This window comes from Marinomonas sp. G8-14, from assembly GCF_055808935.1.
The window spans coordinates 945,172-1,175,857 of the sequence record NZ_CM147891.1 but is presented as its reverse complement, the minus strand read 5'-3'; the positions used below and the strand labels follow the sequence as shown (position 1 = coordinate 1,175,857).

At 43.2% G+C, this 230,686-nt stretch carries 217 protein-coding genes, 15 tRNA genes and 17 pseudogenes (2 of these 249 running past the window's edge); 117 read left to right on the top strand and 132 right to left on the bottom strand.

The annotated features are described in order from the left end of the window. Positions 1–547 carry the 5' portion of a choline ABC transporter substrate-binding protein gene (gene choX, locus AC0L6V_RS05955; protein ID WP_409419527.1) on the bottom strand. The gene continues 401 nt to the left of window position 1, outside the view, so 547 of the gene's 948 nt are visible here — the first part of the coding sequence; it begins with the start codon at positions 545–547; its stop codon lies beyond the left edge, outside the window. 43 nt (positions 548–590) lie between these two features. Then, positions 591–2,093: a choline-sulfatase gene (gene betC, locus AC0L6V_RS05950; RefSeq protein ID WP_418139072.1), complete on the bottom strand. Its 1,503-nt coding sequence runs from the start codon at positions 2,091–2,093 to the stop codon at positions 591–593. 160 nt (positions 2,094–2,253) lie between these two features. Between betC and AC0L6V_RS05945 the strand changes: the two genes are divergently transcribed. After that, positions 2,254–3,147 (top strand): choline sulfate utilization transcriptional regulator, encoded by an 894-nt coding sequence (locus tag AC0L6V_RS05945; protein ID WP_265221052.1) that lies wholly within the window; start codon positions 2,254–2,256, stop codon positions 3,145–3,147. Positions 3,148–3,152: 5 nt separating this feature from the next. Here AC0L6V_RS05945 and AC0L6V_RS05940 read toward each other — a convergent pair whose 3' ends face one another. Continuing rightward, on the bottom strand, positions 3,153–4,037 hold the full coding sequence (locus AC0L6V_RS05940; RefSeq protein ID WP_265221053.1) for an AEC family transporter: 885 nt from the start codon (positions 4,035–4,037) through the stop codon (positions 3,153–3,155). Positions 4,038–4,082: 45 nt separating this feature from the next. After that, the gene (locus AC0L6V_RS05935) at positions 4,083–4,979 is read right to left on the bottom strand and encodes a LysR family transcriptional regulator (protein ID WP_418138844.1); all 897 of its coding nucleotides are present in this window, start codon (positions 4,977–4,979) and stop codon (positions 4,083–4,085) included. 107 nt (positions 4,980–5,086) lie between these two features. Here AC0L6V_RS05935 and AC0L6V_RS05930 point away from each other — a divergent pair, with 107 nt between their 5' ends. Beyond that, entirely contained in the window at positions 5,087–6,067 is a 981-nt protein-coding gene (locus tag AC0L6V_RS05930; RefSeq protein ID WP_265221055.1) for an aldo/keto reductase, read from the top strand. Between the two features lie 64 nt (positions 6,068–6,131). On the opposite strand, the gene bcp is transcribed toward AC0L6V_RS05930, so the two are convergent. After that, complete coding sequence (bcp, locus tag AC0L6V_RS05925) at positions 6,132–6,581, bottom strand: thioredoxin-dependent thiol peroxidase (protein ID WP_265221056.1); 450 nt, start codon at positions 6,579–6,581, stop codon at positions 6,132–6,134. Positions 6,582–6,763: 182 nt separating this feature from the next. On the opposite strand from bcp, the gene dapA reads away from it, so the two are divergent. The 6 genes and pseudogenes from dapA to AC0L6V_RS05895 all read left to right on the top strand — a co-directional run bounded on the left by dapA (position 6,764) and on the right by AC0L6V_RS05895 (position 11,463). Beyond that, positions 6,764–7,645: a 4-hydroxy-tetrahydrodipicolinate synthase gene (gene dapA, locus AC0L6V_RS05920; RefSeq protein WP_265221057.1), complete on the top strand. Its 882-nt coding sequence runs from the start codon at positions 6,764–6,766 to the stop codon at positions 7,643–7,645. After that, a complete protein-coding gene (locus AC0L6V_RS05915; protein ID WP_418138843.1) occupies positions 7,642–7,899 on the top strand; it encodes a hypothetical protein in 258 nt (85 codons plus the stop codon). Before dapA ends, AC0L6V_RS05915 begins: the two co-directional genes overlap by 4 nt. Further along, a complete protein-coding gene (locus AC0L6V_RS05910; RefSeq protein WP_418138842.1) occupies positions 7,817–8,716 on the top strand; it encodes a hypothetical protein in 900 nt (299 codons plus the stop codon). The genes AC0L6V_RS05915 and AC0L6V_RS05910 overlap by 83 nt, the downstream gene beginning before the upstream one ends. 37 nt (positions 8,717–8,753) lie before the next feature. Further along, positions 8,754–9,470 carry a phosphoribosylaminoimidazolesuccinocarboxamide synthase gene (purC, locus tag AC0L6V_RS05905; protein WP_265221060.1) on the top strand — a complete coding sequence of 239 codons (717 nt, stop codon included), beginning with the start codon at positions 8,754–8,756 and terminating at the stop codon, positions 9,468–9,470. Positions 9,471–9,538: 68 nt separating this feature from the next. Beyond that, positions 9,539–10,784, top strand: a pseudogene (locus tag AC0L6V_RS05900) (lipoprotein-releasing ABC transporter permease subunit). Next, positions 10,777–11,463, top strand: a complete 687-nt coding sequence (locus AC0L6V_RS05895) for an ABC transporter ATP-binding protein (protein WP_265221061.1) — start codon at positions 10,777–10,779, stop codon at positions 11,461–11,463. The pseudogene AC0L6V_RS05900 and the gene AC0L6V_RS05895 overlap by 8 nt, the downstream one beginning before the upstream one ends. A 72-nt stretch (positions 11,464–11,535) precedes the next feature. On the opposite strand, the gene AC0L6V_RS05890 is transcribed toward AC0L6V_RS05895, so the two are convergent. Continuing rightward, positions 11,536–12,057, bottom strand: coding sequence for a DUF2062 domain-containing protein (locus AC0L6V_RS05890; RefSeq protein WP_265221062.1), 522 nt, complete (start codon positions 12,055–12,057; stop codon positions 11,536–11,538). A gap of 176 nt (positions 12,058–12,233) precedes the next feature. On the opposite strand from AC0L6V_RS05890, the gene AC0L6V_RS05885 reads away from it, so the two are divergent. From AC0L6V_RS05885 to murI, 7 genes are read left to right on the top strand one after another with little or no spacing between them, the layout of a single operon-like run. Beyond that, entirely contained in the window at positions 12,234–14,054 is a 1,821-nt protein-coding gene (locus tag AC0L6V_RS05885) for a ComEC/Rec2 family competence protein (RefSeq protein WP_418138841.1), read from the top strand. Between the two features lie 14 nt (positions 14,055–14,068). After that, entirely contained in the window at positions 14,069–14,695 is a 627-nt protein-coding gene (locus AC0L6V_RS05880; RefSeq protein ID WP_265221064.1) for a MotA/TolQ/ExbB proton channel family protein, read from the top strand. Beyond that, positions 14,692–16,149: a tetraacyldisaccharide 4'-kinase gene (lpxK, locus tag AC0L6V_RS05875; RefSeq protein ID WP_265221065.1), complete on the top strand. Its 1,458-nt coding sequence runs from the start codon at positions 14,692–14,694 to the stop codon at positions 16,147–16,149. Before AC0L6V_RS05880 ends, lpxK begins: the two co-directional genes overlap by 4 nt. Next, a complete protein-coding gene (locus tag AC0L6V_RS05870) occupies positions 16,142–16,339 on the top strand; it encodes a Trm112 family protein (RefSeq protein WP_111607775.1) in 198 nt (65 codons plus the stop codon). Before lpxK ends, AC0L6V_RS05870 begins: the two co-directional genes overlap by 8 nt. Then, positions 16,336–16,827: a low molecular weight protein-tyrosine-phosphatase gene (locus AC0L6V_RS05865; protein WP_265221066.1), complete on the top strand. Its 492-nt coding sequence runs from the start codon at positions 16,336–16,338 to the stop codon at positions 16,825–16,827. The genes AC0L6V_RS05870 and AC0L6V_RS05865 overlap by 4 nt, the downstream gene beginning before the upstream one ends. A 2-nt stretch (positions 16,828–16,829) precedes the next feature. Further along, positions 16,830–17,921, top strand: coding sequence for a UDP-N-acetylmuramate dehydrogenase (gene murB / locus AC0L6V_RS05860; protein ID WP_265221067.1), 1,092 nt, complete (start codon positions 16,830–16,832; stop codon positions 17,919–17,921). Then, positions 17,918–18,727, top strand: coding sequence for a glutamate racemase (gene murI / locus AC0L6V_RS05855; RefSeq protein WP_111607772.1), 810 nt, complete (start codon positions 17,918–17,920; stop codon positions 18,725–18,727). Before murB ends, murI begins: the two co-directional genes overlap by 4 nt. On the opposite strand, the gene AC0L6V_RS05850 is transcribed toward murI, so the two are convergent. Then, complete coding sequence (locus AC0L6V_RS05850) at positions 18,724–19,869, bottom strand: patatin-like phospholipase family protein (protein WP_111607771.1); 1,146 nt, start codon at positions 19,867–19,869, stop codon at positions 18,724–18,726. The genes murI and AC0L6V_RS05850 overlap by 4 nt on opposite strands. A 249-nt stretch (positions 19,870–20,118) precedes the next feature. Between AC0L6V_RS05850 and AC0L6V_RS05845 the strand changes: the two genes are divergently transcribed. From AC0L6V_RS05845 to AC0L6V_RS05805, 9 genes are all read left to right on the top strand, one after another. Next, the gene (locus tag AC0L6V_RS05845; RefSeq protein ID WP_265221072.1) at positions 20,119–21,243 is read left to right on the top strand and encodes a beta-ketoacyl-ACP synthase III; all 1,125 of its coding nucleotides are present in this window, start codon (positions 20,119–20,121) and stop codon (positions 21,241–21,243) included. Between the two features lie 144 nt (positions 21,244–21,387). Continuing rightward, on the top strand, positions 21,388–23,031 hold the full coding sequence (gene pgm / locus AC0L6V_RS05840) for a phosphoglucomutase (alpha-D-glucose-1,6-bisphosphate-dependent) (protein ID WP_265221073.1): 1,644 nt from the start codon (positions 21,388–21,390) through the stop codon (positions 23,029–23,031). Positions 23,032–23,313: 282 nt separating this feature from the next. Further along, positions 23,314–23,775, top strand: coding sequence for a TonB-dependent receptor plug domain-containing protein (locus AC0L6V_RS05835; RefSeq protein WP_418138840.1), 462 nt, complete (start codon positions 23,314–23,316; stop codon positions 23,773–23,775). After that, the gene (locus AC0L6V_RS05830; protein WP_418138839.1) at positions 23,750–24,049 is read left to right on the top strand and encodes a hypothetical protein; all 300 of its coding nucleotides are present in this window, start codon (positions 23,750–23,752) and stop codon (positions 24,047–24,049) included. Before AC0L6V_RS05835 ends, AC0L6V_RS05830 begins: the two co-directional genes overlap by 26 nt. A gap of 7 nt (positions 24,050–24,056) precedes the next feature. Further along, on the top strand, positions 24,057–25,112 hold the full coding sequence (locus tag AC0L6V_RS05825; protein WP_418138838.1) for a TonB-dependent receptor: 1,056 nt from the start codon (positions 24,057–24,059) through the stop codon (positions 25,110–25,112). Continuing rightward, positions 25,085–25,528 (top strand): TonB-dependent receptor domain-containing protein, encoded by a 444-nt coding sequence (locus tag AC0L6V_RS05820; RefSeq protein WP_418138837.1) that lies wholly within the window; start codon positions 25,085–25,087, stop codon positions 25,526–25,528. Before AC0L6V_RS05825 ends, AC0L6V_RS05820 begins: the two co-directional genes overlap by 28 nt. Positions 25,529–25,606: 78 nt before the next feature. Continuing rightward, entirely contained in the window at positions 25,607–26,182 is a 576-nt protein-coding gene (locus tag AC0L6V_RS05815; RefSeq protein WP_265221075.1) for a Fe2+-dependent dioxygenase, read from the top strand. Next, a complete protein-coding gene (locus tag AC0L6V_RS05810) occupies positions 26,140–26,289 on the top strand; it encodes a hypothetical protein (protein WP_346433256.1) in 150 nt (49 codons plus the stop codon). Before AC0L6V_RS05815 ends, AC0L6V_RS05810 begins: the two co-directional genes overlap by 43 nt. Continuing rightward, a complete protein-coding gene (locus AC0L6V_RS05805) occupies positions 26,290–27,384 on the top strand; it encodes an alpha-hydroxy acid oxidase (protein WP_418138836.1) in 1,095 nt (364 codons plus the stop codon). Between the two features lie 99 nt (positions 27,385–27,483). Here the strand turns inward: AC0L6V_RS05805 and AC0L6V_RS05800 are convergent, their stop codons facing one another. The 5 genes and pseudogenes from AC0L6V_RS05800 to AC0L6V_RS05780 all read right to left on the bottom strand — a co-directional run bounded on the left by AC0L6V_RS05800 (position 27,484) and on the right by AC0L6V_RS05780 (position 33,916). Beyond that, positions 27,484–28,497: an extracellular solute-binding protein gene (locus AC0L6V_RS05800; RefSeq protein ID WP_265221077.1), complete on the bottom strand. Its 1,014-nt coding sequence runs from the start codon at positions 28,495–28,497 to the stop codon at positions 27,484–27,486. Positions 28,498–28,714: 217 nt separating this feature from the next. Further along, positions 28,715–29,173, bottom strand: coding sequence for a spermidine synthase (locus AC0L6V_RS05795; RefSeq protein WP_418139071.1), 459 nt, complete (start codon positions 29,171–29,173; stop codon positions 28,715–28,717). Between the two features lies 1 nt (position 29,174). Then, complete coding sequence (locus AC0L6V_RS05790; RefSeq protein ID WP_418138835.1) at positions 29,175–29,453, bottom strand: polyamine aminopropyltransferase; 279 nt, start codon at positions 29,451–29,453, stop codon at positions 29,175–29,177. Positions 29,454–29,544: 91 nt separating this feature from the next. Beyond that, positions 29,545–32,624: pseudogene (gene ydiJ, locus AC0L6V_RS05785) on the bottom strand (D-2-hydroxyglutarate dehydrogenase YdiJ). A 110-nt stretch (positions 32,625–32,734) separates the two neighbouring features. Beyond that, positions 32,735–33,916, bottom strand: coding sequence for a murein transglycosylase domain-containing protein (locus AC0L6V_RS05780; protein ID WP_409419513.1), 1,182 nt, complete (start codon positions 33,914–33,916; stop codon positions 32,735–32,737). A gap of 170 nt (positions 33,917–34,086) precedes the next feature. Here AC0L6V_RS05780 and AC0L6V_RS05775 point away from each other — a divergent pair, with 170 nt between their 5' ends. The 11 genes and pseudogenes from AC0L6V_RS05775 to AC0L6V_RS05725 all read left to right on the top strand — a co-directional run bounded on the left by AC0L6V_RS05775 (position 34,087) and on the right by AC0L6V_RS05725 (position 47,598). Next, positions 34,087–35,025, top strand: a complete 939-nt coding sequence (locus AC0L6V_RS05775) for a 1-aminocyclopropane-1-carboxylate deaminase/D-cysteine desulfhydrase (protein ID WP_265221081.1) — start codon at positions 34,087–34,089, stop codon at positions 35,023–35,025. 130 nt (positions 35,026–35,155) lie between these two features. Further along, positions 35,156–36,037 carry an NAD(+) kinase gene (locus AC0L6V_RS05770; protein ID WP_265221082.1) on the top strand — a complete coding sequence of 294 codons (882 nt, stop codon included), beginning with the start codon at positions 35,156–35,158 and terminating at the stop codon, positions 36,035–36,037. A gap of 64 nt (positions 36,038–36,101) precedes the next feature. Continuing rightward, the gene (locus AC0L6V_RS05765) at positions 36,102–36,971 is read left to right on the top strand and encodes a rhomboid family intramembrane serine protease (protein ID WP_265221083.1); all 870 of its coding nucleotides are present in this window, start codon (positions 36,102–36,104) and stop codon (positions 36,969–36,971) included. Positions 36,972–37,029: 58 nt separating this feature from the next. Then, positions 37,030–37,311, top strand: coding sequence for a YeaC family protein (locus tag AC0L6V_RS05760; protein ID WP_265221085.1), 282 nt, complete (start codon positions 37,030–37,032; stop codon positions 37,309–37,311). Next, positions 37,311–38,135: a DUF2797 domain-containing protein gene (locus AC0L6V_RS05755; protein WP_265221086.1), complete on the top strand. Its 825-nt coding sequence runs from the start codon at positions 37,311–37,313 to the stop codon at positions 38,133–38,135. Before AC0L6V_RS05760 ends, AC0L6V_RS05755 begins: the two co-directional genes overlap by 1 nt. Positions 38,136–38,145: 10 nt before the next feature. Next, positions 38,146–40,779 (top strand): aminopeptidase N, encoded by a 2,634-nt coding sequence (gene pepN / locus AC0L6V_RS05750; protein WP_418138834.1) that lies wholly within the window; start codon positions 38,146–38,148, stop codon positions 40,777–40,779. 213 nt (positions 40,780–40,992) lie between these two features. Continuing rightward, positions 40,993–41,676: a hypothetical protein gene (locus tag AC0L6V_RS05745; RefSeq protein WP_418138833.1), complete on the top strand. Its 684-nt coding sequence runs from the start codon at positions 40,993–40,995 to the stop codon at positions 41,674–41,676. Between the two features lie 23 nt (positions 41,677–41,699). Continuing rightward, on the top strand, positions 41,700–42,563 hold the full coding sequence (locus AC0L6V_RS05740) for a hypothetical protein (RefSeq protein WP_265221089.1): 864 nt from the start codon (positions 41,700–41,702) through the stop codon (positions 42,561–42,563). 157 nt (positions 42,564–42,720) lie between these two features. Further along, positions 42,721–46,457 (top strand): annotated as a pseudogene (gene metH / locus AC0L6V_RS05735) (methionine synthase). Positions 46,458–46,539: 82 nt separating this feature from the next. Further along, entirely contained in the window at positions 46,540–47,148 is a 609-nt protein-coding gene (gene cobO, locus AC0L6V_RS05730; protein ID WP_409419509.1) for a cob(I)yrinic acid a,c-diamide adenosyltransferase, read from the top strand. 96 nt (positions 47,149–47,244) lie between these two features. After that, positions 47,245–47,598: a RidA family protein gene (locus AC0L6V_RS05725; protein WP_265221090.1), complete on the top strand. Its 354-nt coding sequence runs from the start codon at positions 47,245–47,247 to the stop codon at positions 47,596–47,598. Positions 47,599–47,649: 51 nt separating this feature from the next. Here the strand turns inward: AC0L6V_RS05725 and AC0L6V_RS05720 are convergent, their stop codons facing one another. Continuing rightward, entirely contained in the window at positions 47,650–48,144 is a 495-nt protein-coding gene (locus AC0L6V_RS05720; protein ID WP_111607755.1) for a cyclic nucleotide-binding domain-containing protein, read from the bottom strand. Between the two features lie 308 nt (positions 48,145–48,452). On the opposite strand from AC0L6V_RS05720, the pseudogene AC0L6V_RS05715 reads away from it, so the two are divergent. Further along, a pseudogene (locus tag AC0L6V_RS05715) lies at positions 48,453–50,040 on the top strand (ABC-F family ATPase). Between the two features lie 92 nt (positions 50,041–50,132). Here AC0L6V_RS05715 and AC0L6V_RS05710 read toward each other — a convergent pair. From AC0L6V_RS05710 to AC0L6V_RS05695, 4 genes are all read right to left on the bottom strand, one after another. Then, complete coding sequence (locus tag AC0L6V_RS05710; RefSeq protein ID WP_265221091.1) at positions 50,133–50,969, bottom strand: MOSC domain-containing protein; 837 nt, start codon at positions 50,967–50,969, stop codon at positions 50,133–50,135. 129 nt (positions 50,970–51,098) lie between these two features. After that, positions 51,099–52,265 (bottom strand): type III PLP-dependent enzyme, encoded by a 1,167-nt coding sequence (locus AC0L6V_RS05705; RefSeq protein ID WP_265221092.1) that lies wholly within the window; start codon positions 52,263–52,265, stop codon positions 51,099–51,101. A gap of 266 nt (positions 52,266–52,531) precedes the next feature. Beyond that, complete coding sequence (locus AC0L6V_RS05700) at positions 52,532–52,951, bottom strand: DUF6691 family protein (protein ID WP_265221093.1); 420 nt, start codon at positions 52,949–52,951, stop codon at positions 52,532–52,534. A gap of 10 nt (positions 52,952–52,961) precedes the next feature. Continuing rightward, a complete protein-coding gene (locus tag AC0L6V_RS05695; RefSeq protein WP_265221094.1) occupies positions 52,962–53,360 on the bottom strand; it encodes a YeeE/YedE family protein in 399 nt (132 codons plus the stop codon). A gap of 216 nt (positions 53,361–53,576) precedes the next feature. On the opposite strand from AC0L6V_RS05695, the gene AC0L6V_RS05690 reads away from it, so the two are divergent. Further along, positions 53,577–54,044, top strand: coding sequence for a DUF6942 family protein (locus tag AC0L6V_RS05690; protein ID WP_111607749.1), 468 nt, complete (start codon positions 53,577–53,579; stop codon positions 54,042–54,044). Next, a complete protein-coding gene (locus AC0L6V_RS05685; RefSeq protein WP_418138832.1) occupies positions 54,044–54,472 on the top strand; it encodes a tellurite resistance TerB family protein in 429 nt (142 codons plus the stop codon). The genes AC0L6V_RS05690 and AC0L6V_RS05685 overlap by 1 nt, the downstream gene beginning before the upstream one ends. Before the next feature lie 84 nt (positions 54,473–54,556). Here AC0L6V_RS05685 and AC0L6V_RS05680 read toward each other — a convergent pair. Then, positions 54,557–55,140, bottom strand: a pseudogene (locus AC0L6V_RS05680) (superoxide dismutase). Between the two features lie 157 nt (positions 55,141–55,297). On the opposite strand from AC0L6V_RS05680, the gene AC0L6V_RS05675 reads away from it, so the two are divergent. The 4 genes from AC0L6V_RS05675 (at position 55,298) to cysN (ending at position 58,961) form a co-directional block, all read left to right on the top strand. Next, positions 55,298–56,020: a hypothetical protein gene (locus tag AC0L6V_RS05675; RefSeq protein WP_418138831.1), complete on the top strand. Its 723-nt coding sequence runs from the start codon at positions 55,298–55,300 to the stop codon at positions 56,018–56,020. Beyond that, positions 56,007–56,198 carry a hypothetical protein gene (locus AC0L6V_RS05670; RefSeq protein ID WP_418138830.1) on the top strand — a complete coding sequence of 64 codons (192 nt, stop codon included), beginning with the start codon at positions 56,007–56,009 and terminating at the stop codon, positions 56,196–56,198. The genes AC0L6V_RS05675 and AC0L6V_RS05670 overlap by 14 nt, the downstream gene beginning before the upstream one ends. Before the next feature lie 225 nt (positions 56,199–56,423). Further along, the gene (cysD, locus tag AC0L6V_RS05665; RefSeq protein WP_265221098.1) at positions 56,424–57,329 is read left to right on the top strand and encodes a sulfate adenylyltransferase subunit CysD; all 906 of its coding nucleotides are present in this window, start codon (positions 56,424–56,426) and stop codon (positions 57,327–57,329) included. 18 nt (positions 57,330–57,347) lie between these two features. Continuing rightward, positions 57,348–58,961 (top strand): sulfate adenylyltransferase subunit CysN, encoded by a 1,614-nt coding sequence (cysN, locus tag AC0L6V_RS05660; RefSeq protein WP_265221099.1) that lies wholly within the window; start codon positions 57,348–57,350, stop codon positions 58,959–58,961. Between the two features lie 52 nt (positions 58,962–59,013). Here the strand turns inward: cysN and AC0L6V_RS05655 are convergent, their stop codons facing one another. Both AC0L6V_RS05655 and AC0L6V_RS05650 read right to left on the bottom strand, forming a co-directional pair. Then, a complete protein-coding gene (locus tag AC0L6V_RS05655; RefSeq protein ID WP_265221100.1) occupies positions 59,014–59,754 on the bottom strand; it encodes a siderophore-interacting protein in 741 nt (246 codons plus the stop codon). Next, entirely contained in the window at positions 59,747–60,208 is a 462-nt protein-coding gene (locus AC0L6V_RS05650; RefSeq protein WP_265221101.1) for a MarR family winged helix-turn-helix transcriptional regulator, read from the bottom strand. Before AC0L6V_RS05650 ends, AC0L6V_RS05655 begins: the two co-directional genes overlap by 8 nt. Positions 60,209–60,418: 210 nt before the next feature. Between AC0L6V_RS05650 and AC0L6V_RS05645 the strand changes: the two genes are divergently transcribed. The 14 genes and pseudogenes from AC0L6V_RS05645 (at position 60,419) to nadA (ending at position 71,276) form a co-directional block, all read left to right on the top strand. Further along, entirely contained in the window at positions 60,419–60,910 is a 492-nt protein-coding gene (locus AC0L6V_RS05645) for a transcription elongation factor GreAB (RefSeq protein ID WP_265221102.1), read from the top strand. Between the two features lie 189 nt (positions 60,911–61,099). Next, positions 61,100–62,873 (top strand): annotated as a pseudogene (gene aspS / locus AC0L6V_RS05640) (aspartate--tRNA ligase). A 160-nt stretch (positions 62,874–63,033) separates the two neighbouring features. Continuing rightward, positions 63,034–63,591: a crossover junction endodeoxyribonuclease RuvC gene (gene ruvC / locus AC0L6V_RS05635; RefSeq protein ID WP_409419505.1), complete on the top strand. Its 558-nt coding sequence runs from the start codon at positions 63,034–63,036 to the stop codon at positions 63,589–63,591. Then, positions 63,588–64,191 (top strand): annotated as a pseudogene (gene ruvA, locus AC0L6V_RS05630) (Holliday junction branch migration protein RuvA). Before ruvC ends, ruvA begins: the two are co-directional and overlap by 4 nt. A 2-nt stretch (positions 64,192–64,193) precedes the next feature. After that, positions 64,194–65,207: a Holliday junction branch migration DNA helicase RuvB gene (gene ruvB / locus AC0L6V_RS05625; RefSeq protein WP_265221103.1), complete on the top strand. Its 1,014-nt coding sequence runs from the start codon at positions 64,194–64,196 to the stop codon at positions 65,205–65,207. A 9-nt stretch (positions 65,208–65,216) separates the two neighbouring features. Beyond that, positions 65,217–65,898: pseudogene (gene tolQ, locus AC0L6V_RS05620) on the top strand (protein TolQ). Further along, positions 65,898–66,326, top strand: coding sequence for a protein TolR (gene tolR / locus AC0L6V_RS05615; RefSeq protein ID WP_265221105.1), 429 nt, complete (start codon positions 65,898–65,900; stop codon positions 66,324–66,326). The pseudogene tolQ and the gene tolR overlap by 1 nt, the downstream one beginning before the upstream one ends. Beyond that, positions 66,326–67,312, top strand: a complete 987-nt coding sequence (gene tolA, locus AC0L6V_RS05610; RefSeq protein WP_409419502.1) for a cell envelope integrity protein TolA — start codon at positions 66,326–66,328, stop codon at positions 67,310–67,312. The genes tolR and tolA overlap by 1 nt, the downstream gene beginning before the upstream one ends. A 102-nt stretch (positions 67,313–67,414) precedes the next feature. Then, on the top strand, positions 67,415–68,611 hold the full coding sequence (tolB, locus tag AC0L6V_RS05605) for a Tol-Pal system beta propeller repeat protein TolB (protein ID WP_265221108.1): 1,197 nt from the start codon (positions 67,415–67,417) through the stop codon (positions 68,609–68,611). 19 nt (positions 68,612–68,630) lie between these two features. Further along, entirely contained in the window at positions 68,631–69,182 is a 552-nt protein-coding gene (pal, locus tag AC0L6V_RS05600; protein WP_265221109.1) for a peptidoglycan-associated lipoprotein Pal, read from the top strand. Next, positions 69,182–69,964 carry a tol-pal system protein YbgF gene (gene ybgF / locus AC0L6V_RS05595; RefSeq protein ID WP_265221110.1) on the top strand — a complete coding sequence of 261 codons (783 nt, stop codon included), beginning with the start codon at positions 69,182–69,184 and terminating at the stop codon, positions 69,962–69,964. Before pal ends, ybgF begins: the two co-directional genes overlap by 1 nt. 41 nt (positions 69,965–70,005) lie before the next feature. After that, a tRNA-Lys gene (locus AC0L6V_RS05590) sits at positions 70,006–70,081 on the top strand. A gap of 27 nt (positions 70,082–70,108) precedes the next feature. Further along, positions 70,109–70,184: transfer RNA gene (locus AC0L6V_RS05585), tRNA-Lys, on the top strand. Between the two features lie 42 nt (positions 70,185–70,226). Next, positions 70,227–71,276 (top strand): quinolinate synthase NadA, encoded by a 1,050-nt coding sequence (nadA, locus tag AC0L6V_RS05580; protein ID WP_265221111.1) that lies wholly within the window; start codon positions 70,227–70,229, stop codon positions 71,274–71,276. Positions 71,277–71,293: 17 nt separating this feature from the next. Here the strand turns inward: nadA and AC0L6V_RS05575 are convergent, their stop codons facing one another. Next, complete coding sequence (locus AC0L6V_RS05575) at positions 71,294–72,799, bottom strand: coiled-coil domain-containing protein (protein WP_265221112.1); 1,506 nt, start codon at positions 72,797–72,799, stop codon at positions 71,294–71,296. Positions 72,800–72,910: 111 nt separating this feature from the next. Here AC0L6V_RS05575 and AC0L6V_RS05570 point away from each other — a divergent pair, with 111 nt between their 5' ends. Beyond that, positions 72,911–73,477, top strand: a complete 567-nt coding sequence (locus tag AC0L6V_RS05570; RefSeq protein WP_265221113.1) for a nitroreductase family protein — start codon at positions 72,911–72,913, stop codon at positions 73,475–73,477. A 91-nt stretch (positions 73,478–73,568) separates the two neighbouring features. Beyond that, positions 73,569–73,656: transfer RNA gene (locus AC0L6V_RS05565), tRNA-Ser, on the top strand. 204 nt (positions 73,657–73,860) lie between these two features. On the opposite strand, the gene AC0L6V_RS05560 is transcribed toward AC0L6V_RS05565, so the two are convergent. The 4 genes from AC0L6V_RS05560 to yciH form a co-directional block, all read right to left on the bottom strand. Next, positions 73,861–75,759 (bottom strand): alkaline phosphatase D family protein, encoded by a 1,899-nt coding sequence (locus tag AC0L6V_RS05560; RefSeq protein WP_265221114.1) that lies wholly within the window; start codon positions 75,757–75,759, stop codon positions 73,861–73,863. A gap of 59 nt (positions 75,760–75,818) precedes the next feature. Next, positions 75,819–76,229, bottom strand: coding sequence for an acyl-CoA thioesterase (locus AC0L6V_RS05555; protein ID WP_265221115.1), 411 nt, complete (start codon positions 76,227–76,229; stop codon positions 75,819–75,821). A 19-nt stretch (positions 76,230–76,248) separates the two neighbouring features. Further along, positions 76,249–77,286 carry a diguanylate cyclase domain-containing protein gene (locus AC0L6V_RS05550; RefSeq protein WP_418138829.1) on the bottom strand — a complete coding sequence of 346 codons (1,038 nt, stop codon included), beginning with the start codon at positions 77,284–77,286 and terminating at the stop codon, positions 76,249–76,251. Positions 77,287–77,433: 147 nt separating this feature from the next. Next, the gene (gene yciH / locus AC0L6V_RS05545) at positions 77,434–77,778 is read right to left on the bottom strand and encodes a stress response translation initiation inhibitor YciH (RefSeq protein WP_265221118.1); all 345 of its coding nucleotides are present in this window, start codon (positions 77,776–77,778) and stop codon (positions 77,434–77,436) included. Positions 77,779–77,915: 137 nt separating this feature from the next. Here yciH and AC0L6V_RS05540 point away from each other — a divergent pair, with 137 nt between their 5' ends. Next, complete coding sequence (locus AC0L6V_RS05540; RefSeq protein ID WP_265221119.1) at positions 77,916–78,470, top strand: GNAT family N-acetyltransferase; 555 nt, start codon at positions 77,916–77,918, stop codon at positions 78,468–78,470. Here the strand turns inward: AC0L6V_RS05540 and AC0L6V_RS05535 are convergent. Genes AC0L6V_RS05535 through AC0L6V_RS05525 form a run of 3 tightly spaced genes read right to left on the bottom strand, consistent with a single transcriptional unit; the run spans position 78,433 to position 80,792 of the window. Next, complete coding sequence (locus AC0L6V_RS05535) at positions 78,433–79,215, bottom strand: pseudouridine synthase (protein WP_265221120.1); 783 nt, start codon at positions 79,213–79,215, stop codon at positions 78,433–78,435. The genes AC0L6V_RS05540 and AC0L6V_RS05535 overlap by 38 nt on opposite strands. Beyond that, the gene (locus AC0L6V_RS05530; RefSeq protein WP_409419499.1) at positions 79,212–80,156 is read right to left on the bottom strand and encodes a D-2-hydroxyacid dehydrogenase; all 945 of its coding nucleotides are present in this window, start codon (positions 80,154–80,156) and stop codon (positions 79,212–79,214) included. The genes AC0L6V_RS05535 and AC0L6V_RS05530 overlap by 4 nt, the downstream gene beginning before the upstream one ends. Next, positions 80,157–80,792 (bottom strand): arylesterase, encoded by a 636-nt coding sequence (locus AC0L6V_RS05525; RefSeq protein WP_265221122.1) that lies wholly within the window; start codon positions 80,790–80,792, stop codon positions 80,157–80,159. 25 nt (positions 80,793–80,817) lie between these two features. Between AC0L6V_RS05525 and AC0L6V_RS05520 the strand changes: the two genes are divergently transcribed. From AC0L6V_RS05520 to AC0L6V_RS05505, 4 genes and pseudogenes are all read left to right on the top strand, one after another. Further along, complete coding sequence (locus AC0L6V_RS05520; protein WP_265221123.1) at positions 80,818–81,501, top strand: ABC transporter ATP-binding protein; 684 nt, start codon at positions 80,818–80,820, stop codon at positions 81,499–81,501. Beyond that, positions 81,498–83,957 (top strand): ABC transporter permease, encoded by a 2,460-nt coding sequence (locus tag AC0L6V_RS05515; RefSeq protein WP_418138828.1) that lies wholly within the window; start codon positions 81,498–81,500, stop codon positions 83,955–83,957. The genes AC0L6V_RS05520 and AC0L6V_RS05515 overlap by 4 nt, the downstream gene beginning before the upstream one ends. An 83-nt stretch (positions 83,958–84,040) precedes the next feature. Beyond that, positions 84,041–84,853 (top strand): annotated as a pseudogene (locus AC0L6V_RS05510) (3'-5' exonuclease); the annotation flags it as partial. Between the two features lie 538 nt (positions 84,854–85,391). Next, positions 85,392–86,342, top strand: coding sequence for a DNA polymerase domain-containing protein (locus AC0L6V_RS05505; protein WP_418138827.1), 951 nt, complete (start codon positions 85,392–85,394; stop codon positions 86,340–86,342). 109 nt (positions 86,343–86,451) lie between these two features. On the opposite strand, the gene AC0L6V_RS05500 is transcribed toward AC0L6V_RS05505, so the two are convergent. The 3 genes from AC0L6V_RS05500 to AC0L6V_RS05490 are packed head-to-tail and all read right to left on the bottom strand — an operon-like array spanning position 86,452 to position 88,408. Beyond that, positions 86,452–86,559 (bottom strand): hypothetical protein, encoded by a 108-nt coding sequence (locus tag AC0L6V_RS05500; RefSeq protein WP_265221127.1) that lies wholly within the window; start codon positions 86,557–86,559, stop codon positions 86,452–86,454. Next, entirely contained in the window at positions 86,547–87,227 is a 681-nt protein-coding gene (locus tag AC0L6V_RS05495; protein WP_265221129.1) for a TatD family hydrolase, read from the bottom strand. The genes AC0L6V_RS05500 and AC0L6V_RS05495 overlap by 13 nt, the downstream gene beginning before the upstream one ends. After that, the gene (locus tag AC0L6V_RS05490) at positions 87,224–88,408 is read right to left on the bottom strand and encodes an EAL and HDOD domain-containing protein (RefSeq protein ID WP_265221131.1); all 1,185 of its coding nucleotides are present in this window, start codon (positions 88,406–88,408) and stop codon (positions 87,224–87,226) included. The genes AC0L6V_RS05495 and AC0L6V_RS05490 overlap by 4 nt, the downstream gene beginning before the upstream one ends. A 112-nt stretch (positions 88,409–88,520) precedes the next feature. On the opposite strand from AC0L6V_RS05490, the gene AC0L6V_RS05485 reads away from it, so the two are divergent. The 6 genes from AC0L6V_RS05485 to AC0L6V_RS05460 all read left to right on the top strand — a co-directional run bounded on the left by AC0L6V_RS05485 (position 88,521) and on the right by AC0L6V_RS05460 (position 93,099). Beyond that, complete coding sequence (locus AC0L6V_RS05485; RefSeq protein WP_265221132.1) at positions 88,521–89,456, top strand: chemotaxis protein CheV; 936 nt, start codon at positions 88,521–88,523, stop codon at positions 89,454–89,456. A 90-nt stretch (positions 89,457–89,546) separates the two neighbouring features. Beyond that, the gene (locus AC0L6V_RS05480) at positions 89,547–90,350 is read left to right on the top strand and encodes a sulfite exporter TauE/SafE family protein (RefSeq protein WP_265221133.1); all 804 of its coding nucleotides are present in this window, start codon (positions 89,547–89,549) and stop codon (positions 90,348–90,350) included. A gap of 127 nt (positions 90,351–90,477) precedes the next feature. Next, the gene (hemH, locus tag AC0L6V_RS05475; RefSeq protein WP_265221134.1) at positions 90,478–91,485 is read left to right on the top strand and encodes a ferrochelatase; all 1,008 of its coding nucleotides are present in this window, start codon (positions 90,478–90,480) and stop codon (positions 91,483–91,485) included. Then, entirely contained in the window at positions 91,472–92,209 is a 738-nt protein-coding gene (locus AC0L6V_RS05470; protein WP_265221146.1) for an HAD family hydrolase, read from the top strand. Before hemH ends, AC0L6V_RS05470 begins: the two co-directional genes overlap by 14 nt. Continuing rightward, the gene (locus AC0L6V_RS05465) at positions 92,209–92,580 is read left to right on the top strand and encodes a hypothetical protein (protein WP_265221145.1); all 372 of its coding nucleotides are present in this window, start codon (positions 92,209–92,211) and stop codon (positions 92,578–92,580) included. The genes AC0L6V_RS05470 and AC0L6V_RS05465 overlap by 1 nt, the downstream gene beginning before the upstream one ends. Before the next feature lie 3 nt (positions 92,581–92,583). Continuing rightward, positions 92,584–93,099 carry a DNA topoisomerase family protein gene (locus AC0L6V_RS05460; protein ID WP_265221144.1) on the top strand — a complete coding sequence of 172 codons (516 nt, stop codon included), beginning with the start codon at positions 92,584–92,586 and terminating at the stop codon, positions 93,097–93,099. Between the two features lie 39 nt (positions 93,100–93,138). Here the strand turns inward: AC0L6V_RS05460 and AC0L6V_RS05455 are convergent, their stop codons facing one another. Continuing rightward, a complete protein-coding gene (locus AC0L6V_RS05455) occupies positions 93,139–93,627 on the bottom strand; it encodes a DUF1731 domain-containing protein (RefSeq protein WP_418138826.1) in 489 nt (162 codons plus the stop codon). Next, the gene (locus AC0L6V_RS05450; protein WP_418138825.1) at positions 93,590–94,024 is read right to left on the bottom strand and encodes an NAD-dependent epimerase/dehydratase family protein; all 435 of its coding nucleotides are present in this window, start codon (positions 94,022–94,024) and stop codon (positions 93,590–93,592) included. The genes AC0L6V_RS05455 and AC0L6V_RS05450 overlap by 38 nt, the downstream gene beginning before the upstream one ends. Positions 94,025–94,221: 197 nt before the next feature. Here AC0L6V_RS05450 and AC0L6V_RS05445 point away from each other — a divergent pair, with 197 nt between their 5' ends. The 7 genes and pseudogenes from AC0L6V_RS05445 (at position 94,222) to AC0L6V_RS05415 (ending at position 101,915) form a co-directional block, all read left to right on the top strand. Beyond that, positions 94,222–94,599 carry a sirohydrochlorin chelatase gene (locus AC0L6V_RS05445; RefSeq protein WP_111608219.1) on the top strand — a complete coding sequence of 126 codons (378 nt, stop codon included), beginning with the start codon at positions 94,222–94,224 and terminating at the stop codon, positions 94,597–94,599. Positions 94,600–94,638: 39 nt separating this feature from the next. Next, positions 94,639–96,030 (top strand): Wadjet anti-phage system protein JetA family protein, encoded by a 1,392-nt coding sequence (locus AC0L6V_RS05440; RefSeq protein ID WP_265216686.1) that lies wholly within the window; start codon positions 94,639–94,641, stop codon positions 96,028–96,030. Next, on the top strand, positions 96,030–96,677 hold the full coding sequence (locus tag AC0L6V_RS05435; protein WP_265216685.1) for a DUF4194 domain-containing protein: 648 nt from the start codon (positions 96,030–96,032) through the stop codon (positions 96,675–96,677). The genes AC0L6V_RS05440 and AC0L6V_RS05435 overlap by 1 nt, the downstream gene beginning before the upstream one ends. 9 nt (positions 96,678–96,686) lie before the next feature. After that, positions 96,687–100,104 (top strand): annotated as a pseudogene (locus AC0L6V_RS05430) (SbcC/MukB-like Walker B domain-containing protein). Between the two features lie 11 nt (positions 100,105–100,115). Beyond that, entirely contained in the window at positions 100,116–100,421 is a 306-nt protein-coding gene (locus tag AC0L6V_RS05425) for a BolA family protein (RefSeq protein ID WP_265216682.1), read from the top strand. 27 nt (positions 100,422–100,448) lie between these two features. Then, positions 100,449–100,751 carry an STAS domain-containing protein gene (locus AC0L6V_RS05420; protein ID WP_265216681.1) on the top strand — a complete coding sequence of 101 codons (303 nt, stop codon included), beginning with the start codon at positions 100,449–100,451 and terminating at the stop codon, positions 100,749–100,751. Positions 100,752–100,850: 99 nt separating this feature from the next. Further along, on the top strand, positions 100,851–101,915 hold the full coding sequence (locus AC0L6V_RS05415; protein ID WP_418138824.1) for a SpoIIE family protein phosphatase: 1,065 nt from the start codon (positions 100,851–100,853) through the stop codon (positions 101,913–101,915). Positions 101,916–101,936: 21 nt separating this feature from the next. On the opposite strand, the gene AC0L6V_RS05410 is transcribed toward AC0L6V_RS05415, so the two are convergent. After that, complete coding sequence (locus AC0L6V_RS05410; protein ID WP_265216679.1) at positions 101,937–102,581, bottom strand: YecA family protein; 645 nt, start codon at positions 102,579–102,581, stop codon at positions 101,937–101,939. Between the two features lie 15 nt (positions 102,582–102,596). Between AC0L6V_RS05410 and AC0L6V_RS05405 the strand changes: the two genes are divergently transcribed. From AC0L6V_RS05405 to AC0L6V_RS05390, 4 genes are all read left to right on the top strand, one after another. Further along, positions 102,597–104,213: a RecQ family ATP-dependent DNA helicase gene (locus AC0L6V_RS05405; protein ID WP_418138823.1), complete on the top strand. Its 1,617-nt coding sequence runs from the start codon at positions 102,597–102,599 to the stop codon at positions 104,211–104,213. A 220-nt stretch (positions 104,214–104,433) separates the two neighbouring features. Beyond that, positions 104,434–104,916, top strand: coding sequence for a SprT-like domain-containing protein (locus AC0L6V_RS05400; RefSeq protein WP_418138822.1), 483 nt, complete (start codon positions 104,434–104,436; stop codon positions 104,914–104,916). A 168-nt stretch (positions 104,917–105,084) separates the two neighbouring features. Continuing rightward, positions 105,085–105,924, top strand: a complete 840-nt coding sequence (gene ttcA / locus AC0L6V_RS05395; RefSeq protein ID WP_265216675.1) for a tRNA 2-thiocytidine(32) synthetase TtcA — start codon at positions 105,085–105,087, stop codon at positions 105,922–105,924. 10 nt (positions 105,925–105,934) lie between these two features. Beyond that, the gene (locus tag AC0L6V_RS05390) at positions 105,935–106,507 is read left to right on the top strand and encodes a YfaZ family protein (RefSeq protein ID WP_265216674.1); all 573 of its coding nucleotides are present in this window, start codon (positions 105,935–105,937) and stop codon (positions 106,505–106,507) included. 57 nt (positions 106,508–106,564) lie between these two features. Here AC0L6V_RS05390 and AC0L6V_RS05385 read toward each other — a convergent pair whose 3' ends face one another. Genes AC0L6V_RS05385 through hemN form a run of 3 tightly spaced genes read right to left on the bottom strand, consistent with a single transcriptional unit; the run spans position 106,565 to position 109,285 of the window. Beyond that, a complete protein-coding gene (locus AC0L6V_RS05385; RefSeq protein ID WP_265216673.1) occupies positions 106,565–107,107 on the bottom strand; it encodes an adenine phosphoribosyltransferase in 543 nt (180 codons plus the stop codon). A 24-nt stretch (positions 107,108–107,131) separates the two neighbouring features. Continuing rightward, complete coding sequence (fnr, locus tag AC0L6V_RS05380; protein ID WP_265216672.1) at positions 107,132–107,893, bottom strand: fumarate/nitrate reduction transcriptional regulator Fnr; 762 nt, start codon at positions 107,891–107,893, stop codon at positions 107,132–107,134. Between the two features lie 21 nt (positions 107,894–107,914). Then, positions 107,915–109,285, bottom strand: coding sequence for an oxygen-independent coproporphyrinogen III oxidase (hemN, locus tag AC0L6V_RS05375; protein WP_265216671.1), 1,371 nt, complete (start codon positions 109,283–109,285; stop codon positions 107,915–107,917). A 306-nt stretch (positions 109,286–109,591) separates the two neighbouring features. On the opposite strand from hemN, the pseudogene AC0L6V_RS05370 reads away from it, so the two are divergent. Together AC0L6V_RS05370 and tusA are read left to right on the top strand one after the other, a co-directional pair. Further along, positions 109,592–110,115, top strand: a pseudogene (locus AC0L6V_RS05370) (alpha/beta family hydrolase). Positions 110,116–110,148: 33 nt separating this feature from the next. Then, the gene (gene tusA, locus AC0L6V_RS05365; RefSeq protein ID WP_265216669.1) at positions 110,149–110,382 is read left to right on the top strand and encodes a sulfurtransferase TusA; all 234 of its coding nucleotides are present in this window, start codon (positions 110,149–110,151) and stop codon (positions 110,380–110,382) included. A 52-nt stretch (positions 110,383–110,434) separates the two neighbouring features. On the opposite strand, the gene AC0L6V_RS05360 is transcribed toward tusA, so the two are convergent. From AC0L6V_RS05360 to AC0L6V_RS05350, 3 genes are all read right to left on the bottom strand, one after another. After that, the gene (locus AC0L6V_RS05360) at positions 110,435–111,028 is read right to left on the bottom strand and encodes a CBS domain-containing protein (RefSeq protein WP_265216668.1); all 594 of its coding nucleotides are present in this window, start codon (positions 111,026–111,028) and stop codon (positions 110,435–110,437) included. A gap of 155 nt (positions 111,029–111,183) precedes the next feature. Then, positions 111,184–111,378, bottom strand: coding sequence for a hypothetical protein (locus tag AC0L6V_RS05355; protein ID WP_265216667.1), 195 nt, complete (start codon positions 111,376–111,378; stop codon positions 111,184–111,186). 216 nt (positions 111,379–111,594) lie between these two features. Beyond that, the gene (locus AC0L6V_RS05350) at positions 111,595–112,020 is read right to left on the bottom strand and encodes a MaoC family dehydratase (protein ID WP_111608200.1); all 426 of its coding nucleotides are present in this window, start codon (positions 112,018–112,020) and stop codon (positions 111,595–111,597) included. A 67-nt stretch (positions 112,021–112,087) separates the two neighbouring features. Here AC0L6V_RS05350 and AC0L6V_RS05345 point away from each other — a divergent pair, with 67 nt between their 5' ends. The 8 genes from AC0L6V_RS05345 (at position 112,088) to AC0L6V_RS05310 (ending at position 118,131) form a co-directional block, all read left to right on the top strand. Further along, positions 112,088–112,657, top strand: a complete 570-nt coding sequence (locus tag AC0L6V_RS05345; protein WP_418138821.1) for an HAD-IA family hydrolase — start codon at positions 112,088–112,090, stop codon at positions 112,655–112,657. Positions 112,658–112,737: 80 nt separating this feature from the next. After that, positions 112,738–113,760, top strand: coding sequence for a signal peptide peptidase SppA (gene sppA / locus AC0L6V_RS05340; protein WP_409419488.1), 1,023 nt, complete (start codon positions 112,738–112,740; stop codon positions 113,758–113,760). A 158-nt stretch (positions 113,761–113,918) separates the two neighbouring features. Then, complete coding sequence (locus tag AC0L6V_RS05335; protein WP_265216663.1) at positions 113,919–114,683, top strand: hypothetical protein; 765 nt, start codon at positions 113,919–113,921, stop codon at positions 114,681–114,683. Positions 114,684–114,736: 53 nt separating this feature from the next. Then, complete coding sequence (gene prmB, locus AC0L6V_RS05330; protein ID WP_265216662.1) at positions 114,737–115,651, top strand: 50S ribosomal protein L3 N(5)-glutamine methyltransferase; 915 nt, start codon at positions 114,737–114,739, stop codon at positions 115,649–115,651. Between the two features lie 3 nt (positions 115,652–115,654). Then, positions 115,655–116,752 carry a chorismate synthase gene (gene aroC, locus AC0L6V_RS05325; protein WP_265216660.1) on the top strand — a complete coding sequence of 366 codons (1,098 nt, stop codon included), beginning with the start codon at positions 115,655–115,657 and terminating at the stop codon, positions 116,750–116,752. Between the two features lie 97 nt (positions 116,753–116,849). Then, the gene (yjjX, locus tag AC0L6V_RS05320) at positions 116,850–117,428 is read left to right on the top strand and encodes an inosine/xanthosine triphosphatase (RefSeq protein WP_265216659.1); all 579 of its coding nucleotides are present in this window, start codon (positions 116,850–116,852) and stop codon (positions 117,426–117,428) included. Positions 117,429–117,452: 24 nt separating this feature from the next. Beyond that, positions 117,453–117,905 carry a pyrimidine 5'-nucleotidase gene (gene yjjG / locus AC0L6V_RS05315; RefSeq protein ID WP_265216658.1) on the top strand — a complete coding sequence of 151 codons (453 nt, stop codon included), beginning with the start codon at positions 117,453–117,455 and terminating at the stop codon, positions 117,903–117,905. Between the two features lie 37 nt (positions 117,906–117,942). Then, a complete protein-coding gene (locus AC0L6V_RS05310; RefSeq protein ID WP_265216657.1) occupies positions 117,943–118,131 on the top strand; it encodes an HAD hydrolase-like protein in 189 nt (62 codons plus the stop codon). A 217-nt stretch (positions 118,132–118,348) separates the two neighbouring features. On the opposite strand, the gene AC0L6V_RS05305 is transcribed toward AC0L6V_RS05310, so the two are convergent. The 31 genes and pseudogenes from AC0L6V_RS05305 to AC0L6V_RS05155 form a co-directional block, all read right to left on the bottom strand. Then, entirely contained in the window at positions 118,349–119,839 is a 1,491-nt protein-coding gene (locus AC0L6V_RS05305) for a SulP family inorganic anion transporter (RefSeq protein WP_409419486.1), read from the bottom strand. A gap of 207 nt (positions 119,840–120,046) precedes the next feature. Beyond that, positions 120,047–121,201, bottom strand: a complete 1,155-nt coding sequence (locus tag AC0L6V_RS05300; protein ID WP_265216656.1) for an MFS transporter — start codon at positions 121,199–121,201, stop codon at positions 120,047–120,049. 235 nt (positions 121,202–121,436) lie between these two features. Then, positions 121,437–124,016 (bottom strand): heavy metal translocating P-type ATPase, encoded by a 2,580-nt coding sequence (locus tag AC0L6V_RS05295; protein ID WP_265216655.1) that lies wholly within the window; start codon positions 124,014–124,016, stop codon positions 121,437–121,439. A gap of 9 nt (positions 124,017–124,025) precedes the next feature. Next, entirely contained in the window at positions 124,026–124,448 is a 423-nt protein-coding gene (locus AC0L6V_RS05290; protein ID WP_265216654.1) for a MerR family transcriptional regulator, read from the bottom strand. 147 nt (positions 124,449–124,595) lie between these two features. Continuing rightward, a pseudogene (locus AC0L6V_RS05285) lies at positions 124,596–125,886 on the bottom strand (NAD(P)/FAD-dependent oxidoreductase). Between the two features lie 86 nt (positions 125,887–125,972). Continuing rightward, positions 125,973–126,422, bottom strand: a complete 450-nt coding sequence (locus AC0L6V_RS05280; RefSeq protein WP_265216653.1) for a YaiI/YqxD family protein — start codon at positions 126,420–126,422, stop codon at positions 125,973–125,975. Positions 126,423–126,582: 160 nt separating this feature from the next. After that, positions 126,583–128,232: pseudogene (locus AC0L6V_RS05275) on the bottom strand (electron transfer flavoprotein-ubiquinone oxidoreductase). Positions 128,233–128,330: 98 nt separating this feature from the next. Further along, a complete protein-coding gene (locus tag AC0L6V_RS05270; RefSeq protein ID WP_418139070.1) occupies positions 128,331–129,563 on the bottom strand; it encodes an acyl-CoA dehydrogenase in 1,233 nt (410 codons plus the stop codon). Further along, positions 129,556–130,101 carry an acyl-CoA dehydrogenase family protein gene (locus tag AC0L6V_RS05265; RefSeq protein WP_418138820.1) on the bottom strand — a complete coding sequence of 182 codons (546 nt, stop codon included), beginning with the start codon at positions 130,099–130,101 and terminating at the stop codon, positions 129,556–129,558. Before AC0L6V_RS05265 ends, AC0L6V_RS05270 begins: the two co-directional genes overlap by 8 nt. A gap of 148 nt (positions 130,102–130,249) precedes the next feature. Next, entirely contained in the window at positions 130,250–131,311 is a 1,062-nt protein-coding gene (locus AC0L6V_RS05260) for an AraC family transcriptional regulator (RefSeq protein ID WP_409419482.1), read from the bottom strand. 115 nt (positions 131,312–131,426) lie between these two features. Then, entirely contained in the window at positions 131,427–131,780 is a 354-nt protein-coding gene (locus tag AC0L6V_RS05255; RefSeq protein WP_265216650.1) for a hypothetical protein, read from the bottom strand. 61 nt (positions 131,781–131,841) lie between these two features. Continuing rightward, entirely contained in the window at positions 131,842–132,273 is a 432-nt protein-coding gene (locus AC0L6V_RS05250) for a cytochrome b562 (RefSeq protein WP_265216649.1), read from the bottom strand. 454 nt (positions 132,274–132,727) lie between these two features. Continuing rightward, entirely contained in the window at positions 132,728–134,512 is a 1,785-nt protein-coding gene (locus AC0L6V_RS05245; RefSeq protein WP_428981141.1) for a Lon protease family protein, read from the bottom strand. After that, positions 134,490–135,206, bottom strand: a complete 717-nt coding sequence (locus tag AC0L6V_RS05240) for a Lon-like protease helical domain-containing protein (RefSeq protein ID WP_473482768.1) — start codon at positions 135,204–135,206, stop codon at positions 134,490–134,492. Before AC0L6V_RS05240 ends, AC0L6V_RS05245 begins: the two co-directional genes overlap by 23 nt. Before the next feature lie 188 nt (positions 135,207–135,394). Beyond that, positions 135,395–136,207 carry a TatD family hydrolase gene (locus AC0L6V_RS05235; RefSeq protein WP_265216648.1) on the bottom strand — a complete coding sequence of 271 codons (813 nt, stop codon included), beginning with the start codon at positions 136,205–136,207 and terminating at the stop codon, positions 135,395–135,397. A gap of 7 nt (positions 136,208–136,214) precedes the next feature. Continuing rightward, the gene (holB, locus tag AC0L6V_RS05230) at positions 136,215–137,153 is read right to left on the bottom strand and encodes a DNA polymerase III subunit delta' (RefSeq protein ID WP_265216647.1); all 939 of its coding nucleotides are present in this window, start codon (positions 137,151–137,153) and stop codon (positions 136,215–136,217) included. Then, the gene (tmk, locus tag AC0L6V_RS05225) at positions 137,154–137,792 is read right to left on the bottom strand and encodes a dTMP kinase (protein WP_265216646.1); all 639 of its coding nucleotides are present in this window, start codon (positions 137,790–137,792) and stop codon (positions 137,154–137,156) included. Between the two features lie 12 nt (positions 137,793–137,804). Further along, positions 137,805–138,821: an endolytic transglycosylase MltG gene (gene mltG, locus AC0L6V_RS05220; protein WP_418138819.1), complete on the bottom strand. Its 1,017-nt coding sequence runs from the start codon at positions 138,819–138,821 to the stop codon at positions 137,805–137,807. Positions 138,822–138,929: 108 nt separating this feature from the next. Then, positions 138,930–139,757, bottom strand: a complete 828-nt coding sequence (gene pabC / locus AC0L6V_RS05215; RefSeq protein ID WP_265216643.1) for an aminodeoxychorismate lyase — start codon at positions 139,755–139,757, stop codon at positions 138,930–138,932. Positions 139,758–139,805: 48 nt separating this feature from the next. Further along, positions 139,806–139,881: transfer RNA gene (locus tag AC0L6V_RS05210), tRNA-Glu, on the bottom strand. A gap of 28 nt (positions 139,882–139,909) precedes the next feature. Continuing rightward, positions 139,910–139,984: transfer RNA gene (locus tag AC0L6V_RS05205), tRNA-Gly, on the bottom strand. Between the two features lie 54 nt (positions 139,985–140,038). Beyond that, positions 140,039–140,114: transfer RNA gene (locus AC0L6V_RS05200), tRNA-Glu, on the bottom strand. A 53-nt stretch (positions 140,115–140,167) separates the two neighbouring features. Beyond that, positions 140,168–140,243: transfer RNA gene (locus AC0L6V_RS05195), tRNA-Glu, on the bottom strand. Between the two features lie 57 nt (positions 140,244–140,300). Next, positions 140,301–140,375, bottom strand: a tRNA-Gly gene (locus AC0L6V_RS05190). Between the two features lie 69 nt (positions 140,376–140,444). Beyond that, a tRNA-Glu gene (locus tag AC0L6V_RS05185) sits at positions 140,445–140,520 on the bottom strand. Between the two features lie 57 nt (positions 140,521–140,577). Beyond that, positions 140,578–140,652: transfer RNA gene (locus AC0L6V_RS05180), tRNA-Gly, on the bottom strand. 70 nt (positions 140,653–140,722) lie between these two features. Next, a tRNA-Glu gene (locus tag AC0L6V_RS05175) sits at positions 140,723–140,798 on the bottom strand. A 57-nt stretch (positions 140,799–140,855) separates the two neighbouring features. Next, positions 140,856–140,930 (bottom strand) — tRNA-Gly (locus tag AC0L6V_RS05170). Between the two features lie 69 nt (positions 140,931–140,999). Beyond that, positions 141,000–141,075 (bottom strand) — tRNA-Glu (locus AC0L6V_RS05165). Between the two features lie 57 nt (positions 141,076–141,132). Beyond that, positions 141,133–141,207, bottom strand: a tRNA-Gly gene (locus AC0L6V_RS05160). Positions 141,208–141,267: 60 nt separating this feature from the next. Continuing rightward, positions 141,268–141,343, bottom strand: a tRNA-Glu gene (locus tag AC0L6V_RS05155). A gap of 131 nt (positions 141,344–141,474) precedes the next feature. On the opposite strand from AC0L6V_RS05155, the gene AC0L6V_RS05150 reads away from it, so the two are divergent. The 3 genes from AC0L6V_RS05150 (at position 141,475) to htpX (ending at position 144,381) form a co-directional block, all read left to right on the top strand. Next, the gene (locus tag AC0L6V_RS05150) at positions 141,475–142,044 is read left to right on the top strand and encodes a YajG family lipoprotein (protein ID WP_111607510.1); all 570 of its coding nucleotides are present in this window, start codon (positions 141,475–141,477) and stop codon (positions 142,042–142,044) included. A 164-nt stretch (positions 142,045–142,208) separates the two neighbouring features. Continuing rightward, positions 142,209–143,426, top strand: coding sequence for a pyridoxal phosphate-dependent aminotransferase (locus AC0L6V_RS05145; protein ID WP_409419479.1), 1,218 nt, complete (start codon positions 142,209–142,211; stop codon positions 143,424–143,426). Positions 143,427–143,502: 76 nt separating this feature from the next. Continuing rightward, positions 143,503–144,381: a protease HtpX gene (gene htpX / locus AC0L6V_RS05140; RefSeq protein ID WP_265216641.1), complete on the top strand. Its 879-nt coding sequence runs from the start codon at positions 143,503–143,505 to the stop codon at positions 144,379–144,381. Positions 144,382–144,455: 74 nt separating this feature from the next. Here the strand turns inward: htpX and AC0L6V_RS05135 are convergent, their stop codons facing one another. From AC0L6V_RS05135 to gcvT, 4 genes and pseudogenes are all read right to left on the bottom strand, one after another. Next, entirely contained in the window at positions 144,456–145,178 is a 723-nt protein-coding gene (locus tag AC0L6V_RS05135) for a flagellar brake protein (RefSeq protein ID WP_418138818.1), read from the bottom strand. Positions 145,179–145,199: 21 nt separating this feature from the next. Further along, positions 145,200–146,333 carry a 4-phosphoerythronate dehydrogenase gene (locus AC0L6V_RS05130; RefSeq protein WP_265216637.1) on the bottom strand — a complete coding sequence of 378 codons (1,134 nt, stop codon included), beginning with the start codon at positions 146,331–146,333 and terminating at the stop codon, positions 145,200–145,202. Then, positions 146,314–146,831 (bottom strand): annotated as a pseudogene (locus tag AC0L6V_RS05125) (elongation factor P hydroxylase). The gene AC0L6V_RS05130 and the pseudogene AC0L6V_RS05125 overlap by 20 nt, the downstream one beginning before the upstream one ends. Before the next feature lie 186 nt (positions 146,832–147,017). Continuing rightward, complete coding sequence (gene gcvT, locus AC0L6V_RS05120) at positions 147,018–148,121, bottom strand: glycine cleavage system aminomethyltransferase GcvT (protein ID WP_409419477.1); 1,104 nt, start codon at positions 148,119–148,121, stop codon at positions 147,018–147,020. A 371-nt stretch (positions 148,122–148,492) separates the two neighbouring features. On the opposite strand from gcvT, the gene glyA reads away from it, so the two are divergent. The 3 genes from glyA (at position 148,493) to gcvP (ending at position 153,155) form a co-directional block, all read left to right on the top strand. Beyond that, positions 148,493–149,770 (top strand): serine hydroxymethyltransferase, encoded by a 1,278-nt coding sequence (gene glyA / locus AC0L6V_RS05115; protein ID WP_265216635.1) that lies wholly within the window; start codon positions 148,493–148,495, stop codon positions 149,768–149,770. A 57-nt stretch (positions 149,771–149,827) separates the two neighbouring features. Next, positions 149,828–150,211, top strand: a complete 384-nt coding sequence (gene gcvH / locus AC0L6V_RS05110) for a glycine cleavage system protein GcvH (RefSeq protein WP_111607518.1) — start codon at positions 149,828–149,830, stop codon at positions 150,209–150,211. 79 nt (positions 150,212–150,290) lie between these two features. Then, the gene (gene gcvP / locus AC0L6V_RS05105) at positions 150,291–153,155 is read left to right on the top strand and encodes an aminomethyl-transferring glycine dehydrogenase (RefSeq protein ID WP_409419476.1); all 2,865 of its coding nucleotides are present in this window, start codon (positions 150,291–150,293) and stop codon (positions 153,153–153,155) included. A 195-nt stretch (positions 153,156–153,350) separates the two neighbouring features. Here gcvP and AC0L6V_RS05100 read toward each other — a convergent pair whose 3' ends face one another. From AC0L6V_RS05100 to AC0L6V_RS05085, 4 genes are all read right to left on the bottom strand, one after another. After that, complete coding sequence (locus AC0L6V_RS05100) at positions 153,351–154,085, bottom strand: CLCA_X family protein (protein WP_265216634.1); 735 nt, start codon at positions 154,083–154,085, stop codon at positions 153,351–153,353. Positions 154,086–154,115: 30 nt separating this feature from the next. Continuing rightward, complete coding sequence (locus tag AC0L6V_RS05095; RefSeq protein ID WP_265216633.1) at positions 154,116–154,580, bottom strand: hypothetical protein; 465 nt, start codon at positions 154,578–154,580, stop codon at positions 154,116–154,118. Between the two features lie 109 nt (positions 154,581–154,689). Further along, entirely contained in the window at positions 154,690–154,887 is a 198-nt protein-coding gene (locus AC0L6V_RS05090; RefSeq protein WP_265216632.1) for an alanyl-tRNA editing protein, read from the bottom strand. Then, on the bottom strand, positions 154,880–155,329 hold the full coding sequence (locus AC0L6V_RS05085) for an alanine--tRNA ligase-related protein (protein ID WP_418138817.1): 450 nt from the start codon (positions 155,327–155,329) through the stop codon (positions 154,880–154,882). The genes AC0L6V_RS05090 and AC0L6V_RS05085 overlap by 8 nt, the downstream gene beginning before the upstream one ends. A 366-nt stretch (positions 155,330–155,695) precedes the next feature. Here AC0L6V_RS05085 and AC0L6V_RS05080 point away from each other — a divergent pair, with 366 nt between their 5' ends. From AC0L6V_RS05080 to AC0L6V_RS05055, 6 genes are all read left to right on the top strand, one after another. Beyond that, positions 155,696–155,851: a hypothetical protein gene (locus tag AC0L6V_RS05080; RefSeq protein WP_162623505.1), complete on the top strand. Its 156-nt coding sequence runs from the start codon at positions 155,696–155,698 to the stop codon at positions 155,849–155,851. Positions 155,852–155,994: 143 nt separating this feature from the next. After that, on the top strand, positions 155,995–156,864 hold the full coding sequence (locus tag AC0L6V_RS05075; RefSeq protein WP_265216630.1) for a lipase family protein: 870 nt from the start codon (positions 155,995–155,997) through the stop codon (positions 156,862–156,864). Between the two features lie 222 nt (positions 156,865–157,086). Beyond that, entirely contained in the window at positions 157,087–158,025 is a 939-nt protein-coding gene (locus AC0L6V_RS05070; protein ID WP_265216629.1) for an ABC transporter substrate-binding protein, read from the top strand. A gap of 5 nt (positions 158,026–158,030) precedes the next feature. Next, positions 158,031–159,050 (top strand): FecCD family ABC transporter permease, encoded by a 1,020-nt coding sequence (locus tag AC0L6V_RS05065; protein ID WP_265216628.1) that lies wholly within the window; start codon positions 158,031–158,033, stop codon positions 159,048–159,050. Beyond that, positions 159,047–160,132 (top strand): FecCD family ABC transporter permease, encoded by a 1,086-nt coding sequence (locus AC0L6V_RS05060; protein WP_265216627.1) that lies wholly within the window; start codon positions 159,047–159,049, stop codon positions 160,130–160,132. Before AC0L6V_RS05065 ends, AC0L6V_RS05060 begins: the two co-directional genes overlap by 4 nt. Beyond that, a complete protein-coding gene (locus AC0L6V_RS05055; RefSeq protein ID WP_265216626.1) occupies positions 160,129–160,959 on the top strand; it encodes an ABC transporter ATP-binding protein in 831 nt (276 codons plus the stop codon). The genes AC0L6V_RS05060 and AC0L6V_RS05055 overlap by 4 nt, the downstream gene beginning before the upstream one ends. A 63-nt stretch (positions 160,960–161,022) precedes the next feature. On the opposite strand, the gene AC0L6V_RS05050 is transcribed toward AC0L6V_RS05055, so the two are convergent. From AC0L6V_RS05050 to AC0L6V_RS05030, 5 genes and pseudogenes are all read right to left on the bottom strand, one after another. Further along, the gene (locus tag AC0L6V_RS05050; protein ID WP_409419474.1) at positions 161,023–163,752 is read right to left on the bottom strand and encodes a hsp70 family protein; all 2,730 of its coding nucleotides are present in this window, start codon (positions 163,750–163,752) and stop codon (positions 161,023–161,025) included. A gap of 3 nt (positions 163,753–163,755) precedes the next feature. Then, positions 163,756–163,914 carry a hypothetical protein gene (locus AC0L6V_RS05045; protein ID WP_265217750.1) on the bottom strand — a complete coding sequence of 53 codons (159 nt, stop codon included), beginning with the start codon at positions 163,912–163,914 and terminating at the stop codon, positions 163,756–163,758. Then, positions 163,874–165,535: an Hsp70 family protein gene (locus AC0L6V_RS05040; RefSeq protein ID WP_265217749.1), complete on the bottom strand. Its 1,662-nt coding sequence runs from the start codon at positions 165,533–165,535 to the stop codon at positions 163,874–163,876. The genes AC0L6V_RS05045 and AC0L6V_RS05040 overlap by 41 nt, the downstream gene beginning before the upstream one ends. A 3-nt stretch (positions 165,536–165,538) precedes the next feature. After that, positions 165,539–166,147 (bottom strand): DUF2760 domain-containing protein, encoded by a 609-nt coding sequence (locus tag AC0L6V_RS05035; RefSeq protein ID WP_265217748.1) that lies wholly within the window; start codon positions 166,145–166,147, stop codon positions 165,539–165,541. A gap of 21 nt (positions 166,148–166,168) precedes the next feature. Then, positions 166,169–168,104: pseudogene (locus AC0L6V_RS05030) on the bottom strand (ATP-binding cassette domain-containing protein). 405 nt (positions 168,105–168,509) lie between these two features. On the opposite strand from AC0L6V_RS05030, the gene AC0L6V_RS05025 reads away from it, so the two are divergent. The 3 genes from AC0L6V_RS05025 to AC0L6V_RS05015 are packed head-to-tail and all read left to right on the top strand — an operon-like array spanning position 168,510 to position 172,793. Next, entirely contained in the window at positions 168,510–169,604 is a 1,095-nt protein-coding gene (locus AC0L6V_RS05025; protein WP_265217747.1) for an efflux RND transporter periplasmic adaptor subunit, read from the top strand. A gap of 11 nt (positions 169,605–169,615) precedes the next feature. Further along, the gene (locus AC0L6V_RS05020; RefSeq protein ID WP_418138816.1) at positions 169,616–171,298 is read left to right on the top strand and encodes an efflux RND transporter permease subunit; all 1,683 of its coding nucleotides are present in this window, start codon (positions 169,616–169,618) and stop codon (positions 171,296–171,298) included. After that, positions 171,204–172,793: an efflux RND transporter permease subunit gene (locus tag AC0L6V_RS05015; protein WP_418139069.1), complete on the top strand. Its 1,590-nt coding sequence runs from the start codon at positions 171,204–171,206 to the stop codon at positions 172,791–172,793. Before AC0L6V_RS05020 ends, AC0L6V_RS05015 begins: the two co-directional genes overlap by 95 nt. Before the next feature lie 107 nt (positions 172,794–172,900). Here the strand turns inward: AC0L6V_RS05015 and AC0L6V_RS05010 are convergent, their stop codons facing one another. From AC0L6V_RS05010 to AC0L6V_RS04925, 18 genes and pseudogenes are all read right to left on the bottom strand, one after another. Further along, a complete protein-coding gene (locus AC0L6V_RS05010) occupies positions 172,901–174,076 on the bottom strand; it encodes an O-succinylhomoserine sulfhydrylase (protein ID WP_409419470.1) in 1,176 nt (391 codons plus the stop codon). A 99-nt stretch (positions 174,077–174,175) separates the two neighbouring features. Beyond that, a complete protein-coding gene (gene purF / locus AC0L6V_RS05005) occupies positions 174,176–175,684 on the bottom strand; it encodes an amidophosphoribosyltransferase (RefSeq protein WP_265217744.1) in 1,509 nt (502 codons plus the stop codon). Positions 175,685–175,759: 75 nt separating this feature from the next. Beyond that, entirely contained in the window at positions 175,760–175,969 is a 210-nt protein-coding gene (locus AC0L6V_RS05000; RefSeq protein ID WP_418138815.1) for a hypothetical protein, read from the bottom strand. A 13-nt stretch (positions 175,970–175,982) separates the two neighbouring features. Beyond that, the gene (locus AC0L6V_RS04995; protein WP_418138814.1) at positions 175,983–176,294 is read right to left on the bottom strand and encodes a CvpA family protein; all 312 of its coding nucleotides are present in this window, start codon (positions 176,292–176,294) and stop codon (positions 175,983–175,985) included. Between the two features lie 75 nt (positions 176,295–176,369). Continuing rightward, positions 176,370–176,984: an SPOR domain-containing protein gene (locus tag AC0L6V_RS04990; RefSeq protein WP_265217743.1), complete on the bottom strand. Its 615-nt coding sequence runs from the start codon at positions 176,982–176,984 to the stop codon at positions 176,370–176,372. A gap of 3 nt (positions 176,985–176,987) precedes the next feature. Continuing rightward, a complete protein-coding gene (gene folC / locus AC0L6V_RS04985; protein WP_265217742.1) occupies positions 176,988–178,244 on the bottom strand; it encodes a bifunctional tetrahydrofolate synthase/dihydrofolate synthase in 1,257 nt (418 codons plus the stop codon). 4 nt (positions 178,245–178,248) lie between these two features. Beyond that, entirely contained in the window at positions 178,249–179,115 is an 867-nt protein-coding gene (gene accD / locus AC0L6V_RS04980) for an acetyl-CoA carboxylase, carboxyltransferase subunit beta (RefSeq protein WP_265217741.1), read from the bottom strand. 32 nt (positions 179,116–179,147) lie between these two features. Then, positions 179,148–179,954 carry a tryptophan synthase subunit alpha gene (gene trpA, locus AC0L6V_RS04975; RefSeq protein WP_265217740.1) on the bottom strand — a complete coding sequence of 269 codons (807 nt, stop codon included), beginning with the start codon at positions 179,952–179,954 and terminating at the stop codon, positions 179,148–179,150. Further along, a complete protein-coding gene (gene trpB / locus AC0L6V_RS04970) occupies positions 179,951–181,174 on the bottom strand; it encodes a tryptophan synthase subunit beta (protein ID WP_265217779.1) in 1,224 nt (407 codons plus the stop codon). The genes trpA and trpB overlap by 4 nt, the downstream gene beginning before the upstream one ends. Further along, positions 181,155–181,773: pseudogene (locus tag AC0L6V_RS04965) on the bottom strand (phosphoribosylanthranilate isomerase). Before AC0L6V_RS04965 ends, trpB begins: the two are co-directional and overlap by 20 nt. Then, positions 181,757–182,581, bottom strand: coding sequence for a tRNA pseudouridine(38-40) synthase TruA (truA, locus tag AC0L6V_RS04960; protein WP_409419467.1), 825 nt, complete (start codon positions 182,579–182,581; stop codon positions 181,757–181,759). Before truA ends, AC0L6V_RS04965 begins: the two are co-directional and overlap by 17 nt. Beyond that, entirely contained in the window at positions 182,574–184,805 is a 2,232-nt protein-coding gene (locus AC0L6V_RS04955) for a FimV/HubP family polar landmark protein (RefSeq protein WP_265217738.1), read from the bottom strand. Before AC0L6V_RS04955 ends, truA begins: the two co-directional genes overlap by 8 nt. Positions 184,806–184,949: 144 nt before the next feature. Then, positions 184,950–185,672, bottom strand: coding sequence for an EAL domain-containing protein (locus AC0L6V_RS04950; RefSeq protein WP_409419466.1), 723 nt, complete (start codon positions 185,670–185,672; stop codon positions 184,950–184,952). A gap of 236 nt (positions 185,673–185,908) precedes the next feature. Next, positions 185,909–186,355, bottom strand: coding sequence for a hypothetical protein (locus AC0L6V_RS04945; RefSeq protein WP_265217736.1), 447 nt, complete (start codon positions 186,353–186,355; stop codon positions 185,909–185,911). Between the two features lie 106 nt (positions 186,356–186,461). After that, entirely contained in the window at positions 186,462–188,117 is a 1,656-nt protein-coding gene (ltrA, locus tag AC0L6V_RS04940; RefSeq protein WP_265217735.1) for a group II intron reverse transcriptase/maturase, read from the bottom strand. A 1,099-nt stretch (positions 188,118–189,216) separates the two neighbouring features. Further along, on the bottom strand, positions 189,217–190,860 hold the full coding sequence (gene groL / locus AC0L6V_RS04935) for a chaperonin GroEL (RefSeq protein WP_265217734.1): 1,644 nt from the start codon (positions 190,858–190,860) through the stop codon (positions 189,217–189,219). Positions 190,861–190,918: 58 nt separating this feature from the next. After that, the gene (locus AC0L6V_RS04930) at positions 190,919–191,209 is read right to left on the bottom strand and encodes a co-chaperone GroES (protein WP_265217733.1); all 291 of its coding nucleotides are present in this window, start codon (positions 191,207–191,209) and stop codon (positions 190,919–190,921) included. A 129-nt stretch (positions 191,210–191,338) separates the two neighbouring features. Next, positions 191,339–191,818, bottom strand: coding sequence for an FxsA family protein (locus tag AC0L6V_RS04925; protein WP_409419465.1), 480 nt, complete (start codon positions 191,816–191,818; stop codon positions 191,339–191,341). Positions 191,819–191,866: 48 nt separating this feature from the next. Between AC0L6V_RS04925 and AC0L6V_RS04920 the strand changes: the two genes are divergently transcribed. Next, positions 191,867–192,190, top strand: a complete 324-nt coding sequence (locus tag AC0L6V_RS04920; protein WP_409419464.1) for an MGMT family protein — start codon at positions 191,867–191,869, stop codon at positions 192,188–192,190. A 28-nt stretch (positions 192,191–192,218) separates the two neighbouring features. Here the strand turns inward: AC0L6V_RS04920 and AC0L6V_RS04915 are convergent, their stop codons facing one another. Next, positions 192,219–192,704 carry a YajQ family cyclic di-GMP-binding protein gene (locus AC0L6V_RS04915; RefSeq protein WP_111607552.1) on the bottom strand — a complete coding sequence of 162 codons (486 nt, stop codon included), beginning with the start codon at positions 192,702–192,704 and terminating at the stop codon, positions 192,219–192,221. 83 nt (positions 192,705–192,787) lie between these two features. Between AC0L6V_RS04915 and AC0L6V_RS04910 the strand changes: the two genes are divergently transcribed. Beyond that, complete coding sequence (locus AC0L6V_RS04910) at positions 192,788–193,723, top strand: ketopantoate reductase family protein (RefSeq protein WP_265217731.1); 936 nt, start codon at positions 192,788–192,790, stop codon at positions 193,721–193,723. A gap of 35 nt (positions 193,724–193,758) precedes the next feature. Here AC0L6V_RS04910 and AC0L6V_RS04905 read toward each other — a convergent pair whose 3' ends face one another. Continuing rightward, on the bottom strand, positions 193,759–194,592 hold the full coding sequence (locus tag AC0L6V_RS04905; protein WP_265217730.1) for a CvfB family protein: 834 nt from the start codon (positions 194,590–194,592) through the stop codon (positions 193,759–193,761). Between the two features lie 79 nt (positions 194,593–194,671). After that, the gene (locus tag AC0L6V_RS04900; RefSeq protein WP_409419462.1) at positions 194,672–195,232 is read right to left on the bottom strand and encodes a DUF1415 domain-containing protein; all 561 of its coding nucleotides are present in this window, start codon (positions 195,230–195,232) and stop codon (positions 194,672–194,674) included. Positions 195,233–195,464: 232 nt separating this feature from the next. On the opposite strand from AC0L6V_RS04900, the gene AC0L6V_RS04895 reads away from it, so the two are divergent. Next, complete coding sequence (locus AC0L6V_RS04895) at positions 195,465–196,670, top strand: DEAD/DEAH box helicase (protein WP_409419461.1); 1,206 nt, start codon at positions 195,465–195,467, stop codon at positions 196,668–196,670. Between the two features lie 83 nt (positions 196,671–196,753). Here the strand turns inward: AC0L6V_RS04895 and ribA are convergent, their stop codons facing one another. Together ribA and AC0L6V_RS04885 are read right to left on the bottom strand one after the other, a co-directional pair. Next, positions 196,754–197,368, bottom strand: a complete 615-nt coding sequence (gene ribA / locus AC0L6V_RS04890) for a GTP cyclohydrolase II (protein WP_409419460.1) — start codon at positions 197,366–197,368, stop codon at positions 196,754–196,756. A 97-nt stretch (positions 197,369–197,465) separates the two neighbouring features. Further along, entirely contained in the window at positions 197,466–197,939 is a 474-nt protein-coding gene (locus AC0L6V_RS04885; RefSeq protein ID WP_265217725.1) for an Lrp/AsnC family transcriptional regulator, read from the bottom strand. 194 nt (positions 197,940–198,133) lie between these two features. Between AC0L6V_RS04885 and leuA the strand changes: the two genes are divergently transcribed. Beyond that, entirely contained in the window at positions 198,134–199,807 is a 1,674-nt protein-coding gene (gene leuA, locus AC0L6V_RS04880; protein ID WP_265217724.1) for a 2-isopropylmalate synthase, read from the top strand. A gap of 91 nt (positions 199,808–199,898) precedes the next feature. Here leuA and AC0L6V_RS04875 read toward each other — a convergent pair whose 3' ends face one another. The 20 genes from AC0L6V_RS04875 to AC0L6V_RS04780 all read right to left on the bottom strand — a co-directional run bounded on the left by AC0L6V_RS04875 (position 199,899) and on the right by AC0L6V_RS04780 (position 222,340). After that, complete coding sequence (locus tag AC0L6V_RS04875) at positions 199,899–200,825, bottom strand: GGDEF domain-containing response regulator (protein ID WP_409419459.1); 927 nt, start codon at positions 200,823–200,825, stop codon at positions 199,899–199,901. Continuing rightward, positions 200,825–203,140 carry a PAS domain-containing hybrid sensor histidine kinase/response regulator gene (locus AC0L6V_RS04870; protein ID WP_418138813.1) on the bottom strand — a complete coding sequence of 772 codons (2,316 nt, stop codon included), beginning with the start codon at positions 203,138–203,140 and terminating at the stop codon, positions 200,825–200,827. Before AC0L6V_RS04870 ends, AC0L6V_RS04875 begins: the two co-directional genes overlap by 1 nt. Further along, positions 203,106–204,608, bottom strand: a complete 1,503-nt coding sequence (locus AC0L6V_RS04865; protein ID WP_418138812.1) for a PAS domain S-box protein — start codon at positions 204,606–204,608, stop codon at positions 203,106–203,108. The genes AC0L6V_RS04870 and AC0L6V_RS04865 overlap by 35 nt, the downstream gene beginning before the upstream one ends. Positions 204,609–204,722: 114 nt before the next feature. Next, complete coding sequence (locus AC0L6V_RS04860; RefSeq protein ID WP_265217721.1) at positions 204,723–204,974, bottom strand: hypothetical protein; 252 nt, start codon at positions 204,972–204,974, stop codon at positions 204,723–204,725. 193 nt (positions 204,975–205,167) lie between these two features. After that, the gene (locus AC0L6V_RS04855; protein WP_409419457.1) at positions 205,168–206,556 is read right to left on the bottom strand and encodes an ABC transporter ATP-binding protein; all 1,389 of its coding nucleotides are present in this window, start codon (positions 206,554–206,556) and stop codon (positions 205,168–205,170) included. Continuing rightward, positions 206,553–207,341: an ABC transporter permease gene (locus tag AC0L6V_RS04850; RefSeq protein ID WP_409419456.1), complete on the bottom strand. Its 789-nt coding sequence runs from the start codon at positions 207,339–207,341 to the stop codon at positions 206,553–206,555. Before AC0L6V_RS04850 ends, AC0L6V_RS04855 begins: the two co-directional genes overlap by 4 nt. After that, positions 207,338–208,273, bottom strand: coding sequence for an ABC transporter permease (locus AC0L6V_RS04845; RefSeq protein ID WP_265217717.1), 936 nt, complete (start codon positions 208,271–208,273; stop codon positions 207,338–207,340). Before AC0L6V_RS04845 ends, AC0L6V_RS04850 begins: the two co-directional genes overlap by 4 nt. Then, on the bottom strand, positions 208,270–209,817 hold the full coding sequence (locus AC0L6V_RS04840; protein ID WP_409419455.1) for an ABC transporter substrate-binding protein: 1,548 nt from the start codon (positions 209,815–209,817) through the stop codon (positions 208,270–208,272). Before AC0L6V_RS04840 ends, AC0L6V_RS04845 begins: the two co-directional genes overlap by 4 nt. A 246-nt stretch (positions 209,818–210,063) precedes the next feature. Continuing rightward, entirely contained in the window at positions 210,064–211,287 is a 1,224-nt protein-coding gene (locus tag AC0L6V_RS04835; protein ID WP_265217715.1) for an ABC transporter substrate-binding protein, read from the bottom strand. A 115-nt stretch (positions 211,288–211,402) separates the two neighbouring features. Beyond that, positions 211,403–213,373: a beta-galactosidase gene (locus AC0L6V_RS04830; protein WP_409419454.1), complete on the bottom strand. Its 1,971-nt coding sequence runs from the start codon at positions 213,371–213,373 to the stop codon at positions 211,403–211,405. 3 nt (positions 213,374–213,376) lie between these two features. Then, positions 213,377–214,255 carry an SMP-30/gluconolactonase/LRE family protein gene (locus AC0L6V_RS04825; RefSeq protein ID WP_409419453.1) on the bottom strand — a complete coding sequence of 293 codons (879 nt, stop codon included), beginning with the start codon at positions 214,253–214,255 and terminating at the stop codon, positions 213,377–213,379. A 40-nt stretch (positions 214,256–214,295) separates the two neighbouring features. After that, positions 214,296–214,931, bottom strand: coding sequence for a 2-dehydro-3-deoxy-6-phosphogalactonate aldolase (locus AC0L6V_RS04820; protein ID WP_265217713.1), 636 nt, complete (start codon positions 214,929–214,931; stop codon positions 214,296–214,298). Between the two features lies 1 nt (position 214,932). Next, a complete protein-coding gene (locus AC0L6V_RS04815; RefSeq protein WP_409419452.1) occupies positions 214,933–215,937 on the bottom strand; it encodes a 2-dehydro-3-deoxygalactonokinase in 1,005 nt (334 codons plus the stop codon). Beyond that, on the bottom strand, positions 215,937–216,710 hold the full coding sequence (locus AC0L6V_RS04810; RefSeq protein WP_265217709.1) for an SDR family NAD(P)-dependent oxidoreductase: 774 nt from the start codon (positions 216,708–216,710) through the stop codon (positions 215,937–215,939). Before AC0L6V_RS04810 ends, AC0L6V_RS04815 begins: the two co-directional genes overlap by 1 nt. Next, a complete protein-coding gene (locus tag AC0L6V_RS04805; RefSeq protein ID WP_418138811.1) occupies positions 216,710–218,446 on the bottom strand; it encodes an IlvD/Edd family dehydratase in 1,737 nt (578 codons plus the stop codon). The genes AC0L6V_RS04810 and AC0L6V_RS04805 overlap by 1 nt, the downstream gene beginning before the upstream one ends. Further along, the gene (locus tag AC0L6V_RS04800) at positions 218,447–218,938 is read right to left on the bottom strand and encodes an alpha-galactosidase (RefSeq protein WP_265217707.1); all 492 of its coding nucleotides are present in this window, start codon (positions 218,936–218,938) and stop codon (positions 218,447–218,449) included. Between the two features lies 1 nt (position 218,939). After that, positions 218,940–219,143, bottom strand: coding sequence for an alpha-galactosidase (locus tag AC0L6V_RS04795; protein ID WP_418138810.1), 204 nt, complete (start codon positions 219,141–219,143; stop codon positions 218,940–218,942). Position 219,144: 1 nt separating this feature from the next. Further along, the gene (locus AC0L6V_RS04790) at positions 219,145–220,608 is read right to left on the bottom strand and encodes an alpha-galactosidase (RefSeq protein WP_265217705.1); all 1,464 of its coding nucleotides are present in this window, start codon (positions 220,606–220,608) and stop codon (positions 219,145–219,147) included. Between the two features lie 5 nt (positions 220,609–220,613). Further along, complete coding sequence (locus tag AC0L6V_RS04785) at positions 220,614–221,465, bottom strand: carbohydrate ABC transporter permease (RefSeq protein WP_111607572.1); 852 nt, start codon at positions 221,463–221,465, stop codon at positions 220,614–220,616. After that, positions 221,465–222,340, bottom strand: coding sequence for a carbohydrate ABC transporter permease (locus tag AC0L6V_RS04780; protein ID WP_265217704.1), 876 nt, complete (start codon positions 222,338–222,340; stop codon positions 221,465–221,467). The genes AC0L6V_RS04785 and AC0L6V_RS04780 overlap by 1 nt, the downstream gene beginning before the upstream one ends. 203 nt (positions 222,341–222,543) lie before the next feature. On the opposite strand from AC0L6V_RS04780, the gene AC0L6V_RS04775 reads away from it, so the two are divergent. Beyond that, positions 222,544–223,326, top strand: a complete 783-nt coding sequence (locus AC0L6V_RS04775; RefSeq protein ID WP_409419450.1) for an IclR family transcriptional regulator — start codon at positions 222,544–222,546, stop codon at positions 223,324–223,326. 17 nt (positions 223,327–223,343) lie between these two features. Further along, positions 223,344–224,447: an ABC transporter ATP-binding protein gene (locus AC0L6V_RS04770; protein WP_409419449.1), complete on the top strand. Its 1,104-nt coding sequence runs from the start codon at positions 223,344–223,346 to the stop codon at positions 224,445–224,447. 57 nt (positions 224,448–224,504) lie between these two features. On the opposite strand, the gene AC0L6V_RS04765 is transcribed toward AC0L6V_RS04770, so the two are convergent. Continuing rightward, positions 224,505–225,215, bottom strand: coding sequence for a dienelactone hydrolase family protein (locus tag AC0L6V_RS04765; RefSeq protein ID WP_409419448.1), 711 nt, complete (start codon positions 225,213–225,215; stop codon positions 224,505–224,507). A 160-nt stretch (positions 225,216–225,375) separates the two neighbouring features. Between AC0L6V_RS04765 and AC0L6V_RS04760 the strand changes: the two genes are divergently transcribed. The 3 genes and pseudogenes from AC0L6V_RS04760 to AC0L6V_RS04750 all read left to right on the top strand — a co-directional run. Next, a complete protein-coding gene (locus AC0L6V_RS04760) occupies positions 225,376–226,200 on the top strand; it encodes a pyridoxamine 5'-phosphate oxidase family protein (protein WP_265217697.1) in 825 nt (274 codons plus the stop codon). Between the two features lie 40 nt (positions 226,201–226,240). Further along, on the top strand, positions 226,241–226,420 hold the full coding sequence (locus tag AC0L6V_RS04755) for a GFA family protein (RefSeq protein WP_265217696.1): 180 nt from the start codon (positions 226,241–226,243) through the stop codon (positions 226,418–226,420). Positions 226,421–226,481: 61 nt separating this feature from the next. Continuing rightward, a pseudogene (locus AC0L6V_RS04750) lies at positions 226,482–226,643 on the top strand (GFA family protein); the annotation flags it as partial. A gap of 69 nt (positions 226,644–226,712) precedes the next feature. Here AC0L6V_RS04750 and AC0L6V_RS04745 read toward each other — a convergent pair. After that, complete coding sequence (locus AC0L6V_RS04745; RefSeq protein ID WP_162623506.1) at positions 226,713–226,850, bottom strand: hypothetical protein; 138 nt, start codon at positions 226,848–226,850, stop codon at positions 226,713–226,715. 420 nt (positions 226,851–227,270) lie between these two features. Between AC0L6V_RS04745 and AC0L6V_RS04740 the strand changes: the two genes are divergently transcribed. From AC0L6V_RS04740 to AC0L6V_RS04730, 3 genes are all read left to right on the top strand, one after another. Beyond that, entirely contained in the window at positions 227,271–227,642 is a 372-nt protein-coding gene (locus tag AC0L6V_RS04740; protein WP_265217695.1) for a methionine-R-sulfoxide reductase, read from the top strand. A gap of 278 nt (positions 227,643–227,920) precedes the next feature. Beyond that, positions 227,921–228,211, top strand: a complete 291-nt coding sequence (locus AC0L6V_RS04735) for a hypothetical protein (RefSeq protein WP_418138809.1) — start codon at positions 227,921–227,923, stop codon at positions 228,209–228,211. Between the two features lie 12 nt (positions 228,212–228,223). Further along, the gene (locus tag AC0L6V_RS04730; protein WP_265217693.1) at positions 228,224–228,814 is read left to right on the top strand and encodes a hypothetical protein; all 591 of its coding nucleotides are present in this window, start codon (positions 228,224–228,226) and stop codon (positions 228,812–228,814) included. Here AC0L6V_RS04730 and AC0L6V_RS04725 read toward each other — a convergent pair. The 3 genes from AC0L6V_RS04725 to AC0L6V_RS04715 all read right to left on the bottom strand — a co-directional run. Next, on the bottom strand, positions 228,804–229,088 hold the full coding sequence (locus AC0L6V_RS04725; RefSeq protein ID WP_418138808.1) for a PAAR-like domain-containing protein: 285 nt from the start codon (positions 229,086–229,088) through the stop codon (positions 228,804–228,806). The genes AC0L6V_RS04730 and AC0L6V_RS04725 overlap by 11 nt on opposite strands. 126 nt (positions 229,089–229,214) lie before the next feature. Then, positions 229,215–229,754: a DUF3540 domain-containing protein gene (locus AC0L6V_RS04720; RefSeq protein WP_265217691.1), complete on the bottom strand. Its 540-nt coding sequence runs from the start codon at positions 229,752–229,754 to the stop codon at positions 229,215–229,217. Then, positions 229,751–230,686, bottom strand: partial view of a pentapeptide repeat-containing protein gene (locus tag AC0L6V_RS04715; protein WP_265217690.1) — the 3' portion only. Its footprint extends 132 nt past the window's final position; the window shows 936 of its 1,068 coding nt (coding positions 133–1,068); its start codon lies beyond the right edge, outside the window; its stop codon occupies positions 229,751–229,753. Before AC0L6V_RS04715 ends, AC0L6V_RS04720 begins: the two co-directional genes overlap by 4 nt.

The window sequence follows — 230,686 nt, the reverse complement described above, 5'->3', positions numbered from 1 at the left end:
CGCCTGACTCTACTACTTTCCAGTCTTGTAAGCTAAAGTCGTTGTTGTCTATCATATTTTGCAATTTTTGATTGGCTGGTGCGCCTGCGTCAATACCATAGATTCGTTGATGAAATTCTTTGCCAAATTTATGCAGGTCGGCGAAGTCTTTGACGCCTGCGTCGAAAACGTATGTTGGAACGGCTAAGGTGAATTTTACACCTTCTAAATTGGTGCGGACCACGTCTACATTGTCTTTGTATTTATCAATAAAAGTGGATTGTGCGGGCATCCAGTTCCCCATGAAGGCGTCTATTTCTGCGTTTTTTAAGCCTTCAAATCCAACTGGCACGCTGAGTAAATATACTTGCGTATCGTATCCCATGGCTTTTAAAAGGGTGATAGCGATGCCATTTGTGGCACCTATATCAGTCCAACCAGGGTCACTAAACGTCACTTTTTTGCATTGCTCAGGTGCGGCAGATATGGCGAAACTACTGCCAATCAGTAGGCTGGCTATCCCTAGGCTTTTTAGTCCTGCGACACTAAAAGGAAGTGCTTTCTTCATTGGTGTGCTCCTATTTGTGATGTAGCTTTTTTATGTATTTGGTTTATTCAACTTTAGGGAAGCGAGATCGACTTTCCAAATCATCGAGGTCGATGTGATTTCTCATATACATTTCGCTGCTATCGAACATGGGTTGATGATCCCATGTTGTTTTTTTGCCTTTGTTCATGGCGCTTACAATTAATCGACGTCTACGCTGGCTGATGACTACGTCTTGGGTAAGAGCGTCCGAATCCCAACGCGCTAATGTTTCTTTTTTGAAGCTTCGGAGTAAATCAGCATATTCTGGGTTAGTCGCAAGATTTACTAATTCATTGGGGTCGTTGTCGAGATCAAAGAGCTGTTCTGGATCGATGTGACAGTAGACATACTTATATTGCGCTCTTCGTATCATTAGCAGTGGCGCTATGGCGCCTTCGCCAAAATATTCACCAATTACTTCATCGTGAGCGCCACTTTTGCCTTGAATGTGTGGCATTAAACTTCGGCCTTGTATTGGCATGGCATATTCATGATTGGAAGTGCCCGTTGCCATTTCAAGGAAAGTGGGCAATAAGTCTATGGTGGAAACCGACTCTTTAACCCGTTTTGCGGTAAAGCGATTGGGGGCATGAACGATCATGGGGACACGAGCAGACCCTTCAAAGAAGGACATTTTATACCAAAGGTTGCGTTCGCCTAACATATCGCCATGATCGCCAGAGAAGACAATAATGGTATTGTCATCGAGGCCTGTTTCTTTCAGCGTTTTGAGTAGCATACCAATTTTATCATCGACATAACTGATGGCACCATAATAGGCGTGTCTAGCGTTACGGATCTGTTGCTCACTTAAATCTTGAGCGTAATAGTCATACACGTTTTGCAAGCGAGCAGAATGAGGATCTTGGTCTTCTTTTTTAATAGTGATTTTCGGCAGATCGATTTCAGCGTCCTCATATCTGTCCCAGTATTCGGGCGGAATGGCGTATGGGTCGTGAGGGTGTGTCATGGATACCGTTAAGCAAAAAGGACGATCTTGCTCCCGTCTTACATAGTCGTATAGGTAACGTTGTGCGTGGAATACGACTTCATCATCAAAGTCTAGCTGATTGCTGCGTATACAAGGTCCAGCTTGAGTGACAGAAGACATGTTGTGGTACCAAGTAGGGCGTGTTTTTACATCATCCCAATTTGGAAACCAACCATAATCGGCTGGATAAATGTCTGTAGTAAGGCGCTCTTCAAACCCGTGCAGTTGGTCTGGGCCACAAAAATGCATTTTTCCTGATAGGGCGGTTTTGTAGTTTTGTGCTCGTAGGTAATGGGCAAATGTTGGAATATCAGCCGAAAGGTCAGCGGCATTGTCATAAGCGCCTATTTTGCTCGGCAGTTGACCTGTCATAAGGACATATCGAGAGGGGGCGCAAAGTGGGCTGTTGCAATAGGCTGAGTCAAAGACGACACCATTTTGTGCGAGCGAACTCAAGTTTGGGGTTTTAACAAGAGGGTGTCCATAAAAGGGTAGAGCAGAAGCTGCTAGTTGATCTGCCATAATGAAAAGAATGTTTGGTTTTTTTCTGCCATGATTTTCTCTAATGGATAAGGAGTGAAGGTAAGATAAGTGAACACGGATTGCTCAATAATCTTATGATGTCCACTAGATTGCGCTATGGAAACAATGCTGTAAACTGACTAAAAATTTATACATGGGATAAGCTGAGCTTATGTTATCAGATTCAGATCTTCCACCTTTGCAATCACTTGTCGTTTTTGAGTCAGCAGCAAGGTTGTTAAGTTTTACGGCGGCGGCACGTGAATTAGGTACAACTCAGCCAGCGGTAAGCCAGCAAATACAGGCCTTGGAAGCGTCACTGGGTGTCGCTTTATTTGAGCGGGTATATCGCGGTGTTGTGCTCACCGATGCGGGGCATATTTTGCTAAAAACGACTCAGTCGAGTTTGCGAGATTTGCGTGAGGTGTTACAAAAAATAAAGCAAAAACCCAAATCCCAACGAATTTCTGTCGCAACGGATTTTGCTTTTGCCGCTTTTTGGCTGATGCCGCGCTTGCCTGAATTTCGACGATTGCATAAAGATATTGATATTCGCATCCACACATCTCAATCCGAGGTCGATTTGGCGTCTCTTGAGGCCGATGTGGCTGTACTGTTTGGTGAGGGGCAATACCAAGGGTATGTGGCAGAAAAACTTTTACCAGAAGTGGTCTATCCGGTGTGTAGTCCGAAATTATATGCCGAGTTTGGTGGCTTTCCTGGTCTTGCTGATTTGATAAAGGCGCCATTACTAAAGTTGAATGCAGATATGGGGCAAAAATGGATGGATTGGGATCTTTTATTCCAGCTCAATGGCTCACATTGGACACCTTCAGAATCTGTCATGGAATTTGATAATTATACGTTATTGGCTCAAGCGGCTATTTCTGGACAGGGAATTGGTCTTGGTTGGTCGCCACTGCTGGATGATTTTATCCAAAGTGGCGTTTTGATTGCGCTGCCCGACTTTGCCGTACAATCGGATCATGGTTATCACATTGTTGTCTCAAAAAAACGTGCGCCGACAGCGCCAGTTTCTGCTTTTATCGATTGGCTTAAATCTTAGGTTATTCATATATACAACCACCATAGTAAACCCACTGTACAAAGCGACATTGGCAGTGAAAGCAATATCATGAGTGCAATTTCATCCACGGGTCCTTTGAATTTAGTCGCCAGCATGTAGCTAATAACAGCAACGGGCATGGTGCTAAGAACGATCAGTACAGCACCCTCTAGCTGGCTTAAGGGAAACCACATCACCACAAAACTGGCACATAATGCCCCGACAAGAGGGCGGAACAACGACAGCAACATAGCTCGGTTAATCTTGTTGCTTTCTTTGATCGTAAGGCTGCTGATGGATTTACCAAGCAGCATGAGCATAATAGGTAAGGTTATTTGACTGAGCATGTTCATTGTATTCATTAAAGGCGTAGGCAGGCTTACGTTTAAACTTAACAACACACCGCCAGCGATTAGCGCAATCACAGGGCCATTTTTGAGGATTTGCTTGGGGTGGTAGGCGCCAGACATAAACCCAACACCTAATGTGAAATGGCTTATTTGCACGACAGATGAAATCACCACCGCGATGGCCATTCCTTCCGCGCCAAATAAAGCGTACGCAACGGGGATGCCTAAATTCCCCGTATTGGGGTTGACCAATGGTGGTAAATAAAACCGTGTCGGAAGTTTGAGAAGCTTTAGAAAACCATAAGAAAGTAAACTAACCAGTGCTAAGACAATCGTGGTCGCTACAATGATTTTTAGCATACTAAAAATCTGCATCTGCATGGACAGTACGGAATGAAGTAGCAGAGCGGGTAAGCCTAAATTGGAAACTAGGGCGCCTAGTGACGGATTTTCTAGGTAGTTGGTTTTTTTGCCGAGAAAAAAGCCTAAACAAATCAGTAATAGAATGGGAGTAAGTGCGCCTGCTAGTGCTGTTAGCATAAAGAACCCTTGCGAGTGGTTTGGTTTATGGTTATTTCAATGGAATTAATCGGCGGTTATGTTAAAGGCTTCTATTAAATAGTCCACCAAGGCTTTCACTCTTAAGCTGATATTTCTTGATTTAGGGTAGAGCAAAGTGACGTCAGAAGAGGATAGCTGCCAGTCTGGTAAAGGATTAACGAGTAATCCTTCCGCTATTTCTTGCTCTACATAATAGGCAGGCTGTCTGGAAATACCGGCTCCATTGAGCGTTGCCAGCTTGGAGACATGACCATTTGAACAGGTTAATTTTGCTAATACGGGAGGCTCATACTTCTCTTTGGTGGTGGTGTGTGTAAAAGACCATCTTTTCACCGAGCCATTGATTAATGCATGGTCTAATAAGTCTTTCGGACTCTTCAGTGTAGGCATGGATTTTAAATAGTCTGGGCTAGCCACGAGATGATTCGTATAGTGAGTTAACTTGCGACCAACTAGGTTAGAGTTGGATAGGCTTCCCATTCTGACCACCAAATCATATTGCGCCTCAATTAGATCTTCCCGAGTACTGGAAAAGCTCAGGTCAATTTCTATTTGCGGATTGTCAATCATAAAGCGAATCATGATCGGTGCGAGTATGGCTTCACCAAACAAACCTCCAACTGAGTTTATGCGAATTTTCCCACTGATACTGGCGTGAGCATTTTGCGCGGATTGAACCGCATGTTCCAACTGATCTATGCCTTGGCGAGAAAGTTGGTAAAAGGTCTCGCCTGCGGGAGACAAAGACAGAGAGCGCGTGGAGCGATAGAGCAATTGAACGCCCATGTGTTTTTCTAATCCACTGATGATTTGCGATATTCTCGCACGTGACAGATTGCGTTGTTCGGCTGCCTTTGAAAAGCTCTGTGTCTCTACCACGGCCAAAAACTCGGGTATGCCTTCTGGGAAGTTGGCGTTCATATTGTTAAGCCTTAATAAACAATGCATTTAATGGATTGATAATTATAAACAGTAAAAAGGCTCGTATAGTAGTGTTATGGGTTATTAGATCTCACTGAGGAGGATGTATGAAAACGAGAGTGTTAGGAAAAACAGGCTTTGAAGTATCAGAAATTGGCTTAGGTTGTTGGCAACTGGGTAACGACTTCGGCCCTTTAGAAGACAAAGACGCTGAGCAGATATTGCAAACGGCGATGGCTGAGGGAATTCGTTTTTTTGACACTGCGGATGTATATGGTGGCGGAATCAGTGAGCAGCGAATTGGAGAATGGCGTAAAGCCTTAGCTAAGCCGCCCATTATTGCCACAAAAGTGGGACGAAATGCCGCGTTATACCCAAACGGTTACAGCAAGGCAGCAGTGAAAAAAAGTCTGCAAGAGTCTGCGAAACGGTTGGGAGTTGATAGTATCGATTTGGCGCAATTACATTGTGTACCAAGAGAGGTACTGTTTGATGGTGATATCCTTGCTTGGATGGAAGATCTTAAGCAAGAGGGCATTATTAAGCATTTTGGTGCCAGCGTAGAAATGTTAGACGAAGCAAGGTTTTGCTGTGAACATCCTGAAATGGCCAGCTTACAAATTTTGTTCAATGTATTTCGTCAAGATGCCGTTGAGTCGCTTTTGCCATTAGCCGAAAAGAATAATGTTGGCATCATAGTACGTTTGCCTTTAGCAAGCGGATTGTTGTCAGGCAAAATGTCCAGCCATCATCAATTTGATGAGCATGATCATCGCTCTTATAACAAAGATGGCGCAGCGTTTCATGTGGGCGAAACTTTTAACGGCATTCCGTTTGAAAAAGGTGTGGCGTTAGTGGAATCATTAAAGACGAAATTACCTGAAGGGCAGAATATTCTTGATGTCTCACTGCGCTGGATTTTAGATCAACCTCAGGTGTCTAGTATTATTGCCGGAGCCAGTCGTTCCTCACAAGTTGTTCGTAATGCGGCGGCGTCTTCACTGCCTCCATTGAGCAAAGAGCTGCATGTGTTGCTGGCCGATTTTTATCGTGATGAGGTGAGATCGGAAATTCGCGGCGGCATTTAACGTATTAAGAATTCAGACAAGAAAAAGTGGGACGCGAGCATAATGGCGTCCCACTCTGAATGCTTTATTTTAGTATTTGTTCTGCATGAGCCTTTGTTTTTACCTTACTAATGACATCACTAATGACGCCATTTTCATCAATGATAAATGTGGTTCTAACGGTTCCCATTGATTCTCTTCCCATGAATTTTTTCAATTGCCAAGTCCCATATAGCTCGTGTACCTCTTTTTCGGTATCGGCAATCAGTGGAAACGGCAAATTGTATTTGGCAATAAAGTTTTGGTGTTTCTTCTCTGTGTCGGTACTTACCCCAAGAACGACATAGCCTTGATCTAACAATGCTTGATAATTGTCACGCAAATCACAGGCCTGAGCGGTACAGCCAGGTGTTGCGTCTCTTGGGTAAAAGTACAGCACCACTTTTTTGCCTTTAAATTGGCTCAAAGTGATGGTTTCGCCATTTTGATCTTTGGCGCTAAAATCAGGCGCAATTTGTCCAATTTCGATTGTCATAATGCTACTCTCTGTGATTAACGAAATGTGTTAAATAAGAATAGCTTACCAAGAGCGAAGCAAAAAATCCCCCCGAATGCGTTTTCTTGCGAATTTACTCCGGCTTTACGTCCCTGAATTATTGTTAAAGCTGAGTCTGGACGTTACTATAGGCGCGCTTATAATTTTATCGGAGACTCGAAATGATCACAGGTAGTTTAGTTGCGCTTATCACTCCTATGTCACCAGATGGCGCTGTAGATACCAAAAAATTAGATGATCTTATAGAGTTTCATATTAATGAGGGTACTCACGGTATTGTAGCGGTAGGGACAACGGGTGAGTCTTCGACTCTAACACCAGAAGAACATGCCAATGTGATTCGTCAGGTTGTTAAGACTGTTAATGGTCGAGTTCCTGTTATTGCTGGTACAGGTGCTAATGCTACACATGAAGCAATTGACCTTACACGTCGTGCCAAAGAGGCGGGGGCTGATGCCTGTTTGCTTGTTACACCGTATTACAACAAACCGACTCAGGAAGGTCTGTATCAGCATTTCAAGGCCATTGCTGAGGCAGTTAATATTCCACAAATTCTATATAATGTACCAGGTCGTACCGCCTGTGATATGCAAAATGAGACAGTTGTTCGCCTTGCTTCTGTTAATAATATTGTGGGTATCAAGGATGCTACAGGTAACCTTGAACGCGGCGAAGCCTTGATTAATGCTTTGCCAGAGCATTTTGCCGTGTACTCTGGTGATGATGCTACCGCGGTTTCGCTAATGCTTTTGGGTGGAAAAGGCAATATTTCCGTAACCGCCAACGTTGCTCCAAGAGCCGTTGCTAAAGCCGCTGAACTCGCTTTAGCGGGAAAAGCTGATCAGGCGCATTCGGTGGACACAACGATTGCATCGCTTCATAAAAATTTGTTTTTAGAATCTAATCCTATCCCCGTTAAGTGGGCTTGCAGCCAATTAGGTCTCTGCGAAGAAGGAATTCGATTACCTCTTACCCCACTTTCAGAGCAACATCATGCCGCTGTAAGACAAGCTATGATAGAAGCTGGAGTTTTATTAGTATGAATAAATTCACGTTACAGCTAATGAGCGCAAGTTCATTAGCTATTTTATTGTCTGGTTGCAGTCTTTTTTTGACCGATCATTCTGACGATTATCAAGATGGAACCCCCACCGCCACAACCTTGGTTGTGCCTGAAGGGTCTATACCGTCAAAAGATGTATTAGTGATTCCGAATGAAGATAAAATTGCCAGTTTGGAAGCCTCTAAGCCGTTTACGACGCCGCGAGCCTCCTTTTGTTTTCTACCCAATGGTTGATGTTGGCGTAATGGAGCAAGATGATGCATTTGAATTGTCTGTGCCAGCAAATATGGAGCAATCTAAGCGAATTGTAGCGGATTTTTTGACTGCTCTGAATGGTGCGGGCGACCCGATCGCATCACAAACACAAGATCACATTATTTCTATTCCTTTTGACTTCCATCCGCAGGGATGGTGGGCATCATTGTGGAGCAAGATTACTCGTTTACACCCTGCGCAAACGGCTTTCTCATTTCGCTTTAGCGAATCTGGCGAGAAAACTTTGGTGAGTGTCCAGTTCCGCAACGTGCAACAGGATGTTGAGCCAAGTGACTGGATGAGTCCTGTTCAGAATAATGATGCTTATTCCGTTGCTGTACGCTTGTGGGGCACAATTGGTCGTCAGTTAAACCAATCATCTGCGTATCTTTCAAACCGTAATGATGCCTCTCCTTTTCCTGTTTGGGTCGATCATCAAGGCGTGTATGCCATTTATTTAGGCAATAAAGTTTCTCAAGCGGACATTGAAGCTAAGTTAAATGCCGCGGATATTTATCTGATTCCAGGGGCTGAAAATATGCTTGCTCCTGTGCGACCAGAAGACGTGGCCCGAGTGGGTGATGTCATTGATTTCAGCGTTCCTCTAAGCAATGGAAAAAAGCTGGAATCCATTAAGACAATTCGTCGAGATTTAGACGACGTAAGCTGGGAAGAGCGCGAGTACGCTTATAAAATCACACATCAAAAAGCAGGTGACTTTTTGGTAATTGATGTGTCCTCGATGGCGTTTCCAGAGGTTGTATCGTTTCATTTGGCACAACGTTTTGTAAATTAAAGATTAACCCCTCAAAAAGAAAACCGGAGACTCTCCAATGGAAAAACGACAAGAGCTGTATGCAGGTAAGGCAAAATCTGTATTTCGTACAGATGATCCTGACAAGATGGTTCTAGTGTTTCGTGATGATACCTCTGCCTTTGATGGTAAGAGAATAGAACAGCTTGATCGTAAAGGCATGGTGAACAATAAGTTCAATGCATTCATCATGACAAAATTACAAGAAGCCGGTATTCCAACTCATTTTGAAAAACTGTTAAGTGATAACGAGTCGCTGGTTAAGTGTCTCGATATGATTCCAGTCGAATGCGTGGTTCGAAATGTCGCAGCTGGCAGCCTATGTCGTCGATTAGGTGTTGAAGAAGGTATTACGCTTACACCGCCAACATTTGAGTTGTTCTTAAAGAATGATGCGTTAGGTGATCCAATGATCAATGAGTCGCATGTTGAATCATTTGGTTGGGCGAAAGCCGCGGACTTAGCCAAAGCGAAAGAGCTTACATTCAAGGTGAATGATGTATTAAAAGCGATTTTTGCGGAAGGCGGCATGATTCTAGTTGATTACAAATTAGAATTTGGACTATATAAAGGCGAGGTTGTGTTAGGGGATGAGTTTTCTCCTGACGGCTGCCGTTTGTGGGATGCCAAAACCAAAGAAAAATTAGATAAAGATCGTTTCCGTCAAGGCTTGGGTGGCGTAATCGAAGCTTACGAAGATGTAGGTCGTCGTATAGGTATCGATTTCGACGCATAAGCGTATTGGTAACTTAGTTCAAAATGGAGGAGGCATGCTCCTCCATTTTTACCGCGCAAGGACATACATTGATTAATTTCCTTCCTATTGCCATTGGCTTGCGTTATGCCCGGGCAAAACGTTCCAATCATTTTATCTCTTTTATTAGCTTTTCCTCGATTGCTGGTCTGGCTCTTGGTGTCATGGTTCTTATTACTGTTTTGTCAGTAATGAATGGCTTTGATCGGGAGTTGCGTCAGCGCATCTTGGGTATGGTGCCTCATGCTACATTATGGGGGACTCCTGTGCTCGATGATTGGCGAGCTACGGCCAAGCTTGTTGAAAAAATGCCCAACGTGATTGGTGTTGCGCCTCATATTCAAGCTCAGGTAATGTTTCAATCTGGCGACAGTGTTCATGGTGCCATTCTTAATGGGATTAATCCCAATATGGAAAAAAAGGTCTCGATTATTGATAGCAATATGGCATCGGGCTTCACTGAGTGCACTTGATGATACCAGTTTTGGTATCGTTTTAGGTGCTCAGCTCGCAAAGATGCTCGGTGTGGCTGTGGGGGATAAAGTCACAGCTATTTTACCTAAAGCCAATGTATCGATTGCTGGTGTGGCTCCGGTTCTAAAACGTTTTACGGTTGTTGGTACGTTTGAGGTTGGGGCTGAGTTAGACAGTAGCTTGGCTTATATCAATATCAAAGATGCTGCCAAGCTTAAGCGTTACAATGAAGATGATGCAGAAGCGTTAAGAATATCTTTTGATGATTTGTTTGTGGCACCTGTTCGTATATGGGACATTGCCCGTGACGTACCAGGACAAAATAGAGTCAGTGATTGGACTCGCACGCACGGAAATTTGTTTCAAGCCATCCAGATGGAAAAGACCATGATAGGCTTGCTGCTTCTTCTTATTGTTGCTGTCGCTGCTTTTAACATTGTGTCTACGCTGGTTATGGTTGTCACAGATAAGCGTAATGATATTGCGATTTTAAGAACGATGGGATTAACATCTGCTCAAGTGATGTGGGTGTTTATTGTTCAGGGTATGTTTATCGGGATGTTAGGTACTGTGATTGGTGTGATATCTGGAGTGGCTCTAGCGTTGAACGTCAGTGATCTGATTGCAGCAGTGCAGACATTATTTAACGTTCAGTTTTTGAATTCTGATGTGTATTTCATTAACTACTTACCCTCGCAACTAGAATGGTCTGATGTCAGACTTATTGTAGTGTCCGCTTTTATCATGACGGTTGCGGCGACAATCTATCCCGCTTGGCGAGCTTCCAAAGTGGAACCGGCAGAGGCATTGCGCTATGAGTAATAATATTGTTCTAGAGTGTCACGCGCTTTCCAAGCAGTACCAAGATGGTAAGCAGGTTGTAGATGTGTTTCGTTCCATCGATTTGTCCTTGAATAAGGGGGAGGCCTGCGCCATTGTTGGAGCATCGGGGTCAGGGAAAACAACTTTATTGAATTTGTTGGCGGGTTTAGACCTAGCAACGACAGGAGAGGTCAAGCTTGCGCAAGTTTCTTGGTCTAGCATAAGTGACTCGAAGCGCGCCAAAATGCGCAATCGTGAAATGGGTTTTGTTTATCAATTTCACCATTTGTTGGCGGAATTTAGTGCTTTAGAAAACGTGCTAATGCCAATGTGGATAGCGGGCATGAATAAGCAGGAAGCAAAAGTGCGTGGTGAAGAATTACTTGCTCAAGTGGGTCTGAAGGATCGCTTAAATCATAGACCTTCACAGCTGTCTGGTGGAGAAAGGCAGAGGGTGGCTATTGCGCGAGCGCTGGCTAATAGGCCCGCTTGTGTGTTGATGGATGAGCCAACAGGGAACTTGGATGAAACCACTTCCTTGGAGATTCAGAATTTGATTAACGAGTTGAAAGTGACTTATAACATGGCATTTTTACTCGTTACTCACGATGAAAAAATGCTCAGCTGGATGGATTCTGCTTATCGCTTATCTAAGGGAACGTTACAGAGATTAAAGTGATCGATTGTTCCGTGTTCTAAGAACCTTTCTCAATCTTAAAAGCCAAGCTTATGAATGGCTTGGCTTTTAAGCCTATTTTTGAGATTGGTTACGTTGTGAGCGCTCTTTCCAGCGCTTTACAACGTGTAGTCGCCATAATATGGTGATTAAAGCGTAGCTAATGGCACCTACAATCACGCCGGACACGATTGAACCAACATAGAGTGGTAGCCAAATGTGTTCCATTTTGTCCCAAATCCATTCAACAGAAAGTTGAAAGTCTTTCTTGTCATGAGCGCCAAGGATAAAGGTCCCAAGTTTATAGTTGAAATAAAAGACAAATGGCATAGTCAGTGGATTGGTGATCCAAACCAGTGCAATCGATAGCGGTATATTGGCACGCAAGGGAATAGCGAGCAAAGCGGAAGCCAACATCTGAAAAGGCATGGGTAAAAATGCCCAGAATAGGCCATTAAAAAAAGCGCGAGCAACGGACTTACGGTTTAGGTGCCATAAATTCGCTTCATAAATTTGAGCGCCTAATAAGCCAAGGGCTTTACTCTGCTTCAGCTTTTCTGGATTTGGTATGAATTTTTTAAGATAGTTTTTTGGCATAATTAGGTGAAAAATAATTTAGCAATTTAAGACATGGAGGTCTTGTGTTACTAAGTAGTTTATCCATATTGATGGGCGCCATATTGGTGCCGAGCCATTATTTGTGGCTGTATTCTACGCATATCATTCTGGTGTGTCTCTACCTAATATGGTCAAAGCGTTTAATAGTTTTGTTTTTGACACTTCTCTCCTTTATTTCCGTTCTTTTTAATGAGTTTTCCGCGGTAACCATGCTTACGGTGAGTGCGGGAGACGAAGTATCAATTGATTTTGAAAAGAAAAGTGTGCTTATCGAACAAGCATCATCCTTTGATGAAGCGGCGTTTTCTAGAAATCAGCGTGTTCAAATTATGTACTTTTCTGAAGACGGTTCGCGATTCGTACAAGAAGATTTTACACTTATTTTTTACGACTCTAATGGCGCATCAGTCGCAAGCCGTGACAACGCACAAAAGCCAAACGCCATATTGCATCAAGGCGTTGTTACGGGGGTTGTATTGGCCGATAAAACAGGCCCTTGGTGGCAACGAAATCTTTATATACAAAGACAGTTAGCTCAGCTAAACCTGCGGTTTGAGCATTATGATCCACAGCGCTTCCATCAAGCCGATGTTTCCTTAAGAGACCAGATATTGTTTAAGCTTGATCACCATTTGGAGCGTTTTGACTATTGGCGTTTTACTAAAGCGTTATTACTAGGAAAGGATGACCTATGGAGTCAAAGGGACACCTGGATTGTGCGTACTCTTGGGTTGGCTCATCTATTTGTTGTGTCGGGGTTGCATACTGGTTTTATGTTTATTATTGGTCGAATGCTAAGCCGGATGGTTTGGCAGATCATGCCGCGTAATATTCTTTTATCTGGGGTGACGCGTTGGCATTGTGACGCTGTTATTGTGATTCCTTTGCTGTTTGCTTATGCCTATGTGACAAGCTGGGGAGAACCGGTTGTTAGGGCATCCATTATGCTAAGTGTGTATTTGTGCGCACGCATGCTTGCTTTAAAAGTGTCTCCTTATAGCATCATTACGTTTGCGCTGTGGTTGGTATTGTTGTTTGATCCAAGGGCTGTTTTGAGTCCTGGTTTATGGCTGTCGTTTAGCATGGTGTATTTGTTAATAGGGTTCTGCCAGACGTCGACAAAATTGCTACGCCTATTGATGGTTCAGGTGATGTTAAGCACGGCATCGATGGTGCTCATCCTTGGCTGGCAAGAGGTTATTTCAAGCGTTTCAATTTTAGTCAATATTCTGCTCATTCCGCTTGCGGGCGTTGTCTGGTTTCCATGGGGGCTGCTTTCTTGTGCTGAAGTGTTGTTGCTGGGATCGAGTTATAGCTACGCGCTGTTAGACATAGGGCTTGGTTACCTTATGTTAGGCATCGAGTGGGTCGCTTTTTCGTTGCCAGTATTGTCATTTGACACATTCTCGTCGAATTTACCAAGATGGATAATGTTATCGTTGTTAATTGCATGGGTGTATCAAAGTCCATTAAAACGTGGGTTTATAGCGGCGACAAGTATTTGGGCGATTCTGTTTTTCTCTACCTTTTTTAACGGATTTGAGGCCAATGTAACAATAGTAAACAACCACCATTCGTTGGCATTGATGGATCAAGAAACACCGGTCTTAGTGGATACTTGGGCGGGCTCTGATTTGAGTAAATTAAGGTTTGATTCATACTTGAATCGTGCTCAGGATGGGTATTTTTTATCGCCAAAGCCTGCTGCAGAACTCACGCCACACGCTTTGCTGCATCATGATGTGAAATGGGTTGTTTTGCATCAGGAAGGGCTGTCTAAAACCGAGATTATATTGGACGCTTTGGGCGTGAATTGGTTGGTGGTTCCGGCTGGGGAATCACTGGCTTTTTATTTTCATGATGGTTCTGTTTCGTTGCGGCATTCTTTGTGTATTTATGACTTTTTTCTCTTAAAATCTGACACTTGCAAGCGTGTAGAAAAGTTAGAGAGTGTGTTAAATTACAAGCAAATCTAAAATTGGAGAGCGAAGTGTTAGCTTTTATTCAAACTGGTGGTGTTTTTATGTGGCCTTTGTTGGCCTGTTCCATTCTTGCACTGGCTATTATTCTTGAGCGATTTTGGACGCTGCGTAGGTCAGGAGTAGCCCCCAAAGGGTTGTTGTCGGATGTTATGGCGCGATTGCGTGATGACAGAATGACCATTGAGTACATTCGTTCTATGCAAGCGAAAACAGGTCTTGCGTCTATTTTCGCCGCGGGACTTTTAAACTCTAAACATGGTCGAGATGCGATGAAAGAAAGTGTTCAAGAGGCCGCCAGTCATGTAATCCATGAGTTAGAACGCTTTATGAATACTCTGGGTACCATTGCTGCCATTTCTCCATTGTTAGGTTTGCTAGGGACAGTGGTTGGTATGATTAAGGTCTTTTCTGTCTTGATGGAAAGTGGGGCTGGAAATACGGCGTTACTCGCAGGCGGTATCTCTGAAGCATTGCTTACCACCGCGGCGGGTTTAGGTGTGGCCATTCCAGCGTTAATTTTCCATCGGTTTTTCAGTCGTCGAATTGATGAACTTGTTGTAACAATGGAGCAGCAGTCCACAAAATTGGTCGATGCTTTGCATGGCGATCGAGATAAAGCAGGAGTCGCCCAGTGAAGTTTCGTCGTCAGAAAATAGATGACGTTCAAATCAATCTAACACCATTGATTGACGTCGTTTTTTTATTGCTTATTTTCTTTATGGTCAGTACGACATTCAATCAAAGTACTGAGTTGACGATTGACTTACCAACGGCCACCTCAAATGCCCCTAGTTCTGATCGTGCTAAAAATGTCGAGTTGGTCATTACTGCGGATGGTCAGTATGTTATCAATGGCCAAACACTCATTAATGAGAAAGTGAGCACATTAATACAAGGATTAGAAGAAGTCAGTGAGGGCGACTATACTCGTCCGCTTATTATTACTGCTGACGCAAAAGCCTCTTATGACATGGTGCTTAGGGTGTATGATGCGGCAGCAAGCCTCGGTATTACAAAACTTGCTCATACTGCACAGAAAGAAGCCCATCCAGTGAGTTTAGAGTCTTTATTTACTCGTTCTTGGTACGGTCGTTGTGGTTGGACAAATGTGTTTCGGCCGTTACAGCCTCTTGTTCGAAGAGTGATACTCAATAAAAGGCAACGCTTTTTAGCACACCCTGAATGGTCTTATAAAGCGCCTGTTCCCGTGGTGATCGTAGGTAATATCAGTGTCGGCGGTACGGGGAAGTCTCCCATGGTTGTGGCATTGTGTGAACTGTTGTCCGCCCAAGGCTATCGACCCGGTATTGTTTCCCGAGGACATGGCGTAACGCTTAAAGTGCCGACTAGGGTGTATCCTGACAGTTCAGCTCAGGCCGTTGGTGATGAGCCTGTTATGCTTGCTCGTCGAACGGCTTGTCCTATGGTGGTATTCTCAAAACGAGATGAAGCCGTTAAACACCTTCTTGCAACAACAGATGTAAACATTATTGTTAGCGACGATGGTATGCAACATTACCAATTAGACAGAGACATTGAAATCGCAATGCTAGACGCAAAGCGTGGGGTGGGGAATGGCCATTTGTTACCCGTCGGGCCGTTAAGGGAACCGATTGACCGTTTAAAAGACGTGGATTTTATTGTCAGTGTGGCGGACAACATGACGAATGCCCTCGATCAACTGAATTTGCCTATTACCGTCGCACCTTTGGTGCCGAGTATGTTGCTGTCTTTAGATGGCACAAAACGCGTAGATTGTCTTGACGCATTTGTGGATCAGGCAAAATGGCATATTATGGCGGGTATTGGTAATCCAGAGCGTTTTATTGAAACATTAGAGCGACTCGGCCTGCAAAAAGAAAACATTACTCATCAATGGTTTGCCGATCATCACGTGTTTGATGTTAACGATATTCCATCTGATGGTGCCGTTATTATGACGGAAAAAGACGCTGTGAAATGCCAGTCCTTAGGTCTAGAGAATTCAAACGTCTGGTATTTGCCAGTCTCTTTAGTATTGCCAGAGCATTTTAAGCAGCGCTTTTTAGAAAAACTCAACCTTATAAAATTGGATCATAGCCATGAATAAAACGTTATTAGACATACTTGTTTGCCCTGTCACGAAAGCGGCACTTACCTTGAGTAAGGATGGTACTGAGCTGATCAGCAAGATTGGTGGAATGGCGTATCCCATTCGTGATGGTATTCCTGTGTTGTTAGAAACCGAAGCGCGTACTTTAACAACAGACGAGAGACTGGAGTCAGGTTCATCAAAATGACATCGCAAAAAGTGCTGACCGTGTGTTTGGGGAATATATGTCGTTCTCCAGCCGCACAGGGCATCATAGAAAGCTTGAGCGCTGAAAGTAAAAGCGTCTTTTTGGAACTCGATTCTGCTGGGACAGCCGCTTACCACATTGGCAGTCCACCGGATCCTCGATCCATTGCTGTATTAAAGCAAGTTGGCATTCATATTGATCAACAAAAAGCCAGACAAGTAAGTAAGGCGGATTTCGATGAGTTTGATTGGATTCTAGCCATGGACAGAGAGAATTTAGCCAATCTTAAGAAAATTCAACCTAAGCGCAGTCGGGCCACTTTGGTTTTGTTTGGTGAGTTTCATCCAAGTGTGTCCTTTGGGGAAGTGGTGGATCCTTATTATGGCGATGAAAGCGGGTTTATTGAAATGAGACAGCACCTTACTAATATTGCACAAGCGTTTGTGAACCACCTTACTTTAAAACGAGAAGACTCTGTCAGCCGATGAATATGCGACTTAATACCAGCGATTTTTTCACACAAACCGTTGAAGATTCCATCCAAAAAAACATGTCTTTGGCTGCTTACAATACGTTCCGATTTGCTTATCAGGCGGAATATTTTGCTATTGCAGACAGCCTTGAAACGCTTAAAGTCTTATTGGCTTGGGCGAATCGCTTGGAACACCATGTCACCATGATAGGCGGTGGTAGTAATTTGCTTATTTCTGGCGATGTGCCAGGGTTGGTCATTATTAACCGATTGTCTGGTATCAATGCCAGAGAGCACAGTGGCAATTTGATGAGTTTGACGGTTGCGGCGGGTGAAAATTGGCATCAGCTGGTCGAATTTGTTGTCACTCAAGGGTGGTTTGGTATTGAAAATTTGGCTCTCATCCCTGGAACGGTTGGGGCTGCTCCTGTTCAAAATATCGGTGCTTATGGGGTTGAGATAAAAGATGTATTGGCCCGAGTTCAAGTTATTAATACCGTGTCTGGGGATGTTTACTGGATTAATGCTCGCGACTGTGGATTGGCTTATCGCGACAGTTATTTTAAAAGCAAATGGCAATCTGTGTTTATTATTACGGCGGTGGAGTTATCACTGAAAAAACAGGGGCAACTGCAGTTAAGTTATGGCGGTCTCTCTGACCGAGTTCAAGCTCAGCCGAGCTTGAAAGATGTTTTTAACGCCGTGTGTCAGGTTCGCAATGAAAAATTGCCCGATCCAACCGTGCTGGCTAATGCTGGCAGTTTTTTCAAAAATCCAATTGTCAGTCAGGCCAAACATAGCGAGTTAATCGCTCGTTTTCCCTCGCTCGTTTCATTTCCTTTTGAGCAAGGATTTAAATTGGCGGCTGGTTGGATGATTGATCAAGCCGGTTGGAAAGGAAAGCAATTCCAAGGGGTTGGTGTCTATGATAAACAGGCGCTGGTGCTGGTTAATTATCAGGAGGACACAGCGGATTCTTTATTGGCGCTAGAAGCACAGATAAAACAATCTGTTTTGGATTTGTATGGTGTTGAGCTAGAGCGTGAACCCGTTCAATTGCCCTCGACAATCTCGGTTGATCACAGTATGAACGCGGAGTCATTACGTTGAAAGTTGGGGTGATTGATTCTGGCGCTGGGGGCTTAACCATTCTCAACGCGATACATAAAAAACAACCTTATCTTGATTTGGTCTATTTGGCCGATGATGCGTTTGCGCCCTATGGCAGTAAAAGCATCCCGCAATTGCAGGAAAGGTTGATAAAAATAGGACAGTTTTTTGAAAATGAAAAAGTGTCTGCCATTGTTGTTGCTTGTAATACGGCAACGGTGGCTGCCATTGATGCGTTAAGGGCGAGCACGTCATTGCCTATTATTGGCGTTGAGCCTGCCGTAAAACCAGCTTTTCGTATTAGTAAGCAGCGTAAAGTGGCGGTGTTGGGTACGCCAGTGACAGCACAAAGTCCGCGTTTGAACCAATTGATTGGGCTTTGGAAGTCGGACAGTCAAGTATCGATTATGTCCAGCGATACCTTGGCGTTTGATATCGACGCCTGGCCTGAAACAGAAGATAAAATCAAACAGACGATCAATGTGTTGAGCCAAGATATGCTAGCTCAAAACATTGATACGTTGGTTTTGGCTTGTACCCATTATCCTTTGGTGAAGCATTTGTTTGTTCAGGCCTTAGGAAGTGAATGCGAAATTATTGAGCCAAGTGAGGGGGTAACCGCTCAACTTATTCGGCGTTTAGAAGCGTCTTATCCTGAGCAAATGAACGCTTTGCAGAACTCCTCCTCTCAGCCAAAGGGGCAGATAGAGCTATGCAGTTCTTTGGGCGCCAAAAACATGCAGCGACTCACCTCATGGGTGGTGGCAAGTGACGCTATAAGCGATAAAAGACACGTTAATATTTAAACGTGTCCTTCAAAAAAAGCAATAATTCTATCCTTTTCCCACATGGCATCCTGATACCCCAAATCCATCAAGGCTCGGCAATATTGCGGCGTGAAAAGTAAGTAGCTTGCTGCTGAGCTTATTTTCTCTGAAGTCGACCCGCCTGCCGCCTTTAAGAGGATACGCACATTTTTCGGTAGCGTCTTAATGTAGTGATGGGCTATGGCGTTAAGTTCTTCCGATGGAGAAATGATTAACGTCTCTGTGGGAAGGTTTTGATGTAATGCTTGTTTATCTTTAGGTAGATCTCGAATAAGGCTATTCATGATCTCTAATTGGTTGATATCGTCTTCCAAATTATCAATAAAAGCGCTATTCAATAACTGACCTAGTATTTGTGCCATACTGGGAGCGCTGGACTCTACCTCTTCATCCGGTGCGGCCCATTTTTTGGCGCTGCGGTTACCGCTCACGCCAATGATAAATAACTTGTTTGCTCCCAATTTAAGGGCAGGATAGATGGCCGATTTTTGGCGAATGGCGCCATCGCCGTAATAATGATTTTGAATTTTATGAGCAGGAAAAATAGTGGGAATGGCGCTGGACGCTAACAAGTGGTCCACCCCTAAACGCGCTATCACGCCTTTGCGTCTTTTTTCTTGCCAGCCTTGAATATCGGCTTGTCCTTGAAAAAAAGTAGTCGATTCACCTGTGCTATAGCTCATAGCGGTGATCGCTAATGCTCTTAGTTGTTGTTTGTCTATTGCAGTGTGTATTTTAGAAAAGTCTAAATGATTTGAGAGCAGTTCTTTCAGTGGCGTATTGTCCATCAATGCCATGGATGTTTCGCTATTGTGGACATGAAAAAGGGATAATAAAGTCTTTGTGAGGGACGTGGCCACAGGCCAGCGTCCCACGGTATAGATTTGATCCGGAGTTAAATGACGCCACACAAAAGCTAAGGTCGAAACGGCTTTCGAAAAATTGTCTGCATAGGAGGCCAGCATAGTGGCGTTCAATGCGCCAGCAGAGGTGCCGCATAATATTGAAAAAGGTAAAGCGGTATGTTTTGGCAGTATTTTTCCCATGGCTGAGAGTACACCTACTTGATAGGCTGCACGCGCACCACCGCCAGATAGAATTAATGCATTGTTATTGGTCATAAAAGTCCACTTTGTATGGTTTTATTCCAGTGATCTATGTATCACATAAAAACAGCGTTTCTTCAATTAAAACAATCATTGAGAAACAGTATGGGAGAATTTTACTGAGAATGCCATGCTATAAAACCAGTCTATTATAAGTATTCTGGATAATATGCTGCCATTGTTATTACATTTTGTAGACTGGCGCCATAATGTGATTCACAATCTCTTCTATACTGTTGTTAAAAACAATAAAAAGGATACGAAATGAATTATTCCGCCGTTATTAGTGGGGTGGGTCTATGGACCCCCATGCATTCTATTAGCAATGAAGAGCTTGTCGCGAGTTATAACGCATGGGCTGAAAAGTATAATCTTGAGCACGCTCAAGATATTGAACGTGGCGACATTGAAGCAAAGCCTTTATCTAGCGCTGCGTTTATTGAGAAGGCCTCTGGTATTAAAAGTCGCTATGTTTATTCCAAAGAAGGCGCTTTAGATATCCACCGGATGCGCCCTGTATTAGAAGTTCGTACTGACGAGCAGCTATCTCATCAAGCTGAAATGGCGATTGCCGCTGCCCAGAAAGCCCTCCAAGCAGCCAATAAAACCGCCGCAGACATCGATATGGTGATAGTGTCTTGTGCCTATACTCAGCGTTCTTACCCCGCTATTGCCATCGAAGTGCAAGCGGCACTAGGCATAGAGGGCTTTGGTTTTGATATGTTAGTAGCGTGTTCTGCTGCGACATTTGGTTTGCAAAGAGCGGTGGACGCGGTCAAAGCGGGCACGGCAAAAGGGGTATTGGTTATTAACCCTGAACTAACGTCTCCACAAGTAAACTATATGGATCGGGATTCTCACTTTATTTTTGGCGATGTGGCAACCGCTGTCGTTGTAGAAAGTAGTGAAACCTGTCAGTCAGCTCACTCGTTCGATGTGCTAAGTACGAAATGCATTACGTCTTTTTCGAATAATATTCGTTCTAATTTTGGCTACACCACTCGTGTTACTGATGAAGACCCTTATGGTGCGGATAAGCTATTTCATCAAAATGGTCGTAAAGTATTTAAAGAGGTTTGTCCAATGGCGGCCGATCACATTGAGGGCCACCTGAATAGTCAAGGCATTCAGGTGTCACAGTTAAAACGTTGGTGGTTACATCAAGCGAATATCAATATGAATGTGCTGATCAGTAAGCGTCTATTGGGTCGTGATGCCACCCTTGAAGAAGCGCCAGTGGTGCTTGATGAATACGCAAATACGGCGTCAGCGGACTCGATTATTGCCTTTGCGAAATATCATGAGGACTTAGTGGCTGGCGACATTGGTGTGATTTGTTCATTTGGGGCGGGGTATTCAATAGGCAGTTTGATTCTTCGTAAACGTTAGTGTTTGCTTCGGATTGCTTATTCTTTTCAATGCGTGGATAAATTGTCTAAGTTAAGTAATACCTTGGTTAAGTCATTGAAACAGATCTGATTATAAGAGAGACTAATTGCACTGGTTTCCATGACTTAATAGGGCATCTTACATATGGCAATTCATCCACAAGCAGGGCAGCTTGCTTCTCACGATTTACTGGTCAATCTTCCTGAACTCATGTCAGCTTATTACCTGAAAAAGCCTCGAGTGGCGACTCATCCAGATGAGCGTGTCAGTTTTGGTACATCCGGTCATCGTGGCAGTGCCTTACTAACCAGTTTCAATGAAAATCACATTTTTGCGATTGCCCAGGCGATTGCGGAATATCGACTCTCTAAAAATATCTTTGGTCCTTTATACTTAGGTAAAGACACGCATGCGTTGTCTGAAGCGGCGTTTCAAACTGCAGTGAGCGTGCTCACCGCAAATGGTGTTCGCGTTCGCACACAGTTAAACGGCGGCTACACGCCAACGCCAGTTATTTCTCGCGCAGTCTTAACCCATAACAAGACCCAGTCCGATATCAGCGATGGGATTGTCATTACGCCTTCACATAATCCGCCTGAAGACGGCGGTATTAAATACAATTCCAGCAAAGGTGGGCCAGCCGATAAAGACATTACCGATTGGGTAGCAAAACGCGCTAATGCGTTACTGGAAGCAGACTTGCAAGGCGTTAAACGCTTCTCTCCAGAAGAAGTTGAAGCCAGTGGCTTGATTGAGCCTTTTGATTATATTAGTCATTATGTTGACGATCTTGAAAACGTCATTGATATGAAAGCCATTGCAGATGCGAAGATTCGCATTGGTGTTGACCCTATGGGTGGGTCAGGTATTCACTACTGGGAGCCTATCGCCAAAAAATACGCCTTGAACATTACTGTCGTGAATAAAGAGGTTGATCCAACGTTTCGCTTTGTACCTCGTGACAAAGATGGTCGTATTCGTATGGACTGTTCATCCCCTTATGCCATGCAAGGGCTGCTAAAGCTGAAAGACGAGTTTGATATTGCCGTTGGTAATGATCCAGATTATGACCGCCATGGGATTGTCTGTGCCAAATCTGGTTTAATGAACCCGAACGCCTATTTAGCCGTTGCGATTGAATATTTATCGCAACACAGAAAACATTGGCCACAAGATGTTCAATTTGGCAAAACACTGGTCTCCAGTGGCATGATTGATCGTGTGGTAAATGGATTAGAGCGCCAACTTTGTGAAGTGCCTGTTGGTTTTAAATGGTATGTTGATGGCATGTTTGAAGGCACGATGGCATTTGGAGGCGAAGAAAGTGCCGGAGCATCCTTTCTTCGTAAAGATGCGACCGTCTGGACCACCGATAAAGACGGCTTCATTATGGCGTTGCTGGCGGCTGAAATTTTAGCGGTAACTGGCAAGGATCCGCAGACACTTTATGAAGCGCAAGTAGCTAAATATGGTAAACCTTTCTATAAACGCATTGATGTTGCTGCGACTTCTGCACAAAAAGCACTACTCGGTGCGTTGGATGTAAAAAATGTCACGCAAACCGAATTGGCGGGTGAAGCCATTGTGTCTGTATTGACGCATGCACCTGGCAATGGTGCTGCCATTGGTGGACTGAAAGTGTCTACTAAGAATGGTTGGTTTGCCGCTCGACCTTCTGGTACAGAAAACGTGTATAAAATCTATCTAGAAAGCTTTGTATCAGAAGATCACCTTGCTGAACTTGAAAACGAAGCAAAAGCGTTGGTGGGTAGTGTGCTTGGTAGTTAATCAAGTATCCTTTCCTGCTTAAAAGCGATTTTAGCAAAAAGAAAACGCCGCTTATCTTTTACAAGGATAGGCGGCGTTTTTTTGACACGCTAGCGTTCTTACTAGACTAAAGCTCATCCGTCTTGGGTGAATTATTCAATTTTTCGAAGCCTCTGTAAGTAAGATTAATCATATTTCGTACAAATTAGTAAGAAATAAGTTGACTAAATAATGCTTATGTAAATAATAACCGAAATCATTTACATAAGCATTATTCGGTCAATTTTTTTGGAATTACTTAATATGAATCAAAGTCTTAATATTCATCAGTCAAGAATGAAAGCGAAACGTCATCCATTGGTGTTAACTGGTATTGCTTTAGCTGTATCTGCCTCGTTATCTAATCAAGCAAAAGCGGAAGAGGAAAATCTAAACACTTTGTTGATAGAGGATACTGAACTTGCGAGTGATGCGAATCCTTATAGTGAGCAAGGTGCACCTTATAAAGCCAAGAGGATGTCTGATTCTAAATACACCCGTGATATTGCTGAAACACCAAAAACGATTACTGTGTTAACAAAAGATGCGATTGAAGAGTCCGGTAAAACAGACCTAGAAAGTATTTTGAGTGCACAGCCGGGTATTACCCTAGGAACGGGTGAGGGTGGTAACTCGTTTGGCGATCGTTATATTATTCGTGGTTACGAAGCCCGCAGTGATGTCTATACCGATGGTTTGCGTGAGCACTGGAACCATCTCACGTGAAACCTTTGCACTTGAACAAGTAGAAATATCCAAAGGCCCAAGCTCGACATTTGGCGGTCGTGGTACGACGGGTGGCGCTGTGAATTCTGTGACAAAGAAACCCTCTTACGATGAAGACTTCTCTATCGTTAGCGGTACTCTTGGTACTGATCACAAACAACGCTATACCCTTGATACAAACAAGGTAGTTAGTGACGAAGTAGCGGTGCGTTTCAATGCTCTCTACTCTGAAGCCGATGTTCCTAATCGAGGCTCCTGCAGGAACTCAACATGAAGGTTTTTTGTTATCAGGTGTTTATGAACCAAATTCAGATGTTGCCATTAATGCTGACTATTACTACTTCCGTGCAGATGATAAAGAAGATGTAGGTCATGCACTTAATCGATCAACAGGCAGTTTTAATAAATATGATTACGTAGGACAAAATGGTTTAGATTTTAAAAATAGTGAAGCGGACATAGCTACAGTAAAGATAAGCGCTTATCTTTCTGATGATTTTCGTATCGAAAACAAGTCTCGTTATGGTGAAACAGTAAATGAGTACATTGTCTCTATGGCAAGAGGTACAGGCATAAGAAGTTTTTCTGGCTGGCAAGAGAATGAGTATATTGGCAACCAAACAAACTTTATCTGGGACACAGAACTATTTGGTAAGAAAAACAGTATTGTTACTGGTGTCGAGTATGCAAATGAAAAGACAGATACGGGTAGCTATACAATAAATCAAACGAACTCTTTTACACTTGATCCTTATAATGCGAATAATAATTTATGGGAGGGTTCTGTTACTAGAAATGACGCAACCAATAGTTTAAAACTGCAGACATTGTCTGCTTACATTATGGATACCATTACATTATCGGATACTTGGGAAGTACATGGTGGTGTTCGTTATGATTATTTTAACTATGATGCTGACGTATTATTCCGTGGTAATACGGGGGCAACAAATGTTGAGTTCAATGATGGTTTCTTGAATGGTCATCTAGGTGTTGTTTTCTCTCCATGGGAACACGGTAATGTATATGGATCATGGTCTACGTCATCCAATATAAATGGTGGAGAAGTCGATGCGGTTAGTCAATGTGGCTATGGTGGCATTTGTTTAGATTCTGATGGTAATTATAAAAATGCAGAGCCAGAGCAATCCACAAATTTGGAGCTGGGAACAAAATGGAACTTAATGGATCATAAGTTACTGCTTACCGCTGCAGCATTTCAGATTACTAAAGACAAAGTAATTGAGGGGGAAATGATTCTTATGCATCAGGTGGTTCTCTTAACACAGGGAAAAATCGAGTGCATGGCGTGGAATTCGGTTTATCAGGTAATGTGACAGATAACTTGAGTGGTCAGGTTGGACTAGCGTTAATGAAATCCAAAACACTAAAATCTTTTGATGAAGACAATGTCGGCCGACCTAAAGCAAATTTTGCAGAGCGTAGCTTTAACGGTCAGCTCAAATATCAGTTTACACCGAAATTTGCTGTTGGTGCTATCGCAACTTATTCAAGTGAAATGTTAGGTGGTCAACCTGATGCGGGGACAGATCCTGATACTGTTGTTAGAACGCCATCATATGTTGTTTACGATGTTTTTGCGCTGTATGAAGTGAGCAAAAATTTCGATATCCAAGCCAACGTGCAAAATTTAACCGATAAAGAATACTATACGGCAATCTACCGTGGCGGAAGTATTGCTTACCTAGGAGAAGGTCGTTCTGCTAGCGTGACTGCAAAGTATAAGTTTTAATAACTATTATTATGTTCTAATTACAACGCAATCAGGAGTAATCTTGATTGCGTTTATTTGTTTCTATTGAGGGAAAATATGGTAATCACTATTCCAAATGTTTTGTCTGATAACGAACTTAAACAGTATCGACAACATTTGAATTCTGCTGATTGGGAAAGTGGTTTAAGTAGCGCAGGTGAACAATCAGTTCAGGTTAAACAAAATCAGCAGCTTCATCCAGAGAGCAAGTTGGCTCAACAATTAGGCGATCATATATTGCAGGCGATATCTGAAAGCGCTAAGTTTGTGTCTGCCGCCTTGCCATTAAAAATTTCTCCTCCAATGTTTAATCGTTATCAAAGCAGTGGTCATTATGGCTGGCATGTTGATAATGCTATTAGAATTATTCCTGGTACGCCGATTCGATTAAGAACAGACTTGTCGGTGACCGTTTTCTTGAGTAACCCTGATGATTATGATGGTGGCGAGCTTTGTGTTAAGGATACGTATGGGGAACATCAAATAAAACTGCTTGCTGGTGATATGGTTATATATCCTTCTACCAGTTTGCATCAGGTTTTACCTGTGACAAAAGGCCAACGATTGGCAAGTTTTTTTGGGTTGAAAGTATGGTGCGAGATCATGAACAGCGTGAGATTTTATTTGACCTAGATCAAACCATCCAAACATTAGGGGCTGATCACGGTTTAGATAATCCTCAAGTGATTACGCTAAGTGCTTTATACCACCGTTTAATTCGACTACATGTGAATACCTAAATGACCACTTCGATTACTCCGATTGATGCTCTATGCGTTGCTGATTATCAACGTCTTGCCAAAGACGTATTACCTCATGATATTTATGAGTATATTTTTGGGGGAGGTGGTGATGAAATCACTCTCAAGCATAATCGAACTGCGCTTGATGCTATTCAACTTTGGCCGAGGGTATTAAATGATGTTACTCATGGTACAACTATGACGTCCATACTCGGTGAGTTTTGGCGTTCTCCTATTATGCTGGCGCCTGTTGCTTTTCAATGCATGGCTCATGAAGAAGGGGAAATAGCCACTGCGCGAGCTGCCAGTGCCTTAGAAATTGGCATGATTGTAAGTACATTAGCCAGTCACACTGTTGAGAGTATTAGTGAGAAACTAACCAGCCCAAAATGGTTTCAGTTGTATTGGCAACTGGATCGAGACTTTAATGTAGAGTTGGTTCGTCGTGCTGAAAAATCTGGTTATTCGGCTTTAGTCGTCACCGTTGATTCAGCCATACACGGTATTCGTAATAGAGCACAAAGAGCGAACTTTGTTTTACCAGATGGAATAACAGCGGTGAATCTTATCAATCGTCCGCCTTTGCCTTCCAATGCTTTCACGCCAGATCAAAGTATTATTTTTCAAGGGATGATGAGTGAAGCGCCAACTTGGAAAGACATTGCTTGGTTGATAAAGCAAACATCCTTGCCGGTGTTGATAAAAGGCATATTACATCCTGCTGATGCAATTAAAGCCAAGTCTATCGGGGCAAAAGGTGTTGTTGTATCAAATCATGGCGGCCGTACATTAGATTGTGTACCAAGTGCCATTGATGTTTTACCAGTTATTCGTCAATCAGTAGGAGGGGAGTTCACGGTATTGATGGATGGCGGTGTGCAGCGTGGCACGGATGTCTTCAAGGCGGTTGCACTTGGCGCAAACGCAGTGTTAATTGGGCGGCCGCAGGTTTATGCTTTGGCTGTAGCTGGAGCTGCAGGTGTTGCGCATATGTTGCGTATTCTTCGAGAAGAATTAGAGGTTGCCATGTCGTTAGCAGGAACTGCAACGATTGAAGATATTGGACTCGCCAGCATATACAAACATCGTTAGTTCAGGTTGCGTTACGTATTTATAAAAATGCCAGCGTACTTATTAAGGTGGCTGGCATTTCTTATTGAGTAAATTTCTGTAACGAAAAATTTAGTAACTTTATTTCCAGCCGCCTTCATTCATTAGCTCTACGGCCAATCTGTTATTTTCTCCTAAAGCACTAAGAGATAGGGAATCTGCTTTAAACTCTCCAAATGGCTGCAAGCTTTTAGGTGGCGCAATTCCTTCCACAACAGGGTACTCAGTATTAGCTTGAGCATACCAAGATTGACTTTCTTCATTTGTAAGGAAGTCGACTAAACGTCTTGCATTACGAAGATTTGATGCGGACGCAGTTATACCTATTCCACTAACATTGACATGAGCACCGCGTTCGTTTTTGCCCTGATTTGGCCAAAAAAGTGCAACAGAATTATAAATTTCACGTTCTTTGGCGTCATCACTTTGACCCAGTCGACCATAGTAATAAGAGTTGGCTAGAGTCACATCACAAACACCGACTGAAACAGCGTTAAGTAAATCAGTATCGCCACCAAAAGGAGGGCGAGATAAATTATTAACAAATCCTTTGATCCACTCTAACGTTTTGGCTTTACCATTTGCGACAATCATGGAAGCCACTAACGACTGATTATAGATATTAGAAGAGGAACGAGTGCACAAACGTCCTTTCCATTTTGGATTGGCTAAATCTTCATAAGTAGTAAGCTCAGATTCAGAGACCTTTTTTGGATTATAAAAAATAATACGTGCACGTTGTGATAGGCCATACCAATAGCCTTCGGGATCTTTTAGATTATTTGGTATCACTTTCTTTAACGTGTCAGTCTCAAAGCTTTGTAGTACGCCAGCTTCCTTTGCTCGAACAAGCCGTCCAGCATCGACTGTAATAAAAATATCAGCAGGGCTTGCATCACCTTCGGCTTTTAAGCGATTTAATAATACATCAGCGTCACCCGTAACTAGATTTACATTCACCCGATATTTTTTAGAATAAGCATCTAGCACAGGAGCGATCAAAGCTTCTTTACGAGCGGAGTAAATATTTATCTCTCCACTCGCAAAAACAATCGAAGACGTGGTGGTGAATAAGGTTGCGCCTAATGCTGTCAATGTAGATGTTAATATGTGAAATGAGACTTTTTTTGTTTCATGTTGAGAGCCGTTAGTTGTATAAATAGGAAACAGTTTCGATAGACATCTAGATAATTCATGTTGAATGTATTTAATTTTAAATGAAAACTATTTCTATTTAAAAGTGATTTTTGTTTTATGTGTTAAAAAGACAAATATCACTATTGGTTCCTCGAGAACACTGATAGCTATAGAGCTAAATCTCCGACAATCTAGACAACCATTTGGTTAATTGAAAGCCCATTTTGTCGCTGAGCCTTTGTGCAGCGACTTTGAGCTCTTTTGCGTTACTGTTATCGACTCTTTTGCCCGCGATAATAACCCAGTTGCCGCTGCCAGTATCTAGTGCTCGAACGTCATTAAAATGTTGTTTGATGATGGCGGTTAATTCATGATTGTTTTTTTGATCGATCCAGCAATTTAACGCTAACCAGCCATCTTCTTTGATGTTCTTCGCACAATTTTCAATGAAGCTTGTTTGGAGGACAGCACAATCCATTCCTTCGGTGTTATAGAGATCGGTCATTAATACATCGACTTTTTTAGGCAGGCCATCCGCTATGTAATCAATGGCGTTAGCCACTTCTAGATTAATGCGTTTGCCTCTGGGGAGTTTGAAATACATCTCGGCCGCATCCATGACTTCTTGACGCAGCTCAACCGCGGTGATGTGAATAGCGGGAACGGTATGATAAAGCGCATTCAGTAAGGTTCCCCCCCAGCCCCAATATACAGACGCGTTTGGGTTCGCAGAATAAGAGTGGCAATATCATGGCTTGGGTATATTCATGCTGTAAAATATGCGGAGTAGAAAGACGAATACGGCTTTGCTCATCACCATCAGCAAATGACAAAATGCGATATTGACCATCATCAAAAATGCGAATAGGGCCAAGTTCATCGGCGCTGTCATGTAGTAAGTGTTGGTGACTCATGTTGTCCCTTTTTTAAATATCATCGTTGCGTAGATTTCTTATAAAAAAATAAGGCTCGGGGTGCTGAGCCTTAGAAGATCATTAATACTGACTATTTGCTCACCGTTGCGTCTCTTAGGTGTTTCAAAAGTGCCTGCACAGGATGCGGTATTTCAACATCGTCAAAGCGTTTTGCTTGGCTTCTGCAAGAATAGCCTGTTGCTACGAGCCTTCCGAGCAGCCCTTGGTCGGTGACTTTATCCTTCCATGACAAGTCATAAATGGTTTTAGACGTCTCTTTATTGGCGGTTTCATGACCATAAGTTCCTGCCATGCCGCAACAACCGACATTTTCGACTTTTAGTTCAAGCCCTAAAATACGATAGATTTTTTGCCAATCTTGGATTGACGCTGCTGCGTTGGTTTTTTCGGTGCAGTGGGTCATTAGGTGGTAAGTTGCATTATCGCACACCAAAGGTTGTTTAATCAGATGGTCGCTTTTTTTCATCAACCATTCCTGCATCAACTGGATATTTGGAATCTGCCGACTGTCTCCAAAGGCTTTTGTGTATTCCGCTCGGTAGGTCAGCGTCATAGAAGGGTCAATGCCAATAAAGGGTAAACCATAGAAGGCCAAACTTTGCAGCATGTCTAAATTTTTACGTGCTGTGCGCTGAAAGGCTTTCATAAAGCCATGCACATGCAAGGGTTTACCATTAGGCATGTAAGGCGCCAGATAAGCCTGAAAGCCTAGACGACTCAGTGTTTCCATAGTGTCTAATACCAGCTCGGTTTCAAAATAACTGGTAAACGCATCTTGTACGACAATGACAGCGCGAGAACGGTCTCTCGGACTTAAGGCTTCAATAGAGAGTGGTGTGGCCAGGCGAATGCCACGGCGTGACATTTCTTTTTTTAGATTGAGCTTGCTCAGTTTAGGGTTGTCTGACAAACCAATGTACTTGCTGCTGAAATGATTCACCCAGCTGCGGCTAACTAACCAGTTATAAGGTTGCGGAAAGATCGCCATCATTGGTATCACAAACTCTAATGAGCCAATCAGATAATCTTTGGTAGGGCGAAGGTAGCGGCTATAGTAGAGTTCTAAGAACTTTGCTCTGAACTCTGGGACATCGACTTTAATTGGACATTGACCAACACAAGACTTACACGCCAGTGCAGCCCATCATTGATTCATGAACCTCGTTGGAAAAGTCATAATCACCACGACGCTTTGCTAGCGTGTTTTTCAATCTGGGTAAGAAGCTAAGTAAAAAACGGCGGTCTTTCGCGTCTTTGCTGGCTTGGACAGTATCAACGCCTTGCTGACTCATGCCTCGCAGCCATTCGCGCATTAAAGAGGCGCGACCTTTGGGCGAGTGGCGACGATCTCGCGTACCTTTCCAAGAAGGACACATGGCATCATTTGGGTCGAAGTTGTAGCAAGCTCCGTTACCGTTGCAATACATGCCTTCTTGAAATTGATCGCGGTTTTTAAGGGGGATTTGGCGATCAAATTGACCTCGTAGTGGGACAGCATCGATTTTTAATAAGTCAGCACCCAGTTCAAAGGGGGTGGCTATCTTGCCCGGGTTTAATTGGTTTCTTGGGTCGAAAGCGCCTTTAACTTGTTGAATGCTTGGATAAAGCTCCCCAAAAAAAGCTGGGGCATATTCAGAGCGAACCCCTTTGCCATGTTCCCCCCACAGTAGACCATTATACTTTTGCGTAAGAGCAACCACTTTGTCGGTGATGGCACGGATCTTTTTTTCTTGGGACTTTTCTTTCAGATCAAGCGCTGGACGAACGTGCAGTACGCCCGCATCGACGTGACCAAACATGCCATATTGTACTTTGTAGCTGTCTAATACTTCGCGGAATTCCATAATAAAGTCAGCCAAATTTTCTGGCGGAACGGCGGTATCCTCAACAAATGGAATCGGTCGTTTTTCTCCCTTGGCGTTACCTAATAACCCCACCGATTTTTTTCGCATTGCCCAAAGTTTGTTAACGCAGTCGTGCCCCATGGCAATGGTATAGCCTAAGGTGCTGCTGTCTCCCTGCTTGGCTAAATTATCCAGCTTATCGGTGAGGATTTTAATTTTATCGGCAACCTCTTTTTCATCGTTACCTGTGTACTCAACGAGATTAATGCCTTGAATGTTCTCTCCTGGGTTTTCCGGGAAAAACTCAGACACTGAATTCCAGATAATATCGCCTTTGGCAAGACCGAGTACTTTTGAGTCGACGGTTTCGATTGAAGTAGGCTTGGTGGCGAGTAACTCACGCGCATGGCGCAGCGAACCTTCGAAACTATCGTAGCGAATATTGACTAACGCCGCATAGGTCGGAATAGGTAGGAGGTTTACTTTGGCTTCAACAATAAAACCTAATGTACCTTCTGATCCACAGAGTACTGAGTTCATATTGAATCGACCGTCTTCGGTGCGAATGTGAGCTAAGTCATAGCCTGTCAAACACCGGTTTAGTGCTGGGAAAGTATCTTTGATCTGTTGCGCTTTGCTTTTCTGAATACTATCGACAATACGGTGGGCATGGGCGGAATAGTCACTGCCGCTTTGGATTTCAGCCAGTGTTTCGTCATCAATAGGCGCGGATTCTAATAGATGACCATCTAGTAACACCGTTTTAAGGGAAAGAACATGATCACGCGTTTTGCCATACATTACCGAACCTTGACCGCTGGCGTCGGTGTTGATCATGCCGCCAATGGTGGCACGATTGCTGGTAGATAGCTCCGGAGCGAAGAATAAACCATGGGGTTGAATCGCTTTGTTCAGCTGATCTTTTACCACACCCGCTTCCACACGAGCCTCAACCTTCTTCGGCATTAATTTCCAAAATTCGATTCATGTGCTTGGATAAGTCTACGATCAAACCATCGGTTAGAGACTGGCCGTTGGTGCCCGTACCGCCGCCTCTTGGACTGAGTACAATGTCGTTAAATTCTTCTTGGTTAGATAGTTTGACAAGCAACTGAATGTCTAGAATATTTTGGGGGTAAATAACCCCTTGAGGCAGTATTTGATAAATAGAGTTATCGGTAGAAAGGACCACTCGGTTGGCGTAATCAGGCTGAGTATCTCCTGAGAATCCTGAAGCGTTCAGGCGTTCGATAAAAGAAAGGTACTTAGTTTGAACGGGCGACACGTCAGAAAGCTTTGGAATCATGTTTCATCTCCACAAATGATGAGTGCGCCGATTTTAACAAAGAAATAGAAGAGGTAGTGATATTTATCTGATGAAAAACAGCGATTTCCACCAGATAAATCGAGTTTGTGTTATTCGTAGGTCGCTTTGGCTTTAGTGACCTTTTCAAGGTATTTTTGCGATTCTGTTCTGGGGTGGTTGTACCTAAGCTTTCTATACACTTCTTTGGTCGAGGTCTGATTTATTTTCTGCACAGCTCTGTTTCTATCTACATCAAAGGTTTTCAAAACATTGCCGGTTCCTCCGTTATAGGCTGAAATAATGGAGTATTCTTGGCTTGTTTTATTCGTTACGTTAGCCAAATAGCGCGTTTGTAGCAGATACAGATAAGCACTGCCAATGTCTATGTTATTTTCGGGCGAGAACAAGACGGCTTTTGTTGGCTGTCCTGCTCTTTTTTTGACTAGGCTGTATACATCTTTTCCTGCCGTGGAAGGGACCACTTGCATTAACCCATATGCATTAGCTGGACTAACCGCGTAGGGATTGAAAGAGCTTTCTGTTTCAATAATGCCATAGATAAGAGCGGGAGATAAGTGATAGCGATTGGCTGCAGCGATCACATATTGACTGTACTTTTCCTGACGAAGATGTTGATGTTGTTGAACCAGTTTAAATTCTACGGCATAAACTGTTTTGCCATTGGCTTGTGTTTTTTGTAATTGATTAGTAACCAAATAAGTTGAATAGCGTTGTGCACGCCAAGGGTATCTTACTAATTCCCCATCATGGTCCATGACTTGTGGGTATAAAAAAGGGACGCCATCAACATTCGGTGCTGAGCTGGAGAAAATGTCGGTTTTGCTCGGATCGGAGGTTGTCAGTAACGTGGTAGTAATCGCGTTTGTTAATGCGTCAAGGGGGGCGCTAGTGGCTAACGTCTCGACACGGACAAGACCTTTTTCAAAATCGACGATGGTTCTTGCTTGATAATCGTTAGTATATTTAACGTATTTTTTCTTATCAGGCAGTTCGCTGTTTCCTTTGCCCCATCGCTTATTTACCTGTTCATCCAGTTCTTTATATAAGGCTTGAATTGCTTTTATGTCCGCTCTAATCAAGTCCCGACTTGTTTTAGCTTGCTGAGCAATCGCTTTGATGTCGTCGATGTCCTCTGCGTTTTTTATTTGTTCAGACAGTTTTTTAACTGAAGTGACAGAGTCAAACGAGGCGAGGGATTCGCAACCGCTCAATGTTAGCAAAATGAGGCTAATCCATAGCATTGAGTAGGGTGAGATCGTTCTCTTGGACATTAATGATTACTCATACAAATAAACGGCGTAATATTTTGTCGGAAAATTATATCAGAACAGTCGTTTGAGGGGGAAATCGACTTGGTAGTATGAACATATAGAGCCGATAGGCTCACTGGGGCGTTTATGGATATGTTATTGTGTGCTGTTTTTTTTCGATGGATTCAGTTATGTCGTATCTTTGCCCAATTGATTTGTCTTTGTTGGGGTCGCATCTTGCAGATGGTGATTACAGGTTTGATGTTTATCGTGGCGATCTTGAGCATGCTCAGGCACCGGGTAATAAATGGCATAAACTTCAACACCATTTGAGTGCTGCAGCTCAACAAAACGCAGATGCTATCGCCACGTTTGGTGGCCCTTTTTCAAATCACTTGCATGCGTTTGCGAAAACACTGAAGAATCGGCCGTTTGAGGCTGTTGCTGTCGTGAGAGGAGAGTTACACCCGCAATTAACACCCACTTTACAAGATATGGTCGACGATGGGGTGAATTTGTGGCCCTCTTCTCGTTCAGACTATCGATTAGGAACGTCTTCCGGTGTGGCGGACGCAATCAACCTGTATTATAGAAATGTTTATTGGATACCTGAGGGCGGTGGCGGAATTCTTGGGGCACGAGGGTGTCTCGATTGGGCCGAAAAAATTCGTCGCTTGGCTGGTGATTATGATGCGTGGGTCGTGTCAGCAGGGACGGGGACAACTGCTGCAGGTTTCTTATCTCATGATAAAACACCTGATTTGCATGTATTTAGCGCTCTAAAAGGTGCTCAAGCGCAAAGGCAGCACATTATTGAGCAAGCTCATTTGCTTGCAAATAAACGTGTGTCGCAAAAGTATCTTGCAAAAAAGCTGTTTTTTCACGCAAACTGCCATGAAGGTGGTTATGCCAAACATAGCCAGACATTGGTGCGTTTCATGCATGAGTTTGCAAAGGACAATCCAAGTTGCTTCTTAGACCCCGTTTATACCTGTAAAAGCATGTTTGCAGTAATAAGCGCCATGAAAGCTGGGACTTGGCCATATCGTCGTACATTATTTATTCATACGGGAGGTTTGCAGGGATGGCGAGGCTTTTCATCAGACAGTAATCCTTTTGTGGTTTCTTAACGAGATGGCGAGAATAGGCTGCTTCATGTTAAAGTTATGCTACTTATGTAAAACCCAGATAAATAAAATAGCGTTACACAATACCAATGGGTTGCTTTGCTTACATCGACAGACGGGAAGAGAATGACACATGAGTCTTTTTAGACGTGTTGGTATTATTGCTCGGTTAGACAAACCTCAGATTCTTGATACGGTCAAGAAGCTGATGGAGTACCTTCAAGAAAAAAACATTGCGCCAGTGCTTGAGGATCAATTGGCGACCATGATGCCTGGCGTGAAAGTCGCATCCTCGGCTCTAAAAGAATTAGGCGATCACTGTGACATGGTTATGGTGGTTGGCGGTGACGGCAGTTTTCTTGGCGCTGCTCGAGCCATTTGTAATTATGATATTCCAGTATTAGGGATCAACCGAGGGACGTTGGGTTTTTTAACGGACATCTCACCTCACAACTTACAAGAAGAATTGGATCCTATTTTTCGCGGTGAATACCATGAAGAAAAACGCTTTATGATCGAAGCCAAGATTAAGCGCCAGAATCGTCCTAGCGGTGAAGGCATTGCCTTGAACGATTTGGTTCTTCATCCAGGTAAATCCGCTCGAATGATTCGCTTTGATCTTTTTATTGATGATCAATTTGTGATGAACCAAAAGTCCGATGGTTTAATTGTAGCAACTCCGACAGGGTCAACCGCTTATGCTTTATCGGCTGGTGGTCCTATTATGCTGCCAAAGTTGGATGCCTTAGTCTTGGTGCCAATGCATCCTCATACCTTGAGTAATCGTCCTATCGTGATTGATGCTAATGCGCGAATCCGCATTGTTGTATGTGAATCCAACTTAACGTATCCAAGTGTGAGTTGTGATGGCCAGCTAAATATTACAGCGGCACCAGGCGATGAAATCCATATCACTAAAAAAACAGGGGGTATACGTTTAATACACCCTAAAAACCACGATTTTTATAACGTATGCCGTGATAAGTTGGGTTGGCAATCCAGCTATCGACCGTAAAGTACATTTGGTTATAGTGTTGTATCTTATTATTTTACAAAGAGAATCATTTTTAGGAGTTCCCATGTATTTTGTTTATCAGTTCGAAGAAACAGAAGACCCTTCAGGCTTAACCAAAGCGTTGTGGCAACACAAAGTAGCGCATCAAATTGTTTCTACACAACAGCATGATGAGTTGTGGATATTGGATCAAAGTCAATTGCCAACGGTTGAGCAATTGATAAACATTTGGAAAGACGACCCTTCCTTGTTACAGCAGGCAAAACCCGCTGTCATTGCTAGAGAATTGTCTAAGAGTGGATTCTTTTCTCAGCTTAAAATGGCCCCGATCACCAGCTTGCTATTATTATTGACCTTGTTGGTGGCGGTTGCTACTCAACTTGGTGGAGACCTTAAAACAGTTTCTTACTTGTCCATTAGCCCATTTGATATAAAAAATGGGCATATTTATTTTTATACCTCGGCTGAGGTTTTTGCTAGAGGTGAGTATTGGCGATTTTTTACACCGGCATTACTGCATTTTAGTGTGCTTCATATTGTATTCAATACGCTATGGGTATGGGACATCGGCAGAAAACTTGAGCGTCTACTAGGACCGGTAGTGTGGAGTTTGGGTGTTATTGTTATCGCGGTGCTGAGCAATCTTGTGCAATATCAAATCAGCAAATACCCCTTATTTGGCGGTTTATCTGGTGTCGTTTATGGTCTCATCGGCTTTGCTTGGCTACTACCACTGCTTAGTAAGAGGTGGCCTACGATTATTAGTAAACAACTCATGATTTTTTTTACCGTTTGGCTAGCGATAGGCTATACCCCTTTTCCAGAGATGATAGGTCTCGGTAGTATTGCGAATACGGCACATACTATAGGCTTACTATCAGGATTGGGTCTTAGTGTAATCTATTGGTTAGCGACCAAATACCGCCGTAATTGATTAGTATATTTCACTTTATATTTACTATTAGCCTGCCTAGGCGCAGGGAGATCCGAAAATGAATTTTAAAGAAATGATCGACAATATGTCGCCTGAAGTTTATGTCAGATTAAAGCAAGCGGTAGAGCTTGGAAAATGGCCAAATGGTGTGAGACTGACTCCAGAACAAACAGAGTTATGTTTGCAAGCTGTTATTACTTATGACTACAGTAATAAAGAAGAAAAAGATCGTGTTGGTTACATTGATACCACAGGTCATAAAAATATAGGCAAAAAAGCCCCTGCTAAAGAGCAAGATACCATCAAATGGGTTGGCGATGGCCCTGAGGGGCAAGCTTAATGTTACAGGGTAACCTTAAGAAGATGTCAACTGAGGTTCGTGATGGTCAAGTTTATTATCATTTAGACTTGGGTGATGACCGCGTATTCGTCAATGATTTGTTGGGTAAAAAAGTGAGCTTGCACATTGATGGAACCATTCATTGTGTTAATTGTGGCAAAGTCACTAAAAAATCCTTTAGCCAAGGCTTTTGCTTTAATTGTTTTCGCAAATTAGCTGCGTGTGATACCTGTATCATGAGTCCAGAAAAATGCCATTTTCATTTAGGTACTTGCCGTGAACCGGAATGGGCAGAGCAATATTGCATGCAGAGTCATTATGTTTATCTGGCTAACTCGTCCGCGTTGAAAGTGGGGATTACCCGTGGCGATCAATTGCCAACGCGTTGGATCGATCAAGGAGCAACGCAAGCGAGGGCTTTGTTTCGAGTTCAAAATCGCAGAATGTCAGGTTTGGTTGAAACCTTATTTAAAACCCAAGTAGCGGATAAAACTAATTGGCGAAATATGCTCAAAGGATCATCGGTCGAGATGGATCTTGAGCAAGAGCAAGAACGCCTTATTGATCGAGTGTATGAAGGCTTAGACTCTTTGCAACATGAATTCGGATTGCAGTCTATCACCGATTTGTCAGACGAAAACGAAACCCATGAATTTGCTTACCCCGTTTTAGAATATCCCACCAAAATCACCAGCCTTAATGCAGAAAAAAAACCTATCATTGAAGGCACCTTGATGGGCATTAAAGGCCAATATTGGATGCTTGATACCGGTGTGATCAATATTCGTAAATATACTGGTTATCAAGCGACATTGAATTTTTAGGAGAGAGCACATGAAAGAGAGTCAGCCATCTGCGATTTATTTAAAAGACTATAAAGTTCCTCCTTTTCTCATTGATAAAACAGAATTAACGTTTGATTTGGATGAGACGACTACGATTGTGACGTCTCGTCTGCATATGCGTCGTAATCCAGCGTTTGGCAAATCCACTGCGCCTTTAATTTTAGACGGTGGAGAAGAGGTCAAGTTGATTGGTGTCGCGATGGACGATTACGAATTGCCTCCGGAAGAATACCGCATCAGCGAAGATAAGCTGATCATTACGGCAACTGCGGATGAGTTTGTGTTGACCTGCGAAACCTTGATTGAACCGCAAAATAACACGCGTCTTGAAGGTTTATACCGTTCGTCTTCCATGTTCTGCACTCAATGTGAAGCGGAAGGTTTCCGTCACATTACGTATTATCTAGATCGTCCAGATGTAATGTCTGTTTTTACAACAACGATCATTGCTGATGAAGCCCGTTATCCAGTGATGTTGTCCAACGGAAATGAAGTGGAGCGTGGCAAAACTGATGAAGGTAAAACGGTTGTGGTATGGCACGATCCATTTCCTAAGCCGGCTTACCTTTTTGCCTTGGTGGCAGGGAATTTAGCGGTAAAAAATGATGTCTTTATAACGCAAAGTCAGCGTGAAATTAAATTGCAAATATTCACAGAGTCTCACAACATCGACAAGGTCGATTACGCGATGGAAGCTCTAAAGCGTTCTATGCGTTGGGATGAAGAAACCTACGGACGTGAATACGATTTAGACATTTTTATGATCGTTGCTGTCGATGACTTCAATATGGGCGCCATGGAAAACAAAGGATTGAATATTTTCAATTCCTCTTGTTTGTTGGCGGTCCCAGAAACCACAACGGACGACACTTATCTGCGGGTTGAAGCCATTGTTGCTCATGAATATTTCCATAATTGGTCTGGCAACCGTGTGACCTGCCGTGATTGGTTCCAATTAAGTTTAAAGGAAGGTTTTACTGTATTCCGCGATCAAACCTTCTCTGCTGATATGCATTCTGAAACCGTAAAACGTGTAGAAGACGTGTCTTTTCTGAAAACAGCGCAGTTTGCTGAAGATGCGGGTCCGATGGCGCATCCTGTTCGTCCTGCGTCTTTTATTGAAATCTCCAATTTTTATACGCTAACGGTTTATGAAAAAGGAGCTGAAATTGTACGAATGATTCATACGCTGTTAGGTGCGGAGAAGTTTCGTGCTGGTTCGGATTTGTATTTTGATCGTCATGATGGCCAAGCGGTGACGTGCGATGACTTTGTTGCCGCTATGCAAGACGCTTCGGGAGTCGATTTATCTCAGTTCAAGCGTTGGTATTCGCAAGCTGGAACACCTGTGGTTACCGTGACCGATAGCTATGAAGAGTCAACGGGTACGTATCGCTTGGTCATGACGCAGCACACGCCAGCAACGCCTGGGCAACCAACGAAATTGCCATTGCATATTCCTGTTCGTGTTGGTTTATTGAGTCAGCAGGGTGATGTTTTGTCTGCGCAAGTCAATGGTGTCGCAGCAGAAGATCATGTGCTGCATTTGAAAGCGAATGAGCAAGAGTTTGTGTTTACGGGGTTGACGTCTCGCCCAGTGCCGTCTTTGCTGCGCAGTTTCTCTGCACCAGTAAAATTACGTTATGAGTATTCCGCAAAAGATTTGCTGCTACTATTGTCAGCGGATTCTGATGGTTTTAATCGTTGGAGTGCGTCGCAACAATTGGCCGTGAATGAGTTAACATTGTTGATTAATCAGGCGATTAAGGGAGATGAACTGAGTATTGAATCTCAGCTAATCCAAGGATTTAAAGCCTTGTTGAGTGATGCTGCACTTGATCCCGCTATGGTGGCTTTGATTCTTGCGTTACCAAGCCAAGCCTATTTGTCTGAACTGGCTGATCCCATTTACCCAGCCGCCATTAAGCAGGCACGACAACACTTAAAGGCGCAACTGGCCAATGCATTGTCAGCGGACTTTGAGCGAGCGTATCGCGAACATAAAATTCATGGTGAATATCAAGCAACCGCAGAAGACATTGCTCATCGTTCTCTAAAAAATATAGCGTTATCGTATTGGGTAGAAACTGGAAGTGAGCTTGCTCAGCAAGAGCTGGTGACACAATTTCAGACAGCAAACAACATGACAGATCAATTTTCAGCTTTGTCTATTGCCGTTCATTCTCAACATCCTAAGGCGGCTGAGCTACTGGCTGATTTTTATGAGCAATGGCAGTCTGAACCATTGGTTGTCAATAAGTGGTTAATGCTCAGCGCGAGCCAAGAGCAAGAGAATGCTTTATCGACAGTCAAAGGCTTGTTGGAGCATCCTGCTTTTGACTTGAAAAATCCGAACAAAGTTCGCTCTGTTCTTGGTGGTTTTGGTCAAAGCGTTTCAGGTTTTCATAAGGCGGATGGCAGTGGCTATCAGTTCCTTGCAGATCAAATTATTGTATTAAATAAGCGTAATCCACAGATTGCTTCTAGACTTTGTACACCGTTGACTCGATGGAAAAAACTGCAACCAGAGTTAAGTGTAAAAATGAAAGCAGAACTTGAGCGTATTTTGGCCGAAGATTTATCAAAAGACGTTTTTGAGGTTGTCTCTAAAAGTTTGGCATAACAGGTTCAACATAATAGCTTCAATATCTGTTGCTACTGGTTGCGTGCTTTTAAGTGTGTGTAAAAAAACACTCAAAACCTTCATGGCTTTCCCCATGGAGGTTTTTTTAGGCCATAATTCAAAGTTCTTTACCTGTTCTTTGCATTCTGTACGCAAATCTGGCATAAGAGTGTTAACCTATTGTCGACCTTGATTTTATTTAAGGAGCGAAAAATGAAAGCACGTACGACGATTTTAATTCCGATCACGTTGGGGCTGATGATGTCTGCTTGTAGTACGACATCACGTCAACAAACTGATGGAATAACTGAACCTGTTAATAATCAGATAGAATCACCTTTACAGAGTTCGGAAGTCAGTCCTAAGGAAAGCGAATTAGAAAAAGCATTAGAGTCCAAAGTTTCTCTTATCGATACGTTACAGCAGCAATTAGCAGCCAATAAAAAGCAATTGTTTGCGCTTAATCAATCTCTTGATGAAAAAGACGCAAAGATAGCGGCTTTGCAAAAATCCGCTAATAATGCCGAAAATTTGATGGCATTAGAAGAACAGAAAAAGTTACGTCAGGCTCTAGAGTCCCGCTACGCTGCGTTGAAGCTTGATAATGATTTACTCGTGCGTCGTATTAGCCAATTGGAAAATGAAAATACATCTTTAAAGAGCCAAGTATCAAGCCTAGAAAACATGCCAACGTCTCAAGATGACTTTAAGCAAAGTTACCTTGCATTGTTGAGCGATAATACTGAGTTACAAAAAAAATACGCTAATTTAGAAGCGGATAATCAGATTAATCAGCAAAGACTCAGTGCGTTAAAAAAAGAAAATCTCATGTTGGGAGGGGCCTATCTGATGCCCGTGCTCAGCACCAAGTTTTATGGGATAAAATTCGTGCGTTAAGTGGTGATGGGGCGGCTGAACCTTTGCCTTCTGAAGGCGCAGACGCAACATTAATGTCGAATGGTACTGTTGATTATGAGCGTGAAAATGCTCAGTTGCGTGTAGAGCTTGCCGATTTAAGAAATCAAATGGCGGCACAAAAATCCCTGATTGATGAATACAAACGTGACGTATTGAAATTAGAGGCGGCGCTTGATGAAGGGGCTGATTACGCTGCGCGTTGGAAGGATCTTGATAATAAATTGGCACAAGCCCTACAAAATAATGCCTTACTCACTGATCAATTAAATACAGCGAGTGCTGCATTAGCTGCTAGTCAAGCGGAGCTTGCAGCTTTGTCTGCTCGCCTAGCCAGCACACAACAGGCATTAGAGTCCAAAGAAAACAGTGGTATTTCGATTGCTGCGGCAATAGATGCTCTGCAATTGCAACTTAGCTCAACATTGCAGAATGTTCAATGGCAGCTGCCAAGCGAAGTCTCTTTGCATAATAACTTTGAAATTTTAGTGTCGGCTGAGGTTCAGCCTTCGCTTTCTGGACAGAGTTATCAGGCAGAATTAGTAACAGACAGTGATATTCAGATGGTAAGTGATAGCATTGCGACGGCTGTCGTTCAAAATGGTCGTTTGCAGTGGCGTTGGCGCGTGGCGGGGTTAAACGAAAAACCGGATGCACAACTGAATTTGTTTGTCAGTCAGCAAATCAGCTTCCAAGATCAAACGATTCAGAAGCAGGTCTATCGTGGTAATGAAACTTTGTCTTTGATTAACACTAATTGGTTTGAAAAATATGGCTATTGGGCAGGGGCAATTTTACTTGCTTTACTAGGTGGGTTTTTCATTGGTCGCCTGAATAAAAGCAAAAACAATCAAGAATTGAATTCTTAAATTTTCTGCTATAGTAAAATTGCAAAGTCGATACAATATGTCGACTTTGCAACTCTTTCCCTCTCGTATCATTCAACTCCGCATTACTTTTTTTCAACGCCAAAAGCATGACTTTTCGGTATAGTATCCTCGCATATTCTTTTTTGAGGTGGTGAGCGTGGTAAAGTCCGATTCGTATTCTATTATTGAGAAACGATTAGCTGAAAACGTATTGATCTTAGATGGCGCTATGGGCACCATGATTCAATCGTATAAATTAGAAGAACAAGATTATCGCGGTGAACGTTTTGCTGATTGGAACAGTGACTTAAAAGGCAACAATGACCTACTTTCTCTGACTCAGCCAAAGATCATTAAAGACATTTATACCAGCTACCTTGCCGCTGGCGCCGATATCATTGAAACCAACACCTTTAACGCCAATTATATTTCCATGCTTGACTATCACATGGAAGATCTTAGCTACGAGCTTAATTTTGAATCTGCTCGTTTAGCGCGTGAAGCCGCAGATGAATTTACTCAACAAAATCCAGACAAGCCACGTTTTGTTGCCGGTGCAGTTGGTCCGACTAGCCGTACTTGTACTATTTCGCCGGATGTAAACGATCCAGGGTTTCGTAATGTGCATTTTGATGAGCTTGTTGCGGCCTATACCACAGCGGTTGATGGTTTAATCAAGGGTGGCGTTGATATTATTCTTATCGAGACAATTTTCGATACATTGAATGCCAAAGCCGCTATTTACGCGGTATTAGATTATTTCGAAAAAACTGGCGTTCGTTACCCGATCATGATTTCAGGCACTATTACGGATGCCTCAGGTCGTACTTTATCTGGCCAAACCACTGAAGCTTTTTGGAATTCTATCTCTCATGCTAAGCCGATTTCTGTAGGTTTGAACTGTGCTTTGGGGCCAAAAGAGCTGCGTCAATATGTTGAAGAACTTTCACGTATTGCGGATACGCATGTCTCTGCTCACCCTAACGCAGGCTTACCAAATGCATTTGGTGAATACGATGAGTCACCAGAGGAAATGTTGGAAGAAATTCAGGGCTGGGTGGACTCAGGCTTTTTGAACATCATTGGTGGTTGTTGCGGTACGTCACCAGAACACATTGCTACCTTCGCCAAAGCTTTTGCTGATGCGACGCCTCGTGTTATTCCTGTTATTGAAAAAGCGTGTCGGTTGTCCGGTTTAGAGCCGTTTAATATTGACGGTAATAGTTTGTTTGTGAACGTCGGTGAGCGTACCAACGTGACGAGAACCGGCGATGTTTAAACGTCTTATTAAAGAAGGGGATTTTGATACCGCGCTGGATGTGGCACGTCAACAAGTGGAAAACGGTGCCCAAATCATCGACATCAACATGGACGAAGGCATGTTGGATTCGCAGGCTGCCATGGAGCGTTTTCTTAAGCTTATCGCATCAGAACCAGATATTTCTCGCGTACCTATCATGCTTGATTCTTCGAAATGGGAGATTTTAGAAGCTGGACTGAAATGGATTCAAGGTAAAGGCGTCGTTAACTCTATCAGTATGAAAGAGGGCGAAGATAAGTTCCGTGAGCAAGCTCGTAAACTCATGAAATACGGTGCAGCCGTTATTGTCATGGCGTTTGACGAAGTAGGGCAAGCGGATACCCGTGCTCGCAAGATCGAGATTTGTCGCCGTTCGTATCATATTTTGGTTGATGAAGTCGGCTTTCCGCCAGAAGACATTATTTTTGATCCAAATATTTTTGCGATTGCCACTGGGATAGAAGAGCATAACCGTTACGCTTTAGACTTCATTGAGGCAACAGGCGACATTACTCGTGAATTGCCTTATGCCAAGGTATCGGGTGGTGTGTCGAACGTTTCCTTCTCGTTCCGTGGCAATAACCCTGTTCGCGAAGCGATTCACGCTGTGTTCTTGTATCATGCCATCAAACAGGGCATGACAATGGGGATTGTTAATGCGGGGCAGCTTGCGCTGTATGAAGATATTCCACCTAAGCTGCGTAATGCGGTAGAGGACGCAGTACTGAACCGCACTCCCGATGCAACGGACAATCTACTTGCGATGGCGGGTGAATTTGCCGGCAATGGCGAAGTGGCTGAAAAAGAAACCCAAGAGTGGCGAGGGTTATCAGTGTCAGATCGTCTTAGTCATGCACTGGTCAAAGGTATTACGGAATTTATTGATGAAGACACTGAAGAGGCGCGCCAGGCTTTTGCTCGTCCATTAGAAGTCATTGAAGGGCCATTAATGGATGGCATGAGCATCGTTGGTGATTTGTTTGGTTCTGGGAAAATGTTTTTACCACAAGTGGTAAAATCGGCTCGTGTTATGAAGAAGGCCGTTGCCTACTTGATGCCCTTTATCGAGGAAGAAAAACGCCTAAACATGGACACTGCATCGTCTAGTAATGGCAAAATTGTCATGGCAACAGTGAAAGGCGATGTACATGATATCGGTAAAAATATCGTCGGTGTTGTGCTGCAGTGTAATAACTTTGAAGTCATTGATCTTGGCGTCATGGTGCCTGCCGAAAAAATCTTGCGTACGGCGAAAGAAGAGGGCGCAGACATGATTGGCTTGTCAGGCTTGATCACGCCGTCACTCGATGAAATGGTGCACGTAGCGAAAGAAATGGAGCGCCAAGGGTTTAACTTACCGGTGATGATTGGCGGTGCGACCACATCAAAAGCGCATACCGCGGTAAAAATCGAACAAAATTACAAGCGTAATCAAGTGGTTCATGTCACTAACGCTTCTCGAAGTGTGGGGGTTGCTAGCGCCTTATTAAGCAAAGATACAGAGCGCCGTCAAAAATTTGTGGATGAGATCAAAGCGGATTACGAGAAAACGCGTATTCGTTATAAGGATCGAGCCAAAGCTGGTCGACGAGTTTCCTTGGATAAAGCGCGTCAGAACAAACCACCTATTCAATTCGATGGTCATGTTGTTCAACCTAAGAAATTGGGTGTAACTGTACTGACCGAAAAGGACATCGATCTTAATGTGGTTAAAGATTACATTGATTGGACGCCATTTTTCCAAACATGGGAATTGGCAGGCGCTTACCCGCGTATTTTAACCGATGATGTGGTGGGTGTTGAGGCAACGCGAGTCTACCAAGACGCGCTAAACATGCTCGATGAAGTGATCGCAACACAGTGCTTGCAAGCACGTGCCGTGGTGGGGTTGTTCCCTGCCAACCAAGTGAATCATGATGACATCGAAATTTATGCGGATGAATCTCGTGGCGACGTGATTGAGCGCTTGTCTTTCCTTCGTATTCAGAACGAACTCACCGCACCGGGTAAATATAATCACAGTTTAGCGGACTTCGTTGCACCAAAGGACAGTGGTGTCGCGGACTATATTGGCGCGTTTGCTTGTGCAGCAGGCTTTGGTATTGATCCTTTGGTGGCAAAATATGAAGCGGATCATGATGATTATAACTCTATTATGATAAAAGCCGTTGCTGACCGATTGGCGGAAGCAACGGCAGAATATTTACACGAAAAAGTGCGTAAAGAGTTTTGGGGGTATGCCGAAGCGGAAGAGGCTCACCAATGAACAATTGATCAAAGAAAAATACCAAGGTATTCGTCCAGCGCCTGGCTATCCAGCCTGTCCTGACCATACTGAAAAAGCCAAACTTTGGACTTTGTTGGGGGTGAAGGAGAAGATTGATATGGAGATCACAGAAAGCTTTGCTATGCTGCCAACAGCGGCGGTAAGTGGCTGGTATTTTGCTCATCCAGATGCAACTTACTTTGGTGTTGGCAAGATTGGTCCAGATCAGGTGGATGATTACGCTGAGCGAAAAGGAATGAGTAAAGATGACGCTGAACGATGGTTAGCTCCCAATCTTGGTTACGACCCTGAAGACGATCGTATTTAAACGTTTTTAGTCCATTTTTGAAAACCTAATTTGTGTCATCCATAAGCGCAAATTAGGTTTTTCTACTTTAAAGGGTGTTTACATGTCAAAAACAGTCAAAGATCCCGAATTACACAAAAAACGTATGCAAGCCATTAAGTCTCATGTGGATAAACGCATTGCGAAAGCACAAGAAGACAAAGGCACATTTGTGTTATTAACTGGAAATGGCAAAGGCAAATCCAGTTCCGCATTGGGAATGGTCGCCCGTGCTTTAGGTCATGGTATGAAGGTCGGGGTGGTGCAATTCCTCAAAGGGGAATGGAACACAGGCGAGATTGATTTCTTTAAAAAGCAAAAAAATGTGCAATGGGAGATCATGCCTGCGGGATTTACTTGGGAGACTCAAAATCGTGAATCTGATATTGCTTCGTCAGAGCAAGCATGGGAAAAAGCGGCCGCCATGCTAGCAGACCCTAGCATCGATTTGGTGGTTCTTGATGAGTTAACCTATTTATTGCATTACGAGTATTTACTTGAGGATAGGGTATTAAAAGCCCTGATGGACCGTCCCGAAGCACAACATTTAGTTGTTACTGGGCGTGGAGCTTCGGATGCTTTAATTGAGCTTGCTGATACGGTTAGTGAGATCAAAGAGGTAAAACATGCCTTCAAAAGAGGAATAAAAGCGCAAAAAGGGCTGGAGTTTTAATGCCTTGTCGTTTTATATTAGTCTGCTAATGATTTGTAAAATATTCTAATAACAACAAGATTATAATCTTTAATTCTCAATCAAATAGAGGTTTTTATGGCAACCATTGAGCGCATGGAAGTTGGTCAACGTATGAGTCGTATCGTTAAGCATAATGAGACGGTGTATTTATGTGGCCAAGTTGGTGCGGATGCGAATACGGACATTACCGAGCAAACACGAACAATGCTGAATAAGGTAGATGTTTTGCTTGAGCAAGCTGGTACGGATAAATCTTACATATTGTCTGCAACTATTTATCTTCGAGATATGAAAGATTTTACGGCTATGAACGCAGTTTGGGATTCGTGGATTCCCGAGGGGCATGCTCCTGCCAGAGCGTGTGTTGAAGCCAGACTAGCACGACCTGAGTTGTTGGTCGAAATATCCGTTGTTGCTGCGTTGCAATAATCCTTCAGAGCAAACTAACGATTGATGTCTTTGTGCTATCGTTAGTTTGTTTTAATTTCTTTTAACGACGACATCATTCTCTACTAAGGCATTACTCAAAACACGAATGGTTCTTGCCATATCCCTAGAGAGATTCATCAGCAAGATACCAAAATCGAATGGATATTGATCGTGCAAATCACTAAATAGCTGACTGGAAATTTCCAAAAGCAAGCAGTCTTCTAAAGCGTAAAGGCTGCCAACACGTTCATGCAATGCAATCATGGAAACAAAGCCAATCGCTTCACCAAAACTAATGGTTCGCGTACGTGTTTTCTTTTCACCATGCTGTTTGTAAAAATCCAGCTTTCCATGCAGCACTGCGTGGAAGCTATTGCCTTTACTGCCATAGGCAAAAATTTCATCGCCCTCACTAACGTTATGCAACACACCATTTTCTAATAAGAATTGAATGGCATTATCAGATAGTGCTCCAAAAATTGATCCCTCTTTCAGATGTTTAGGTGATATGTCATACCTTACTTGTTTTTTTAAGACGGTTTTCACTGTTTCCTCCGCCACTATTGGGTCTTTTTATGTCATCGGCTACAAAATACTTTTCTAAAGAGCCTAAGCAATAATTATAGTTTTAGGCTTATTCAGCCAATAACGATAGGAGTATTTTGTATTCTCTAGTAACTCTTATGAGGCTCAATGTAACAGTAAGTTCCAGCTTTTTTGTGGAATATGTGTTTTCTCTCTTAAAGACTGTTGTCAAACTGTGCGATAATGCCTTATGTCATTTTCACTCTAGCCGTTTTATTGACTTAAGACTGGAGTGCTCTAATTTACCTCATGATAAACGGAAGAATACTTTGTTAACGACGGCCAACATCACCATGCAATTTGGTGCAAAACCTCTTTTTGAAAATGTCTCTGTGAAATTTGGAGAAGGCAAGCGCTACGGCCTTATCGGTGCGAATGGGTGTGGTAAATCCACCTTCATGAAAATCCTTGGCGGCGACTTGGAGCCAAGCTCTGGAAACGTTTCTAAAGATCCTAATGAACGCCTTGGTAAGTTGAAGCAAGATCAATTTGCTTACGAAGAATATTCGGTTATTGACACCGTCATCATGGGGCACACTGAACTTTGGGCGATTAAGTCTGAAAAAGACGCTATTTACGCCAATCCAGAAATGACCGAAGCAGATGGACTTCGTGCCGGTGATTTGGAAGCGGAATTCGCTGAGATGGATGGTTACACTGCCGATGCTCGTGCTGGAGAGTTGCTTTTAGGTGTCGGTATTCCAACTGAGCAGCATTATGGTTTGATGAGTGAAGTCGCCCCAGGTTTAAAGTTACGCGTTTTGCTTGCTCAGGCTTTGTTTTCTGATCCAGATATTTTGTTGTTGGACGAGCCAACCAACAACCTAGATATCAATACCATACGCTGGTTGGAAGGGGTTTTGGTTGAGCGTAATTGCACCATGATTATTATTTCCCACGATCGTCACTTTTTAAATTCTGTCTGTACGAATATGGCGGATTTAGATTACGGCGAGTTGCGCCTATTTTCTGGTAACTATGATGAGTACATGACAGCGGCAACTCAGGCTCGTGAGCGTTTGTTGTCTGATAATGCGAAGAAAAAAGCTCAAATTAGTGAGTTAAAATCTTTCGTAAGTCGATTCTCTGCTAACGCATCAAAGTCAAAGCAAGCCACGTCTCGTGCGAAGCAAATTGACAAAATTCAGTTGGAAGAGGTGAAGCCTTCTAGTCGCCAAAGCCCATTTATTCGCTTCGAGCAAGAGAAAAAATTACATCGTATGGCGGTACAAATCGAAAATGTTGCCAAATCATATGATGAAGAATTGTTTAGTGGTTTAAACATGATGGTTGAGGTGGGTGAGCGTATAGCGGTTATCGGACCAAATGGTATCGGTAAAACCACTTTACTAAAATGCTTGGTGGGCGATACTGAGCTAACGAAAGGTCACATAAAGTGGTCTGAAAATGCCAATATTGGTTATTACGCCCAAGATCATCATCACGAATTCGAGAAAGATGTGGATTTGATCGAATGGATGTCGCAGTGGAGCTCAAGAAGGCGACGATGAACAGGTTATTCGCGGTACCTTAGGGCGTCTTTTGTTCTCACAAAACGATATTAAAAAGTCTGTAAAGGTCCTGTCTGGTGGTGAACAAGGTCGTATGTTGTTCGGTAAACTGATGCTGCAAAAACCGAACGTTTTAGTGATGGATGAGCCAACCAATCATATGGACATGGAATCTATTGAGTCTTTAAACTTAGCCCTTGAAAACTACCCAGGTACTTTGATTTTCGTCAGTCACGACCGTGAGTTTGTTTCGACATTGGCAACGCGGATTGTGGAAGTAACCAGTGCGGGTATTGTCGATTTCCATGGCACGTACGATGAGTACTTGGAAAAACAGGAAGCGTGAAGTAAAGCGTTTCGATCATTTAGATAGAAAAAAGGAAGGCTCTTTTGCCTTCCTTTTTTTAGCCAAGTGGGTGATGCCAAGTGATATGCGATTTACTTGCGTCTGTCTTGGTATTTTTCCGCTTCTTGATACTCTAGTATCTCAACCTCATCACCAATATGGATGATGCCTGTATTAAGTGCGATTAGATTCGTGCCGAATGTAATGCCTTTTCCGTCAAGAAGGCGAAATTTGCCCAGCGTTTTTAATGGTTCACCTTTCGGAATTCTCTCTGCCGTTTGAGGATTCAATGTGGTAAAAATACAGCGTACGCAGGGTTTGATGTTTTCAAATTCAACATCGCCAATGCGAATGCGCTTCCAGCTGTCTTCTTCAAATGCTGAGTTACCATGAATAACAATATTAGGGCGAAATTGAGCCATCTGAATTTGCTGTGTGCAGGTTCGATTTAATTCCGACAGCGAGGCCTCTGTCGTTAATAGAAATGGATACCCATCAGCAAAACCCATTGGTACGTCAGGTCTGCGTTTGGTAAAGCGTTGCGAATGTTCGCCAAAATGCATTAGGTGAACGGATTCGCCTGCTATTTTACTAAACCAAGTGTCCGCTTCGTCTGAGGTGCGTTGCGCGTTTACGGTGTCTTCCCAAACAACTATCTCGCTATACTCTTGAGTGTATTTGGTTAAATCCAAGATAAGAGGCGTTTGTGTGCTGGGGTGTGAGAGCTGCCAAGAATGATCTGCTAATGCTTTCGCTGTAATTAGTGTTAATTGTGGGTGTGTTCGGCCTGTAATAAGTTCACCATTTGGTGTCACTAAAGTATAGCGCCGATCTCCACAAAGACCGGCATCATCTACCTGGCTAGACTGCAAAGCAATACCTTGAATAGATTTTACTGGATAAATGGCGAGTTCGCTTAGTGAATACAAGGAAACATTCCTTTTAGAGTATGAGGTTAGTATTGCCTAGATTATTGCTTAAGACGACGAACATGCCAATAAAAAAGCCCCAGATGTTTTCACTCTGAGGCTCTATGAACTTAATTTTAGTCGACGTTCTTACAAGTAGTAAGAAGCCAATGGCGGGAAGCCATTAAATTCTACAGCACTGTAAGTAGTGGTGTAGGCACCCGTAGAAAGCCAATACATACGATCACCGATAGCCAAATTAAGTGGTAGGCCATATTTGTAGTTTTCATACATAATGTCAGCACTATCACACGTTGGGCCAGCAATAATAACTTCCTCTAGCTCACCACCTTTTTCAACATGAATTGGGTACTTAATAGACTCATCAAGTGTCTCTATTAGGCCTGAGAATTTACCCACATCCGTGAAGACCCAACGGTTTAGTGCCGTGTGGGATTTACGAGAAATCAATACAACTTCACTCACTAAAATGCCCGCATTTGATATTAAAGAGCGACCAGGCTCTAAAATAATGCGAGGTAGATCTGTACCAAAATCTTCTTCTAAGAAGCGTGTGATTTCCTCTGCATAAGTGGCGAGATCATTGGTGCGAGCAATGTAATTTGCTGGGAAACCGCCCCCCATATTGATCATCTCAAGCACTATGCCGTCTTCTTCTTTAAGACGCTCAAATATCACTTTGACGCTGGCAATCGCTGCATCCCATGCGCCGATATCACGTTGCTGAGAACCAACATGGAAAGAAATACCGTATGGAATCAATCCTAGCTCTTTTGCAAGAACAAGAAGGTCCATTGCCATGTCTGGACGGCAGCCAAATTTACGAGAAAGCGGCCAGTCAGCTGTCACTGTGCCTTCTGTTAAAATACGAACATATACACGAGATCCTGGAGCAGCCTTTGCTATATTGCGCAAATCTGCTTCTGAATCAGTGGCAAACATGCGCACACCTTTTTCATAAAAATAGCGAACGTCTTTCGCCTTTTTAATGGTGTTGCCATAGCTCACTCTATCAGGGGAAACGCCGCCAATGGCCATTAGTTTGTCAAGCTCATAGCGTGATGCCACATCAAAATTGGAGCCGCGGTCGCGAAGCAACGTTAGAATTTCTGGTGCTGGGTTGGCTTTAATAGCGTAAAAAATATCCGCAACTGGGAAACCTGTTGTTAATTCCGTGTAGGCTTCGTCGATAATTTCTGTATCGATAACAACGAAAGGGGTGTCTTTAGTTTCTGCAAACGCTTTAAAACGGGCAAAACGCTCTGGAGTGTAAAATGAGTTGACATCAATAGTCATGGGCTGGAAGCTCCTTAATTATGCAAAACATAAACCGATTAAAAAAAGTAAACGTCTTTACTCTATCACGTCCTACTTATGGCTGTTACTTATCCGGCTCTATGGCCTTAAGCGACTAGCGCAGCAGTTGAAGCGGTGCGGATTATGTTCAGCAATGACGCGGGCGAAATTTAAGACGCAAGGCGCCTTTGGTCAAGTATTTTTTCATATTTTAGGGCAAAAAAAGCGACCTAGGGCGTCTCCTTTTTATTTCAGCAATGTTTTCTTTACATTTTCACTGCACGGGGTTGGATGTGATGCACAGCACTGCCAACGATTAATGCAATAACAAAATAAATGCCTTCGCTTGGGTTGTTGACTAAGGCGGTTAATCCTGGCCCTGGACAATAGCCACTAATGCCCCAGCCAATTCCAAAGAGCGCCGAGCCAATGATTAATTTTGAATCAATCTGTCTTAAAGTCGGTACTTGCCATTTACTGGCAATAAAGGGCACTAAGCGTTTACCTTTGAGAAGGTAACCAATCATGCCGACTGCAATAGCGCTTGCCATGACAATAATTAGAGAAGGATTCCAATTTCCAAAGACATCTAAGAAACCCAAAACAACAGCAGGGTTTGTCATCTCAGAAAACGCTAACCCGAGGCCAAACAATAAACCGCAGATAAAGGTGATAATGGCGTACATGATTATTCTCCTAATTAAGAATGCTGACGGTAATGATGGCAGTAGTCATAAAAACTAAGGTGGCAACGACAGAACGAGGCGAAAGTCTGGAGATGCCACACACGCCATGTCCACTCGTGCATCCACTTCCTAGTCGTGTTCCATAGCCGACCAAGAGTCCAGAAATGATTAAAATAAGTGGGCTTCTCGTTTCGGGAAACGCCACGGTTTGCTCAGTGAATACACCATATGCACTGCCGCCTATGATAAGCCCTACAATAAATAGAAACGGTAAAAATCGCTCCTTACTAAAAAGTAATTGAGATAATATCCCGCTAATGCCAATGACTTTACCAAGGCTTAGGAGGTAAATGACTGTTGTGATGCCTATCAATAAGCCGCCCACTAATGGGTTAAAAATCATGTCCATCGTTAAATCCTCAAATTAATATTAGACTATTCTAATTTATATTTATGAGCAATGTCTAATGTATTGTGTAGCATATTGTTAAATGTTTATTGCGTTAAAAGTGCATGCTACCCCAGCATTGCTCTATGTGGTGCTTTAAATTGCACTGTCTTTACCCATTGCTTAGCGGATATTCGCCAGTGTGCATTGTATTCTTAATAAAATTTGGAGTTTGTCATGAATCGTTTATGGTTAGGGGCTTGTTTAGAGAAAGCGGATTACGTCTTCCTCCTGCCCAACGTTCCGATTTTGCCTAGTGCGCCATTGGATCCTTCTTTTTTAGAGCGACCGAACGCAGCTATTTTAATTGAACTAAACGGTAATCATTGGCGTAAAATATTGACCATCATGGCGAAGCTTACAGCACCTGACTACCACTCATGGAAAACGTTTCGGGATGATCAGCTGTTTGACAAGGTTGGAATGGTTTTTTCTTGTGATCAGCTTGATCACTATAAGGGGACTGTTTTTATTGTTGGGAATACGTTTCGAAGCGCATGGCCAGTGGACGACCGTGCCCAATCCATGGGTTATTCACACCATGCTTATGTGCATTTTCCCTATGTTTGGTGTCCTTATCTAGATTATCGACAGTTTCCGAATGTTCTAATCGAAGCTCTGCGTGAGCATATTTTGGAGAGATAATGTTTAAAGTATTAAAAAATCTTTTTAGCCTTCCTGTTGAACAGGGAGAACAAATATCCTATCAAAAGGCTGTGGCTGCATTATTGATGGAAGTCATGCTCGCGGATCATCATGTTAGTGAGAAAGAAGAGAGTCAAGTGAAACGGCTTTTGCGCGATGTCAGTGAGCTGGGCGATGATGTGGATATACTTTTTGAAGAAGCCCGCGCGGGCGTTGAGGAAGCGAATGATCTGTATCAGTTTACTAAGGTCATCAATGAAACGGCAACACTAGAGCAAAAAATGTCATTGCTGAGAGGGTTGTGGTATGTGGCATTGGCTGATGGCAATATTGATGCTCATGAAGACCACCGCATCAGGAGAATAAGTGAGGCTCTTGTTTATGCCTCATTCAGAATTTATTCAGGCAAAGCTCTTTGTGCAAAATGAGATCCAAACTTCTTAATAAAAAAACGCGGCACAGGCCGCGTTTTTTTGACTGGTCTAACACTATTTTCAAATCAGAAAATAGGTTTAAGCTGCGAAGTTCGCTGCCGCGAATTCCCAGTTAGCAAGTGCCCAAAAACCTTTTAGGTAGTCAGGACGAACATTGCGGTAATCAATGTAGTAAGCATGTTCCCACAAATCGACAGTAATGATCGCTGTTTGACCACTTGTCATTGGTGTTGCAGCATTACTTGTATTAACGATGTCTAGAGAACCGTCAGCATTTTTAACCAACCAAGTCCAGCTAGAACCAAAGTTGTTTACTGCTTTGTCATCAAAAGCCGCTTGGAACTTTTCGAAAGAGCCCCACTTTGCATTGATAGCATCAGCAAGAGCGCCAGTCGGTTCACCACCACCATTTGGGCTTAAGCTGTTCCAAAAGAAAGTATGGTTCCAGATTTGAGCGGCATTGTTGAAAACAGGCCCGCAGGAGCAGATACAATGATCTCTTCAAGCGTTTTGTTTTCGTATTCAGACCCAGGAAGCAAACCATTCAATTTAACAACATAAGTGTTGTGGTGTTTACCGTGGTGATACTCAAGTGTCTCAACCGACATGTGAGGCTCTAGTGCGTCTTTAGCATAAGGAAGAGCGGGTAATTCAAAAGCCATTTCAATTCTCCTTGCTTTTTATTAACGAAAAATGCTTGTTATCAAGCAGTTAATGGTGATTATATAGTAGCACCGAACAACTTAAGATAATATTATTTAGGTTTGTTCTAGAGAAATTTTCCATAATTCCTGTTAATAGCGACTATATAAGATATCCATGCGAAGAGACGATGATGTTGAGATCCCAAGCCTGACTCTGGATCAAGATGAAGTCAGCGAAAGAAGGCCAGGTACTGGCGTACCTAAAGGTTCTTCAGCCCCAACCCCAGCAAGACCGGCTCATGCCCCGATTGTGGTGCACAAAAAGCAAAGTCTTGCTGGCATATATTTTTTATTAATACTTTTGCTTTTGGTCTCTGGCGGAGCCGGTTATTGGTTGTGGCAGCAAAATACACAGCTTAAAAATGAGCTTTATGGTGCTAAAAGCGAAATACAAAATCTTGATCATCAGCTTCTTGCTGCCGATGTTTCTGCCAATAAACAAGGTGAGACGTTGGAAGAGACATTGAAGAATCATGACAGTGAGATTCGTAAATTATGGGGCGTTGCCTACGACACCAACCGCCTGGCGATTGCTGCTAATACAGCGGCCATTGATGATTTACAGAAAAAGCTATCAACCATGCGTGATGATATGTCAACTCAATCCAAGCTTATCGCGGTTCAGGCTGATGCATTTAATGAAGTGGAGGCAGGGTACAATAAACTGGTTCCCTCAGTTGCAACGATTGATGATGCTGTTAAAGCATTGGCAACAAAGCAAGAGAGTCAGACTAAGCTTATCACAGCTCAAGTAGGGCAGAATCAAGCTCAGCAGCTTAGTCTTGATCAGATTCTGCAAGATTTGAGGCTCACTGCAGAAAAAAGTGGATACCCTTGATAAGCAAACGGCTGATACAAGCGTTTCAGATATGGTCAGTATCCAACAAACGCTAACGAAGCACCAAGATGCAATCAATTCAAGTGATGCATTTAGAACACAAGTGAATGCTGAAATCATTCGTCTGCGTAAGCAAATTAACCAACTTATGCTAGAGCAACAACTCAGTAGTCAGTAATGATACCGTGTGTTTAAAAAAGGCCGATTTATCGGCCTTTTTTTATGTTCGAAGTGCTGTATTTGTTGTTATTTTGAGGATTAATAGTTGTTCCCTTAGAGGTTCTCCTTATAAAGCTTTTTTAATATGCATATGCCACTAAAGTCTATATGAGATGCTTTTTATAACCTAAAGGCATGTTATAGTTCAAAAAATGCTGAAGCCTGACAACAGAGATGGGAAATTATGACAGAGGCAAGACTGACTCACTTAAAACAGCTAGAAGCGGAAAGTATTCATATTATCCGTGAAGTAGCGGCAGAATTTGATAATCCAGTGATGCTGTATTCAATTGGTAAAGACTCGGCCGTGATGCTGCATCTTGCCATGAAAGCGTTTTATCCTGGTAAACCACCGTTTCCATTGATGCATGTGGATACCGGATGGAAGTTTAAAGAAATGATCACCTTCCGTGATGAAATGGTTTCTAAGCTTGGTTTAGAGCTTATTGTGCATCAGAACCAAGAGGGTATAGAGCAAGGTATCGGGCCATTTACGCATGGTAGCTCTAAACATACGGATGTCATGAAGACTCAAGCATTAAAGCAAGCGTTAAACAAATATGGGTTTGATGCGGCTTTTGGTGGCGCTCGTCGGGACGAAGAAAAATCACGCGCTAAAGAGCGTGTGTACTCTTTTCGTGATAAACAGCATCGTTGGGACCCGAAAAACCAACGTCCTGAGTTATGGAATATCTACAACGGTAAAGTAAACAAAGGCGAGAGCATTCGAGTTTTCCCATTATCCAACTGGACGGAACTTGATATTTGGCAATATATCTACTTGGAAAGCATTCCAATTGTGCCACTTTATTTCTCTGCGAAGCGTCCGGTAGTAGAGCGTGACGGTACTTTAATCATGGTAGATGATGAACGTATGCCGTTAAACGGTGAGGTGCCCGAAATGAAGTCGGTTCGCTTCCGTACATTGGGCTGCTACCCATTAACCGGTGCTGTTGAGTCTGAAGCGGCTTCTTTGCCTGAGATTATTCAGGAAATGTTGCTGACAAAAAGTTCAGAGCGTCAAGGGCGAATGATTGACCATGATTCATCTGGATCAATGGAAGAGAAGAAGAAACAAGGCTATTTCTAAGTTTGGAGTAAAGAAAGAATGTCTCACCAGTCAGAATTGATCAGCCAAGACATACTTGGTTATTTGAAACAACACGAAGAAAAAGACTTACTGCGTCTTCTTACCTGTGGCAATGTTGATGATGGAAAAAGTACCTTAATTGGCCGCTTACTTCATGACTCTAAGTTGATCTATGAAGATCACTTAGATGCCGTGAAGCGTGACAGTAAAAAGTCTGGTACACAGGGCGAAGAGGTGGATCTGGCTTTGTTGGTCGATGGTCTACAAGCAGAGCGTGAGCAGGGCATCACAATCGATGTGGCGTATCGTTATTTTTCTACGGAAAAGCGCAAGTTCATTATTGCGGATACTCCAGGGCATGAGCAGTACACTCGAAATATGGCGACCGGTGCATCTACCTGTGATCTTGCTATTATTTTGATTGATGCGCGTTATGGTGTTCAAACACAAACCCGTCGCCATAGTTATATTGCGTCCTTGTTGGGCATCAAGCATGTTGTTGTCGCCATTAATAAGATGGATTTGGTGAATTTTTCAGAGGAAACGTTTAATCAGATCAAACAGGATTATCTGACGTTTGTGGATCAGCTTGGCGATCGCAAGCCGGAAGACATTCATTTTGTACCAATGTCTGCACTGCGTGGCGATAACGTCGTCAACGCGTCTGAGAGTACACCTTGGTATCAAGGCGGTCCACTCATGTCGATTTTGGAAACAGTACAGATTAATCGTGATGTGAAACGTGATTCGTTCCGTTTTCCTGTGCAGTATGTGAATCGCCCTAATTTAGATTTCCGTGGTTTCTCTGGAACCATTGCCGCAGGCGCTGTGAAACCTGGCGACAAAGTGGTCGCTTTGCCATCTGGAAAAGTGTCTACGGTTGAAAGAATCGTCACATTTGATGGGGATTTAGAGGCAGCGAAAGCCGGGCAAGCTGTTACGATCACGCTGGAAGATGAAATCGATATTAGTCGTGGTGATATGCTGTCACACCTTGGACAAGAGCCGCTTATTGCAACCACACTGCGCGCTTCTATTGTTTGGATGGCGGATCAGCCGTTAGTGCCGGGTAAGTTGTATGACTTCAAATTAGGTACACAAACGGTTCCTGGTAAAGTGCATCACTTTAATCATCGAGTGGATGTCAATACTCTGGAAGTTAGCCATATAGATTCATTAGAGCTTAATGGTATCGCTGATGCTGTATTGCAGTTCGATGCGCCAGTTGCGTTTGATGAATATACGGATAGTCGCTTTACCGGTGCATTGGTTATTATTGATCGACTCACGAATGTGACGGTTGGCGCTGGGATGGTGGAAGAAGCTGTCGCTGAAATTGATCAAGATAGTATTGTTAGTGCAGAAGATCGTGCCGCCAGACTTGGGCAGAAGCCCGCCGTTATTGCACTATCGGCTGACATATTGGAGCAAAGCAGTACCCTTGAGCGGTTGTTGCTGCGCCAAGGAGTGGTTGCCTTGGTTAAAGCGGATGCGTCGGAACAAGAGGCGGTGTTAATTCGCCAGACAGGGATCGCTTTCTTGGTTGGTAATCCGACAATAGCCGATTCCCATCTTACGGAATCAACTCTGGATGCCGTGGTTGATTTGATCATTGAGAGTGTGCGGTTATAAAGCAAACACCAAAAGCCAGCTTATTTAAGCTGGCTTTTTTATGAATCAATGGTTATTGCTCCATTTCTTCTAAGTCAATGCGCTTTACTTCTTTATGCTGGTCTTCGTTGCTGCCTAACTTCCAGTAGCTAGATAAATACAAATTTTCCTTCTCAATTTTTGCGTCCTTTTTAAAAAATGCACGTAACATTTTCATGCTACTGAATTCGCAAGCCGCCCAAACAGAAACTTGACCTTGTAGCCATGGCAGTAATTGAACCTGTTCCACTAATAAGTTAGCGTTTTCGCCTGGGTGCGGATTAATCACCCATTTTAATTCTATGTTTTTAGGGTGTCTTAACGGCTGAATATCCTCTTGAGAAATGACTTCAATAATGGCGTAGCCTTTTGCATCCTGCGGAAGCATTTCTAGGTTGACACTAATTGCGGGGAGGGCCGTCATATCGCCAACAAAAATGTGCCAATCCGCTGCTTCGATGAGTTTTTTTGGTCCAGGACCACCAACAAGGATTAAATCGTTAGCTTGTGCTTGCTTTGCCCAAGATGACGCAGGACCGCTATCTTCATGAAGTACGAAATCAATGTCTATTTCGTCTGCACGCTGGTGTCTAATGGTATAGGTTCGGACGCACGGTTTTTGATCCTCTCTTGGAAAAATGAGTTTGACGTAGCCGCTTTCTTGGTTTGCTGGAATGGTGTGTATATTGTCGCCACCTAATGTTACTCGGAGCATGTTGGTTGTGATCTGTGCCTTTTTGATTACAGTAAGTTCTCGTGGTAGTGGTCTATTCATTAGTGGCTCCTGAATCTTGTTTATGACAAAGTGATGGATAAGGGGTGTTCGTCATCATTTCTGCAATGTAAATGAAATCAACGATTTGTTGCTCAGTTAAATGGTGTGTCATCTTTTCGACGGCCAGTTGATCGAGCGTCATGAGTTTATTGAGTAATGCGTCACCCGATTCAGTGAGGCTCAGTAGCTGGCTGCGGTGGTTGTCTGGATTGCGTACTTTTTTAACATAACCCAGGCTGACCAATTCTTTTAAAACTCGAGTGATTTGTGATTTATCGAGAGAAAGCCTCTCTGCTATGTCTTTGGCATGGCAATTTGGAATTCTACGAATGCATTTAAGAGAGCGAATATGACTGACAGGGATTGAAATTCCTGAATTTAACGCTTCCTCACGTAAATGATGGCGATAACTGTGTATGAGTTGATGAAGTGACTCGGCAATTTTTTCCTTCATAGAAACCTGTTTTTGAAATTTATGAGAATAGTTATCAGTTTAGTTTTGTCGGTTGATAGTGTCAACTAAAGGGTCCGTATTTTTAAAAGACATTTTCTTGCGCTTTCTTCAGGCTAGGCATCAGTAAGGCTATTTGAGAGCAAGTCATGGATTTTTTTATTAAAATGAATCGCTACAATGGGCTAATTCAACGAAGCGGATAAAATCCTGATGGATAAACAAGATGTATATAAAGCCGTCACAGAAGCATTACTACGCCGCTATGAAACTGCAAAATGGGCGGCCAAACAGGCGCATGAAGCGGCGACGAATCAAGAAAGTATTGCTGAAAATAAATACGATACTTTTGGCTTAGAGGCTTCTTATTTAGCTCACGGCCAATCCCAGCGTGTATTAGAGTGCGAAAAGGATTGGTTGATTTTTAGCAAAACACCCCCTGTTACTTTTGCTGAAGATAGTACTGTTGGTCTATGGAGTATGGTAACCCTATCTGAGCTGGAGCCACTCAGTGGTATAAAGAAGTATTTCTTCATATCGCCTTGCGCAGGTGGACTGAATGTTGAAATTAAAGGAGAAACGGTTTACTTAGTTACCGCCTCAACACCCGTTGGTAAAAGATTATTGGGGAAAATGTTGGGTGATGAGGTCGATTTGCCTCAAAATAGTCGACAAATCGCTTATGAAATCACCAGCATTGCATAATGCGTCTATTGTGTTGGACAAATTTGGTTCAGACCCTAGAGAGTCGGACTCGGTTCGCATATAATGCTTTGCCTTAAAATATTCTGTTATTCTATTCAGAGCTTAAAATTCAGTTAACATTACTGATCGAATGGAAAACGTTCTAAGAAAAAATCACTCTCTTACTGAGAAAGTAATAGGAAAGAAATTATGCGCAGCCATTATTGCGGCGAGTTAAATGCTTCTAATATTTCACAAGAAATCACCCTATGCGGTTGGGTTCATCGTCGTCGTGACCACGGTGGCGTTATCTTCCTAGACGTTCGCGATCGTGAAGGTATCACTCAAGTCGTTTTTGACCCAGATCGTGCTGAAAGTTTTGCGCTTGCCGACAGTGTTCGTAATGAGTTTGTTGTTAAGCTAAAAGGTGTGGTGCGCGCTCGTCCTGAAGGGACAACTAATCCAAATATGCGTACTGGCGAAATTGAAGTGCTTGGTACTGAGCTTGAAATTCTGAACGTGGCAAAAACACCTCCATTTCAGTTGGATGAGCATCAATCTGTTGGTGAAGATGTTCGCTTGAAAAATCGTTTTATCGATTTGCGTCGCCCTGAAATTCAGCAAAAAATGCGTTTTCGTTCAAAGGTGACATCTGTTCTACGTCGTTATTTGGATGGCAATGGCTTTTTAGACATTGAAACGCCTATTTTGACGCGTGCAACACCAGAAGGCGCGCGTGATTATTTAGTGCCTAGCCGTACTCAGCAGGGTAGTTTTTTTGCGCTTCCTCAGTCCCCTCAGCTTTTCAAGCAGCTATTGATGGTGTCTGGTTTTGATCGCTATTATCAAATCGCAAAATGTTTCCGTGATGAAGATCTACGAGCAGATCGCCAACCAGAATTCACTCAAGTCGATATTGAAACGTCGTTCATGAGTGAAAAAGACATTATGGCGATGACAGAAACGATGATTGTTAGCTTGTTTAAAGAGCTAATGAATGTTGATTTGGGTGTGTTTCCACGTATGCCTTATTCCAAGGCAATGGAAACGTATGGCAGTGATAAGCCGGATCTTCGGATTCCGTTGACCATTGTGACTGTATCTGACTTGATGGCTGACGTAGACTTTAAAGTATTTTCTGGCCCAGCCACCGATCCAAAAGGCCGCGTTGCTGCGTTAAAAGTGCCTGGTGGAAATGCGTTGACTCGCAAGCAAATCGATGACTACACCAAATTTGTTGGTATTTATGGTGCAAAAGGTTTGGCTTACATCAAGGTAAATGACAAATCAAATCTTGAAGAAGGTTTGCAGTCACCGATCGTTAAATTCTTGCCTGTAGATGTTCGCGCAGCTTTGCTTGATCGTCTTGGGGACTCAAGATGGTGACTTGATTTTCTTCGGTGCAGACTCTGCCAAGGTTGTGAATGAGGCTCTTGGTGCGCTTCGCTGCAAACTAGGTGAAGATTTAGATCTTTATACTTGTAAATGGGCGCCATTGTGGGTTGTGGACTTCCCAATGTTTGAAGAAACAAGTGATGGCGGAATCACAGCTATTCACCATCCATTTACTGCACCGTCTTGTTCTCCAGAAGATCTTAAGGCAAGCCCTTTGACTGCACTATCACAAGCGTATGATATGGTGTTAAATGGTACAGAACTTGGTGGTGGCTCTATTCGTATACACCAGGCTTCAATGCAGGAAACTGTATTTGAGTTACTAAATATCACTAAGGAAGAGCAGGAAGAGAAATTTGGCTTCTTATTAGACGCACTTAAATTCGGTGCGCCGCCACATGGTGGTTTAGCATTTGGCTTAGATCGCCTTGTGATGCTAATGACGGGCTCTAGCTCGATTCGTGACGTTATTGCTTTCCCTAAAACGCAAAGTGCTACCTGCCTACTAACTCAGGCGCCAGGTGAGGTAAGTGAGAAACAATTAAAGGAATTAAATATTCGCGTCAGAAAGCCAATCGCTGAATCTTAGTTTTTTAGCGATTAAATCGCCTTAAAACAGTGAGTTATGTTAAAGAATTGCAAGTAAAATGTAAAAGACCGCTAATATGCGGTCTTTTTTGTGTTTTGGCATTGCATACTTTGTAAAGGGCTGTTGAAATATACAGTAACTATGCAGGGCGTAAAAATTTATGATCATGACCAGAATTTTAGCGATTGATCCGGGCTCTAGAATAACAGGCTTTGGCATTATAGACGTCATAAATGGCAAAACTCACTATGTGAATAGTGGGTGTATTAAATTGCCTGACGAAGTTTTGTCTGTCAGGTTAAAGCATATTTTTAATTATATCTCTGTATTATTGGAAGAATATAAGCCTGATGAGTTTGCTATTGAGGAAGTGTTTTTGGCGAAAAACGCGAATTCTGCACTAAAGCTTGGCCAAGCACGGGGGGTTGCCATTGTGGCGGCATCTTTGCGAGAGCTTGCGGTGCATGAGTATGCCGCTCGAAGAGTTAAGCAGTCCGTTGTTGGCAACGGTAACGCGGATAAAAGTCAAGTTCAGTCTATGGTGCAATTGTTGTTAAATCTGTCTTCTAAGCCTCAAGCAGACGCGGCAGATGCTTTGGCTATTGCTCTGTGTCATGCCAATACACGTACTTCAGGCGGTTTAGAGTATGGTGTTGGGAAACGAGCGGGGCGTTCATCTAAACGCTGGACTGAACAAGATGTAAGGAAGTCATTGTGATTGGTCGAATCGTTGGTACTTTGGTTGAAAAAGCACCGCCAGAACTGCTGGTTGATGTGGGTGGAATTGGGTATGAAGTGAGCCTCACCCATGACCACTATTTATGATTTACCTCAAGTGGGTGGCATAGTCACTTTATATACTCATTTGCTAGTAAAAGAAGATTCTCACACTCTTTATGGCTTTATTGATAAAAATGAGCGTGCTCTGTTTCGTATTCTCATCAAAGTGAATGGTATTGGCCCTAAAATGGCGTTAGCAATCTTATCTAGTATGTCAGCTGAAGAGCTGATTGGTAATGTACAAGAATCCGATGTCACCGCTTTGACCCGCATCCCTGGCGTTGGCAAAAAAACCGCTGAGCGTTTAATTATTGAGTTGCGAGATAAACTTGGTCAAGCTGCGAAGAACGATCTCTTTTCTGCGCCAGCCGTATTGCGACAAGTACAGGCGGATCCAAGGCAAGAGGCTGAAGCTGCGCTTATTTCTCTTGGTTATAAGCCTCAAGAAGCGGCCAAAGCCATTGCTGGTATTCCGGTTGATGCAGCAAACAGTGAAGATGTAATAAAAGCAGCCCTAAAAGGTATGCTAAGGCAATAAGCATGATTGAGCACGATAGAATTATTTCTGCTGAGCTAAAAGGTAATGATCGTCAAGTCGATCGGGCAATACGTCCGCAGGCGCTTGCAGAGTACATAGGGCAGTCTGTCGTTCGTGAGCAAATGGAGATTTTTATCGAAGCGGCCAGGCAGCGCCACGAGCCGCTTGATCACACTCTTATTTTTGGGCCTCCTGGTTTGGGTAAGACTACGCTTGCTCACATAATTGGCAATGAAATGGGGGCGGAAGTAAGAACAACATCTGGTCCTGTTTTGGAAAGGGCTGGGGATCTTGCTGCTTTGTTAACGAATTTAAACGAAGGTGATATTTTATTTATTGATGAAATTCATCGTCTGAGTCCAGCTATTGAAGAGGTACTCTATCCGGCAATGGAAGATTACCAGCTTGATATAATGATCGGCGAGGCCTCAGCAGCAAGATCAATTAAAATTGAACTCCCTCCCTTTACTCTTGTCGGAGCAACAACTAGGGCAGGTTTGCTAACCTCTCCTTTGCGAGATCGATTTGGTATTGTGCAGCGCCTAGAGTTTTATGATGTGGAGTCACTAACAACGATAGTTGCTAGATCCGCAGGAAAAATGGGGATGCAACTTGATCACTCAGGGTGTTTTGAAGTGGCTCGAAGATCAAGGGGAACACCTCGAATAGCAAATCGTCTACTTCGTCGAGTGCGCGATGTTGCCCAAGTGAGTGGCGAGCATCTTGTAGGGCAAAAAGTTGCTCAAAGGGCGTTAGATATGTTAAGTGTAGATAGCCAAGGCTTTGACCATTTAGACAGGCGTATGCTATTGACCATGATAGAAAAGTTTGACGGGAGGCCTGTTGGCCTAGACAGTGTTTCAGCAGCGTTAGGTGAAGACAAAGATACAATAGAAGATGTTATAGAGCCGTTTTTGATTCAGCAGGGCTTCATAATTCGGACACCAAGAGGGCGTCAAGTTACGAAGCGTGCTTATGAGCATTTTAATTACCAACTACCTACGGATTTTAAATAGAGGTTAATAATGTCAATTTGGGGACTTATCGCCAGTGCTAGTTTCGTTGTTCAACTTGTTATGTTGACGTTATTAGCTGCTTCCATCTTTTCATGGATTGTTATATTTCAAAGAATTCGAGTGTTAAAAGAAGCAAAAAGAGTTCGTGCTACATTTGAAGAGAATTTTTGGTCTGGCATTGATCTCAGTCAGCTTTACCGTAAGCTTACTCAGGAAGGTCGAAAAGTGGAGGGGATGGAAAATATTTTTACATCCGGCATAAAAGAATTCACTCGCTTAAGGCAGAGTCATAATGTAGACCCTGAGGCTATTATGGATGGCGTTCAGCGCGCAATGCGAGTGGCACTGTACCGTGAAGAAGAAAAGTTAGATCAACATCTACCTTTTTTGGCTACAGTGGGGCTCTACCAGTCCTTATATCGGTCTTTTTGGGACTGTTTGGGGGATTATGCATTCGTTTATTGGTTTGGCAGAGGTTCAGCAGGCAACATTAGCTACCGTAGCACCAGGTATTGCTGAGGCTCTTATTGCAACAGCCATAGGTTTGGCTGCAGCGATACCTGCCGTTATTGCTTATAACCGTTTTTCTTCAACTGCAGAATCGCTTGGCTCTAGTTACGAGAACTTTGCAGATGAATTTACAAGTATATTACATCGCAAGGTGCATGTTAGAGAGGGAGGCGCTGTATAGTGGCTCGTTCACGCAGAAGAAATAAACGTCGCCCAATGGCGGAAATAAACGTTGTTCCGTATATTGACGTTATGCTCGTATTATTGGTTATTTTTATGATCACAGCACCAATGCTGACTCAGGGTGTTGACGTAGAACTGCCTAATGCAAATGCCACACCAATACAGGATGATGAGAACGATATTCTCATTGCATCGGTAGATTCTAAGGGTAAATTTTATTTAGATGTGGGTGGCAAGCAAGAATCTATTGCTTTATCCGAATTACAAGATAGAGTACGCAAAGTTTTGAGCCAGAACCCAAAAATGTCTGTTTTGGTTAGGGGTGATAAGAATGTTCCATATGGAGATGTGATTGGTTTGATGGTGGCTTTGCAAGGGGCTGGTGTTCCAAATGTTGGTTTAGTGACAGAGCCGGAAACGAATTAATGAAATGGCTACGCAGTGATAGTTATAGTATTCCAACAGTACTGGCTGTAGGTTTGCACGCTAGTATTGTTGTGGCTGGTTTAGTGGTGATTGACTTTGGTGATACTGAGCCGCCAAAACCCAAAAAGCCTCAAATTGTTAATGCTACCGTCGTGGATGTTTCGCAAACAATCATAGGTCAGCGTGAATCAGAACAGAGAGAGGCTCAAAAGCAGGCTGCGGTTGCAGAAGAGAAGCGAAAAGACGCTGAACAAAATCGCAAAAAAGAAGCGGAAAGAAAAGCATTGGAAGACAAGCAAAGACAGCTTGCCCAAGCCAAAGAGGCTAAAGAGAAAGAAGACGCTCAGAGAAAAAGAGAAGATGAGCAAAAGCGTCAAGCACAAGAAGCCGAGCAGAAACGCGTAGCTCAAGAAGCTGAAACAAAACGCTTAGCTCAAGAAGCAGAAAAAAAGCGTTTAGCTGAGAAAGAGGCTGACGATAAGAAGCGTAAAGAGTTGGAGCGTAAGGCTGAGGCAGATCGCTTAGCTGAAGAAAAGCGAAAAAAACAAGCTGAAGCAGATCGTTTGGCTGAACAAGAGCGTAAGCGGCAAGAAGAAGCGTCCCGCTTAGCTGAGCAGAAAAAAGCGGAAGCAGCGGCAGCCAAAGCGGCTGCAGAAGAAGCGAAGGAACGAGCCGTGGCAGAAGCGCAAATGGTTCAATCTATTAGTAGCTTAATTAATAACAGAGTAACGGCAGCTTGGATTCGTCCGCCTAGTGCACGAAATAATATGGTAGCCCAGCTGCGTATTTATTTTTTGCCTACTGGTGAAGTAATGAATGCTCAAGTAACAAAAAGTAGTGGTGATGCCTTATTTGACCAAAGAGCCGTTGATGCTGTTTATAAGGTAAGGCGAATAGAGGAGCTTGCAAAAGTAGACTCTTATGTTTTTGAGCGAAATTTCCGTCAGGTAGATTTAATTTTTAACCCGCAGGATTTGAGAAACTAATGATGTTTAAAAAATGGTTGAGTATACTATTTACGTGTTTAGTATTTGTGAGTTCAGCTAGAGTACCAATTAGTTATTGAAATAACCAGTGGTGCAGATCAGTTGCTTCCTATTGCGGTGGTCCCTTTTGGTTACGCTGGAATGGACGCTCTACCTGAGGACGTAGCACAAATTATCGAAGACGATTTAGCTCGTAGTGGTTTGTTTCAGCCGGTTCCGCGCGCTAACATGTTAAGTATGCCGACAAGAGAGGCAGATGTTTTTTATCGTGATTGGCGTTTACTAAAGAGCGACTATGTGGTTATTGGTACAGTGCAAAAATTGCCAAACAATCAGTATAGAGTTGGCTTTGAGTTGCTAAATGTGTTGAGTCAAAAACCTGTTGAAAGACATAACTCGATTGACGTTAGCGCGAGAAATTTAAGAGATGCGGCTCATTATATTAGTGACAAAGTTTACGAATTATTGACAGGGTCAAAGGGCGCATTTAGTACTAGAATATTATATGTTACTGCAGAGGGAAATAAAAAATCCCCTTTGTTTAAATTACAGGTAGCGGATGCTGATGGCCATAGACCACAGGTTATTGTTGAGTCGAAAGAGCCAATTTTATCTCCTTCTTGGAGTATGGATGGTCGTAACATAGCGTATGTGATGTTTAGAAATCGCCGTCCTAGTATTTTTACTCAAGAATTGGCAACAGGCAGACGTCAGCAAATTGCTCAGTTTAGAGGATTAAATGGAGCACCGTCTTGGTCTCCAGATGGAAAAAAATTAGCATTGGTATTGTCTAAAGATGAGAACCCAGAGATTTATACTTTGGATATCGCGACGCAAAAATTAGAGCGTATGACAAACCACTATGCTATTGATACAGAGCCAAGCTGGGAACCAGATGGCAAAGGAATAATTTTTACGTCTGATCGTGGCGGTAACCCGCAAATATATCGATTAGATGTAAATAGTAAGCGTGTAGAAAGAGTCACATTTGAAGGTGAATTAAATACTAGAGCAAGAATGACGCCAGATGGTCGTTATCTTGTCACTGTTCAAAAGAATGATGGTAATTATCATATTGCTTTACAGGATATGAAAACAGGCCGAGTTCAGACTCTTACAGAGACTTACTTAGACGAATCGCCTAGCATTGCACCGAATGGTAGCATGGTGATGTATGCCACAACCTATCAAGGAAAGGGTATCTTAGCCGTAGTATCCGTTGATGGCCTAGTTAAATATAGGATACCATCAGCAGAGGGTGATGTACGAGAGCCATCTTGGTCTCCGTATTTCAAATAAAGACATTGAGGAGTGAATAATGAGTGTAAACAAACTAGGTAAGTTTGCTGTAATTGGATTGTCTGCAGCTTGGATCGCGGGTTGTAGCACAACAGCAACTGATACTGATTCTTCAACTGTTGCTGAAGATGCAAACGCTAGTTCAGCAGCAAACACTGATTCAGCATACGGTGCTGGTCAAGATAGCGCTACGACTAGCGTTATTGTTGAAGAAAAAGATACAGGTATGGATTCTTTGGCAGGTGTAGAGACTGTGTTCTACTTTGATTTTGATAAATCAATTGTACGTCCAGAATCTCGTGAAGCTTTGGCTAAACATGCTGCATACCTTGTTTCAAATCCAGATGCGCGTGTTGTTCTAGAAGGTCATGCTGATGAGCGTGGCACTCGTGAATATAACATGGCTCTTGGTGAGCGTCGTGCTAAAGCAATTAGCCGTTATTTGACTATCCAAGGCGTTGCTGCTTCACAAATTGAAACAGTAAGTTTTGGTGAAGAAGTTCCTGTTGCCTTCGGTCATGACAGCAATGCTTGGCAGTTAAACCGTCGAGTTGAAGTACGTTACGAATAATGTTCAAAAAAGATGTGAAAATTCACTCTTTTGCAATGGTGCTGTGTCTCACAGCACCATTTGCAATGGCTGAAATTCCGCAGGTAAGTGGCGGTGGTGGCTTGTCAGCCAACGCTGCTGCTGACTTGCTCTTTCAATTGGAAACACTGCAACAGGAGGTTCAGAGCCTTCGTGGACAAGTGGAAGAGCAGGGGCATGAATTAAGGCTAATGAAAGAGAGTCAAAGGGATCGTTATATAGATCTTGATAAACGCATATCGATACTGATGTCAGCTCCTGCAAACGAGCCGAATAATTCAGTGGCTCCGATTGCGCAAACAGAACAGATACCCGATGAAATAGAAAACACTCCCATTAATACACTCGTTACTTCTCCTCTAGCGCCTGTTAGTCTGCAGCCACCTACTGAAGAGTCTCAACAAGCCTACAACAATGCGTACAACTTGATTCGTGAAAGACAATTTGATCAAGCTGAGACCGCTTTTACTAATTTTGTAAATACTTACCCTAACAATTCTCTAACCGGAAATGGTTATTATTGGCTAGGTGAAGTGAAATTAGTCCAAGGAAAATCTAGAGAAGCATTAGACGCTTTTTCTACTGTGATTCAACGTTTTCCAGGTCATGGCAAAGAACAAGACTCATTGTACAAGTTAGGCACTGTTAGCGATCAGATTGGTGATACTGCAAATGCTAAGTTGTACTTACAGGATGTTATCAGGCGTTTTCCTGATACAAAAGCTGCTCAACTAGCGGCTGGTTATTTAAGTAAAATTAAATAGCTTGCATTCCTCAGCGGGCTCTGTATTATACGCAACCCGTTGGGTCGTTAGCTCAGTTGGTAGAGCAGTTGACTTTTAATCAATTGGTCACTGGTTCGAATCCAGTACGACCCACCAACATGTTTTATTCCTTTTGTGATTTTTGGGTCGTTAGCTCAGTTGGTAGAGCAGTTGACTTTTAATCAATTGGTCACTGGTTCGAATCCAGTACGACCCACCAAAAAACACTCATTCCGCTCCCAGTTTCTTAAGGGGTAATGATATGTCTAAACTTTACGATAAAGCAGCACTTCGCGACACTGTTCAAAGATACCTATCTGAAGCCGAAAAAAGTCTTGAAATACAATCTGTCGATGGCGATGAAATTCGTGCTGAAATCAAATCTTTGCTCAAGCAAAAGAATGCTGTACTAGTAGCTCATTACTATACAGAAGATGCTATTCAAGAATTAGCAGAAGAGACTGGCGGAATCATTGCTGATTCGTTAGAGATGGCGCGTTTTGGTGCCAATCATGAAGCTAAGACATTGGTTGTTGCTGGTGTTAAATTCATGGGTGAAACGGCCAAAATATTAAGCCCAGAAAAAACCATTTTAATGCCAACGCTAGAAGCGACTTGCTCACTAGACATTGGCTGTCCTATTGAAGAATTTTCTGCTTTTTGTGACCAATATCCAGATCGTAAGGTTGTTGTGTACGCAAACACCTCTGCGGCGGTAAAAGCGCGTGCGGATTGGGTTGTCACTTCTAGTATCGCTCTGGACGTAGTTAACCATCTCGTTGATCAAGGTGAAAAAATTATTTGGGCACCAGATCAACACCTTGGTGGCTACATTCAACGAGAAACGGGTGCAGACATGATTATGTGGGATGGTGCCTGTATTGTGCATGAGGAGTTTAAAGCAAAAGGAATTTTAGATTTAAAATCTATTTATCCAGACGCCGCTGTGCTTGTTCATCCGGAGTCGCCTGAACCGGTTGTCGAAGTGGCAGATGTTGTTGGTTCAACGTCGCAGCTTCTTAATGCATCAAAGAATATGCCAAACGATACTTTTATTGTTGCCACCGATAGAGGTATTTTTTACAAAATGAAGCAAGCGTCTCCTCAGAAACGTTTCATTGAGGCACCTACCGCTGGTTCAGGGGCGAATTGTCGTAGTTGTGCACATTGTCCTTGGATGGCATTAAACAGTTTAGAAATGCTTCGTAACTCTCTAAGAGATGGTTCGGGTGAGATTCATGTAGCAGAAGAAACGAGAGTAAAAGCTTTGATTCCACTACAGCGCATGTTGAATTTTCAAATTCAGCGTTAAATATGCAATGGGGATTGCTATTCGTTTAGCGTCCCCAAATATTTCATTTCTAAATCAGAAAACGCCAGTTGTAAACGGTCGCACTCTAGACTCTTTTTGTTGTAGCTTACCCTAAGAGCTTGATAGTCTTTGTTGGACGCCATGTTTAATACCTTATTTTTTAATTCCGTGGTTATTAACACCAACTGCCTATTTCTTTCTCTTTGCTCAAAAAGTGGTTTGGATAAATTTGATGAAACCACATTTTTACTTAAAGCAAGTTGCCCAATTTTTTGTTTTAACTGATCATTGGTATCTTCTGCAATATCAAGTTCTTGAGCCAATAAAGTTACGCAAGTTTCAGATTCTTGAAGAAGGCGTTCAAGCATTTTTGTATCTTTATCCTGTTCTATAAGGCTATCTGTTGCTCTACTCTCAAGCGCTGTATTGAGTTCATCTCGAAGAGAAACAAGTGTTTCTTTTTTATTCGCGTTAAGCGCTTGAAGATTACCTATGGCAGTTTCATTACTGCGAGCAAGCTGTTGCTCAATTTCAGCGAGTTTTGCGTCTTTGGCATTAATGTCTTCCTTCAAAGAAAGGATTGATAGGTTAGACGTTTGCAGTTCTGCTTCTAACTGCAATATGAGCATTTGGGATTCTTCCGATATGCGTTCCAGCTTCTTAATAGCAACCCTTTGTGCTTCAAGGGAATTGCTTGGATTATTGTTTTTATAAGCTTTTTCTATTTCTGATTTTAGCTGATCAATGACCATTTTTTGGCGATTGGACAGGCTGTTTAAACTTGATATTTGTTTAAAAGATGCATCGCGAATCTGTTTTTCTATTTTTTGAGCCGTTGGAACCTCTAAGCTAAAATTTGACGCAGGAAGTTGGCTTTGAGCGGCGTTCTGCTCTAAAAGCTCAATCTTAGTTTTTAGCACACTAATTTCTTTCTCAAGACGTTTTTGCTCTTCATGCTTTGTGTTTAATTGAAGGATACGACTTTTGGCTCTATCTATGTTTTTTTGCAAATCATCATTTAGGAGGGCTTGTCGTTTTGTAAGAGACTCTTTCGTTATTAGCAATTCAGCTGTTTGGAAGAACTCGCTTTCCATGTCCTTGAGGTTTTGATGTAACTCATCTGGGTCAGTCGTCTGCAATTTAGGGGCAGATAAAGCATAGAGTAAGCTAGATAAAAAGCGATTTAGAATGGTCTTCGGCTTATCACTAACTTGATTTAAGAGGATTGCTCTTTCTGCTTTTAGTATCGTTCCCCAGATTTTTAATCTGTTTGTTTCATGGGCGCTTATTTTAGGAGAAATAGCATTCGCGGCGAATTGAATTTGCGTGTTGAGATACTGTGCTAGCCTTTTATAGGACTTAGACTCATTAGATACGGTTAAATCGCTCGTGGATTCAGCGACTCTCTTTTTTTCTTGCTCAATTTTTTTGCCGAGGGTGTGCGATAGCCACAAAAATATAAGGCTGCCCAAGAGTAAAAGAGTGCTTAATTCAATCAACATCCAAATTAGCCACTTTTGCATGAAAAACTCCTAGACCTTAAACTGACGATTGTGATATTCATTATCATTAAGTAATGGCAAAATGCACTTTAAATATACGCTTTGCCTCATGTTAACGGAATAAAATATTTTATGAACAAAGAATTTATAAGCTTTATGCGCAACCGTGTTTCTCAGCCTGCTCTTAATGCACCTGCGCCGACTGAAAATGAATGGGAATTGGTTTTGAGTGCGGCAAGCCGTGCGGCGGATCATGGGAACCTTAAACCATGGCGATTTTGTATCTTTGAAGGAGAAGGGCGCGAGAAGTTAGGACAAATCTACTGGCATCATGCTTTATCTGAAGTGGAATCAATGCCAGAGAGTAAAAAAGAGGGCTTTGTTAAAAAAGCCTATCGCGCTCCAGCTGTGCTTCTGATTTATGCAAAAGTTCAAACCCATCCTAAAGTGCCTGCGATAGAGCAGGTGATGGCTACTTCTGCGGCAGCGCAGCAGGTTTTATTGGGATTAAATGCTCTAGGATATGGTGCCATGTGGCGAAGTGGTCCAGCATGCTTCACGCAAAAAACCAAAGAATTATTAAACTTGGATGAAAATGATCAAATTGTAGGCTTAATCTATGTCGGTACGCCCAATGAAAAAGCTGCTTTTATCCCTGAAGTTGATATTGGGTCGCACTTAACGTGGGTAAGAGATTAATTTTTAAGGTTTATTTTTAAAAATGGGTTGCAATCTCTAGTCTTCATAATTAATATACGCGCACAAATTACGCACTGCGTATAAAAGTTTTGGTGAGCTGTCCGAGTGGCCGAAGGAGCACGCCTGGAAAGCGTGTATGTCGAAAGGCATCAAGAGTTCGAATCTCTTGCTCACCGCCATTATCCCAGTAAAATCAAGGGTTACAGAGTGATTTTTGATTTTGTACTGCATAAAGTACATCATAAAAACCGCTTAGGGTTATATCCTAGGCGGTTTTTTTAATTCAACTATGATTATCTAGTTACTTTACACGGGCGTATTGTAGAAATCAGTAAAAGGTTTATAGAGATTTTCCATAACAATACAAAGTGCCTTTCTCTCTCTTATTCCCAAGTTGCGTCTTCTTCTGAGAGGATAAATTTAATGTCTCTTCCATCCGAGCACAGTTGTATAACCGCCTGAGGTGATCCATCGGAATGAAATCTGACTAAACTGACTCCGGAAGCGTTGAGTAAGCGTTCACCGTGGTCTGCTGTTTCAGGTTTGTGTGGGATAACTTTCATGCGGCGTCGTCTAGTAAACCAGTTTAGTGGGGATTTAGGGGAATATAGCCAGCGGTTTGTGCGGTCAAAGATGTCTAATAATCGTTTGGGAAATTCGTTTTTGATGCCGCTACTGGTAATCTGCCATAGATCTGGCCCTCTGTTGCTGCCACGTAATTGAATGTCATACACAAAAGAGTAATGTACATCGCCAGATAAAATCACAAAGTGCTTTGGGGTTTTCTTATGTCTAAACATATTCATTAGGGTATGCGCAGAACCTCGGTGTGCCATCCAATTTTCGGCATCAACCATCAGAGGATGACCAAACCAAGTAAATAGACGCTGAATGGTTTCAATCAGTTTCACGCCAAAAATGGGGGCGGGCGAGACCATAATAACGGCGCCTAAACCTTTAAGCTGTTGCTGAAGGTCTGTTAGCGCCTCCCAATCCATTAAGCCTGAAGGGCTTTCTAGTGATCTTTCTGAGCGCCAACGCTGAGTACGAGTATCAAGAACGACCAAAGGTGGCGTTGTTTGCCATGTGTAATTCCATTGTGAAAAACCAAACAATGTTCGTAAAAAATCATCGTGTTCTTCACCTCCAGGTCTTGCTAGAACATGCTGGACCTCATTGATGAGTTGAGGAGAGAAGTGTTCTGGACAATTTCCCCATCCTTGGCAAATTAAATATCCAAACAACGCGTTACCAATAATGCGGGCGGAAAACGGGTGATTGTAAGCTGTTTGCTCCCAAGCCGCAGTTAGATTCCAATCATCGGTTATGTCATGGTCGTCAAAGATCATGGCCACAGGAAGATGGGCGAGGGCACGACGTACTTTTGGCAAACCTTCTACAAAGTTTTGCAGTATGGCTTGCCGTTGTAAATAATCTGTTTTCTGCTTCTCGGTCAAACCAGAGGGCATTCCCCAGCCATTTTTCTCAAGTAATGACTCCCAGCCTGCAGGAGACCAGACAAGAACGTACATGGCTAATACTTCCCCTAGGGAAATAAGATGATTTTGGGCAGTATCTGTCGTAAATACTGGCTTACGAACACCGCCAAACACTTGCGCCAACATGCCTCGGTTGGCTTCATTTGCCGGTAAAAGCGTTTCCCTTGCGTAATAGTAGGCATTATCTTGATGCAGCGCTTGAGAATTATCTATTTCCACGCAAGGCAGTGATTCATTAGGCATGTTAAAACTAGGAACAAGCTGATGGATTGCCCATAACATAGGAGCGGCGACATCATCGCAATAGATTTGATCTCCACTCATCATAAGTAAACTTGGCCATTCAAGCGGCGGTGTGTTTTCGAGTAGTTCATCAACTCTCAATAAACCGTCTTTGCTTGGATGATGTGGTTTACGACAAGAACCATGTAGTAAGTTGTTTATCTTTGGCTGTAACACAAAAAAAGGTAATGCATGACCAGGATAAACCAAATTCTTTGCCCAGTGGGTCCAGTCCAGTCCGTTAAGACGAAGATCGTAATGAATGATCGTGTTCGTAGGTAGAGTATGCTCTAGCTTAATATCCAGTAAATGGACGTATAGATTATCACCTGCTTTGAGCTGACTATGAAAGTCCGCTACTTGTGTTTGTTGTAATGCTAGAATCTGTTCCTGATTTTGCAGCAATTCGAGAGAAGCGCTAACAGGGGTGTTGGTTATTAACCAAAATGTCAGTCGCTCTGTTGTCATTCTTCGAAGTATTGGGCCTGCTAATACCTGCATGCGTTTCCTTGTATTGTTGATTGTGCTGCAACTGGATGATGCTTAAAAATGACAATATGTTAATGAGCAAGTAAAAGATCAGCTTGTTCAAACACTATTGGGCGACCTGCTTGTGTGGTAGAAGTAACAGTCATTTTTGCGTTTAGCATCAGCTGATCATCTTGGCTTCTAAAAACCTGTTGATGAAAGGCGAGCTTTAATTTTGTTTCTCTTTCAACACGAGTTTCAATGTAAAACACGTCGCCACTTTTCAACGAACGCTTATACTCAAGTTCCGCTTTTATCAATACCAGATGGATGCCTTGCTTTGTAATTTCAGCAAAATCCAAGCCTTTTTCTTTAATGAACAGATGCCTAGCATGCTCTAAGTAATTTTGATAGACGGCATTGTTTACAATACCTTGCATGTCACACTCATAGTCGCGTACTTCAAAGTGGGAAAGGCCTATTTTTTCCAATTTATCTATCATTCAACTACCTTAAACATTGTCATTTTTTATTCGTGGTGAGCAATTTGATTTTTGCCAGAGTGTTTTGCGTACAATAAATAGTGTTGGGACTTCGCTCTACCAATTCAGTTGGACTTTCATCACCAAATAAAGTTGCCACACCAATCGATATGCTCACAGGGCGAAGCAGCATCTTGGTATTTTTATAACGTATTTTTTGAGCGGCTACTTCCTGTCGCAAGGATTCAGCTAACTGAGTGGCCATGCTTAGCTCTGTTTCGTTAAGCAATATGGCAAAACGGCCGCCATTTAAGCGTGCAAGAAAGCTCTGTTCTGGCAAAGATGAGAGCAAAAGTTTGGCAATGTATCGAATTAAAGACGTGCCGACTTTATTGCCATATTCTTGGTTAATGCCACCAAGATCATCAATATCAATCAGTAGTAGGGTTAGATCATCTTCAGCATGGGGAAGCATAGAAAATAAGGCGCGTTCAAAGCCTTTTTCATTTGCCAGCAATGTCAGAGCATCGAGTTCACCGTTTTTCTTGACGTGAGATAGCTCAGATCTTAGTGAAGCAAGCTCTTCTTGTACCGCCTGTAGCGATTGGCTAAAGTGCTCTATGGCTTGATTTGCTTTAAAAGCGCCTTGCTCAAGTACAAGAGCAAGGCGCTCCAGTTGTTTGGGGTCGTCCAGATTGGTCAGCGCTTTTTTTGAGCGTTTGAGCGTGTTGCTCAATTTTTGCAGTTCGTTTGATACCTGTGTTGTGTCTGTTTCTAAATTCGTTGTTAGATTTTTTAGCGCCGTTCCTTGACGATCTGCCTGCTGAAATTCTTCAGGCAATAAATATTCATGAAAAAGCTCTCTTGAAACAAACGCAGGCAAACCGCCAAATCGGCGTAGAGTGCGATCGACGACTTGATTAAGTTTGGGATTTCGATTGGACGCATATTCATACCAAATCCCATAATTATAAGGGGTTGGGGGAATATCCAATTTTACCATAAGCGGAATAGCTGATCGCATTAGCTGATTCGCTTGCTTTATATTGTGTTGGAACATCGGAACCTCTGCTGCCATTTATCACCCAAAGACGTCCCATTTCGTTGGTGGTAATTTATATTGAAAGCTCGGCCACATCACGGCTTCGATTTTATAACCTACTCAGGGTTACTTTACGCTGTAAACACTAGAAAACATAGTAACTCGGATGCTTTTCTAGATCCATTAACCTCCCGTAAATTTACTTGAAAATCCTTCTTTTTCAAGAAGCTCTTTCACTTTTTGACGATTGTCTCCTTGAATTTCTATGCGCCCCTCTTTTACTGCTCCACCGGTACCACATTGAGTTTTTAATTTTTTCCCTAATGCCTTCAATGCATCTTCTGTCAAAGGAAGTCCTGAGACAATAGTCACTCCTTTGCCTTTTCTACCTTTAGTTTCTAAGGCAATCAAAACCTTGCCATTACCAACTATAGCTTCGTTTTTACAATGACAGTCAGAAACAGGACGTTCGCAGCTAGGACACAAGCGCCCTTGATCGGTTGAATAAACTAAATTGCTGTTTTTCATTAACTTTAGAGCCTTTCTCTTTCATGGAATGAAAATATTTTATCATTTCAATCTAGATATAAAATGTATTATTCCGCTTTTTATTAATAATTACGCTAAGCTTAAAACAGCGCCAATAATAAGGTGTCCATGCGGATATGAAAAAAATACTGACTATTCGTCAAGGAACGGAAGCAGACTTACGAAATATTATGCTTTTCGAGTTTCGAAATAGAGCTTGGTTTGCTCGTTTTCTACCTTATCAAATGCTGTGCCGACAAACAGAGGCTTACTTTAAGCCATTGCTCAGCAGCACGCTCAATGGTGTTCAGTATCTTGTGTGCCTACCTAATAATGTCCTCATTGGGCGCTTTAGTGTGCAATTTCTAGACAGTAAAAAACACTGTATTGAAATTTCCTATCGTATTGCCAAGCATTTTACCAATAGAGGTATTGCGACATATGCCCTGAAGCATTTACTGCTTATTTGGGCTAGCCATGGAATAAGAGAAGTATATGCACGGGTATCAGACCATAATAAAGCGTCAATTAAAGTGCTTCTTGCTTGCGGATTCGAATTTCTTGAAGTTCAAACAGACGCCATAAACCTTGCCTCAAAGATTCACGATAGTCTGGTTTTTCGTTGGGATGCTGAGGAGTTTACGCATGGTTTACCTATACTTGATAAGGCAACAGTCTATTCAGAACATTAAGAATTTCAGCACTCAATTCAGCCTTTATTGTTATTATTTGGTTGGTTATTGGATGAGAAAACTGAAGGCTTGACGCGTGCAGCATGAGTCTAAAATCTTCCGGCCAAATGTCTTTTGTCACTTTATTGATATGACGACACCCATAACATGAGTCGCCAACAAGTGGATGCAGTTGATGTTTAAAATGTCGACGTATTTGATGCTTTCGCCCTTGTTTAGGTGTGACCTCAATCCAGCTTAAGCGCATGGCGTCGTATCGACTAACGGGAATTGGGAGTTGATACTGCACAAGGCATTTGAAGTGTGTTTCTGCGTCTTTTTCCGTGCCTTCTATTTTAAAACGTGAGCGTCCCTTTTGTTCGTTAAGTTTTGCCAGAGGGTAATGAATAACCCCCACTTCATCGCAAAAGCCTCTTACCAAGCAATGATAGGTTTTCTGAGTCTCTGAAGCCGAAAACTGCGCGGAAAGTCGTCGCGCCACCTCGGGGGTAAATGCCATCACTAATACCCCAGATGTCCCCCGATCCAAACGATGAACAGGGAACACCCATTGCCCAGTTTGATCTCTCAAACGTTGAACAACGGCATCTTCCTCGTCCTTAGCTAAATTGGTGCGGTGTACTAGCAAGCCCGAAGGCTTGTTAACAGCAACGATATGGTCGTCTTTAAATAAAATGCTTAGGGGCTCAGGCTCGACGTTTTGGCTCGTTAAAATACTGTTAACAGTTGCATCTACAATGCTCATCTATGCTCCGATTTATCGACAAAAGACGCTATTTTATCCATTGCCATGTTGACCAAGGTTTGCATGGCCTCATTGCTGGCCCAAGCTATATGAGGGGTGAGTAAAAAGTTGGGGGATTTCGTAAGGGCCTGAAGGGGATGATCTATTGGCATGGGCTCTTGTGTGGCAACGTCGAACGCCGCCCCTGAAATCTGACCGTGTTCTAAGGCATGTTTTAATGCGTACTCGTCAACAATGCCACCGCGACTGATATTGAGCAACAAGCACTCTGGTTTCATTAAAGCGAATTCGCTGCTTCCAATAAGGTTTTTACTTTCTGCCGTAAGTGGACAATTCACGCTGATAACGTCCGCACTTTTTAAAGCGCTTTCAAATTCAACATACCCGTCTCGAATAATGGTAGCGCCTTTGCGTTCCGCAAACAGGATCCTCATACCAAAAGCCGAAGCGATGGTCGCGACTTTCTTGCCTAAAGTTCCTGCACCAATAATTACCATGGTCGAGCCTGACAAATCTTTAATAGGATAGTCGAGAAAACAAAAATACTCGGAATCAGCCCATTTACCTGCTTTTACATCGTCCAGATACGCGACTAAGTTTCTTCTTAGTGCCAGTAGCATAGCGAAAGTATGTTCAGGCACGCTGATTGTGGAATAATCCGCTACGTTTTGCACGGCGATATTGCTTTGTGCACACGCCTCTAAATCTACATTATTCATGCCTGTCGCCATGACCTGAACCAAGCGTAAGTTAGAAGCTTGGTGAAGGGCATCACGCTTCAGTACCACTTTATTGGTTAGTACAATGTCAGCGTCTTTAATGCGCTCTGCTACTTTTTCTGTAGCAGTATTTTCATATTCAACCAGCGTCTTGATGCAAGCTGGTAAGGTAATGGACACATGACTTGGAAAAGATCCTCTGTCTAAAAATACCGCTTTCATTTACTTTTCCTTATTTTTGTCTAAGAGTGGTTGTAAATATGGCAGAATGTTTTGCAGTACAATGGGTTGGCCTTCTTTATTAGGATGTAGGCCATCGCTCTGCATTAAATTTTTGTTTAATGCGACATCTTTGAGCATAAAAGGTAAGTAGGCAAGCTCGTATTTATTTGCTATGTCTTTGTACATGTTGAAAAACATTTGTGTGTAGCGTTGGCCATAATTTTGTGGAATTTGGTTGCCAACTAGTAAAACAACAGCATTAGCTTGTTGAGCTTGCTCAATCATTTTTTCTAAATTTAATGTGGTCTGATCAAGCGGGTAACCACGTAAAGCATCATTGGCACCAAGCTCTAATACTACCCAGCTTGGTTTGTGGGTGGTTAAGAGAGCGCTAAATCGAGACAAACCACCTTGCGTTGTTTCACCGCTGACACTGGCATTGACTACTTTTATATCAGGATGGGATTGAGAAAGTTGATTTTCAAGTAAACTAACCCAGCCATCTTGTTGTCGTAAGTTATAAGCTGCGCTAAGGCTGTCACCCATAACAAGCAAAGTAGAAGCCGACGCGAATGAACTAATAAACAACAGAGCTGTGATTGTGAGCAGTTTTCTGAGTTGTCTTTTAAAAAACATATGAACCCTTCTAGAGTGAATAACTATGGCTAGCAATACGGCGATTAAAGTATCTAATTTAACCCACACAGTGACGTCAAATACAGGAGATTTAACCATATTGAAAGGAATTAATATGGAAATTAAGGAAAGTGAGTCGGTCGCCATTGTGGGGGCATCTGGATCAGGAAAGTCTACCTTGTTGGGTTTGCTAGCGGGACTTGATGTTAATACGTCAGGTGAGGTGTTTCTTTATGAGCAAGCGTTTTCCGGTCAATCAGAAGAGCGCAGGGCGCTAATCCGTGGTGAATACGTCGGTTTCGTCTTTCAATCTTTTCACCTGTTACCAAGTTTGCAAGCACTTGAAAATGTCATGCTTCCAGCGGAACTCAAAGGTGACAAAGAGGCCCGCAAGAAAGCGGAGGTTTTACTGGACAAGGTGGGGTTGTCACACCGATTGACCCATTACCCTAATCAGCTTTCTGGCGGCGAGCAACAGCGTGTGGCTATTGCTCGTGCTTTTGCTTCCAACCCTAAAATACTCTTCGCTGATGAACCAACAGGGAATTTGGATGAAGAAAACGGTAAGCTCATTATCAAGCTGTTGTTTGAACTCAACCAATCACAAGGTACTACCTTGGTGATGGTGACTCATGATAATGAACTTGCCAAAATGTGTGATCGTCAATTAGTGATGTCTGCAGGTCAGCTAACGGAAAAATCCCTATGAGTTTTACTTTTCGTCTAATGTTAAGAGACCTTCGCAGTGGAGATCTTCTCACGCTGTTACTGGCGTTGGTTATTTCAGTGAGCACAGTCACCTCGATTGGGTTGTTTATCGATCGCCTGCAATTATCTTTTGAACAAGAATCGGCCAATTTATTGGCAGCGGACCGTTTGGTGCGCTCAGATGATGAGCTACCAGATGAGTGGAAAGTAAAAGCAGAGGCGTTATCGCTACGCTATGCGGAGCGAACCTCTTTTACGACCATGATGTTTGCTGATAACTCGCTTCAGCTTTCCCAACTAAGTGCTGTGACAGAAGGCTACCCACTAAAAGGCGCTTACCTTGTTGATGACACTTTGTTTGGATCAGGGCAACCTTCGACTGAGTCACCCCAACCGGGCGAGATTTGGGTTTCTTCACGTCTTGCCAGTCTGTTAAATGTTCAGATTGGCAATCAAGTTGACGTTGGTGATGCCACTTTCACCGTCACAAAATATTTAGTACGCGATCCTGGCTCTAGCACATCGGCCTTTGCGATCTCTCCGCGTGCGGTCATGAACATGGCGGATCTTGCCTCTACAAACGTGATTATTCCTGGTAGTCGTGTGCGCTATTCTCTGTTATTGGCTGGTGAGCGTACTGCGCTTAGTGAATATGAAGACTGGATTACACCGCGATTAAGCGACGGTCAACGTTGGCAGACCCCAACGCAGCGCGGTGAGCGTATTGGTGATACCATTGGCCGAGCTGAGTCGTTTTTACTGTTAGCAGGAACGCTGGCTGTTATCATGTCTGGTGTGGCTATGGCGCTTGCCTCGGCTCGATTTGTAAAACGCCATTTGATGCAAGTCGCTATTTTAAAAACCCTTGGTGCCACGCCTAAATTATTAGGTAAAGTGTTTTTTCAGCAGCTCTTTACGCTTTTTCTAGCCGGTGCGCTGATTGGCCTAGGAATTGGTTGGGCAATACAAGAACTCATCGCTTCGATTCTTTCCGGTTTAATGTCTACCGCCTTACCAGAACCTTCTGTTTCTCGTTTGTGGCTTGGGGCTGCGACTGGCGCCATCTCGATGCTGGTGTTTTGTTTACCACTTATGTCCCATTTAATAAAGATTTCGCCCTTGTCGGTATTGCAGCCAAATGCCAAGGTTGAGCTAAATACGGTATTTATTTACGTAATTGGTTTTATGGGTATGTACGGATTAATGTGCCTATACACCAATGGTTTTCTATTGCCAAGCATTATGACAGTCGCGATCTCAGCGATTGCGTTGTTTGTTGCTGGTGTTGGTTGGATGGCATTTAAATTAGGCCGCTCGCTAACATCGGGGGCAACAAGTGGCTGGCAAATTGGGTTGGCGTCTTTGTATCGACGATTGGTCCCGAATTTATTTCAGCTGTTGGTGTTCACGCTTATTATTATGCTCACCTTGATTTTGATCGGTGTGAAATCTAATTTGATTGCAGACTGGCAACAACAGCTGCCAGAAGACGCACCAAACCATTATCTTTTCAATGTTCAAGCTGAACAAATTGAGTCCATCAATGACGCGACCGACGCGTTAAACGTACCGCGATCAGATTGGTATCCTATGGTCCGTGGTCGAGTTATCGAAGCCAATGGCGAGTCAGTCGAAGCGCTTTATCCAGAAGAAAGAGGAGAGCCTGAGCTGTACGAACGAGAGCTAAACCTTACTTGGTCGGACAGTATAGGAAAAGGCAATGAACTGGTGGCAGGAGATTTTTCGGCCAATGGGCTGTCAGTGGAACAAAAAGCGGCTCAAGAAGCCAAGCTTTCATTAGGTGATGAACTTACTATTAATATAGGGGGCAATATTATCACCTTGCCGATTACGTCGATACGCACAGTAGATTGGGGGTCGATGCAACCTAACTTTTATCTGATGTTGCCGAAGAGTGCATTGGAAGATTATCCTGCCAACTTTGTTAGCAGTTTATTTATCGATGAAAAGACAGCACAACCATTCTATAAGGCGATGTCACAGTTCCCAACCGTGTCCATTTTGAACGTTGGTGACATTCTTAAGCAGATTCAGAGCATTATTGGTCAGTTGTCAAAAGCCATTCAACTTGTGTTGTTTTGCATTTTGAGTGCAGGTGCTCTGGTGCTGCTCGCAAGTGTACGGTCGACGCTAGAAGAAAGGTTGGAAGAAGGGGCCTTATTACGAGTGTTAGGAGCAAAAAGTGCCTTGGTCAGACAGGCTCTTTTAGTAGAATTTGGTGCGCTTGGCTTCTTTGCGGGTCTTATTGCCGCGCTTGGTGCTGAAGCGTGTTTGTTTGGTTTGCAAGTCTTTGTGTTTAACTCACAAGCCAGTGTTCATCCATTACTGTGGGTATTGGGCTCTGTCATTGGTGTGTGCGTTATTGCAACCATTGGTGTATTTGCCAGTCGGACTGTGCTAAAAGTGCCTCCCATGCTGTTATTGCGTGGGTTGTAATGACAAGGCTTTGTGACATGGCAACGGATTTGCCATGTCACAAAGCGGTCTCTGGTACTTTTTCATAGAGTAGACGGGTTGCTATGTTTGTAGAAAAAATGGGCTATATTGTCAGCCGTCAAACGCGTGATGTTGACGGCTACATTGAAATGAGTCTCTTCATAAAAACACCTCAAGGAACCGTTAAAGTTCTTCCTGACCGACAACTGAGTGTGTTTTTTACCAATGCACCGCTTACTAGTTTGCCACAGGACGTGGTGGGTGTTCAGTGTACTGAATCACATTACCGATCCTTTGATAACGAACCCGTTGTATTGGTGCAAAGTCATAGCCTGACGCTCCACCAGCAAATGCTAAACTTCATTAAGCAAAAGGGTTATGCGGTTTTTGAAGAAGATATCAAAGCGCATAATCGTTATTTAATGGAGCGTAATATCCGAGGCGCTGTTCGCTTTATTGGTGTTCCAGATGCAAGCGAGCAGGTCTTTCGTCAAGCCCGTGTTATTCCGAGTAATTGGCAGCCCGAATGGAAGGTTTGGTCACTCGATATCGAGACCTCTGTGTCGAGCAATACCTTGTTGTCTATCGGCATTACCGCTAAAGATCAGCGGGTAGCGTTTGTGGTGACTGAACAATCGCCTTCCTCCTCGCTGATTCAGCGCTTCTCTGATGAAAAAAGTTTGTTGTTGGCTTTTATTCGTTTCGTAAAAAAACATTCTCCTGACATTTTTATTGGCTGGAATTTGATTGGCTTTGATTTGCAGTTTATCGATCAACGTTGTCAGGCATTAGGCATTCGTCCAGCATTTGGGGTGAATGGCGAGAGCTGGAGTATTCGTTCGTCTGATAATCAGGGAAAATATTTTGCAAGTATTCCTGGACGAGTTGCCTTAGACGGCATTACTTTATTAAAAGTTGGAGGGTATCATTTTGAATCATACAGTCTGAATCATGTGAGCCAAGAAATCCTAGCAGACGGTAAGTTGCTTCATGGCAGTGAACGTTGGCAAGAAATCGAGCGACTTCACAAAGAAGATTTAGACGCTTTTGTTGCCTATAATCTGCAAGACTGCGATCTGGTTATGCGAATTTTTGAAAAACTAAAACTTATTGAATTGCAACAAACACGGGTTGATTTAACGGGGATTCCGCTTGAACAGACCGGAGGTTCTGTGGCCGCGTTCGAAAATTTGTATTTGCCAAGATTGCATTCTGCGGGTTGGGTCGCTCCAGCGTGGAGTAATGATGAGTTCGTTGCCAGCCCGGTGGTTTTGTTATGTCTTCGATTCCAGGCCTCTATAAGAATGTATTGGTATTCGATTTCAAAAGCTTGTACCCCAGTATTATTCGGACCTTTCATGTGGATCCTCTGGCACGGATCATGGCTCAGGTTATGCCGGTTTCAGTTGAGGTGAAATCCCCCCCAAGCACCGCTTGTTCACTGGGACTCTTGTTCCTGGGTACTTGGGCGCACACTTTCATCGCCAGCACGCTATTTTGCCAGCACTGGTTGGTGAGCTTGCTCAGGCAAGAGAAGTGGCGAAAAAATCGGCCAATAGTATTTTAAGTTACGCTATCAAAATCATTATGAATTCATTTTATGGTGTGCTGGGATCAAATGTTTGCCGTTTTTATCATGCTGAATTGGCGAGTTCGATCACCATGCGAGGCCATGAATTACTTGCTAAAACCCAAGCTTGGATGGAAGAACGAGGAGCCAAAGTCATTTATGGAGATACAGATTCTTTGTTTGTCACCTTGGATGATACTGATGAAAATCCTTACCACCAAGGAAATCAGCTGTGCACGCAAATCAACGCTTGTTTATCACAATGGTGTCAAGACTATGCGCAGTTAGATTCTCACTTAGAATTGGAATTTGAACGTGTTTACGAACGTTTTTTTATGCCAACGATTAGAGGTCAAGAGGAGGGCAGTAAAAAGCGTTATGCTGGTAAATCAGGCGGGGAGCTGGTGTTTAAAGGTCTAGAGGCGGCTCGTACCGATTGGACACCATTGGCAAGGCAGTTCCAGCGTACCTTGTTTGAGAAAATCTTCAATGATGAAAACCCGATTGCTTACATCCAAGAAACCATTGAGAAACTGAGGTCTGGTGAGTATGACGAACAATTGGTGTACAGCAAACAACTCAGCCGCCCATTGTCTTCCTACACCAAAAATAAGCCACCCCATGTCAGAGCGGCCGCCATGATAGATCAAAAAAGAGCAGAACAAGGTTTGCCCTTAGAATATAACAAGGGACGAAAACGAGTTTATTATGTCTATCAGCGGTCTGGCGTGGTGCCTTACGAGAGTGATAAGGATTTAGTGGAACTAGATTATGAGCATTACATCGAAAAACAGATCGAGTCCCATTGCCGATAGTATATTACCGTTTTTTAAGACGAATATGGCCTGTTTGCTATCGCAGCAATTTTCCTTACTTTAAATACTTAATGTAATAGAGCTAACCCGATGACATTCTGATGTCAAACTACACGCTAATGCCAAATAGGGTTTCGGTATTCATCGTGGTGGCTTTGATCAATTCGTCTAATGAGATGCCTTTTAATCTGGCAACTTCCTGAGCTACCCAAGGCAAATACTTTGGATGATTTTTTTCGGACGGGGGCGAATATTTCTTGGTAAAAGATAAGGAGCATCCGTTTCTATAAGTAATCGATCTAATGGTATATGAGGAATAGATGCCTGTAAGTCGGCGCCACGACGTTCATCGCATACCCAGCCTGTCACCCCGATATACAGTCCTAATGTTAAGTAGTTGTCTAGCTCTGCTTGACTCCCCGTAAAGCAATGGACCACGGACTTTTGTGCTAGCTCTGGATGCTTACTAAGAGTGGCGATCATTTCTGTGTGGGCATCACGCTCGTGAAGATAAAGTGGCAGTTGATAGTCATAGGCCAATTCAATTTGCTCATTAAATGCATAGCGCTGTTCGTTAGGTGTTGAATAGTTGCGATTGAAATCCAGCCCTGTTTCGCCAATAGCAACGGGTCTAGCGGTTTCAATCAGTGCCGAAAAATGACGTTTACTGTCAGCGTGCCATGTCTTTGCCTGATGAGGATGGCAGCCTAAGGTGTTCCATATATTGCGATGAACCTGACTTAACTCTTGAATTTGTTTGCTCTCAATGAAGTCTGATGCAATACAAATCATGCCTTTTACACCCGCCTGATGCATGTCTAACAGAGTGGTATTTAAGTCATCAAGAAACATTTTGTGGTTAAGGTTAACACCAATGTCTATCATAAATTACCTATTTGTTTGGCATGGTTTAAGCTTTCAATATACAGGTCTTTCATCGTCTGTTGAGAAATGTCCTTGGTTGCAAGGCGATTAAATGGGATTTTTTCCCAGCGTCCTGCTTCATATTCTTCAACAATTTTTAATACCCCACCTAAATTGCCTTTGTATTCTAAGAGCGCCGATTTGATGTGTTGTTCTAACGGCAAATCTTTTAACAACAAAGGCAGTTCTTCATCAAGAAAACTAGGCAAATAGGAAAATAGGCCAACCAAGAATGCCCCCTCTAGTTTTGGAAACAGCGCCGCGGAAAGGTTTTGGCAAAAGCATGCGCGAGAAACAGCCATTGAAAACAAACAATCAGGTTTACCCGATACACTGCTTAGCATAGCGACACCGACCCATTTGATTAAATCTCTAATACCGATGATTTCTATGGCACGTTGGGCATTGGCCACATTAAACTGACTTCTGTAAAGCACCGACTGCGTGAGTTTTATAATACGATAGGTCAATGTCGGGTCTCGTTCGATATAAGTAGCTAAAACACGCGGGGAAGACTCGCTGTTATTAAGGGCTGCGAGAAGATCAATTAAAATCATTTTATGAGCTAAAATTCGCTTACCTTTTATCGGTGTAGTTTTGTGAATGAAATTACCGCTAAAAAGCCCATCAGGTGACGCTTGTCGCAGCTGATCAAATTGCTCGGAATGTTCTATCTCATCCATCCAAATTCTCTTAGAGGATAAGAGAGGATGAGCTATTCTTGCTATTGCCTCTTCAGCTGTCAGTTGGTTTAAACTCAACATGGCATAAGAAAACACATTAAATAAGTCGCCTGATAGAGCATCAGGCTCAGGGTTGATGATACCCAGCTGATAACCTTGTAAACGAAGTTCGCAAAGCATATCGAGATGCTCATCAGTTAATGACTTTGCGCTCAAAAAAATGACCATGTGGATATGCGACTGCAAAGGCAAAACACTTAATTCATCTAAATTACTGTGCAAAAAAATAGTTTTTTGCTGAGTTATTTCGATAAGGTTGACATCAACAAATAAGGAGCTTAAAAAAGAGGTCTGTGGCCTTTCTGTTTCATTACTTGGATGCAATAGATAATACGCTGAGGTTTCTGACAATCGGTTCACCAAAGCTTTACGGCAAAAAAGTATATCAGTGTTCTTCATTAAGGGTCCTTGCTAGAAGAGTGACACAAAAAAATACAGTAAGATTTAGCCTTATAGAATATCATGGTTATAATGGATTAATGCCTTAATTTAAAAATGTTTGGAGTAATATATGGCAAGCATGTTAGACGCTGTAGACCAAAGAACCAAGTTGGTTGGTGAAAACCGTTTGGAACTACTGATGTTCCGTCTTGGTGGAATGCAAATGTTCGCAATAAACGTGTTTAAAGTTCAAGAGGTAGTCATGTTACCTAAATTGAACTTAATGCCTCATAGACATCCATCTGTAGCTGGCGTCACGCATTTTCGTGGTAGAACCGTACCCGTTATTGATTTATCTGAATCTATTGGTATGCGTCCTATTGATCGCACCCAACCATGCAACTTGATTGTGACTGAGTACAATAATACGGTACAAGGCTTTATGGTAGGAGAAGTTGATCGCATCATAAACATGAATTGGAATGAAATCCTACCACCACCTGACGGAACTGGGCGTCAACATTATCTTACTGCTATTACTCGGGTGAATGATCGTATCGTTGAAATTATTGACGTAGAAAAGGTGCTTGCTGAAATTTCTCCTTATGACAGCAGAGTGAGCGACCATGTCATTGATAAAGATCTACTCACTTTGGCTAAGGGCTTGGAAGTGTTAGTCGTTGATGATTCCTCAGTCGGTTTGGCGCAATGTCGTTCAACGTTAGACTTTATGGGAATTACCGTTCATGAAGCAACGGATGGTAAACGCGGTCTTGAGAAATTAAAAAAATGGGCGGCCGATGGGGAAATCGTACCTGAAAAATTACTCATGATGATAACCGATGCCGAAATGCCAGAAATGGACGGTTACCGACTGACCCGTGAAGTTCGTGAAGATCCTAGATTAAAAGATTTGTACATTGTTTTGCATACGTCTCTAAGTGGTAGTTTCAACAAAGCCATGGTGCAAAAAGTAGGTTGTGATGACTTTTTGTCAAAATTTCAACCAGATAAACTGGCTACTTTGATTCAAGAAAGAATTCGAAGTGTGGTTGAAAGAGAGTAGCTTCTTGTAAATTATATTTGGTGGTTGGATGAAAAGCAGGCAGATGCCTGCTTTTTTATTCTGATTTTTATTGGGTACTGTGTGCTTGTTATGTTTACCATTGAACTTATCTTTTTATTAATTTTTATTGGTGCCGCAACCGGCGCTACTTTTGCTTCGATTCATGTTTCACCAGCACTCATTGCGGTTCCTACTATTGGCTTTTTTTTACCTGTCTTTGGTCTTTCGTTTTCACAGTATATGTTGCCTATTGTCGCCACTTGCATCACTGCGTTTATACCGACGCATTTATATTCTTGGGTTCAGGCTATGAAACGACAGGATGTTGATTCCCAGAGCCTGATCTATTTAGCGCCTGGAATGGCAATGGGAGCAGTAATCGGTGCTCAACTTCTCTCGATCATCAACCTGTTAACCTTCAAAATCACTTTTTCGTTGATTGCACTCATAGCTGTGATCAATGTTGTGTACGAGTTACGTCAAAGACAGACACCTATCTTATTCATGAATATATTAGGGCGTCTGCCTACCGGCTTGTTTATTGGTGTTTTATCTCTGTTGTCAGGTAACGGTGGTGGCGTACTGGCTAGAAGTCTTTTGAAACAAAAAAACATAACGTCAAAGAATCAACAAGGAACCATTGATGGACTAGTTGTGTTTGCCTCCATTGCGGGTATGGTGGGATTTATTTATCCCGCTCAGGCTCTGAATAGCATAGGCGAGTCAGGCTTTGCAGGTGCTATACATTTACCTTCTTTGCTGGTGTTGGCATGCAGCCATGGTTTTTTTTACTGGCTTTGTCGCCACCAGAGCAACCGATTGGATAAAAATGTTTTGTTGATCAGCTTTATAATTTTTATTGTTTGCTCAGCCATACGAATCTGGCTTTTATAGACACTTACGTGGTGCTATTTTCCAAATAGGATTTGAAAACACGCCATCTAAAATGGCGTGTTTTTTCATTATTCTTAACATTCAAATGACATATAATACATCAAGACTTTAAACAAAAAGGTATGACATGAAAAACACGAGCGATTATGGTGTATTGATGATGAATTTAGGGACGCCGGATGCTCCGCAAACAACTGAGGTTCGCCGTTATCTAAGGGAGTTTTTGTCTGACTCTCGTGTTGTAGATTTAAATCCTTTACTTTGGCAACCCATTCTTAACCTTATTGTATTAACGTTTCGTCCACCAAAAGTCGCCAAGGTGTATCAACAGGTCTGGATGGATGAAGGCTCACCACTGCTCGTACTCAGTCAGCGTCTAAAAGAAAATGTCAAAAAAGCTTTGCTTGAAAAAACTGGGCACTCTATTCCCGTTGAATTAGCAATGACCTATGGTAATCCCAGTGTTGAAAGTGCCGCCAACAAATTAAGAGAGCAGGGCGTTAAAAATATCCTTGTTATGCCTATGTACCCTCAATTTTCGGCGACCACAACGGCGGCAGCCTACGACAGATTGATGAAATCATTGAAGCGCTGCCCACACTGGCCATCCTTACAGTTACTCCATGATTATGCAGATCACCCTTTGTATATCAAAGCGCTTTGTAATTCCATACGCGCACAATGGGACAAACAGGGAGAGCGGCGCCATCTTGTATTGTCTTATCATGGCATACCTAAGCGTTATGTCACTAATGGCGACCCTTATGCACGCCGTTGCGAAACAACAAGCCGTTTGGTCGCCGAAGAGCTTGAGCTAGGAGATCATGAATGGACGCATGTGTATCAGTCACGATTTGGTCGAGAAGAATGGTTAAAGCCCTATGCCGATGTCACATTGAAGGCTCTACCTTCTATGGGAATAAAGAAAATAAATGTAATTAGTCCTGCTTTTTCCATTGATTGCATTGAAACACTGGAAGAGGTCACATTAGAGTTAGGTGATGAGTTTAAACATAATGGAGGTTTGGCATTTGACTATATACCGGCATTAAACGATTCGCCTGATCAAGTAGACCTTTATGTGAGTTTAATTGAAAAAAATACCAAGCAATGGGCACCAGATGATCTTAAATAGCACACTAATTGACACCATCGCCTTTGATGCCGACGATACGCTTTGGCGCAATGAAGATATTTTTATTCATGCCCAAGATGCGTTTATTCATCTACTTTTGGCCTATCATGATGAGTCTTACATCCGCTCTCATCTAGGCGAGGTTCAAGTGAAAAATTTAGAGCACTTTGGTTATGGCATTAAAGGCTTTACTCTTTCAATGATAGAGACCGCCATAGAGCTGACAGAAGGGCGAATTACGGGGAATGAAATACACGAGATCATTCAACTTGCAAAATGCATGCTAGCGTCGCCCGTTGAGTTGTTACCCAATATAAAGAATGTGTTAGAGCAACTAAAAGGACAGTATCGCTTATTGGTGATCACCAAAGGGGATCTTCTTGACCAAGAAAGTAAATTGGCCCGTTCTGGCATAGCGGATTACTTCGACGCTATTGAAATAGTCAGCGAGAAAACCTCAACCGTTTATCAGCAAATATTTCAACGTCATCAGATACCTGTCGAGCGGTTTTTGATGATTGGAAATTCTTTGAAATCGGACATTTTACCGGTTCTAGATCTTGGTGCCCAAGCGATTCATGTGCCTTACCACAGTACTTGGGAACATGAGCAGGTAACTGATGACATATTGCTGCGTTATCATAATTTACATACATTCAGTGATATCAGTCAGCTGATGGATTGGTTAAAAAAAGCGTCCCTAGATAACAGGAGGGCTGTTTAATGAAACAAATAAAAGTCGCAATTTATGCGCTTATTTTTATTTCCAGCGTTGCGATTGCAGATGAAGAAAGCAGCTTTGACAAGGCCAAAGATGGCGTACAAAAGATGTGGGAAAAAACCAAAACTACCACATCAGAAATCGCGGACGCGGCAACTGAAAAAGCGTCTGAGTTGAATAATAAAGCGTCTGAATTTGGCAATAAAGCATCAAAAGAGGCTAAAGAGACTGGTGCAATAGTCTGGGATAAACTGCAAGAAGTTGGAGACGCGACAGCAGACAGCGCTAGAAAAGGTGCCTCAAAAATCAGAAGTCTAGCGGGGCAAGAAGACTGCAAAGAAGACAGTGCACTTTGTGATCAAAATAAAGAGTAGCGCGTGCAGGAAGAAGACAGCAAGTTAATAAGGGGTTCATCAAGTAACTGGGAGCAAGAGTTCCTAGAGCAGGGTGACGATGCCCATATTAAGACGGCTAAAATTCGTTATCGATGCCCAAAATGTGAGAGCCTGCTAGTGTTAAAAACAGGCGCAAATGGCGAGTTTTGGGGCTGTGAATCCTATCCAAACTGCGACTACACGGCGAATAACGAAAACGGTAAGCCTGTTCGGGCAAAGAGGTATTTTTGCCCTGCTTGTAAGTCGCCTCTCAGAAAGAAAAGCTTCAAAGACAACGTTTTTTGGGGGTGTTCTAATTACCCTGAATGCAAAGTCACCGTTGAGGATGACAATGGCATTCCTTCAAGTACAAAAAAGTACCCTTGCCGGGTTTGTGGCCATTACTTAGTGCGAAAAAAGAGCAAAAACGGCTATTTTTGGGGATGTATTACGTACCCAGGTTGTACTAATACATTAAATGATGAAAAAGGGTTACCCGTTTTAAAAAAGAGGCGTTGACCCTTTTTTGCTTGTTGGTGCATTTATTTATTGGCCCATTTAACGCCCGTTCGCAATATCCGATAACGCGTCATCAATATTGTGAAATCGAAAACGAAACCCCCTTTTTTCTAATTTTTGAGGAGCAATTTTAGCGCCCTCAGTCAATAAAGAAGCCATTTCCCCAAAAATAAGATTCAGTGCCCACCCAGGTGTTGGCAACACAGCCGGACGATTTAATGAACTGGCATAGGCCTGAGAGAAGCGCTTCTGAGTAATAAACTGTGGAGCGACTAAATTATACGTGCCTTTATAGGAGGTATCACTCATAGCCGCCATAATAGCGCCTGTTACATCGGCAATGTGTATCCAAGAAAACCACTGCTGCCCGCCCGCAATCGGACCTCCAAGTCCACATAAAAAAGGTAGGCGCATTTTTTCCAAAGCGCCGCCGTTTCCCAATACGACGCCTAACCGAAAGATCACCACTTGGGTTCCGTCATCAATAAACTCATTTGCCGCTTCTTCCCAAGCACGACAGAGCCTCATGGGCAAACCCTTGTTTTGGCATGGTTTCTTCAGTAAACGTGCCATGTCGAGAAATACCATAAAATCCAACAGCTGACATGGATATGAGGCGTTTGACAGGATGCTTAAGTGACAACCGCACCTGCTTAGTCAAAGTAACACGGCTTTGAAAGAGTGCTTCTTTACGCTTTGCAGTCCAAGGGCGTGCAGCAATATTTTCGCCCGCTAAGTTGATAAACACATCGATTTGTTCATCCAGTGTTTGTAACAATGGTAATGTAAGTTGAACTATGCTTGGATCCAAGCGAGTGTCCGACGTCTTTTTCACGAGTGCGTATAGCTGATGATCGTTTTTAAGAAGCTCTTTAGTTAAATACTGACCAACAAAACCTGTTGCCCCAGACAATAGAATCTTCATTTACCTTATCCTGTGGATTGCAATGGTCCTTAGTTTACGCATAAAAAAAGAAATAGGATCAATAACTTCACAAATTCACTTGAAGGAGCGTTTTTTTATCAATTTCGCCAGAAGATTTTAAGGTTTTTTAATATGCAGCTTCTTTTTCTAAGACAGGATGGCTAAAATGGAGGAATCGAGAAACATTAGGTATCAAAATGCTACGCAAAGAATACGATCACATCATACTTCTTGCACATGGAAGCCCAGACCCTCTTTGGAAACAGCCCTTCGAATCACTCTATCAGCAAGTTGCTCAGGCGTATGGCGAAAACAACGTTAGTTTAGCTTATATGGAGCTTACCGCACCTTCATTAGAAGATGTGATAGATATATTGGGCAAAGAAGTCCGTCACATTGCTGTATTGCCTTTGTTTTTAGCCGTGGGACGTCATCTTCGACAAGACGTGCCTGCGCAAATAGCATTGCTGCAGTCTGATGATTTGCAAATAGAGTTATTACCACCTATTGGCGATGATGTGCTAGTGAAAAATGCCATGCAGACTGTCATTGCCAATCATTTGGGTAAGGTCTAAATATGCCATTAGTTTTTGATCTTTTATGGAGTCGAGTGCATGCTATTTAGACACTTGCCTGATGAAATATTTCAGGCATTAAGCGGCTCAAATAGGGCATTAATTGAAGCAGTACTGAATGATTTGGCGGAGGTTTTTTATGACCATGCTGAAGACCCAATAAAAGACAAATCAACGATTATCGAATCGATTGAAGATACGCTTCACAAATTAGATACCCTTGCTTGGCATGATGAGCAAAAAGAGTCCTTTGACTCGCCAAAAACAATTCATGACTACGCGCTAAGAATTTACCATCGCTTAGTCAATACAGGCTGGCTGGTGGAAGAACAAGAGTTGTATCGTGTCAGTGTACTAATGACACCGCAAATCTCTATGTTGCTTCGCTCCCTAGTTGAAATCAGTCGCCATGGCAAACGTAATTATGGCGCGACCGTTTTAAGCATTCTGAGTAATTTAGAATCTGTCGCTAAGCATCCAAAAGAACGTGGTGTTACATTACGCCAGTCTGCGGAGGCATCAAGGGATTTTTCTGCGCATTTGAATCAGATATTGCTGGGCATTCGGAGCTTGCAAAGAGAGCTTTTTGCCAGTCGAGATCCGAAAGCAATCGTGGCTGGATTCTTTGATTTGTTTGTAGAAGGGATATTGATTGCCGATTACAAAACCATTAAGACCAGCAACAACCCATTTCGATTTAGACGCCAAATCCTTGAACTGACTCAAGAGTTTTTGGGCAATCCTGAAACAATGGGACAGGTTGCGCAATGCTATGTTGACCAACAGTTAATTACCATGGCAGAAGCGCAAGCTATGGTAGAAAAAGACTGCCGAGACATCATCCAAACCTTTAGTAACATAGAGCAACGCCTAGAGCGCATCGACGAATATCGTTACCGTCTAGAAAAACGTGCAGCCGATACCGCCCGATACATGGACAGCTCAAGACCTGGCATGGCAAACAAAGTGGCTGGCATTATTACTGATATAGCAAAATACGAGAAATTACCTGTTTTAAAAGAAGTGATTGGTGCACGTTTTGTTGGCATGGCTTCTGCGGCACAACCAACGAAACGTCGAGAGCCGCCACCACCGCGTGTGATGACACCTTCAGAGGTGTCTGCTGATGCCATAAAAATGCGTGATCAGCAGCGTCGCTTCCATGAAGCTAGGCAGGTCACTATTCCCAAAATGCAGAGCTACTTAGATGAGCAAATTGCAGCAGAGAATAGCAAGCATATTTTGGATTTTACGATTGAATCCGTTGAAGATTTTGTTTGCTTTGACCATTTACGCTATGTCGGCTCTTTGGGGGTAAGTGCGAAGAAAATAGAAGACTTATTTGAAGTCCAATTTACCGATCAATATGTAGACGTGCATGATTTTGTCGAATGCCGGGAATTTACTGTCGTACGTAGGAGCAAAGCGTAATGCTTAGAGAATTAAAAAAAGTGGTTGAAGAGTCCGGAAAAGATGCTCAAGAGTTTCAACAAACAGCAAATTTCGTGATTGCCAACCAATTTGCCAGCGCCTACAAGCACGGTCAACGTAAACATTATTTGCTTTTAGAATCCTATCAGGATTACTTCGATAACCTATTTGATGCCCTGGGGATGAAGCTTTACATTAACGAAAATGAGCGTCTTGCTGGTGTCTTACCCATTCAAAAAGAGGCGTTTGTTCGTTTGAAAACCGACGAGACGCTATTTTTGCTTGTTCTTCGCCAAATCTACGAGGAAAAAATAGAGAATTTCGAAGTCGATAATGGCTTTGTTGCCACTAACACCCACACGATTCTAGATCGCTTTGTGCAGTTGGTTAAACGTGAAATTCCGAATGAGACTCGCTTCAAGGATATCTTGGCATTATTCAGCCGGCACGGAATCGTTATTCGTGGCAAAACCTATGAAGAAGACAGCAAAAATCAAATGGTCAATATTACGCCTGTGGTTAGACTCATTGTTACCGAAGCGTACCTAAGGCAATTGGAGTCATTTAATGGCACCGATCCGGATGAAGACGACGTGGCCGATTCAGATGCTGAAACAGAAACAACGCAAGAAACCAATCAAGACTAGGGCCAAAATATGAAAAAGTTAAATCGAATCGTATTAGTAAATTGGTACCTACTTGGTGCAGAAGAAATTAGCATTCGTGGTAATACCGCCATTATTGGACCCACGGAACCAGGTAAATCGTCTTTACTTGATGCTATCCAAACTGTATTGACGGGCGCCAGTAAGCGTCATCTAAATTACAACGCCAGTGCAAACGATGGTAAAGCCAGCGGACGCAGTATTCGCTCTTATATATTAGGGATGATAGATTCAGGTCAAGCCAATGCAAAAGTCTTTGGTACTCAACCTAGACAAGATGCGACCAGTTACCTTGCCCTGGTATTTGAAGACAGCATTACAGGAAAAGAGTCCACTGTGGGGTTAGCGTTGAGTGCATCGCTAGCGGCCCCTGAAGAAGATGTACTAGGTCGCTTTGTACTGTCGAATTTTGGTGCCAGAAAAACGGATTTTATTGACGCAATGGAAGGTAAGAGCTACAAGGCGAAACCTTGGATTGAAGTACGAGAAACGATGAAAAAGGTGTGCCTAGACCCCTACATCAAATCCGGCAGTGCATCCGCAACGCAATACATTAATCGTTACCTTGAAGAACTCAGCCCAAGTCCAGATCATCTTATTACACTGGACAGCTTCCTAAAAAACTTCAAAAACGCCTTGAAGTTTGTGCCAATTGCGTCACCAACTCGTTTTGTGCAAGATTTCGTTCTGGCAGAAGCCCCCTTGCAGGTTGGGGCCTACCAGAAGTCTTTGAATGAATATCGTCATCTAGAGGCAAAGACGCTTGAAGTATCTAAGCGTATTGATGACCTAAAACTGATTCAGCAAGATTGTGAAAAAAAGCATCAGCAAGAACAAAGTGCCATCAATTATCAGTGGATTGCCACTGAAGCGCGTTTTGACGAGCTGGGCAGTAAGCAAGATGACATCCAAGATCAATACGAGGCTCCAAAAAGAGCGCGAAGAAGAGATTGAAGAAGAACTTGCCACGCAAAGTAGTTTGTTAAAACAGCTACAAGCGCAGTTACTCCGCTTTGAACAACAATATGAGCATTCTGATGTTGGTTTGAAATTGCAGCAGCTAGAGCAAAGTAAGAAACTACTGACACTGCAAGGTCAACAAGATCAAAAGGCTATTTTACAAGTACGTCAATTGACTCTACTGCTGTCTGCGCTGAGTTCTTTTGAAGATTTGCTATCAAAAGAAACCAATGCGCTTGTTAAAGAGTTCGCTGTTTTTAATGGCTTAATTACTGAAGATGGACGAGTAGAAGGTAACTTAAAACCATTAACGCAAAAGCTTGTTGTGCTTAATGAGATGTTAGACAGAGAGAAGTCTCAGGTGTTTGCTCAACGTTCCGAGTTAAATCGAACCATACTTAATCTAAAAGATGAGTGCAAACAACTAGAGTCTGATGTTTCCTCTTTGAAAGGGGGTATTAGTCCACTGTCTCAAAACACAAAACGTTTAATCGCTTTATTGAAAGACGCCAACATTACTGCCACGCCGTTGAGCCACTTAGCTGAAGTAACAGACAGGAAGTGGCAAGATGCTATTGAGGGCTATCTTGGTGCTCAGCGTGAGGCATTGATTGTAGAGCCTGAAGACGCTGAGGAATCAATTCGTATATTTCGTGCCCATCGACGTCAACTAATGGGATGTCGAGTGATCGACACTACCCAAACTAGACTCTGGTTAAATCGTGGTGATAATAACTCTGCATTACGCTTTATTCATTGCAACAATGATCATGCTCAGGCTTATCTAAATCGCCGTTTAGGCGGTATTAAACCTGTCGAGACTGAACGTGAGTTATTACGCGAAGACAGTGCCATGACAGCCGACGGTATGTTGAAATTGGCCGGAACCATTTCGACTATTCGTTTTGTCCCACATATGATGGTGGGCATTAATACGGAAGGCATGCGTGAATCTCGTGAAAAACAGCTTGCCAATTTAAGTAATGAACTAATGAATTTCCTTAAAGCGGATCAACGCTTAGAACAAGCAGACTCTTTGCTTGGTCGTGTGATGGCAAACAATCAGTTTGATGCCGAGAGTATTGGTAACGCAAGTCATGCTGTGACTCGTTTAGCACAAGAATTAGAGTCAGTTGAAGTAGAAATTGTTCAGCTACAAAAGCACGATGACACCGATCTTCAAGAGCGTATTGAGGCGCTTAAATCACGTATCGCTAATGTAGAACTAGAGCGTAAGAAACTTGATCGAGAACGTCAGCAAATTGCGGAGCAATTTGGCGCACTGAGTACACAAAAAAGTCAGTTAAGTTCTGCCTTAGCAGCACTAGATGAAGAACGAAATCGTTTAACGTCCAATCCAAAATACGATGCTGAATTTGCCAGTGAGCGTTATGCTTTATTGGAGAGCAGCATGGTTAACGGTGCTGCGATATATAAAGAAGCGATAAGTAGAGCAGAAAAAGCCAGTGAAAAAGCCCGCAGTTTTGATCAAAAAGTTCGCAAAGAAGTGGCGGATCACTACGGCAAATACCATCATGCTAGCTTAGACAATGATGTGCAATTAGATTACTTGGAGTCTAAGTTTGAAGAATTTGAGCATTATGTCTCTTATCAAATTGATATTTTGAGTGAAACAGAATTGGCAAAATATGCTAAACGGGCAGAGTTGGCCCGTAAAGAAGCAGAAGAAACCTTCCGTTCCGATTATGTATCTAAGTTGAAAGACTCTCTTGACCAGGTAGCGCACATTATTCGTGAGCTTAATCACAGCCTGAAACGTCGTCCTTTTAACCAAGAAATTTATCAATTTCGCTATTATCCGAATGGTGATATGAAGGATATCCTGGATCTTGTTGAGCGCTTCAGCGCACAAGATCAAGCCAATGTAGGTGGATTATTTGACCCACATTTAAGCAATGATCCAGATCATATCCGTGCGATTGCTTCCATTCAGGAACTAATATCGGATGATGAAAAGCAGCAGGACCTTGCAGATTATCGTAAATTCTATAACTTCGAAGTGGACATTTTAGACGCTGAAGGTAATAAGAAAACCACGCTGAGTCAGCGTATTCAAACCGGTTCGGGTGGTGAGCATCAAATCCCATTTTATCTGGCGATTGCCGCGGCACTATCCACGACATATCGCTTACATGAAACAATGGACGGTGAAATTGTGGGTGGTTTCTCGTTAGCTATGTTCGATGAAGCGTTCAATAAGATTGATATGGTTAAAACATCAACGTGTATGGGATTCATGAAAGACATAGGCCTCCAAGTGATTGCGGCTGCGCCAGACGATAAGCGTGCAGTAATGGCTGCTAACATGGATACCATTATCAGCGTATGGCGCGAAGGTGGGGCAGTTTCTATTGATGTGGCTTACCCAAAAGAGAAGGGGCAAGTTCTCCTTAATGGTCAGTCGGAAAGTCTCGCTGTTCCAGTATGAGAGGAAATTCTATGCTAGTGCAAAATCAAATAGAAAAACGCATCAATGAAAAACTGGCTGTGCATCATATGTCGCTAGAAAATGAGAGCGACATGCATAATGTTCCAGCAGGAAGCGAGTCACACTTTAAATTAGTTCTAGTAAGTGACGAATTTGAAGGGAAGAGATTGGTTCAGCGCCATCAGCTTGTTTATGGGGTTTTGCAAGACGAAATGACGAAAATTCATGCTCTTGCTATGCACCTGTATTCACCAAAAGAATGGAGCGAACGCAATGCGTTGGCTCCTTCATCGCCAAAATGCCACGGAGGCGAATAAGGTAAATAACCTTAATTCGGTCAACTAATGAGTATTTCAGTTTCGATTAATAATGACAACGATACGGTAACCATTGCGATTGTTGGCAGTTTTGATTTTTCATTATTTAATGATTTTCGAGCTGCGTACTCGAACCTCGCTGAGCATTATGCTCTTTATGTTATAGACATGAGTACAGTTGAGTATTTAGACAGTGCCGCGCTTGGTATGCTGTTAAGCATGCGAAATGCCATCGAACAAGATAGTAAAATACAGCTCAAAGGAGCCAATGCTTTCATTAAAAATATTTTAATGATTTCTCGTTTCGATAAACGTTTTGATATTCAATAAAGGTCAGATGAATGAAATTATTATGCGTAGACAGTGAGCTCCGTTTATCGCGAAATCATTTCTTTGTGCGCAGAAAAAGAGCATGTCACGGTGAAAAGCGTGGCAAGTTACGATGAAGCCATCACAGCCTTTATTGACTATATACCAGACATGGTAACGCTCGATGTTATTATCAAAGGTGGAAGTGGTTTAGAATTGGTGAAACAGCTTAAAATCCTTTCGGGCAATCGTTTTGTGCCGATGATTTTTTTGGCATCTCACACTACAGACTCCGTAATGGATAAGTGCTTTAAAGCTGGCGCAGATGATTTTATTCCTAAACCCTTCAATGAAGTCCTTTTCAATATTCGACTGAAAACCCATATGAGACATGTCGAACTAATGAAAGAAATGTATAGAAAAAACAAAGCCTTAACTTATTACCAAACGATGATAGAACGGGAGCATGAGATGGCTCATCATGTTCTTGATCATATCCAAACACGTAGTGAAAATAATTCTGATCAAGTTGCTATAACACGATTATCAGCGGCCAGTTTTAACGGTGATTTAGCCTTAGTAAAAACTCGTTCTGATGAGGCTCGTCTTGTATTTGTTGGAGATTTTACGGGGCATGGGCTACCCGCTTCAATTGGTGCATTACCTGTTATGCAGGCGTTTTTTGACGCCGTGGATGATTTGATTGATATTAATCAGTTAGCAATAAAAATTAATAAAATTTTATTTAGTATTTTGCCGGACTACATGTTTTGTGCTGGCTACTTGATCCTGATGACACCAAGTGGTGAGTTCACTTATTGGGGCGGGGGAATGCCAAATGCTTTCATCCGCCAGGAAAACGGAACCTTTGATTATCTGTGTTCAAACCACATGCCACTTGGGATACTTCCAACTAGGGAGTTTGATGCGGACTTACAGCATAATACATTGCATTTAGGAGACACGCTTATTATTGTCTCTGATGGGGTTTTAGAGCTAAAAAACGATCAAAATGAGATGCTGGGTGACGACAATGTCAAGGCGCTTATTGCCAGTTCATATGCTGAAAAAGACTTGATATTAGCTCAGCAAATGACAGAGAAGAAACTCACTGAATATCAAGGAGAATCGGTCCAGCTTGATGATATTACCCTTGTCGCTTTAAGGAGTGCCTGCCTACAATAATCCGTGTAAGCAGGGAGGTGATTAGTTTTTCTTAGCGCTTTTTTTCTTGTTCTTATTGCCCTGCGCTTTTGGTTGAGCTTTTGGAAACGGGCGTTTTTCAGGTTCAGTGCGTAATACTAAGAACAAATCAGTAACCACTTCAGGTATTTGAGCAATACATGAGTTTGTCAATTTTTCGCTTTGCCTAATTTGCATAACTTCTTCATCATCAAACAAATCTGACGCCACCATAATCGGCAATAAAAGCTCGGCGACAACTTCTTCTTTTTCTGACTCAAACCAATGGCTTTCGGTCATGAATACGCCTTCCATGAAGCCAGTCGCCCATTCCTGTAATTCACTTAATTCTTCCGGAGAAGAACCCATTTCAAGCTCACAGGGCACCATGAAACCTTCTTCGGATTCTAGTTCAATTTGAATATCAATAAAAAGTCGGGAGAGATATTGAAGTATTTGTTTCTCTTGTTTTTCATTGTCAAATTTGGGAGTCTCTTCAAAAATAACTGGCAGCCATTTTTCTTCGGCTGTCAAAACTGGACAAATAGATAACGCTGTTAAAAAGCCATGCGCCATAACAAAGTTCTGACATTCTTCATGAACTTGATCTGACTCCAAAAAATCTTCTAACGTCTCTAACTCAAGATCATCAAGAGGTTGGTGTGCCATTTAGATGTTTCCTTAATGCAAATTAAGTGTTTGATTCTAGCGAAAAGAAGAAGAAAAATCGATGCACAAAGTGCTGCGTTAAGAGATAATTACGAAATGAACTTAAAGACACAAACTCTTTTACGCCTAGGTCACAGCGAGTATCGCCCTTTGCAAGAACAGGCGATTGATGCGCTATGCTCAGGGCAAGACGTTTTACTTGCCGCTCCCACAGGTGGTGGTAAATCTTTAGTATACCAAGCCGCTGGTCTGATTAGATCCGGTGTCGCCATCATTGTCAGCCCCTTGTTGTCCCTTATGTCACAACAAGTAGAAGAATTGAACGCAAAGGGCATTCGTGCCAAATTCCTGAACTCTACTTTGAACCCGGGTGAGCAAGACGACCTTGTTTGGGCGTTACGTCATCATCATATTGATTTACTGTATCTCTCCCCAGAAAAACTAGTGCAAGCTTCCGTTATTGGCTTTTTGCACAGTATAGATATTTCTTTATTTGCCATTGATGAAGCACATTGCATTTCACAATGGGGGGATTTTTTCCGCCCTGAATACAGTCAACTTGGTCAGCTTAAAGCATTTTTTCCTCATGTACCTATTATCGCTTTAACCGGAACCGTAGATCAAAAAACTATCATAACAATTCAAGAATCATTACAACTTATTGACTGCTTAGTATTAAAAAGCAGTTTTGATCGAGCTAACATAAAGCTTCAGATTGCTCAAAAACGTAAAGCCAAACAGCAAATATTGTATTTTTTACACCATGAAGTTCCTGGTGAGTCAGGCATTATTTATTGTCGTTCAAGAAAAAAGACCGACGAGCTATCAAACTGGCTACGTGGTTTAGGCTTGCCAAGTTTGAGCTATCATGCAGCTATGACCGACGAAGAGAAACAAGCAAATCACGCTGTTTTCATAAAACAATATGGCACGATTATGGTGGCGACCACTGCTTACGGCATGGGAATCGATATTGCGCATGTTAGGTTTGTCATCCATTTAGATTTACCAAGCAGTCCAGAAGCTTATTTTCAAGAAGTGGGAAGAGCAGGACGAGATGGAAAACCCGCTAAATCGCTATTGCTTTATGGTTTGCAAGATATGCTTCAAGCCCAACAATTGGCCGCTCTTAACCCTATGGCATCAGAAAGAGAAATACAGCATTTAGGAAGTTTATTTCGTATTTTAGAGGGGCGAGGATGTCGGCGACAAAACTTGTTATCTCATTTTGATGAGGAAATTCCCGCTTGCCAGTATTGTGACCGATGCTTGACCAATCGATCTGAGCAAAACATGTCAACAGCCAGTCAAAAACTGTTGTCGCTAGTCTATCATACGAAAGGTTTGCAGCCATTTTCCCTGCTTATTCAAGTTTTATTGGGCAAAAAAAGCAAATCCGTTTCTGCTATTAAAGGGGAATCTTTACCATTATTTGGTAAAGGCAAGGAGCTTAATGAGGCCCAATGGAAGTCGGTTATTCGATATCTCATAGCATACGAATATATCTCCGTGGGGACGACAAGCTTCTTTACATTATGTATCAATGAAAAAGCCCGGCTGTGCTGCAAGGTAAAGTGCAAATTATTATTCCTGCAGAATATTATTATCCTGTACTGTCAGAAGATGTACTGAAATCAGAGAGCACTAACTGGCATAAGATTCTGGCGTGGAAATACGCAGACGCTAATATAACGTTAAGTGACACTCAGCTTAGGTTGATCAGTCTACATAAACCGACTTCGGTGGCGTCTCTAAGCCGCTTAACCGGATTACCAAAAGAAAGTGTCGCTGTTTTTGCCGAATCGCTGATGAAAGTCATTCATGAAACTGACTCAGGTAGGCCTCATATAGTATGTACTTGAGTGCAAGACAAACAACATCAAGTGACGAAATCGATGCACTCCAGCATGTTTCTGAACAAGCTAAACAATGTTTCGCTACAGCTGATGCTTTTTTTGGCACGACATTTAAACGGTCTGTATGTAATTTTAAACAAAGAGGCAAAGCGGCTGGTACGGCGCACTTGCAAAAAAACGAGCTACGTTTTAACTATTTTATGTATCAACAGAATCCAACTGAGTTTTTAAACAGTGTGGTTCCACACGAAGTAGCGCACATGGTGGTCTATCAAATTTACGGCAATAGCGTAAAACCGCATGGTAAAGAATGGCAAGCGGTTATGTTTAAGGTTTTTGGTATCCGACCAAACAGGACGCATACTTTTGATGTTCCTCCACAAAAAAACAGCTATGAATATTATTGTGCTTGTCAAAAGCATCATTTTAGCAAGCAACGCCATACTAGGTACTCAAAAAGGAACAGAGTACATTTGTAAAAAATGTCATTGCTCTTTGAAATTTCTAAGTAAAAAAAATACCCTTACATCGTAACTAAATTGAGTGAAAATAGCGTTTTTTCATACAATTGACCTTAAGTCATCCATTTTTGATGCGATGACATCATCCTTATAGTAAGATAAGCGCGTTTTATTCACAGCGTATATATGATGGATTTATCTAATCGACCTAAAGAAAAGTTGGAGCTAAATAAACTCCAAAAACGCCTTCGTAGATTAACAGGCCAAGCCATTGCCGATTTCAATATGATTGAAGATGGTGACAAGGTAATGGTGTGCTTATCTGGGGGCAAAGACTCTTATACTATGCTTGAGATTTTACGTAATCTACAGGCTAGTGCTCCAATAAAGTTCAGCATTGTTGCTGTAAACTTGGACCAGAAGCAACCAGGCTTTCCAGAGCATATCTTACCTGCTTATTTGGAAGAGCTGGGGGTGGATTTTCATATCTTAGAGCGTGACACTTACAGTATCGTCAAAGAAATCGTACCAGAAGGTAAAACAACGTGCGGTTTGTGCTCTCGTTTGCGCCGTGGTTCACTTTATGGCTTTGCTGAAGAAATTGGTGCGACTAAAATAGCATTGGGCCACCATAGAGACGATATTCTTGAAACATTATTTTTAAATATGTTTTTTGGTGGTAAATTGAAATCAATGCCTCCGAAGCTATTGAGTGATGACGGAAAGCATATCGTGATTCGACCTTTGGCTTACTGTAAAGAATCTGATATAGAAGCGTTTGCTCACATGAAGGAATATCCCATTATTCCTTGCAACCTTTGTGGCTCTCAAGAAAATCTTCAAAGACAAGTTGTCAAAGACATGTTACAAAAATGGGAAAAAGAATTTCCAGGAAGAATTGAGACCATGTTCTCTGCTTTACAAAATGTAGTTCCATCTCACTTAGCAGATACTGAATTGTTTGACTTTAAGGGGTTAAAGCAGTCGCCAGCGGCCTTTGACCGATTAAATATTATTTCATTATAGGATAATAGAAATGAATCTTACACAAAAAGCACTATTACTAACCGCCGGCATTTTAGGATCATCTATCGTTCATGCTTCCTCGGCAGGGGTAAGCTTAAATAATGATACAGTGAAGGGCGACATTGATCTAAATATGGGCGCTTTCGGTGTGAATGGTGGTGTTACTCATAATGACGATGAGAACACATCAACGGCACATATTGGTGTGACGGTTGAAGACTCAGACACTAGCGGTCCACTTCAGGCTGGTTTGGGTATTCGTTTTTATGCAATCGATGCTAATTTAGACAGTGATACAGGGAATGATGATCTTTCCCTTGCTCTAGCCTTAGGGGGATGGTACCGATATACGTTGCCCGCAGCGAATCGTGTGAGCATTTACGGCTCTGTTTACTATACCCCAGAAGTGCTAGCACTATCGAACTTGGATCACATGTATACTTACGAGTTTCGTGCTGAATACATGACGATGCGCAATGCCAGAATTTATGTTCGTTATGGCAAAACTGTCACTGTATATGAGGACAATAGCCGTAAAGAAATTGATAAAGGTCTTTCTGTTGGTGCAACAGTAGACTTCTAATTGTGCTCCTGGCAAACAAAAAAAGGTGGCTTATGCCACCTTTTTTGCTGATTTGAATCAATCGCCGTTATAAGCGCAAAGACTGAAAACAGGAATGTCGCTATCTCTTAATTTTTGACTCCCGCCAAGATCCGGTAGGTCAATAATAGCCGCTACTTCTTTGATCTTTGCTCCTTGCTTTGTTAAAAGCTCAATCGCTGCAAACAAGGTTCCACCGGTCGCAATGAGATCATCAAATAATAGAACTTCATCACCTGCGCTAACGGCGCCTTCTTGTATCTCTAGTTCTGCTTCGCCATATTCTAAAGCATACTTTTGTGAGATGGTTTTACCTGGAAGCTTACCCTTTTTACGCACTAAAATAAGAGGCTTTTGCAACTCATACGCCAATACAGCTGCAATTAAAAACCCTCTCGCATCGATACAAGCGATGTGAGATATATTTGTAGAGATATAACGATGAACATAAGCATCTACTACCATTCTCATGCCTTTAGGGTCACTAAAAATGGGAGTGATGTCTCGAAAGCTGATGCCTTGTTTCGGCCAGTCTTCAACTGTTTGTATCAGTGATTTAACGTAAAAATCGTCATAGAGCATGTTGCAAGCGCCTCATTATATCAATCAAATGTTGGCGATTTTACCACAATCACTCGCAACCCCAACGAGTTTTTGTATCTCAGGGAAATCAATTATCTCAATTTCTTTGCCATCAACATGAATCAATTCACTTTTTTGAAAACGAGTAATGACTCGACTTACCGTTTCTACCGCCAAACCAAGATAGTTACCTATCTCACCACGGGACATAGATAAGCGGAAGGCACTCGCAGAATAGCCTCTCTTCTTAAATCGAGTCGATAGGTTGAGCAAAAAAGAGGCGACTTTTTCATCCGCATTTTTTTTGCCTAAAAGGACCATCATTTGTTGATCGTCAGAAATTTTTCGACTCATTACCTTAAACAGCTGATGCTTTAAAGAGGGGATTTGGGAAGATAGCTCTTCAAGATGACTAAAGGGAATTTCGCACACCGTGGTTGTTTCTAACGCTTTTGCAGACACTGGATAAACGTTGGAGTCAATACCACTTAGACCAACTAGCTCACTAGGGCAATAGAAGCCTGTTATTTGCTCTTCACCATAAGAGGTGATATTGAACGTTTTTAGTGTACCAGAGCGGACCGCGTAAACAGAATCAAATGGTTCGCCTTGACGAAACAAAAAATCCCCTTTTTTCAATGGTTTTTTGCGTTCAATTATCTGATCCAGTCTATTGATGTCCTCATCCGCTAATGCAATGGGAAGACAAAGTGCACTTAAACTACAGTTTTGACATTGCGAGGTAAGCGTACTATTAAATCGTGACTGTGTGTGTGTCATGGTCATGTGATTCTCCCTGATCTCGATCTATATAACTTTTGAGTATTTTATGGCGCCATTTAGATACTTATCGAAAACCATGCAAATGCAACGAATGAGTAATCTACCGCGATCTGTTACTTTAATGGTGGTCTGCATTCCACCATCATTTATTTCTAACATACCATCTTCGATCATGGGTGTTAGATTGTCCACTTCTACAGCAAAATAATCAAAGAAGCGAATGTTAAATCGCCTTTCGATCTCGGCGGTGTTCAGCTCAAATTGAGAAATCAATGTCATTATTACTTGATGACGAATTCGATCATCCAAATTGCTGATATAGCCTTTTGCGATCGCCAATTGGCCTTTTTCAATACTACGTCGGTACATGTTTAGGTCAGTGTGGTTCTGTATATATACGCCATTTAAATCACTGATAGCGGACACCCCAAACGCCACTAAATCGGTGCCGGCATGTGTTGTATAACCTTGGAAATTACGCTGTAGTTCTCCTTGTCTTTGAGCTTGTGCTAAGGTGTCATCTGGCTTGGCAAAATGATCCATGCCAATGTATTCATAGCCAGCATTCATTAAGTATTCAATGCTCATTTTTAATAAAGCAAGCTTCATATTGGAGGTCGGTAGGCTTTCATCCAATAGGCGTCTTTGAGCCGGAAACCGTTCTGGTAGGTGCGCATAATTAAATAGAGAAATTCTATCCGGAGACAAGGCTACCACTTTGTCTAACGTGTCTCGAAAGCCCTCTAGAGACTGATAGGGAAGACCATATATCAGATCAAAATTAATGGATCTGATACCCTGTTCACGGGCATAAGTCACTAGGTTATTTACCATCTTTAAAGGTTGAATTCTGTGTATTGCTTTCTGAACTTTACCATCAAAATCTTGAACACCAATGCTAATTCGATTGATCCCCATTTGAGTTAATAGTTTAAGCTTTGAATGGTTAATCTCTCTAGGATCAATTTCAATACTGTAGTCTTGTGTTCCGTCATTAATAAGAGTGAAATGCTGCTTAATGTTATCAAATAGCGTTTTTATTAATGTTTCAGTGAGAAACGTTGGCGTTCCACCACCAAAATGCAACTGTGTAACGGTTCGCGTATGGTCTAACATTAAGCTGCGCAACCTCATCTCTTCACCCAGCAGCTCAACGTATTCAGTGCCTTTATCATATTGTTTAGTTACGATTTTATTACAAGCACAGTAGTAACAAAGGTGAGCGCAAAACGGAATATGAAAATATAGACTGAGTGGTACTTCAGACGATGTTAGCATCTTATCGATTAGCGCAATCTTGCTTATATTGGCATCAAATTGTGGCGCAGTTGGGTAAGAGGTATAGCGAGGCCCTGATAAATCATACTTACCAATAAGTTCAGAATCCCAAATCATGATGTGTTCCTATTAAAATTTCTAATAGGAGTTTACTCTTTAGTCCCTAGGCTCTTTCTGACCTAGATCAAGATTTACCACTGTGTCGCAAAAAATAAGCCATTCAGTGCTAAGCCAGTGCTGTCAATTAAGTATAACGACGGCCATATTGTGCAATAACGCGCTCACTATGTTCTCACTCCCTGATAAATTTGCTTTAATAACCCGCTCTTGATCAGCGCAGTTGCTATGCAAAGGTTTTTTCTATGAGCCTCACCCTCATTTTATCTCGCTCATGGTGCCGGTGCAGGCCACCATAACGATTTTTTGATTCAGCTTTCGGCCGCTATTTCTGAACAAAGAAAGCAATCGGTGCTTCCTGTCACTTTTTCCTATATGAAAGAGCAGGAGCATTCCCTAAAAAAAGGCCACCTCCACGCTTTGTGACACTGGTTCCAGAATACCGTCATTACATCGAGCATGAAGAAGCTTGCGTTGTAGCAGGAAAGTCTATGGGAGGACGAGTTGCGACACAGCTTTCACATCTTCCTATGGTGAAAGCCATTGTGTGCTTTGGTTTCCCTTTTTATCCTGCTGGTAAGCCAGAAAAGAACAGACTGTCCTTTCTTTCTGATCTTAACGTGCCTTGTCTTATTATTCAGGGGACGAGAGATCAATTGGGAGGATACGATTGGGTAAGCCAACAAGACATACCAGAGAACGTTGAAGTTGTGTGGATTGAAGGCGCAGACCATGACTTTAAAACATTAAAAAAATACAATAGAAATGTAAGCGATACCGTCACGCAGATCGCAAAAATCACTCACCATTGGCTAGTGAAAAACATCTGATTTTCAGGCTTTTTAACACCGTAGAGGAATATTATGGAACACCAAGCACTTCTTGATGCTACTGGTTTACTTTGCCCAGAACCGGTCATGCTTTTGCATGTAGAAATGCGTAAATTGACCGCGAAACAAGTTTTAAAAGTGATCGCAACAGATTCATCGACAACAAGGGACATTCCAAAGTTTTGTCAATTTCTTGGTCATAAGCTTATCAAGCAAAATCAACAAGGGGATATTTATACATATTGGATAGAGAAAAAAGAAAAATAAAAATCCCCCAGACTGCGCTCAACAGAGTGGGGGATTCTATTAAGCTCTAGAATTAAGCTACTTTTAACTTTTTGCCATGCTCTTTTTGACCAAGAATTGCACTTTGATAAATATGCTCAAAACTTGAGAAAGCAACATCAATATCCAATCTAAGTTGACGAGCAACATCATTTGAGGAAATTAAGCCGCGTATGGTTTTAGTATCTTCATCAATGACCAATAAGTGTTGAAATTTATTGTTACGTTGGCTAAAAAGCAAAGACTCGATATCTGATTTTTGAAGCGATGTATAAGACAATGCAAGTAGCGTTTCCTTTGCTCTCATCAAGTCTGCAACCATTAGTTCTGAGCGTTGATAGCCATTAGCAACCTGCTTAATAAAGACGTCTTCTGATAAATCCTCAAGACTAATCACTCCAATAAAGTGATTCTCAGCATCAACGACTATCTTCATACGTACATGTTCTTTTCGCATTAAGAAAACTAGTTCATCTGCTCGTGTACTGGACTCTATGACCCGAGGACCTGCTTTTTGAAAATCCGTGAAAACCGACAGAGCAGGTGAGTAAAGATTGATGTTTGCTGTTGTAACAGGCCATGTAAGATCATTAACATCTTTTGTTGATACATAAGTCAATGTTTTCATAATAAAACCCCGAGTAAAATAGATGAATAAATAAAAATGGGTAAGTTATATTGATGAAAACGGTGGTGCTCTTGGGCTTGTACTGCCATTTAAGCGAGGTCTAATTGGATGATGAGAGTAAGAAACAGCCGATGATGACGATGTCAAAGCTCTTTTTAAAAAAAGCTCAGAACAACATACGAGTTATCTGAGCTTTTATCTTGATCTGGGACAACGACTTCAGCAAACTTTTGATCTACTGTAGGTTCAAGCCAGCGCAATTGGCTTACCTCATGGGCACTAGCGCGCTGCGATATCATCAAAATAGACGATATGACAACGGTAATGATCATGAGTAATTGAATTTTCATAACAGCGCCTAAACCTGACTTTGTTCTACATTTAGAATATAGGCTTGCCTTTCTGTAAATCCCAGTGTTTTTTTATAAAATGACTTATATTTTCACTATCTGATGTTTTATTAATGAATCATGACTTAATGCTACAAAAACACTTAATATTTAATACAAGGGTTAGTAAAAGGGTGGCTCCCTAACCATTGTTTCAATAATTAATGCTTCTCAACACTACACCGAGGCTGCAGGCAGCATAATGACAGCCTCTCCGGTGACTACCACTTTCCCTTCACATTCACACACCGTTTTTAATGTCGCGCGACGACGACGTTCGTTGATGTCTATGACTGTCACAGTAGTGACCACCTCTTGACCAATAAAGACAGGCGCTCGAAATTTAAGCGATTGCTCAAGATAAATACAGCCAGGCCCAGGTAGTTGTGTGCCAATTGCCGCGGAGATAAAACCAGCCGTTAGCATGCCATGGGCAATAGGCTGTCCAAATGATGTGCTTGCAGCGTATTCGGCGTCTAAATGAACGGGGTTTGTGTCACCTGTCACTTCTGCGAAAGCATGCACGTCTGCTTCTGTCACTACTTTACGATACTCAACACTTTGCTCAATGGAAAGTTGTTCTAATGTATAACCAGTCGTCATTACCAATCCTTATTTTGTCATTTTCGGTTATGGTACACTTTCGCTGGGTTATTCTTAAGAGGTATCTATGGTTAAGTTGGTAATTTTTGATTGGGACGGTACCTTGTTTGATTCTATTGATAAAATCTGCCTGAGTATGTTGCAGGCTGGGGAGTTGGCCAATGCTCCCAGCAGACAAACAGATGACGTGAAAAACATCATTGGACTTTCTCTCGATAAAGCCGTCTCTGTAATTTGGCCAGAACTCAATAAAAATGAGTGTGATGCCATTGTTGAGCACTATAAATACCTCTACAGGGCTGCGGACCAAACACCTCCAAAGGCTTACGACGGTGTTATGGAAGTATTAGAAAAACTTCACTCAGCGAACATAAAAATGGCGGTAGCAACCGGAAAGAGTCGAAAAGGTCTGGATAGAGTCATGACGGCAACGAAAACGGGGCATTATTTCAGCTCTACTCGCTGCGCAGACGAAACCTTATCTAAGCCTCATCCATTAATGCTTGAACAAATATTGACAGAACTCAGTCTTTCTCCTGATCAAGCTATCATGGTGGGAGACACTGAATACGATTTAAATATGGCAACTAACGCAGGTATGAAGAGCATTGGCGTTACCTACGGAGCCTCACAGTAAAGCCCGTTTAGAAGCGCTTCAACCATACGGTTTACTTAACAACTTCAATCAATTAACAACTATTTTAGGTTTATAAAGCCATGAGCTGGACAGAAGACGAAGATCAACAGAAATCCCTTGAAAAAAAACATGAGACAGCGGAATCGCGTACAGAAGATATGCAAGAATCAGAACGACTCGATCCAAATAAAGAAATTTGGGCATTACTAGAAAAAACGCTCAATGACAATTTAATTGAAAAACGACGCGCGAGACGCTGGAGGATATTCTTTCGCTTTACAACGTTAGCGATTTTCATAGCCGTTATCGGTGGCTGGTTTGCAAAGTCAAACTTTCAGGACGTGAGTTTAGAGGGGGATGTTGTGGCCATGATCCCAATGCGAGGAGTGATCGGCGCCGATAGTGAAATCGAATCTTCTGAATTTGTTGGCTTATTGGATGCCGCTTACCAAAACTCCCGCCTAAAGGGTGTCGTGATTGAAATGAACAGCCCAGGCGGTAGCCCAGTTCATTCCGGCATAATTTATGATGCCATTCGCGCTAAAGAGCAAAGTTATCCTGATATTCCAGTGTTCGTGGTCATTGAAGACATGGCAGCTTCCGGTGGCTATTACATTGCTTCCGCAGCGAGTGAGATCTATGCCGATAAAGCCAGTTTAGTCGGCTCAATTGGTGTGATTTCATCTGGTTTTGACGCCAGTAATTTGCTCGAAAAAATTGGCGTAGAGCGCCGTACTTTCACAGCGGGTCGCAACAAAGCCTTTTTGGACCCATTTGCACCAATGACCGAAGAAGCGAAAACCAAATGGCAGGCTGTACTAGACGAAACCCATCAACAATTCATTGATGCAGTAAAAGAAGGTCGAGGGGACAGACTTATTATCACAGACGATGTTTTCTCGGGCATGGTGTTTACCGGTTCACAGGCCGAAAAGATCGGCTTGATTGATGGCTTAGCGAGTGTCAGCGACATCTTAAATACGCGATTTCCCAACGCTGAGCCACTTTTCTACGAGCCTAAGCAAGATTCTTGGAAGCAGCTGGCAAAAGAGCTTGGTGTGGAGATCGCGACAAAGGTCCTTAACCGTACTAACCTTCAATAATATGTCATTCATATAACCAGCCCCTTCGGGGGCTTTTTTATTGCTAAAAATAAGTGTCATCAAGGTCCGAAGTTTGCGAGATATGAAAAATAAAATATATTTGATAAAATAAATACATATTTTATTTAATTTATTTTCATTACTTAATGGATAACATCATGGCTCGCAAAGCAAATATAGCAAGAGAAGAAATCCACCAAGCCTGCTGGCTGTTACTAGAGCAAAATAGCTTTCCCAATATCCCACGCTTGGCTGAGCACTTTTTGCAACAAGATGGTCGACGTTGCTCAAACACGACCCTAATGAATGCCATCGCGGAATGGGAAGACACGTACAAAGAATATCAACAACACCAATTAAAAGAGTTAAACGATGTTCTCGGACCGGTTTTTAAGCGGTTTTCACGAGAAGTTACTCAACAACTTGGGCAATTATTGGATGAAAAAACGACAGAAATAGAGCAACACCAAATACGTAAGCAAGAGGCAACACAAAGCGGCTACCTTTCCTTATCGTCAGCACTAATCGAACTGCAAACCGCCCATGACGCATTGACGATAGAATGTCAAAAAAGAACAGAAGAAGCCGAAAACCTGAAGCAAAAATGGGCATTTAGCGAACAAAGATACCAAGAGGTGATAGCGCAAAATGCGGTGTTGACCAGCCAGATCCAGCAAGCACAAAAAGACAACTCTGAACTACGCCTCAACCTCGCTCAAAAAGAAGTAGACTTAGCCAAACAAGACAATCAACTAGCATTGCTAAAAGAAGAAAATGCAAGGCTCACGACAGAACTCTTAGATCGTCAAAGTGAGCAACGCGTGGATGAGGATAAAAAATGGCAAGAAATGGCAAGAAAACTGGAGGAAATCACTCACTCAGTGAAAACCATGCAACGCAAAGATAGAGGCTCGAAACAATAACCGTTATAATGACTTACTCGCTGTATTCGCGCATTCAATATTAAGAAGAGAAGATGAGCAACAAACAATCCGCTATTCGTGATTTAAACACCATCAAAGACTTCATTCGCTGGACTTTTAGCCGTTTTCAACGGTCGGACTTGTTTTACGGTCACGGCACAGATAACCCTTGGGACGAAGCCGTTCACCTTGTAATGGGCGCATTAAAGCTTCCGCTCGACTTTGATCGCGATATGTTAGATTGCGCACTGACCTATAATGAAAAGAAGCATATTCTTAAATTAGTACAAACACGCATTACCAAGCGTGAACCGCTTCCATACCTTTTAGGCGAAGCTTGGTTTATGGGGCTGCCATTTAAAGTCACCAAAGACACATTAATTCCACGTTCACCAATCCTGTCTTTATTGGAAAGTGAATTTGCACCTTGGCTTAAAAACTATCCGTTGAATATTTTAGATATGTGTACGGGATCTGGCTGCCTAGGCATTGCTGCTGCCTTAGTGTTTGAAGACGCAGAAGTCGATATTTCAGATATCAGTGAAGCGGCATTGCTGGTCGCCAATGAAAACATCGTTCGCCACCAAGTGGAAGACCGAGTTCATGCTATTCATTCTGATATGTTTAAAAGCCTAACGGGCAAACAATACGACCTGATTATTTGTAATCCTCCTTATGTTGATGCGGATGATTTCCAGAATGCTCCGGCAGAATTTCATAATGAACCAGAATTAGCCTTAACATCCGGTGAAGATGGACTTAATTTCACCCACGAATTTTTAGCCCAAGTCGCGCATTATCTGCAAGATGACGGTATATTAGTATACGAAGTAGGAAACACCGAGGTCGCGTTGCAAACCGCTTATCCTAACATTCCATTTATGTGGGTAGAATTAGAGCAGGGTGGCAACGGCGTTTTTATCCTAACGAAAGAACAACTTAGTGAACTATTACAAGAGCAGAAATAAATTATGTCTGGTAATACATTTGGAACACTTTTTAAAGTCACCACCTTTGGTGAAAGTCATGGTCTTGCGCTTGGTGCCATTATTGATGGTTGTCCTCCGGGCCTTGAAATTTGCGAAGCAGATTTACAGCGTGATTTGGATCTGCGTAAACCTGGCACCTCAAAATACACCACTCAGCGTCGCGAAGCAGATGAAGTTAAGATTCTATCGGGTGTTTTTGAAGGTAAAACCACAGGAACCCCCATCGGTTTAATGATCGAAAACACTGATCAGCGCTCGAAAGATTACGGCAATATCGCAGACACTTTCCGTCCAGCCCACGCAGATTACACATACGACCAAAAATACGGCTTCCGCGATTATCGTGGTGGCGGTCGTTCGTCCGCTCGTGAGACGGCGATGCGTGTTGCCGCAGGCGCCATTGCTAAGAAATATTTAAAGCAACAATTTGGTATTGAAATCCAAGGTTTCTTGTCGCAACTTGGTCCAATAAAATTGGAAGTCAAAGACCTAAGCCAAGTTTACGAAAACAGCTTTTTCAGCCCAGATCCAGATGCGATTCCACAACTTGAAGAATACATGACAGCGTTACGTCGTGAAGGCGATTCGGTGGGTGCGAAGATCACCGTTATTGCAAAGAACGTAATGCCAGGTTTAGGCGAACCCGTTTTTGACCGTCTCGATGCAGACATTGCCAAAGCCATTATGAGTATTAATGCTGTAAAAGGCGTTGAAATTGGTGATGGTTTTGATGTTGTCGAACAAAAAGGCAGCCAGCATCGTGACGAGATGACGCCAGAAGGTTTTTTAAGCAATCACGCAGGTGGTGTGCTGGGTGGCATTTCATCTGGCCAAGATATTGTGGTTCGCATGGCATTAAAACCAACATCAAGCATCACCATTCCTGGTAAAAGCATTGACCGTGCCGGCAATCCTATAGAAGTCATTACCAAAGGCCGTCATGATCCTTGTGTTGGTATTCGCGCAACGCCCATTGCCGAAGCAATGTTAGCGTTAACGATCATGGATCACTTGCTCAGAAACCGAGCGCAAAATGCCGATGTTGTTTGCCCAACGCCCATCATTAAAGGGCAAGCTTAACCCATATACATTAGTGCTTTAACAAGCCGCTATTGATCATTCTAGATGATAATAGCGGCTTTTTTATTCATCTAAAGCCATTAACGAGATTGCCTATATGACCATAAAAGCAGACTCCACTGTCATCAGAATTTGTGTCGGATCCACTAATCCCGTCAAAGTGAATGCCGCAAAACAAGCCTTTTCTCAAACGTTTCCCGATCACATCATTCATTGCGAAGAGATGCATGCTCCATCTGATGTTGCCGATCAACCGATGACAGAAGCAGAGACTCGTCTTGGTGCACAAAACCGAGCGCGTTACTGTTTTGAACAGAATGATTTCGCTGATCATGGCAGTAAAGCTATGGGTTTTTGTGTTGCTATGGAAGGAGGTGTTGATGAATTCGAAGAGGGCGCAGCAACGTTTGCGTATGTCGCGATTGTAAATAGTGACGGACATTTAATGACGGGGCGCTCAGCAAATTTGCCTTTACCTTCGAAAGTGTACGCACAGCTTCTAGCTGGTAAAGAGCTTGGGGTAGTCATGGACGCGTTATTTAATACCAACAACATTCGACAGAAAGGCGGTGCGATAGGGTTGTTAACGAATCATGCCGCCACACGGGAAAGCATCTATACACAGGCTTTAATACTGGCATTAGCGCCAGCATTACACCCACAGCATTACCTTTAAACTTTTAATATGTGCAGTTAAACAATGAAATATCAATGGATCCTATTTGACGCGGACGAAACACTTTTCCATTTTGACAATTTTGCCGGCTTAAAACACATGTTTGCTCAGCATAGTATAAGTTTCGAGCAAAGCGACTTTGATGAGTACCAAGTCGTTAATAAACAGCTTTGGGTAGACTATCAAAATGGTCAAATCAGTGCCGAACAGCTACAAACACGCCGTTTTACACGATGGAGCGAACGATTAGCTATCAGCACAAAAGAGCTGAATAAGCAGTTTTTAGATGCCATGGCGGATATCTGCAAAACCTTGCCAGGTGCTGTAGAACTTGTGACACATTTGCATGCAAACAAGGTAAAGATGGGCATCATTACCAATGGTTTTGCCCAATTGCAGACCGTACGTTTGGAGCGCACAGGATTTCAGCCGTATTTTTCACCCGTTGTGATTTCCGAGGCTCGTTGGTGTTGCTAAGCCACATCCAACTATTTTTCAATACGCGTTAGAGCAAATGGGATCCCCAGATAAAAATCAGGTATTGATGGTGGGCGACACGTTAGAATCGGACATTCTAGGTGGCAACAACTTTGGCTTCGATACATGCTGGCTTAATCGCCACAACAAAACACACACAGAAGAGATTCGACCCACATATCAGGTCAATTCACTGATTGAATTATTGGAACGATTTAAAGAATAAATAAAAGCCTAAAATTTGGCCATAGCACTGCAATAATAGGCTTATTCACTATTTCCGATAATAACATTTATCGGAAATAGTGAAGGTGTATTAACATGTTTCGCTGTAATTAGATCTCTCAGATGCTAAGCATCTAGAAATCATGGTTGGTGTTCTGGTTTAACCTCATTTCTTTTTAACCAAAACACCAACTAAAGTTTTCACTTCATGTTAAATATCAGTGTCCGCCCATGACTTTTTCGATTTCTTTTGGATCGTTGTGCACAGCAAATTTATCGACAACGGTTTCTGTCGCGGCATTCATACCCACTAACTCAACGTCTGCACCTTCACGGCGGAATTTGATCACGACTTTATCTAAAGAAGACACAGAAGTAATATCCCAAAAATGCGCATTAGTTAAGTCAATAACCACTTTATTGACAGCCTCTTTAAAATCAAATGACTCAACAAAAGCTTCTGAGGATGCAAAAAACACCTGACCAATTACGCGGTATGTTCGTACAGATTGATCGTCACTTTGTTCTGCTTTCACTATCATGAAACGGCCAATTTTATTGGCAAAGAACAAGGTAGCCAACAAGACTCCGACGAATACACCCAATGCAAGATTATGAGTCCACACCACAATAACAACCGTTGTCACCATAACAATATTGGTGGATAACGGGTGTTTTGTAAGATTGGTAATGGAGCTCCAAGAAAAAGTACCAATTGATACCATGATCATCACCGCAACCAATGCGGCCATGGGGATTTGTTTTATCCACTCGCCCAAAAACACCACCATAATTAAAAGAAGTGTCCCTGCAATAAAGGTGGACAAGCGCCCTCTACCACCCGATTTTACGTTGATAATCGATTGGCCTATCATGGCACAACCCGCCATACCACCGAGTAAACCAGATCCTATATTAGCAATACCTTGACCCTTACATTCACGATTACGATCGCTCTTTGTATCAGTAAGGTCATCAACAATGGCCGCTGTCATCATGGATTCCAATAAGCCAACCACCGCTAAGCCAATAGAATAAGGTAAGATTATTAATAGAGTGTCTAGGTTTAAAGGCACGTCAGGCCACAAAAAGATCGGCAAGGTATCAGGCAGTTCGCCCATATCACCAACGGTACGAATATCTATTCCCACTATCATAGCGAAAGCCGTCAACACCACGATACATACCAAAGGTGAAGGCAAGGTTTTACCAATCACAGGCAGATAAGGAAAAAGATAAATAATGCCTAAACCTGCAGCTGTCATAGCGTAAACGTGCCATGTTACATTGGTTAGCTCTGGTAACTGCGCCATAAAAATCAGTATCGCCAAAGCATTGACAAAACCTGTCACCACAGACCGCGAGACAAACCGCATCAAACTGCCTAACTTTATGTAGCCAGCAATAATTTGAATCACACCCGTTAGTAAGGTGGCCGCTAACAAATATTCCAAGCCATGCTCTTTTACCAAAGTCACCATAAGCAAAGCCATGGCACCAGTCGCGGCCGAAATCATACCTGGACGACCGCCAACGAAGGCAATAACGACGGCGATACAAAAAGAGGCATACAAGCCCACTTTTGGATCAACGCCAGCAATAATAGAGAACGCGATGGCTTCTGGGATTAAAGCCAGTGCCACCACAATACCAGCCAATATATCTCCACGAATATTGGAGAACCATTCCATTTTCATTTTTTCGAGCATAAATTACCTTTTATCAGCACACCAACACAGCCGCATACCTCTGCGAAGCGCTAGTATCTTCCAGTTAGAAACCGTTAAATTACATTAAGAAATAAAAACTACATTTAGATTTGGCATAAAAATGCCTACAAATCATCGTCGAACAGACAATGACAGTATTCAACTCAAACGCTGTTGAGCTGACGACTAAAGACGCTAACCAATAAGTTAATATCTTGATTTATAGCGATTAATGAACACCATAATCAGCGCTAAAAAAGACAATATGGCAGCAGCTCCTGGGATCCAATCAAAGCCGAAACCAATACTAATGACCAACCCACCTAGAGCCGCGCCTAAAGCATTACCAAGATTAAACGCGCCTATATTAATAGACGAAGCCAATCCTGGAGCCTGATCGGCGATTTTCATCACTTGCATTTGTAATGGTGGTCCACTGCCAAAAATAACCGTTCCCCATAGTAAAACAGTTAGACCAGCACCCATTGTTGTGGTGGCGGTAAAACGAAACATCAGCAATACCAACACTTGCAAAGCAAGGAACACAAACAAGGCTAAATCTGGTGATTTGTCCGTTATTTTACCGCTAACATAATTACCTAAAGTAAAGCCAATACCCACCAACATCAGCATAGTCGCAATGGTGTTATCGGTAGCCTGAGCTAAGGTTTGCATCACTGGGGTTATATAGGTGTAAAGCGTAAACATGGAACCAGCACACATCACTGTCGTTGCAAAAGCTCGCAAGGCTGCAGGCTGCATGATGGCTTTAAGTTCGGTTTTGACATCAGGTTTTTTCGCTGGCGCCATGGCTGGCAAACTACGGCTAATACCCAAAATCGCCACGATACCTAGTACTGCAGTGACGACAAAGGAAAGACGCCAATCGAAGGTTTGCCCTAACCATGTAGTAATTGGTACGCCTACAATATTCGCAATGGTGAGTCCCAAAAAGATAGACGCCACGGCCGAGCCTTTTTTATGGTATGGCGCTAAATTCATTGCTACCACGGCTCCGATACCAAAAAAAGCACCATGGGACAAACTGGTAATGATACGAGATACTAAAAAGGTTTCGTAATTCACCGACATCGCAGAGAGAAGATTGCCCACCACAAAAACCGCCATTAAGGCCAGCAAAGAGGTTTTATGACTGTATTTAGTTAGATATAAGGTGATTAACGGTGCGCCAACCATAACCCCGACAGCATAGGCACTAATCAGCAAACCAGCTGCTGGAATAGACGCATTAACGCCCTCTGCTATCACTGGAAGTAACCCCATGGGCATAAATTCTGTGGTACCTATTCCAAACGTACCCAATGCAATGGCAAAAATGCCCCATTGATATGCAGCAAGCATATTAACGACTCCGATCATTTTGATTTTTAACCAAGAAAAATAAGCCAAGAGACTTTCTTGGCTTATTCAAAGAAACCGCATTTTACCGTAAACGTAGGCAAATTTCCCTGCTAATTGCCTAGCTCATCGGTCATAGGGAGAATTGAGTCCCGTCACTTACTGCGCTTTTTCGGCCACCAAAACCAGTAAACAACAAACACAATGAGTAAAACGCCCACAAGGTTAATGAGTGTGCTCATATTTTATCCTCCATTTTATCTGTAGACGATGATACACGGAACAGTCTGAGTCGATTGGCATTGGTCACCACGGTAACCGATGATAAAGACATGGCCGCTCCAGCGATGACAGGGCTTAACAACCAGCCTGTCAAAGGAAACAAAATCCCAGCGGCAATTGGTATACCTAAAGTGTTGTACGCAAATGCGCCCCACAAATTCTGTTTGATATTTCTTAACGTCGCCCTACTGATTTGAATCACGTTAGCGACACTTTTTAAATCGCTGTGTATTAACGTGATGTCTGCGCTTTCCATAGCAACATCGGTACCAGCCCCCATAGCAAAACCGACATCAGCTTGAGCCAAAGCAGGAGCATCATTTATACCGTCACCAATCATACCAACCACTTCGCCCTGAGCTTGAAGTGTCTTAACCCAGTTTAGCTTATCATCTGGCATTAACTGCGCATGATAGTCTTCGATACCGACAGCTTCTGCTACCGACGCCGCCGTTTCAGGGTTGTCTCCTGTCAACATAATGACTTTTAACCCTTGTTCTTTAAAGCTAGTGATGGCATCTTTCATGCCTCTCTTAACTGGGTCTTCAATATAGAAAATCGATAATAAAGAGGTATCATCTGCAAGATAAACACGAGTGCATCCCTTATATTGGCTGTTCACTTCGTCCAGCTCAAGGTGAATCCCCTTTTCTTTCATGAGGCGCTCATTACCGAGATAATACGTCCTTCCCTTAACATGGCCTTTCACTCCCAAACCAATCATTGATTCAAAATGATCAAGCTTCATTGAGCTATTACTATCTCGAGTCAACTGGCAGTGTTGCAGCAAAGCATCAGCCAAAGGGTGATTCGCCCGCGCTTCAAGCATGGTAACTAATTCCGCCACAAAATCTTTTTGAGCGTGCTCAGCCATTATCTGATCGACCACTTTAGGCTTGCCTTCTGTAATGGTTCCCGTCTTATCCAGTACTACCACCGTCAACTCACTTGCTCGCTGTAGCGCATCGCCATTACGAATCAAACCGCCATATTCTGCGGCCTTTCCAATCCCTATCATGGTTGATATAGGCGTCGCTAACCCCAGAGCACAAGGACAAGCAATAATTAATACGGAAATACTGGTAACCAGCATGTATGAAAAAACGGCCTCTTCCGCAAAATTAAACCAAGCCAATGCCGTTAAAATAGCGATGATGATCACACTCGGAACAAAGATAGAGGACACTTTATCAGCCAACACACTAATAGGCGGTTTGGAGCCTTGCGCTTTACTCACCATAGTAATAATTTGTGCCAGCAAGGTGTCTGAACCTATTCGAGTTGCCTTAAAGAGCAGGCTGCCTTGACCATTAATCGTTCCAGCGGATAACAAGCTGCCAGGCTGTTTTTCAATGGGCGCGGCTTCTCCTGTCAACATGGACTCATTTACCGTTGATAAGCCCTCTACAACTTCTCCATCCACCGCAATACTGTCACCGGAACGTACGCGTAAAATATCACCTAACTTAATGTCGGCAACGGGAACCCGTGATTCAACCCCATTTTCAATTCGAGTTGCCATTTTTGGTCTAAGATCTAATAACCGATGAAGAGCTTGACTGGTTTTACGACGTGCCCGTAATTCCAATGCTTGCCCAAGGTTAATTAAGCCTATGATCATAACCGCCGCTTCAAAATACAAATGCTGGGTATTTTCTGGTAACCAACTTGGCATGATCACCACAAGCATGGAATATAGCCAAGCGCATCCGGTTCCCAATGCAATTAACATATCCATATTAGCCTGATGTAAACCAAAGGCTTTCCACGCACCACGGAAATAATGTTTACCAGCACGAACCATAATCCACAGCGTAATAAGCCCAATGCAAAACCAGATAGCCCTATCGGTGAGCGTGCTCACAGCCATGCTTCCGCCAAACACACCATATAACATTAAAGGTATACCTAGGCTTAACCCCAAAACTGACGACTTACGCTTATATTGATATTCTTCTAACTCTCTTTGGTCACGGTCAACTTCACTTTTGTCAGCATCAACCACGAGGCTAGCCTGATAACCAGCATCGGCGACGGCTTGGATGAGTGTCTCCACTGAACCAAAAGTCGTTACCTGCGCAGTATGATTAGCGAAATTCACTTCTGCAGATAAGACCTTATCAGCATGGGTAAGTGCTTTTTGCACAGAATTAACACAGCCAGCACAAGTCATACCAGCAATAGCCAACTGATAATGTGTCGCCAACTCCAAGCGCTCTGCTTTGTCAATATCAGGTTCTGATTCGGTCACATCGGTATGTTGATTGTTATTTAATTGAGCTTGCTCATTTTTATCTAACAAGCCAAACGATTGGTAACCCGCTTCTGCCACTATGGCCTCTATTGCAGCCAAAGAAAGATCGGAGGTCACCAAAAGTGAGTTTTCTTTTGGGTTGCCTGTAACAACAGCTTCTGGGCTTTGCTGCTGAATTTGCTTACGAACTTTCGACACACACCCTTGGCATGACATGCCTGATACGCTGAGCTCTAATGCCTTAATAGCAGTATCTTTGCTTTCTTGATCTTTCGTATTCATCCTCGATACCTATTCATCATGCGTTGCTTTTTCTTGCCAATCTTCAATCAAACAACAAATGGAGTGACCATTGGGATTTCCATCTGGCATGTCTTCCCACGTCTCTAAAGCTTTTTCCATTTTATGCAGATGGGCTTGTAATTGGGCTATTTTCAGCTTGGTTTCAGGCACTTTTTTCTGCAACAAATCTCTCACCATCGGGCAAGGCGAATCGCCGCTGTCTGATTGCTGAAAAATGTCTTCTATTTGCTTTAAGCTAAACCCTAATTCACTGGCTTGACGAATAAAAACTAATCGCTGCAAAGCCAGCTTGTCGTAGATCTGGTAACCATTATTAGCATCGCGTTCAGCTTGGATCAGCCCTAACCTTGTGTAATGACGCACGGTTTCAGCCGTAACATTGGCTTTATGAGCCAGCTCACTTACTCGCATATGAACTCCTTTGAAAACAAACTAGCCAAACAATTAACAAAGTGTAGAACCTATGGGTAGCACACAGGTCAAGGCATCGGAAAATTAAATGAAAAAAAACCGAGATCACGTCTCGGTTTCTATTAAATCCAGTACATGGTCGGTAATTTAATGCAATTTGAGCTTTGGTTTGACCACCTTGCCAATCTTTTGAGCAGCCATAATCACCGTGGCTTTAAACCAACCATGAATCGCAATAAGATGTAGGCGGTATAAAGAAACATACACAAAGCGTGCAATACGTCCCTCAATAAACATCGAGCCCCCCATAAGGTTGCCCATTAGATTACCCACCGTACTGTAACGGCTTAAGTTCACCAAAGAACCATAATCTTTATAGGTGTATTCTTTCAGTGGTTCGCTCAAAAAAGACGCTTTAATATTGTCAAAGACCAAAGATGCCATTTGATGAGCAGATTGAGCACGTGGTGGAACAAACGAGCCATCAGCCTGCTTACAAGCACAACAGTCACCAATCACATAGATATTATCAAACCCTGTCGTTTGCAATGTTCCCTTGACCAAAATCTGGTTATTTCGAGTGGTTTCAAAACCTTCTATTCGAGCAACAAAATCCGGTGCTTTTACTCCTGCAGCCCAGATCATAAGATCGGCTTCAATATTGGTCTCATCCGCCGTCTGAAAACCGCCATCGTAAGCCCGAACAACCCGAGTATTTTTACTGACGGTTACGCCTAAACGAAGTAACTCTTTCGTTGCTAAAGCCGCAATACGATCTGGCAATGCCGGCAAAATTCGTGGACCCGCTTCAATCAGTTGAATATTGACACGTTTCCCTGACATTTCCGGCATACCATAAGCTTTTAGCATATCGGCCACATGAAACAACTCAGCAGATAATTCCACCCCCGTCGCACCACCACCGACAATGGCCAGCTTTAGCTTCGCATCGGTGCCTTCTTGGTGAACCCGTAAGAATTGGTTCAGCAAAGCTTGCTGAAAGCGTTCTGCTTGTTTGTGAGAATCGAGAAAATAACAATGAGTGGACACACCAGGCGTACCAAAATCATTACTGACACTGCCCACAGCCATAACAAGAATGTCATAAGAAATCGTACGTTCGGGTAACACTATGTGTCCCATGTCATCCGACAGAGAGTCTAATGTTAAAGTCTTCGCTTCAGGATCAACCGCCATTAAAGTTCCTAGTTGGAACTGATAATGGTGCTTGGCAGCATGGGCTTCTATAATTCACACCATCATTGTTGATGTCTAAAGAACCGGTTGCCACTTCATGTAATAACGGCTTCCAGATATGGGTCTGGCTTCTGTCAATCAGAACGATGTCCGCTTGGCGTTTTTTGCCAAAGGAATGCCCCAATTTCGTGACGAGTTCCAAACCTCCTGCTCCACCACCAACCACCACGATTTTTTTCATATAAAACCACCTATAAATGTTGAATAATCTGGAAAACGCTCAACAAGCCCTTTCCAGATTGCACAAGGTTTCTGTTAAAAATACGGCTATTTGACTCTTTGTGCCAACAGCTTGTCTAACGTATTAGCAAAAGCCATTCTGTCTTGCTGACTAAAGGTTGCCGGGCCGCCTGTTTGAACACCTGAAGAGCGCATCTGTTCCATAAAATCTCGCATACCCAAACGTTGTTTAATGTTTTCTTTGGTATACAGCTCCCCCCGAGGATTAATAGCCAAAGCACCTTTTTCAATCACCTCAGACGCTAAAGGGATATCTGCTGTGATGACCAAATCCTGAGCATCAATATTGTCGACAATATAATTATCGGCGACGTCAAAACCTGAGCTTACTACTCGTCGTTCAATCCATTTAGAGGGAGGGACTGCAATCGCTTGATTTGCGACAAGGATACAAGGAATTTGCACACGTTCAGCAGCACGGAAAAGAATGGTTTTGATAACATTTGGACAGGCGTCGGCATCGACCCAAAGGCGCATAGTGTTCCCCTTTTTGTAGGGTACCATTATTAAACAGCCAGAGAGTGAAATCCAGTGGTGAATAAGAACAAACGGAGCACATATAAGTGATCCGTTTGCTTAAAAAGCTGAATTGGCGTTTCCATAAATGCCGTAGCCTTAGTTGGGCCTGCCTACAAAATTACATATTAGGGTAATTTGGACCGCCTGCCCCTTCTGGGGTTACCCAAGTTATATTTTGTGCTGGATCTTTGATATCGCAGGTTTTACAGTGAATACAATTTTGTGAGTTGATTTGAAAAATCGTCTCGTTAGCTGACTCTACGACTTCATAAACGCCTGCCGGACAATAACGCTGAGCGGAACTCATTATATTTGGGAAGGTTGCTTTGAATCGGAATAGTCGGATCTTTTAGCTTCAAATGACAAGGTTGATTTTCTTCATGGTTGGTATTTGATAAAAACACCGATGAGAGCTTGTCAAAGCTTAACAAACCGTCTGGTTTTTTATAATCTGGCGCAACATGTTTCTCTGCAGGCTCCAAGCAAGCATAATCGGGCGTCATATCATTAAAGGTAAAAGGCAAACCGCCAGCAAAAAAGTTTTGATCTAGCCAGTTGTAAGCCCCGCCCCAGAATGTGCCCATTTTGTGCATTACAGGAACAAAATTACGGGCTTGCTGTAATTCTTTTCCTAACCATGAATTGCGCACAGCATCACTGAATTGAACCAAATCGGCTACCGGTGTTTCAGCTTGTAATGCATCGAAAACATTTTCCGCTGCTACCATACCGCTCTTCATGGCGGTATGCGTGCCTTTAATTTTTGCAGGATTTAGTGTGCCAGCATCACAACCAATCATTAGGCCGCCTGGAAAACTCATTTTAGGTAACGACGCCCAGCCACCTTTTGCTATAGCACGCGCTCCGTAAGACACACGTTTGGCACCTTTTAAATGTTCCGCAATAATCGGATGATGCTTATATTTTTGAAATTCATCGTAGGGACTCAAGTAAGGATTTTTATAATTCAAGTCAACAATCAAACCCACAACCACTTGATTATTCTCTAAGTGATATAAAAAACCGCCACCACCGGCTTCATTTCCTAACGGCCAGCCCGCTGTATGAATAACCGTACCTGGCTTGCTCTGAGCCTCTGGCACATCCCATAACTCTTTAATGCCAAGGCCGTAATGCTGTGGGGCTTTGTCTTCGTCTAAGGCAAATCGAGCAATCAGCTCTTTGCCCAAATGACCTCGGCAGCCTTCTGCCAAAAGTGTGTATTTTGCTTTTAGTAGCATACCAGGCATAAAGCCGTCTTTTTCTGAACCGTCTTCAGCCAATCCCATGTCACCAGTAATAATACCTTCGACTTTACCACTTTCATCATAGGCAAGATGAGCCGCCGAAAAGCCAGGAAAAATCTCCACACCCAATGCCTCTGCTTGCTCTGCAAGCCAACGACACAAATTACCAAGGCTAATGATATAATTGCCGTCATTATGAAGGGTTTTAGGAATCATCCAGTGACTCAGCTGCTTGGCTGCGCTGTCTGAATGTAACCAGTAAAGCTCATCTTGATTCACTTTAGTGTTTAACGGTGCCCCCATAGCTTGCCAATCAGGGAATAATTCAGCTAAGGCTTTTTGATCAACGACAGCACCAGATAGAATATGAGCGCCTATTTCAGAACCTTTCTCAACCAAACACACACTGATCTCTTTTTCTTCGGCTTTGGCTTTTTGCATAATGCGACACGCTGCAGACAGCCCTGCTGGGCCACCCCCACGATCACAACATCAAACTCCATAACGTCTCTATCTGTCATATTGCCTCCCTATCGGATACATTTTTATTTTAAGGCATTCTTTCTTATAAAAGACCTTGCTCAATACGCAATACAAAGGTCTCTTCGTGTCATGCTTTTTATCGATTGAAAGCATTTTTGTTTAGTTTGTCAACAGTTGTCTTGCCAAACTTTATTTCATGGGCATAACCAAAAGCACGAGGCAATACATGATCACAGTAAAAGCCTACCGAATGTTGCCATGAAGCTTTTTGCACATCATCAAGCTTATTATTACCTTGCACGGCATGCAAAGCTCTCATTTGCAACCAGGCACCAATCAGATAGCCCATTAACATCATGTAAGGATACGCTAAGCCCGTTCCCAAAACAGGATCTTCTTGCATAGCCTCTAAACAAGATTGGGTAGCGGCTTTAGCTTGCTCCAGCATTACAGTCACTTTTTCCGCATACGGCGCCATGTCTGTTGCTTGCCAGTGTGTTAATTCGGATTCGATGTCAGCGAGCAATGACATCATCCCTTCGCCCTTATCAGAATGCAGTTTGCGACCAATGAGATCAATAGCTTGAATGCCATTGGTACCTTCATAAATGGGCAAAATTCGGGCATCACGAGCATGTTGGGCCACGCCAGTTTCTTCAATAAAGCCCATTCCACCATGCACTTGAATGGCCAAGGATGTTATTTCTTGAGCTTGCTCAGTGATCCATCCCTTAACAATAGGCGTATACAAAGCGGTTCTTATCACGGCCTGTTTTTGTACCTCACCCGTTGCAAAATGCGACAAATCGTTTTCGACAGCGGCCACATAAATAAGAGAACGCATCGCATCAATTTGTGACTTCATGGTCATCAACATACGCAGTACGTCAGGATGTTCAATAATCGCTGCCCGAGCAGTACGACTTGCATTCATGCCTTGTTTACGATCAATCGCATAAGCAAGAGCTTGCTGATAAGCTCGTTCAGAAATGGCCAAACCTTGTAAGCCAACGCCTTGTCTTGCATTGTTCATCATAGTGAACATGGCTTTAATACCATCGTTTTCTTTGCCAACAAGATAGCCAACAGCGCCTTCTTTATCTCCAAAGCTCATCACACAAGTGGGTGATGCATGAATTCCCATCTTGTGCTCAACCGACACGACATGAACGTCATTACGCTCAGCAGGTTCACCTTGATTATCTAAGAGAAATTTTGGCACGATGAACAAAGAAATACCTTTCACTCCCTCAGGTGCATTTGGCAAGCGAGCCAATACCAAATGAATGATGTTGTCACTCATCTGATGATCACCCCAAGTGATAAAGATTTTTTGCCCTTTTATACGAAATACATCGCCATCAGGAATCGCTTTGCAGGCAATAGCGGCAAGGTCTGAGCCAGCAGAGGGCTTCGGTCAAATTCATAGTCCCTGCCCATTCACCCGCTAACATTTTAGGCAAATAGCGATTCTTCAGTATCTCACTGGCGTGTTGACTAATGGCTTCTATCGCTCCCATGCTCAGCAAAGGACAAAGTGAAAAGGCTAGGTTAGCCGCCTGAACGCCTTCATTAACCGCGGTAGCAATATACGACGGTAGGCCTTGTCCACCGTATTCCGGGTCTCCTGAAAGGCCAATCCAGCCACCGTCAGCATATGCTTTGAACGCTTCTTTAAAGCCTTTGGCTTCAATGACCTCACCTGACTCCACCCTAGAACCTTCTTTGTCACCACTAGCATTGATTGGCGCAATGACTTGTTCTGCTAACTTTCCCGCTTCCTCAAGAATGGCTTCTAATAGACTATCGTCAACCGTATCATGTAAATAAGGAGTCAAACGCTCTATTTGAGCGACAGACTGTAGACTGAATAAAATGTCATTAAATGGGTATTTGTATTCGCTCATTTTTTATTCTCCGATTGTTTATCCGAGCGGATCTAGAAAACGCTCTTATCAGAATGGTAAAAGATGGCAAATTTCTCAATAACAATTCAGACCTATATTTCTAACAAATACAATCAACCTCTTGTAAAGACAAACAAGAACGCAGAGTTCATAGGCGTTTCATCGCCTTACCGAATTTCAAGTATTCCTCACTTTTTCGATATTCTCCTGGTGTCAAACCTGTCCATTTTTTGAAGGATCGAAAAAAAGCACTGGGTTCATCAAAGCCCATTAAGGCGGCAATATCATTGATGCTAAGTTGAGGCGCATTCATATAAGTAATGGCCGCTTCCTTTCGACAATCGTCTTTAATATGTTGATAAGAGGTCTTTTCATCATTCAAGCGGCGCCTTAACGTGGACACACTCATATTAAGTGCACTGGCGACTTCTTCCGCACTGGGCATCTCACGAGAGAAATCCTTTCCTAACATGGCCATGACTTGAGATTTAAGACTGTTGTCATTTTCCACCATCACCAGAAGTTGATAAGGGGCGGTTTTCAAAAAGCCTCTTAAGCTGTCTTCGGTTTGCACAATCGGCATATCGAGATAACTGGCAGGGAACACTAGGGCATTGGCATGTTGATTAAACTTTACTTCAGATTGAAATAGGGTTTTGTAATATTCGACATCATCAGGACGCTCACTGGTAAAGTACGCGGCTTTTAAATTCAAGCGACGACCAATCAACCAACAGATAAAGTGATGCCACATAGACAGTGTGGTTCTAAGTTGTTCCTTCGATTCAGGGACAACCAACCTATCAATATCAGCAGGTGACGAATCTAAAGGCGCAAAAGTGACCATGGCAAAGCGGCCTTTTTTGATCAAAACAGGCTTCACCGTTGGCCCCCGACAAATTTCATAAAAATCACTGCATCGATATAAAGCATGCGCCAAACTTCTAGCATGAATAATACAAAGGCACATCATCCTAAATGTGCCATTGGGTACTTTACCGCCACTGAGCATACCAAAAGACTCATCCTGCATAAGCCACATAATTTTTTGATACAGCATTCCGTAGCGATAAGCAGGAAAAGCATCACTTTGTTCTATTTCATCTTGCGTGATGTCTAAACTGGCCAATACAGCTTGGCGATCTAGTCCTTGCTCTTCAACAGCTTTTAAGAGATAACGAACACTCGACATTGGCACAGAAGCTTTCACATTACTCACCTTGTAAGACAGATTCTTATTATGTTGCAAGCCTATAAAACTAAACAAAAAATTAGTATAAAAAAAGGCTGCATAAGCAGCCTTTTTTTATTTTACGCTTTTTTACTTACTTTTCTTCAGTAAAAGCAGATAACAATTCATCTAGTGACAAATCTTCACTGTCTTTGTCTATGTTATTAGACTGAGCTTGCATTTTCGTTTGTTCTGCTTTTTCATCAACAGGCTTTACGAACACAAAGCGACGTGGACGCGCAGGAGCGGCAGCCACTTCTTTTTCAGGCAGTAAGCCTAGACGTTCAAGTTTTTTGTGCGCTTGTTCTTTGCGTTCCTTGGCTTTTTTGGTTACAAAACGACGAGTCGGAGATGCCTTACGAGCTTTATTTTGCTCTTTCATCATCTCTTTTGAACCAGTTTTACCAAGTTTGCCACGCATACTGCGCGATTTTTTAACACGAGCCATAATATCCTCTCTTTATCGCGCGCATTGTAGCAGTGAATTCACTCTAGGTCATCCAGCAGCGCTAGCAATTTGCTTTAAAAGCACCATGACCAATCTTTCTTTGACCACCCACTTCACCAAGCCATTTTCTAACATCGTTAGCATTATCAGCTTGTAATGCATTTTCTAAGTTTTTCAATATCACAATCGTGTCGTCAACCACTTTCGTGTACTTTTCTTTTTGTTGAGCCAACTCGTTGCCCTGCAAGTTTTCAGATGTAAACTTAAATGGGGTTTCCGCACGAGATTTCTCAAAATACGTTATAAGTGTGTTTACTCGTTGTGCAGCGGCTTTATTGTCACCAGACTTCACATCTGAAGACATAGCCTGCATTTCATCTTTGATATTCCCCATATAACCGTGCAAAACCGTTTCATCACAAGCTTGATTGGCAAACACTGCGGATGAACAAGAAATTGACACTATCGTGGCAGCAAGAAGACCCTTTTTCATAAACACACCTTTTGATTCAAAATAGTAAACAAAGCTTTGTTTAAAATAGCATTCTCTGAAAAAAAACATCAACTTTATTGTAACGATAGTCTAGCGTATTATTCAGGCTTATGAATAACAGCAGGCCACATAGGAGTTGGTTATTTTAAAAATCAAATACACATTACTCACTTTAGTGGGCTTTTTTTAAGCAGCCTAACATTTGCAGAGTGCTCAGACTTTGACGCAAAAATAGAAGCGAATAAAAATGCACAGAAATACCTAGGCGGCAAAACATTCAAAACCGCACGGGTATTGAAAAATCACTTACCCAGCAAACGCAAAGAAGTCGCCAGCTATGTTTATGTCAAAGCAGACGACCTCTATTACACCGTGTATTCGCTAGTCAATGCTAAATGCGAGCCTAAGATCATCAAAAGAACCAATGGCAAGCATTAGTTTTTTGATTCATTCGTTATTTTTTCACTTTCTCGGGCTTTTTTGGTTTGTCTGATTTTTTATTTTTATCCCCCGCATTTTCCTCTGAATCCTCTTCATCCTCTTCGTCTTCATCCTCCTCTTCGCCAAGCTTAGAGATCTCTTCAAGTCGTTGAATCACTCGGGCTGAGATAGTCCCCTCTGGATAGTCACCTTCTTCGTTGACAGTACCCGCTTCGATTCCCGTCAAAAGATGCAAGGCTTCGTCAGCAGTTGAAATCGCATAAACATGAAATTGACCCGCCTTAACAGCGTCAACGATATCATCACTTAGCATTAAATTAATGGCATTTGATTTAGGAATGATAACCCCTTGCGTCCCAGTTAAACCGCGAGCATTACAAACACTAAAGAAACCTTCAATTTTTTCATTCACCCCACCAATAGCTTGCACTTCGCCGTATTGGTTTAATGATCCCGTGATGGCAAGGTCTTGACGCAGTGGCACTTGAATTAATGCAGACAGCAGGCAACAAAGCTCTGCCGTGGATGCACTGTCTCCATCCACATACCCATAACTTTGCTCCATGGCAATTGACGCGGAAATGTCGAGAGGAAAACGCTGAGCGTATTTGTTGCCAAGGTATCCAGATAGAATCAAAACGCCTTTGGAGTGAATATTTTGACCGAGATTTGACTCTCGCTCTATATCGATAATCCCCTTTCCGCCAGGATAAACCGTGGTTGAGATTCGCGCTGGTGCACCAAAGCTACTGTCGCCAATTTGCATCACAGTTAAGCCATTGATTTTACCTACAGCGTAACCATCGCTTTCTAATAAAACAGTCCCTTCAATAATCTCTTCGATGATCTTTTCGCTCACACGACCGGTGCGATGTTTTTTGGCTTTTAGTGCTCTAGCAATATGGTCTGCCGTGATTTCATTGTCTTTCGCCATCTGACGAACAAAGTCCGCTTCACCCAATAACTCAAACACATCACCTATTTTTGCCGCCATCTCTCTTTGATGTTCAGCCAATCGACTGCTGTATTCAATTAACGCTGCAACGCCATCGCGGGTTACATTGGCGTACTCTTCTTTGTCTACACGATCTTTCATAAGACGAGCAAACGATAATTCAGATTCTTTTGAACGCTTTAACGTATCGTCAAAGTCCACTAGAACACGAAACATTTCTTGAAAATCAGGGTCTGCGTCTTGTAATAAGTAATAAATATCACGGGCACCAATCAGCACAACTTTTACCTGTAAAGGCAAATTCTGTGGCGACAAGGTCATAGTATTCATCAAGCCCATGTCTGCGTAAGGGTGCTCTATTTTGATGGTTTTACTTTTCAAGGCACGTTTTAGCGCTTCCCATAGATAATGGTCTGTCAATAACTTTTCGGCGTCCAAAATCAAATAACCGCCATTGGCGGCATGCAAACTACCGGATCGAATCAAGCGATAGTTAGTAACTAACATGCCTTGATCGCTACTGTGCTCCACTTGCCCAAACAAATTACGATAAGTCGGATGAGGCTCATAGACTACTGGCTGCCCGCCATTTGGTTTATGAGTAATCGCAATATTCGGCAGATAAAGCTCTTCATAAAACTGCCGACGCCCTACTTCGTCACGATTTTCAGACGCTTTATCATCCGCCATCTGATCAATAATGGTTTTGTCTAGATCTTCTCTAAGTGCGGTTAGATAAGCACTGATATCCGCATTATCTTGGTATTTATCGAACAAACCAGACATCAATGGGTCAAGTGCTTCTTTTACCGTATCTAGGTTAAGCTGACGAATGAGTCTCATAAGTCGCACGTTTCCATTGAGGCAACCCCAATAGTTCTTCGTTCAACAGACCCTCAAGCGTTGAGACGCCTTCTTGAAACGCATCACGCTCATCATCAGTCAAAGAAGCAAATTCATTTTCCTCTAATGCTTTACCCTCTTTCATAGGGGCAAAACTCACTGAAGAAGCATCGCGGAACATGGCCACGCCAATTTTGCCCGAGACACGTTCGACTTTGTTAATCGCCGCTTCGTATTGGTCATTAAAGGCACGGTCAATAACACTTTTTTGTTGCTGATAAGAAGGGTTTTCAAAGGCCGCAGGAAATGTGGCCATCAAGCCATCAATTAAAGCCCTAATCTCTTTTTCAAACTCAGACGCTTGACCAGGAGCAAACTCGATCGCTTTAGGACGATGGCTTTCTGTAAAGTTGTTAACATAGGCCCACTCATTTGGTGCCGGGCGACGCTTCGCTTCGCTTCTAAGATAACTCATCACATAAGACGAACGACCCGTACCCGAATCGCCCATGGCGAAAATATTGTAACCTGGACGTTGCATTGCCACGCCAAACTGAATTGCTTCAACCGCACGCTCTTGACCTAAAATGCCATTAAGTGGCTCAATGTCATTTAACGTCTTGAAGTTCAGATGGTCTGAAGGCACTTTGGCTGAAAGAGCGTGATACGGTAGAGAGGTAACCATGTTCGACATCAATGGATTTCCTTTTGTTTGACAAGCTTTTTATAGGTGAAGCCTGCGAAAGAATAAGACTCTTCTTTCAAATATGTTAAGTGAATACAATACGTTGAGACTAACACTCTGACGACACTTCGCCTATACGCAAGATGAATATCATCGTGGTTCTTAACAAAAAACAGAATGAATAATCAACAAGCATGTCATGAATTCTCATCAAGCTGTATTTGATGCTGAGGATTTACTTTACTGAACACACGATGAAAGTTCGCAGCCGTGGCTTCTAATAAAGCTTCATATCGAATGCCTTTCAAGTCAGCAACGTATTGAGCGACTTCCGATACATACTTAGGTTCATTTTTTTTACCTCGAAAAGGCACGGGAGCCAAATAAGGCGAATCGGTTTCAATGATCAACGCGTCTAGAGGAAGCTTACGGACTGTTTCCTTTAATTCATCAGCCGCTTTAAAAGTGACGATTCCAGAGATAGAAATCAAATAGTTTTCATCTAACGCCGCTTTGGCCATCTCGTAGTCTTCAGTGAAACAATGCAATACACCAGCGGTAGCTGAATTACCGTATTGTCGAATCAACGACAAAGTGTCTTGTTTAGCATTACGAGTATGCACTATGACTGGCAGTCCCAATTCACCGGCCGTTTGAAGGTGATGGATGAAACTGACTTTTTGAGCATCATGTGCCTGTTCTGACGCTTCATAAAAATAGTCTAAGCCCGTTTCGCCGATTGCAATGACCTTTGGATCATTAGCATATTGACGCAATAAAACATCATCAGTAAGTAGCCCATCACTTTGCAGAGGGTGAACACCACAACTGGCATAAATGCCTGCACGCTTAGTAAAGCTGAGAACGGTATCCATTTTATTTAGATCAACACTAATGGTCAGTAATTGTCTGACGCCTTTATGATACGCCGCATCAATGGCTGCTTTTATCTTGTGGTCGTAAGGTGCCAAATCCAGCATATCGAGATGGCAATGGGTATCAATTAACATAGTTGGGTTACCATTGATTCAATTCATGTGTGAGTTGCATTATGGGGTTTAAATTGGTTTTTTGAAGATCTGACTTAAGTTTTTGTAAAGCTTGATAGCGCATCATCAAGGAATGAATGCCTAAACGTGTGATTAATGCCATGTAAATATCTTGCAAGGCTGCGTCTAACGGAGCACCGGTAGAGTGGCAAATACATTGATGCAGTATCGCCGCCAAACCATTGCAATAATCTTCAATATTATTGCTATCCAAACCTTTTAAAACGTCGCTGATGGAAGCCGTCCCCTGCAGCATAGCGGACAATTGATTTGGCAAATTGGCATACAATGACAGTTTGCCTTGCTGTTGAATTGATAATAAACGAAATGGCTGGGTCGTTAACCAAAAAAGAGAGCTGAGCGCCTCTCCATCTGGCTGCTGTAGAAGCCATTGCTTTACTTCTTGAATGTTTGGCGTTGGGACATTCACCAACAAACAACGACTGCGAATTGTTGGTAAAAGACTCGTAGATTGTGAACTGGTTAGCACAAAATACGTTCGTGCTGCTGGCTCTTCTAACGCTTTCAAAACGGCATTCGCGGCATTAATATTCATTGCTTGCGCGTGAGTAATGAGCACAACCTTATTTTGCCCTACTTGAGGCTTTTGACTTATTTGTCGCACCAGCAAACGTACTTGGTCTACTTTAATACTGCCAATCTCTCCATCCAACACACGAAAATCAGGATGGGTGTCGGCACGCATTAATTGACAAGAATGACACTGTCCACATGCCGCTGCCTGATCAAGCTCACACATCAGGTCTTTGACCATCTCACGGGCAAGCTCTTCTTGGCCTACGCCATCAGCCCCCATTATTAATAAAGCATGCGATAGGCTATTGGTCTTTTTTAAAACTTGAACTTGCTGCAAGCAAGGCATTAACCAGTGAGCAATATTTGACATCTAGACGGCACCAGACCAGGCTTCACTTAACCGCAATAGTTGATCTTCTATTTGTTGTTGTACCAAGGGTAAAGATAAGCTGGCATCAATAATTTTGATTCTCTTTGGATCCATACTAGCACGCTCAAGAAAGCCATCTCGGACTTTTTGATGAAAGGCAAGTGACTCCTTATCCAAGCGATCTTGATGTTGACGCTGTATAACACGCGTTTGCCCCAAGTCTACAGGCACATCTAACAATAAGGTCGCATCCGGTTTATTGTCGCCCACCACCCAGTTAGCTAAAAGATCTAACATCGCCATGTCGCCACCACGGGCTTTACCTTGATAAACATAGCTGGAATCTAAGAACCGATCACTGATTACCCAGACGCCTTTTTCTAAAGCCGGCTGTATTTTTTCAGCCAAGTGCTGAGCACGAGCCGCAAAAACCAACAATAGCTCCGTGGTATCATTCACCTTCTCATCTCTAGGACTTAGAATTAATTGTCTAATGTCTTCTGCTAGAGGCGTTCCACCTGGCTCACGAGTCATAATATAAGGAACATTATGTGCTTCTAGCCACTCACGGATAAAATGCATTGCAGTTGTTTTACCGCTGCCTTCCCCACCCTCAAGCGAAATAAATTTACCTCTCATACAAACACTCCTCTATTTCGCAATTACTGGAGTCGAACGGTAATCCTCTCGACGCTTGAATTGAAACTCTCTTACCGCTTTATTGTGTTCACTTAGGGTTTTAGAAAAAGCATGGGTACCATCCCCCTTTGCAACAAAATACAGTGCATCGGTTTTTCCTGGATTAAGGGCGGCAGCAATGGCTTCACGTCCCACGTTCGCAATAGGAGTAGGCGGCAATCCATAAACCCTGTAGGTGTTATAAGGGGAGGAATGCTGCAAACCTTTACGAGTTAAGTTGCCTTTAAATAGATCACCAAGACCATAAATTACCGTAGGGTCCGTTTGTAAACGCATCCCCTTTTCTAATCGACTTATAAAAACACGGGCAATCAATGGGCGCTCCACTGGGACTCCTGTTTCTTTTTCAATAATTGACGCCATAATCAATGCCTCATAAGGCGATTTATATGGCAAATCAGGGACTTTACTCTCCCATAAGTCAGCTAACGTTTGCACTAAAAGATCATTCGCATGCTTAAGGATGCTAGCGTCAGTATCACCTTCATGATAACGATACGTATTAGCAAAAAATTGCCCTTCAGAATGTGGAAATGCAAGCCCTAATGCCTTAGCAATTTCTTGATTCGACATACCGGTTAGCGTCATTGTGATATTACCGCGCGCTGCCATAGCAGAAAGGAAGTCTTGTGTTGTTTTACCCTCCAATAACGTTATGGAGTAAAAGATAGATTGACCAGAATCAAACAGAGCCATGACATCCAATAAATTCATAGTTGGCTCAATCGCATATTTACCGACCTTAGGGACCCATTCAGGCTCTAACCTTGCGACAATACGCGTCAAAAAAGGGTACTCAATCCAACCTTTTTCGCTCAACTTGACGCCCAAACTGTATGCGGTATCGCCTTTACTCACCTCAAATGTTTCAACAGAATCTAATGAAATAGTTGACGTAATTGACTGGTACAGATGACCTGCAGCAATAGCGGTGACAACAATACTTAAAAAACAACGCGATAGAACCATTTATTACGATAAGACCATCTTGCAAGATAAGATTTTTTAGCACGATAAGACTTTCTAGAGCGATAGGATTTTTTCACTCGATGTAATCGTTTAGCACGCTTGAACCATTTATTGAACGCCATGCATATCCTTAGCTTGCATTAAAGTTTGTAACTTACGAGTATGAAAACCAATTGGAAAAGATTCTCCTGAAACACGGATGACAGGCACTATACCCATCAGACTATTCGTAATAAAGACTTCATCTGCGGACATTAGATCCCCAAGCTCAAAGTGACCAATTTGAATCATGTAGTTAAATTGATTCGCTATAATGGCTTTACGATAAGTACCTTGCACTCCCGATAGCGCCAGTGAAGGAGTATATAAAACCCCTTGCTTACACCAAAAAAGATTACTTTGAATACATTCAACCAATTGCTGCTTATCATTCATCATGATCGATTCAAAATCATCTAATGTCAAAAATTGCTTAGCGACCACATTTTCGAGCCTGTTTAAGTGTTTTATTCCAGCAAGATAACGATTAGAGCTTATAGTTACAGGAGAAACGGAAAGCGAGATGCCTTTATCACGTTGAGGTTGGTAATTCGGTGCAGGAAGAATACCAATAATGATGGAGTGAATGCATTGCTTTGGGGCTAAATAACCTCTTCCACCCTCACCTCGACTCACAATAATTTTTACCACAGACTCTTCATGGATTAAGGGTAAAACATCCGAATACAAAAACGCATACAGATTATGCTTCTGCTCTAATGTTAAAGGCATAGCAAGCTTAGAAAGCCCACGATACAAGCGAGCAAGATGATCTTCGATGTGCAGAAAATACAGAGGAAAAACACGAATCGTTTCAAATACGCCATCGCCATAAGCCAAACCACGATCAGCAACGGAAATAAAATTGTCTAATCTGTAATTGACAAACCAAGTCATTGCTAAAAACTCAAAAATGAAGGTTAGCTATGATAGCGCAAAAAAGGATGGCGTCCCATAGGGGGTTCGAACCCCTGTTACCGCCGTGAAAGGGCGGTGTCCTAGGCCTCTAGACGAATGGGACATATAAAAACTTTCTTCTTAAAAGAAAGTGGAGCGGGAAACGAGGCTCGAACTCGCGACCCCAACCTTGGCAAGGTTGTGCTCTACCACTGAGCTATTCCCGCATTGCTATTGCTGAACATTTCTCAGCAACATAGTTACCCTATAAAAGGTAAAAGTGGCGTCCCATAGGGGGTTCGAACCCCTGTTACCGCCGTGAAAGGGCGGTGTCCTAGGCCTCTAGACGAATGGGACATAAACTTTAATACATTCAAAATCACTAACAATACTTTTATCTAAAATAAAAGTGGCGTCCCATAGGGGGTTCGAACCCCTGTTACCGCCGTGAAAGGGCGGTGTCCTAGGCCTCTAGACGAATGGGACACAATCAGTTTTGACAAAACTGTAAACAAATCACCCTGCTATCGCTAACAACGATGATGGAGCGGGAAACGAGGCTCGAACTCGCGACCCCAACCTTGGCAAGGTTGTGCTCTACCACTGAGCTATTCCCGCATTACTAACCGCTCTACTCTATTCAAGCGATGTTTGATCCCTTTGCAAACAAAGGCAATCTTTAAAAATTGGCGTCCCATAGGGGGTTCGAACCCCTGTTACCGCCGTGAAAGGGCGGTGTCCTAGGCCTCTAGACGAATGGGACACAATCAGTTTTGACAAAACTGTAAACAAATCACCCTGCTATCGCTAACAATGATGATGGAGCGGGAAACGAGGCTCGAACTCGCGACCCCAACCTTGGCAAGGTTGTGCTCTACCACTGAGCTATTCCCGCATTACTAACCGCTCTACTCTATTCAAGCGATGTTCGATCCCTTTGCAAACAAAGGCAATCTTTAAAAAAGTGGCGTCCCATAGGGGGTTCGAACCCCTGTTACCGCCGTGAAAGGGCGGTGTCCTAGGCCTCTAGACGAATGGGACACAATCAGTTTTGACAAAACTGTAAACAAATCACCCTGCTATCGCTAACAATGATGATGGAGCGGGAAACGAGGCTCGAACTCGCGACCCCAACCTTGGCAAGGTTGTGCTCTACCACTGAGCTATTCCCGCATTACTAACCGCTCTACTCTATTCAAGCGATGTTTGATCCCTTTGCAAACAAAGGCAATCTTTAAAAATTGGCGTCCCATAGGGGGTTCGAACCCCTGTTACCGCCGTGAAAGGGCGGTGTCCTAGGCCTCTAGACGAATGGGACAAAATCAGTTTTGACAAAACTGTAAACAAATCACCCTGCTATCGCTAACAATGATGATGGAGCGGGAAACGAGGCTCGAACTCGCGACCCCAACCTTGGCAAGGTTGTGCTCTACCACTGAGCTATTCCCGCAATTAACACTCTCACTTCGCATTAATTTTATGTAAACTATACGCCAACTGATTTAGAAGATGGCGTCCCATAGGGGGTTCGAACCCCTGTTACCGCCGTGAAAGGGCGGTGTCCTAGGCCTCTAGACGAATGGGACATCGTTACAATCTTGCTGTGTGAGCGGGTGCGTATATTACTGTTACCAATCTTAAAATCAACAGTTTTTTTCATTAATTTAAGCAACTTAGATAAAAAGTCGCTTTAGAAATCAATCTGATCGGAGCTATTATGCTAAATAAACAACTTTTTTTAACCTTATCCCTATCAACGCTTTTGTTAGCAGGCTGCTCTACAACCCACTATATAAGCATCACACCACAGGCGGATGTAAAGACCATCGCACTATCTAATGAGCGAGTTATCAATGTCTCCACCAGTACTAGACTAAGCAATGCTGTCGGCTCTATTAAAACCGGAATAAATGAGCGAGCAGATATATTCACTACGAACGACATAAAGCAAAGTGTGCGAGATAGTGTTTTGAGTGGCTTACGAGAAATGGGCTTCACGCCAGAACAAGGCGTCATGCCAGCGGCTGATTTACAAATAGAAATCAGCAAAATGAGCTACACCACAAAAGTTGAAGCATTAAAAACGGTTGCTACGTTAGAATTTGAACTAAAAACAACATTAGCAGCTAAAGGTCAAACCTATAAAGCAAACTATGGCTCTGAAAAAGTTAGAGAATATGGAACCATGCCTTATCAACAAGCCATTGAAGACGACATGAATGAATTGGCAAGCCAAACAGTAACACGCCTCTTAAGTGACCCAAACATCATTACTTTGTTAAAATAGTCTAAAAGTCGGCTTTCTAGTCTAATACAGAAAGCCGACACCCTCTCCCCCTGCTCCTACCTAATATTGAGTTTTTTTCTCTCTATGCAAACCTCCCATCTTGAATGCTCCCAAGTTCAGTGTAGAGTTAGTGTCTTTCACCCAGCTTCAGTAAGGATTAAGTGGTGCAAATTCGCAAATCAAACAAACTCGCCAATATATGTTATGAAATTCGTGGGCCAGTCTTAAAAGAGGCCGTGCGTATGGAAGAAGAAGGCCATCGCATACTCAAACTTAACATCGGCAACCCTGCCCCATGTGGTTTTGAAGCCCCCGACGAAATACTTGTCGATGTCATCCGTAATCTACCTACAGCACAAGGCTATTCCGAATCAAAAGGGCTATATTCGGCACGCAAAGCGGTCATGCAAAAATATCAAGCCATGGGCATTAAATCTGCTGACGTCAACTATGTGTGGATGGGCAATGGTGTCAGCGAACTGATCGTAATGGCAATGCAAGGCTTACTAAATGACGGCGATGAAATCCTCATTCCCGCTCCGGACTATCCACTTTGGACGGCAGCCGCCACATTAGCAGGTGGATATGTTCGCCACTATATGTGCGATGAAGGCTCAGGGTGGCAACCAGACATTCAAGACATCAAATCAAAAATATCCAATAAAACCAAAGCCATCGTTATTATCAACCCCAACAACCCAACAGGCGCAGTGTATGAAAAAGGCGTTCTTGAGGCCATTATCAATCTGGCGGAGGAACACAACCTACTTATCTTCTCAGATGAGATATACGACAAAATTCTTTATGACGACGCACAGCACATACCCACGGCCACGTTGACAGAAGGTCGAGCCCCCTGCATCACCTTTGGCGGCCTATCAAAAGTGTATCGTACGGCAGGTTTCCGTTCTGGCTGGATGGTGATTACTGGCGACCGCAGCGGCATCACTGATTACATAGAAGGACTAGACATACTTAGTTCAATGAGACTGTGTGCCAACGTACCGGCTCAACACGCTGTCCAGACTGCTTTAGGTGGGTATCAAAGCATAAACGAGCTTATCGTTCCTGGTGGACGCTTCTATGAACAACGAAAAGTAGCATGGGAGGCCCTAGATTCAATCCCTGGCGTTCATTGTCACAAACCAGAAGGTGCGCTTTATTTATTTCCAAGACTAGACGCCAAAATGTACAAAATTAAAAACGACATGGATCTCGTTCTTCAATTTTTACGTGAAGAAAAGGTCCTCATCGTTCAAGGTACGGGATTTAATTGGCCCACACCCGACCACGTACGCTTTGTTTTCCTTCCCCACGTCGAAGAACTGACCCCAGCTATGGACCGATTTGCCGCATTTTTAGGGCGATTAAGGAAGCGTTAATAGAGCTCCGTTTTATCTTGAAATAATCCAATAAAACCCTACTATGCTCCTTAACAACTTATTAAGGAGCATACTTATGCGTATTATTCTTTTCTTACTGACAAACCTAGCTGTCATGGTGGTAGCGGGAGTTGTCTTAAGCCTTTTAGGCGTCAACGGTTATATGACCAGTAATGGTCTCAACTTTACGTCTCTACTGATTTTCTGTGCCGTCTTTGGCTTCACAGGGAGCTTCATTTCTTTATTCCTCTCCAAATTCATGGCAAAACGCGGTTCTGGAGCGGTCGTGATAGAGAAACCTCGTAATCACAAAGAAGCGTGGTTATTAGATACCGTCAAAGAGCTATCTCAAAAAGCTGGTATTCAAATGCCAGAGGTCGCCATTTTTCCTGCTCACGAGGCCAACGCTTTTGCAACTGGCTGGAATAAAAATGCGGCATTGGTCGCTGTTTCAAGTGGCATGTTAGATCGCTTTTCTCCAGATGAGATAAAAGCCGTACTTGGCCATGAAATTGGCCACGTAGCGAACGGAGACATGGTCACTCTTACTCTTGTACAAGGTGTCGTTAATACGTTTGTTATGTTCTTCGCGCGTATTGCTGCCTATGCTGTTGATCAGTTCTTGCGTCGAAATGATAACGAAGGCTCTGTTGGCTGGGGCTACTATATCGCTACATTTGTATTTGAGATCATTTTTGGTGTATTAGCTTCCATGATCGTCATGTGGTTCTCTCGCTTCAGAGAGTTCAGAGCAGATGAAGCTGGCGCGAGACTAGCTGGCAAAGGCGCAATGATCGCTGCGTTGGCGCGACTCCAACAAGAACATGAAGAGAGCCGTATGCCTGACTCTATGTTGGCGTTTGGCATTCGTCGTGGAAAGACACCAACATTAGGCGAGCTATTCTCAAGCCACCCGCCAATCGAGGCCAGAATCAAAGCTCTTCAAGCGCTTTAACGCCTGCTTGTTAGAACAAAAAACGCCAGCACATGCTGGCGTTTTTTATCATTTTTATCCGAGATAAACACCATTCATTTCGTTTTATTGAGCTGTGTCTCTAAAATAAACGCCATCAATGGAATACCAAACTCTTTTGCAAGGTCCATAAAACGCACGCCATACACGTAAAAATATTCTACCCCCATACGCGCTAGAAAATCATTATCGACCAAACCCGATTGAACTTGCTCAAGCATCTGAATTTCTTGTGAACGAATTTCACAATCTAACTTTAAAATATGGTTATAAGGCCCAATTTTGACATTACAGACTAAGCGCATGGTTTGATTTACCGAACCAAAATCTTCCTTTGATATTAGCTTAGCACCACCAAAACTCAGATCTATAACAATCGCCGACGATCCAGCAGCAATTGTGTCAGCAGAAGTATTGGGATCCAAGTTGCATATTAAACGCGTCTCAACTCGGACCGCTTGCCGCACTTCCGACGTCTCAACATAACTAGGATACGCAATATGCAAATGCGCAGCTGGCTCCAAATAACTCTTAGCCACTTTACTTGAAAAGGCGCAAACGTGAGTGCTCAACATAAGCCGAACATTGACAATCTGACTCTCCCTTACCAAGATATTTTTACCATTCAGCTTGGGGGTTGACAAAATCAACGATCGTCCAGGAAGACTACCAAGTACTTTAACCATATAGCGACCAGGTGGAGAAATAAATTCCAACTGAACAGTGGTTCCTATTGGCACATCAAGATCACCTAAATCGACCTGCATTACTCCAGCCATGCATTAACCTTAGTTCTCATATTATTTTACTGAAAAGCCGATCGCACCCAACAAAGAAGATGCATCACCAGTGGAACCTATTAAACAAGTATTAAACTCGTCTCTCTCTACATAATTCTTACGCAACCAATCAAACACATTACTTTCTTTGTTTTCTCTGTACTTATAGCGTAATCGAACATCGTCTCGGGCCACATCATAAACAGCCTGAACACAACGAGCTAGTGCCTCCTCATAAGGAAACTGATTACTCAGATCAAAAGAGGCAAACCATCCCGGACTAATGGCATCACCCCTAACAATCTTAGGAGCCTCAATCTTTAAATACTTACATAAGGCCAAATACACCATCCATGTTCCTTTTTCACGCCCCTGCTTGCTGTATCCAGCAATATGCGGTGTGGCAATATCAACGATAGAAGCAAGCTCTTGATTGATGAGGGGCTCACCATCCCAAACATCCAAAACGAGATGCATATCACCTTGCAACTGTTTATGACGCTCAATCAATGCACTTTCATTGATAACACCACCACGCCCTGCAGAAATAATAGCAACACCAGATGACAACTGACTTAGTTCTTCGCAGCCTAGCATGTCTTTAGTTGGATAGCTTCCTGATGTTGTCAAAGGGGCATGCAGCGAGATGACATCACAAGTCAGTATGTCAGCCAAAGAAACAAAATTAACATCATATTGATCCTGCGCTTTCAAAGGATCATATACACACACGTCACACCCCATTTGGGCAAAGCGTTGATACACGGTTTTACCAACATTGCCGTAACCAACTACGCCTATTTTCCGCTTCAACCAAGGCAATTTTTTTGTCATATAAAGATGACTTAACGCACTAAAGACGTAGTCGGCGACCGCCTCAGCATTGCAACCAGGCGCACTGCTGAACGCAATATTTGCCTGCGCCAGATAGTCCAAATCTATATGATCAACACCAATGGTAGCGCTCCCGACAAAACGAACCGAACTGCCATCCAGCAATCCACGCGTCACCTTAGTAACAGATCGCACTAAAAGAATATCGGCATCTTTCACTTGTCCATGAGTTAAATTTCGACCATTTACTAACTCCACAGTACCTAAATGCGAAAACAGAGTTTCCACATTTGGCATATTTTCATCTGCAATAATCTTCATACTGTCGCTTCAAAAATTCATCAAATAGTACGTTAGGGCAACGCTGGGCCAATAAATATCTCGAAAAAATTTCTGCTCTTTCTGGCAATCCAGAATGGATGTATAGACCAACCTGCAACATCACTGACTGCTCAAAATGCGTTGCGTCATAATCCGGCAAAGACAAATTATCCACGCTTACCCGAAAAGGCAAACCAGCAACCCAGTGCAATACACACTCAACGGCTTGCGGCTTCACCTCCACTCGCTCAAATTCTTGTTGTGTTAACAGGTCACGGGTGTCTGACTCATACCAATAGCCATAATCTTCTAGCAATCGCCTCTTTTCACCCGCGATACACCAATGACTCACTTCATGTAAAGCGCTCGATGGGTAATCATAACGAAAAAAATCATCGCAGGATCATTAGCCCTTGCCGGCAGATAAAGAGGCTCATCGGCACCAGCAATAAGACGAGTATTGAAACCTGAAAAGAAACAGGCGCTAAAAGCGGCCACAAGCTGCGTTGCACTTGCCAACGATAGAACTCCAAAAGTGAAGAATTATACATAAGAAACAAAAATGCGCCACGCAAAGGAGAAAACTTCACGTGACGCATAATAAATAAACCGTTAGCAGAGTTTTCTAAGATCTTTTTTTAAGATCCCTGAAAGCCGCTAATCATTAAAACAAATTTTTGACGATTACCCGCGGTAATAACGAGCAGCAACAAAGGGCATTGCCGTCAGCGTCAGAGGAATGCTTTTCCCTCTCACATGAGCAAACAAAGGCTCACCTGCGTCTAAAGCCTGTGTCGACACATACGCCATCACAATAGGCTGAGCAAGAGTTGGCGAGAAGCCGCCACTCGTCACTGTGCCCTTCACTTCACCTGACGCATTAACAATCTCAACTCCTTCACGAACTGGTGCGCGCCCATCAACTAAAAAACCCACTCGCCTTCTTGAAGGCTTGTTGGTAAATTGCGGCAATATAATATCGGCACCTGGGAACCCTCCAGCACGCTCACCTTCTAAACGGCGCACTTTTTGAATGGCCCAATTAAGAGAGGCTTCGATTGGCGTGGTAGTGGTGTCAATGTCGTGACCATACAAACATAAGCCCGCTTCGAGACGCAAAGAATCACGCGCGCCAAGTCCAATCCACTCCACTTCATCAAACGCTAGCAAGGCATTAGCAAAAGCTTCCGCATGATCATTTGATACCGACACCTCATAACCATCTTCACCCGTATAGCCAGAACAACTCACCCATAACTCAACACCTTGCCATTCAAACTTAACACTCTGCATAAAGGTCATTGTTGCCGCATCTGGAACCATACGAGCGAACACCTCACGCGCTTTTGGCCCTTGGATAGCGAGCAAGGATCGATCTTCAACAACCTCAACATCACAATCAACCAGAGATGCCTGTAAGTAAGCAAAATCTTGCTCTTTACAGCCGGCGTTCACCACCATGAAGACTTCATCCGCCCCCCAATTAGCAAACATCAAATCGTCCGTCATACCACCATCATCTGTGGTAAACATGCCATAACGCTGCATACCCTCAGCAAGCCCTAGCACATCCACTGGTAAAATTGACTCAAGCGCCGTCTTTACATTTTTACCTCGAAGAATGACTTGCCCCATGTGCGATACATCAAAAAGACCCGCATTTTCACGCGTCCATAAATGCTCTTTCATGACACCCAGCGGGTATTGAACAGGCATTTCGTAGCCAGCAAACTCAACCATTCTAGCGCCAGAGGCAATATGTAGATCACACAGAGCAGTACGTTTCATAACGATAACCTTCATTAAAATTGTGATTAGATCTGTTTCCGATTGGAAACAGAGTATCTAAAACAAACCGAGTTTGACAAGCATTAAGCACCATTTGCTAAAGAATATTTGCAATTAGATACAACAGATATCAACAAAAAACTTGAACAAAAGGTCAAATATATTTGAAAACAAACTTTTTAATTACCCCCTGTTTACTGTTTCCAATTGGAAACTTTTTGATTATGATAAGCAAAATTGACGCAAACCAAACAATGACTGACGCTCTTAGAAAGATGATCTTTTTTCATCATCTTAGACTCCCTTAGTGTTATTATACGCAAGACTCATTGTCTTTTGGGCATACATGTTTATTTAAGAGGAATTTCTCCATGGCCAACACCGAAGCCTTTTTCAGCCAAACTCTCGCTGAACGAGACCCAGAACTTTTTGCAACGATCGTTGAAGAACAAGAGCGTCAAGAAACTGGTATTGAATTGATTGCTTCTGAGAACATCACTTCAAAAGCGGTTTTAGAGGCTCAAGGCTCTGTTCTGACAAACAAATACGCAGAAGGTTATCCGAATCGTCGTTATTACGGTGGCTGTGAAGCGGTTGATGTGACTGAACAACTTGCCATTGATCGTGCTAAACAATTGTTCAACTGTGAATTTGCAAACGTGCAGCCTCACTCTGGCGCCCAAGCAAATGGTGCTGTAATGCTTGCGCTACTTCAACCAGGAGATACTATTTTAGGCATGTCATTGGATGCAGGTGGTCACCTAACTCATGGCGCGCCACCAGCTCAGTCTGGCAAATGGTTCAATGCGGTTCAGTACCAAGTTAACCCTGAAACATTATTGATCGATTACGATGCTATTGAAGCGCAAGCGCTAGAATGCAAGCCAAAAATGATCATCGCGGGTGGCTCAGCCATCCCTCGCGTTATTGATTTCAAACGCTTCCGAGAGATTGCTGATAAAGTTGGTGCTTACCTATTCGTAGACATGGCACACATTGCAGGCCTTGTTGCAACAGGTGCTCACCCGTCTCCACTACCGTATGCGCACGTTGTTACGACAACAACGCACAAAACTCTGCGCGGTCCTCGTGGCGGCATGATTCTTTCCAACGACCTAGAACTTGGCAAGAAAATCAACTCTGCTGTATTCCCAGGTTACCAAGGTGGCCCGCTAATGCACGTCATCGCTGGCAAAGCAGTCGCATTCGGTGAAGCACTGAAACCTGAGTTCAAAGTGTACATCGACCAAGTCGTTGCCAACGCAAAAGCTTTGGCCGCTGTCATGATAGAACGTGGTTGCGACATTGTAACAGGCGGAACAGATAACCATTTAATGTTGGTTGACCTTCGTCCTAAAGGCTTGAAAGGCAATGTTGTTGATAAGGCACTTGAGCGCGCAGGCATCACTTGTAACAAAAACGGCATTCCTTTCGACACTGAAAAACCAATGATCACTTCTGGTATCCGTATTGGTACACCAGCAGCAACATCACGTGGCTTTGGTATTGAAGAGTTCCAAAAAGTGGGCCACCTAATCAGTGACGTTCTAGACGGTTTGGTTGAAATGCCTGAAGGCAACCCTGAAGTAGAAGCTCGTGTACTTGCAGAAGTCAAAGAGCTTTGTAAACGCTTCCCACTTTACCGCTAAAATCACATACCCAAGGACAAACGTCCTTGGGTATTTTTTTAAAGAGGCATAAATACTATGAGCACTATTCCAGACAATCTAAAATACGCAGACTCTCATGAGTGGGTTTTAGACAACGGTGACGGCACTGTCACTGTGGGCATTACAGACCATGCGCAAGACCTACTTGGCGACGTTGTTTACGTTGAGTTGCCAGAAGTAGGCGCAGAAGTCGTCGCGACAGAGCAGTTTTCTCTAGTAGAATCTGTTAAAGCGGCGTCTGATATTTATGCCCCAGTAAATGGTGAAGTCATTGCGGTGAATGACGCCCTAAACGATGCGCCAGAACTGATCAACGAAGCGCCTTATGAAGGTGCATGGATTGCCAAAATCAAGCTAAGCAACACAGCGGATCTTGATAAGCTACTTGATGCTGCAGGCTATTCAGCCACTATCGAATAGTCTCAAATATAGGCTCTCCTTCCTTCTCAGTATTGAGAGCCTAATCCCCCAGATTTTTATCTTAATAGGTGATTGAACCATGACTTCGTGCATCCGCGATTTGTTAAATAACGATGAATTTATTGCCCGCCATATTGGCCCTGATGAATCAGAACAAGCCAAAATGCTGGCAACAATCGGCATAAACAGCCTTCCAGAACTAATCGAAAAAACCGTTCCAGAAGCCATTCGTCAAGCAAATCTAGACCTTTCTGCTACATCTGTTAGCGAAAGTGAAGCCCTTGCACAACTAAAAGCCATTGCCAATCAAAATAAAGTGGCACGTTCTTTTATCGGCATGGGTTACCACGACACGCATGTGCCATCCCCTATTTTGCGAAATTTACTAGAAAATCCTGGCTGGTACACAGCGTACACACCTTACCAACCAGAAATTTCTCAAGGTCGTTTGGAAGCACTGTTAAACTTCCAACAAGTCATTATCGATCTAACCGGCATGGAAATATCCAATGCCTCTTTATTGGACGAAGCCACAGCAGCGGCCGAAGCCATGACGCTCATGAAACGCTCAAACCGTAAAAAGAGCGACACATTGTTCGTTGCCAGCCACTGCTTGCCACAAACCATTGACGTTGTTAAAACGCGTGCTGAGCTATTAGACATAGAAGTCATTGTGGATGACATCGCTAACTTTGCACAACACGATGTATTTGGCGCGATTTTCCAATACCCAGGCATTGATGGCACCGTTGCAGATTTGACGACCGTGATCGCACAAGCACACGAACAAGATGCCCTTGTGAGTATTGCAGTGGATTTACTGTCTCTTGTTCTATTGAAATCTCCAGGCGAAATGGGCGCAGACATTGTATTTGGTTCTGCACAACGCTTTGGCGTCCCAATGGGCTTTGGCGGACCTCACGCGGCTTTCTTAGCAACCAAAGACGCGTTCAAACGCTCCATGCCAGGTCGCGTTATCGGCGTGTCTAAAGACAGCCATGGCAAACCAGCGCTTCGTATGGCAATGCAAACTCGCGAGCAACATATTCGCCGCGAAAAAGCGACATCAAACATTTGTACTGCTCAAGCATTACTTGCCATGATGGCTGGCTTCTATGCGGTTTATCACGGCCCTGCTGGTCTTAAAAAAATTGCCAATCGCATCGCTGCACTGACAAATTGCTTTGCTAACGCCATTCACAAACAAGGCTTTACAACCAACGCAAGCTACTTTGATACTGTCATCGTCAATACGGGTGATCAAACAGACAGTATTATGGCAAAAGGCGCGGCGAAGTTAATGAACTTCTACAAAATGTCTGAAGGCCAAGTATCTGTCGCGCTAAACGAAACCATCACACCAAACGACCTTATCGATTTGGCAGAATGTTTCGGCGCAGAACTGTCATTAGAAGACATCACGAATACTGAGGCGGCATATGGTTTTGATGCTGCAATGCTGCGTCAAGATGCCATCCTGACTCACCCAGTATTTAACAGCCATCACAGCGAAACCGAATTGATGCGCTACATGCACCAATTGGAAGTAAAAGATATCGCACTAAACCAGAGTATGATTCCTCTTGGATCGTGCACGATGAAGCTAAACGCGGCCTCTGAAATGATCCCAGTGACTTGGGCTGAGTTTGGACGAATTCACCCATTTGCACCAAGCAATCAAGTTGCTGGCTACCACGCCTTATTGCAGGAGCTTGTTGAGCTGCTTTCTAAGGCAACAGGTTATGACACCGTCTCTTTGCAACCAAACTCTGGTGCGCAAGGCGAATACGCGGGTCTAATTGCGATCGATAAATACCACAAATCTCGTGGTGACCATGACCGTGACGTATGCTTGATCCCAAGCTCTGCTCACGGCACCAACCCAGCATCAGCCGCATTGGCAGGCATGAAAGTTGTGATTGTTAAATGTGATGAAAACGGCAACATCGATTTGGCTGATCTTGCTGAAAAAGCAGAAAAGCATGCCGCGCAACTTAGCTGCATTATGGCAACTTATCCATCCACTCACGGTGTATTCGAAGAACACATTCGTGAAGTCTGTGACATCGTTCACAAATTCGGTGGTCAAGTGTACATAGATGGCGCCAACCTAAACGCATTAGTTGGTGTTGCGCCTCCGGGTACATTTGGCGGTGATGTTTCTCACTTAAACCTACACAAAACATTCTGTATTCCGCATGGCGGCGGTGGCCCTGGCATGGGACCAATTGGTGTTAAATCTCACCTTGCACCTTTCCTACCCGGTCACGCTGTTACTCCAGTGATGGGCATGCTTGAGCAACACGGTGCGGTATCAGCGGCACCGTACGGTAGTGCAAGTATCCTCGTAATTACTTGGATGTACATCAAAATGATGGGCGATAAAGGTTTACGTGATGCTACTTTTAATGCCATTTTGAATGCTAACTACATTGCCAAACGCCTAGGTGAACACTACCCGGTTCTTTACACTGGCAAAAACGGTACTGTGGCACACGAGTGTATTATCGATATTCGCCCACTTAAAGCCGAATCAGGCATAAGCGAAGAAGACATTGCTAAACGCTTAATGGACTTTGGTTTCCATGCGCCAACCATGTCTTTCCCTGTTGCTGGTACGTTAATGATTGAGCCAACAGAATCGGAAAACCTTGAAGAACTAGATCGCTTCTGTGATTCCATGATTCAGATTCGCAAAGAGATCAGTAAAGTGCAAGCGGGCGAATGGCCACTAGAAGACAACCCACTGGTTAACGCACCGCATACTGCAGACAGCCTACTCGATATAGAATGGACACACGCTTACTCTCGTAAAGAAGCGGCTTATCCATTGAATTGGATCAAGGCACGTAAATACTGGCCCCCCGTTGGCCGTATCGACAACGTCTACGGTGACCGCAACCTATTCTGCGAATGCCCACCAATTGATAGCTACGAAGATTAATTTTTCAAACTACTAAAAAGCACTAGAAACAAAAAAGGTGAATCAGCAATGATTCACCTTTTTTTATTCGATGATTTTCCACCAACCCAATGAAACCAAAAAAGTAATTTTAATAAAAATAATATTTAAATTATTAAATAGAATACCAACTTACGTCTCGTGAATCGTGAATGCGTAATGCACATTAAAAGACAATTACTCTTTGCTCAACCCACGACCAAGCAGACTGAAATAATGATAAAAGGCTTGATTAATTCGATGTCGCTCTTCGCCTTGAGGGTATAGACCCATTTTGGCTTCTTCAGAATAGCGGCTTCCTTTTACTAAAAAGGCACTGGTAGGTTTTGTGTCTTCAACGAAGGCTTCGAAGGCTCTTGCTGACATCTCTTCTGGTTTGGCGTAGTAGAGTATTTTTAGCTTTTGATCTGCAAGGCGGGATGCTTGAAACAACTCACTCGGCTCATCACCAAGCTCATTTAACATTATGGCTTTAAAACAATCAGCCAGTAAGCCGTTTAAAGGATGGGGCCGATCATTTTTAGACAAGCGAATGGTGGCATTATTCAACCATCTTTCAGAGGCGAATTGTGAAGGCAAGGTGTGCTGAAACATTTTTTCGCCCATATAGTGGTCGAAAGCGTGAAACCATTCGTGCGCCAGACTGCCAGCACCTGCATTTTTCGCGAGAGATAACTGTCTTGTAGATGGTACATAATGCGCCGCAACACCTGGCCTGCCACCTTTGCCATATTGAAGACCTAAAGTGCCACGCAACGAGATTAAATGTTCTGGTCCATGCAACACATCCATCAAGTCTTCTAGGGCACGATAAAAATTCACCGCCGCTCTGTCTCTTTCTTGCGGAGTTACCCAACGCCCCATTTCAATACCACGGAAATCAAATTGGCGGCGGATCAATACAAAATTCATAGAAGAATAAACAGGCTCATAACTACCAGATTAACTAAGGTGAAACTGCTGGTTAAACTCCACAATTTTCGCATCACGCATTGCTTTTAATGCCAAAAATTGATCTTCCACATTGCGTTTTGTCGCCTCGATCAAATCAACATCATTGCCTTGAGAAAGCTGAGCCAACTCATGCTCATAATGATCAAGCAAAGTGTCAAAATCATCCTGATACGCTTCTTCGACTAACGCTAGAGCCATTTGGTGTTGGTAGCTTATTGGTTGTTCGGTTCGCTTTTGAACATAAACCAGAGCATTATCTAAATACAATTGCTTAAGATCTTTGCTAGGAGACCTTGTGCTACTCAGCGTATTTTTTCGCTCTTCAGTAAACACTCTAGCTTTAAGCGCTTCTGCTTCATAACCGACACTTGCTTGAGCAAAACTAACGGGCAACGCATTCAACACCAGAATCGCCGTAAGAGACTGCAATTTTTTAAGAAGTACTTTTTTCATACAAACCTTCTTACTTTTTATAAATTTGCTTTTGATTCTATTGAGCCTAGGCAACAAGAACAACCACCAGCACGCTGATGCACAATTAAATCTCATCTTTTCGCTTTATCTAAGAAAGATAAATTTCCACTCGCTCTTTTCCCTTACCAACATTTTTTCGTTTTAGTTTAATAACCCCTAATTCGGCCGTACTTTTCACGTGGGTACCACCACAAGGCACTTGAGCAAAACCATCAACCTTCCAATAACGACGCTCTTCGGGTTGATCTGAAAAATCTTTTTCAATTGGCAAGTCTGCGTCAATCAATGACTGGACCTCGAGCTTGAATGTCCGCTAAAAGAGGTGAAATACTTTCTGGCCACTCAAAGTCGATACGACTTTTATTTTCAGAAATATGCGCGCCCATTTTTTCTAAGGTAGGCAAAGATTTATAAAACAGCTCCAAAACAACTTCTGCGGCAAAATGTAAACGCATTAGGCTGTATCGACGAGGCCAATCTATCTTAACCAACACCGCTTGCCCAACACAAAAATCTGGCTGTGTGGCCAAGGTATAAAGAATAGATCTACCTACCTTTTCGGCCTTAACCACATCAACACCACCAATACTGCCTGAGTCGCTTTCCTGCCCACCGGACTCAGCATAGAAAATAGTTTCTGCCAACATTACTTGGTTTTGCTCAATGTATGTAATGCTTGTCATCAACTCAGTTTGATATGGGTCCACCCAAAATTGCTTTATGGTCATTTTTGCCTCGCACATTCAATTGTCTACTATTAATACAATAAGATGATGATAAAGCTAAGTGATATTTCAACAATCGCCTAAAAACCGCTAGGCAAAACTTGTAATGTTTGATGTGTTTCAACTTATATGTCCAATCGGTCAAAACTGTCGTCAGCTGCGCACAGAAAACTCTCTTAATTGAGCGTCTTTATGGCAAAATTATGCATAAAAAAAGTTATTTTTTGACGTTTTAAACCTTTTCCGACCTAAAAGACAGCATTTAAAAATGGTGATTTTATTTCATCAATAAAGTGAAAATATGTCGTTTGTTGAGCAAATTTCATCCGCTTATGATCGCGATATTCATCATCCTAAGAGGAAATTGTCATGGCAACAACAACGAAAAAAATCACCTTAAAAACCGTAAAAAAAGCCTTATCTCGTGCTTACGCTGTCTATATGATGAAAGACACATTTAAGAATTTACCCACACTAAAAATAGAAGGCGTTAGACGGATTGATTGGAGTGGTTGCGACTTATAGTTGCTTGCATCCCTTCCTCTTTGATGCTTTGGTAAGTCATGACATGACTTACCAAAAGTTTCAGCGCACAAGAAACTACTGTTCGACATAACCAATTTTTAGTACCCTGCGCCTTCCTTTTATTATGGTGCTCAAATCCCCTAATGTTAAAAAATGCGCTTCTCTGTCTATTGCTTATCCTTACCGTGTCTTTTCAGCCGCTCATGGCTGCCCCCGATTTTGTCGCCATAAAAGCCCAAGCCCAATTCGCAGAAGATACCTACCTAGAAGCCGATACACTCGAACAACGACTCGAAGAACAAGGCCAATCATTACTTCATCAGTCTATTATTCCTTTCTCTCAAGTAAGCTACTTTTTGAGTCGTGCCAATGGCGTTCAGACCATTGCCATTAGAGGTACGGCAAATTTAGAAAATGCCATGTTGGATTTGGACCTAGAATTACAACCAGACAGCCTATTGAATATAAAGCTGCATCAGGGCTTTGGATCTGCAGCAAAGGCGGTTTACGAAGATATCCAGCCTTTTCTTAGCAAAGAACACCCCATCCATCTAACAGGACACAGTTTAGGTGGCGCTATTGCGGTCATTCTTGCCATGTACTTAGAAAAAGACGGCTTTGCTGTTGAACAAGTCATTACCTTTGGTCAACCTAAAGTGACGAATGCCACAGGCGCCAAAATGTTTAGCAGCCTACCACTGACGCGAGTTGTCACACCAAACGATATTGTTCCACTGGTTCCACCCATCAGCCCAATGCAAATTAAAGACTTAGATATTTTCTGGCATATGGGCGAAGAAGTTATTCTGCTTGGCGGCAAAACATTCACCCAAACAAATGGCATAAAAAGTATGCTAAGAGCCACTAAATTCACCACTTCTATATCAAACGAACAAAATCTCATCGCTCACAAAATGACAACTTATCTAAACTTAATTGCAGGACTGCAATCCGCGCCAGAAGAAATTGCATACAAAGCAGGCATTCGTTTGTTTGGTTTTTCGTTAGATTAATAATACCTATTGTTCAAACCACTCAATGACGACACGAGTTTTAGAACACTATGTTGCACATATCGTGATGTTTTATTAATAGTTACCTATTACCAAGAAAAATAAGAAGCGTTATCATTAGCGTCGTTTATTCGCCTACCAACGCGTTTAGGATGACTTGATGCACACCCTGTCCCCTCAATAAAACGTCGCTGTAGTTATTCAAGTAAAAGGAACCCTATTATGTTCAAGCGCCCTTCTTTTAAGAAACTCTTACTTTGTGCCTGTGTTACCTATTCTTTTTCTGTTTTTGCCGATGACATAACCCTTGCGACCAAATATGGGAACGTTCAAGTAAATGACAATGTAAAGCGTGTGGTGGCATTGTCTGAGGATGCACTGGATAGTGCGATTGCGTTGGGCATCAAACCGCTAGGTGCTGTTGCGACACGTGGCGGAGATTCCGTGGCAGAATACATTCAAGAACGTGCATCAGGCGTCAGCATAGTCGGCACATCTCGCCAAAATAACCTTGAAGCCATTGCCGCACAACGTCCAGATCTTATTCTAGCATCTGCAAGCTTGCCTCAGGATCAATACAATATCTTATCCAAAATTGCGCCGACCATCGTCCCTATTTCCCCTGGAATGGTATCCGATAGCTGGATCACCATAGCCAAAGTTTATGCACAAGCACTCAACAAAAGCGAAGCCATGGATATCGTTCTGAATGACATCAAAGAACGTGAAAACGCGTTGAAATCCATCATCACCGCCAAGCTACCTGAAGACAAACGTTCCGCAACACTGGCACGCTGGATGCCCCAAGGCCCAATTGTTATGTCATCGCAAATTTTCGCTACGGATGTACTTGCTGCCACGGGATTTAATATCAATGATGCCGGTGTGATCAAAGAAGGACGCCCTCACAGCAGTCCACTTAGCTTAGAAAACTTAACCAAAGTCGACAGTGACTGGCTATTTTTAGCAACGCTAAATACAGAAGGGAAAGACGCGCTGGAAGCCGCCAAGACCTCTCCCTCCTTTTCACGCCTCAACGTGGTAAAAGAAGACAAGGTTTTCTTAGTAAATGGCCAGTTATGGACAAGTGCAGCAGGCCCGTTGGCTGCCCATGCTATCTTGGATGACATTGAAGCAATGATTGACCGTAAGATTAAATAACCTAGATGACTAATTGGTTTCATATCGCGCCTGCACAACGACCATTATCTGGTGTTTTTGTGTCAGCACTTTTCGTACTGGCACTGTGCTGTTTGTTAAGTTTGTTGCTGGGTGCAGGGGCGCTTTCACCTCAAACATCCTTACAAACGTTACTCGGCAATGGCTCTGCAGACGCGGAGTTCACTGTATTCCATTTGCGCCTTACGAGAACCCTTGTTGGCCTGTTCGTTGGACTAACACTGGGGATTGCTGGCGCACTAATGCAATCCGTGGCGCGTAACCCGCTGGCAGAACCCGGCTTACTCGGTGTCAGTGCTGGCAGTTCATTTGCCGTTGCTCTCACCTTGGTACTGGGTGCCAGCACGGCCACACTCACTGTCGGTGTTGCGCAATTCGGTGCCTTACTTGGCTGTTTGTGTGTTCTTAGTGTTGCTCGAATGCAAGGACAGCAGAATGATCCAATCCGCTTAGTGCTCGCTGGGGCGGCTTTATCAAGCCTACTCTTTGCGATCACCTCTTTAATACTTTTGTTTGATCAAAGAGCCGCGGACGAAATTCGTTTTTGGGTAACGGGCAGTGTGGCAGGACGAGATATCAACACACTCACGTCCGTATTACCCTCAATGATGATTGCATTATTATGTATTCTGTATGTTGCCAAACCGCTCGCCTCATTAGCCCTTGGTGAACGTGTCGCCATTGGTCTTGGCCATAAGCCAAAGCGGATTCGGGCCGTGGTTATCGTCGCCGTTGCCTTATTGGTTGGCGGCGCCACCGCCATCGCAGGGCCAGTAGCGTTTATTGGTCTCGTGGTTCCTTTTGCCGCGCGGGCCTTGGTAGGCCCCGATATTCGTCGTACCTTGTGGCTATGCTTGCCACTCGGACCGATCGTTGTAATTGCCGCAGACGTGGTTTCCCGCCTCGTGGCTCAACCTGCGGAAATGCCTTTGGGCGTTCTCACCGCAATTATTGGTGCGCCAGTACTCTTATTGATTGTACGATCTCGAAGAATGCCTACTTTATGATAAATCAAAGTCTTTCTATTACTAAGCAAGCAGACACTGTATCAGCTCCGAGCGGGCACCACCTGCTGTCTCTAGGTCGTCATAAGACGATTCTGATCGAAAAACACGCCATTGTCCGAAATACTTGGTTGCTGATGGTATTGTCTTGCGCTTGTATCGCAAGCCTTGCCATTGGCACCATGCCAATATCGCCCAAAGAAGTCATTGCGGTATTATTGGGTCACGGCAATGCCATGAGCCAGTTCATCGTGCAAGATTTACGTTTGCCACGTCTACTGGCAGCGCTCTTTACGGGGGCCGCGTTTAGTTTGGCAGGATGTTTAATGCAAACTATGGCTCGTAATCGGCTCGCAACACCGGGCATTATTGGCATAGATAACGCCGCCATGGCTTTTGCCGTCTCTTCCGTGGTTGGGATGGGTATTTCTTTAGCCCCCTCCGCTATGGCACTAGCGGGCGCCGCAACAGCAACGGCACTGGCGTTTGGCCTAGCCGGTGGCAGCGGCACACGGGGCTATCGCTTTATTGTGGCCGGCATTGGCATTGGCGCTATTGCCGGCGCGGTAACGCAATTACTATTAAGCCAAGTCAGTATTGATGTGGCCAACAGTGCCTACCCTTGGACCGTTGGTAGCCTAAGTGCTCGAGACCCTTTCATGGTGAATCTTTTGGGAGCTGGTATCGCACTTTGTCTTATCGCTTGCCTACTATTTTCCACTCAATTCGCCTTAATGCCCTTTTCAGATCAAGTGATTACCGGGCTAGGAGCGAACATAAAACACATAAGAATATTGGCTTTGGTCTTGTGCGTAACGCTCACAGGATTGGCTGTTGCCGTGGCGGGACCCGTTGGTCTAGTCGCCCTGGTCGGACCAGAAATTGCCCGCGTGCTGGCATGTTATCGAGGCATTCCGCTCATCAGCTCTGCATTAACAGGTGCCCTAGTGATGGTTTTAGCCGATTTGTTTGGCCGCACGATTTTATCCCCAATTGAACTGCCAGTCGGTATTGTAACCGCCGTCGTTGGTGGCCCTTATTTAATTTGGATATTGATTCGACGCACTTCAAGGACTTCCTTATGACAGTCACGTCTCTGCATCAGCAGGCTTCAACACACCTCATGAAATCTCGTCTTAGCGCCGACAATCTGACGTTAAAACATGGTAAGGTCGGTATTATTGAGAACTTAACTGTCAGCTTACCAGAAGGCAAAGTAACGGCCATTGTCGGACCAAATGGCTGCGGCAAATCCACCCTATTGAATGGTCTATCACGTGTGCACTCACCCAGCACAGGTGCAGTACTGCTCGATGGCAAAGACATTCATACCTTACCTTCTAAAGAGGTCGCTAGACGTCTTGCTTTACTACCACAAGACACACTCGCACCGGATGGCATTACCATTGAAGAGCTGATTCGCTTTGGTCGCCACCCTCACCAAAGCCTCTTAAAACAGTGGGCGATGGACGATCAAGAAGCCATTCAATACGCATTACATGCAGCAGACTTGATTGGATTAAAAGACCGACTACTAGACACTTTATCAGGGGGACAACGACAACGTGCTTGGATCGCCATGTCGATTGCCCAAGAAACTCCTTTGCTGTTACTGGATGAGCCTACATCCGCATTGGATTTAGGTCATCAAATTGAAGTTTTTGAATTGATTAGAGACCTATCGAGACAAGGCAAAACACTCGCCATGGTGGTTCATGACCTACCCAGTGCCTGTCGATATTCCGATCATATTATTGCGATGAAGAAAGGTGAAATCATCACCCAAGGCAGCCCTAAAGACGTGATGACAAAAGAGTTAGTACGTGAATTGTATGGCGTTGAGTGCGACCTGATACCAGACCCTATGACAGGCAGCCCCATTCTTATCAATATGAAGCGGGTCAGGAACTAAATCAGCCAGAAAGCAGGTCTGATCTGGTGAGATATGGCCGGATCAGATCTGCTTATTTTGTGGCTACAAACGCAACCCGATTGGCAAACTCTCCCCAACTAATGCATTAAGCTCGTCACTATTAATCTCAATTTGACTCTCTAAGCGCTCCAGCCATTGAGCGGGACATTTGTCTTTTTTGAGTTTATTAGCCACTTTCTTGCGCAAAGCAACAAGTTTATCGGATTCACCGACACTGACTTGACTCATCAAAACCGCCGCTAAGCCTGCTTGTTTTCGTTTTTTCCAGTCTTCTTTAAGCACCGCCTCTAAAATTGGAAACAAACTGTCTTCTGCAATGCGTTGTTCTTGCTTACCACAAAGAAGGTGTCGGGAAGCTATTCGCCCTATCGTCCACCACGCTGTATCCGGCTCAGACGTTTTCTGTAAACGCTTCAGTAGCCAATCGATCGTGGTGACTTTGTCATCATTTGATAACCCCTCCAACGCCCCCACCAAACGAATCAAATCATCGCTGGACTTGGTGGTTAGGTCTTTCATTTTATCCCGTGAACGTTGTCCTGTGGGCGAATAATATTGGCTAAATTGTTTGAACAAAAAGGTCTGTTGTTCCAAGGTTAACCCACCCGCAATGCGACGATATAAGGTCCAATATTGTCCCCAAACTGGCGCCGTATCAAACTGAGTTCCCGCCTTAGTGGCGTTGACTACTTGCTGTACACGAGCCAAGTCATCCGCCGCACCAAAACCGGGACGCAAACAATAGCCCATTAACTGCAACCACTGGCGCTCATGTTGCGCGCTTTTCGTTCGACCCGATTTTACACTCAGAAGTTTATCCACTAGGCGACGTGACGTAACAAGGTTCCAGTCGTCTCGATTGCCCAATAATTGATCCAAATCTTGCTTCAGAGATTTCACTAAGTCAGGGTGTTGCTTTTGACCAGCGCTCGAAAAGCATTTCGTTAAATGCTCTTCAGCTTGTCCCATATTGGCATGCAGTAAACCCCTTTCATCCGCTTGTTCAGAGTCTTGAGTCGAACTGGCACGAGCGGAAAAATCCAAGCGCCATTGATCTTTCTGGTTATTGGCATTTAACATCACTTGCAAAACACCGACTTCGGTCATTTGCACCGACAAGATCACCGACATTTCTTGCGAATCGCTAGTGCCATCCAGTTCTGTCATCAAAGTAGAGATATAATGCAATCCCTCTTGATTACGTACTTTGCCAATGACACATTCAAGATGATCGTCAGAGCGATACAAAGGGAATTGCACTTGTTGACCAAGAGTGACAAAGAACTCTTGCTCTAAACGAATGACTTCGCCTTTTAACGTCCCCTTTGGCAAAATGCCAACGAATTGATCCTCGCCAACTTGCAGATACAAACTGTGCGCTACACCGCTTTCAATACGCGTACTGTCACCCACCAAGGCATTCAAATACATGGCCGCCCCTTTGGCCACCGCGTCGTTAGGCTCATCCGCGCTACAAGCAAGAATCGGCTCGGCAGACCAAGCATTAAGCTGTTCTAATAAACGCGCTTTTAACACTGGGCTGTTAAATAAGCCACCGTTAAATAAAACAGCATCCGGCATAGACGAGCCAGTTGCCGCTTCGATTTCGGTTTTATGCAGCTGTAAAAACGCCGCTAAATGGCGTGTAAAAGCAGGATCCGATTCGTAGGGCAAGCCCAAGGTGTGCATGGCGTAATCGCTCTTTTGTACCTTGTCATTAAGGCTTACCAAAGGAAAAAAACCACTACGAATTTGTTCTAATAGGGTATCTCTCGACACCTCAAACTTTTGTGAACCGCCGATTAAACGACTACCACCACCCAGCACGGTAATACTTAATGACTCGGGCGCGTCATTGCCTAGTAAGGTTTCTTTGGCTTGACGTGTCTGTTGAACCAAAGCGCCTAATCGGGTCGCTGACAAGGCAGAAATTTGCTTCGGATCGAGCTGGAACGCCAAGGCTTGATCTAAATTATCGCCCCCCAACAACAGATGTTCCCCTACCGCGATACGCTTAAGCGCCACGCTGGTATTTTTTGTTGATGTCGGCTGAATAGCAACCAAACTAAAGTCACTGGTACCACCACCAATATCGACAACCAAAAGCATTTTTTTATCGGCCAGCGCGGCAAGCCTTTCGTCATTATTAATGTAATGATAACAAGCCGCTTGTGGCTCTTCTAAAAGGTATAAATCGTTTAGACCAGCCAGTTTAGCGGCTTCCAGTGTTAATGCTCGCGCCTCTTCGTCAAAAGAAGCTGGCAAAGTTAACGCGATCATTTGAGACTCTAACGGCGCATCTGCAAAGCGATGGTTCCAGCTTTGCTTAATGTGCAATAAGAGCATTTTACTCGCCTCAAGTGGACTGAGCTTTTTAGGGAATTCACTGGCCCATGGCAAAATCGCCGAGCGACGATCTACTTGACGATGGCTCAACCAGCTTTTCGCACTTTGGATGAGTTGCCCAGCTCGACGTTGACCTAAAGCTAATGCCCCAACACCAAGGATTCGTTCTTTATCACAATGACGCCAAGGCAAAACCGGATCGAGTTTACCCACTTCATCAGACGCCAATACGTAAATAGCACTCGGCAAATAGGTAAATTCTTGCACTGAACCATCGACCATCACTTGTGGAATAGACAGCAACTCTGGTTCAGCTTGCTTAGGAAAAGTTCCATCACCATAAATAGGAATGAAGGAGACAACGCAATTGGTTGTCCCCAAATCAATGCCTACTCGATATTTGTTTTGAAAAGCCGCTTGCGCCATGTATTAAGACTCCCTAACTTGAAACTCAATCGTCCAACTTAGGTCAGATTGGGTATCATGTGCTTGCAATAACAGCAATCCCAATTCGGTGACACGCGACGTTAGATATACTCGAACCATCTCACCAGACGAATAATGACCCGCATCTAAACGAACCGACAAGGGATTGAGCCTCCTCGAGTTGAGCAAGCGAAAAAGCCCCAATAACCTTACCCACAGCATGCGTTTCGCTTATTTTAGATTGGAAGAAACGGAAGGTCACGCTTTCACCCACCACTAGCGAAAACTCGTTCGGAAGCATCTGCCCTTCTGAGCCTTCTTCTAGCCCAAAAGGAGCGACACAAATCGCATCGACTGGCGGTGCCATACCCGGTATGGCTGGCATTGGACTGGCCACACCAATGTAATAATTAGCCGCCAAACCACTCTTTACTCTAACACCGCCTTGCGCTTGCACTTGAGCATAGTAAGTCGCGCCTTTGGCGACCGCATGATCCAAATGCGATGGGGTTAGCATGGTTAATTCACGGCCACTTAACGACTCAGACAACATGGCTGCCAAGCGAGTTTCTAACGTGCTGCGAATCACATTGGCGTTAAACACACCGCCGTTTAATAATACTTTGCTGGGCTTCACATCATGCTTTGCTATAAACTCACTGATGTGACGGGTAATCGCTGGATCCCCTTCGTAATCCAAGTTAATCGCACTAAAACCACTGCGTGCTGCTTTTTGAGCTTGCTCACCCAATTGCACCGGCGGAAAGAAACCATCAATCAAAAGCTGCTGAACATCATTTTGTGTCAAGGTCGCTTTGATGCTGTTATTGAACAAACTGCGCCCCCGACTTGGAACGACAACACTGACGTCCTCTAGGTCAGCATTAGACAACAAGCGCTCTTTTGCCTCCCGACAAGCTTGCGTTAAACCCATGATTTGCCAAGGTTCGAGATGGGTACCGTTTTGTGCCAGTTGCGCGGCTAAATGATAGGTCAGCGTCAAATCCATATTGTCGCCACCAAGCAAAATATGACGACCTACCGCTACTCGCTCTAAACCAAGCGCACCCTTTTGTTCAACCACTTGGATTAATGACAGATCCGTCGTACCACCGCCAACATCTACAACCAAAATATGATCATTGACGACTAGGCTGTCTGCCCAATTTTGCTGGTCACTCAACCAAGCATAAAACGCCGCCAATGGCTCTTCAATCAAACGCGCACGCAAACCGACTTTTTCTGCCGCTTGCTCAGTAATGGCGCGAGCTGCAGGATCAAATGATGCGGGTACGGTAATCACAACGGTTTGCTCGGCAATGGGAGCATGAGGAAATTGACTCGTCCATGCACTCACCAGATGGGCCAAAAGCGTTTCCGTGACTTGCGCCGGAGACACTTTTTCCACTTCTTGAAGTGCATCCACCGGCAAAACCGCTTCATCAGCAGCGACACGAGAATGACACAACCAACTCTTCGCACTTTGCACCAATCGACCAGAAGACTTAGCGCCCAATTCACGAGCCAATTGCCCCACAATGGACGTTGCTTTACCCCAAGGCAGTAGTAAGTCGCTCTCTAGAAACTCCGTTTTATGAGGAAAATAGACAAACGAAGGCAGTAAGGGTCGAGCATCCACCTGACCTGCCGCAATAAACTGCGGAATGGCCAATTGCTGAATACGCCCTACTTGATTGATTTCTGTCCCTGCTGGATTAGATGGCGAATAATAGACAGCCGAATGCGTGGTACCCAAGTCGATACCAATGAAATATTGACTCATGAGTTATACCTCGATTTCAGCTGGCGCTAGAATATTCAGACTGTCAGTGTTGGTGATTTTCGGCAAACGCGTTTCGGTCACTTTCCAACCTGGATGAATCAAGGTTCCGGCATATGGACCATCGCCTTCCACACGACCTTCAAGCTTAATCTGTTTTGCATCGTAACCAGAGGGTACTTCGACACGGCTATTCTCTACCGCTGTATTGACAACATCCATAGACACAACATCGATCGTGAAGTGTTGCTTCAATACTTTGGCGCAACCCGCGTGGATCTGACGAGACGCCGCCCCCACATCCGCATCGCTATAATCATCAATACTTTCTTGAATGAAGTCGATAAAGCGTGCTTCTTGTTGTAACAGCTGTAGTAATTGATGCGCACCATCGGCGTTGACCGTATCCAAAGCAGGCGCTGCGACTTCGATTTCACGAATCACTTCGACTTCTTTTGTAATCACTTTCGGTTCCACTTCGAAGGCAAACTGCTCGCCTTGATCAACCGATTGACAGCGAGCAGCATAATCGCCACTCACCATGTATTTTAAAAAATGACCAAACGCACCGAAAAAGCGCGGCACAAAGGAAACTGGTTTAATTTTATTCGTCATAATTTACCCGTTCTGCACAGTTTATCCGTTTTGCATCTCTTCAAGCTCTAGCCAACGCTCCATAGCAGTCTCAAGCTCTTCTTCTTTATGAGCTAACTTCGCTAAGGTTTTTTGCACATGATCGGCCTCTCCTGTATAAAATTCAGGAGCACTTGTCGTGGCATGTAACGCCGCAATGTCTGACTCTAACTTGGCTATCGTTGCTGGCATATCGTCAAATTCACGCTGTAATTTATAACTTAGCTTGGCTTTGGGCTTAGCTTGCGCAGCAGTCGTACTTTGATTTGTTTCTTCTGTTTTTTTAGCGTCAGCTTTGGCTTTTTCTTTTTTGCTTGCTACATTGTCCGTTTGCGATGTGGACTCTGTGGGGAACTTGCCCCCTTGACGAATCCAGTCTTGATAACCGCCAACGTATTCTTTGACTCGGCCTTCGCCTTCAAACGCAATCACACTGGTGACAACATTATCTAAGAAAGCACGGTCATGGCTAACCAACAATAAAGTTCCTTCGTAATTCATTAGCAGCTCTTCGAGCAATTCTAATGTTTCCACATCAAGGTCGTTGGTTGGTTCATCCATAATTAAAAGGTTAGCTGGGCGGGTAAATAATTTCGCCAGCAGCACACGGTTTCGCTCACCACCAGACAAGGCTTTTACGGGTGTTCGAGCACGCTCAGGAGGGAAAAGGAAGTCACCCAGATAGCCAATAACATGTTTGTTCTGACCATTGATCTCAATAATGTCTTTGCCTTCGCCGACGTTTTCCGCAACGGTTTGTTCTGGATCAAGTTGCTCACGTAATTGATCGAAATACGCTACGTTAAGTTTGGTACCCTGACGAACTGAACCCATTTCAGGTTCAAGATCCCCTAATAAAATTTTCAGGAAGGTACTTTTACCGCAACCATTTGGACCAATTAGACCAATACGATCACCGCGATTGACCACGAAATCCATCGGTTGCAAGATCACCTTATCTTCAAAAGAATGTCCGACTTGGGTGAATTCAGCCACCAACTTGCCAGACTTATCTTTGGTTTCAATGGCCATTTTGGCGTTACCCTGGCGATTGATACGCTCAGAACGCTCTTCACGTAACGCTTTTAGAGCACGAACTCGACCTTCGTTGCGGGTACGACGCGCTTTAATGCCTTGTCGAATCCACACTTCTTCTTCTGCCAAACGTTTGTCGAACAAAGCGTTTGCACGCTCTTCCTCTTCAAGCATTTTTTCTTTAAAAGCAAGAAACGCCGTAATATTACCGCTGAACGAAATAAGGTTACCGCGATCGAGGCTCAATGATACGGTTTGCCAATTTTTCTAAGAAACGACGATCGTGGGTAATGAATAGGATCAAACCTCGAAATTGTTGAAGCTGTTGCTCCATCCATTCTATGGTCGGCACGTCCAGATGGTTGGTTGGCTCGTCGAGCAATAAAACATCTGGATTAGAAATCAAAGCTTGCGCTAGGATAACGCGACGACGCCAACCACCCGATAGCTCAGACATCAGTTTATCTGCAGGCAAAGCCAAGCGTTGAATCATGTGATTGACTCGTTGCTCCAGATCCCAACCCTGAATGCGGTCCAACTCCGTCTGAATATCACTTAATTCATTTGAGTGGTCATTTTCGAAGTCTTCTAATAATTTAAAATAACGGCTCATCAATGAATGGGCTTCACCTGCCCCTTCACTAACTACTTCACGGACGGTTTTTTCATTTGCATCCGGTAACTCTTGTGGGAGCTGTCCAATGGTCATACCACCTTCTAGACGCACGACACCTTCATCCGGAATTTGCTCGCCTGAAATGACTTTTAACAGCGTCGATTTACCTGCACCGTTACGACCGATAATAGCAACACGCTCTCCAGCTTCCGCTGAAAAACTGATTTTTGACAGCAGCGGATTATGCCCAAAAGCAACACTGATCTGTTCTAACGACAATAGACTCATATCTATCCATATAAAGTAAAAATTTTGTGGCCGTATAGTATCATCCTTCTAAGAGAAGGTTCACCAAAAAACGGTTGAATCCATGCTCGCTTCTTGTTTAATCAAGGATTAGAAAGATAATTATCCGGAGCATTAACCATTTTAATTAAAATAGCCTTGTTTCATTCCTCTTCGTTAATTCGTTTTTCAAAGACTTGACTTATAGGCAACAGACAGGTTTTACGCTTTATATCTAATGATAAAAAGTCGCGAATAATGACAATAAATGTGCGCTAACGTGATTTATCCATAACGTGTTGCAAAGCGCTTGCTAACAATTTTTGAATCAAACCCCTTTATTGATCATTATTTGAGAATATACTGAGCGAAATGTAATGATATTTCTTCTGTCTAATGGAGTATTTAATGGATTTTAAAAGTAAGGTAGGGCCAATTACAGCGGTAGTCGTTGCGGCAGCGGCTGTGACATGGATGTGGGTAGGAGGAAATGGCATCACGGTCAGTCCAACAGAGCCGACACCAAAAGAAAACACAGTGTCATCACAAACCGCCGAAAGCCAACTTATCTATCCTGTTCAAGCAAAGACCTTAACGGCAAAATCCATTGAGATGCGGTTGCCCTTAAGTGGCAAAACTCAAGCCGATGAGACCTTAGAACTCATTAATAGCTATCCTGGGCGAATTATCAAACTGCCGATTGAAAAAGGTCAATTTGTTAAAAAAGGCAGCGCCATTGTCCAGATAGATAACCGCACACTAAAAGCTGAAATAGCGCAAGCTGGACTACTGGTCAAACAAAGGCAATTAGAACTTGAGGGTATCAAAAAACTCAATGTACAAAATTTAACATCAAAGGTGAATCTAGCCCAAGCTGAAACCGATCTTGCCTCGGCTCAAGCATCTGAAAAAGCGTTATTAGTGGATTTAGAGAACGCCACTATTACCGCGCCGTTCTCAGGCATACTGAATACGTTAACTGTGCAGGAGGGACAAGTTCTTGCTGCAGGTGCCAATATAGGCACGTTAATATCCATTAATCCTATTAAAATCAGTGTCAACATCCCTCAAAATAAAATCAAACAGGTGAAGCTTGGGACACTAGGTAATATTCGCCTTGAGTCTGGCTATTCAGCCGAAGGCTTTGTCTCTTATATCAGCGCTACAGCAAATGAATCGAGTCGTACCATTACCGTCGAAATGCAAGTTGATAATTCTGGAAATAACATTCCAGCAGGTCTAACAGCCGCGGTAGAGTTTATTTTAGACGAGCAAAAAGCCCATGCTTTTTCAGCGGCTCTGCTCACTTTAGATGATGCAGGCAGAACAGCCGTAAAGGCCATAGACCTAGACAATCGAGTGGTTATATTACCGGTTGAAATCGTCAAATCAGAACGAGATCAAGTCTGGGTAAGCGGCCTTCCAGATAATGTAAACATTATTACTGTTGGACAAGGATTTGTGTCTGCTGGTGATAAAGTTGAAGCACATTATCAAAACTGAGGAGGCTGCATATGCAAACATTAATTGAAGCGGCCTTAGCTCGCTCACGGACTATCATGATGCTTTTTGTTCTCATTTTAATTATGGGAACAGTATCCTACATTGAAATAGCCAAAGAGAGTGACCCAGATATTACCATTCCGATGGCCTATGTATCCGTGTCCTTAGAAGGTATTTCACCTGAAGACGCTGACAGCTTATTGGTACACCCTTTAGAAAAAGAACTAAAAGGGCTTGAGGGCTTAAAAGAACTCAAGTCTACTGCATCAGAAGGCCATGCTTCGATTATGCTGGAGTTTTTATCTGGTGTAGACATTGATCAAGCCATCATTGATACAAAAGACAAGGTCGATAGAGCAAAAAGCGAGTTGCCAGACGATGCTGACGAACCGACTGTCACAGAAATAAACCTTTCAACTTTCCCTGTGTTACGCGTCAATTTATCGGGTAATGTGGATTTTGCCATTCTTAGTCGCACCGCAAAAAATTTACAAGATGCGATTGAAGCAGTGGATGGCGTTTTAGAAGCAAACATCAGTGGCGACAGGGAACAACAAGCGCAAATTATTATTCGTCCTGAACAGCTGGAATCTTATAACCTTTCATTAGCTGAGGTGGCTAATTTTGTATCTGGCAATAATCGCTTGGTGGCCGCTGGTAATTTAGATACTGGCGCTGGTCGCTTCTCACTAAAAGTGCCTGGATTGCTAAAGACCAAAGAAGACATCATGAATTTGCCCATCAAAGCCGATGGTGATCAAGTCGTTTTGTTAGGAGATATCGCCACAGGCGAGCTAACGTTTGAAGATCCAACAAGCTATGCTCGTGTAGACGGCAAGCGAAGTATTACCTTAGCAATATCAAAACGTGTTGGGGCAAATATTATTAATACTATTGCGGCCGTTAAGACAGTGGTCGAAAATGAAAGTCAGCAATGGCCCAGCGGTGTTGAATACAATTTAACAGGAGATAAATCTACTGATATAGAAACGTCCCTTAATGACTTATTCAATAACGTGTTAGCCGCTACCTTACTAGTTATGATCGTCATCGTTTGGGCCTTAGGCATTCGCAGCGCCCTCTTGGTTGGTTTGGCAATACCTGGAGCCTTCTTAGCGGGTATTTTGATACTCGACCTCCAAGGTTACACCATCAACATGGTCGTTCTTTTTGCGTTAATTTTAAGTGTCGGCATGCTAGTAGATGGGGCTATTGTCGTCACCGAGTATGCCGATAGAAAACTTGCTGAAGGTGCGTCTAAGATGCAGGCCTATGGGGAAGCAGCCAAACGCATGGCTTGGCCAATAACGGCCTCTACAGCAACGACCTTAGCCGTCTTTATGCCTTTACTGTTTTGGCCTGATATTGTTGGCGAATTTATGCGCTTCATGCCCATTACCATCATTGCGACCTTGGCCGCCTCTCTCGTAATGGCGTTAATCGTATTACCCACTATAGGCTCCATGATCGGTAAAAAAGGCGCCTATACCGAAAAAACTATGCACGCTTTAAAAATTACCGAAACAGGCGACCTAAGTGAGTCTCACAGGCCCAACCGGATTATACGGCCGCATGCTAACGCGTTTAGTAGAATATCCTATATGGGTTCTACTCTTTACCATCGCCTTACTAATCAGTGTCTTTATCAGTTATGGCCATTTCGGAAAAGGCGTGGAGTTCTTCCCCAGTATTGAACCTGAATCTGCCAATTTAGACATACGCGCCAGAGGCGATTTGTCCCTTGATGAGAAAGACACATTAGTAAGGCAAGTAGAACAACAAGTACTTGGTACACCTGAATTAAAAAGTGTTGTGGCTACTTCTTATTCAACACCAGGGAACAACGCAGCTCCTGATAGCATTGGCTCCATCAGTATGGAGTTTATCGATTGGTATCAACGCGAATCCGCCAGCGTCATATTAGAACGGATTCGAGAAAAAACGAAACAAATACCGGGCATTGAAGTCAGTGCCGAAAAAGAGCAAGGCGGCCCCCAGTCCGGAGCCGACATACAATTGCAATTAAGTTCAAACTACTCCGAAGCTCTTAACTTAGCCGCTGACGAAATCAGCAAGCAACTCTTGGAAAGAGAGGAAATAGTGACCGTCAGTGATGATCGTTCACTACCCGGCATTGAATGGCGTATTGATATCAATCGAGCAGAGGCAAGCCGTTATGGCGTGGATGTCAACAGTCTAGGTAATGTCGTTAAGTTGGTCACAACCGGCATTACCTTAAGCGACTTTCTCCCAGAAGGTGCTGATGACAAAATTGACATAGTGTTGCGCTATCCAGTCAATCAACGCAGCTTGGAGCAGCTTGATCAACTACAAATCCCAACTAATCAAGGCAGCATTCCTGCTAGTAACTTTATTTATCGCTATGCCGCTCCTAAGCAAGGCGTTATCAATAGAACCGATGGTAAAAAAACCATCGCTATTGATGCTGATGTAAAAGATGGCCTTGTTGTTGACGAAGTCATCAAAGCCATTAAAGCGAAATTGGACGCAGCTGGTATAGATAAGACAGTCAGCTATGAATTCCGCGGCAATACAGAAGAACAGCAGAAATCCATGGTCTTCTTAATCAAAGCATTTGGTGTGGCTTTCTTCATCATGGCTATTATTTTGGTCACCCAATTCAATAACTTTTTCCAATGCCTACTCATCTTAAGCGCGGTCATTTTCTCAACCATAGGCGTATTGATTGGTTTAATGGTAAAAGGACAACCATTTGGTGTAGTTATGAGTGGTGTTGGCGTTATTGCTTTAGCGGGCATTGTTGTGAATAACAACATCGTGTTAATCGACACCTATAACGGCTTACGAAAACAAGGCATGATGGTCCGAGAAGCCGCTATACGAACAGGTGTACAGCGATTAAGACCTGTTATGCTGACCACTATTACAACTATTCTTGGTCTGGTTCCGATGGTTTTCCAATTCAATATTGATCTGATTCATCAGTCATTTAGCATTGGCGCACCATCAGCTCAATGGTGGACACAGTTATCAACAGCCATTGCTGGTGGCCTCACTTTTGCTACGCCATTAACACTGATACTGACTCCTTGTCTGTTGGTTTTAGGGGACTCGACGCAAAGAAAAAAACAACTGGAAGCGTTACAAGCAGCAACCATACAACATGAAGAAACGCGCTACAGTGTGGATAATAACAAAATAGAATGAAGGCCAAGACAACGCAGTGTAAATAAACCTAAGCACAAAAAAGCGGACTCAAGTCCGCTTTTTTTAGCCTAAGTATAAATATACTATTTAAAAGAACTGCTCAAAGCTTAGGATAACTGTGCCAAGGCAGCCTCTACATCGGCAATAATATCGTCAATATCTTCCAACCCTACGGACACACGAATTAAACCTTCAGCAATACCCGCTTTGGCTTTCTCTTCATCCGTTAGACGACCGTGTGTCGTCGTAGCTGGATGAGTCACCAAGGTTTTGGTATCACCCAAGTTACCTGTAATAGACATTAACTTAGTAGCATTGATGACAGACCAAGCTGCCTTACGGCCACCTTCCACTTCGAAGGATAACAAACCGCCGAAGTCTTTTTGTTGCTGCTTAGCCAGTTCATGATATTTATGGCTAGGTAATCCGCCATAATTCACTTTAAGCACTTTTGGATGGGCTTCTAAATATTCAGCTAGCTTCATGGCGTTTGCGGAATGTGCCGTCATACGAAGAGATAAAGTCTCAAGACCATTTAACAACACCCAAGCGTTAAATGGACTCATACATGGCCCCGCACTACGCATGAAGGCAGTAAAAATATCGATAATCTCTTGGTTGGCTATTAACGCACCACCCAAACAACGACCCTGCCCATCAATAAACTTAGTCGCAGACTGCATGACAATATCAGCACCTTGAGTAAGTGGGTTCTGCAGTGCAGGCGTCGCTAAAACCGTATCCACACAAAGCAACGCACCTTTGGCGTGAGCCAACTCAGCAACACGTGCAACATCCACCACTTCATAAAGTGGATTTGATGGTGTTTCAAAATAACAAAACCGTGTATCTTCGTTAATCGCCTCTTCCCAAGCTACGTAATCAGTTGCATCAACATAGACTACTTCCACACCAAATTTGGTTGTGTAGGTATTAAAAAATTTAACGGTTGAACCAAAAATATTACGGGAGCAAACAACACGGTCACCAGCACTCAATAAGCTATATGCCAAGGTCATTAGCGCTGCCATACCAGAGCTTGTTGCAATTGCTGCTTCGCCTTTTTCCAGAGTCGCTAAGCGCTTCTCAAATAACTCAACGGTTGGGTTGGTAAAACGAGAGTAAACGTTACCATCCTCTTCGCCAGAAAACTTCCCGGCCGCTTCTTCCGCACTACCATAAGCAAAGCTTGAGGTCATAAAAATGGCTTCGCTATTTTCCTGTTCTTGTGTTTGACGAATACCGGCACGAATTGCATTCGTTGCATCTTTATAATCAGCCATTACTTCACTCCAAGCCATTCTTCCAAAAAATTAAACCCAAAAACAACTAAGCCAGGCGTGACCTGGCTTAGTTCTATCTGTCACAAGATACTGCCCAAATTACATAGGGTGCATCATATCACTCGCTTCTTGATCTTCAACAGACGCTTTATTTAAATCATTGCGGGCGCCTTCAATACTGGCCAAATAGGCCGCATCAATATTACCTGTAATGTATTTACCGTCAAAAACTGATGTGTCAAATTCACGCACATCCGAATGTTTTTCATCAATACACGCATCGATCAAATCTTGCAGATCTTGGAAAATAAGCTTATCAGCGCCAATCAATTCACAAATTTCATCCACGTTACGATTATGCGCAATCAGTTCTTTCGCAGCAGGCATATCAATGCCGTATACATTCGGATAACGAACTTCCGGAGCCGCGGAAGCGATATACACCTTCTTCGCGCCAGCTTCCCTTGCCATTTCAATGATTTCCTTACTCGTCGTACCGCGCACAATGGAATCATCAACAAGCAAAACAGTTTTGTCTTTAAATTCAAAAGGAACCGGATTTAATTTCTGACGGACAGACTTCTTACGGACAGCTTGTCCTGGCATGATAAACGTACGACCAATATAGCGATTTTTAACCAACCCCTCACGAAACGGAATGTTTAGCGCCTGAGCGATTTGTAAAGCAGCGGTACGACTTGTATCGGGAATTGGAATGACGACATCAATATCATGATCTTTCCATTCGCGCTGAATCTTAGCCGCAAGACGATCGCCCATGTTAATACGCGCTTTATAGACAGAAATACTATCAATAACCGTATCCGGACGCGCAAAATACACATACTCAAACAAACAAGGACGAGCGGCTTTTTTAGGTGTACATTGACGAACATGCACGTTGTGTTTCAAATCGAAGAAAATCGCTTCACCCGGCTGAATATCACGCTCAATTTTAAAACCAGCCGCATCAAGTGCAACACTCTCAGAAGCCACCATGTACTCAACGCCGGCTTCCGTTTGACGAGAGCCATAGATCAGTGGACGAATCCCATCAGGATCACGAAAGGCCAAAATGCCATAACCAGTTATCAAAGTCACGACGGCATAGCCACCTTCGATACGCTTATAAACACGCTCTAAAGCATTAAATATATCTTCTGGCGTTGGTATTAACTTACCTTCTTCATGAAGCTCGTGCGCCAACACATTCACTAACACTTCTGAATCAGACGTGGTGTTAATATGGCGCAAATCCGATTCAAACACCTCTTGTTTCAATTTTTCGGTATTGGTTAGATTACCATTGTGCGCAAGAGAAATGCCATAAGGTGAGTTAACATAAAAAGGTTGTGCTTCTGCTGAGCTAGAAGTGCCTGCGGTTGGATACCGGACATGGCCTATACCTATGTTACCGTGTAGTTTTTTCATATGACGAGTGCGGAATACCTCACTCACCGGACCATTGTCTTTACGCAAACAAAGTCGTCCATTATGGCTAGTCACCATACCCGCAGCATCTTGCCCACGATGCTGAAGAAGGGTTAACGCATCAAAAATAGCTTGGTTAACCACAGACGTGCCTACGACACCAACGATACCACACATGTTCTAGATCCTCGTGTTGGGGAATTACGGTAAACACCGTAAAGGTTCTTTATCTAATTCGCTGTAAAACAACAGCTAGTTACCAAGGGCGCGGTCAATGAGAGCCGAATCCATCAGATTCGAACTCTTGCCTACCATATCTCGCGTCCATTCATTCAACTGACTCAATTGAGGAATCAATTGTGATGTTTTCCAAAATTCACTTTGCTCAATAGCTGAGATCAAGCTTAATAAGGCAACAAAAGCGATAACAATCAAACTACCGCGAGCAAAACCGAACAACATACCAAGCACCCTATCAGTGCTCGATAAGCCCGTAACTTGAATCAAAGAGCCTCAGCAAAAAACTCACTAAAGCGCCTACTATCAGGGTGGCAATAAATAAGGTTATAAATGCCACTATGTAGCGAATTTGATCATTTTGCACTTGTTCAACCAGAAGCACTTGCATTTGGTTGGAAAACTTTACTGCGACTACAAAAGCGATAACCCACGTTAACAAGGACAACACTTCTTTTACAAACCCCCTTTTTAAACTCAAAAGGGTCGAAAGAATCACCACAGCAATGATCAGCCAATCAATGGTTGTTATTGAACTTACTTGCTCCATGAGCACCTCTAAAATTCGCTGCGCAGTGTAACAGATGACCTAGGCATTCAAAATACTGAGCACCCAGACCACATGTCAATTCACAGAATATTTTGTAACAAATCCCGTTAAACTAAATTTCTGTTTAATTTCTTCACGCATTTTTTCAGCGGTCTCACGCTTAAACTCAGGACCAACATACACTTTGTATAGTGAATTTGTCGTTAAACTGTAGGCGGCATAATTGCCTTCTTTTAGCTTTTCAACCAAACGAACGGCATTATCTTTGCTCTTAAAAGTCGCAATCTGTAATGTCCAACGATCAGCCACCGCTGACGCAGCAACATTCTCAACTGGCGCTTTTACTTCTGGCTTAACTTGAGGTGTAGTTTTCGGCGTTGTTTGAGGAGCCACTGTTGTGGATGACACGTTATCAGGCACTTCGACGTCGTTCGCAGGTTGTGGTACAGGAATCAATTGAATATCGTCAACGGCGCCCTCTTCTTCTACAAAAGGCTCCACTGGCAAACGCTCCACAGGCTGAACAGAAGCAATTTCTAACGGTTGAAATGCAGGAGGCGTTGTGACCTGGACTTGAACATCAAGCTCAGCAGGACGCTCACCATCTAAAATTAAAGGCAAAATAATGGCGGCAGACAAGACCATAATGCCAGCACCAATCAGCCTATAGGTTATCGTTTTATCTATCATAAATTACTCTTTTGTTTGGCTTAGAGCCAAATAGTCTGAAACCGTGACGAAGGAACCAAACACAATCAGCGCACGCTGTTCTTCTTTGGCTTTTAATACCGCGGCATCAAAAGCCTCTTTAACGGAAGGAAAAGCATACATGTGTGAAGAAAGGCTTGGCGCATACAATGCAATGTTTTTCATCAACTCTTGAGCTTTCGCGCCCCTTGGCCCACCTAAATCACAGCAAAACCAGTCAGAAAAGGAACTCGAAAGATGCGACACCACGCTGGCAATATCTTTGTCTTTCAACATGCCACAAACCGCAATGGGTTTAGTTGCAAAAAAGCTAACACGTTGAGCAAGTTCAATAGCGGCTTCTGGATTATGTGCCACATCAATATAGACATCAGGTGATGAAGCTACCCGCTGAAAACGCCCCGTTAATTGAGCTGTGCTAAATAATGTTACCAAATCAGCCGAAGTGGGAATCACCCCCATATAAACTAACACAGCAATCACCGTAGCCGCATTTTGCAAAGGCAAAGAAGGTATTGGTAAATTTTCATATTGCAGGCCATGACCAGACCATGACCATTTATCAGACAAGCGCTGAAAACTAAAATCGATATTTTTCTGTTTTAGGCATGCCCCAATGTCTGCTGCAGTGGCGGCAATAGCTTCAGGTGGGTTAACAACCCCACTAATTAAAAGCTTATCTTTTCTGGCAATGCCGGTTTTTTCCCGAGCTATAACTTCAAGATTATCGCCTAGCCAGTCCATATGATCCAATGCAATTGAGGTAACAACCGCCACATCGGTATCGACCATATTGACGGAATCTAAACGCCCGCCTAAACCGACTTCCAGTACCCAATAATCTAACCCTGATTGATCAAAAATCCATAAGGCTGCCAAAGTGCTGAACTCGAAATACGTCAAGGGTATATTTTCACGAGCCGCTTCAACCACTTCAAACGCACGGCAAATAAATGCATCGTCACAAGACGTATTATTGAGCGCAATACGCTCGTTAAAAGCAAGAAAATGTGGGGATGTGTAAGTACCGACCGTATGGCCTTGTGAGCAAAGATATTGTGTCAACATGGCACAAGTAGAACCTTTTCCGTTGGTTCCTGCCACCGTGATGACTTTTTGTTTTGGCCGAGACAAATGCAATCTAGATAAAACCAGATTGCCTCTGTCTAAACCTAACTCTATCTCAGAGGGATGTTGGCTCTCAATGTATGAAAGCCAACTCGCTAATGACGTATGCGTCATTTAATTACGCAACCTTATTGGCAGTAAGCAAAGATAAAATATTATGCAGTCGAGAACGCATTTCATCACGCTTAATGATCATATCTAGCGCGCCCTTATCCAGTAAGAACTCACTTCGCTGAAAACCTTCTGGCAATTTCTCACGAACCGTTTGCTCTATAACGCGCGGACCTGCGAAACCAATCAAAGCATTAGGTTCAGCAACATTCAAATCGCCAAGCATCGCAAGGGACGCCGATACACCACCAAACACAGGATCCGTCATAACTGAAATATAAGGAATGCCTTCTTGTTTCATGCGCTCTAAAGCCGCGCTTGTTTTCGCCATTTGCATCAGGGAAATCAGTGCTTCTTGCATACGCGCACCACCACTGGCAGAAAAACAAACTAGAGGAATACGTTTCTCCAAGCAAACGTTCACGGCTTGTACAAAACGTTCACCAACAATGGCCCCCATAGAGCCACCTAAGAAACTAAACTCGAACGCCACAACAACAATAGGCATGCCGTTCAAAGCGCCTTGCATTGCAACCAAGGCATCTTTTTCACCAGTGGCTTTTTGTGCATCTGCCAAACGATCTTTGTAGCGTTTAGAATCTTTAAACTTTAATTTATCTTCAGGCTCAAGATGTGCACCAATCTCATGACGACCTTCTTTGTCCAAAAAGATGTCCAAGCGACGGCGAGCACTAATACGAAGATGGTGATTACATTTAGGACAAACATCTAAGTTCTTTTCTAATTCTGGGCGATATAAAACATTTTCGCATTTAGGGCACTTCTTCCAAAGACCCTCAGGCACAGAACCGGCACTACGCTTTGATTCGCTGCGCACAATGGAAGGGACAAATTTATCTAACCAGCTACTCATTTATTTCTCCAAATTTCTCGTTTGCTGTCGCTTTAAGCATCCATTTCTTTGCGCATAGGCGCCAAAATAGCCTCTAAGGCATCAGCTATATATTCTTTTTGATGATCTTTATTTGCAGCGATAGCATTCACTAATACACTACCCACAATAACACCATCAGCACATTTACTTACTGCCGTCGCTGTTTTTGCATCGCGTATACCAAAACCAACACCAATAGGTAAGGTGGTGATTTCACGCAGCGAATCGACATGTTTTTTAACACTATCAACATCCAGCTCTGCGGAACCAGTCACACCTTTTACAGAAACGTAATACACATAACCCGACGCTAAATCACAAATTTTCTTTGCGCGCTCAGGTGTTGTTGTAGGTGCCAGCAAATAAATAAGATCTATCTCATTTTCTCGGAAGCATTCTACTACATCTGTCGCCTCTTCAGGAGTCAGATCTACTAATAAAACACCATCAACGCCTGCTTCTTTTGCCGAATCAGAAAAAGCTTGATAACCAAAAAATTCGATGGGATTTAAATAGCCCATCAAAACAATCGGTGTCTCTTTATTGCCTTGCCTAAATTCAGTGATGATTTGCAGCACTTTTTTAACACTAGTACCCGCCGCTAAACTACGCTCACAAGCCAGCTGTATAACAGGACCGTCAGCCATTGGATCAGAGAAAGGCATTCCAATCTCGATCACGTCCGCTCCGGCATTTACCAAAGCATTCATTAAATCAACAGTATAGTCTGGACTAGGGTCGCCAGCGGTAATATACGGAATGAGCGCCTTTTTACCAGATTTTTCTAAATTATCAAAACATTGTTTAATGCGACTCATACTTCAATCCCATCCAATTCTGCCACCGTGAGAATGTCTTTATCACCTCGACCAGACAAATTAATCACCACGATTTTATCTTTATCCATGGTTGAAGCCAACTTCATACCATAAGCGACCGCGTGGCTCGATTCCAATGCCGGCATAATGCCCTCTAAACGGGTAAGATCACGGAACCCATCCATTGCCTCGTCATCATTAATGGCTACATAATTAGCGCGGCCTATGTCTTTTAACCATGCATGCTCAGGCCCAACACCTGGGTAATCCAGCCCAGCAGAAATAGAGTGGGTACCAATAATCTGGCCATCATCATCAGCCATTACATAGGTACGATTACCATGAAGAACACCGGGACGGCCTGCACTTAAAGGCGCGGCATGACGACCTGTTTCAATGCCGTCACCACCCGCCTCAACACCATACATGGCAACGCTTTCGTCTTTAATAAAAGGATGGAACATACCAATTGCATTTGAGCCACCACCAACGCAAGCGACCAAGGCATCTGGTAAACGCCCCTCTTGAGCTAAACATTGCGCCTTGGTTTCACGGCCAATAATAGACTGGAAGTCTCGAACCAATTTAGGATAGGGATGAGGACCTGCCGCCGTTCCAATTATATAAAAGGTATCATCTACATGACTGACCCAATGGCGCATGGCTTCGTTTAGCGCATCTTTTAGTGTTTTTGTGCCTGATTCAACAGAAACTACCTCAGCACCCAACAACTTCATGCGGTATACATTGAGTGACTGGCGACGAATGTCTTCAGCCCCCATAAAGACCTTGCACTTTAATCCCAAACGAGCGGCAACAGTTGCTGATGCAACCCCATGCTGACCCGCCCCTGTTTCAGCAATAATATTTGGCTTACCCATGTGCTTGGCGAGCAAAGCCTGACCGATCGTATTATTGATTTTATGGGCGCCAGTATGATTCAAGTCTTCGCGTTTTAAATAAATTTTGGCCCCGCCCGCTTTTTTCGTTAAACGCTCGGCAAAATAAAGCGGTGATGGACGCCCAACATAATGCGCCAAGTCATAATCGAATGCGGCCTGAAAGTCACTATCTTTAGACAAACGCTCATACATTCGCGCCAAGTCATCCAAAGCAGACATGAGCGTTTCAGAGACAAAAGTACCACCATAAGGACCAAAACGACCATGAGAGTCCGGTAAATCTAAATTGATGTCTTTGCTATCCACATTTTGCTCCATTAATAAATTCTTGAACTTTAGGCTCACTTTTAATGCCTTTAGCCAACTCAACACCACCACTTACATCGACAGCGTAAGGACTGACTTGATGTATTGCCTGTTTTACATTACTTGGAGTTAAACCACCTGCCAAAATAATAGGCTTAGATAAACGTGCAGGAATAATAGACCAATCAAACCGTTCCCCAGTACCTCCAGGGACACCCTCTTTGTATGCGTCTAACAACATAGCACTTGCGCTTGGATAACTGTCCACTAATGCGGCCACATCATCACCTTGCTTTACTCTTAACGCCTTTATGTAGGGGCGCTGATATAACAGGCATTCAGGTTCAGACTCATTACCATGAAACTGAATAAGCCAGCGGCTACTGCCTTTTAGAACAGAATCAATTAATGCCGAATCGGCATCAACAAACAAAGCAACAGGAGTCACAAATGGAGGCAACTGCGATACGATGTCATTCGCCAATTCTGGTGAGACATACCTTGAGGCTCTTTTCATAAAAAACAAAACCCAATGCATCTGCACCGTATAGACATGCCATCAAAGCATCTTCTGCATTCGTTATTCCGCAAATTTTAACTCGGCAACTCATAGGATGGCTCGTCTACATAAGGTAAAAAATGAGGACCTAAAGGTCTTTTAGGTATATTAAAGATTTCGGGGTATTGGGCATCAACAAAGTACAGCCCAAACGGCGATGCAGTAATTCCACCTTTGGTTCGATCTTTCGCATCCAGCGTCTCTTTCGCCCAAGAGATTGGCTTTTCACCAGATCCAATCGACATCAACACACCAGCAAAATTACGAATCATATGATGTAAAAAAGCATTCGCTCTCACATCCAAAACAATATATTGTCCTAATTGATGCACTTCAAAATTCAATACGGTTCGAAAAGGTGTTTTTGCTTGACAACCAATAGCACGGAAAGATGAAAAATCATGGGTACCCAAAAAGGCTTTGGCGGCGTTTTGCATCGCCGCCACATCTAACACCTTATGAGTCCAAGTGACGCCTTTCGACAATGTTGCCGGGCAAAAATCAGACGAGTAAATAACATATCGATAACGGCGGCTCAAAGCACTAAAGCGAGCATGAAAATCATCCGACACATAACGCGCAGCAACTACAGCAATAGTATCAGGAAGATAAGTATTCACCCCTATTGTCCAAGACCGCTCACTTCGTTCAACATCCGTTTCAAAATGAACAACCTGAGCACTAGCATGAACACCAGCGTCCGTTCGACCAGCACAAACCACCTTAACAGGGTGGTTTGCTATCACGGACAAGGCTTTTTCTATATTTTCTTGAACGCTGGGAACACCAAATTTTTGTGCCTGCCAGCCCTTGTAATCAGAGCCATCATATTCAACAACCAGTACAACTTTTTTAGTCACTTGGGAACATACGCTCCATCATATTTTGCGCCTCGGCAATTTGTTTTTCATTTCCTGACTCAATAACATCATCCAAAATAACGCGAGCACCCTCTTCATCACCCATGTCCATATAAGCTCTTGCTAAATCAAGCTTTGTAGCGACTTCATCACCACTGGCATCAAAGAAGTCAAACTCTTCTTCATCATCATTTATCTCTTCATCTTCAGCGGCTTCTGCTTCGCCAAATGCTGGAAACTCAGAATCATCTTCTTGCTGCGCTTCTGCCAATGTCTCCTCGATAGAGTTGGCTAAAGAATCGTTCGGGGTACCATTAAAAATCGCAGCTTCATCCACATCTTCTTGATCAACATCATTCAGCAAACTAGAAACGAAAGACTCTTCCTCACTTTCTGCCTCATCATTTTGATCTGTTTTAGTTTCCAATTCATTCACGTCTGGCGTTACAGTCGGAATATCCTCTTCAGTAAACGCTTCTAACTCATCATCTAAATCATCTTCCAAGTCTAAGATGGGATCCGGCAAATCATCATTCTCATCAAATGACGCAAACATGTCGTCAATGTCATCGCTTGAAGTATCTTCTAAATCACTTTCTAACTCATCACTGTCATCCATTTCATCAAACGTTGGATCAGCAATATCATTAGAATCAATTTCATCGCCAGCAAACGCACTAAAATCTTCCGTCTTATCATCTTGATCAGGCGTGTCAAAGTCAAAAGCAAATGGGTCTTCTTCTTGCCACTCCTGCTTTTCTTCAACCTTATCTTTCTCATCCGCTAAATAGTCTGCAGCGGCAACCGCAGCAACAGGGGCAACTACGGCTGCGCTGGAAAGATCAAATTCATTCTTTTTTGACGAATCTTGCTCCTCCTGCTTTCTTCCCGCTTTTCGCATCACCAAACCAATCAAGAAACCAAGCAAGAGCAATACAACCGCACCGATAGAAACCACTATAGGATTACTGAACATTTTATTAACAAAGGAATCGGCTTCTGCTAGCTCTTTTTCTCTACGAATTTGATCCGCTTCGAGCAATTGATCAACCGTATTTTTTTGCTCTTGAAGCGTTTGCTGCGCGCTGGCAAACTGCTGTTGCAAATCTGCCAATTGCTGATCTTTTAAACTAATTAATTTTTCCAGTGTTTCTAACTGCGTGTTTAAATCGCCTAACTTATTCGACAACTCACCTTTCTCACGTTGCTCTTTATCGAGCATCTCCTGCGATGCTGACAAGGCTCCTTGCAACGCACTAAGTTTTGCGCTTTGATCGGAACCTGCATTAGAACCCGCATTACGCTCTGGCAGTGCACTTTGCCCTGACGCCAAAGTGAGTTTATCGCCATTTTTAGATGGCGCATTCGCAGCCGCTTTCGCTTTTGCTTGGGTGTTTAATTGCGCTTGATCGACAGCAGATCGATTTTTATTACCTTTCAATGCCATCCAAGCATCATGTTGACGCTGAAACTCTTCTTTTGAGACGGCTTGATTAAACAGCGCCACCTGCTCTTGGGTCGGCAAACGCAAAACAACTCCTTCTTTCAATAAATTAATATTATTAGAATAGAAAGCGTCTTTGTTAAGAGCCTGAATGGCCATCATAGTTTGATAAATGGTTAATTGATTTGCTGGAATATTTTCTCCAGCAATTGACCAAAGCGTATTCCCTTTCGCCACACTAACTTTCCCTTTCGAAGGCATGTTGGCTGCCGCTATCGTTTCTTGGCGAAAAACGGTTCCAGACGAATTAGCTTTAGCTATCTTGGAATTCGTTGGCGTTTTGGAAACAGGAACAGACTGAACCACCTCATTCTGCGACTTATTAACCAATGCCGATTGATTTAATGGTGTTTGATATTCTCGAACCACTTGCCCGCTAGGCCAACGAGCAGCCAATATAAAATGCAGCTCATCTACCTGTAATGGCTGATCAGATGATACCGCCACAACAAGATTGTTATTCTCACGAACCACATCAAACTTTAGTTGAGAAAGCACTCTCGTCGGAGCAAACCCCGCTTGCCGAAATTCACTTTCGCTGCCTAAACGAATCAATATATCGTTGTCTGTTAAGGACCCAACATCTGATAATGCAATCTTACCACGGTAAGGTTCATTAACATTTGATTGAGAGGTCAACTCGCCCAGTTCCAATGCGTAACTGCTAGACACAAAAAACGCGCCTGATATAGCAATACTAATGAGGGTTTTTCTGAGCATAAGCTTCCCTTTATTTGCAAATAATGGAGATAAATATCTTAACAAGTATCTTACACGGGTGGCGATTTATCAATAGCTTTAGAATCAATGGTTTGCCATAAAGACATGAGAAATCAAAAAAATCAAAAGCAATGCCTTTTCAGTCTAATGACATAAAAAAAGTGGCTTATAATAAAACCCTTGCACAAAATCTACGCCAATAGATCGAGCAAACAGCAGGTCTTCTTCAAACTCAACACCTTCCAATATCACTTGTTTACCTGTTGCATGGGCAAAATCAATTATTTTGGACACAAACATCATAAAGTTAATATCGCCTCGATTTTCAAGCACACACTTATCCAGTTTAACCCATTCAACCAATTGCAAAACCGCAACCGACAACATAGATTTAGGATTGCACAAGTCGTCAAGAGCGGTGCGAATCCCCAAACCATTAAACACCTCAATCATCGACAAGCTCATTAAAGCGTCGCTCATTTCAGAGTTTTCGATCAATTCAACAACAACCTTATCTCGCCCAGCCGACAAAATAAGATCAACAAAAGGATTCCCTGCTGCGGTTTGTCCGCACGCATAAAACGCATCCTGATCCAAATTAACAAAGATTTTTTCTGAACAAACAAGCCTTTCTAGCTGGATTTTTTTCTGAGCAAGCTCCACTTGAAATAACAGCAGCGGGTTATCATGTAATGCTGCGTAAACATAATCAGGTCGTATATAAGTACCATCCATCGCCTTAAACCGAGAAAGCGCTTCATAGGCAAATAAATCCCCAGTTTTCAACTCTATAATTGGCTGATACTCCACGCCAAAACGCTTAGACTCAACCAACTCCAACAACACCTGTGGCGACAACCCATCCATTCAGCAAATCCTAAGAGATTAGATTAAATAAAAACAATACACATTATCAAGAAGAAGTAATTATAAAAAAAACCCCGCCAAATAGCGAGGTTTTTCTTTTTTATCAATAGGTTAGAGAGAGATGTCGGGTAAGAGAAGCTCATTACTGAGCCTCCCTCCCCTAAGAACTGTACGTGCGAGTTTCCCCGCATACAGCTCAAGCCTTTATAAGCCTACAGTTAGGCCGGTAGCTACTCTTAATTTAGTGGCCATTCCGAGCGTTCCAATATAGTTAGATTAAAATCCACTATATCATCACCAACGAAGATAGATGGCGCGTTATTAGGCGTGATTAGAAAGTTAATCACCGTCCCTCCTTTCGTATGAATTTCAGCTTGGGTCGGCGAGTTAACATTAAAGCTAACCAACTTACCAGCCTCCATATACACTTGATCGGATTCTCCATACTTTATTTTCTTTGTACCGAGGTGCTCTTGCAAAACACTTCGCCCTGAAAGAGTAATAGCTGGATTCAAATACACATCATCATCCCCTCCACAGCAAGCATCAATCCCTTTAACCAATCCTTGCCCTAAAAGCTCTTTAAAGTATTTAAACTTTACACCAAGCTCTCTCGTCCCTTCAAATGTTGCATCACCTGCTAATTTGTTAAGAATTTCAACATGCTGTGGTAATAGTGTCATCTCTTATGCCTCATTACTGTTTGTGTAGTATTCATTATATAACCAACACCAATGAGCATCAAGATCATGAATACTTGTCGCCAAACACATTCATTAATAAAATATATTAATCTTTTAAATGAATAGCCCTGTGACAATTGGGATGTAACAACACCAAGTTGTCCAGTTTGTCACTTCCGCCCTTATGACGCTCTACCACATGATGAGTGTTCCATCCTGTTTCGGGCGTTATCAGTTGGTTGCAACTCGGACAACGGCGCTGTTGTCGTTTCCACAATGTAAAGGCTTTGCGCATCCCCATCTCCGATTGACGAAGTACATATTCCAAGCGTTGCTCAAAATACAACTCATCTTTCGGGTCATAGGGATTGGCTTCAGCCACTATTTTGCGGTGGCGTACTATTTTTGTATCCGCTGCATACAATAAGTGCATTTCCCCTTTATCAGGAGATTGACCAAAGAACACCCAATTCCGCTTATCAAAGGTCTTGAAGTATTTCTTAACCACCCATCTCTTTTGGCGATTGGAGTGACGGCGTTTACACCATTGCCATAGCATTTTCCAGATACGGTAGTCTAAATATTTGAACGTTTCTTTTGCTGCTCCACCTCTATGATAGTTAGCCCAACCTCGAATAATCGGGTTAAGTTTCGCTATCAATAACCAAGCGGGGGCCGTTTTAAAACGAACAAATATCTCCTTTATCTTAGCCAGTACTGCTTTCAGGTTTTTACGCGATGGTTTGTTTAAAAACTTGCCACTGTATTTCCTGATATTCTGACCAAGGAAGTCAAATCCCACATCGATATGGGTCACGAGTGTTTTCTGTTTAGAAAGCGTTAACCCACGTTCCGCCATAAAGGCCTCAACCACAGGCTTCACTCTTTCTTCCAGTAACTCTTTGGATATTCCTGTAATGATGAAATCATCTGCGTAACGCACATAATTCACCTTAGTTTTATACGATGCTTTTGTGTTCTTCTTCCCAAAATGGGATTCCAAAACACTTTCAAGACCGTCTAACGCCCAGTTAGCCAGTAACGGAGAAATGATTCCGCCCTGTGGCGTGCCAGCCTCGGTTTTATGAATTTGACCAGACTCTACATAGCCAGCCTTTAGCCACTTCTTGACGATCCGCCTGTCCAGAGGGACGTTTTGGATCAACCAGTCATGGCTTATATTGTCAAAACAAGCTTTTATGTCCCCCTCAAGCACCCATTGTGCGGACGACTTGCGACTTAGATTGACAAACAATTGCTCAATCGCATCCGCTGCCGAACGTAATGGACGAAACCCATACGAGTTTCGGTCTGCCCACGTTTCTGTCACAGGCTCCAGTGCTAGCAGATATAACGCCTGCATAGCCCGATCCAGCATAGTAGGTATACCTAATGGACGGCGTTCGCCGTTCGATTTTGGTATATACACCCTACGCAGCGCTTTCGGTTTGTAGCCTTTTTGACGCAAACGAGATACAGCTGACCATTTGCTTTTAGGGGAATCCCAAGTCTCACCGTCGATCCCCGCTGTCTTACGACCTCGGTTTTCAGTGACACGTTTAATGGCGATTGCTTTGGCGGAAAAGGAATGCACCAACATACGTTGAAGCTGCTTCACTTTTCGCCATTGCTTTTCTTTAGCTGCCTTCGCGATCCGAACCTGTAGCTCTCTCACTTTGAGATGGCTGGTTTCCCAGTCGATCTCATGCCATGAGCTAGCAAAGTGGGATGACGCAGGCGCTTCATTTGATGAATTGCTCATCTTGCAGTCCTCCTAGATTAAAGAGCACCCACAAGATGGAGACGGATTTATCCCCACGAGGGGAAATAAATCTTTCCCCTCGTGGGTGTTCAATGGGTTATAGAGCCCGAAGACTCTACTTTCTATTTAATAGAAAGCTTTACAGGTTTTCACACGATTAAAGACCAGATGGAAGTCTGCGCCCTTTCGGGCTGAGGCAAAGTTCGAACCTCTATCCAACCCATTACAGATTGGCATTCGCTTTTTCCATCCTCCTTTACCCGCAACACCAACAGATCACCTTACGGATCACCTGCCCAGTGGGCGACGTTACGGGCTTACCGAGTTCCGATACTTTCACATTATTGGCTTAGGTTCTGTCTGTCCACCGGTGGTCTAATGTCAGCGTCTACCCAGATGTAAAGGGTAAAACCGACCACATACCATTTTGGTCTGAGCCTTATAGTAAAGCTTAGCTCAATGCGGATGACGGTGTTTATCAACAGTTCACTTACGTTAACCATACCAATAAGCCTAGCACCTCATTCACGCCTTACTCGTGAAATCTATACCCACCCTCACGGATGAAATATACCCGTGATGGGGGTTACATTATCAGGAAGCTTCGCACCCCACCGTTACCAGTGACGCACTATCCTTAGGCTACTAATAGCTGAATATTAGGTCTCGCTACCTGAGGAACAGGTGAGACAATGAAAGTACCAGCTTACGCACATCGGTAGCTGATTTAGTATTGAAAACACACGATGATGTCTACCTCAATAAATCCCGTTTTAATAGCGGACTTACCTCAGTACAACGTTGAAATGGATGAACACCGATAGAATCGGAACTCACCTCTGTGAAAATGACCCAGCTATACAACTGAAATCGTTTTTTATAAGTTCGGGTTCACTTTGCGAACTTTATTTCAATAGGCGAAAAACGCCCGTGCTTATTACTCTCAATTAGAGAGTCCGATGCTCGGGGTTTAACGCCCGAACATCGGGATTTTCTATAATACTAGTTATTGCTGGAAGGTGAATGAATACCAACCTAAGTTAGTATCCACTGACGTTATAGCCCAGCGAGGCTAGCTACCTCCGCGACTCTCGTCGCACTACATCATCCCGCCCATACCACCCATTCCGCCCATGCCACCCATATCAGGCATGCCAGCGTCGTCTTTCGGCAAATCAGCAATCATAGCTTCGGTTGTGATCATTAGACCAGCAACAGAGGCCGCTGCTTGAAGCGCTGAACGTGTTACTTTTGCTGGATCTAGGATACCCATTTCCAACATATCACCGTACTCGCCAGTGGCTGCGTTGTAACCGTAGTTACCTTCACCTTGTTTCACTTTATCCACAACCACAGAAGCTTCATCGCCTGCGTTTGTTACGATTTGACGCATTGGCGCTTCCATCGCACGTAGTGCCAAAGCAATACCAACGTTTTGGTCTTCGTTGTCACCAACAAGGCCAATCACTTTCGTCAACGCGCGAACCAATGCAACACCACCACCCGCAACAACACCTTCCTCTACGGCGGCGCGTGTCGCGTGAAGCGCATCATCTACACGTGCTTTCTTCTCTTTCATAGCAACTTCAGTGGCAGCACCAATTTTGATAACTGCAACACCGCCAGCCAATTTAGCAACACGCTCTTGAAGCTTCTCTTTATCATAGTCAGAAGAAGAGTTCGCGATTTCCGCGCGAATCTGATCAACACGGCTGGTGATATTTGCAGCATTACCCGCACCGTCAACAATCGTTGTACTTTCTTTGGTCAAAGTAACACGTTTAGCCGTACCTAGCTGCTCTAAAGTCGCGGTATCAAGACTCAAACCGACTTCTTCAGAAATCACTGTCGCACCAGAAAGAACCGCAATATCTTCAAGCATGGCTTTACGACGATCACCAAAACCAGGCGCTTTAGCCGCTGCAACCTTAACGATTCCACGCATACTATTCACAACCAAGGTTGCCAACGCTTCACCTTCAACGTCTTCTGCAATAATTAGCAAAGGACGAGATGCTTTGGCAACGCCTTCTAATACTGGAAGCAATTCACGGATATTAGTGATTTTCTTATCAACCAATAGAATGAATGGGTTTTCAAGCTCCGCACTCATGGTCTCTTGGTTATTGATAAAGTAAGGAGATAGGTAGCCGCGATCAAATTGCATACCTTCAACAACGGCAAGCTCGTCATCAAAACCTGAGCCTTCTTCAACCGTAATAACGCCTTCTTTACCAACGCGCTCCATGGCTTCTGCAATGATTTTACCCACAGAAGAATCAGAGTTAGCAGAAATCGTACCTACTTGCTCAATAGCACGAGTATCAGTACATGGCGTAGACAAGCTTGCAAGCTCTTTAACAACCGCAGCGGCTGCCTTATCAATACCGCGTTTAAGATCCATTGGGTTACGACCCGCCGCTACAGATTTCAAACCTTCTGTAACCAATGCTTGCGCCAATACTGTCGCAGTCGTTGTACCGTCACCCGCCACATCGTTTGCTTGAGACGCTACTTCTTTAACCATTTGCGCACCCATATTTTCAAACTTGTTTTCAAGTTCGATTTCTTTCGCAACGGTCACACCATCTTTGGTTACTAGAGGAGCACCAAATGATTTTTCAATTACAACATTACGACCTTTTGGTCCCAAAGTTACTTTTACCGCATCGGCTAGGATGTTCACGCCTTTCAACATTTGTTGACGAGCGCCATCACCAAATTTCACTTCTTTAGCTGCCATTTTTATTACCCTTAAACTGTTTTAAGTGTTACAAATCGAATATGAACTACAAGACGAATTAGGCTTCAATAATGCCGTAAATTTCATCTTCTTTCATGATAAGTAGCTCTTCACCATTGATTTTCACTGTTTGACCAGAGTACTGACCAAACAACACAGTGTCACCAACGCTAACAGCTAATGCGCGAACATCACCGTTAGATTGAATACGACCAGTGCCAACAGCCAAAACCTCGCCTTGAGTAGGTTTTTCAGTAGCGGATCCAGGCAATACGATACCAGACGCTGTTGTTGTCTCTTCTTCTTTACGGCGAACAACGACACGATCGTGCAAAGGACGAATATTCATTTATCATTTTCTCCAATTAAAACAATACCAGGACTCCCCTGGCTGGATAATTCCACCGAATATTAGTGGAAACCTTTAACATGCTCCTATCTAAGGCTCAGCAAACGAATTTCAACCCCAGCAATAAAATTATTTTTTATCAATTAAGTCATTGTCATCTTTAGGTTCTTTTGAGTACTCCCCGTCAATCGTTTCTCCACGGGGTTGAGCACTATAAGATCCATTGGGCGCCCATTTAGACCCTTTTTTCACCATAGATGCAACGAAATTCACCAAAAGACCAGCCGCAAACAGCTTACGCAACGGTGGTATTAACAACAAGCCGCCGATAATATCTGTTACAAAACCTGGCATTAGCAAGCATAAGCCCGCAAAAATTAACATAACCCCCTCTGCCACTTCAGAGGCAGGAAGTTCACCACGACGCATTTTCTCTTGGGCTTTCAGTGACGTTTCTAAACCTTGCTTACGAATTAACGTCACACCTACAATAGCGGTTAAAAAAACCAAACCTACCGTTGCTAGCGCGCCAATTTGACTACCAACTTTTATCATTACTAATAGCTCAATGACGGGAATGAGTATGAAAAGCAAAAGTGCAAATCTCATATTTACCTTCTTTGTTATAAAGTGTAGCTATTTATTTAAGGGCTAAATGTGACAAATCAAGCAATGACACACTTTAAATCCCAAGTGTTTCTCATTTTAAATGAGCTACCATCCGGTGAATGCATTGGCTATGGAGAGCTGGCAAAGCAGGCCGGCTTCCCAGGCTATGCTCGACAAGTTGGGCATCTCATGAAAAACCTTCCCAAAGACAGCAAATTACCTTGGCATAGAGTGGTTAACTCACAACGCAAGATCAGCTTTGCTGAAAATACAGACGCTTACTGGCAGCAGAGACATAAGTTGGAAAGTGAGGGCTGGATCATTGTGGGGAATAAATTAACCCTCAATGAGTTTCAAAAAGAAGAGCGTTGACAATAAAAATGCAACGCTCTGTATTAGATTAATCTCTAAAATTCGTAAATTGAACAGGCTGCGCTAAGTCAGCATTGCGCAACAATGCCATGACTTCCTGAAGATCGTCACGCTTTTTACCCGTAACACGGAGCTGATCCCCTTGTATCTGCGCTTGCACCTTCGCCTTACTGTCTTTGATCATTTTAACAATTCTTTTCGCCTCATCAGACTCGAGACCTTCTTTCATTTTGATCGCCTGAGACGCGCGCATATTCCCCTTTACAACGTCTTCTTTTTCTAAACTCTTTAAATCAATTCCACGCCCAACCAGTTTTTGATTTAGAATATCAGACATCTGGCGAAGTTGAGGCTCTGCTTCAGCTTCCATCACAACACTGGTCTTGTCTTTAATTTCGTAGTGCGCTTTCACGCCTTTAAAGTCATAACGAGTGGTAATTTCTCTGTTAGCCTGATCGACTGCGTTGCTGACCTCGTGCCAGTTCAGCTCAGATACTACGTCAAATGATGGCATTTTCTGCTCCTTTGCATTTTCAATAATGTATTTTGGGGCGATAATAACAGGGATTGAAATAAAACACCTAATGGAAACCTATTATGAAGAACACGCCTTGGTTAGTTATCGGCGCTGGTGCTATCGGTCTTTTTTGGGCTTGCAAGCTAGAAAAACTCGGTAATAAAGTCCATCTAGTATATCGATCTGAAAGTCCCGGTAAAAAAATTACCTTGGAATCGCTCACCGATGAAGACGGTCAACAGCAAGTCAGTGTCTCAAAGCATAAAATCAAAAGCCTCACAGCTCATGAGCTTACAGATCAATACGACAAAGTCCTCATATGCACAAAATCTTTTGACCTAAAGAACGCGTTCTCTCAAGTCTCCGCAAACATTACACCCGACGCAGACATAGCCTGCTTATGCAATGGCATAGGCGCTCAAGAAGAGTTGCAACACATTTTACTAGACACTCAGACGCTCTGGGCAGGTATAACCAGTGAAGGCGTCTTAAAAATAGAAGCTGATCACATCAAACATACCGGCTTAGGTGACACGTATTTTGGTGAATGGCACCCCTCAACCCCTGCAAAGACCTTCCCAATTGAAGACCTGACAGTGACAAACATTCGCCAAAGGATGATAGAAAAACTAGCAGTAAACGCAGTGATTAACCCAATTACCGCAATATTTAATATACACAACGGTGACCTTTTAAATGACGAATTCAAGCCATTAATGAGCGCCACCCTATCCGAACTGGCCAGCGTCTTCGCCCATCCTAAATTCAGCTACGCTCAAGAAAGCCAACATTTAACCTCAGACAATTTGAAAAATAGAGTCCATACAATTGCCCAACTGACTCGTCTAAATCGCTCATCAATGCATGAAGATGTCAGACTACAACGACAAACTGAAAACAACTTTATCTCTGGTTTTCTTCTTGATAACAGCCCAATTGATCTTCCTGTGCAACGCTTGCTGTATGAGGGCGTTGCCTTTGCAGAACAGCGTGAAGAAGTGAAAAAAAGCTGCTGAGCATTGCTTAGCAGCTTTTCATTATAAAACGTACGTTAAATCTTAGTGATTTTCTCTTTGGTTAAAAGAATTTTTTTCTCTTTATAAAGAGCACCAAGCGCTTTTTTATACGTCGCTTTACTGACTTTAAAAACCGCATAAATGGCTTCTGGAGAGGCCTTATCTGTCAAAGGCGACTCTCCACCTTGCGCGTCCAAATAATCCAAAACATCATCCAAAATATTGCGCACTTTCTTGTAGCCAACTTCCTGTAAACTTAAATCTATTTTACCATCTTCACGCAATTGCTTAATAAAACCAGTGGTTTTTTCGCCTTTTCGCAGCTGTCTAAACGCATCTTCAAAAAACAACACTCCCCAGAAGCGATTATCAATAACGCACTTAAAACCGATGTTTGTTTTATCACCAATGATAATAGACACTTTATCGCCCACTCGATAAGGCGCCGCTTCACGATTGAGTAAAGCATCCACTTTTGTTGTTGCCACGATACGATTGGTAATATTGTCAAGATAGATGAAAAGTAAATGAGTCTCACCTTCTTCAACACGATTTTTTTGCTGACTAAAAGGCACAAGCAAATCTTTTGGTAGCCCCCAATCAAAAAATGCGCCGACTTGGTTTACCGCTATCGCGGTCAACGCAGCAAATTCCCCTACCTGTGCTTTAGGAAAATCCGTTGTCGCAATTAACTTGTCATCGGAATCTAGATAGACGAACACGTCCACGTCGTCATCAATCGTCGCACCTTTTGGCACATAACGTTTAGGCAGTAAAATTTCACCTAATTGATCGGCGTCTAAATACACCCCAAAATCTTTCTCTTTCACTATTCTTAATGTATTTAAACGCCCAATTTGTGTGGCCATGAGTTCTCCGGCAAGCAATTTTTTTCGCACTATACGCACTTCATTCACAAGCGCAATACAGATCATTTTAAATCTCGAATCAGTCGTTATCTACTTTCATACAGGCAGCAAATATATCGTCTAACTTAGACTTCCCAATCTCTTCCATTTTTTCAATATTGTGATTTGGTATTTCAGAAGTATCGCCAAAAAATTCAATCGCTTTATCAACGCTAGCCTCCCTCAACAAGTGCAACATAGGGTAAGGCGAACGGTTGGTATAGTTAGAAACATCATCCGGTTCAGTACCAGAAAAACAATAATCAGGATGAAAAGTCGCTAACTGATAAACCCCCTCACAACCTTGATCAAACATGAGGTTCTCTGCCGTTTCCACAAAATCTAGATAACGATGAAAGTCTTTAAATAGGGTTGGAAAAATCAACAGAGTCGTCTCTGTCTCTGGGTGCTCATCCAACCATTGCACCTCAGCCATCAACTCCTCCAAAGCTACATCCATTTTCTTTGAACGCAGCACAATGCAACGAACACTTTGCCTTTCCACTTCGCGTTTTGCAAAAGGGCAAACGTTTAACGCCACAATAAAGTCTTTTACCCACTTCATTGTTTGAGCAGTGACCAACTCATCAGATAACAACATAACCATTCTTCTTATCAATATTTGTCTGTATTTTAGAACAAACCACACGAAGGGTCTAACTTATCCAATCGACCTTTTGAGGTTTCGATTTCGAAACCTCAAAAAACAAGGTATCATGACGAACAATACAGTCCATTATAGTGGCTATAGGCCCATATTTATTATGATAACCATAAGTAATTTATGAAATTCATAGGTGGTCTTGCCATTTATCCCGCTACAGAGAGTTTACATGTCATTTGCTGAATTAGATTTGGATGCCACCATAGAACAAGCCATTAGTGACCTTGGCTTCGAAACCCCAACTGAGATCCAAGAACAAGCCATTCCAATTGCGCTAGATGGTTCAGACCTTCTTGCCACCGCGCCTACTGGCACAGGTAAAACCATTGCCTTCTGCGCACCGGCAATTCAGCATATTCTTGACCGTGATGAACAATCCACCACTGCACCAAAGGTACTGATATTGGCCCCAAGCCGTGAGCTTGCGCGTCAAATTTTTAATGTCGTCGAACAACTCACCCAACATACACGCATTCAGTCACACCTTATTATTGGCGGCACACCCTACGGTATGCAACAGCAACAATTAAGTGAACCCTGTGATATTCTTGTCGCGACTCCAGGAAGACTTGTCGAGCTAGATGAAAAACGCTGGTTAGATCTAACAGATGTATCTTATTTTGTTATCGACGAAGCAGATCGGATGTTGGATATGGGGTTTGTAAATGCCATTAATCACATTGCAAAAGAGTTACCACACGAGCACCAGACGCTGATGTTTTCCGCCACACTAGAGGGCGAAAAAATGGGGCGTTTTGCTAGTGCCCTACTAAACAACGACACACAGCAAATTCGTCTAGGTGAGTCATCTCGTACTGTTCCTAGTCAAATTCGTCAAATCGCTTATCGTGTTGACAGTGAAGAACATAAAGAGGCTGTATTAAAACACCTGCTCACCCAGGAGCGTGTTCAACAAGCTGTATTGTTTGTTTCTAACCGTGAGCATGTCGATGTTTGGGTACAGCGTGTTCGTAATATGGGCTTAATGTGTGACGGCCTGCACGGCGAAATGAAACAAGGCGATCGCAGCGAACATATGAAACAAATGAAACGCGGACGCTTACAAGTATTAGTCGCAACCGACGTTGCCTCACGCGGCATCGACCTGCCGGAAATAAATACCGTGATTAACCTGCGTTTACCTCGTAAAGCTGACTCCTATATTCACCGAGCTGGGCGCGCGTCAAGAGAAGGCGCACCGGGTGATTGTATTTCGCTAATCGACATTAACGATCTGCCCATGATCGAAAAAATTCAACGTTTTATGCAAGCCAACATCAAATTTGGTCGTATTGAAGGCCTAGAACCGAAGACCAAAGCGCGCTCACCAAGCAGCAAGAAGAAAAAGAAAAAACCAGCACCAAGTAAAAAATAGGGCTGGTTGAGCACTATAGAAACAAAAAAGGCACCGTTTGGCGCCTTTTTTTATGGGTAATGTAGTGTTTAATATTTCACTACCTACTCGGGATCAAACTTCAATGTATGCAATTTTCGCTTGGCTTTGGTTTCCAAGTAAGAACGATTATGTTGATTAACATGCACTTTCGTCGGCACCAGTTCAACAACGTCAATGCCATGCTCTATTAGCTGCTGGGCTTTGTCCGGATTATTCGTTAATAAACGCACTTTTGTGACACCAAGCGCCTGCAGCATTTCCGCCGCAATACCAAAATCTCGTCCATCGTCAGGCAAATGCAACATTTCATTCGCTTGATACGTATCATAACCTTGATCCTGCAAAGCATAAGCTTCTAATTTTGCGTACAAACCAATACCTCGACCTTCTTGACGTAAATAAAGAATATAGCCACCTTCTTGATTAATACGGTCAATGGCTTCGTCTAGCTGCTCACCACAATCACAACGTCCGGACCCAAAAACATCGCCAGTCAGACATTCGGAATGAAGACGAACTAATGGCACACTGTCGTTGGCTTTCTTTTGCTTTCCTTCAAAAAATATCCCTATATGCTCTTTGCCAGAATCATCACCGTTAAAGGAAATGAATTCGGCCATCACGTCGCCCGCCCTGACGGGAATCATCACTCGACGTTTAATTGTCAAATCGCTCATAACTACTTCTCTATTAGGGACTTTTTACAGTGTCAGTATAACGCCCATTAATTTGGTCAAAAGCAAAAAAATCAATACTAAATAAGGAAATAACCTACTAAAGCAAATGATCAAGCGGTAATGAGGTGCGATTTATGATTCGACGCAACAAAAAGCTTGAATGTACACCTGTCACACCGGGTATGCGCGTTAACCTTCCCAATAGAAACTCCTGGTAACGATCCATGTCTTCTACCACCACTTCTATCAAATAGTCCGCTGATTGCCCTGTCACAAGATTGCACGACTTCACTTCTGGATAAGACTCTAATGTCGACTCAAAGACCTCAAAACGATCTGGTGTGTGACGATCCATACTTATCTGAATAAAGGCTGTTAGTTTTAACCCCAGCTTATTTTGATTCAATAACGTCACACTGCGATCTATGACACCACTGTCTTGTAATGCCTTTACACGCCGCAAACAAGGTGAAGCAGATAATCCTACGCGGTCTGCTAACTCTTGATTGGTTAAGCTAGAATCTTGCTGCAATTCACGCAAGATTCTCAAATCAATTTTATCAAACCCCATTAGCAACGCTCCAAACAACTAAGATTTAAAAATATTACGCAATATAATGCCATTATATTTGTTTTTTTATTAAAAAAACGCAATCTTTTACTCAATAAAATTCGTTATGATAGAAACCATAGAAAGTCACTTAACCAAGTGAACGCAATAACAACCAGAGCTTACCAGCTCTAATATAAAAGAAGGGAAAGATCATGACATCTTTTGACCATAGAAAATATACGCCATTCAAGCCTGTCGCTATTGAAAACCGCACTTGGCCTGACAAAACAATCACTAAAGCGCCGATTTGGTCTAGTGTAGACCTACGCGATGGCAACCAAGCATTGGTTGAACCTATGACGGTAGAACAAAAGAAACAATTTTTTGCTCTTCTAGTGGATGTGGGATTTAAAGAAATCGAAGTTGGCTTCCCTGCAGCCTCTCAATTAGATTTTGACTTTGTGCGTTGGTTGATTGAAGAAGACCAAGTACCAGATGACGTGTATATTCAAGTATTGACTCAAGCGCGCCCAGAATTAATTGCTCGCACTTATGAGTCCCTAAAAGGGGCTAAAAAAGCCATTGTACATGTCTACAACTCAACCTCCACGACACAACGTGAACAAGTGTTCCGTATGGACATGGAAGGCATCAAGCAAATCGCAGTCAACGGCGCAAAATGCGTAAAAGAGCATGCAGAGAAACACCCAGAAACAGAATGGGTGTTCCAGTATTCTCCTGAAAGTTTTACGGGCACAGAAATCGATTACGCGATTGAAGTGGTCAATGCGGTTGCCGACGTGTGGCAACCTACACCAGACAATAAAATCATCATCAATTTGCCCGCTACCGTTGAAGTATCAACACCAAACCGTTATGCAGATCAAATTGAATATTTTTGTCGCCATGTGAAAAATCGCGACTGTATGTTTATTAGCTTGCATACACACAATGACCGTGGCTGTGGCGTCGCAGCAGCAGAATTAGGCATTATGGCTGGCGCTGACCGTATTGAGGGCACCTTGTTGGGCAACGGTGAGCGCACAGGCAACATGGACGTAGTCACGATGGCTATGAACATGTATAGCCAAGGAATTGATCCAGAGTTGGCGTTAGGCGATATGGACCGCATCATAAGTGTGGTTCAAGCCTGCACCTTGCTACAAGTTCACCCGCGTCATCCATACGCAGGCGAATTGGTGTTTACCGCTTTCTCTGGCTCTCATCAAGACGCCATTAAGAAGTGTTTGGCAAACCAAACTGATGACAAACCTTGGGATGTGGCATATTTGCCCATTGACCCTCGTGATGTGGGCCGTAGCTACCAAGAAGTTATTCGCGTCAACAGTCAATCAGGTAAAGGTGGTGTGGCTTATACCCTTGAGCAAGAGTACGGCTTGGCGTTGCCTCGTTGGTTACAGGTTGAATTCAGCCCCGTGGTCCAACGCTTTGCTGAAAAAGACGGTGGCGTTGTCGATGCAGAGTCCATGAAAAACTTGTTTGAGACAAGCTTCATGACCGGCAGCGCACCCTATAAATTGGGCAAATACGATCTTACTAAGGACGATGTTGACACAGTCAACGCTGAATTGATTAGCAATAGCACAAAAGTGAAAATCACAGGCAATGGCAATGGCGCGTTGTCTGCTTTCAGCGAGGCATTAGGCAAACACTTCAATATGCGAGTGGATATTATTCAATATCAAGAACATGCGCTCACTGTTGGTAGCGATTCTCAAGCCATTGCCTATGTTCAAGCCAACATTGAAGGGGATCGTTTCAACGGTGTCGCCATTGATAACGACATTGTTTCGGCCTCCATTCAAGCACTATTGGCAACAGTGAACCAAAAAGTTGCTGAAAACCAAAACATCGCTGTCGCTTAGTACCATATTATCCTTTAAGAATTAACCCCAAAAAGCCGAAAATCTAATCGATCTTCGGCTTTTTTATGTATTGTGCTTAGTTTTTTAAACGCTAGTGAGAGCGGTAAACCACCTTATTTCGGCCAGTATCTTTGGCCTCATACAAACAGTCGTCTGCACGCTTTATTAATACAGTTTTATCTTCCAGCTCACCTGTATACATGGCTACACCAATACTGGCTGTAATAGGAATTACCATACCTTCATGCACCACTGGATAATCGGCAACGATACTACGATAACGATCAAATACTTTGAAAACATCTTCTTCTTTAACATTATGTAGAATAATACCGAACTCTTCTCCCCCCAAACGGCCAATAATGTCACTGCCTCTTAGGGCTATTTTGATTCGCTTTGACACTTCAACCAAGACAGCATCTCCAGCATCATGTCCATAGGTATCATTGACAACTTTGAATTTATCAAAGTCAAACATAGCAAATGCCATAGGCACGCCATAGCGACGAGTAAAAGACATTTCTCGATCTAACATAAGTTCAAAAGAACGACGATTGGCAACATTTGTTAAGTGATCAGTTGATGCTAAATGCTCAAGAGCAAGATTTGAATCCACAAGACGCCGCCGCATATCGGCAATGCGTTGCATAGCCAACATTTTAGCCGACAGAACTTTCTGACTTATAGGCTTCATAAGATAATCGTCACCACCAGCTAGAATACCATCTTCTATATCATCATCTTCTGCACTTGCGCTTAAAAAGATAACTGGCAGCCACTCTTGATTTTTTTGCTCTTGTATTTTACGAATAGCTTTAACGGCATCAAAGCCATTGATATAAGGCATTTGGACATCCATTAAAATAAGATCCAAGTCCTGTGAATGCTCCAAAAATTGATCTATCGCTTCCTGCCCATTACTGGCTTCGACCGTCCTGTAACCAAGCTTGGACAAGTGAAGTTTCAGTAACAAACGGTCCGTGTTGGTATCATCTACCACTAACACTTTCATCGGCATTAGAGCATACTCTGTAGTTTAGTCTTCACATTTTGATACATTGCTAGTATTTCTCGCAATTTAGCATTCAGTTCAGACACAGCCCCCTGACGACTTTCTTGCTCTAGCTGTGCAGCCATTGCTGACAACGTCATTGCACCTACATTTTGGCTGACAGATTTTAAGCTATGAGCAAGCCGAGAAACCGCTGCGCAATCGACATCACCCTCTTCACTCAACATCTTGTCAAATGATGCCATGATGCTTTTAGCGTCATCAAAAAAGGCATCAATCAACAAGGTAAAATCACTTCCCAACAAAACTTTTAATTCATTCAAAACAGATTCATCAATTACAATATCCGACTTCACATCAAAAACAGAATCAGTCGCTTGCATAGTTTTGTCCAACGTATCATCATTTGATTGATGACTATGAGGTAACCACTCATCTAACATATTAATGATCTCTTTTTGTTTAAAAGGCTTTGGCACTAAACCATCACCACCAGCACGCAGCACTTCCGATAATGTTTCAGCCATAAGATCAGCCGTTAATGCAATAATAGGCACGCGTTTATGATAACTGCATTTTTCGGCTTGTCTAATACGACGCATAGCCGATAATCCATCCATTACTGGCATGTGTAAATCCATAAAAATAAGGTCCGGCTGATGGGTACTCCACATTTCTACGCCAATCGAGCCGTTTTCAGCACCAATAACATCAAACCCCATTCTCGTTAAAATTCCCTGCGCTACTGCCATATTGGCTTTCATATCTTCAACAACTAAGATGAGACCCCTCTTATTTCCACTATCACTAACATCTGATACTTCGTCATCATCACTGCTATCTGCGTATGAAAGTTGATGCCCAAGCACATTATCAGACAATGCCGTAATCAGACCTCTCTTCAAGGCCAAAGCACTCATGGGCTTAGTAATACAGATATTTACGCCAGCGCCAGAAAGCTCAACCTGAGATAAACGCCCTGCTGAAGAGGTCATTAAAATGATAGGTTGATACAAAGATCCACTCACTTCTCGAATGAGTTTAGATAGCATCAAACCATCTAATTCAGGCATCAAATAGTCTAAAACAATAATCTGATATGGCGAACCGTCATCAATTGACTGCTTGATTCGAGATAAAGCATCAACAGGACTTATTTCTGCATCCGCATAAATATCACAGGACCTGAGCTGATTTTTAAGGATGGTTAAATTCGTTTCATTATCGTCTATAACTAAGGTTTTCTTACCAAGTAATGAATTCTCATCGACTACAGTTTCAATATAAGACATTGCATGACTTTCTGGTAATGTAAATGACACTGTAAAAACAGATCCGACATCCAATTTACTCGACAAAGAAATATTGCCCCCCATTAAACCAACCAATTGTTTCGTAATTGCCAAACCTAAACCAGTTCCACCAAACTTACGTGTTGTTGAACTATCTGCTTGCACAAACGCACTAAACAATTGAGGCTGCACATGATCTGCAATACCTACTCCAGTATCAGCAATACTCAAAGTGATGGCCACCAACCCTTGCGGATCAACAGCCCCTTTTGCGGATACCAATACATGGCCCGAGTTGGTGAACTTAATCGCATTACTAATAAGATTAGTTAATACTTGCTTAATACGAAACACATCGCCCACCAAAAAGCGTGGACAAGATTCATCATATTCTACCAATAAATCGATGCCTTTTTCTTCCGCCTTCATCAGCAATAAGCGCATAACATCATAAATGACTTTTTCTAAATTGAAATCAACACGCTCGATAGAAAGATGACCCGCCTCTATTTTGGAAAAATCCAACAAGTCATTAATTAAACCTAAAAGCCCCTCGCCGGACTCTTTCAGTATGCGCAATTGCTCCTTTTGCTCTGCGTTTAACTTACTACCAGAAAGCAATTCAGCCATACCTAATACACCATTTAATGGTGTTCTAATTTCATGACTCATAGTGGCAAGGAAATCGCTTTTTGCCTTACTGGCTGCAACCGCTTGATCGTTCGCTTCCCGTAAAAGTACTTCTGTTTCTTTTCTAGAAGTAATATCCATGTTCACACCTATAAGATGTGATGCATGGCCTTTTTTATCAAATACAATGGCAGCATTGGATTTCAAATAACGAACCTGCCCATCTTTTCGCATGATCCTGAAATCAAAATCTAAATCTTTAGAAATATGGGAAGCATCCTCTTTACTGGTAAAATACGCTCCGCTTTCTTCTAATCCAGCAAACACATCTCTTAATCTAATTTTATCTTCCGGATAAACACAATCATCCCAAACCAAAAGTGGCTGAGGCTCGCTCACCTATAGAAAAACCATAAAGTCGATACATCCAGTCATCCCAATGCAAAGTACTGTCTTGCAGATCGAATTCCCAGACACCTATACCAGCAGCATCCGCTGCGATAGATAAACGCAAATTGGTATCTATCATTTTCTGCTCAACTTCTAGGCGCTCTGTCACGTCACGAATATGGGCGATATAGCCGCCAAGGCTTCCGTCAGCATTTCGAATCATGCTACCAATCGTTTCCGTATGAAAAATTTTACCCTGTTTATTTTTATAGCTCACACGATAACGATTTAAAACATCTTCAACATCATCTTTATACGCTTGGCCTTGTCGAATAAAATCACTTTCATCCGCATACAAAACTTGGGTGGTTTTACCTAGTAAATCATCAAGGCTATAACCAAACAGCTCAGTGAAAGCTGGATTTAACATTTTTATTTCACGATTTCGTCCGACAAGCACAATCGCCTCTGGTGCATTTTCAAAAAGTGACTCAAAGAATATTTTTTGCTCGCGCAAATCATTCTCATATTGAGCCTGTACAGATCTATCGTAGGCAAGAGTCATCTCATTACCAACCCACTGAGCAAGCAACTTCATCACTTCATAATCATCCTCACCAAAAGGCTGAGCCTTCGGATGCGGACTAGAAAAATTCAGTGTTCCCCAGCGCTTACCACTGACATAGATAACAATGCCAATATAAGCTTCTAATTTAAAGTCCTTATAACAGGGATGCTCTTTAATATCACTTATTGCTGTATGGTAATAAGATGTCGGCAAATCACTACCAAGAGTGTGAACACAATAGGTGTTTCCTAGTTCAAACTGCGCACCTGGAAGCACCTCTCCGTTTGGAGTATGACTGTATTCCACTTGATAAATATCACCGTTAATTGAGCTGATAAGTCCAATCGGTAAGGCAAAATGTTCGACGCCAACTTGTAGAATTTTTTGCAATTTTTCATCCAATGACAAACCTGAATTGGCCGTCACTGCATGTAAATTCTTTAATGTCCGTAATGTACCTGTTTGCCCAGTCAAGCCATAACTAATTGACAAAGGTGTTTCATCGAAAAGCGATGAGGAAGACAATGGCGTTTGACTCAGCGAGACTAAGCCTGAAAGCAAATCAACTAAAGTAGCGAGATGCTCTTCAAGCTGTTTGCTATCTACCGAACAAGGAGTATCACTTAACAAAAACAATCGAACGTCATCAATAGACAAGTTTTCTATAATACAACAAGATAAACATGAAAAATCTGCAGATAAAGAAGGTAGCCAAGGGATATTTTTTATATCAAGGTATCGAGAAGAAGGAAGTGAGTTAATACGAAAAACCTTGCCTATCAGCTCATCCCGAGAAAGAGTCCCAAGTTCACCAGATAAAACCACACGACCATCTTTAAAAAGTAAACCAGCACAAGACATACCTAAAAGAGACCTAGCTACTTTTAAAGCAGCCTCAAATTGACCCATTCACTTCCCCTTGGCTTATGCATGTCAAACGCAATCAGAAAAACTAATTAAGCACTACCCTACTTATAAAACATATCAGAAAATCAGGATTCTGCTTGGCAAAAGATAGAAATACTATGGCAGTAACTTATCGATCAAAACACAATCCTTAGTATCATTACGGCTGGCTTTGACTTTATCTAATATTTTTTGCGCGACGTCTTTTTGGCGCTCTGAAACATATTTTGAATCAACTGTCTTTTGAACGTTGCTCAAGTAAGCATCTAACTTTGGCGTGCAATAATCGTCAAATGCCAAGGCGCTAGTTGAAGTAAGGAATGCAGAGATCCCCACCAAGCCAACAGAGAGTGAAGTTTTGAACAACATAATATTTTCCTAAACAGTCTATTTAATTATAGGAAAAATTAGACCATAGACGAAGCTAAAGTGAAACCTTAAGCTGAGCCACAACCACTCATTTACATGTTTAAATCATCAAGTCGTTGTAACACCTTGTTACGAACATTAAGCAAAAGCACTTAGCAACTTCCATCTCAATGCCGCAACAAGACAAGGCTATTTATATCGAAATAACCTGATGACAAGTTTTTTGAATCAATGCTGCATCATGACTAACCAACAGCACCGCGCAGCCTGCTTCGCGGGCCAACTCGACTAACAAGGCAGTCACCTCTTTTGCCGTAATTGGATCAAGCCGAGAAGTCGGCTCATCAGCGAATAAAAATACCGGATCTAATAACAAGGCTCGTAATATAGCAAAACGCTGTAATTCGCCACCAGAAACCGCTAAACAATTTCGTTCAAGAATCCCATGCGGCAAACTCAAGCGATCCATCAAAGGTGCAATACGATCTGTATCAATGCCATGCAAAAGTATCAAATCTTCCAGTAACTGACCAAGCGACACACTAGACGAAAACGCCGACGGCGGATCTTGATACAGTTTTAACCATTGGTGCGGCTTAGCTGTTTTATTCGAGCGAAGAATACTCCCAGCCGAAATCGGCAACAGATTCAGCAAGGCATCACCAAGCGACGATTTACCACAGCCACTGTCACCAACAATACCAACTACTTCGCCCTGTTTGATAGAGAAAGACAAACCGTCGAACAACACTCGCCCACCTCGCGCAAGACTCAAATTGTCAGCAACCAAAATCGCTTCTGCGCTATCCTCACGAATACTCGGCGTAATATCGTGCCATGCGCTTGGCTCGGCGGAGATCAACTCTCGAGTGTAATCGTCTTTGGGATAATCAAGCACTTGAGTCGCCTCACCTTGCTCTACTAATCGCCCTTGTTTCATCACTAACAGCGTACCACCTAGCTGACGAGCAATGGCCACATCGTGGGTAATAGTCAATAAACTGCCCTCTATCGAACGCGATTGCAGTAAGCGCACGATACCGTCGCGACGAGAAACGTCCAAACCTTTGGTTGGTTCATCCGCCAAAATCACATGAGCACCGCCCGCCGTCGCGGCCGAGATAGCCAAACGCTGAGCCATCCCACCTGACAATTGACCTGGCCGTTTGTGCGCACTATCAGCCAAACCAACATCAAGAAGATCTTGCTGTGCATAGACAAGGGCATCATGGTGCCCCTTGCCCTGCACATGCTGATATACCTCAGCAACCTGATTGATACCCTTCATCAACGGATCCAAAGCATGCCAAGGCTCTTGGGGTAACATCACCAAATCCCGCCCCCACAAGGCCTGCCGTTGTTCGAGAGTCAAGGCTTTACCAAATACCTCAACATCACCTTGAAGGGATAAGTTGTCAGGTAATAATCCCATAATGGCTTGCGCCAACAAGCTCTTACCGGAACCTGTCTGACCCAAAATTGTGAGAGGCTCACCTTGTTTTAATTCCAACGAAATTGGCTCTAGCAAACAAGTGTCGCCCACATAAACCGCTACATTGGTTAATTTAAGCAATACACTCATACTCGTTTCCCTGCCAATAAATGAAATCCAAACACCATTAAAGCAATGACAACTAAGGGTTGAGCTAATAACCAAGGGGCATCACTGTAAAATGGAAACAGCTCCACTGTCATCAAACCTAACTCAGCTAACGGAGGCTGAATGCCCACATACACAAAGCCCAACGACGCCATGGTTAAAATTGCATTGGCGCCACCAAACGCCGCCAAAGTAAAAACAGAAGGCGCAATGGCTGGCCAAATGTGGCGTTTAAACTGATACCAACGACCAAAGCCCATCATCTGAGAAGACTGTCTAGCTGGACTATGAATGACATTCTGTGTGATAGCGCGAACCACACGAAAATACTCCACCCATTGCACCAGTGAAATCGCTAAATACAAGATCCAAAACGATCCAGGCACAATAGCGGCGAATAAAAGTACGACGACCAGTCCAGGTAATGCCAGTAAAATATTCACCATAACCCCTAAGATATGATCGACCTTTTTACCACCCCACACAGCCCAAACCCCCAATGCTGTTCCTAGCAAGGAAGACGTCACCACACACAACACCCCCAAGGCAAACGACAAACCCACCGCGTGCGCCATACGTGCCAACATACTACGCCCAAAGTGATCCGTGCCAAGCCAATGAACCGCCGAAGGGGAATCTAATACGGCATTCAAATCCTGCTGAGAAATACTAAAGGGGGAAAACATCATTCCCAGCACAGCAAAAATCAGCAAACTTAACAACACACCCAAACCAACCCACTGAGATCCTGTCATTGTGAATTTCATGCTTCTCTTACTCCTCTTGGATCGATCCATAAACACAGCATGTCCACCAAGGTATTCAAAGCAACAAACAAGATTCCCATCACCAACGCCGCCCCCTGAATAACAGGAATATCACGGGCAAAAATCGCGTGAGCCAAACCATGACCAATACCCGGCCAAGAAAACAAAGACTCAATCATCACAATCCCTTCAATCATACTCACCAATTGAATACCGAAAAACGCCACCACAGGCACAGCAATATTGCGCACCCCGTGCCGTCTAAAAGTCTGCCATGCGGATAAGCCCTTCACCTTGGAAAATTGATAAAAAGCCGCTTGGAAGGTATGTTTGGCCGAGTCTCTGACCACTCTGTTCGAGACAGCCGCCAAACTCAGCGCCAGCGTCAATGCAGGCAAAACCAAATGCGCAGGGGTACCAAAACCAGCCACGGGAAACCAATTCCAATGCAAAGCAAACAACAAGATAAACAACACACCCAATACAAACACTGGCATTGCTCTTATCATGCTCGATAAGCCCATAAAAATAGAATCCAATGGATTACCTCGCCATGCGCAAAATAACCCCACTGGCACGGCGATCAATATCGACACCAACAAACCAGCCAAAGCCAACAGTAAAGAGTGCCCTAACATATGCTGAATCGCATCTATGACCGGTAAACCACTCACCAAAGAATGACCTAAATTGAATTGCAACAAGTCCAACAACCAGTGCCAATACGCCGCAAAAGCACCTTGGTCTAAATTCAACTCCTGACGAACTAAAGCCGCGGCGTCTGAGTTCACATTGTCTTGACCATAACGACTCGCGGCGATGCGATAGGCCATGTCACCTGGTAGAGAGCGCATTAGAATGAAGGTTAAGGTGCCGACACCCCAAACCACCGTCACTAACTGCAACGCTCTTTTTAACAGCATTGCCTTCATGGTTTAACAAACTCCATTTCGTTCAAGAAAAAGCTGCGCTCAAAAGGATCGAATCGAAATCCCTTCACTCGCTTATTCACGGAAGTTTGCTGCACATAAAACGTCACTGGAATCATCGGACGTTCGTTATAAATTAACTGCGCACTACGCTGGGCTTTTTCCCGGTATTGTTTAGAATCTGAGGTGTGCTCAAGAGACAGCAAAAGCTGACTCAATTCCGCATTATTCCAATTCATAGCACCCCAATCTCCGCCACCATTAGAACCAAAATCCGATAACATGACCCCTAATGGATCGGCAATAAAACCGTAGTTGCGAGCAATCAAGGCCACTTCTAACGAGCCATCTTGATGCCCCATTGGAATAGCACTGGAATTTGTCACCTCAACCTTTGTTGTAATACCAATAGCTTGCCATTGAGCTTGGATGGCTGTAGCGACTGTTGTTAGTTCTGGTCGATCGGCGTAGGTTATCAGTGTCAGTTCAAACCGTTTTCCATCACGCTCAAGTTGGCCTTTGGCATTTTTCTTCCAACCTAATGATGCCAACAAATCTTCTGCACTCACTTCTTGGGCACCACGACGCACCGACACACCATCAAGATGCCAATTAGACAGTGAAGCAGGCATCAACTGTTCAGCCTCAGCATTTGGCGTACGCAAAATACCATTCGCAATGCCTTGGCGATTAATAGCGAGGCTCAACGCTTGGCGAGCACTCACCTCTTTTAAGAACGGATGACCACTGTTCACTTTTAAAACGATAGTACGCGGAATCGCATTGGAATATAAATCCAAACTAGGCAAACGTTTTAAGGAAGGCAGACTGGCAGGATCTAAACCAAACACAATATCCACTTGACCACTGCGCGCTTGTAATACGCGGCTTTCCGTACGATGCCCCGTTAAATAACTGGCGTAGGGGATACTGGCTTTTTTCCCCCAATAATCATCAAATTTTTCTACGACTAATTTATGTGGCGGTGCGAACTGATAGAGCTGATAAGGCCCTGTCGCAGACAAAGCGAGCACTTCGCCGTCTTTTCCATAAGCGGCCGGAGACAAAATACCATTGGCATAATTTGCCAACACGGCCCCTAGCAAGGTGTAAGGTCGAGACAAGTGAATCACGACCGTATTTCTATCTAATGCTTGAATACTTTCAATGGGAGCGTTACGTAATGCACCATGTTTGGCTTGCGCAAGAGAAAGACTATTGACCACGGAATCCGCATCCATTAAGGCACCATCATGAAAACGCACCCCCTCGCGCAAATGAAAAGACCAGCTTTTTGCATCCTCACTGACTTCCCAACGTTCAGCCAAGGCTGGCATTAATAAGCCACTATCATCCACATCAAGCAATGTTTCCAAAACTTGCATTCGACTGTAGATAAAACCATTTTTAGAAGGATCTAAACTGGTAAATTCAAACGCAGCACTGATCGACAAGGTATTCGACTGAGTTGGTTGAGCAAAAACCGTCGTACCGGATAAAGCACTCATAACCAACACGCCAGAGACTATTCGCTTCAAAGAAGGCATTACTATCATATCCATATTATCCACAAAGAAATAAAAAGTTATGATATAACATAATAAAGCTTTCTGACAATCATTTGAGAATAACGTCAATTAAAAATAGTGCTTATCTAACTGATTGGTATAAATAGTTTTTCCTAAACAATAAATGTGAAAACAAAAAAAGCCAGTTCAACATGTCTTGAACTGGCTTTCTGTTTTAAAGAACAACTTTTTAACTACTCTTTATGGTGCAGGCTATCGTATAGATTATTTAAATACGCGTTTTCTCACACCTTCTAATCGTTGCAAGATAGCGTCGAGGCGATCCGGTTTCACCATGAACTCTTGGAAACCCTTCATGCCTTCTTGCGCCATACTTGGATCCGTATCACGGTCATAGAACTGAGCCGTACCAGACGCATTGTTGAGCATTTCGACACCTTTATTTAAGAAAAAGTCATCCGGTGCTTTGGCTTTAGCATGAGGAGGAATTTGCAATAGTGCCTCATTCACTAGGGTTTGGTTATCGGCACGCGCCATAAACGTTAAGAATTTACGAGCATCTTCTTTGTTGGCCGCTTTCGCTGGAATATGAATCGTATCCATTGGTGCATCCTCCGCCATACCAACAGCCGGGTCTATCTGTGGAAACTGGAAGAAACCCATCTTGCCATCAAGTTCTTTAGGAAAATTGGGCACAATGAAATTACCAATGAGATACATAGCGGCTTTGCCGTTGTACATAAATGGCTGAGCCTCTTGCCAAGAATAGGAGGCATGATTCTCTAAGAAGTAGCCTTTATCAATGAGTACTTTCCAGTTCTCAAAGGTTTTGCGTACACGAGGATCTGTATAAGGAATCTTGCCATCCATCAAGTCAATATGAAAATCCAAACCATTGGTACGTAAGTTCAAATAGTCAAACCAGCCTGCCGCTGTCCATAAGTACTTCGTACCGATCGCAATAGGCGCAATATCATTTGCCTTAAGTGTCTCGTTGACCGCTAAAAATTCTGCCCATGTTTTTGGTTCAGATAAACCTAGCTTGTCAAAAATATCCTTACGGTAATAAATACCCCATTGATAATAAGTGTAAGGAATCCCCCACTGTTTATTATTGATGGTCATGGCTGGCGCAGCGGAAGCCATGTTTTTCTTTAATTCTTGTTGATCCCAAATATCGCTCACATCTTCAAACAGACCGCGGTCAACAAATGCCTTCATACGATTACCAGCATACCAGAACACAATATCTGGAGGGGTTGTTGACAACCAGTTGCGAATAGCCGTTTTATAGCCCTCTTTATCGTACAAATTGTATTTGATGGTAATGTCAGGGTTTTCACTTTCAAATTTTTGAATAATGTCAGCAAACGCTTTTTTAGGTGCTGGGTCGGCTTGGTCGGAGTTAATCACCAAGGTTCCAGCATTGACCATAGAGACAGCACCTAATGCCATTACCCCTACTAATAACGATTGAAATTTTTTCATTTAAATAAGCCCTCTTTTTCTTTTTATTAATTGGAACTGGGTTTCAGTATTAATCATGTTTGCTCATTTATCAACCACAAAAACCATTAAAAGAAACTCAGTTCCATTTTTTATGTTAAATTTTTTGCCAAATCGCAATACCTGCGGCTTCTATTGTCTTATGACCAACCACTAACTGTGCATTTTCAGGCGCATAAAACACAGAACTAGAGCCATAGTTAAAGACAAATATGACATTACCACGCTCTCGGACTCGTACACCTTTGGGTAAATAATCCGTTGCTAAACCGGCCATTTCTGCCAATCTAGCCAAACTGGCTTTTAACACATTATTGTCAACACAAGACCCAAGGTAATAATGACGGCCTTCTCCCATTAATACGGGATTACCGCCGTCATCTTTTAACAAACAGGGCAGTTGCGTGTGTATTTGTTCATGCCAATGCTTCAACTTCCCTGCCCCCCAACGACCAGAAACAGCAGGCTGAGTATGCTCAGGCAACGCATCAACCCGTTCAACCGTCAGAGGCAAAAGACTGGCTAATGGACCCGGCGCAAGATTTTCTGGAATTTGGTAAGTTTCTGTTTTGCTGCCGGTTCTTGGCCCAGCCAGCAACACACCTTTGTAAGCATTCAGTCTTTCTTGCAGTTGCGGTGTAATATGCGCCTGTGCTGGAAGTACCAGTAGCTCATACATATCCAAAGATCCATCGCTTGGAATAATATCCACTGATAGACCAAGCTCACGCATGGCTTCATACACGCGATAACACCAGAATAAATATCGATAAGCACGCGATTGCGGTTGAATGTCTAATGACCAGCAAGCGTCATAATCAAACATCAAGGCCACTTTTCCAGCGCTCGGCAAAGACATCAATTCTTCTGCATCCAATCCAAGCGATTGAGCTAATTTTTTCACTTCACTCGCAACCAAAGTCGCTTCTTTTGCGGCTTCGGCCTCTTGTGCATCAGGGCGCAGCAAACCTGCGTGCATTTGCTCTTGACCAAATGGCGCCTGACGCCAGCGAAAATAAGACACTAACTCTGCGCCATGGGAAAACGCTTCCCATGTCCACAAGCGTACAGCACCATTGGCAGGAGTAGGATTATGTGGCGCCCAGTTCACGGGACCTGGCTGCTGCTCCATTATCCATAAGCGGCCTTTACCACAGCCTCGATACAAATCATGATGAAAAGCACCAAAATCGGGATGCCCAACGCGCATGTAATCGTGTTTTTCTTCTGCGGTATAAATCGCTTCTTGATCCAAAAAACCCAGCGGATAAGTGTCCCAACTAGCCACATCCAGATCTTGACCTACTTTGTGGTGATCAAACGCTGTAAAGAACCCCATGTAGTTATGCACTAAATCACGGCCAGCAGAATGCACACGCAAAATGTCTATTTGCAGCTTATTGAAAGCCACCACTTGATCTGAGCAGCAACGCTGAAAGTCCAAACGATGAGATGGATTGGCTTCGGTCACGGTTAAGTTTGGTAATTCGATTTCGTCAAAAGAGCGATAATCCATACTCCAAAACACATTGCCCCAGGCTTTATTCAAGGCAGCCACTGTTTCGTATTTCTCTGCCAACCAAAGACGAAACGCAGCAAGATCGGCTTCACCATAGCTTAAAATCGTATCATGACAGCCATATTCGTTATCGGTTTGCCAAGAAGCCACTGCAGGATGCTGACCATAACGTTCCGCCATCAAAGTGACGATACGACGACATTCTTCACGGTAATCAAGACTGGCAAACGTATAATGGCGACGCGAACCAAAGTGACGCACTCGGCCCTGTTCGTCTTTCGCCAACATCGACGGATGACGATCCACCAGCCACTTTGGCGGTGTCGCGGTTGGGGTTCCTAAAATGACTTTCAACCCATAAGAGTGCAAAATATCCAAGGATTCATCCAACCACTCCCAATGTAGCTCACCGGGCGTTGGCTCAATGGTACTCCAGCTAAACTCGCCAATTCGCACGTATTCAATACCGATACGTTGCATGTGTTGAGCGTCTTCAACCCAACGACTTTTTGGCCAGTGTTCTGGGTAATAACACACACCTAATTTCATATTCTATGCTCCTGCAAAAGGTTGACTTGGCTCACCGACGACATCTAGTCCCATCGTATTTCTCACATCAATCGCAATCACGTGACCAGACAGCGGCTTTTCAACTAACTCACCTTCACTGGTTGCTACGCTGGCGGAGGTAATGAATAAAGTATTGCCATCGGGACCACCAAACACACAGCTTGTTGGTTTTGAAAAAGGCAATTCGATGGTCTGAAGCACTTCGCCTTCTGGGTTATAGCGCACTATTCTCGCTCCATTCCAATTGGCGTTCCAAATACAGCCTTCGGAATCGATACAAGAGCCATCAGCGCCGATCCCCTCTTTCACTTCAAAAAAGGGCTTCTGGCTACGAATGTCATAAAATTCTGGATAAGGAAAGGCATGTACCTTACGTGCCATAGAATCGCCAAAATAAAAACGTCCACGAGACTCATCCCACGCCAAAGTATTAGAAATACCAACGTCTTCGAGCATCAGAGTTTTTTTGCCTTCCGGTGTAATCTTCCATAACCGACCCGATGTGTTTTCTTCTGCATCGTCCATGGTACCAAGCCACAACACACCGTTTGGATCACACTTAGCATCGTTGCTACGATTCCCCGGAATATCGGTATCCAAATCACACAAGTGCTCTAATTCACCTGTCGTTTTATCCAAATAGGCGACAGAGTCCGCCAAAGCCACTAATAAGCGATCGCTTTGAGTAGTGAAAACTGCTGATACTTTTTTCGGCAGAGTCCAATGCTGGTATTCATTGGACTCTTGATGCCAGCGCCATACTTGGCAGGCTGGAATATCAACCCAGTACAAAGCTTGTTCTGACTGGCTCCAAAATGGCCCTTCGGCTAATTGGTGACGTTGCGTACTAATTTGCTTCATTATTTTTATTCTCCAACTTGTCTTGTCTGCTTAAAGAAAGCTATTTCTGATAAGTCTTCCAAGCAGCCATAAAGGCTTCAGCATTGGCTTTCGTCATTTCGACAGACTGGCCTTTTTTATACAAAGCCGAGCCTAGACCAAAGCCACGAGCGCCAACATTCAAATAGTCAGCTACGTTGTTTGGTGTGACACCACCAACGGGGCATAACCAAGTCTCGGCGGGAATCACCGCTCCTAAGGCTTTCACCACATTGATCGTAGGCAATGCTTCAGCAGGAAACAGTTTCACCGCATCAGCACCTGCGTGCAGTGCTGCAAATGCTTCGCTCGCGGTAAAAAATCCTGGCATAGCGTATAAACCTGCGACTTTTGCGGCTTTAATCAGCTCAACGTCTGTATGCGGGCAAACCATTAATTTTGCACCAGTGGCGACTAGTTCGGTCAACTGTGCCATGGTCAAAACCGTACCGGCACCAATCAACACTTGATCACCGAATTTGTCTTGTAAGGTACGAATACTGGTAAACGCATCAGGCGAATTCAGCGGTACTTCGATTAGGCGAAAACCAGCATCAATCAAAGATTGAGCATGCTCAACCACTTCGTCGGGTTTAATACCGCGAAGAATGGCAACCATTGGAAACTCTTGCATCAATGCATCAAAAGAATGTTTCATATCATAACGCCCCTGTTGTCGGGTTATTTGCCGACACTGCCTGACGATTCGCCAAGCGTTTTAAACCACGAATACTGGCTTCGTTAGCGGCTAAAAATTCACAAGTAAAACCTCGCAAAGACAAAGCCAGAGCATAACGTTCGCTAAGTGCTTCGCTACCTATGATCACTACAGGATTTTTTGGCACTTCTAACGATCCCCCCTTTAAAGCTTTTAACGTGTCATTCACATCATGACCAATCACCACACCAGACAAATAATCTCGCACTTCGTCTGCAGCCAATTCACCACATACAAAACGGCTACGAGCACTGAATAAATGATGTAAAATTCCGCCATCTTGTCGACTGGCTTGCACGCCTTTTTTGAATGCATCTTCGTTAAGCTGATCGGATTTAGGCAAACTTTTTACCAAACTGGATTCATCATTCAAACGGGCAAAAAGCTCGCCCGTAATGGAAGTGGAAAACTGCATCACCTTGCCTTCAGTGATTTGCGCCCATTTACAATGAGTTCCAGGTAAGCAAAATACCGGTGATTCATCGGATCGACCTTGCCCTTCTAACCAATCGAGCGCGCCCAATAATTGCGTTTCTTCGCCACGCATGACATCAAGCAAACCAGCCACACCCGTACCTCGTAAGCCAGGTACGATTGCTACTTTGTTTGGTAACGATGTCGTTAGCCAAAACAGATGATCTGACAAGTCGTCTAACTTGATTGGACAATGCTGATAAGGCACTTCTTGCCAACCACCACGACTGCCCACCATACCCGCCATGTAAATCGGCAGGTCAGGCGTTAGCCAATCCCCCAACAAATCAGATAAGACGTTTTCAAATTCAGCCGAACCGAGCTTTAACATGCCTCGGTCACTATCACGCTGCGCTTGAATATGACCATCCTGATTCATCAAAAAGGCACGTAAATTGGTGGTTCCCCAATCAACGGCAATAAAGCTTGCTTGGCCACCAGCAGGTTGTGAAACAGGATTAAATTGGGTCATTACAAACGCCCTCCGTCCACAACCAAACTTTGTCCAGAGATCATACGGCTGTCATCAGCGCTCAAGAACAACACCAAATCCGCCACATCTTCTGGCTCAATTTTTTCTTTCAGCGCTTGCTGTGTCATCAACTCGGCTTCAGCTTCTGGCGTTAACCACAAGCGCTTTTGTTTTTCCGTCATTACCCAACCAGGCAATACCGTATTGACACGAATTTTTTGACCGCCAAGCTCACGAGCTAAGCCTTTGGTTAAGCCTGAAATACCCGCTTTGGCGGTCACGTAGCCAGGATAACCTGCTAGTCCTAGCATCCAAGAGTTAGAACTCATATTAATAATGCTTCCGCCACCGGCTTCAGCCATTGCCGGTGCAACCGCTTGAGCTGCGAAGAAATGGTGTTTTAAATTCACTGACATACATTGATCAAATGCATCTGAGGTCATGTCTTGGAGAGTATGACGATGATCGTTGGCTGCGTTGTTTACCAGAATGCGAATCGCGCCCCAATCAGCCATTCGCTCAGTAATCACTTTTTGAAGCGTGTTTATTTCAGTCAAATCAACCAAATTAAAATGCGCTTTCAAGCCTTGATCGTTTAGCTCGTTTGCAAGGTTCTCACCTGCAGTTTGATCAATATCGAAAAAACTGACCAAACAACCTTGTCGAGCTAACGCTCTAACCAAGGCTTCACCAATACCAGACGCGCCACCACTGACAAGAGCATGACGCCCCGCCAAACTGGGAAAAACCGTTTTATTTTTATTGTGTGTCATTAATGGGACTCCCTGCTCACTTTTGAGCCACTGTTACCAACAAGGAAGTCTAGATCGGCTCCCTGGTCTGCTTGCATAACATGGTCTATATATAACTTGGCATAGCCGCGATGATAATCGCTTTCTTCTGGTTGCCATGCGGCTTTGCGACGCGCCATTTCTTCATCAGAAATATGCAAATGCAAACCACGCCCTTCTACATCAAGGGTGATTTCATCGCCGTTTTGCACCAAAGCCAACGGCCCACCGACAGTCGACTCGGGCGCCACATGCAGCACCACAGTACCAAACGCGGTGCCGCTCATGCGCGCATCACTGATGCGCACCATGTCGGTAATGCCTTGTTCTAACAACTTACTGGGCAACGCCATGTTGCCCACTTCTGGCATACCCGGATAACCTTTTGGTCCACAGCCTTTAAGCACCAGAATCGAATCTTTGTCGACTTCCAGCTCTGGCGTATCGATACGAGCTTTGTAGTCTTCGATGTTTTCAAACACCACAGCTTTGCCTGTATGTTGCAACAACGCTGGTGTCGCTGCGCTCGGTTTAATAATCGCGCCTAGTGGCGACAAGTTACCGCGTAACACCGCAATGCCCGCGTTCGCTCGTAATGGCTTATCAAGAGGACGAATCACCTCTTCGTTGAAACACTCTGCGCCTTTGGTAATCTCACCCAAGGTAGCGCCACAAACCGTATTGGCGTTCATATCAAACAGATGGCTCAAACGCTGAATTAACGCGGGAAAACCGCCTGCGTAATGGAAGTCTTCCATCAGGAACCGGCCAGAAGGCATCAAATCTACTAGACAAGGAATTTCCGCACCAATGCGATCCCAATCTTCTAGCGTTAAATCCACGCCGACACGACCCGCAATCGCCAACAAATGCACCACGGCATTGGTTGATCCACCAATGGCGGCATTAGCACGAATGGCGTTTTCAAACGCGGTCTTGGTTAAAATATCCGACGGTTTTAGATCTTCTTTGACCATCTCGACAATGCGAGCGCCTGTCATATGCGCCAACGCCTGACGGCGGGCATCTACTGCTGGCAAAGTGCCGTTTTCTGGTAACGACATGCCCAAAGCTTCAATCAGACACGACATGGTCGACGCCGTGCCCATGGTCATACAAGTGCCACGAGAACGAGACATGCCCGATTCCGCGCGCATGAAAGCATCAAGGCTCATTTTGCCACCGCGAACCGCTTCACTGAATTTCCACACATCGGTGCCAGAGCCGATGTCTTTACCGCGATATTTACCATTCAACATAGGTACCGAAGACACAACGATAGTCGGTAAATCGACTGAACAAGCGCCCATTAATTGCGCTGGCGTGGTTTTGTCACAACCGCCCAATAACACAACACCATCCATTCCGTACGCGCGCATGGATTCTTCAACGTCCATACTCATCAAATTGCGGAACAACATCGCCGTCGGCTTCATTTGGGTTTCACCCAACGACATAACCGGAAATTCTAACGGCACACCGCCCGCTTCCCACACGCCACGTTTTACGTATTCCGCCAATTCACGAAGGTGCGAATTACACGGCGTCAATTCACTCCATGAATTACAAATACCAATGATGGGGCGACCATCAAAACTGTGATCTGGCAAACCTTGGTTTTTCATCCAACTACGATGAATAAAACCGTCTTTATCTAACTTGCCGTACCATTGTTGGCTGCGTAATGGTTTTTTATCTTTGTTATTGTTGTCGCTCATTCAATGTTTCTCCATCAAAGGTACGGCTTGAATCGCTAGCAATACGAGAGATTCAGGGTCAAAAATAGGCAGCTGCAAGCCAACTTGGCTCAAACTCGCACCGTTTAAAATAAGGTCTTTTTTCCACCACGCAGGCAAGGCTTTCATCAGATGGCCTGGTAATGGGCTGTGTTCCAGAACCTCTACTCGGTAGAGTTGATCTGGCCATAAATTCGGCAAGCAAACAGGCAAGGTTTGCGCTTGTTTTGGCATGGCGAGTTGACTGTAAACGGCCAAGCCTTGCAGGCGATCTTGGCTCAACGCCCATTGGGTTTGTGCTCGACCATCGGCACTGGGCAAACGCCAATTATTGCCTTGATGCAACACAGATCGATGCTGCTTATAATGAGACAACCAATTAGCAATGATGGCTTTTTGCTCTTCGTTAGCGTCTAGTAAGTTCCATTCGATGCCCAAATGCCCCAACATGGCGGTTCCTGCTCGAAAAGTCACGTCATGTACTCGGCTGGTGGTATGGCTTTTGTCTGGGCCAATATGAGAGCCCCATTACCTCTGGCGGCAGAAAATAACTAAAACCGCGCTGGATACTTTGGCGCTCTAAGGCATCGTTGCAATCTGATGCCCAAAAACGTTTGGTGTAATTTAAAATGCCAAAATCCACTCTCGCACCACCGGACGAACAGCTCTCAATTTCCATATTAGGAAACGCTTGATTGAGCCTCGCTCAACAAACGATACAAAGCGTCAACTTGCGCATGAGCCTGTGGCGCAATATCACCACTTGGTTGGGTATAGTCTCGGTTCATATCCCATTTCACATAATCAATCGGATATTCGCTAAACAAGGTAAATAAGCGCTCACGGATATATTGATAAGCGTCTGGTTTGGCTAAGTTCAATACCAATTGATTACGTGCCAAAGCCGGTGCGTACTGGGGCAACTGCAATGCCCAATCCGGATGCGCACGGAATAGATCAGAGTCTGGATTGACCATTTCAGGTTCAAACCACAAACCAAACTCCATACCTAAGTCGTCTTTCACATAACGAATCAACGGCATTAAACCCTCTGGGTATTTGCCGACATCAACAAACCAATCACCCAGCGCCGCTTTGTCGTGGTGACGACCACGGAACCAACCATCATCAAGAATATATCGCTCGACACCTACTTCGGCGGCGGCTTTCGCCAGTGCTTTCAGCTTGGTCATATCGTGATCAAAGTAAAAGGCTTCCCAAGTATTGAGATGAACAGGACGAGGCTTAGTTAACTTCAAACGATGACGCGCTTCTTGATGAAACTGTTGGCTCATGGTGTTTAAACCAGACGTACTGTGTGCGGCTAAGAATTCTGGCGTAGTGATCGACTCATTCGTCGCCAGCACGATTTCCCCCGGCAAATACAAAACTTCGGCTTGCAAATAGCGATGACCTTCGGCGGTATAATCAGCTTTTAATCTGTGATTGCCGCTCCACGCTAGATGCGCACCAACAAGCTCACCCTGTTGCTCACCAAAGCCTTGTTCACCCACAATAACGGCCGGAAAGTTCGCTTGAGAATTGCGACCATTGCGGTTTTCTTGCAACCAAGTGGCGTACCAATCACTGCGCTCTTGCTGAAACTCCTGACACCAGCGGCCATAAAATCCCATTCGTTCAGTACATTTACTGGCAACGGGTAAAGTACAAGCCAAACGTTGCAGCGTGACATCGGCTTGACCGTGGTTGATCAATGTTAACTGCTGACGCAATACACCAGACGGCAACAAGCCAATATTCAGAGCAACCGACAACTGCGCAACCTTGTCTTCTAAGCGAATCAAAAAGCCATTTTGCTGCTCTTCCACATCCACCAATGTCCAGCAAGCTGCCCACGCTGGCCGATCTGCGGCCATGGCTTCCACTCCTGGCGTTTGCAACCAACCTCGGCCCGCTTCAGGAATCAGCGACATGGGGGTTGGTTTATCCATCATGCCTTGGGGTATGGCAGCCTGCTGTGACAAATAGAGACTATTTAAATCGGTTGCTTTGGGCAAAGCATCACCAAAATACAACAACTCAGGTGCACCCTGTTTTGGACAAGCAATCACCAAGGTTTTGCCCTGTGCGTTTTGCTCTGGTAAATCTTGTCGATAAAGACTGACATTCAAACCATTTTTCATTATTTTTATCCTTTTGTAGCGCCCAAAGTTAAACCTGCAATAAAGTGGCGTTGCATGGCGAAGAACAAAATAACCGGAGGCAAAGCCGCCACAATGGAACCTGCCGCAATCAACTGCCAAGACGCCATCCATTGACCTTTTAGCGCACTGATACCCGCGGTAATCGGACGTACCTCATCACTTTGTACCAATACCAAGGCCCAGAAGTAATCGTTCCAAATAAAGGTAAAAATTAATACCGACAGGGCTGCCAAAGCAGGACGAACCAATGGCAATACGATATGCCAGAAAATTTGCCATTCACTCACCCCTTCTACACGTGCGGCTTCGATCAACTCATCGGGTAAACCAACAATGAAGTTACGCATAAACAGGGTACAAAAGCCGGTTTGAAAAGCGATATGGAAAAGAATCAAACCTGATGCCGTGTCATACAAGCCCATGCTGATGGTTAAATCCCGTACGGGAATCATCAGAATTTGAAACGGCACAAAATTACCGGCAATAAACGCCGCAAACAGCGCCACATTACCGCGAAATTTAAACTTGGCTAGGGCATAACCCGCCAGTGTCGACAAGGCAACGGCGCCAAATACCGCAGGTAAAGTAATAAGGATAGAGTTCAACAAGTACCGCACCATCGGGGTTTCTGTGAACACCAAGGCATAGTTTTCAAACAACATCCATTCGGAAGGTATGCCCCAGTAATTGCCGGCATTTATGTCAGCGGTCGATCTTGCTGACGTCAGCATCACGGCAATTAAAGGCAACAACCAAAGCAATAAGGCAATCCAAATCGCCACGCGATAACTTAAATTGAAAGGCAATGATCTTTTTTCTATAGGCGTTGGAAACATTAGGCTTTCTCACTCTTCAGCATACGCCACAAGAAGTAGGCGATATAAATGTCCATAATCAAGAACAACACGGTCGCAATCGCCGCACCGTAACCAGCACGATAATTAAAGATAGATTGTTCATACATGAAGTAAGCAAGGACGCTCGACGTGCCAAATGGGCCGCCGCTGGTCATGGTTGCTACGAGGTCAAAGCTTCGCAGGGCACCGATTACTGTCACGACAACGGCAATAAAAGTAGCAGGTCGCAATTGTGGCAGGATCACATGACGTAACATTTTCCAACCATGCGCCCCATCTAAACGTGCCGCTTCGATTTGATCTGGGTTGAGATTGTTTAAGCCTGTGAGATACAAAATCATGCAATACGCAATCTGCGGCCATAGCCCCGCGACAATAATGCCAAACGTTACCCAATTTTCATCGGATAAGATCGCAACTGGCTCCATGCCAAACAAACCAATCGCCTTATTGAACAGGCCAAAAGAAGGATCGTAAAACCAAGAAAAAACCAGACCAACAACCACTTGAGAAATGACAAAAGGAAAGAAGAACATCGACTTAACCAGTCGTATCCCCATGACTTTCTGGTTCAGAAAAAGCGCAATACCTAATCCAATAGGTGGTGCTAGCATGAAAAAAACCATCCAATACAGATTGTTTTTTAACGCTCCCCAAAACTGATAGTCTTCAAAAAGCTCGATGTAATTACGAAAGCCGACGAAGGTTTTTTCACCAATGCCATCCCACTCATAAAAACTCAACCAAATACTTTGAAGAATAGGAAAAATAACGTAGACCACAAACAAAATGACTGCCGGTGCTAAGAACAAAACTGGCATCCATTGCTGCTGCTTGCTATGCAACTTTTGCATGGCGCACATACCTCTTATTTTTATTAGTTTATAAACCGCCCTACTTGCTACCAACATTGAGCGTCAAGTAATTCGTCTAATAAAATAATGGAATAAAGTTCCATTTTTTGCAATACTCAATTTAGAACATTTTGTCAGGCCTCTTTTTTGAAGCTAAATAGACCTTAGAAAATTATAAAAATAGACATTAAGGAAACCCAACCATGTCAGAGCAAGACACTAAGAGCGGAGGCTCATCGCTAGACAAAGCACTTAGCCTATTGCAAGAAGTGTGTGTCACGCCGGTGCCATTACGCTTTGCCGAATTGGTCGAAAAAACCGATCTACCCAAAGCAACCGCGCATCGCACCCTGACATCATTGACCGAGAAAGGCTTAATTCGCTTCGACGAAGCTACTCAGCTGTATCACCCAGGTTATGGCTTACTCGAATTAGCCCACCAAGCCTGGTCAAAAATTGATGTGCGTGATATTGCTGCGGATCAAATGAAATTATTATGGAATGAAACCGGTGAAACCATTCACCTTGCGGTGCTGGATCGTGGCGATGTTATTTACATCGACAAGCTAGAAAGTCAAAAAAGCTTGCGCTTGTTTTCGGCTGTTGGCAAAAAAGGCCCGGCCTATTGCACTGGCGTCGGTAAAGCCATGATGGCGTTTCTCAGTGAAGAGCAATTAGCCGCCGCCATCAAAGAACAAAGCTTTATCAAGCACACAGACACCACCTTAATTAACGAAGATATGTTAAGACAAGATCTTATCAAGATTCGTGACAGCAAGATTTCCTTGGATTTAGAAGAACACGAAGAAGGCATTCAATGTGCCGCCTCGGTGATTTTAAACCACAGAAACGAACCCATTGCCGCGCTGAGTATTACCGCCCCTAAATTTCGTGTAGACGATGCGCGCTTTCAACACTTTCAAGCACTGGTCAAAGACGCCTGTAAGAAAGTATCCATCCGCATGGGGGCCATGGCCTCTAATTAACTATAGGAAAATCCATTATGGCGACGATAAAACTAACAAACGTCATCAAACGGTTTCACGACATAGAAACCATTCATGGCGTCAATTTAGATCTACAAGACGGCGAATTTGTGGTCTTTGTTGGTCCATCAGGCTGCGGTAAATCCACCCTACTGCGTTTAATTGCAGGCTTAGAAGATATCACCGACGGTAAGCTCGAAATCAATGGCACCAACATGAATAACGTCGCGCCAGCGGATCGCGGCGTTGCTATGGTGTTTCAATCTTATGCACTCTACCCACACATGACAGTGGAAGAAAACATGAGCTTTGGCTTGCGTATGAATGGTGTTGCACCAGACAAAATCAAAGCACAAGTATCAAATGCCGCTAACATTCTACAACTCAATGAACTACTGGATCGCAAGCCCAAACAACTCTCCGGTGGTCAACGTCAGCGGGTCGCCATCGGCCGTGCCATTGTTCGCCAACCCGAAGTATTTCTTTTTGATGAACCGCTTTCTAACCTAGACGCGGAACTTCGTGTTGATATGCGCATTCAGATTGCACAACTGCACAATCGTCTAAAAGCCACGATGATTTACGTGACTCACGATCAAGTGGAAGCCATGACGTTAGCCGACAAAATCGTGGTATTACGCGCGGGTAACGTGGAGCAAGTCGGTTCGCCTTTAGAGCTCTATCACAATCCTGCCAATGAATTTGTAGCAGGCTTTATTGGCTCCCCTAAAATGAATTTTTTAGACGGCAAAGTCATTAGCATCGATAACAAAGACATTGCTGTGATAGACATCGCTGGACAAACCATCGAATTAGAAGTGGATGGTACGAAAATATCCGTCAACGAAAGCGTAAAACTTGGCATACGTCCAGAACACGTGAAAGAAAACACTCAAGACGCAGACATCGTCTTAAAAATTGATATCGACGTCGCTGAGCATCTCGGTGGCCTTACCTACCTTTACGGTCAATTTCAGGGTCACAAACTCACTATTGAAGTCAGTGGTGCCAACCTAACACGCCACGGAGAAAGTGTCGAAGTCGGTCTGAAAAAAGCAGATTGCTACCTCTTTAATCGCTCCGGCGAAGCACTCGTAAATAGACCAGTGCCTGTTCGCTAACATAAAAAGCCCCGTATAAGCTTATTTATGCGGGGCTATCTTAACCATCACCTTACGTTAGACAAACTCTTCTAGGAAATTCGCTAAGTATCGATAACCTCGCTGGGCCGTCTGTGGGTTATACTGGCTTCCATGGTCTGGATTGTTCGCACTTGGCAACATAAAAGAATGCATGGTGTTACTGAAGTCAATAAACTGAAAATCCATCCCCAAACTTGTCCAGTAACGTTTCGCTTCTTGAGCGTCGTCCCCTGTAACCAGCGGGTCTTGATGACCATTTAAAACTAAAATCTTTGTTTTCGTATTGGCCTTTTCTTCCGACTGAGCACGAAAGAAGCTCATCAACCCATGAAAACTCACCGCTCCAGCACTATTATGAAGATGCAACCCCGCTTCCAAAGCCAATCGACCACCTAGACAAAAGCCAATATGGACGATGGTCTTACCATGAATAGCATCACAAGCTGATTGTGTTAGCTCATTCAGCAACTCGTGTAATGGGTCAGCTTCTGCGACCAAGGCCCCCATTTTGGCACGCTTCTGCTCCATCTCTACTGGATTCAGATCTATACCGTACAAATCAAGCGCTGTTGCTGAAAACCCTAGTGACGCAATATGATCTGCAATACCTTTTTCAAAGTCACTTAGACCTGAAAACGTTGGCCAAATAACCACTTGAATATGACTCTTCTCCGAACTCAGTCCGTCAACTTGGTAATGCACACGCTTAATATTGTCTTTAAATATCGCTTCAAATGTCTGGTTCACTGGCAACCCCTTAAAGAATTTATAAATAACGTTTATTCAGTGTAACCAGCAAAATAGAGTCAAAGCAATCTTCATGCTTATTTTCACTACTTTCTGATACACTTTTCCTCACCGATTACCAACAATAATAAGCTCAACACTTCATGATAAGGATGAAACAATGACGCAAATAGCTTTAAGTAATCTCATTGGTAAACAAGTACTCGGCGTAGCGGGTACTTATGGCGCGAAAGAGAGCGAAATGGATGTTTATATTTGCGGTGTAAACATACTATCTGATACGGCATTGGAACTTTTCTTTCCTAATGGTCATCAGCTTAAAGCAGATCAAAAAATCACCGTACATTTAGATAATCGTACTGGTGTTTCTGAATATGATGCAGACTTAAAAGTTTACCGCTCCTCTTTTAAAGGTATAGTTTCATCCATAACAGGCCAAAAAGTACAACTAACCGCTATTGAGTACGAAGTGTACTATGGCGCTAGCATTGTTAAATCTTTCCGAACGAATGACTACGAGCATCCGAGCGACAACCGCCCTCCTGTCGATCTGCCATGCAGCCCCCTTACCGTTGCTCCCGAAATTGACGACAGCGAAAACGATAATAAAATTGGCGTTTTGATGACATATGCCAAACAGCAACCACATTCCACCGTGATGGCATTCTTATCCTCTGTTGACGATGATATTTTCTTTATTACCTTCCCGAGTACATTTAAGGCTAAGCTGTTAAGTCGTCACAATCAGTGTTACTTTGCTATCGATGGTCGTGCCACCTTTACTTTTGAAGAAGCCATCGAATGGAATTACAGCATCATCAAAAGTGATGTTTATGAAATACCTAAAAGCAATCCAGTTTTCCAACAAATCCAAGAACTCTTTATCCAGAAAAATCCTTGGGAAATGGGTTTCTTTAGTCACCCAGAAGTGACTATGTATCACCTAAAAGCCACAAAAGTTGTCTGTCCACAGCAAAAAGATTAACGATCAAGTGGACAAAACACACCTCAATTAAGGAAAAAATATGTTATCAGGAAGCTGTTTGTGTAATGGCGTGCAATACGAAATAAAAGGCGAATTGGGTGACATCATGCAGTGTCATTGTCAAAAATGTCGTAAAGCCAACGGCTCTGCGTTTGCCGCCAATGCAGCTATTCCAACAACCGCCTTCGCCTTGTTAAAAGGCAAAGAGCCTCCTAGCTGAATACGAATCTACGCCTGGTGTTTTCCGCGTCTTTTGCAAGCAATGTGCATCACCACTTTATAGTCGACGTTCACAAATGCCAGAGCTACTTCGCCTTCGTATCGGTACTCTTGATAGCAAAATACATAGCAAACCCTCTTCGCACATCTTTGTCGGCTCAAAAGCAGAATGGTATGAGATTTGCGATGATATTCCTCAGTATCAGGAACGCCCTACGGTGTAAGTCATGTATTTGTGATAAAAAAGGGGAAGTCGATCAATTCAACTTCCCCTTTTTTGTAGTGTGTGACAGTTAGTCGTCGTTGGAGTCATCCCAGAAATCATCATCACTGTCATCTGAGTCGCCGTAGTATGACTCATCGTCGTCAGCGTCATCGTAAAAATCATCATTCTCGTCGTACTCATCACTTAGAGAATAATGACCAGCCATGACTGACTCCGAAATAAAGATAGTACTTGGTAGTGTTATAGTTTGTGTAGTGTGTAGATACATCAGACAGCCCTCCATTTTCAGGCCAATCAAACAGGAATGTTAAGCTTAGCAGGGAATATCCAATTTGGTAAAAGCAAATAAAATAGATTATATATTCTTGCCATCTATAGTGGCTATTTGCCAAATTTACATCACCATAACGTAGCAAAAACACTCAACGCCCCCATTGGAGACTCCACCAAAAACGCACGATTTAGCTCTAACATCCTGTTTCATAAGTTCAATATTCTTTCTATATCAGCAAGGTAAAAATGCTCGAACTCATTGTGCATTTTATTGTCTTAGTTAATAACCATAAGACATGCCATAATTTACGCAAACCAAGTCCCTTTTAATGAGTGGCAAGAGAGTGATGTTATGATGAGTAAACCCTACAACAAACTGACACCAGAAGAAGCAAGAGTCATCCTTGATAAAGGCACAGAGCGCCCATTTACCGGCGAATACACAGACACAATGGAAGGTGGCCTATATCTTTGCCGTCAATGTGATGCGCCGCTTTATACGTCAGAACACAAATTCCTTTCTCACTGTGGCTGGCCCAGTTTTGACGACGAAATTCCCAATGCTGTTAAACGTGTACCAGACGCTGATGGCCGACGTATCGAAATCGTCTGCGCCAATTGTGAAGGCCATCTAGGCCATGTGTTTGAAGGAGAAAGACTAACTGAAAACAACATTCGCCACTGCGTGAACTCCATCTCAATGACCTTCGTAAGCCAAGGTTAGTACAATGTGTTAACGTGAACATCTATGACGTCTCACGTTAACACTCACAAAAAAAGAATATTAAAAAGGCTTTTAAGTTAAACTCTAGAGAAACGGATATTTTCATTAAATTACTCATAAAGTCTTATCATGCGTAAATTTTTTTCGCGTTCTTAGTATTATTATTGGTCGGTATTGGACTCAGTTTATTGCTTCCCAAACCGCAGCCCTCCTCGCAATACCTTAGCCAGCAAACAAATTACACAATAAGCCAGGACTCTCTCTTTGCACCGTTGCCCATGACAGAATTTTTACTTATCACTCCAACCCCCAATGACGTGGTTTTCACCCTACGTTTAGGTTTATACAGCCAGTTACAACAAGCCGTGAATGCGGCAGAGTCTATGGACCTATCTAGTAAAGCATTCATCGTAAAGGTCGTGGATAATAATAGAGAGTGGTATTTACTTTTATTTAATCAACACCCAACAGCGGAAAAAGCAGAGCAACAAAAACGAGTACTGGAGAACCAGAAGATATCCGCTACACTTATGCTATTGCCTAAAGATCTTAAGATGTCAAAGAGCTAACCGGAGCGTGATATGAACTATTTGCCACCACTAAGAAACCATCAACAGATGGTGCGTGTTGTCAAAGAAAAGGGCAATATGAATGCTGTCACGGCGCAGAGCTTCAAATTAGGCAACGCTTTTGGCGATCATCAAACGAGCCATTTCGACTCTTTATTTGGTAATGGTGGTGGTATCTCTCCAACAGAACAACAAATCCGCACCCTAGATGCGATGAATGTCACCAGTAGTTCATTACGTCGACCTAGCCAAACATCCAACGGAGGGCTACTTCCAACCCGTACTGAATCATCCCTTTTTCATAAACTAAACCCTTCAACTCGAGAGTATATGAGTGGCATGAGCGGAGGGCTAACTATGAGCAGAAGTGATGCTGCACCAGGCACGAAACTGAGAACACAATTATCTCCAAATGCTGATAGTAAAACTATTTATCCGAATCGGAACACCCTCCCCCATGCAATGCGCAAGCGAAGCGACCATAGGGAACCTATATCCTATGTTTCCGATCAGCACGCTATACCATCGCACCACATTGTGGCTGACAAACAACAACCCCATAATTCAACTATCCACTCGAATAACAAAGACATTAACTCATAATTAGAACCTTTGGCTGACATGGTGTTAATGTCATACCAACAGCATTTGGAACCATCCCATTTTGCCCAGTTGGAGATAACATTTTTGTGGCTGGCATTATCGATGTGAAGACTTTAACACTACCAAATAAGTGTCGCGTTGGGCCCATTATCAAACTTGAAACGACTCCCATCGCAATGCCGGCTTCATCGCCATTAGACATGGGCACCATTGTCATTAAATTATGATTGGGCATGGCCATAATAAAAATATTAGGAACATTGGGAATCGCCATCGTTGTCATAGAAATATTGGGATATGGAATCGGTACAACAGCGAGTCCCTACAATGGTTTTACACACGTCTGGAAAAGCAAAATTCATCGCTGGCATTTGTGTATTAGCAAACATAATCGCTCCCCTTACCCCATATTTATCCGTTCGGCATCAATACGAACATCTTTTTCAGCAGTTATCACCTGATGCTTTCCATGAACTCTCAATAGCCCTTTGGCAGATAAAGAGTACTGACTTACTTTTTGAAGTAGGTTCTCTGCCTGCTGAATCATAGTATTTGCCACAGACATGACATAGTTCTTACTCATCAATGCCATCTTGTCTAAAGAAATCAATTCTAGATTTTCAAAAGCCGTAAACTTTAGCTCAGGTGCCTGCCAGTGCATTTTTTTATCCGATGAAATCGTTAACGTTTCTATTTCATTTTTTCGAGACAGCAATTGAGTAATGTAATACTCCTCAGCCATCTCAACAAAACATACCGTATCACCCACACAAGGCTGGATCAGTAAACTAACGGCACAGGTAGCACAATAAACATCATCAATTATCCAAGAATTAGAAAGCTTATCAAAACGGGTAATTAATCCACCATAAGTCACCTGTATTTCTTTAGGAACAACGTCAGGCAGCGTCTTCGCGCTTAATTTTAAAACATGAGTCATGGTGTTACTCCAAATTTTGCAAGCTTGTCATCAATCGCTTTCTGATTAGCATCTGTGGTTAATAACTGGCTTTTATCTGCCCCCTGCCAACGACAGTCTTTTTCTATGACTTGATGAATCACGGTTCGTAATAAAGTCGAACGGCTAAAATTACATTTGTTAAGATCACTATAAGAGAAGTTGCTATAACTCAAATCTGTACCTGTAAAATCGACCTGATCAGCGGTTAGACTTTTCATCCAAGTTTGTGACATCGGGCAGGATACAAAGGTTGATTGACTTATTTCCGCTTGCTGAAAATTCGCATTACTTAAATCCGCTTTATCAAAAACACAGTTGTTGATTTTACTTTCGATAAACAACGCCTGCTGTAATTTTGACTGACTAAAATCAACATCGGTTAATACACATTTTGAAAAATTAGAACTATAAAGATCCGCTGCTGATAATTGCGTTCCAACAAATAGACTTTCGCTACAAGTGCAATATTTTAGGGTGATTTTTTTGAGGTCTTGACCGCTAAAGTCACACTCAAGCAACAAGGCTTGGGTGAAGCTGCAGCCATTCAGTTGCATGGTCTTAAAATCCGTTTTTAGCCAAACTATGTTATAAAAAACACAGCTTTCATAAACAGCGTGACTGGATTCCATTTCAGATAATGTCACGGTATCCCACTGACAAGATGTAAAGGTTGCACGGGTAAAAACACACTGATGCCATGTTGACGATTTAACACTAATATCCCGCCAGACACATTCACTGAAATCACACTCGCTAAGCGTTGCCATTTCACAAGCACTTTCCCATGACGACCCTTTAAAATCACACTGTATCAAGCTCGATTGATTCAGCTTACATTGGTTTATAAAAGACCGAGTGAAGTCACATTGCGTAAAAACAGCTCGAGTCAGATCGCAATGGTCAAAATGGCT

Excerpts from the sequence above, each read along its gene's own strand:
- AC0L6V_RS05945 (WP_265221052.1), top strand. The coding sequence starts at position 2,254 with ATGTTATCAGATTCAGATCTTCCACCTTTGCAATCACTTGTCGTTTTT.
- AC0L6V_RS05940 (WP_265221053.1), bottom strand. The coding sequence starts at position 4,037 with ATGCTAACAGCACTAGCAGGCGCACTTACTCCCATTCTATTACTGATT.
- AC0L6V_RS05935 (WP_418138844.1), bottom strand. The coding sequence starts at position 4,979 with ATGAACGCCAACTTCCCAGAAGGCATACCCGAGTTTTTGGCCGTGGTA.
- AC0L6V_RS05930 (WP_265221055.1), top strand. The coding sequence starts at position 5,087 with ATGAAAACGAGAGTGTTAGGAAAAACAGGCTTTGAAGTATCAGAAATT.
- bcp (WP_265221056.1), bottom strand. The coding sequence starts at position 6,581 with ATGACAATCGAAATTGGACAAATTGCGCCTGATTTTAGCGCCAAAGAT.
- dapA (WP_265221057.1), top strand. The coding sequence starts at position 6,764 with ATGATCACAGGTAGTTTAGTTGCGCTTATCACTCCTATGTCACCAGAT.
- AC0L6V_RS05915 (WP_418138843.1), top strand. The coding sequence starts at position 7,642 with ATGAATAAATTCACGTTACAGCTAATGAGCGCAAGTTCATTAGCTATT.
- AC0L6V_RS05910 (WP_418138842.1), top strand. The coding sequence starts at position 7,817 with ATGAAGATAAAATTGCCAGTTTGGAAGCCTCTAAGCCGTTTACGACGC.
- purC (WP_265221060.1), top strand. The coding sequence starts at position 8,754 with ATGGAAAAACGACAAGAGCTGTATGCAGGTAAGGCAAAATCTGTATTT.
- AC0L6V_RS05895 (WP_265221061.1), top strand. The coding sequence starts at position 10,777 with ATGAGTAATAATATTGTTCTAGAGTGTCACGCGCTTTCCAAGCAGTAC.
- AC0L6V_RS05890 (WP_265221062.1), bottom strand. The coding sequence starts at position 12,057 with ATGCCAAAAAACTATCTTAAAAAATTCATACCAAATCCAGAAAAGCTG.
- AC0L6V_RS05870 (WP_111607775.1), top strand. The coding sequence starts at position 16,142 with ATGAATAAAACGTTATTAGACATACTTGTTTGCCCTGTCACGAAAGCG.
- AC0L6V_RS05865 (WP_265221066.1), top strand. The coding sequence starts at position 16,336 with ATGACATCGCAAAAAGTGCTGACCGTGTGTTTGGGGAATATATGTCGT.
- murB (WP_265221067.1), top strand. The coding sequence starts at position 16,830 with ATGCGACTTAATACCAGCGATTTTTTCACACAAACCGTTGAAGATTCC.
- AC0L6V_RS05850 (WP_111607771.1), bottom strand. The coding sequence starts at position 19,869 with ATGACCAATAACAATGCATTAATTCTATCTGGCGGTGGTGCGCGTGCA.
- AC0L6V_RS05845 (WP_265221072.1), top strand. The coding sequence starts at position 20,119 with ATGAATTATTCCGCCGTTATTAGTGGGGTGGGTCTATGGACCCCCATG.
- pgm (WP_265221073.1), top strand. The coding sequence starts at position 21,388 with ATGGCAATTCATCCACAAGCAGGGCAGCTTGCTTCTCACGATTTACTG.
- AC0L6V_RS05835 (WP_418138840.1), top strand. The coding sequence starts at position 23,314 with ATGAATCAAAGTCTTAATATTCATCAGTCAAGAATGAAAGCGAAACGT.
- AC0L6V_RS05815 (WP_265221075.1), top strand. The coding sequence starts at position 25,607 with ATGGTAATCACTATTCCAAATGTTTTGTCTGATAACGAACTTAAACAG.
- AC0L6V_RS05810 (WP_346433256.1), top strand. The coding sequence starts at position 26,140 with ATGGTGCGAGATCATGAACAGCGTGAGATTTTATTTGACCTAGATCAA.
- AC0L6V_RS05805 (WP_418138836.1), top strand. The coding sequence starts at position 26,290 with ATGACCACTTCGATTACTCCGATTGATGCTCTATGCGTTGCTGATTAT.
- AC0L6V_RS05790 (WP_418138835.1), bottom strand. The coding sequence starts at position 29,453 with ATGAGTCACCAACACTTACTACATGACAGCGCCGATGAACTTGGCCCT.
- AC0L6V_RS05780 (WP_409419513.1), bottom strand. The coding sequence starts at position 33,916 with ATGTCCAAGAGAACGATCTCACCCTACTCAATGCTATGGATTAGCCTC.
- AC0L6V_RS05775 (WP_265221081.1), top strand. The coding sequence starts at position 34,087 with ATGTCGTATCTTTGCCCAATTGATTTGTCTTTGTTGGGGTCGCATCTT.
- AC0L6V_RS05770 (WP_265221082.1), top strand. The coding sequence starts at position 35,156 with ATGAGTCTTTTTAGACGTGTTGGTATTATTGCTCGGTTAGACAAACCT.
- AC0L6V_RS05765 (WP_265221083.1), top strand. The coding sequence starts at position 36,102 with ATGTATTTTGTTTATCAGTTCGAAGAAACAGAAGACCCTTCAGGCTTA.
- AC0L6V_RS05760 (WP_265221085.1), top strand. The coding sequence starts at position 37,030 with ATGAATTTTAAAGAAATGATCGACAATATGTCGCCTGAAGTTTATGTC.
- AC0L6V_RS05755 (WP_265221086.1), top strand. The coding sequence starts at position 37,311 with ATGTTACAGGGTAACCTTAAGAAGATGTCAACTGAGGTTCGTGATGGT.
- pepN (WP_418138834.1), top strand. The coding sequence starts at position 38,146 with ATGAAAGAGAGTCAGCCATCTGCGATTTATTTAAAAGACTATAAAGTT.
- AC0L6V_RS05745 (WP_418138833.1), top strand. The coding sequence starts at position 40,993 with ATGAAAGCACGTACGACGATTTTAATTCCGATCACGTTGGGGCTGATG.
- cobO (WP_409419509.1), top strand. The coding sequence starts at position 46,540 with ATGTCAAAAACAGTCAAAGATCCCGAATTACACAAAAAACGTATGCAA.
- AC0L6V_RS05725 (WP_265221090.1), top strand. The coding sequence starts at position 47,245 with ATGGCAACCATTGAGCGCATGGAAGTTGGTCAACGTATGAGTCGTATC.
- AC0L6V_RS05705 (WP_265221092.1), bottom strand. The coding sequence starts at position 52,265 with ATGACTATTGATGTCAACTCATTTTACACTCCAGAGCGTTTTGCCCGT.
- AC0L6V_RS05700 (WP_265221093.1), bottom strand. The coding sequence starts at position 52,951 with ATGTACGCCATTATCACCTTTATCTGCGGTTTATTGTTTGGCCTCGGG.
- AC0L6V_RS05695 (WP_265221094.1), bottom strand. The coding sequence starts at position 53,360 with ATGGACATGATTTTTAACCCATTAGTGGGCGGCTTATTGATAGGCATC.
- AC0L6V_RS05690 (WP_111607749.1), top strand. The coding sequence starts at position 53,577 with ATGAATCGTTTATGGTTAGGGGCTTGTTTAGAGAAAGCGGATTACGTC.
- AC0L6V_RS05685 (WP_418138832.1), top strand. The coding sequence starts at position 54,044 with ATGTTTAAAGTATTAAAAAATCTTTTTAGCCTTCCTGTTGAACAGGGA.
- AC0L6V_RS05675 (WP_418138831.1), top strand. The coding sequence starts at position 55,298 with ATGCGAAGAGACGATGATGTTGAGATCCCAAGCCTGACTCTGGATCAA.
- cysD (WP_265221098.1), top strand. The coding sequence starts at position 56,424 with ATGACAGAGGCAAGACTGACTCACTTAAAACAGCTAGAAGCGGAAAGT.
- cysN (WP_265221099.1), top strand. The coding sequence starts at position 57,348 with ATGTCTCACCAGTCAGAATTGATCAGCCAAGACATACTTGGTTATTTG.
- AC0L6V_RS05655 (WP_265221100.1), bottom strand. The coding sequence starts at position 59,754 with ATGAATAGACCACTACCACGAGAACTTACTGTAATCAAAAAGGCACAG.
- AC0L6V_RS05650 (WP_265221101.1), bottom strand. The coding sequence starts at position 60,208 with ATGAAGGAAAAAATTGCCGAGTCACTTCATCAACTCATACACAGTTAT.
- AC0L6V_RS05645 (WP_265221102.1), top strand. The coding sequence starts at position 60,419 with ATGGATAAACAAGATGTATATAAAGCCGTCACAGAAGCATTACTACGC.
- ruvC (WP_409419505.1), top strand. The coding sequence starts at position 63,034 with ATGATCATGACCAGAATTTTAGCGATTGATCCGGGCTCTAGAATAACA.
- ruvB (WP_265221103.1), top strand. The coding sequence starts at position 64,194 with ATGATTGAGCACGATAGAATTATTTCTGCTGAGCTAAAAGGTAATGAT.
- tolA (WP_409419502.1), top strand. The coding sequence starts at position 66,326 with ATGAAATGGCTACGCAGTGATAGTTATAGTATTCCAACAGTACTGGCT.
- pal (WP_265221109.1), top strand. The coding sequence starts at position 68,631 with ATGAGTGTAAACAAACTAGGTAAGTTTGCTGTAATTGGATTGTCTGCA.
- ybgF (WP_265221110.1), top strand. The coding sequence starts at position 69,182 with ATGTTCAAAAAAGATGTGAAAATTCACTCTTTTGCAATGGTGCTGTGT.
- nadA (WP_265221111.1), top strand. The coding sequence starts at position 70,227 with ATGTCTAAACTTTACGATAAAGCAGCACTTCGCGACACTGTTCAAAGA.
- AC0L6V_RS05575 (WP_265221112.1), bottom strand. The coding sequence starts at position 72,799 with ATGCAAAAGTGGCTAATTTGGATGTTGATTGAATTAAGCACTCTTTTA.
- AC0L6V_RS05570 (WP_265221113.1), top strand. The coding sequence starts at position 72,911 with ATGAACAAAGAATTTATAAGCTTTATGCGCAACCGTGTTTCTCAGCCT.
- AC0L6V_RS05560 (WP_265221114.1), bottom strand. The coding sequence starts at position 75,759 with ATGCAGGTATTAGCAGGCCCAATACTTCGAAGAATGACAACAGAGCGA.
- AC0L6V_RS05555 (WP_265221115.1), bottom strand. The coding sequence starts at position 76,229 with ATGATAGATAAATTGGAAAAAATAGGCCTTTCCCACTTTGAAGTACGC.
- AC0L6V_RS05550 (WP_418138829.1), bottom strand. The coding sequence starts at position 77,286 with ATGGCAGCAGAGGTTCCGATGTTCCAACACAATATAAAGCAAGCGAAT.
- yciH (WP_265221118.1), bottom strand. The coding sequence starts at position 77,778 with ATGAAAAACAGCAATTTAGTTTATTCAACCGATCAAGGGCGCTTGTGT.
- AC0L6V_RS05540 (WP_265221119.1), top strand. The coding sequence starts at position 77,916 with ATGAAAAAAATACTGACTATTCGTCAAGGAACGGAAGCAGACTTACGA.
- AC0L6V_RS05535 (WP_265221120.1), bottom strand. The coding sequence starts at position 79,215 with ATGAGCATTGTAGATGCAACTGTTAACAGTATTTTAACGAGCCAAAAC.
- AC0L6V_RS05530 (WP_409419499.1), bottom strand. The coding sequence starts at position 80,156 with ATGAAAGCGGTATTTTTAGACAGAGGATCTTTTCCAAGTCATGTGTCC.
- AC0L6V_RS05525 (WP_265221122.1), bottom strand. The coding sequence starts at position 80,792 with ATGTTTTTTAAAAGACAACTCAGAAAACTGCTCACAATCACAGCTCTG.
- AC0L6V_RS05520 (WP_265221123.1), top strand. The coding sequence starts at position 80,818 with ATGGCTAGCAATACGGCGATTAAAGTATCTAATTTAACCCACACAGTG.
- AC0L6V_RS05515 (WP_418138828.1), top strand. The coding sequence starts at position 81,498 with ATGAGTTTTACTTTTCGTCTAATGTTAAGAGACCTTCGCAGTGGAGAT.
- AC0L6V_RS05495 (WP_265221129.1), bottom strand. The coding sequence starts at position 87,227 with ATGATAGACATTGGTGTTAACCTTAACCACAAAATGTTTCTTGATGAC.
- AC0L6V_RS05490 (WP_265221131.1), bottom strand. The coding sequence starts at position 88,408 with ATGAAGAACACTGATATACTTTTTTGCCGTAAAGCTTTGGTGAACCGA.
- AC0L6V_RS05485 (WP_265221132.1), top strand. The coding sequence starts at position 88,521 with ATGGCAAGCATGTTAGACGCTGTAGACCAAAGAACCAAGTTGGTTGGT.
- AC0L6V_RS05480 (WP_265221133.1), top strand. The coding sequence starts at position 89,547 with ATGTTTACCATTGAACTTATCTTTTTATTAATTTTTATTGGTGCCGCA.
- hemH (WP_265221134.1), top strand. The coding sequence starts at position 90,478 with ATGAAAAACACGAGCGATTATGGTGTATTGATGATGAATTTAGGGACG.
- AC0L6V_RS05470 (WP_265221146.1), top strand. The coding sequence starts at position 91,472 with ATGATCTTAAATAGCACACTAATTGACACCATCGCCTTTGATGCCGAC.
- AC0L6V_RS05465 (WP_265221145.1), top strand. The coding sequence starts at position 92,209 with ATGAAACAAATAAAAGTCGCAATTTATGCGCTTATTTTTATTTCCAGC.
- AC0L6V_RS05455 (WP_418138826.1), bottom strand. The coding sequence starts at position 93,627 with ATGAGGCTCTGTCGTGCTTGGGAAGAAGCGGCAAATGAGTTTATTGAT.
- AC0L6V_RS05450 (WP_418138825.1), bottom strand. The coding sequence starts at position 94,024 with ATGAAGATTCTATTGTCTGGGGCAACAGGTTTTGTTGGTCAGTATTTA.
- AC0L6V_RS05445 (WP_111608219.1), top strand. The coding sequence starts at position 94,222 with ATGCTACGCAAAGAATACGATCACATCATACTTCTTGCACATGGAAGC.
- AC0L6V_RS05440 (WP_265216686.1), top strand. The coding sequence starts at position 94,639 with ATGCTATTTAGACACTTGCCTGATGAAATATTTCAGGCATTAAGCGGC.
- AC0L6V_RS05435 (WP_265216685.1), top strand. The coding sequence starts at position 96,030 with ATGCTTAGAGAATTAAAAAAAGTGGTTGAAGAGTCCGGAAAAGATGCT.
- AC0L6V_RS05425 (WP_265216682.1), top strand. The coding sequence starts at position 100,116 with ATGCTAGTGCAAAATCAAATAGAAAAACGCATCAATGAAAAACTGGCT.
- AC0L6V_RS05420 (WP_265216681.1), top strand. The coding sequence starts at position 100,449 with ATGAGTATTTCAGTTTCGATTAATAATGACAACGATACGGTAACCATT.
- AC0L6V_RS05410 (WP_265216679.1), bottom strand. The coding sequence starts at position 102,581 with ATGGCACACCAACCTCTTGATGATCTTGAGTTAGAGACGTTAGAAGAT.
- AC0L6V_RS05405 (WP_418138823.1), top strand. The coding sequence starts at position 102,597 with ATGCAAATTAAGTGTTTGATTCTAGCGAAAAGAAGAAGAAAAATCGAT.
- AC0L6V_RS05400 (WP_418138822.1), top strand. The coding sequence starts at position 104,434 with ATGTACTTGAGTGCAAGACAAACAACATCAAGTGACGAAATCGATGCA.
- ttcA (WP_265216675.1), top strand. The coding sequence starts at position 105,085 with ATGATGGATTTATCTAATCGACCTAAAGAAAAGTTGGAGCTAAATAAA.
- AC0L6V_RS05390 (WP_265216674.1), top strand. The coding sequence starts at position 105,935 with ATGAATCTTACACAAAAAGCACTATTACTAACCGCCGGCATTTTAGGA.
- AC0L6V_RS05385 (WP_265216673.1), bottom strand. The coding sequence starts at position 107,107 with ATGCTCTATGACGATTTTTACGTTAAATCACTGATACAAACAGTTGAA.
- fnr (WP_265216672.1), bottom strand. The coding sequence starts at position 107,893 with ATGACCATGACACACACACAGTCACGATTTAATAGTACGCTTACCTCG.
- hemN (WP_265216671.1), bottom strand. The coding sequence starts at position 109,285 with ATGATTTGGGATTCTGAACTTATTGGTAAGTATGATTTATCAGGGCCT.
- tusA (WP_265216669.1), top strand. The coding sequence starts at position 110,149 with ATGGAACACCAAGCACTTCTTGATGCTACTGGTTTACTTTGCCCAGAA.
- AC0L6V_RS05360 (WP_265216668.1), bottom strand. The coding sequence starts at position 111,028 with ATGAAAACATTGACTTATGTATCAACAAAAGATGTTAATGATCTTACA.
- AC0L6V_RS05355 (WP_265216667.1), bottom strand. The coding sequence starts at position 111,378 with ATGAAAATTCAATTACTCATGATCATTACCGTTGTCATATCGTCTATT.
- AC0L6V_RS05350 (WP_111608200.1), bottom strand. The coding sequence starts at position 112,020 with ATGACGACTGGTTATACATTAGAACAACTTTCCATTGAGCAAAGTGTT.
- AC0L6V_RS05345 (WP_418138821.1), top strand. The coding sequence starts at position 112,088 with ATGGTTAAGTTGGTAATTTTTGATTGGGACGGTACCTTGTTTGATTCT.
- sppA (WP_409419488.1), top strand. The coding sequence starts at position 112,738 with ATGAGCTGGACAGAAGACGAAGATCAACAGAAATCCCTTGAAAAAAAA.
- AC0L6V_RS05335 (WP_265216663.1), top strand. The coding sequence starts at position 113,919 with ATGGCTCGCAAAGCAAATATAGCAAGAGAAGAAATCCACCAAGCCTGC.
- prmB (WP_265216662.1), top strand. The coding sequence starts at position 114,737 with ATGAGCAACAAACAATCCGCTATTCGTGATTTAAACACCATCAAAGAC.
- aroC (WP_265216660.1), top strand. The coding sequence starts at position 115,655 with ATGTCTGGTAATACATTTGGAACACTTTTTAAAGTCACCACCTTTGGT.
- yjjX (WP_265216659.1), top strand. The coding sequence starts at position 116,850 with ATGACCATAAAAGCAGACTCCACTGTCATCAGAATTTGTGTCGGATCC.
- yjjG (WP_265216658.1), top strand. The coding sequence starts at position 117,453 with ATGAAATATCAATGGATCCTATTTGACGCGGACGAAACACTTTTCCAT.
- AC0L6V_RS05310 (WP_265216657.1), top strand. The coding sequence starts at position 117,943 with ATGGGATCCCCAGATAAAAATCAGGTATTGATGGTGGGCGACACGTTA.
- AC0L6V_RS05305 (WP_409419486.1), bottom strand. The coding sequence starts at position 119,839 with ATGCTCGAAAAAATGAAAATGGAATGGTTCTCCAATATTCGTGGAGAT.
- AC0L6V_RS05300 (WP_265216656.1), bottom strand. The coding sequence starts at position 121,201 with ATGCTTGCTGCATATCAATGGGGCATTTTTGCCATTGCATTGGGTACG.
- AC0L6V_RS05295 (WP_265216655.1), bottom strand. The coding sequence starts at position 124,016 with ATGAATACGAAAGATCAAGAAAGCAAAGATACTGCTATTAAGGCATTA.
- AC0L6V_RS05290 (WP_265216654.1), bottom strand. The coding sequence starts at position 124,448 with ATGCGAGTAAGTGAGCTGGCTCATAAAGCCAATGTTACGGCTGAAACC.
- AC0L6V_RS05280 (WP_265216653.1), bottom strand. The coding sequence starts at position 126,422 with ATGCGCCTTTGGGTCGATGCCGACGCCTGTCCAAATGTTATCAAAACC.
- AC0L6V_RS05265 (WP_418138820.1), bottom strand. The coding sequence starts at position 130,101 with ATGAGCGAATACAAATACCCATTTAATGACATTTTATTCAGTCTACAG.
- AC0L6V_RS05255 (WP_265216650.1), bottom strand. The coding sequence starts at position 131,780 with ATGGCTCGTGTTAAAAAATCGCGCAGTATGCGTGGCAAACTTGGTAAA.
- AC0L6V_RS05250 (WP_265216649.1), bottom strand. The coding sequence starts at position 132,273 with ATGAAAAAGGGTCTTCTTGCTGCCACGATAGTGTCAATTTCTTGTTCA.
- AC0L6V_RS05245 (WP_428981141.1), bottom strand. The coding sequence starts at position 134,512 with ATGAGACTCATTCGTCAGCTTAACCTAGATACGGTAAAAGAAGCACTT.
- AC0L6V_RS05240 (WP_473482768.1), bottom strand. The coding sequence starts at position 135,206 with ATGTCGAACATGGTTACCTCTCTACCGTATCACGCTCTTTCAGCCAAA.
- AC0L6V_RS05235 (WP_265216648.1), bottom strand. The coding sequence starts at position 136,207 with ATGTTAATTGATACCCATTGCCATCTCGATATGCTGGATTTGGCACCT.
- holB (WP_265216647.1), bottom strand. The coding sequence starts at position 137,153 with ATGTCAAATATTGCTCACTGGTTAATGCCTTGCTTGCAGCAAGTTCAA.
- tmk (WP_265216646.1), bottom strand. The coding sequence starts at position 137,792 with ATGAGAGGTAAATTTATTTCGCTTGAGGGTGGGGAAGGCAGCGGTAAA.
- mltG (WP_418138819.1), bottom strand. The coding sequence starts at position 138,821 with ATGGTTCTATCGCGTTGTTTTTTAAGTATTGTTGTCACCGCTATTGCT.
- pabC (WP_265216643.1), bottom strand. The coding sequence starts at position 139,757 with ATGACTTGGTTTGTCAATTACAGATTAGACAATTTTATTTCCGTTGCT.
- AC0L6V_RS05150 (WP_111607510.1), top strand. The coding sequence starts at position 141,475 with ATGCTAAATAAACAACTTTTTTTAACCTTATCCCTATCAACGCTTTTG.
- htpX (WP_265216641.1), top strand. The coding sequence starts at position 143,503 with ATGCGTATTATTCTTTTCTTACTGACAAACCTAGCTGTCATGGTGGTA.
- AC0L6V_RS05135 (WP_418138818.1), bottom strand. The coding sequence starts at position 145,178 with ATGGCTGGAGTAATGCAGGTCGATTTAGGTGATCTTGATGTGCCAATA.
- AC0L6V_RS05130 (WP_265216637.1), bottom strand. The coding sequence starts at position 146,333 with ATGAAGATTATTGCAGATGAAAATATGCCAAATGTGGAAACTCTGTTT.
- gcvT (WP_409419477.1), bottom strand. The coding sequence starts at position 148,121 with ATGAAACGTACTGCTCTGTGTGATCTACATATTGCCTCTGGCGCTAGA.
- glyA (WP_265216635.1), top strand. The coding sequence starts at position 148,493 with ATGGCCAACACCGAAGCCTTTTTCAGCCAAACTCTCGCTGAACGAGAC.
- gcvH (WP_111607518.1), top strand. The coding sequence starts at position 149,828 with ATGAGCACTATTCCAGACAATCTAAAATACGCAGACTCTCATGAGTGG.
- gcvP (WP_409419476.1), top strand. The coding sequence starts at position 150,291 with ATGACTTCGTGCATCCGCGATTTGTTAAATAACGATGAATTTATTGCC.
- AC0L6V_RS05100 (WP_265216634.1), bottom strand. The coding sequence starts at position 154,085 with ATGAATTTTGTATTGATCCGCCGCCAATTTGATTTCCGTGGTATTGAA.
- AC0L6V_RS05095 (WP_265216633.1), bottom strand. The coding sequence starts at position 154,580 with ATGAAAAAAGTACTTCTTAAAAAATTGCAGTCTCTTACGGCGATTCTG.
- AC0L6V_RS05085 (WP_418138817.1), bottom strand. The coding sequence starts at position 155,329 with ATGACCATAAAGCAATTTTGGGTGGACCCATATCAAACTGAGTTGATG.
- AC0L6V_RS05080 (WP_162623505.1), top strand. The coding sequence starts at position 155,696 with ATGGCAACAACAACGAAAAAAATCACCTTAAAAACCGTAAAAAAAGCC.
- AC0L6V_RS05075 (WP_265216630.1), top strand. The coding sequence starts at position 155,995 with ATGTTAAAAAATGCGCTTCTCTGTCTATTGCTTATCCTTACCGTGTCT.
- AC0L6V_RS05070 (WP_265216629.1), top strand. The coding sequence starts at position 157,087 with ATGTTCAAGCGCCCTTCTTTTAAGAAACTCTTACTTTGTGCCTGTGTT.
- AC0L6V_RS05065 (WP_265216628.1), top strand. The coding sequence starts at position 158,031 with ATGACTAATTGGTTTCATATCGCGCCTGCACAACGACCATTATCTGGT.
- AC0L6V_RS05060 (WP_265216627.1), top strand. The coding sequence starts at position 159,047 with ATGATAAATCAAAGTCTTTCTATTACTAAGCAAGCAGACACTGTATCA.
- AC0L6V_RS05055 (WP_265216626.1), top strand. The coding sequence starts at position 160,129 with ATGACAGTCACGTCTCTGCATCAGCAGGCTTCAACACACCTCATGAAA.
- AC0L6V_RS05050 (WP_409419474.1), bottom strand. The coding sequence starts at position 163,752 with ATGGCGCAAGCGGCTTTTCAAAACAAATATCGAGTAGGCATTGATTTG.
- AC0L6V_RS05040 (WP_265217749.1), bottom strand. The coding sequence starts at position 165,535 with ATGAGTCAATATTTCATTGGTATCGACTTGGGTACCACGCATTCGGCT.
- AC0L6V_RS05035 (WP_265217748.1), bottom strand. The coding sequence starts at position 166,147 with ATGACGAATAAAATTAAACCAGTTTCCTTTGTGCCGCGCTTTTTCGGT.
- AC0L6V_RS05025 (WP_265217747.1), top strand. The coding sequence starts at position 168,510 with ATGGATTTTAAAAGTAAGGTAGGGCCAATTACAGCGGTAGTCGTTGCG.
- AC0L6V_RS05020 (WP_418138816.1), top strand. The coding sequence starts at position 169,616 with ATGCAAACATTAATTGAAGCGGCCTTAGCTCGCTCACGGACTATCATG.
- AC0L6V_RS05010 (WP_409419470.1), bottom strand. The coding sequence starts at position 174,076 with ATGGCTGATTATAAAGATGCAACGAATGCAATTCGTGCCGGTATTCGT.
- purF (WP_265217744.1), bottom strand. The coding sequence starts at position 175,684 with ATGTGTGGTATCGTTGGTGTCGTAGGCACGTCTGTGGTTAACCAAGCT.
- AC0L6V_RS05000 (WP_418138815.1), bottom strand. The coding sequence starts at position 175,969 with ATGTTGTTCGGTTTTGCTCGCGGTAGTTTGATTGTTATCGCTTTTGTT.
- AC0L6V_RS04995 (WP_418138814.1), bottom strand. The coding sequence starts at position 176,294 with ATGGAGCAAGTAAGTTCAATAACAACCATTGATTGGCTGATCATTGCT.
- AC0L6V_RS04990 (WP_265217743.1), bottom strand. The coding sequence starts at position 176,984 with ATGATAGATAAAACGATAACCTATAGGCTGATTGGTGCTGGCATTATG.
- folC (WP_265217742.1), bottom strand. The coding sequence starts at position 178,244 with ATGACGCATACGTCATTAGCGAGTTGGCTTTCATACATTGAGAGCCAA.
- accD (WP_265217741.1), bottom strand. The coding sequence starts at position 179,115 with ATGAGTAGCTGGTTAGATAAATTTGTCCCTTCCATTGTGCGCAGCGAA.
- trpA (WP_265217740.1), bottom strand. The coding sequence starts at position 179,954 with ATGAGTCGCATTAAACAATGTTTTGATAATTTAGAAAAATCTGGTAAA.
- trpB (WP_265217779.1), bottom strand. The coding sequence starts at position 181,174 with ATGGAGCAAAATGTGGATAGCAAAGACATCAATTTAGATTTACCGGAC.
- AC0L6V_RS04955 (WP_265217738.1), bottom strand. The coding sequence starts at position 184,805 with ATGCTCAGAAAAACCCTCATTAGTATTGCTATATCAGGCGCGTTTTTT.
- AC0L6V_RS04950 (WP_409419466.1), bottom strand. The coding sequence starts at position 185,672 with ATGGATGGGTTGTCGCCACAGGTGTTGTTGGAGTTGGTTGAGTCTAAG.
- AC0L6V_RS04945 (WP_265217736.1), bottom strand. The coding sequence starts at position 186,355 with ATGACACTATTACCACAGCATGTTGAAATTCTTAACAAATTAGCAGGT.
- ltrA (WP_265217735.1), bottom strand. The coding sequence starts at position 188,117 with ATGAGCAATTCATCAAATGAAGCGCCTGCGTCATCCCACTTTGCTAGC.
- groL (WP_265217734.1), bottom strand. The coding sequence starts at position 190,860 with ATGGCAGCTAAAGAAGTGAAATTTGGTGATGGCGCTCGTCAACAAATG.
- AC0L6V_RS04930 (WP_265217733.1), bottom strand. The coding sequence starts at position 191,209 with ATGAATATTCGTCCTTTGCACGATCGTGTCGTTGTTCGCCGTAAAGAA.
- AC0L6V_RS04925 (WP_409419465.1), bottom strand. The coding sequence starts at position 191,818 with ATGAGATTTGCACTTTTGCTTTTCATACTCATTCCCGTCATTGAGCTA.
- AC0L6V_RS04915 (WP_111607552.1), bottom strand. The coding sequence starts at position 192,704 with ATGCCATCATTTGACGTAGTATCTGAGCTGAACTGGCACGAGGTCAGC.
- AC0L6V_RS04910 (WP_265217731.1), top strand. The coding sequence starts at position 192,788 with ATGAAGAACACGCCTTGGTTAGTTATCGGCGCTGGTGCTATCGGTCTT.
- AC0L6V_RS04905 (WP_265217730.1), bottom strand. The coding sequence starts at position 194,592 with ATGGCCACACAAATTGGGCGTTTAAATACATTAAGAATAGTGAAAGAG.
- AC0L6V_RS04900 (WP_409419462.1), bottom strand. The coding sequence starts at position 195,232 with ATGTTGTTATCTGATGAGTTGGTCACTGCTCAAACAATGAAGTGGGTA.
- AC0L6V_RS04895 (WP_409419461.1), top strand. The coding sequence starts at position 195,465 with ATGTCATTTGCTGAATTAGATTTGGATGCCACCATAGAACAAGCCATT.
- ribA (WP_409419460.1), bottom strand. The coding sequence starts at position 197,368 with ATGAGCGATTTGACAATTAAACGTCGAGTGATGATTCCCGTCAGGGCG.
- AC0L6V_RS04885 (WP_265217725.1), bottom strand. The coding sequence starts at position 197,939 with ATGGGGTTTGATAAAATTGATTTGAGAATCTTGCGTGAATTGCAGCAA.
- leuA (WP_265217724.1), top strand. The coding sequence starts at position 198,134 with ATGACATCTTTTGACCATAGAAAATATACGCCATTCAAGCCTGTCGCT.
- AC0L6V_RS04875 (WP_409419459.1), bottom strand. The coding sequence starts at position 200,825 with ATGCCGATGAAAGTGTTAGTGGTAGATGATACCAACACGGACCGTTTG.
- AC0L6V_RS04865 (WP_418138812.1), bottom strand. The coding sequence starts at position 204,608 with ATGGGTCAATTTGAGGCTGCTTTAAAAGTAGCTAGGTCTCTTTTAGGT.
- AC0L6V_RS04860 (WP_265217721.1), bottom strand. The coding sequence starts at position 204,974 with ATGTTGTTCAAAACTTCACTCTCTGTTGGCTTGGTGGGGATCTCTGCA.
- AC0L6V_RS04855 (WP_409419457.1), bottom strand. The coding sequence starts at position 206,556 with ATGAGTGTATTGCTTAAATTAACCAATGTAGCGGTTTATGTGGGCGAC.
- AC0L6V_RS04850 (WP_409419456.1), bottom strand. The coding sequence starts at position 207,341 with ATGAAATTCACAATGACAGGATCTCAGTGGGTTGGTTTGGGTGTGTTG.
- AC0L6V_RS04845 (WP_265217717.1), bottom strand. The coding sequence starts at position 208,273 with ATGAAGGCAATGCTGTTAAAAAGAGCGTTGCAGTTAGTGACGGTGGTT.
- AC0L6V_RS04840 (WP_409419455.1), bottom strand. The coding sequence starts at position 209,817 with ATGCCTTCTTTGAAGCGAATAGTCTCTGGCGTGTTGGTTATGAGTGCT.
- AC0L6V_RS04835 (WP_265217715.1), bottom strand. The coding sequence starts at position 211,287 with ATGAAAAAATTTCAATCGTTATTAGTAGGGGTAATGGCATTAGGTGCT.
- AC0L6V_RS04830 (WP_409419454.1), bottom strand. The coding sequence starts at position 213,373 with ATGAAATTAGGTGTGTGTTATTACCCAGAACACTGGCCAAAAAGTCGT.
- AC0L6V_RS04825 (WP_409419453.1), bottom strand. The coding sequence starts at position 214,255 with ATGAAGCAAATTAGTACGCAACGTCACCAATTAGCCGAAGGGCCATTT.
- AC0L6V_RS04820 (WP_265217713.1), bottom strand. The coding sequence starts at position 214,931 with ATGAAACATTCTTTTGATGCATTGATGCAAGAGTTTCCAATGGTTGCC.
- AC0L6V_RS04815 (WP_409419452.1), bottom strand. The coding sequence starts at position 215,937 with ATGACCCAATTTAATCCTGTTTCACAACCTGCTGGTGGCCAAGCAAGC.
- AC0L6V_RS04810 (WP_265217709.1), bottom strand. The coding sequence starts at position 216,710 with ATGACACACAATAAAAATAAAACGGTTTTTCCCAGTTTGGCGGGGCGT.
- AC0L6V_RS04805 (WP_418138811.1), bottom strand. The coding sequence starts at position 218,446 with ATGAGCGACAACAATAACAAAGATAAAAAACCATTACGCAGCCAACAA.
- AC0L6V_RS04795 (WP_418138810.1), bottom strand. The coding sequence starts at position 219,143 with ATGGAAATTGAGAGCTGTTCGTCCGGTGGTGCGAGAGTGGATTTTGGC.
- AC0L6V_RS04790 (WP_265217705.1), bottom strand. The coding sequence starts at position 220,608 with ATGAAAAATGGTTTGAATGTCAGTCTTTATCGACAAGATTTACCAGAG.
- AC0L6V_RS04785 (WP_111607572.1), bottom strand. The coding sequence starts at position 221,465 with ATGTTTCCAACGCCTATAGAAAAAAGATCATTGCCTTTCAATTTAAGT.
- AC0L6V_RS04780 (WP_265217704.1), bottom strand. The coding sequence starts at position 222,340 with ATGCAAAAGTTGCATAGCAAGCAGCAGCAATGGATGCCAGTTTTGTTC.
- AC0L6V_RS04775 (WP_409419450.1), top strand. The coding sequence starts at position 222,544 with ATGTCAGAGCAAGACACTAAGAGCGGAGGCTCATCGCTAGACAAAGCA.
- AC0L6V_RS04770 (WP_409419449.1), top strand. The coding sequence starts at position 223,344 with ATGGCGACGATAAAACTAACAAACGTCATCAAACGGTTTCACGACATA.
- AC0L6V_RS04760 (WP_265217697.1), top strand. The coding sequence starts at position 225,376 with ATGACGCAAATAGCTTTAAGTAATCTCATTGGTAAACAAGTACTCGGC.
- AC0L6V_RS04755 (WP_265217696.1), top strand. The coding sequence starts at position 226,241 with ATGTTATCAGGAAGCTGTTTGTGTAATGGCGTGCAATACGAAATAAAA.
- AC0L6V_RS04745 (WP_162623506.1), bottom strand. The coding sequence starts at position 226,850 with ATGGCTGGTCATTATTCTCTAAGTGATGAGTACGACGAGAATGATGAT.
- AC0L6V_RS04740 (WP_265217695.1), top strand. The coding sequence starts at position 227,271 with ATGATGAGTAAACCCTACAACAAACTGACACCAGAAGAAGCAAGAGTC.
- AC0L6V_RS04735 (WP_418138809.1), top strand. The coding sequence starts at position 227,921 with ATGACAGAATTTTTACTTATCACTCCAACCCCCAATGACGTGGTTTTC.
- AC0L6V_RS04730 (WP_265217693.1), top strand. The coding sequence starts at position 228,224 with ATGAACTATTTGCCACCACTAAGAAACCATCAACAGATGGTGCGTGTT.
- AC0L6V_RS04725 (WP_418138808.1), bottom strand. The coding sequence starts at position 229,088 with ATGGCGATTCCCAATGTTCCTAATATTTTTATTATGGCCATGCCCAAT.
- AC0L6V_RS04720 (WP_265217691.1), bottom strand. The coding sequence starts at position 229,754 with ATGACTCATGTTTTAAAATTAAGCGCGAAGACGCTGCCTGACGTTGTT.